Here is a 166,389-nt window from a genome sequence, read left to right as displayed (position 1 = left end):
GATATGACGGGCCACGCTTCTTACATCGACGTCGTCTAGCACAATTGCCGCATCGTTTCCGCCCAGTTCCAATGTCAAACGTTTAACGGTGTCGGAGGCGGAGCGCATAATCGATCGTCCTGTATTCGTTGACCCTGTAAATGAAACTTTCGCGACGTCCGGATGCGCCGTCAGAATGGGACCGATATCCCCGCCATCCGCCAGGACGTTAACGACTCCCGCCGGCACGATGTCCGCAACGAGTTCGCCGAACCGCAGGGACGAGAGCGGCGTCGTCGGACTTGGCTTGAGAACCAATGTGTTCCCTGCTATCAATGCTGGCGCCAGCTTGTACACACCCATCAGCAAAGGGAAGTTCCATGCCGTGATTGCCAAAACCACTCCAAGAGGCCGTCGATGAATCTCGGCACGCTGCCCGACGTCGTCCTGGACGACCTGCGGCTTGAAATCGGATTCAGCAAAATAGCGCAGCACACCAGATGCCATCTGAACCTCGATCGCGGCATCTTTCAGAGGCTTACCCTGTTCGAGCGTGATGAGCATCGTCAACTCATCGGCGTTCTGATCGATTGCATCGGCGATCTTCAACAGTATTTCGCGGCGCTGTCCGAGCGCCGTATCGCGCCAGGCTGGCCATGCACGACGCGCTGCTGCTACAGCATCTGCGGCATCGCTCGCGGTTGCACGAACGCAACGTGCGATCACCTCTTCATTGGCCGGGTTGACGACCTCGAGGTCGGTGTTCTGTCCGCGAAGAATACCGCCGATAAGCATGCGAAATTTGCTAGACATTCCGTGTCTCCTTCTCGTGGCATGGGGCCGGCAAGACCATCTAACAAGAGGCGCCGCATGGAGCGCGCGACGATCCCTCGCGCCTATACCGGATATTTATCTATTTGTGCAAATTAACCAGTTCAGATTTTTGTGTCAAATATTTTCTGGCTAGGGTCTTCACCTAATACGATAGACTATAGGGTAAACCGGCCTAATTCCGATGCTTTTTGGCCTTCTGAGGCCGCACGCGAAGAAACGAGCCTTGCACCAGAAATGGCGATCCGGGTGGACTACGGTGATGACAACGATGACAAATATAGATAGTTATCTATTACTGAGCGTGAATTCAGACGAGGCAATTCCAGACGGCTCATCCTCCGCCTCCCTCTGCCCATCGCCGACAAAGTCCGTCAGGTCGCCTCGGCCGTCTGTGATTGCTGCGGCGTCGGGATCGTCGTGACAAAGGCGTCACTGAAAAAGGATTGCGGAGGCAAGCGATTCTCGTCGGTGAAAGCTGTCCGAGCTGCATCAACCATCAAGGGATTCCCGCACGCATAAACTTCCAGCCCCGACATATCCGGGAAATCTTCCTGGACGGCAGCATGCACGAATCCCTTTCTGCCTTGCCAGTCATCGCCGGGGTTTGAGATCACGGGAATGAAGCTAAAGCTCGCGGACTGCCCGACCCAATCGAGCGCACCCGCGAGCCCGTAGAGGTCTTCAGGCCGTAGCCCTCCCCAATACAGCGCAGCACCTCTGGACTGCAAGAGGGAGCCATGGCTACGGATAATCGAGAGGATTGGCGCGAAGCCGGTCCCTGACGCAAGCAAAATAACAGGGGTAGTCGAAGTACTCAGCTTGAACGTTCCAAAAGGCCCTTCGATACGTAGCAAATCCCGAGGCTTGAGGTTGTTGTAGACATGCTGTGAGAACCGGCCGCCCGGCAGGGCGCGCACATGCAGTTCGACCTGGCCACCGGCATTAGGCGAATTGGCCATTGAATAGCTGCGACGCGTGCCGTCCTTCAGGATGACATCCAGATACTGACCAGGCTCGAACATAAACGGCTGGGTTATGGGGATCTGAAGCCTGACGAGGCTGACGTCCCGGCTTACTCGACTGACTGACGTCACTCTCGCAGCTGCGGCGATCACCGGCCGACCTGGTGTTGCTGTGACTTCAGGCGCCTCGATGACCAAGTCGCCGCTAGGGCGAGCGACACAGGTGAGGCAGTGGCCTGCGCGTATGGAATCGAGATCCACATTGTCTGGATAGCGCACCTCACCTTGAACGACTCTCACCTCGCATGCGCGACACTCGCCGCGCCGGCAACTATGCCGGGGGAAAAAGCCCGCTGTCATTGCCGCATCAAGGATTGTGGCCTCGCCACCGCATTGCAACTCGACGCCGGCTGGGTTGATCGTAATAGTGTGCATAACCATAAATCCGTTGGGTCCACCTAAAGGCACGGGCATAGGCGCTACGCCCGCTGCTTTCGATCAAGCTACCTTTTCCCGCTGCTTAAGATCCAGTGCAACATCCACGATCATGTCTTCCTGACCACCGACCATCCGCCGGCGGCCCAATTCAACTAGGATGTCGACCGTCTTGAGGCCGTGCTGGCCGGCCGCTTTCTCGGCATGCCGTAGAAAGCTGGAATACACGCCGGCATATCCGAGCGCCAGCGTCTCGCGGTCTACGCGCACGGGTCTGTCCTGCAGCGGCCGAACGATGTCGTCAGCGGCGTCCAGCAACGTATAAAGATCACATCCATGCGTCCAGCCCATGCGCTCTGCCGCCGCCACAAAAACTTCCAGTGGCGCGTTTCCGGCTCCAGCGCCCATCCCGGCAAGACTTGCGTCGACTCGGTCGCATCCTTCCTCCACTGCAACGATTGAGTTTGCAACGCCCAGACTAAGGTTGTGGTGCGCGTGCATCCCTGTCTGCGTGGACGGGTCGAGGACCTCTTTCAAAGCGCGGAACCGGTCACGCACATCGTTCATCGTGAGCGCTCCGCCTGAGTCGACGACGTATATGCACGTTGCGCCGTAGCTCTCCATCAGCTTCGCCTGGTGGGCCAGATCGGCCGGCGTCGTCATGTGACTCATCATCAGGAAGCCGACTGTATCCATGCCCAGCGTCCGCGCAAACTCGATGTGCTGGCGAGAGATGTCCGCTTCCGTGCAATGCGTCGCGACGCGCACAATACGGGCACCTGCGTCGTACGCCTGCTGCAAGTCGTGGATCGTCCCGATGCCAGGAATAAGCAGTGTCGCAACCGTTGCATGTTTAACCGTTTCGGCAACCGCCGAGATCCACTCCAGGTCGGTATGTGCACCGAACCCGTAGTTGAATGACGAGCCCTGCAGTCCGTCGCCATGCGCAACTTCAATCGAGTCGACCCGCGCGGCATCGAGCGCAGCAGCAATTCGCTTCACGTCTGCAACGCTGTACTGGTGACGGATAGCGTGCGAACCATCGCGCAGCGTCACATCCGAGATATAGATTTTGTCTTTCATGAATCAGGCTCCGTCGTCAGAAGGGCGCCGCTCAGGCGGGCAAAAGGGTGGAGGCGTCAAGACGTCGTCTGGCGAGACGCTCGCCCGTGGCCAGCGCAGCTGAAGTCATGATGTCCAGATTCCCGGCATAGGCCGGCAGGTAGTGTGCAGCTCCTTCGACTTCGAGGAATACGGTCGTCTTGAGCCCTTCCATCAGACCGACGCCTGGGACGTTAAGCTTGCTTTGCGCGCCAAATCGTTCAAACTGCACCCGCTGCTTGAGCCGATAGCCCGGCACGTAGGAGTTCACACGCTGGACCATCGCTTCCACCGCCTGCTCGATAACTGCCTCATCGCCCGCATGGGAGAACGTATAGACCGTGTCGCGCATAAGTAAAGGCGGCTCTGCCGGATTAAGGATGATGATGGCTTTACCTTTTTTGGCCCCACCCACGACTTCGAGCGCCTTCGAGGTCGTTTCCGTAAACTCATCAATATTGGCTCGTGTCCCGGGGCCTGCGGAGCGGCTAGAAATCGATGCGACGATTTCGGCGTACGCGACCTCTGTCGTAGATGCGATGGCAGCGACGATCGGAATCGTGGCCTGACCACCGCATGTCACCATGTTGACGTTCAGCGCATCGATGTTCTGCTCGAGATTGACGACCGGGACACAATACGGGCCGATCGCCGCCGGCGTCAGGTCAACCATCAGAATGTCAAGCTTCCTTTCGCGGAGTACCCTATCGTTTGACACGTGAGCGCTCGCCGAGGTCGCATCAAAGACAATATCGATATGCTGAAAGACCGGTATGTCGACCAGCCCCGGTACACCAGACGAGCAGACCGGCACACCCAGCCTCGCGGCGCGAGCGAGGCCGTCTGAATTCGGATCAATCCCGACCATGACGCCCATCTCGATGTGCGTGCCATGACGCATCACCTTGATCATCAGGTCCGTGCCAATGTTGCCGGAACCGACAATCGCTGCTTTAAGTTTTCTTGACATCCTTGCTATCCTTTACAGATTGGTCACTGAACGCGAATCACTGCGTCGGCGTCACTAAATAGCGTCTGCACTTCAAGTTCTCGAAGTGCGAGGACGACACGCTGGTTGACGTAACCTTTATCGGTAACCTCTCCCAGCTCTAGCGACGGGGGCGCTGACAGAAGTAATGCACGCGCGGGTTTCTGCGATGAACCGACGTTCGCAGAAAGACTCTTTAACTGCTTGGTCAGCACATCGCGAACTCCCTCGCGATGCACTAGCTCGGCTCCCGTCATTGCGCCTTCGGCGTCCTGCGCCAAAGCTCTCAAGGCCGGCCCCGGAAAGATCAGGATGCCGATCTCATCCCGGTCATGCCCAGCAATCACAATGTCCTGCGCATACGGCGCAAGACCGGACAAGATTCGCAGTCGGAGGGGGCCCACCGACACCCATGTCCCCGTTGTGAGCTTGAAATCTTCAGCGACACGGCCATCGAAAATGATCCCGGCGTTGGGATCATCCGCACGGGCGAGCTGGCCAGCATCGCCAATTCGATAGAAACCTTCCTCGTCGAACGCCTCGGCAGTTTTTTCGGGATCGCCCCGATATTCGGCGAAGACGGATTCACCCCGAACACGCATTTCGAGTTTCCCGTGCGCCGGCACGAACTTGAGTTCGACGCCAGGAACCGGCACGCCGATGTTCTTCGCATCGCTGGATTCGAAATGGGCGCTGGTAACGACAGGCGCCGTTTCCGTGGATCCCCACTCTGTTGTCAGGAAGATTCGACGAGGACCGACCTGTGCCGCCACGGCGCGGAGACGGTCCGCTGTTTTCTGTGGCAAAGCCGCGGCCGCAAAAAACAGCATCTGCAACCGACCGAACAGCGCGTCTGCAAGCGAAGGATCATTCTCGAGGTACGGAAGCAATGCATCGAACCCCTTGGGCACATTGAAGAAAAGCGTCGGCCTGACTTCCCGAATGTTTTCAAGTGTGCGCTCAATTTTTCCGGGCATCGGCCGGCCGTCATCGATATAGAGCGTGCCCCCGTTTCGCAAAACCAGATTGAAGTTGTGGTTCGCTCCGAACGTATGGCTCCAGGGCAGCCAGTCCAGAACAACCGGACTATGCTGATCGACGAAGTGCCAACATTGCGAGATCATCTGCTGATTCGCACAGAGCATCTGGTGGGTGTTGACTACAAGTTTCGGTTTTCCTGTAGACCCGGACGTCAGTAGCATTCTTGCGGGCGTACTCCCGAGGATCTTCTCGAATGCAGCGTCTACCGCGGAAGTCGCCGGGGCAGCGATCAGCGTCTCAAACGACAACGCATCTGCCGGCGAATTAAGCGTGTATACCGCCGGCGCGGCCGCGCCATAGTTTCCGATAACATCACCGTAGTGGCTGGCATCTTCTGCGTAGATCAGACACGGATTGATTTGATCCAGCATTGAATAAAGCCTGCTGCGGCCGGATGCGACTCGCGAGTATGCCGAAGAGATGATCGAAATCGACCCGCCCACGTGCATGACCGCAAGGCTCAACAGCCCCAAGTTGACACTATTGTCGGATAGCGCAACGATTGGACGGCCGAAGTCGAGCTCAAGATCGAGCAGCGACTGTCCGATACGCCTCACCTGCTCTAGCGCTTGCGCGTAAGTGACAGTCCGCCATGTACGCGAACCCTCAATTGAAGATCGTTCGGCCAGAAACACTGCATCCGGCGTGCGGCTCGCCCACCGGCACAGCCAGTCGCCGATGCATCTGTCGTAGGGAAGCAGTCGTTCGGCAGAGCGCAGCACGAAGCTGCCGTCTCCCCGATGTTCGCGGACAATATTTGGTTTTGCAAGGCCGCTGACTCCGCCAAGGGGCAAATGGGTCTGATAATCAGCCATGTCTCGCTCAGATGTCGCAATGCTCACGGACCGTCTCCTTGACGCGCAACGTTCTGGTTTCAATTCGCCAACGCACTTCTGTCTCCTCTTTGCGATGCCACTAGGCGATACGACAGGACACCTGTCCCAGTCCACCGATCTCGACCTCGAGGCGATCCCCGGCTCTGATTGGAAACATGGGCCCCAGTGCGCCTGAAAGCACGACGTCTCCGGCGTTCAGCGGCTGCCCCAGTCGCGCGAGAGTCTTGGCAAGCCACCAAGCTGAAAAAAGGGGATTACCCATACAGGCGGCGCCATTGCCCTCCGACACGATTTCGTCGCTTTTTTTGAACTGCATCGTGCAGGCAGCGAGGTCAAGGTCCGTTAACAATCGTGGGGTGGCACCGAGCACATAAAGCCCGCAGGACGCGTTATCGGCGATGGTGTCCGATAACGTGATCTTCCAGTCAGCGATCGCACTGTCAACGATCTCGATCGCGGGCAGCACGAATTCAATCGAAGTTAGAAACTGCCCCCAACTGACGGCGACTTCGTTCAGGTCGCGGCCAAAAACAAAGGCGATCTCACCCTCTGCCTTTGGCTGAAGCAACCTGTCGGCAGCCAACTCGGCACCGCTCACAAATTCCATGTCGTCGAACAGAACACCGAAATCCGGCTGATCGACACCGAGTTGCTTCTGAACCGCCGTCGACGTCAAGCCGATCTTCTTGCCAGTGATGCGCCGACCGTGCGCGACAGCGATTTTCGTATTTAATTCCGCAACCGCGTAGGCGTCGTCCAACCCCCGGATATCGAAAGTGTCGGATATCGGAGGAATAGTCTGGCGCTGATTTCGCGCCGTCAGTAAGGCCTCAGCTGCCTTTGCCACGTTCACACTGCCCATCTGTGACTCCCTGGTTTCATTTCTTGCGTCCGACGTCAGCGTTGCGCTAATTGCTGGTCATCTTCGTGTCGTCCGAATACTGCCGTTCGAGCAGGCGCAATGTTTCCCCCTCCCGCCCGATGCATCGGCAATATTCTTCAAGCAGCTGGTCGACGACGTCAGACACCGGCTTGATCGTGTCGATAGCGCCTACGCCATGCCCGGCAGACCACACATCTTTCCACGCCTTGGGTGCCGTGCTGATGTCGCCGGAGAAGTCGATCTTCTTCTCCTCCTTCAATTGATCACTGGTGATGCCAGCTGACTCGAGCGTGCTTCGCAGCCAGTTCGCACTGACGCCCGAGACTGCCTTCGACAGGACAAGATCCTCCATCGCGCTCTGGACAAGCGATTCGCGGTACTCGGGAACAGCCGCGCTCTCCGGGGTCGCGATGAACCGCGTTCCCAGCACCGCGAAGTCCGCCCCAATCAGTTGAGCGGCACGAATGTGCGTGCCGGTCGAAACGGCACCCGCTAGGCCTATGGGTCCGTCCCAGAACCTTCTCACCTCGTCGATGAAAGCAAATGGATGGTACGTCCCGGTGTGTCCGCCAGCGCCGGACGTTACAAGGATCAGACCATCAACCCCAGCTTCGACGGCTTTTCGCGCGAGGCGAACATCGATCACATCGGCCATAACAAAGCCGCCGTATCCATGCACTGTCTCGAGCACCCGGCGCGGACTTCCCAAAGCAGTGGTCACCATAGCTGGCTTATATTTCTTAACCAGATCGAGCTCTGCATCAAAGCGGTCATAACTGCTATGAACGATCATGTTGAGTGCCCAGGGCACGCCACCATCTGCCCGCGCGGCTTGCGCAATTCCCGCCAGCGCTACGTCCAGCGCCGCGATATTCCGCGCATTGGGTGCAGCATAGGTTCCCAGGATGCCGGCACGCGAAGCGGCACTTACCAGAGCCGGCGTGGAGACGAGGAACATTGGGGCGGCCATTACTGGCAACGCTAGCCCCTTGAAAAGTGTCCGCAGTTCGTCGGATGAATTGCGCGATGTCATTGGCTTGCTTTGCTCCCTTTGATCTATGCACGACGGGCTGGACGGCCGCGCACTTCCCAGCCTCCATCGCTCTGAATGATCTCTGCCGTAGTGGCTCGCGAGTTTTCGCGCGACGCGAGTAAGACATAGTGGCCCGTATGGTCTTCCGGCTGCGCGATGAAGCCTAGCGGGACAGCTTCTGCAACAGCATCCGAAAAACCGGGAATGTCGGATAGAAGCCGATCTGCCTTTCCGAGGGACTCCGGTCCTTTAAGTGGGGTGACCGTCCCTCCGGGCGCAACGCCGTTTACCCGTACGTCCGGGGCAAGTTCATACGCAAGTTGACGAATGAGGCCGACGCATGCGTGTTTCGACGCCACATAAACAGGCCCTCCTCCGCCGGCGTAAAAGCTGGCGTTGGACAGCGTGAAAATCATGCTGCCATTCGTCTCGCGTAAAGCGGGCGCTGAAGCGTGGGCGGCCAGAAGATAGCCCAGCACGTTCACCGCAAATACCTCTTCAAAAGTGGCCTTGGCGGTCGCCCCATCGAATTTCCGCAGCGATGCGAAGTGGTCCCAAACGCCTGCGTTTCCGACCATGGTGTCGAGCTTCCCGAAGGCTTTTGTCGTGGCTCTCACGGCTTCTTCATTAGCGTCGGGCGACCGGACATCGCCAACGGTGATCGCAATCCGGTCTCCAAACTCTTCTCGCATCGCGTCAGCCTGGGCGCCGTTGCGGATCAGGACGCCGACACCGCTCGCGCCTTCCGCTATGAATCTACGTAGCACGGCGCGCCCGATTCCTGAGTTGGCGCCAGTGATCAGCGCTACGTCGTTTTTTAGCCAGTCCATAGTCAGAGAAAGGTATTCAGATTTTTGGACATAAAAAGCGACTGCGTAATGACGATCTTCCGGCGTGCAATTGAAAATGCACCGTCACCATAGCGCAGTACATCTTCCCGGCGCCCCAGAAGGAGGTCGTTATCTGCTTCGCCTCGGCTGCGGTAGTTGACGAATACCGAGTGAACCAAATATTCGTCCGGTTCTCTACCCTCATAGGCTTCAACGTTGCTGATAACGTGGACATGCCGAGTAGGAGGGTCTTCAGCCCACGCTGACGGCTGCATGAAGCGGGCAACCCGGCGCGTCAGGTCGAGACGGTTATCGTCGAAGTACGCACCCCTGCCGGGGGCGTATGCAGCCAGCTTGTCAGCACGGCGCCTGTTCTCAATAGCGGGCATCCAGTAGTGGATGTCCTCCGACGTCAGCGCCAGCCAGTCACTCCATCGCTCGCTGTCGAGCAACCGCGCCTCATAGAACAGAAACTGCTCGATCTTGTGGGCGATCTCGCGGTTGACCGGCTCGATACCCGGCTTTTGCCCGATATCCGATTCGACGTTCATGCCGTCTCCCGCGAGTCGGTGTGCATGAATGCCGGCTCGGGCAACCGCGGCGCATCCCGCTGCGGGACCTCAGACCAGTCGCGCGCTTCGAGCAGGTCGCGCCACCGCTGATAGAAAGCACGATGATTGGCTTCGTTTACCTGATTACGGTAGACATTTCCCGGCAGAGAACTGCCCTCGAGCTTTGTCTCCCTGCCCAAGCCCATGTAAAGGCTCTGCTGGCGAGTCACGAATCCCGCGTTGGTGCGAGTCGAGAACTCGAAGTTTTCTCCGTCGTCCATTTCGAACACGCCCGACGGCGAAAAGGTCATCATCGTTCCTTTAAGCCAACGGTCCTTGATCTCCTGCGGTGCGCTCTTGTTAACGATCGTCCACGTATGCAGTTCGATCTTCCCGGGGCCACGTGGATGCCACACGCGGAACGTGTTCTGCCCAGGGAGGAAAGACAGGTTCGGAAAGACGCTGACCGACGAGATCGAGCCAATCATCTTTGACCGGATTTCTCCAAGCCGCCGCGCAACGGTCGGCTGGATCCCGTACAGGTACTTCCTGATTTCCTTGTCCCCGAGCGTCGCGGCATTGCCGACGGTATCCAGGTTGAACTCCCAGCCGTGCCCATTGAAATTCACGTGATAGGAGTCCGGGTCACTATGAACATCTGCGACCGGTCCGCCCAACATGGCTCGCGCGGCTGAGTCATGCGTCCAAAGAGCGTGGTAAATATCGCCAATAAAGTTTTCGACCGGGATCTTCCAGTTGCAATTGATCACGGACTTTACGCATCCACCGACAAACTCGGTCCCCTGGCCGTCCATATCAAGCATGACGTCGAGATAGAACCGGAAATCACCAAGCCATTCGTCCAGTGGAGGCGCGTTGGGGTCCAGATTGCCAAACACCAATCCCTTGTAGCTAGCCATCTGCGCAACCGGATGGAGACTGTGTTCAGCCTTGTCCATGCCACTTGCCGTGAAGAGCGCTTCACCCGCCATTCCTCTGAGCGCGCCGTCGATTCCAAAGCTCCAGCCGTGGTAGTTGCAGACAAAACTCCGAGCGTTTCCGGCATCGGTGAAATTCAACTTGTTTCCGCGGTGCGGGCACGTGTTGAGGAATGCCTTGATACTCGCATCTTTCTGACGGACCACGATGACGTTATCTTCCGCCATGTAGGTCGTGACGTAGTCACCGCTCTTCGGAATCTGCGACTCGTGAGCCAGAAAGAGCCAACTGCGAGCGAAGATCTTCTCGAGTTCCTGCTCGTAAATCCGGTGGTCCCAATACACCCGTCGAGACAGGCGTCCCTCCTTGAGATCGATGAGATCGTCGAGGAACGGGAGGGGATCAGACACCGCGTCGCGGATCGTCCGCGAACAGGCGTTTGAACATTCATGGTCACTCATATCAACTCCTCATATCGCAGACGCGGCTTCTGCCGCCTCGGCGTCGAGGTCTGCATACACCTCTTCGCCTTCTTCGATGACGTGGTAGGTCCGCAGATCCACCGTGCAAGGGAACGCCACTGCCTGACCTGATGGGATGTGGAACTGCCCGTCATGAATCGGACAGGCGATCAGGTCGCCGTCTACGATTTCCCCTTCGGATAGCGACGCCGTCGCATGCGTGCAAACGTCGCTTGTCGCGTAGAAGCGGCCCTCGATGTTGTAGACGGCCAGCGGGCAACCTTGCACGTCGACTTTCTTCACCGCGCCCGGCGCCACGTTTTCACGCGTTAGAAGAAAAACCTTGTTTGTCATTTGAGCACCTACTACTGAACATGCAGCTGTACAAATCCGAGCCCTGTCACCCACTCAGGCACCGGCTCGTAATCAATAACCTCTCCGCGCGCCCCATCCATCGCACCCATGGCGCAGGCCCAGTTGCGGATTTCCATCCCGCCGTTTCCGCCATGCTCCAGGATATAGTCATCGCTCAGGTCACACATCGAATCGACTTCGCCGCGCTCGGCATATCCCAGGACCTTCCGGTCGAATGTCTCGTTGACACGACCCATATCCGCAGTGCCGACCCAATGGCTCAAGCCGCCGCTACCAATGACTACCACTCGCTCGTTGTCATCATAGGATTCAACCGCCGCTCGGATTTGCTGCCCGAGTCCAGCCGCTCTGGACATGCGGATATACGGATCGACGCCTGCAGCGAGATAGACCGGAATTGTCCCAACACTCACACCTTCGTTGCGTAACGGCTGCACGATCAGCTGGTTTGGAATGCCAACCGAATGATCTACGGTCAGCGCTCGGGCAACCGCCCAGTCAAACCCGCTGTCACGCCCGTGTACTGCAATGTGCGTCGCGAGGTCTGCGCTGCCAGGAATAACGGAACGTCGGAGACCCGGTAGCGCATCCAAGGGGCCGTCAACATCGCCTGTACCGATCAGATAACTCGGCAGGCAACTAGTCCCGAACAGCATGTAATGATCCGCGCCGACGATGACCACACTGGTTGGTCGCAGTTCTGCCAGACGTCGCGCGCACTCGCTGAAGGCTCCCCACATCCGCTGCCGTACGGACGGAGCAGGCGCTTCCGGGGCGACGAACATCACCGGATCGTGAGGAACAAGAAAACCACCGACCACTTTTCCCATTTGACCTTGCTCCGATCACTTATTGCTTGATTGCCGCGACGTACACTGTCTCACCGTCTGTCACAGGCCGCAGTCTTTGCATATAGACGCGCATGTCACCGTGGGGCGACAATTCCTGCCAGAACCCCATGGTCAGCATCGGGTTGACCCCTGCTTTCTGCAGTGACGCCACGTCAAACGAAACGATCATCGTTCGCTCTGCCTCTGAAAGCGCGAACCGCGCGACAAAGGATGGGGCGTTCTCGCGAAATCGCTGCTTGGCTGCCCGGTCGACCGTGAGCTGATGCAGCACGCGCTCTAGAACGTGTCGGCTCATCGCGTTATGCCAGGAAGTTCTGGACGAGATGAAGAAAATCAGCGCGCCGCTCTGTCTGTACCCAGTGACCGCAGTGTCCGAACAGATGCAGGTCGGCCTGCGGGATAGCGCGTGCCAGAAGCTGACCACAAGCCGGGGGAACAACGCGATCCTCGCGGCCATGCAGCACCAGAGTGGGCGCAGTAATTTTTGCGACAACCGCCTCAGGGAATCCGCGAACAATTGTCGGGCCTTCCTCGCTCGGCTTCGGGATCAGCTTGCGCAAGGCATCTTGCGCACCTGGACGCGCGCTTGCCGTGTAGCGATCGCGAATCATCTGTTCTGTAATGATCGACTGGTCGTAGGGGAAAAGACGCATGGTCTCTTCCATGTTTGCCAGCGACGGCTCGTACTCCCAAGCCGAGCGAAGGCCCGCGGTTTGCTCAAACTCGCCAGCTGGCGTTCCCAGCAGCACCAGACGCTCAACCCGACTCGGATCGAAGACTGCGAGGCCCAGGGAAATCGCTCCACCAAAGGAGTTCCCAACGAACGACGCTTTCTCAATCTGCAAGGCATCCATGATTCCCGTCAGATGACGCACCCACAACTTGATGTCGTACTTGCTGTCTTCCTTAAATTCTGTAAAGCCGAAGCCAGCGATATCCGGTACGACAACGCGAAACGACTGGGAAAGCTCGTTCATCACGCCCTTCCAGTTCGACCAACCCGACACCCCCGGACCCGATCCGTGAAGCAGGAAGACCGGCTTTCCTTCGCCAAGATCGAAGTAGTTCGTCCGATGCTCTGCCGCAAAAATCTCTTTACCCACTCCAGCTTGCTCAGTCATTTCCTCTCCCTGTCCATACGTATCAGTATGGTATGGATTCTAAGCGCAATCCGTCAACCGCTGAGTCGTAGGGGTTTACGCGCTATTCTTCGATACACCACTCTTCTGTCCGGCCCCATATCCCACGAACATTGGCGTACTTATAAGTATGGTATGGCAGGGTTAAAATGTGTCCTTTCCATCAAATGGACTGAGAGCAATGTCGCGCGCACGATCGGATCAGGGAGCACGAAATCAGTACGGGCCGAAAGACTGGATAGCTGCCGCAAGCAGGGTGCTCGTTAATCGAAGCGTGGATGCAATCGGTATCGAGTCACTCGCCAAGGAGTTGGGTGTCACGAAGGGAAGTTTTTATTGGCACTTCAAGGATCGTGAGGATCTGTTGCGACGCATGCTGACGTCGTGGCGGGACGCCGCGACAGAGCAAATTATTTTTCGGTTCGAGAGCAGGAACCTGCCCGCACGGGAGCTGATTCGCGATCTGTTGAGCTTGCCGTTTCGTGGCGCGGCAGCGAAAGATGCCGCCTCGATCGAACTCGCGATCCGGGCGTGGGGACGCCGCGACGATATGGCGCGGAGCATGGTCAACGAGGTAGATGGCAAACGTCTGTCATACATCGCCCAATGCTTCAGTGCATTAGGCTTTGGCATAGCTGAGGCGCGCGCGCGTGGCTTTCTGCTATACAGCTATGAGCTTTCGGAATCAATTCTTGAAGAACAGGGCACCGAAAGCCAAATAGCCGAGCGCCGTGCGTTCGTCGAGAGCTTGTTCCTTGGCGCAAGAGAAACGGAAGACAGACCGGCACCTGTGACGCCAGCACGTCAGCGCCAAAAATAGCGGCAGCGGCGCGAAGTGCGGCGGCACTCGCCTCGAGCCCTCACGACACGCAGATCGGAACGCGCTTCGCAAGCCCGCACATGAGTTCACACCCGATCGTTCCAGCTGCTGTAGCGACATCGTCCGCATGCACCTGTTTCCCCATAGCTCGACCGCGGAGCCGATCTGGACGCTCGGACAGGGAGTGAGGTCGACAGTGATCATATCCATCAATCCGCGCCCGACGAATCCGCGTGAGGGTGCGGTCTGCAACTATCGGTGTCCCGCGCTTGCACAACTAAAGTTGGTACTAAAGAAGCGCGGCCTCTTTTCTCCGGACAGCCCGGATTTATATGGCACGAGCTCTGATTTGCATTTCAACTAAAGTTGATCCTATCGGCGCCACGCCGTCAACTAAAGTTGTTGCTCTCTGTACGATTTCAACTAATCTTGTTCCGTAATGGTCGACGCGCTCGCCGGAGGCTCGCGATGACACGACGTTCGCGCCTTCGGGCAAGTAATCCCTTCAACAACGAGGGCGATCTGTCGGGCGTTGTCGATTTGCAGGTTTGGCCAGCCGTGGACGAAGTTGCGCTTTCGGTTGAACGGCGCACGCTTTTTAAACGACGCAAACACGCTATCCATTTATACCTTGAGGGTGCGACTGACGTCGAGCTGAGAGCGGCTTGCGGTCTGTGCCGTGCGCATACATACCGGCTGTTGACCAGACGATGTCTCAAGCAACACCCCGACGGATGCGTGTACGGGTGGCGCGGCCTGTTACCGCACATGCGGGTAAAGACATACGAGCGAACAGCGCCGTTGAAACTTAATGCATGGAGCGGCGGGCGGTGGGCGCCCTTCAGTGGGTGTTCGAATCGCCGGCCGGACGTGGCGTCGAAGACCGCTTGCGCGAGCGCATCCTCGGTAGGCGCGGCGAACTCGAGGCCGCGCGGCGGCCGCGGCTTGCCATATTTCGCTGGTTTCTGTCCGAACTGCGCGAACGAGGCTTTGAGCGCCGCGGTGAGTGGCCTTTCAACGTCGAGAAGCGAGGCTACGTGACGCTTGCCCGCTACATCGACCGCCTACTCGCCGAGCATCCCGTACGGGCGCGTCAACTAACTGGCGGCGAGGATGCGGTACGCAAGGCCCGCAGCGGCGACGGTACGAGGCGTCCGCCCTTGGCGCCGTTCGAGCGCGTCGAATGTGACGCGCACAAGCTTGACGCTCGAATGATGGTGTCGGTGCCCTCGCCGCATGGTGGAACGGAGCCTCGCATGATTCATCGACTCTGGGTCGTGGTCCTCATTGATGTCGCATCGCGTGCAGTACTCGGCTACCACCTAAGCTTGCGCCGTGAGTGCTCGGCCGAGGACGTTCTGCGCGCCGTCCGCTGCGCGCTAATACCGTGGGAACCGCGAGATCTTCAGTTCAGCAGCCAGGCTTACGTTCCAGGCGCGGGCTTGCCCTCGTACCTTCTTCCGCAACTCACAGGCGCATGCTGGAACGAATTCAGCGTTGATGGAGCACTCGCAAACGTCTGCGCACGCGTCGAAACCGTGTTGCGCGATCTCATCGGCGCGAAACTCATTAAACCCCAGGATCCAAAGAGCTATAGCTGTCGGCGCGGTAAAGATGACCGCCCGTTCATCGAGTCGTTCTTCGGACACCTGGCTGCCGGCGGATTTCACCGGCTATCGACAACCACCGGCAGTTCACCAACGGGCAAACGCGGTGCTGATCCTGATGCGGCTGCGATCGCTACGCAATTCCAGCTCGAATACCCGCAGGAACTCCTCGACACGTTGATCGCCAACTACAACGCAACGCCGCACCCAGGACTAGGCTACCGCAGTCCGCTGGAACAGCTTCAACGCTGGATGGTTAATGGCTCATCGGCGGTCCGTACGGCTGATCCGGAGGCGATACGCCGCATGGTTGGCGTGCGCAAGCTCTGCACACTGCTCGGCGGCCTCGCGAATGGACGTCGGCCGCATTTCAATTTCGCCAACGCCCGCTATTCAGCCGAGTGGCTGTGTCTGCGCACTGATCTCCTGGGGAGCAATTTCTGGTTGCACCTGGACGATGAAGACGACGCGCGTTATGCCGCCGTCTCCACGCAGCATGGAGTTTTTATCGGAGTGGTGCGCGCCACGCCACCATGGCATCGCACACCACATTCGCTTTACGTGCGACAAGCGATCCGCGCACTCGAGAAGTGTCGGCTGCTGCATTTGGCAAATCACGGCGACGCGGTCGAAGCGTTGCTACGTTATGCAGAGGACTCACCGGAACGGAAATTGCCTGTCCATCCAGCATATCTCGAAGCTCGCCGGATTCTGGAGAAGCATGCGCAACGATTAGCGGGGCAATCGATGGTAAGTATTGTCAAACACGCTGAGCCGGCAGCTGCGAACGTCAAGCCGCCGACTGCTGCGACCACACGCAGTAATCCCACCACGCTGCCGCCAATGCGCCGGGCCCAGCAATGGTAACGTCGCCCAGACGCGCTACGGAGCCACTTGTAGGTGCTCACGTTCCCCGTGACCACCCAGTGGATACGCGCGACTATTCGCTATTTACGATTGCCATTCATGACATGGTTGATCGCATCGCTGGTTGGCTTGACGACCAGATCGATGGCGCAACCATCTTCGGGCCGTCGAGGTTCGGTAAATCGAGTGCCGTTGACCACTGGCTTCAGCGTTTGCTATCCGAACGCCACGCTGGCTACGTGCCACTGGTTATCTGGAGCCATACAGATTCAGCTAGCAGTCAGGCGGTTGGCCGTTTCTACGCGTACCTGCTTGAGGCGAGCGGTCACCGGCTCGCCCAGGCACGACGCAATCCGCTCGAACGGCAGATTATGCTCGTGGAGCGCTGGATCGAACTTGCAGCGCAAGGCGCGGGCCGATTTCTTGTCCTGGTCATCGATGAAGCTCAGGGTATGAGTCAGCGCGAGTGGCTATGGCTCGTCGAGCTGCATAGTCTTCTCGAGAAGCAGCGAGTCCGTTTGTGTGTATTTTCGATTGCTTCGTTGCAGTTTTTCGATGAACCACTCGGCATGGCACTCGCGGGCGGCGTCCATGTGGCTGCCCGCTTCATGCTCGCATCGGAGCCCTTTCACGGTGTGCGAAGTGTTGACGAGCTCGCCTACGTCATGCGTGGCTATGACGACGGTAGCGAATGGCCCCCGGGCTCGGGCTGCTCATTCACGGCAGGCCTGGCGCCGCGCCCGTGGGCCGGAGGATTTCGGATGGAGCATCAAGCCGACAGCCTTATGCAAGCGATGAATGAGACATTGCCGTCGCATTATTCTGGGCCGACGGATTTTCCGATGAAGACCGTGGCGCAAGCGTGTCGCCACGTTCTACTTCACATCGCCAGTGGCGGAAACGCCGAGATAGCGACCTCGCCCGAAGTGTGGCGTCTGGCTGTCGAGAATTGCGGGCACCGGACACTGATGGCGCTGGTGTCAGCGACTGCGGCTCTTCGTGGTGCGAGTCGCCGCGAAGCAAGTCATGCCTGAACGCCGTCTTACCTGGCATCGTGGCAGTGTGTTGCCGTATGCATCGCTGTGGCACACAGTTCTGCGCGCGTGTGCGCTGAATGCTCTCCACCCTGCTGACCTGCCGACCTCCAGGACGCGCCAGAACCTACCGGTGGATCTGCTCGATATCCGGACTAGCAAGATCGATGTTGCAGCGCTCGCGCTCGCTCGGCGAGCCGCCAGCGATCTTCGACTGGTCGACTCTCGACGCACTGCCTGCTCCGCTTCGTGTTGCGCTCGTCGTGCCGCGGCCACGCGTCTGCCTTGCATGTCTGGCATCGGGCTACCATTCGGCGCTCTTTTCCGTCGCATTGCTCGATGCGTGCCCGATTCATCACACCCCGCTTGTCGGTCGCTGCCACTGCGGCGCACCGTTTAGCGCTGCGCTACGGTCTCTTGCCGACTTCGGAACGGTAGGGAGCTGTCCGTGTGGGCGGCTGCACTTTTTTACGCACGAAACCTGTCGTCGACCGACGATGACGCCACACATGACGTACACGCTTATCCCCGTTGCGGCATGGCTACGCTCGCTATCGCAGCTCATCCGACCAGCGCGCCTCGACCAGGCGCTTTCCCAACACTCGCCTGGCAGTGCAGAGTGGCTGATTACCACCGCGCAATCGCTCGGGATTATATATCCCACGTGCCTTAGGCCGATTACGTCCGCGCCGGCTCGCACCCAGATCATTGGGCACGGCTCCCCGTCAAGGCTTGTGGAGAGCCAGGATCGTCCGCCGCCAACTGATGTTCAAGAGAATAGAAGAGCGGCACTTCGGCAGACGACGTCTGCGATCGATGTGTACCGTGCGCTAGCGCGCCATGTCCGCCGGCATGTCGCACCCGACGGAGATCGATGGGTATCCCGGTTTATGGACTCGTGTGACCCACTCGAGATCGCCAAGCGCATTTGCTTTAGCAGTAGAGCACAGAAGGCATTTGCTGCCATGCTTTGGGCGCGCCTGGTCGAACCCGGCGTCGAACAACGATGCTGGCCGTGCCGACTCCCCTCACTTGGATTTAATGGCACGCTTGCAGCGATGGTGACGGCTGATTGTCAGCTCCGCGGCGCGGATGACGCCGACACCAGCACGCGGCACTGGCTGACATGCCATGCAGCCCGCGTGAGTCTCGGCGCGCTATGGCGCGACGCCCAGGCACGCGCTTCGGGCGCTGCCCGACTCAGGCTTGCTACCTGGTACAGCGCGTCACCCGGGACGTCATGGCGTGACAGCGCATGGCTCGCACTCGCCACCCCTCACGGCGTGCGATTCGTGGCCGAAACCTCTACACACTTGCCGACGGCTCCGCACACCAGCAAAACACAGCGGCAGGCGGCAAACGCCGCGCGCGAGCAAGCCCGTCATGACGCTATGTGGGCGGCCAGTAGTGGCGCGTGCGTGTCCTGGTCCGACGCAAGCAGCTGGCACGTGATCGATGCAATCTCGCCCGTTGATTTCGATGTGCGCCACCGCCGATTGCTGGGGTGGCAAGGCGGGCGTCCGTGGTGCTGGCTCTATCGAACGGCGGATGGCCAATTCGTTGCCAGATGGGATCACGCGCCGTTACAGGTGCTGGCAGCGACGCCCCGCGAGGCGGTCGCCGCTCTACGGCGCTGTGCGTTGGAGTATCAGAGGATTTGTAAGGTCGTTTTACCGTTCGCGCCTTCGTTTCCGACCGCAGCTCCCGCGCCGATGGAGACCCGTTCGGCGCTGTACTACCGATTTTCCGTGGGTGCCGCTCGGTGCAACGAAGGATTCTGGCGAGACGCGCGAATACTTGCTGAAGCAGCCCGCAAATATCGAAGCACCTACGTTCTTGCCAACGCACCGGAGCAAGCAGACCCATCGACGCTATGGTGACGAGTATTAACAACTTTAGTTGAAATCTATTAACAACTTTAGTTGTGTGAACGATCATCGACAAAAAAATGACAGCTCGAATCAAGCTATTAGGATAAGTTTTCTTCTATTAATAGCGGCATTTCGTAACGTAACCTGGCCGTTGCAATTCAGGCCAGTCACCCTGGCCCGCCGCCGCGTCGGAATTAGTCCGAAGTTTGACTCGGCACCCGAGCTAAGCTGTTGAAGCGCTGAGAGATTTTCGAAGCGAAAGGGTCGGCTACTGGGAACAGGCGGGGTCGATGCCGAGCAGCGCGAAGGCTTTGCTTTGCAACGGTGTGGGACGGGTTGTGATGACGATCTTCGCCTGTGGATTGACCGGTGTGGAAGTGATGTTATAGGTCAAGGTGGCGAGGTCTTGCAGTAGCGTATGCAGGCTATGCACCGGGAGGTCATCGTCGGTACGGTGGCGCGCGGCTTTGGCGTTGGCCCCCTCGGAGCGCGGCGTGGGCATCACCGGATTGGCGCGCTGATCACGCCGCGTTGCCAGTTCCTCATCGTCATGAAGCAGGGGCTTGAGCGCTTCGCGCAGGTGCCACTCGACGTAGTAAGCCAGCATGCATAAAAACACGTGCGCACGCACACGTGACTCGCTGAAGTGATAGATCGGCCGCACGTGCAGATCGACCGTCTTCATCGAGCGGAAGGCCCGCTCAACCTGCGCCAGACTCTTGTAGGCCAGGACCGTCTGGGCATCGGAGAGCTGTTCGTCCGGCACGTTGGTGCGCAGCGCATAGAGTCCATCCAGCGCAGCCTCAGCATCGATCTGTTCCTGCTTGCGGGTGAACCTGAAACTCGTCTCAGTGATGTCCAGCTCGAAGTGCTTGGCCATCCGGTAGCGCTCGATCACGCGACCCACGCGCAACCCGATCTTGTCCTGGCCGTGCAAGCGATTGCGGGGGCGCGCGGTGGCCTGCGCGATCGCGGCCAGTTCCGCTTCGGTCGCCGCCAGCAATTCAGCGCGCTTTCTGGCGCGCTCCTCGGCCAACGCCGGGTTGCGGCAGACCACCAGCCGCTCGCCTGGATAGCGCGCGCTGTCGAGTGCTATCAGGCCGCGCTCGTCGAACAGTGAGGGCTGCCAGGGGCCTCGTTCTTCGAGTAACTCGGCAATCTGTGGCGAGCGCAGCGCGGTGATCCAGCTCATACCCGCCGGACGCAGCACCTGCTCGATCCGCGCGCTGGTGATCATGCCACGATCGCCTACCCACACCACCTGTGACAGGCCAAAACGCTCCTTGAGCTTGTCGATCTGCGCGGCCAGCGTGGCGGGATCGGCGGTGTTGCCGGGAAACACTTCGACCGCCACCGGGCATCCATCCGCGCTGCACAGCAAGCCGAACACGATCTGCGGGTCATCGCGTTTGCCATCGCGCGAGTAGCCGTAGTGGGCGAGCGCGCAATGCCGGCCGGTGACCCACGTCGAGGTGAGGTCATAGAGCACCAGCACGCCATCACTCAGATGCTGGCGCGCCAGGCTGCGCTCGATGCGCGGCTGTGCCTCACCGAGCCAGTCCAGCGCAGCGTAGAGCCGCTCGGCCTCGAACGGGCCGAGTCCCAGCACCTGTGACAGTGAATGGGTTGCAGATTCCGGCTGCAGGCTGCGCCACGTCGCGAGCTTGGAGCCCGGCTCCAGCACGCGCGCGACCACCATGGCCAGCACCAGCGAGCGCACCGGGGCGGGCGCCGGATCCAGCAGCTTCGCGAGACCGCAGCGTCGCGCGATACCGAGCACCGCGGCCACATGGCCATGCGGTAGCGACCGCTCGATGCTCATCAGCGCCTGGGCTGACTCAACCGCGACGCCGCCCTTGAGCAGGATGCGCAAGTGCTCGATGAGTTGCGGATCCCAGTGCGACAGATTGGCGATGGTGCGTTTGATGACCTTGCCACCTTCGCGGTACCCCTCACGCAGGAGGATCGCGGGTGGAGAGTTCCGGTTCGGGACGGTCTCGATATACATGGGCCAAAGAATAGACAATGAACCCGTTAAATCAAGATAAAAAATCGTCGAATATGCACCATTTACATGGGAACATTTAAGACACAAAAAATGGCGCAAAGGCGCGCCACTTCTTGCTCAGCAGTGTTTCAGGTGTTCAAACGTAGGATTAGTCAGTGATCTGTGGCCGGGCCGCAGCATGGAAGTGATCGATAAGTACTGCATACCTGTCAAGGTTTATCGCTCCGGGGGTATTTCCGCTTGATCGATGGCGCTCCATTCCGCCTTCCCTCTTCGTCACATATGATTTGGATACTCCTCGTCAATTCATCATTTCAGGCGCTCCACCACAACCACCACATGCTCGCGCAACAGGCTGGCGGTTCATCGTTCTGTACGCAGGTCGCTGTCGGGTATCTCTGGATCAGTGGGCGGTTCTGCGTCCGGATTTCGAGTGGGTTCGCCGTTGCGGACGGTTAGTTGCGTATTATCGATGGCGTCGCGAAGTTCATCTCGCTCCCACGCGTCACGCTCACGTTGCGCGGTGCGCCGCTGCTGCGCCTCGGCGTCGAGCTCGGCAAGCCGGACCTGCCGGATGTGCTCCAGCTCCGGCTGCTCAAACACGATGTGCATGCGGATATCAGCCGCCACGCGCGCGGCGGCGGCCTGGAATGCTTCGGGACCGGACAGCGACAACGTCGTGCCAAACTTCTGCTGCGCGAAACGCAGCGCGATCTCGATTGCTTCGCGCTCGCTGTCCCACAACCGCAGCGTGCGGCCTTCATCGACGAGGAATGCCACACCGTCCTTGCAGTAGTCGACCTCGCCGCTGGCGCGCACCTCGTACGTAATCGATGACCCGCGGTAGATGATCTCGTTGTAACCAAGCCCAACCGGTCGCTTCGCGCCCTGAGATGGCCCACTGATGTTGACAGCGCGCTCGTCGTCGGCGCGCTTCGTCCTCAGATGGAGTTGCTGCATGCGTCGTAATTCGCGCAGTGCCCGCTCGTCACCGCTCTGTGCACGCTCCTGAAGAAAGCGCCGGTACTGATCCGTGATGGGCTGGCGTCCCGCATCTTTGATGGCGTCACGCTCCGTGATGGTGCGATCGCGCAGCGCGGCCTCTGCCTCGAGACGCGCCACACGCGCCCCCGACAGTTGCTCGCGCCGCTCGGTGACGGTCAGATCCTTTCGATCCGCGATGGCGCTCCGTGCACGATAGAACGCCTCCTTGATCGCGCCGCGCCGGTCCTTCTCGTGCCGCGTCTGTTCATCCCAGGCGCGGCGCAGCCCGTCGCGATACGCTGCGCGCCATTGCTGGAATTCGGCCCACAGATCCCGTTCGGGCATGTGGCGCGGCGCATGGCCAGGGCTCAGTCCGACCTGCGAACGGTACGTCTCGCAGAGCACTTGCGCGGCTTCCGCCCATGGCAGATTCATTTCTTTGGTCAGAAAATCGGATACGTTCAGGTTGCGCGAGCCCGCCCTGATCCGGTCACCGCCATCCGCACCTTTGCCGATGCTGTACTTCCCGACAATCAGCCCGTGTGAGTACGCCAGTGCGGCGAGCAGGCGGCTGGCATCGAGTGTCGCGCGGATCTCAGCGAACTCCGTCCGCTCCCGTGAGCGACCGACACGGCGTGACTCCGCAAAATCACGCGCGAACTGGTCTCGAACCGTATCCGCTTCCCGGCCGGTTGCCGCCCGCGCGCGCGAATTGAACGGATCTGTCCGAGTCTCTTCGCCGGCGTCGGACGATGCGAAAGGAAGCGATCGGACCACATCAAACGACTGGACGTCTGCCAGGCTGCGGATTTCATCTCGCGGACCGAAATCCGCTGGCAGCCGGCCACCGCCCAATGCCGGATTCAGACCAAATGGTTCGCTCCTGTGTGCCGGGCCGCCAAACGGTCCGCCGGCGCGCGTGAACTTGTCCGCGGCTGTCGCGGCAAGCCGCGCCCGCTCCGCACTGTCCGCAGCGTCCCATGAACGATACATGCGTGCCGCGATTGCATCGAGCAGAGGGTTACTGCCAGGTTCTAGCTGTTCTCTTCCCGCTCGCTCGCGATCGCCAGTCCATCGCAGCTGGTCAATTCGGTCGGCTTGGTGGTTTCCCAGCTCCAGTAGTGCATCAGCCGGCAGAAGCATTTGACGTCGCGCGGCGTCGCCATCCACACCGCGGCCGGGCACACCTCGCACACGGTGTGGGGATCGGGACGACGGGCTGGATCGATCGAAGCGAGTGTCAAGGTCGTGATCCGCTCCCTTTCTCCACTTTCGCCACCGGCCCCGGCGTTCGTGTTGCGCGAGCGGCGGCTCGAGCCACCGCTGTCGTTGCCACTCTCGCCAATCTCGCCAGTCTCCTGGTCCACCACTGCTTCGTCGTGTTCGCTCATCAAGTCCTCCTGCTGCGTCATAGAACCGCTGTTCGCGGTGGTCGAGAATGCGTCGCTGCTCAGTCGGCGACGCGGCCTGATATGTCTTGTAGAAGCTGCTACCGCTATTGAGATACTTGATCTCTCGCGCGCGCATATCGTTCCACTCGAAAAGCGCATCGAGATAATGCCGGGGTGTCGCGCGCGGGATACCCGTCTCGATGTACTCTGCATGGACGTTGCGATCGAGTGCTTCACGCTTGCCGTCGGCATCGAGTTCGATGAATTCTCGCGAGAACACGAATTCCTTCAGGTTCACACCCTTCGCCGCGCCTGCTGGCTTGACGTTTTCATATTCGCCGTCACGGCCAGCGTTGCGTGTGCGGGTCTCGCCGAATTCGGCAAGCAGCACCCTGAAGTCCTCGTAACGGGTGACGTCGCGTGAAATCAGTGCCTCGAGGATGGTGGCCTTCAGCTCCCGGTTCATCGGCTCAAACACGTCACCCTTGTACCGGCTGATCATTTCCGACGCATCGGTGAACTGCACGCGCCGGTTGTCTTTCGGACTCGCCAGCCCGTATTTGGCGTTGATGTGCTCCTGGAACGCTTCGAGGAACCGGTGATGCCGGTCGACCTTGCCAAACGGCTCCAGCCGCCGTCCCGTGCGCAGGTTCACCTCGGGGATCACCACGTGAAGATGGACCTTCCGCTCGACAAGCTCGCCACTGCGCCGGTCAGCGTAGCTCTTGAGCCGGGGGACATGCGCTTCCGCATAGAAGTTGTATTCGTCGGGCCGGTAGGCAGCAAACGCGAACGCCTCAAACTCACGCACGATCTCCGCGAGCACCTCGCGCGAGACCTCGTCCTCCTTGAACGACAGCGTGACGTTGATGTAGCGCTCCGCCTGCGTGTCCATCGACTGGATGATGTCGTTGGTCAACGCCAGATCCCCGGCCAGAATCACCCGTTCATCCATCTCGTCGCGCTCGAACTCACGGTCCTGCTTCTGGCCCTGCTCCAGATAGGGCTTGATGCCGTCGTGATAGCCGCGTACCCGGATTAGCATCGATCATCGTCCCCGGTGAACGATCCGCCTGCGGGCCGAACAGGGCGATGGAGCAACATCGAATGCGTGATGGGTGACATATACGCCATCGTCATCCTGCCCGACATTCCGATTCGTCGCCTGCATGACGAGCGTTGCCTGATATGGATGATCGATTCCCATGTGCGTTGTATCCGGTCAGTCCACTTTCCCGAGCGTGCTTTTCAGATAGCGCGAAATCATCTGCAGTTGCGTGAGCAGTTGCTCGTAGGTCACTTCCGACAGCTCACCGCTCAGGTGTTCCGAATTCGCTCGATGGGCAATCTGGTTCAGGTTGTTGCTGGTCTTGTTGAAGATGTACAGGAGCCGCTTGCGGTCCGGGCTGGCGACCGGCCGGGCGATCACCTGCGTCCGGTTCGTCAGCACGGCCTGCCTGAAAAATTCAGACTGCGTCAGCCCGCTTCGGTTCACCTTTTCAAGATAGACCGCGCGGTCCGCATCCGACAACCGGAACGCGATCGGTTTTCCAAGCCCTGCCCCATCGTTGCTTTTCTTGCGCGGCATGGTCAAAGCTCCGCGGGATGCGTCCAGTCTGCCGACTGACCTGGCAGATCGAACCGTGTCGCGTCGCCGTCGATCGGATGTGCGCGGAACTCATACGCCGGCCAATGCCTCTCGCATTCGCTCAAGGCACACATCGCCTGGTCGCCCGTCAAGGGATACGTATAACCCGCCCATGGGAGATACCGCCACCGCCTGTTGTGCTCAGGCGCGCGTGGCTTCATCACAAGCTGGATCACCCATTCGCTGGTCGGAATCATCACACGCGCCTCCTATTCGTATTGCATACCAGGCAGTGCTTAGTGTCGACGACGGACTCGTCGGCGCGATGGACGCGGTGCAGTGGCCCGCGTCGGGGTTTCAAAGGGGCTCGCCCCTTTGGCACGAGATATTTTACGGAGCGCGTAGCGATGCGTAAACATATCCGACGTGCCTCACCTCCCCATCAGTATACGCCCCTTCGTCTTCGAAATGACGCGAAGTTGTGCGAAACAGTTCCGCTGGACAGAAAATGCATTCCGCCCATACACGAAAATGGTTGAAGAAAACGCGAAAGCCCACTAAGGTTATGCGAACCCCGACATGCCGACAAGTGGCCATTCCGTGAACGCCGATGAATACCTGAACAGCATAAAACCGGGCCTGCGTACGTCCGCCCTGCGCGCGTTCCATCCCGACATTCTCAAGCTGCGCGCGGCTGGCTGCACCCTGGCCCAGATCGCTGAATTCCTTCGCATCAACGGTCTCACCACCACCCTGTCCAGCGTCGGCAAGTATCTCCAGAAGCACGCCCCGGTATCCAGTCCCCCTGCTGCCCCGCAACCCCGCTCCGCCGTGGCGAAGCGTCCAGAGCCTCCCGTCGCTCCCGACCGCTCCGAGCCGCCTGGTTTCAAAAGCGCTGAACAGTTGCGCGCCGAAAATCCCACCCTCCCGCGCATCCAGATCAACAAACTCTACGCGCAGCAGTACGACCGCCCGGTCCTAAGCCCGCAAGAGATCGAAGAGTTCAAGAGAAAATATCCGCCGCCACCCACAAAGCACTCCAGCCCCTGAGCCGCTGAGCCGCATCGCCCCGTCGCGCTGCGCCGGGTCGGCCCGCACCCCACGCCGCAGGCGTGGGTCCCCAGGGGCCTCGATCCGGGCGCGCGGCGCGCGCGAATGCGTAAGCGCTCCCTCCAGGTCCGGATTGAGCGTGCAGCAGGAAGCCTTCGGGCTTTCACGCGGCGTGCCGATAACACGGTTAGCTGGCTGATCTCTGGATCTGTCCGGCGTGTGTTGTTCACGGAGCCCGGCTGTTCCGGCCAGGCTTCTTTTTTTCGCCGTCACAAAAAAGCCGCCAGGGCTTTCGCCCCGACGGCTTCGCGTCACGTCATCTGACCGGCTGCTCAGATGGGCTCGGCTTCATCCTCCGTCGCCTCACCCGTCACGTCGGCATCGGCCTCGTCGCCGGTGTCGCCGCCCCCTTCGTCCGCTTCCTCGTCGTTGTAACCATGGATGCGGTGCTCCGGCACCTCCCGGTTGCGCAGCACTTCCGGCAACCAGCCCGACTCCGACAGGCGAAGCCCGGCGGCTGCCGCTGCCGCGTCCTTCTTCATGCCCCGCAGGTCCGCTGCGGCCTCGGGCGACACCGCTTCGCGCACCACGTCCTCGATGCGCGCCTTCGACACGTGCTCGAAGTAGCTCGCCTGCGTGGGCTGCCAGTAAGTCGCCAGATCGACATTCAGCACGTTCGCCAGTTCATTGATCGGGTGCGCGCGGTCGGCCCCGCTGATGCCGTCGAGCGTCGCCGCCACGCAGAACGCAAACAGGTTGGACGTCACGTCCGCGTCCTGTTCCAGCAGCCAGGCGAGCAACTGGTCGGTACGCTTCGGCAGCATCCGCGCCCATTTCGCGCGCTCGCCTTCGAGCGCTTTCCACGCGACGCTCGCGGCCATGTCGTCGGCATTCGACACCAGCGCGTCACGCGACGTGTGCACGTCGATCCGGACTGCGTGATCGGAATACTGCCGCTCGTAGACCTCATCGAACACGACCGGGATCAGGCGGACCATCAGCACGGCGAGCGCCGCGTTCGGCTGCCTGATGAGTTCCGCCTGAACGGCGGCGGTGCGGTGCGCGGTGAGCCGTCTGCACAGCTTCTCGCCGTGCAGCGGCTTGTCCTTCGGAGGCTGGCTCTGGCCTGCCGTCGCGTTGACAGCACGCGCGCCATCGCCTGGCGCAGGCGGCGCATCGTCGCGCCGGATCAGCCCGCGCTCGATGTTCACCTGGCCGTCCTCGTCAAGGTAGACGAACGCGCCCGCCCTTTTCATGTCGTCCGCGCCGAAGGATTCGAAGCGCTCGCCGTACCGGTCGACCGCGTGGGCCGCTGCGGTCACCGCTGCGTCCAGACGCTCATACCGGGCCTCGTCTTCCTCGCCGTCCTCGTCGTAGTACGCGTCGAGTTCAGCCTGTGCCGCGTCCCGCGCCGCGACGAGCGCCGCAAGCTCGGTCTTTTCCTGTTTCGTCGGCGTGCGCGTGGTCGATGCCAGACGGCCATAGCGCATCATCTCCATCACGTCGCCACGCGTGCGGGTCTCCACAAATTGCCATCCTTCCTCGGAGATTGCCCGGGATAGCTCGATCAGCCGGTCGGTGGCGAGCCGGTGCAGCAGGTCCGGGTCCGCGATGTATCCGGCGTTCTGGTCGTCGCTGAACAGATCCCGCCTCACATAGCCGCCAGCGGCCTCATAGGCGTCCAGCCCGACGAATTTTGCGAGCGCATTGTCGCGCGCGTCGAGTTCGGTCTGCGTGATCGCCGCGCGCAGTTCGGACGGACGGCGTTGCCATGCGTTAAGGGCGTCGTTCCAGACGCGCTCCTGCGTCGCGTGATCGTCGGCAAGGGCCAGCACTTTCGCCTGCTCGTAGTCGAGGGCGTCGTCGCGCATCAGGTCCAGCAGTGCCGGCGCGAGATTCGCGATTTTCAGGGCACGACGCACCACCATTTCTGACACCTTGAATAACGAGGCAATGTGCCCCGTACTTTTTCCCTCCTCCGCAAGCAGCCGGAACGCCAACGCCTCGTCGGCGAGGCACATGTCCTCGCGCTCGCGGTTTTCGATCAGCGAAGCCGCCACCGCTTCGCCTTCGCTGACGATCAGCACTGGCACCTGGTAGTCCTTCGTAATGCGGCCCTGCGAAAACAGCAGATCGAGCGCGGCAAGCCGTCGCTGACCGGCGCACACACCGAGCTTTGGCTGTTTTCTGCGACCCTTCATCTCGTGTCCCACCAGGTTTTGCAGGATGCCTTTCTCTGCGAGCGTCCCGGCCAGCGCCTCGATGCCGGTCGGCGCTTTCTTGCGCACATTCAGGGGCGAGCGGATCAGCCGCGAATAGGCCACATATTCAATCGTTGTGCGTTCAACCTTCTGTTCAGTGACAGTCTGCATCAGAGTTTCCTCCGGTTATGTGTCCCAGCCGGATTGCCTGGACAACACAACCATTGTAGGACGTTATGTCCCATCACGCAAGGCGATTATTAGGCATTTATTCGCGTTTTGATCTTGCTGTTTAGGTCGTTATGTCCTATTATTGAATCGTTGTCCAGGCAATCCGGCTGGGACACAGAACCGGGAGATTTTCCGATGACCACTGATACACAAGCCCGCATCTCGTCTGCTGTCGTTCCCGAAGAACTGCGCCTGAACGTTCTGCCTCGCTACCTGGGCCGCCACTATATGGAAGGTGAGTCGCTGGTGTACGACTGGGCCGCGCGTCTGGACCGCAGCTATGAGGGCGGCTACTGGAACTTCTTTACGCTGTCCAATGACGGCTTCTTTATGGCGCCGTCGAACCTGGGCCGTGTGCATGTTCGCTGGCACATGAACGGGTACAGCGACATGATGGGCGCGGAAGCCTTCGGCATTACCGTCACGCTGTACGCCCTCTGCCATCTCGCGGAAAAGACGCGCGACGACACCATCATCGAGCGCTATCACCAGTTGCGCGAGTTCGCCGCGCAGCACGTGGAAGCCGCCAACATCCTCCGCGCTATCGACTGACGCATCGACCACTCACGGCCCCGGCCTGCGGGTCGGGGTTGCTCCCCTGATTGAGGAACAGCAAATGAACATGCTTGCCAGCCGTTTCAGCCGCAACGCCGTTGCCCTGCGCTCCGATCATCCGCTGTCAAATGATGAAATCGCGAGGGTTGCCCCTTCCATCCTGGCCAACGCTCCGCATGAAAGCCGCTCGGCGCGCTACAGCTACATTCCGACCGTCGATGTACTCGACGCGTTGCGCAAGGAAGGGTTTCAACCCTTCATGGTCTGCCAGACGCGCGTGCGCGATGATGGGATGCGGGACTACACGAAACATCTGCTGCGCCTGCGCCACGCTGACCAGATCCAGGGTCGCGAGGCGAACGAAGTCATTCTTTGTAATTCACACAACGGCCAGTCGAGCTACCAGATGATCTCCGGCATGATCCGCTTCGCCTGCCAGAACGGGATCGTATGCGGCAATGCATTGAACGATATCCGCGTGCCGCACAAGGGGGACGTAGTCGGCCAGGTGATTGAAGGCGCATTCAAGGTGCTTGACGGCTTCGAGGAACAGACAGAGCAGCGCGAACGCATGGCTGGGGCGGTCCTTGATGAGGGCGAACAGCACGCCTTTGCACGCGCGGCGCTTGCCTTGCGCTATGACGATGACAAGCCCGCGCCGGTCACCGAAGCGCAGCTTCTCGCGCCGCGTCGAATCGAGGACCGTGGGTCCGATCTCTGGAAAACCTTCAACCGCGTGCAGGAGCACATGACGCGTGGCGGGTTGCAGGGTCGCAATGCGGCTGGCCGCGCGACCACTACGCGCCCCGTGACGGGCATTGACCAGAATATCCGCCTGAACCGTGCCCTGTGGGTCCTTGCTGACGAACTGCGCCGCCTGCGCGGCTAACCGGCTCGCCCTGGCCTGCGGGTCAGGGCGTCTTCTGATATTGAGGATACCATATGGACACGCTCAACACCCGCCCGACATGGCTGGCCACGTTGCTGCCGCTGCTGGCCATCTGGCAGTACGGCGACAGAAGCCAGGTTCGCGGCGAACTGTACCGCATGGCCCTGTCGGCTGACGCAGCGGCACACTCCGCTGATGCGCTCAGGCGCATCGCCGACATGCTGGACCGTGACGGCCACGCAATCGACATGCATCGCGAGGAGTTGCGCGCGATCGCCCGCTCTGCCCTGGCGGACTTCGATCGCGTGCCGCCTTCCGCGCCGGTCGCGATGGCCATCGAACACCGGGGCCATCTGCAATAGCGCCGACTGACAATCAACGCCCGCGCGAGGGTTGCGCGGGCCTGCGAGAATTACATGAACAAATCCGAATTTTCAATCGCCGAGATCGAGCAGGCAATCAACTACTGGTGCGCCCGGCAGGTTCCCGGCGAGGATGGCGCACTCTGCGCGAAGGCCCGTCCGCTGGCTGACCTGTACGGCCTGATGATCTTCGAGCATCGCGACACCGTCGAAGCGGCGAAGCTCAACGATGATCAGTGGGACGCGCTCCGGGTGGCGTTGTATCAACAGGAGTTACCGCTATGACGTCGGGCGGCGTTCGGCGGCCGCCGTCGGCATCTCCGGGTGCTGGCCAATGCGCCGCGCTCCGGCCGACCCTCCCTCCTGCAAGCCAGACATTGGATAATCACGGGTGCATCGCGCGCACCGGGCGCCCGGATCGAGGCGCCCGGGGACCCGCGCGGAACGCGTGGGGAGCGCGCCGGCGCGCCGCGGATCGCGGTGTGACGATCCGGCTCGGGCGCGGGCAGACCACCGGCTCGGGGTCGTCAAGCGCCCGGGGGCGCGTGTATCCCCCGCGGCGAAGCCGTGGGGGCTCGATATAACGGCGTCATGCGCTTTACGCGCATCTGCAGCAAGAGAGAACTTAATGTGACCGACAAAACACAGATACCTATTCGGCCCGAGTGCCTGCGCCCCGCTGATGACCTGTGGGCTCAACCGACGGGTGAGGAAGTGCGTGAAGTGCTCAGACGCGCAGGACTGACGGGCACCGCTGCCGCGCGGCTCCTCGGCATGAAAGGGGCCACGGGTCGCGGCATCCGACGTTACACGGGTGGCGAAGCACCAATTCCGTACCCCAGCTGGGCATTACTTTGCGATGTGGCAGGCCTTGAGCGGATCTGGCGAGGGGAAAACGCGGCCGTCGATCAGAAGGCGGTCGATGCTGACCGGGCAGCGCCGGGACAGAACGGGCTACTTCTGGAAAGTATCGAGCTGGCCGAACGACAGATCGACAGCGTCTGGAGCGGGAAAGTCCCGGCTTCGGTTGCCAGTATCGGCGAATGCCGCGATGCCCTGATTCGCATCCGGCAGGCCGAGCATGCCGTAACCATGCTGGGCAAGACCCACAACATTCCGGCGCAATTGAAGCAGCGGATTGCTGAGGCTCAGGAAAAGCTCAAGGTGATAACCAGCTGGACGGACCTGGCATGAGATCCAGCTGCGCTCGCCCGGCCAGTCAGCGTCGCCCACGGCAGCCATGCGACGATCGGGCGCGCACGCAGCCACACCGATGCGTGGCACCGATCGCCACCAGTTGCCGCCGCGGTGGTTGCAGGTCGCGACGAGCTCGCCAGGCGAGGCGATGCCCTCGCCTGTGAGGCGCTGCGCAATGAGCGGCCTGAACCACAGGCTCGGCATGTGCCGCTGCCGGAGTTGCCGCAGCGGGTTTCGACGCCAGTTCGACCATGCGCAGTCTGACCGCGGTGAGCTTCGCGCTGCCGTGCCGACGGATCGACTGCTCGAGGTGGTCGGCGAGCACGGATGAGCCGTGCAGCAGCGCGAGCTGCACCAGGTCGTCGCGCATCTGCTTCAGGTAGCCCACGCTCGATCGCCTCGGATGACGCCGCGGGCGGCGCCTCCGGTTCGAGCTACAGCCGCGGGATCGTGAGGGGCGGCACGCGCTGGGCGCAGCGCGGCGAAGTCGGTCCGCGTGTCGCTGCGCGGCGGCGGGCGGGACCAGCTGTTCAGTTGGTCGGCGCATCGCGATACCGGCCCTGCCGGCCCTGGTCGTAGGGCTGTCTGGCGAGACCGGGCCAGTCCACCGTTTCTGCGAGCGCTGTCAGCCGTTCGAGCGCCGCACGGCCGGCGTCGCTCAGTTGTGCAATTTCATCCGGCACGAGGTGGGCTTTTGCGCGCGCGGACAGCAGATGGTGCGAAGGCCGCAACGGCTGCCGGATCCAGTCAATCAGCCCGAGCCCGTGCAGCGCGTCGAGCAGTGGCGTACGCCTCGCACGGGTCACCTGCCGCAGCCGGACCTGCCGTAGCGCGGACAGCACGACAGCGTGGGTGGTGACAGCGGGCTCCGGTCCGTGGTCCACATCATCTCCTACTCGTCGAACAGATCGGCGTGCGTGCCCGTTCGCTCGAGGCGAAGCGTCGTGCCATCAGTCTTGTAGATCAGCAGCCAGTCCGGTTCGATATGGGCGTCGCGGAAACTGCCCCACTCGCCCCTGAGCGGATGATCGCGATACGCAGCGGGCAGCGGTGAGCCATCGAGCAGCAGGGCGATCAGCGTCTTGAGCTTCTCCATGTCCTTGCGACGTTTCTGGGCCAGCTTCACGTCACGACGAAACTGGTTTGAATAAACCGGTGTGCGCATCAGATGCCCAGTTGCCGGAACAGGTCATCCGCATCGCCGGCTTCGTTCAGTTCCTCGCCCCGCTCGCTCGCGCGCAGCGTCTGGGTGGTCAGCGCATTGGGCACCTCGACGGCGAACGGCACCGCCTTGTCGCGCGCGACGCGCACGAGCGCCATACGGATGTAATCGGACACGGACAGCCCCATGGCCTCGAGCGCATCGGTGGCCTCGCGCTTCAGTTCGGGCGAGACGCGCGCACGCACGACGGTATCGGTCTGGATGGTCGGATGCCGGATAGCCATGACGGACTCCTGGAAGGTTCAGTTGTAGTGTAGCTACAAACGGCTACAAAATCAAACTGAAACCGCAGCGTGACAGGCGCCCCTTCCCGGGCGGCCTCTTGGCGCGGCCCGACCGCTTACGCACTGACGGTCCTCCCGGCGCTATTTCGCTGGGCTCAACGAGCAGCGCTACGTGCTGGCCACCCCGTTTGCGGGCGTCAAGGTACGCGGTGGCGGCGCAGCGCCCGAACTCGACACGACACGCGGGGCTTCACAGAAGACGGAGTGGCTCTGCTGCGGACCATCGCGGACGGTCTCGGGTTGGCCGTACGGCTGGTCGGCGCCGGCCGCACAGCGATTGGGCTTCCTGCTCGACTTTGGCTACGCTGCGGGGCCCGCGCGCCACGCGAACCCGTCGGCGCCAGCCACCCTGCAGCTTTTTGCGAAACCCGCGCGACCTAGGTTTGTGTTTTTCCGGAAAATAACATATCATAACATAACGTTACACTAAATTGATATGTTATGGCTCGCGAACCCAACATCACCCAGGAACAGGTCAGCAAGGCCGCCGAGAGCATCCGTGGAGCCGGCGGTCGGCCCACGGCACGCGCCATACGCGAACGCCTCGGCACCGGATCAATGGCGACGGTGCTCAGGTTTTTTCAGGCCTGGCAGGACGCGCAGGTCAAGCCTGCCGAGCCGCCCGCCGCCCTGCCGCAGGCGCTGCAGCGGGGCCTGCTTGATTTCGTCGCTGCCGAGGTCGACCGGAGCAGGATCGAGTTGCGCACGGAACTGGACATCGCGAACCAGGCCAACGCTGACCTCATTATCGAATCCGAGCGACAAGGTCTGATGGTCGAGAACCTGACTGCGTCACTTGAGAAGGTGCACGCGGAAAGGGCCGAGCTGTCGGGGCGTCTCGGCCAGGTGGAGGCAGAACGTGACGCTTCGCGCCAGGAGGCGGCTGCCGAGCGCAGGGCCGCGGAATCGGCGCGCACCGACCTGGCGAAAGCGTTGCTTCGGCTGGAGGCAATGCCACGACTTGAAAAGGATCTCCATGACGCACGACGTGAGCTCGACAGCGAGCGCGTGGCTCGGGTGAACGCAGAACAGTCCGCCGCCGTAGCCGTCGCAAAGCTCGAAGCGTCGCTTGAGGCGCGGCAGTCGATCGAGCGCACGCTCGGCGAAGCGAGGCGTCATGAACAGGAGAAGGATGCCGAACTGGCGAGCGTGCGGGCCGATCTGAAGGATGCGCGCTCTGCGGCCGATGCCTTGCGCGCAGAGTTGCTGGGGACCGTCAAGCCGCGATCCGCCGGGCCACCGACTGCGACGCGAACCCGCAAGAAGCCTGAGTGAGGGTGCATCCCCGCGCCCGTTAGAGAATGCTACGCGTTGTTGACCGGGCGCCGCCATCGCCCCGGTGGGTGCCCGGCGGTGCACCAGTTGACCTCCGATGCGTTTCCCGCTGCCGTTCAGGCCCGGCTGGCAGCGGCTCGTGCGGTCGACACCCTGTGGAACAGCATCGGCGGCGCATCAGCGAAGATAATGAAGTCCGTGATGCGGGTAAAAACCCTGCCCGTCCCGTCCTTTGTGTCGACGGGCAGCGCGCGACCATCCCGGCACGCAGGACGCGCTGGAGCGCATCAGCGGGGCGGGTCCCGCCTGGGCCACGGCATCAGATAGCGCACGCCACGAAACGTGGTGCGGAGTCGCAAATGCCGTCAGCAGGGGCCCCCGGGCCTCTCGTCGACGCTACGATCCTCCCCGAACACGTCGGTCTGCCATGTCGATGGATCCCCCGGGTTGCCCCCGAAGTGCCGTCCCCACCTGTTCGCACCTACTTGACGGCAGCTAACGGCAAAAACAACGCCAGCGGATCGTTCGCCAGCTGAACGAATCCGAAATGCCGGTAGAATTCAGCAGCCGTTTCGTCCTTCGCGTCAACCGTCAAGGCAACCGCTGGAATCTCCGATCTCGCCGCTCGCTGCAACGCATTGACGAGTAGCGCCGCACCCAACCCCCTGCCCCGATATTTTAGATCGACCGCCAATCGACCCATGCGAACCGCGGGGATCGACGGATACCGCGGCAGCTTGCGAGCCACATCGTGTGGCAGTTCCGCGAGCGCCACACTGGCCGCGGAAAGCGTGTAGTAGCCGGCGACAACGTCACCGTCGAGCATGACGAAGCATGCCGCGACCCGTCGCCGGACATCCTGCGTGACCAGTTCGCGGACATAGCGGTCAAGCGCGGTGAACCCACACTCGAACCGGGACCGATCGTGAGTGGAATCAAGCGCGGCGACAACCAGCTGCCCAGCGCTCACTTGTTACGCAGCAACTGGTCGTGGCTGGCGATCGCACGTTGGAGCGCGTTGACCGGCTGAGGCGGCGACAGAATCGCGTCGGCAAAGCGCTGCGAATCCGCGAGCGACAAGCGAATCACCTCGGCGTCCGCGATCGCCCGTTGCGCGGCTTCGCGGGCGGCCGAAACAACGAAATCGGTCATCGTGCGTCCCTGGATCTCCGCGGCTCGTCTGATCGCCGCATGCAGGTCCGACTCAATCCGGGCTTCAAATCTGGTGGTTGTCATAGCCATTTACCTCCGAGTCGCCAGTGTACGGAAAATTGCCGGGTCTGTAAAGGTGTACGGAAAATTGCCGGGCAGCGTCGCTGCCGCTGACGCGTACTCGCACCCTCCACCCCGACGACCGGTGGACGGCCGCCGGCGGCCACCCGTACGAGACCGCAACCCCGCGCACGATCACGGCCTGCAGGACGAAGCGCTCAACCTCGCGCGCGTACGCCCGGAGTGTCGCCGCCCGGTCGCGGTGCAGCCACGCGTGCCCGATGCAGCGGGAAAACGTGCCGTACGGGACTCAACCGGTCCGGAAGGACCGGACACGGGCGTGTCCCCTGCCCCGTCATGACCGCTGGTCCGACGCCGCGATACCCCGACAGTCGGACGGTGCCGCTATGCCGGATGGGATGTCGCGGCCTTTTCGCCGCGCCGCTCGGTGACGCCGTGAACGCGGCGGTTCAGGTGCCTCGTGCCCCCTCTGCCCGCGCGCCGACCCGGATCGACGGCGGCCCGTCACGCGAACGCCGCCCCACCGGTTCGGGCTACCGCGCGCGTTAGCCGCCTGAGTTCCTGCAGCCGTTCGCCGATCGCTGCGGTCAGGACTCGCGGCTGCGACGCCGTGGGCGCCGGCGTGCGTGGTGGCTGCTGCATACGACGTCGGGCGGCGAACCGCTCGTCGAGCCCGGCTGTCGCCGGCACGATTCGCCCGCGACGAAGCGCATCGATGAATCCGCCTGCCCATGCCCCGGCGGCGACCCGCGGCTGCGCCTCATGGGCCTCGTGCAGCGTCATCATCGACGCGTCGGTCGAGAGGACGATCTTGCGGGTGCCGGCAGGGTCGAAGAACGTGCGGCCGGCGCAACGCGCAAGCTCCTCCTGGACCTGCTGGGCGAGACGCTGCGCGTCGCGGCTCGCAGCCACCGCGGTCTGGCGGGCCAGCCGCTGGTGACGGAAGTCAGTGGGCGTCTGCAGCAGCTTGCGGAGGTAGTTGATCGGGGCATGGGCGAGCTTCAGGTGGTCCCAGACAACCTCGACGACGTCGGAGAGCCGCTTGCCGTGCTGCCGTGCTTCGGTCATCAGCCTGAACACCAGAAATTCATGAAAACCCAGCGAAGTGAGGCGTTGGAGGTCCGCGGGGAGAGTGCCTGGTTGTCTCTTTTGAGAAGCAGGGTAAAGATCTTTATATATAGCTCCGTCTGCCACACTGGCAGACGGCTGGGCCAACGAGTCGCCCCGGGCTTCCGGACCGGTTCCTTCATGGACTTCCGCGGGCGCGGCTTGACTCGCGGGATGCGTCTCAGCCACCAGACCGAGCACCACAGCGGCGCTCTCGGTGAGATGCAGGTACGCGCGTCCAAAGAGGCCGGCTTGCCCGTAGCGGTTCTGCGGGGGACGCGTGATAAGGCCGGCGGATTCGAGATCGTCGAGGCTGCGATAGAAGGTTCGCATGGACTGCATCGCGCGCCCGGTCAGCAACTCCCGGCGGGCGAAGATAGCCGCGTACGGGCGTTTGGCGTCGACGGTGCGGGCGAGGGCGGCGAGGAGAGCGCGTGAGCGGGTAGGGAGCCCATGCAGATGAGTAGCCCGGTGGACGGCACGAAAGATCACCCATGGAAGGTTCGTGGTGTCGCAGGTGAACTCGATGCGTGCCTGTGCGTCGAGTTCTGGGGACTGGTTTTCAGCTACGCGAGGATGAACGTCACCCTCGCCAGCAACGGAGCGTTGCGCGATAGACATGTCCAGCGTCCATTTCTAAAAAATGGATGGAAGATGCTTGACTGCCGATCGCATTCCGCTACACTCCGACTTGTAGGTGCTTCGCCCGATTAGCCGTCGGGGGAGTGCAGCAAGAGGGCAGGCGGCAGCAAGCCCATTTACTCAAAAGCCTTCGGAATTAGCCGTTCCGAAGGCTTTTGTTTTTCATGTTTCGTTAGTCAGGCATCACGCTTCGCCCTCGTAGTTGGTATTGAAAATTTCAAGTTCAATAAAATCAATGACTTACGATTTTCAATCATCCTGCTGCGGTTTCGCCCGTCCAGCCGCTCGGCTCTCAAGCACCGCTTTGATCGCGGCAGACACCTCGATCGCTTCCTCATCCGATTGGAACTGCAGACGCACAACGTTCTTTGCTGTCCGCATCTCGCAATAGACCGACCGGCCAACCTTAATCTTGTTGATTGCCGGCGTTGCAGTCGATGCGGGCGCGGACTTCGCAGCAGCCACCTTTACTGCCTGCCTCTCATCGATTTCCTTTAGTGCCAGCTTCCTGACGGCTTCCACAACTTGTGGGCCGCGACCGTCACGGGTGATCGTGGCCAGTGCGGCACCGGCAGTGGCGCCCAGCAGGTCCGGTTGCGAGGAAAGCAGATCGATAACCTCGGAAGGCAACTCGTTGAATGCCATAAAACGAGAGACCAAGCTCGGGTCAACGCCGGCATGCTCGGCCATCTCGGCTTGCGTAATATCCGGGTGACGCTCCTGCATGCGTTTGAAGCCAAGGTGCTTTTCGTAGTCTGTCAAGTCTGACTGCAAGAGGTTGGCGTAGAACGCGCCGGACGTCGCTTCTTCCTCGGTAACCTCCTCCAGAACGCAGCGGATATGCTCTCTGCCAATCTCGCGATAGGCGTCGGTACGGTGATGGCCCGAAACAATCTCAAACCCACCCTCGGCGCGTGGGCGTACGACGACCGGATGAATCAGCTTGTTTTTCCGTAGATTCTCGCGCAACTCGAAGTACTTGGCCTTCGGCATATACCGTCGGCGTCCCGGGACTTCGAAGAGTTGATCAAGCGGAATGTCGACGCCGCCACGGGCTCCCGTTGCCAGTTTCTCGCGCAGCTCGGCGTTCTCTGCCGACATTGCTTCAAGCTCCCTGTCCTTCTCCGCGAGAATGGGCATGGCGGCCAGAAACTTTCCAGGGCCGGTCTTTGGCTCAGCGTTTGCGTCCGCTGGTCGAGGTACTCGACTCAGGGGTGCGATCGCAGCCGTCTTGGCCGCCATCTTTTCCTTGATGCTCATTTACCCTCCTGCTCGGCGCCCCACAGCGCAAAAATTTCTTGGTCGATCATTTCCGCAAGTCGGTCATAGGCTTCCCTTGCGCGCTGGTAAGTCTTCGTACTCCCGTCATACTTGGAAATGTCATAGACGGTGCCGAACTCCGTCGACGCGCTGGATGTGACGGTCGTCGTGGGGATCTCGATGGGCAATACAAGCCGCTCGTAGGTTCGGTTGATCCACTCGCGGACGGCATAGGTCGCGGCCTGGCTAGAATCGACCTTTGCGAGCAGCACGTGGATGAAGTCAAAGTGCTTATTTAGATCGGGGACAATCGCTTTCATGCTTCGCGCGAGGTCAGTAAAAAGCGACCAGAACTGGGTAGACGACGCGTAATCAAGCGCACTTGGTGGCGTAGGCACGATAAGCCCATCGGCGGCCATAAAGGCGTTGATCGTGACGTATGAAAGGGCGGGGGGCGTGTCTATGATCACCGCATCGTAAGTATCGAGAAGCGGCTCGAGCCCCCGATTCAGTACGTCCCAAAATTTGAAAGTCCTGTCCTTGGACTGCTTGAATGGCAGGTAGAACTCTGCGCCAAACAGTGCCGCGCTCGCGGGGATGAGATCAATTCCGTCCCAATAACTTGGCTGCACGGCATACTCCAAGCTGGACTGCTCGCCGTAAATCAGAGGGAGAATTGTCTGCTCCTCGCCGACCTCGCTGTCAGCAAGTATCCCGTTTAGCGCGCTCAGCGACGCCTGCGGGTCCAGGTCGACTAGGAGGACCCGCCGCCCAAACAGCGACAATCCCTGCGCCAACGTCATCGCAGTCGTCGTCTTGCTGACGCCGCCCTTAAAATTCCCGATTGCGATTTTCTTCCCTTTCACCCCAGTCGGCCGCTTGGGAAAAGGCCCGACTTTCTTGACCCACTCGCGGGCCTCGACTAGCGTGAATTCCCGTGTCCTTGGCAGGACGGTGCCTTGAGGGAGGCCTAGGTCCGTCTTTTCCCAGTAGTAGTTGACCTTCTTGCGATCAATACGGCACAGTGACGCGATCTGCGAAGTGGTGAACACCGGAGCGTGTTTGCGTGGGTGCGGAGCGAGCATGCTGTCCCGGACATTCAGAAGCATTTCGCTGGCGTTTTGCGCGATGCCCCCGATGTCATCAAGCTCGACTCGGAGCGGCACGTGCCTCACCGATTGCGCAATGGTCACGATTGGTTTGGCGACAGCCATAGCAGGAGTTCCTTGCTCTTTGTGCGAGTGTTGGTTGTTTAACGTCGGTGTCGCCATTTTGTGAGTCCAAAGCCATAGAATGGCGAATTGTGTCGAAATGTACTTGGTAAACCTGCTCGGTGCAAGTTAACTTTGCGTGAACGCACCTGCCCGTAAGCCCCGTCCTGCTTGGCTCACACGAAAAAATCTCGAAATTGGGTGCAGTTTTGCAGCCGCTAGCGGGGGCCGATCGGGCTGGAAAACCTTGGCCTAAGCTGTGTCTGTCGATGGATGCGGGGAGCATTCTTGGATTTGATGTGTCTTTCCGCATCCGAAAAAGCCGCCCATCGGGCGGCCTGAACCTTCGCAAGCGCGTCGGCGTCAATCCGTCGCTGCAGCGGCGGACTCATCCAGGGCCCTGTCGAAAAACACCTCCATTGCCCGGTAGCGCCGCGCGCTGTCCATCTTGGTGTAGATCGTGGTGGTGGCCAGGCTGGCGTGACCGAGCGTGACCTGTACGTCGCGTACATCGGCACCGCTGTCGAGCGCGTGATTGGTATGGGTGTGGCGCAGCCAGTGGGTGCTGGCGCGGCGAAGATCCTCCGCGGCGCCGGGATAGACGGCTTCGAGCCGGTCTGCCGCACGACTGAAAATCCGCTTATAGAGCCGCGCGAGCGCGTCCGGCGAGAGCCGCTGCCCGGTCTTCAGGTGGCCGATCAGCGGCGTGTCCTTCGGGCAGCGGCCGACCACGACCGGCGTGCTTCTAGCCGCGAGCGCGCCCTCCAGCTCGTCCATCAGCCTGCGCGGCATCGGCACGTCCCGTTTGCGCCTGCCCTTGCCGTCGACCTTCAGTTCCCACGCGTCCCCGAGCGCGCCGTCCAACCCTTTGCGCGACAGCGCGCCGGTGGTCGCCGCAGCCAGTTCGGCGCGCCGCAGGCCGGTCGCATAGGCAAACAGCAGCGCGAAATGGTCGCGCTGCTGTTCCGGCGTGTAGTTAGCGCGGGTGGTTGTCTGCAGCACGTACTGCCACTGCGCACGGGTGAGGGTGCGCCCGGTGGCGTCGACCTCGTCAAGACCACCGAATCGCGGCAGGCCGTCAAACGGATTGCTGGCCAGATAACGCTGTTTCACCAGCCAGCTGCACATCGCGGCCAGGATCTTGCGGGCGATCTGGCGGCTGCGGTCCGATAACGGTCCTGCGAAGGGCCGCCAGGCCGGATCGAATCGTTCGACCCGACTTTTGCCCACCCAGCGCCCGGCGGGCTGGGGATTGAGCAGGAACCCCTCGATATATTCCGAGCAGTCCAGCGTATTGAGGGACGAAAACGGCTTGCCTCTCGCGACGATGGCCCACAGCAGCAGCCGCTCTGCCTCCCGCCGGTAGGCCCGCGCCGTGTGTTCATTGGTGCCGCGCACGCGGATCCATGCCTGAATCGCCCGCAGGTCGGTGTCCAGCTCGGCCTGGTGCGCCGGCAGCGGTGCGCGGTTCAGCCCTGTCGACCCGTCCAGCCCGGCCGGCACCCGTAGCGCGTCCATCGGCACTACGTCCGGCGCCGCCCCGCCAGTCGCCGGGCGCGCCAGTGCCGGGTGGCCGGGCTGCAACTGGCGTCGCGGCGTGGTGGCGAGGGCCGACAGCACGTGTCCGAGCGAGGCCGCGTGCAGCGACAGCCAGTCAGTGACGCGCTGTGCACCTTTTGGCCCTAATTTTGGTACTCCGGTGTGCCAGCGGTGGCGCCGGCGGTGAATCAGCGCCAGCAGGTCGGCCAGCGTCGTAAGGCCGGCCGCCTGCAGCCGCGCCGCGACCGCCGGCTCAAACCAGCCGTCGAGCGGGTGGTCTGGCGCAGGCTCCTGCACGAGCGCCTGTTCCATGCGCGCGAGCGCGTCGGCCTGTCGGCGGCGCAGCCGGGCGTTCCGGACAATCCGGCGATCGACGCGCGCGGTATGGGGGCCCGCGTCGGGCGGGAAATCGCCTCGGTATAGCTCCAGCAGTTCCGCCTCGCCATAGACGCCGTCCGGGTCCACCTGTTCACGGTACGCCTCGAGCGTGGGCACATCGTCGCGGCCGTGCAGCTCGGCGAGCGACAGCTTGTCATGGAGGCTGCCCGGCTTCAGGCGCAGCAGGTGGGCAGCCTCGCTATCGCGCGCGCGGCGCGCGGCGACCGCCAGCGCATCGCGCAAGGTCGCGATGAGCCGGCGCGTCACGCGCACGTCGGTGCCGGGCTCGCCATAGGCGGCATGCAGGCCGTCGATCGATGCGCCCTCGAGGTAACCGCGGTAGAGCGCGAAATGCTGACGGGTCAGGCGTCGGAGGGACATGGCGGGCGGGCGGGCAATTTCTGGCGAGGGGTCGACCGGGCGGAGCGCCTTGCCGGGCGCGGGTTCCAGCGCAGTGTAGCGGAGCCCGTCAAATCTGCCAACCAAAAACGCCATTCGTGATAACTCCGGTTATCAGATGTGGCGATTTTCCTTCCGCCGGAAAAAGCGGGCTTTTCGATCACACGCTTTGCGCCCGGCAGCGCACCTGTCGTATCGCGGCGTCGACCCGCGCACCGATGACGAACCGTGTCGCGGCCGACCAGACCGGCTGCGGGGGTGATTGCGTAGAGGCCAGTCAATGGGGTAGGGTGGCGCCAACCCAACCACAACGAGGAAAGCATCATGAACAAGCAGGAACTGGTGGACGCCGTCGCCGTAGCAATGGGACAAAGCAAGGCGGTCGCAGCGGAGACGATCGACGCCTTCATCGGGACCGTGACGGCGGCGGTCACGAAGGGCGATGCCGTCCAGTTGATCGGCTTCGGCTCGTTTTCGACCGGTGCCCGCGCGGCGCGCACTGGCCGCAATCCGGCGACCGGTGCGGAAATCCAGATCGCCGCGGCGAAGACCGTCAAGTTCACCGCCGGCAAGGCTTTCAAGGACGCCGTGAACGCGGGCTGATGGCCGACCCGCGGCGCCCGCTTACACAGGTCGGTTGAAAAAACGGATGTCCGCCTTCATAATGGAGACATAGCGGCGCTGCGGTTTAAATATGCCCGGATCACCTGCGACAAATCGGCGTCGGCGATCGTAAGCGTACTTTGAGTACGTCAGGTCCGGGTACCGCACCTTTTCCAGTAGCCTCCTTCGGGAGGCTATTTTCATTATGGGCACAATGATTTGGGCGTAACGATCTATCTCGACGAAAGCGGGTGCCTTGGCTGGAAACTGGACGCGCCTTACCAGCGGGGTGGCTCGAGCCGCTTCTTCACGCTGGCCGCTGCGATTATCCCGGATGGTGCGGAGCCCGTTCTTGAACGCGTCGTGCGCGGGGTTTACAAGCATCGGGGCCGATCGGCGCGCAATGAACTCAAGTCCGTACAGCTCTCATCGGGTGAGCGGATGGCTTTCGCCGGCGAACTCGCGAAGATCCGTGCGAAGCGTCCCGACATCCTTTTCGTCACGATTACTGTTCGCAAGGAAAAGGCGAACAACGCGTTCCGGCGCTCGCCCAATGGCCTCTACAACTTCATGGCAAAGCTCCTGCTGCTTGAGGTCATGAGCAAATACGATTCGGTATGTTTTATTCCGGACGCCCGTTCCCTGAAGATCGAACTCAAGCATTCACTGCACGAGTATCTCTGCACCGAACTCGCGGGCTGCGGCGCCGAGACCATGCTGCAGACCACGCCCTGGGAAAGTAAGGACAGTTTTTCCCTGCAGTTCGTCGACTGGATGGCGGGTATTGTCTGGGCGCATCATGAGCACCGCAACGGCGACGCCTACAAGTCGGCATCGCCGAGTATCGCGCAGCGCTGGCTGTTCTTCTAACCGCCACGCGCGGCTCCCCACGGACCGCTCTGGATGGGCTATCTTCTATGCCAGTTACGATTACGGCTGTTCGGCTGTAGCCACAGTCTGACGTAGCGCAACGCGTTGCTTGACGGCCATCGGCTGGTGGTCGGTCGTGAACTCGCGCTGCACGTCCGTCTACGGCTGTCTCAAGCGAGGGCACGTGTTGTATCACCTGGTGTTTGTGCAGTCCCGTCAGGAAGACCTTTTATCCTGCCTCGAACAGAGCGTGATCGAGGAGTAAGCAATGGCGTACGTCGGGTGCAGGCGCATATCGCTCAGCGCCGAGCGACTCTTCCGGAGGAGGTGGGTTTGAAAGTTTTCCAAACGCTTTCTCACAGTACGAAGCATTGCTTGCACCAAGCGCGTTGGCTAAATTCAAGAGTCGCTGACTATTGCCGATAACTTGTCTACGTGCGGCAAACATGAACGTCCGTAATTGCAGCCCGATCGAAGACACATTGTGCAAATATGCCAATCACGATTGATACACTGAGTGGCCGCACTCCGTTCAAGGGTCAAGTGCTCGCTGGCGACCGGCTTTCACTTGTGGATCGGAGTAAGCGATACGCATGACTTGGTCGGCGGAGAACTGCTTCAGCGCCTGATTGCGCATTTCCATGGTTAGACCGAGCATGTTGTGGACCGCTAGGGCCCGTCATAATCCGTCGGCTGCTTTGATCGGTGCGCGGTGGATAGCAATCGGCGAGGCCGGAGTCGCGTTCTATGTCGCTGCCGTTCTCGTGGAGCACGGCAACGCTGCGATGGCGGGCGACCGGCCGGTCTCCGCTGCGCCTGCTCGAGCGCGAAAGCGAGCGGTTCGGCACGACATGGGGCAACCCCCGGTTCTCCGCACCGCGTTCCGGCCCGCGCCGGCGGACGGTACCGTGCGCCGCACGGCAGGAAAACGATGACGAATCATGGATAGGATCGTAAAAGACTTCGCAGAATCGAAGCACGACAATGCTTCTTCCAACGTACAGTTCGGCGCCTGGTTGCCGCTCAAATGCTATGAGCTGAAAATTCAGCACAAGCTGCTGGCGCAGCTTGGCCGCATTTCCCACTTTGTCGTCTTGTGCCTGAGTCGCGACAACGCGAGCTTGGATGACCTGTCCGCCATCACGTCGCTGGGCCGCGAGCAGATCGATCCCGTGCTCGAACGCCTGCATGGACTGCGATTCTTGCGCAACGGCGAGTTGACCGGGCCCGGTCGCCGCTACGCGCACATGCTCGCCACGCTGCACGAGCAGAAGGCCCGGCTTTGGTTGGACGCGCAGTACGACCAGCCGCCCGCACTGTTGCGGGGCGATCATCCGTCTATCGTGACCATTCCCCCGGGTGAACTCGTCGTCGAGGGGCGAACATCGCGCGATGTTCGCGTTGCCAGGGACCGCCGCTACGACCTGAGCCGCCAACTCGGAAGGATGAGGCACTTCGACTTTCAGTGCGCCTGGTTGCCGTTTCTGTTCCCAGCGTTTCTGGAGCTTGCCGAGCAGTCCGAAGAGGGGTGGTGGCGTGAGTGGGAGATGGAGTTGACGCTTTGCGAAGACGTCCTGCCCGACGATGCCAACGGCAACGGCAACGGCAACGGCAACGGCAACGGCAACGGCAACGGCAACGGCAACGGCAACGGCAACGGCAACGGCAACGGCAACGGCAACGGCTCGCCGGAGTCCGGTGAACGTGCCGCGCAGCGCGGCGTGCAGCTCGCATTGTCCACGGCGGACGAGAGCGCGTGCGCGCAACCCGCATTGGAACTGGACAACGCGCTACTGGAGTTGCGCACCCGTTACGCGCTACCGGCCGGCTTGCCCGCGAGCCTCGCAACCATCCTGCCGGCCGTGCCCGGAGAGACCGCGCTCTACTACGACTTCCTCGACGAGACCGTGCTCGAAACGAAGCCGCCCGCCGGCGACGGCACGGGTTACACCCTGGTCTTCCCGGACGAAACGTGGCACGAGGACCAGGCCGCGCAGGCGCTCTTCGCGGCGCAACAGTTGCCGGCGTCAAAAGAGCGCGACATGCTCGACCGCACGCATGTCTTCATGCCGCATTGGCGCCGGCGCGCGTTTCCGTGGTCGGCCGTGTATTCGGCGCTGGCCGAGATGGGCAACAGCTGGATTGCACAGAACCATGAGAACAGTTGATATCTTCAAGTGGATAAGCGACGAGATGCTCGACGACCCGCGCGTGCTTCGCTACGGCATGGTCCTGGCGAAAGGCGGCATCAAGGGCCTCAAGGGACTCGATCCCGTGTTGGTATGGATCGACGCCGCCGTGGCGGTGTTCGACGCATGCGGCAGCTACACGCGATACCTGACGCAAAAAGAGCTGAACATGCAACTGGAGATCGCCAACCAGGAATTGCGTGAGACCACGAAAGCGTATTTGCGGATGCTCGAACTGGATTACGAAACGATTCGCCAGGAGCAGGAACATCGCGAAGCGGCGCTTGCGAGAAGCATCGAAAGGCATGCGGCGCAGCGCGCGCGGATTCTCGCCGAGATCAAAGGCCAGGGCGATCTCGTGTTCCGCGTGCATCGCCTGGTATGCGAGGCGCGTTTGCACGGCTACACGCAGGATCTGGACGATTTGCAGTCGGCCCTGGATACGCTGGTCGGCGCGAGTCTCGCATGTTTGACTGAAAACATTAACTAACGCACACGTACCTGAGAGAGGATGACATGGTCAAATCCGTCAAGCCGCCGGTCAATGCCCGGCGCGTGCCCGCGCTCAAGAAGTCGGGCAATCTGATGTCCAAGGTGGATCCGACGCATATCGTTCAGGTCGTCGACTCGGCCAGCGGCATGTTCAAAGGCATCGCGGAGTATGGCGCGGAGCGCCAGCGCACCGAGCAGGCCCGAATCGAGGCCGGCACGAGGAGCCTGGAAATCAAGGCCGAGGTGATGAAACACGCGATGGATTTCGAGGTGTCGAGGCTCGAACGGGACAACGAGCGGAGTCGCGACGAGCACGAACATGCCCGCGAACTGTGCAAGATCGACAACAAGCACGATCTCGCCACGAAACAGGACGACATGGATTCGAGACATCTCGATATGTTCGAGCGCGGCGAAATCAGTGCGGAGGTATACCTGGCGCTGGTGCGTTCGCGCAACGCCGCGAGCCAAACCGACACGGACGATTGACGACCCATGTGGCAGATCATCGGACTCGCCGTCTTCGTCGCGGCGAAGGTTGTCAAGTGGATCTTCAACTGCAAGACGGAAGAAGAGATTAAGCGTGGTGAGAGGCTGCGGGAAGAGCACGAAACGATCCGCCAGGAGTTTGAAGATGCCTGCACGAAGCCGCGCGAAGATTTCGTGCGCTGGGCGAAGCCGAAGGCCGATTCCTGGCGCAAGAAACTGCTGGAGGCCCTCAATGTGCACCGTGCCAAGATCGCGCCGATACGAGAGGGCCTCGATCAGCTATACAAGACGGTCAGCACCGAAATCGCCGCGGATACCACGAGCCCGTTCCGCCGGTTGTCGCTACAGTACGCGTTCTGCCGCATCGAAGATGCCACGCTTCGCCTCCACGCCTACGAGGACTACCTCGATCATACGGAAGGCGAAATCCGCCGCGTGACCGACCGGCGCGAGTATGAGGCCATGATCAAGCTCGATCCGACCGAGCCGCTGCTGCCAGACGAATGGCTGTACCGCGGCAAGCTGGTGATCGTGAGCCTCGATGAAATCAAAAAGCCGCTGCCGCGCTTCGGACACAAGCTTTCGTTCGGTCGCGACACGGACCGGCAGCTTGCGCTTGCCATGCCGTTCGCCGACGAAATTCCCGTGATGGTGACGGGCGGTTCCAAACATCGAAACACCAGTTTCTACGGGTGTGTTGCGCGCGGCGCTCTTTACTACGAGCACATCATCCCGACCGAGCCGGTGGAGATGACCGTCACCTACGCGAACCGCACCGAGATTGCCGGTACCGCATTCGACGACTTCGTCAGACTCACGCTGCCGGTCACCAAGCTCACGCACAAGCATATTCTGCCGATCCCCGGGCAGACGCTGCTGGTCTATCCGGACGCATTCAATATCACGCTGGATCGCAACCCCCTGGTGCAGGATCAGAAGGGGCGCGCGATCGGCGTATCGCAATTGCCGCCGCCGCAACTCGGCGCGTCCTATCAGCATCCGCTCTTTGTGCGCGTGCCGGAAAAGCTGCTCGACGACGTGTCGGACAGCGAATTCTTCAACCCGGTCACGCAATGGAATCTGCTGACAAGCGATCCCGAGAAAAACCAGTACCTGCTCGGCAAGTCGCGAGTCCGTCTGGTGGCCACGATCGGGGAGGGCGTCGCGGGATTGTGCGTCGAACAGGTGGTGCAGACCGACCATATTCAGGTTGGACACCAGCTTCCGTTTACGCTCACGCTCGTCACGGATACGATCGATATTCGCACGCTGCACTGGCAGCCGGCCATCGACACGTTCCGTCAATACGCCACGCAGATCGCGCTGAACGACGGGCGTGAAGGTTTGCGCTGCGCGCAGACCACTTTCATGCGGCGCTGGCAGCGGGTGCTGGATTATCAGCGCGACGCCGAGTGCATGCGTGCCGTCACGTTCGACACCATCCCCGCCGCTCTCGACGAACGCCTCTCGACGCTCCATATCAGCGCCGAGCAGATGCGCGAGGAGACGCTCGGCGCTTCGGCGCTCGATTATCTTCGTCAGGTGGATCGCGACACCATGCTTCGCCGCGAGCATTGCCTGCGCATCGAACAGTGGGACAGCGAGCGTTTCGCCTTCATCCCGGCGGTGCCGGACCGGCATCGGGCATCGCTCGACTATGAACCGGCCGACGACGGAGCGCTGGCGATACGCGGCCAGTTTCCGAAATCGTGGCAGGACGCCCAGGGCCGCTACCGGTTCCGCGTGCAGTTGCCGAGCACCGCGCTGAAGCGGCAGCAGCGCGCGCTGGAGGATTTCTTCCACGACCGCATGGTGCAGCCGGCCCTGAAAGATATTCTGCTGTCGCCGCAATCGTACTTGCCCGTGGAGGATCCGTTCTGGGCGGGACGTGAGATCCACTGGCATGGCAAGCTCTCGCCGTCGCAGCGCGAAGCGGTGAGCATGGCGCTGAAGGCGAAACATCTCGCGCTGATTCAGGGGCCGCCGGGAACCGGCAAGACCACGGCCATCGTGGAGCTGTTGTACCAGCTCTTCACGGCTAATTCCAACTGCCGCGTGCTGCTGGTTTCCCAGCAGAACACCGCCGTGGACAACGCGCTCGAGCGCTTCATGCAGCGTTTTCCCCAGCTTGCGCAGACCGCAGTGCAGGTCATTCGCATTGGCAATCGGGAGAAGGTGAGTCCTGCGCTGTCGAATTACCAGTTCGATCAGCGATACGCGCAGTTCTTGAAACGTCTGTCGCAAGACGCGCGCAAACAGGTGCTCGAAGCCGATGAGGAACGGTACGATATTGCGTGCCAATGGTCGACACTGACCGACTACGTATCGACGACTCCAGAGAATCTGCTCGACCGTCCCACGCTCGAAGAGCTCAGCACGGTGCTGCTCGCCGACAAGAACCTGGCGGGCGCGACGTGCGTGGGTCTGTCCACGCCGAAGGGCGGCGTGGATCAGCTCGCATTCGACGTGGCGATCATCGATGAGGCCGGCCGCGCCACCGTGCCCGAACTCCTGATTCCGTTGCTTCGCTGCCGCAAAGCGATCCTGATCGGCGATCACTACCAATTGCCACCGTGTGTTTCACCGCTATTGCGCGAGGAATCGGCGCGCGACGTGATGCCGTTCCTGCGCGAGGCGTTCCTCGAAACGAGCTTTTTCGAATTGTTCTTCGAGCAATTGCCGGACGCCTCGAAAGCGATCCTGAAGGAGCAGTATCGGATGGCGCCGGAAATCGGCGATCTGGTCGGAGAGCTTTTCTACACGCGCCATAGGGTGCGCACTCTGTTCAATGGCACGGCGGCCGGGGAATGGGCGCGCTCGGAACTGATACCGCACAGCCTCAACTGGGTGTCAGTGAAGGGGCGTCAGACAAGGCCCTCGGGTAGCAGGAGCCTGTGCAACCATGCGGAAGCCGAGGCTATCGTGCGCTTTCTGTCGAGCGTTGCCGGGTGCGCGGAAACGCAAACTGACGTTGCGGTCATTACTCCGTACGCGGCGCAGAAGAAGCTTATTTTGGACAAACTGAATACGTATCGCGCTGGTCACGCGGAGCAGGGCGGCACGCTTGACTGTCTCACGATCAAGGTCGATACCGTGGACGGATTCCAAGGAAGCGAAGCCGATCTGGTCTGCTATTCCACGGTCCGCACGCATGGCGGATTGCAGTTTCTACTGGACAAAAAACGCCTGAATGTCGCCTGTTCTCGTGCAAAGCATCATTTGGTCTTTTTTGGGGATGCCGATTTTCTCGAACGCGCCGGGACGGGCGACGCAGAGGAAAACTATTTCGCGGCAATATTGAATCGCGCGCATCGGCTGAGTCTTCAAACATCGGCGCAGCAGAACTTGCGGACGCAGAGACGCGATCGTTATCGTGTTATCGCCTGATATCCGTGAGACTACGGTCTAGGACTCGCCAGCACCTCCGCGCACGTGTTCCCGCACACCTTCGGCACGCGCGCGACTTGCCGGTCGACATGGTGCAGGCGATTCTCGGCCACGCGTTGCTGCAGACGACCTCGATCTATGTGCGCGCCGAGCAGCAGCGCATGCTCGAAGCGAGCCGCGCAGTACTACGCGGCCGACGACGAGTGACGGCGACGGGAACGAAAGAAAGTGCGGGTTGCCAGTCTTTAGCGCCCGTTCGTGATCGGGCAGGGCATGTTTGAACAGACCGGCTCCCTGTACCCGCCCCCTGACCACAGGATCCGGTCGGCCCGTCATCGAGCAGGTCATTCCTGATTTCGGCCGGTTCAACCCGCATCGCGACGACGCGCCCGAGTCATATTTCGCGGCGACGAATGTGAACCGGACGGGCGCTGCGCATCTTCGACCCCGAGGAAATCTCGTCAAGGGCACTGATGGCCTCCACCTGTTACCCGACCCTTTTCCAGGCGGTAAGCACCAGACGCGGCCGCGCCGGACCAACGACTCCCGCTGATCCGCAATCAGGTGACGGGGACGTACTCGACGCCGACGTACCCGGCGAGAAGAAGGACTTTCGCTTCTTCCATAGGGTTTGCTCTGTGCTAGAAATCGAGTTGCACCCCATGAACAGCATGCTCAACCGCGTGACCAATTTAGAGGACCGTCTCGACGCCGAGTACCAAGCTTACGGCAATCGACTCACCGCGCACGTCACCTTCCTGCTGGGCCATTGTAGGCCCTGTTCACCTCGAGCAAGCCATGGTCAACACGTTCTCCTCAAGGACCCCGTCGGCTTTCTGGTTGCCTTCGTGGCGGCGAATAACTCCGCCTTCGAGATTGACGGTGCTGGCGCGGTGCCCCCTATCTGCAGGATCATGCTGTGACCGCGCCGAAATGGCTAGATTCGATGCACAATCACGGTCAGGATATCGAACGCTAACTTACCGCGTTTGTGCTGTGAGTTGCGTCGGTTGCTCTTGCGGGAGAGGAACGCTTGCTTCAGATCATGGATCGTGAACACTGCGCGGACAGAAACGAGGAGAAAACAAGCAACCATATTTTGGGAAGAGTGTTTGGAAAGCGGTATGCGCAAACTGACGAAAAAGCCTTGTATGCCTACACCGCCAAAAAGGGCCAGAAATAGGGGCTCGATCTCAAGCTTATCGTCCAAGTGGCGTTAACTACGGTGATGGCCACGTTTTGGATTTTGCCGCGGGGAACGGTGACCCGAGGAAGGAGATATCCAAAAATGCGAACCTTACTGATAGAGTAAACCCTTGGTAATCGAAAGCGACATTGGAAATCATCGGCATCGTCAATCGCCCAGACGCCTAATGACGGTTCGTCGTTGTTGGCAGCGCCCAGACTTATAGCATCGCTTGGCCGTCGAGAATCAATCCTTGTGAGCACGCTAGTGCAGAACTTTCACGGGAGTTATGTCCGATGCCTAGTGTTGCCAAGGAAAGTCTCAGTGTTAAAAAGTGGCTCGGTCAACCCCGAGTGTGCTCAAGTAGGCAGAGCAATCGAGCAAACACGCTCAAGTGGAACCGCGCAATCTTCGAAACAGTCGCCTGAGCGGTGCAAATAAAAGAGTCATCTGAGAGAAAGCTAAGATATGACGTCGTTTTGTGTTGTCAAAGGGTTTGAGTCTGATGGCCTTGCCAAGGTCATCAGCCGATCCGGCAATGTTTGCACGGTGCAATATTTCGATTCACCGCGAGGCGCTGGCCAAATTAAGCGCGAGGCAACAATAGGTGCTATAAGTCCCAAAAAATTGGGCAGAAATAGTCGGGTATACGTATATAGTCCAAGCGAAGATCTCTGGCGAGTGGGGCGCGTTCTAGAAGATGACGGTGAGGGGATTCTTGTCCGCTTGGCACACAAGCAGGACGTTTACTTGGAATACGAACACGTATTCGTTCGATGGAAGCGCGGAATCGATGACCCGAGCGATTTTCTTGGATGCCAAATCACGGAAACCCCGCAATATGCAGAAGCACGCTCCCGATTTCTCGAAAGTTATATTTCACAGCGCGGCGCGGCCAAAGGGATCTCGTCGCTGCTATCTTCTGCAGTTGAATTGGAACCTCACCAGATCGACGTGGTGGGTCGTGTACTCAATGATCCGTCGCAGCGGTATTTGCTCGCAGATGAGGTCGGCTTAGGGAAGACAATCGAGGCAGGCATTATTATCCGGCAGGCCGTGCTAGATGACCCGGCAAATCATCGGGTAGCGATTGTCGTTCCCGTCGCGCTTGTCGCGCAGTGGCGAAGGGAACTCCTAGCTCGGTTCGGCCTGCAGGCCTTCCTCGATATCTCAGTGTTCGTTGTTGCACAAGAGGAGGACGATCACTTGGTCGAGGCACTCGACGGCGCGACTCTCATAGTTGTCGACGAGGCACACCACATGGCTGCAGCAAATGCTGATGAAAGTGTGTTGCGGCTTTACGAGTTGATTCGACAGGCCGCACTCCGAGCATCTAGGTTGCTTCTCCTGTCAGCCACCCCGATTCTTCGCAACGAAGACGGCTTTCTGCGCATGCTGCACCTTTTGGAGCCTGCGGTTTATCGACTTGATGAACGCGAGTCATTCCGGACTAAGATTGAGCATCGGCAATCGCTTGCAGAAACCGTTGCAATGCTCGAACCATCGCATGCATTGTTTCTGGACGGCTTGCTCGACGACCTACTTGCAAAACTACCGAATGATATTCGCCTGAGTGACTTGGCGACCGATCTCAGAGCCCAATTGGTAGGCGATCCCGACGAAAGCGATCCCGGATTGGTCGATGCACTGAGAAATCTCCGCGCTCACGTATCCGAAACTTATCGATTGAATCGTCGGATCTTGCGAAACCGCCGGCGGCAGGTGTCCGGACTAACGCCCGAGCGGAAAGGACTCGAATCTTGGGTGGTTGGCGGATCATCGATTCGAGCGCTGGAGTCAGCAATTGAAGCTTGGCGCATCGCCGCGAACGCGTCGCTATCCAAGTCCTCGGATGCCAAGCAACTATCTAGCATGCATAGATTCTATGAAGGTTTGGTAGATGGCGTTCTTGAGGATTTGAATTTTGCCCGTCAGTCATGCATTCGTCGGCGGGACAAACTTTGCAAAACCGGCAATGCCGCCGAAGCAATCTTCGAAGATGAACTTCAATATCTGGACGATATCCTCGCAGTTTGCGACGACCGCGAGTGGATGGATTTACGGCTAGTCGCGCTAGCTGAAAATCTCAGGCGTCTTCCAGCAAGCGTGAAAGCGATCGTTTTTTGCTCGAGTAAGCAAGTCGCTGATGAGGTTTCCGAGCACCTTCGGCGAGAGAATCTTCGCGCGCTGCGTCATCAATCAGGCTACGAGGGAGATGACCATCTCAATCTGGACCAAGATCCGGATTGGCGCCGATTCATGGCCAGCGACGCGATTGGCGTTTTGGTTTGCGATCGTGATGCCGAAGAGGGCATCAATTTGCAGGGCGGTAACAAAGTGATTGTTCACTTCGATCTGCCTTTACAACCAAACCGCGTCGAGCAACGCATCGGCCGCGTTGACCGGTACGGGTCAGGGATGCCTGTCCGCTCTTACGCTTTGGTCGACGTCGCTTCCAAGTTGCAGAGCAAGTGGGTCGAAACCCTCAGAGAGGGTTGGCGTGTGTTCGATCGGTCGCTATCAAGCCTTCAATACGTCGTTGAGGCTGAGAGCTCAAATCTAAGGGAATCCCTTTTACTCGAGGGAGTTGAGGCAATCTCCGAACTTCTTGGGCGCCTTCGAGGCCCAAACGGTATCGTAAATAGCGAACTGAAACTGATCGATCAGCAGGACGCGCTAGATGAACTCACCGCGATGCGCGAGGACGAGGTGGAAGCCTTGTTGGACTGCGATAGCGAATGGAACTCGATTCGTGACGCCATGCATTATTGGATCAAGGAGACGCTGCTTTTTTCTGTCATTCCTGAGGAAACAAAGAAACAGTTGGTTGAGGTGCCGAGTCGCTTTCAATACTGTCCTCCTGAAAGGGGCGGCCAAGCAACGTTGATTCCATTGTCAGGCTTTCTTGACCAATTTCTTGGAGCAATCGACTACGAGGCCCCTGGTGGAACCTCGTCGCGTCCACGCTCGTACCCGCACGCAGCACATCGGGGGACGGCTGTTAAAGGTGGTATCCGGCCGCTTCGCTACGGCGATGAGTTTGTCGAAGCAATCAAATCCTTTTCAGATTCTGACGATCGCGGCCGAAGCTTCGCAATGTGGCGGCAGATACATACTGGCCTCCCAGGACGACGTCTGCAAATGTTCTTCCGGTTTGGCTTCCTGATCGAAGCTCGAATTGACGAAGCCGAACACATTCTGACACAGGAAAAAACTGTTCCGACTTCAGTGGCCGATCGAGCAGTGTTGCGCCGAAGAGGAGATGCGTTGTTTCAGCCCTTCACCTTCAAAGTCTGGGTCGATGAGGAGGGCGACATGCCCTCGCCAGAGTTCACGGATATGTATCTCGACGTGCCATACGCGAAGAACGGAGCCGATAATTACATCGACAAGAACATCGAGTCGAGTCATTTCGATGCTCTAAGGGCGTCGAGGCCCGACTTGTTCGACAACTGGTCACAACGGTGCTCGCGAGTACGCGATCACGCTTTTGAAATTGCTAAAAATAGTCCTCTGCTGTTCGATCGTAAGCGATTGGCGCTGGAGACCGCAAAGGATGAAGACCGTGGCCGCTACGCACAACTTGCGACCCGAATAAACGCTTTGACCGGTAGCGAGTCTCGCGCAGAACAGGCTCGTCTAACATTGGAACAACATTTGAATGACGCGCTTTATGCAGGAATCGCAACGCCGACTATAAAGGTGGACGTTGCCGGCGTGATCTTCCTGAGTAGCGAACCCGTCTCGGTTATTGAACATGCTTGAGACACGAGTATTGAACCTTAATGTCGGGGACCTCCAGGAGTTGTTGAGTTCTTGGCCGGCGGTCGACCTGCCGAAAGGCACAGTTCGCGATTCCCTGATTGATCGCATATATCAAGTTTTAAGCGGCGCTATGACGGCGGGACCGGCGAGTAGTTGGCACGCAGCCTTTCAACCGCTGATCAGGCATTTTCTCTTGCGCGAATCTGCGCGCCGCGGTAAAGCTTTCCAACTTCGTGTGCCATGCAACGACCGATGGCCATCCAATGTCGATTGGGAACTTCACACCGTTCATGCCTTCTCGGTCGGCGATGGCGCTCATTACCTCTTGAGTGCTGGCGCGTGGTCTCCAGACTGGCTTGATAGCAAGGAGGAGGGGGCGTTTCATGATGCCTTCACTGACAAAGTCGTTCGCACCCTGAGCGAGTGCACAGCGGATCCGTTCATCCAAGACGCAACAGGATTTAAGTACTATTCGTCTCCTGGTCAGCGCGAGGCAATCCGTGCGTCATTCTTGATGCCCAGAGGTGACACGTTGATTGTCAATCTTCCTACTGGATCAGGAAAAAGTCTTGTTGGTCAAGCGGGTGCGCTGGTCAATAGAGAGGACGGCTATCTAACCGTATTCGTCGTGCCAACGGTTGCTCTCGCGATCGACCAAGCACGTTCGATGGAGGTCTCCTTTCAAAAAGCTGATCCGCTTCACCAGTCGTGGCCTCTTGCGTGGTGGAGTGGACTATCGAAGGAAGGGCGGGCGGACGTTAGACAAAGACTTCGAAATGGGACACAACGCATTCTTTTCACCTCGCCGGAGGCATTGAGCACGTCGCTGATCGATGTCATCACCGACGTCGCTAAAGAAGGCATGCTGAGTTACTTGGTTATCGATGAGGCGCATCTCGTGACCCAATGGGGCGACGAATTTCGACCAAGCTTTCAGGCACTAGCAGGTTTGCGAAACAACCTTCTATCGAAGTCACCAAACGGGTTTCGTACATTGCTGTTAAGTGCGACCTTGACCGAAGATACTGTAGCGACCTTGACTCAACTCTTTGGACCTAAGGAACGTGTTCAAATGATCTCGGCCGTACATCTACGACCAGAGCCACAGTATTGGGTATATAAAGCGGCATCGAAAAAAGAAAAGGAAGAGCGTATTCTCGAAGCGTTGCGTCATGCCCCGCGACCCTTCATTATCTATGTAACGAAACGCGAAGATGTCGTAATGTGGAACTCCACTTTGCGGAGTAAAGCAGGGCTCGACCGGATCGCATGCTTCGACGGCGGCACACCAGATCAAGAGCGACTGGAAATCATATCAAGGTGGGCATCGAACAAACTTGACGGGATGATTGCTACCTCGGCTTTTGGCGTAGGTATCGACAAATCCGACGTCAGGACAATCATCCACGCTGCGATCCCGGAAACGCTGGATAGGTTTTACCAAGAGGTAGGTCGAGGCGGTAGAGACGGGCACCCATCCGTGAGTCTCTTAGTTTGGAGCGACGGTGACTGGGATTTGCCGGCCCTGATGGCTCAACCAAAGATTGTCACCGAGGAAATGGGCTTTAGTCGGTGGAAGGCGATGTATCAATCTAAGCTGCCAACGTCTGAACTAGACCTATACGACATCGATATAGATGCAGTAAGAGATGGCCTACCGGGCGGCAATGAGCACAACGTCAGTTGGAATATGCGTACGCTTATATTAATGGCGCGTGCGAACATGATCAGTCTGCATTTAGAACCATCTCGCACAACAGAGTCAGATATGTCGATGGAGGGAAACTCGTCGATTCTCGCAACGTTTGCCAAGGTGCGGGTACGCATTCTGGACGACGGTCATCACTTGCCTATGGTCTGGGAAAGCCGGGTCGCCACATCCAGAGACAAGACGAAAGCTGCGGCTAGAAAGAATCTGAAATTGATGAGACGGGTGGTAGAACAAGAGCATGAGATCGGTCAAACGTTATCTGAACTCTATCGGATTCGGTCTCCTGAATGGGACGCGGGAGTGACGCACGCCTGTGGAGGGTGTAAAAAAGATCGGCTTCTAGACGATAGGGAAAGAAGCTACTTGGTACCTGTGCCCGCTCCGATATCGCGAGTCGATTCGCATCATATGAATGCATGGAAACAGCGGTTTCCGTGGATTGATCCCGCCTTCGTGTACGTATTTTACGAGGACGCGAGTTCATTATTATCTAAGTCCGTTCTGAAACTAGTCAATTGGTTAGTGCAAGAATGTTTCATCCAGGAAATCTGCTTGGACGAGACGCTCAAATTTGCGCCGCAACTCGACTGGCATCAATTATTTCGACGTTCAGAAACCGGCGTGCTGTTGCACCGGCGTATCGACGAAATGGATGAGGAACCATACACCCCCATCGCTCGCGTAACGATCTTCGGTAGTCAGGTTGAACCGACGCTATTTGATCAAGTTCAATGTCTGCAACGACCTTACCATTTCGTGTTGTTGCCCGATACCTTTCCCGATCCATCGAACGCGCAGCGCCGTCTTATTGACGTTACGCGTTGTGGCACACATCTCAACAAGTTACTTCCCACGATTAGTCAATGACTGTTATTAATCAAGCAGGCGATGGCCTATATTCGCAATTAATTTCGCTCGCTCGAGCGGTAGCTAAGTACGGACCAATAGCTAAGGAAGATTTGCTCGCGATGTGTGCACTACCAACCACGGATGAAGGAGCAGACCCCGTCATAACAAGGCTGCGTATGACCCTGACCCGGTGGACTCAATTGGGATTGTTTGTTGATGACGATTCCGGGATAGGACTCACATTTGATACTGATCGCGCTGAACCCAGCGATGAATTTTCGGACCGCCTGCCGGCGATGTGTCGATCCCATGTCTTAAAAGCAGAAAACTGCACGCCGATCTGGGCGCCGAGCAATGAAAAAACAGAAGATGGCGCAGGAAGGTCAGCAGACTTCGTACGGGGGATTGCTTGGTCGCTGATGCAAGATATTTATACGCTGCCTGGTGCCACCGAAGAAATTGAAGCTTTGGAGACGGCGCAAATTGAAAGTCCGAGATTTGTGTTTATGAATAAGACAAGGTGGCCAGGATTCCGAGGTTGGGGAAGGTTCCTTGGCTTTGCGACGGGCAACGACAGCACATTTTTGCTAGATCCTACCGAGGCGGTTCGCGCGGAACTGAGTGCGATCCTTGAACCAAAACAAGCTGTAGCCGCTGACGAGTTTGTCAATGCGTTAGCGAAGCGGTTGCCGGTGATCGATCGTGGGCAATATCGACGACAAGTTGAAGACGTGTTGCGCGCCAACGTTTTGCGACGTCTCCCTGACGACCACTTATCGATGTCCTTATCACTCGCGCTACGTCGGCTTTCGTTGGACGGGACAATTGCCCTCGAAAACAAAGCAGATGCGGGGGTATCGCTGGCGCTTACCGGACGCGGCTATCGAACTTGGGATCGATTCACGCATGTTCGACTGGTTGGAGACGCTCAATGAGTTTGCTGAAATATTGGCCGATAGCCGATGAGGTTGACCGTTGCATTAAACCAGAGGCTGAATCTGCTCATGAGTCGGTGTTACTGGCCGTGCACCAGCCCTCGCCTTTGTCCTACAGGCTATTGCCTAACGGCGGCACGGTTCAAACAACTGAGGAGGAACTTTTCGATTACCTTGTGAACACCGACGCGCCCACGGGCGCACACGTGGTTCCGATAACTGGCGCTTCGGGAGTCGGTAAGTCTCACCTGGTTCGTATAGTGGCAGCTCGATTAAGTAGTCCGGGAAGCACCGACCGTTACGTCGTGATTCGCATTCCGAAAAGCGCAAGCTTGCGGGAAGTGGTGCAGTTGATTCTGAAGCCGCTGCCCGATGGACCTTATGCCTCTGTAAAGGCCGATTTTAAGAAGGCTCTTTCGGAAGTCAACCTAGACACTGCGGTAATAAATTTTCAGGCACACCTCGAGATTGCCCTAGCCGACCTTTCCACGCATCTACAAGGTCAATTGCAGGATAACCCGCAAAGTCAAACAGTCAAGGAACAACTAGCACATGCGCGGTTGCTTCCTAAATTTTTGATGGACGCGGCAGTGGTCGATCATATGCGAACGATGGTTTTCCGCAAGATCGTACAACGCGCGATGGCAGGAAACGAAATCGGCACAGCGGATGGCCGAACGGATGTACGAACGGACGATTTCACAGCCGAAGACTTCATCCTTCCAGACTCAATCGATCTGGAGAGGGCATCGGTAGCAGCAAAACAGTATTACCGTTTTCAACTACTAACGCGGGACCGCCATGGAATGAAAGTGGCCGCGAGCGTGCTGAACGGCCGTGTTGTTGATCAAGCGATACGTGAGTTGTTTCAACTTCATGAGGCAATCGGGGGGATGACTTTGCAGGATGTCATCCTCGAGATTAGGCGTTTGCTTCTTGCTGAAAATCGTGAACTTATCATTCTTGTAGAGGACTTCAAGGCGCTAACCGGGATTCAGGAAACCCTGCTCAATGTTTTGATCCAAGAGGGCGTTCGCGATGGTGTCAGGCAACTGGCGACAATGCGTTCAGTAATCGCGGTCACCGAGGGATACCTCGCCGGGAAAGATACGATCGCGACTAGAGCAAAGCGCGAGTGGATCGTTGAGAGTCATCTTAGTAGCCCTGACGAAGTCATTTGGCGCAGCAAACAACTTGTCGCGGCTTATCTAAATGCCGCGCGCTTAGGTGAGGCCAGGCTAATCGCTGAATATGAGTCCCGGGATCGTGACTCAGAGAATAAATGGGCGTGGCTGCCCATTTATAGTGATCCGGATGATGCAACGTCTGACAAGTTGGCCGCCTTTGGAACCATTCGGGATATCCCGCTTTTTCCTTTTACCGAGGTCGCGATCGCATGTCTTTCAAAGATGGCGCAGACCCAGGGTGACTCGCTTGTTTTCACCCCGCGATTTGTTATTGATCGCATTCTCCGTGAAATTTTACTATCGGGACGCGATGCTTTCAGAGACAAAAGGTTTCCTCCGGCGAGTATCGTGGCTCCGACGTCGACTGCCGATGTCGCGCAATGGTTGGCGGCGCTTTCGCTCTCATTCGACGAGCGAGGTCAGTATGAACGCCTGGTGAATATTTGGGGAGACAATCCGAAAACAAGAAGCGATATCGGGCAAATCGAGCCAATCATATTTGATGTCTTTGGTTTGCAGGCGCCCGATGTCACGCGCACGGCGGCGCCAAAACCGATCGGGCCGACAAAAACCGTTGAACCGAAGGTTCCGGCCCCGCCATCCCTTTATGTACCTACTCCCGAAGAATTGCGGTTGGAGCAAGTACTAGAGAACTGGGTCCAGAAAAACGAGCGCATGCCGCAGGACGTCGCGGCAGGTATTCGGAAGCATTTTGCCAAGGCAGTCAATGACCGCATAGATTACGTTGCTGAGCGGTGCCTTAAAATTCTCTTCACTGAACCGCAGGTGTCTATTCCGAATGCACAGGGCGAGGGCAATCTCGCGTCATTGAGCGTCCGTATCGCAAACGATAATAGCGATCCAGATGGCAAATTGCGGGGAGAGCTCTTTGCTCTTTTACGCTTATATGGGCTTAATGATGGTCGTTTCGACTATGCATTAGTCGACGACGACCTCGCTCGTGTTGGGAATCTGGTTACCCGTTTGTTCCCACAGGTCCTGACGGTCATCCGCGCTGAGATATCTCGGCGGATTCGAACGTCAACAAAAAGCCTTATGACGAACAGCCGACTCCTTGGAATCAGCGAAAAGGCTAGGACGGCGAGTGGTTTGCCTAAGTTTCTGTTTAGTAAAGCTCAATTAAAAGCTAAGCCAACAGAGAATGCTCCCCTCGCTTTTAAGGAATGGCGAGATCAACAAGATGAAGCGCTTACCATAAGGGACCAGTTGGTTGATCTCGTGTTAGCAAATTGTAGTTGTTATCAGGGCGGTGGGAAGACGTCATTGGGAATCGATATCATCCGCTTGGTCGAACATACCGCGAAGCCGGATGATGTTGCGGAAAACGAGTTGATTCCTCCAGATATTCGGACAAAATTGTCTACCATGACCGAGGCACGATTGGCCATACGAGCGAAACGGGTCGCTGAAGAGGCACGTCGAATGACGACCGCTCTCGAAACCGAACTCGGGGAGGATTTCGCAAAACAGGAGATCTCGGATGCGATGAAAGATCTTGCGGACAGGATGCGGAAGATTGGCGTCTGGAGCCAAGACGATTTGGGCACGATAGCCGCCTTCAATCGAACGTGCGAAGAATTTCGAGCGGCCGCTCTCAAAGAGGCACTTGCGACCTTGAGTTCGACGCCTACCGACGGTACTCAACAAGATGCGAAGCTGATCAATCGTTCTGCTCAATTAGATATAAACCCAATCATCTCAGCGCAAAACTTCGTTTCGGCGTCACGGAAGGTCTTAGCCAGTGCAAAAAAAGAAGCGGCGTTTCTTGAAGCGCAGACAAAGGGGCTAGATTCGGCGACCGAAACAAGCAAGATTGCGGGCGCTTTTGATGTGCTCGTCGCTTCGATTGAAACTCTCGAGTCGGAAAAGGGGGCGTGATGCTGTTGCACGACGCAAAGGAAGTTGCCGAAAAGCTAATGAGATTGCATGAGACGAAAAGCAACGTTGACGAGGTAATAGTTCTTGCTGGGCTCTATCGGGAGTTGGAAGGGAAGGTCGGTAGCATTCGACGGGCGGTCGAGCGTGTAATTTTGCTGCGAGCTCAAGGAATTCCGATGTCATTGCCCGACAACGTAGGCACGACAAAGGAAACTGTTCGGCGACTCGCAGCCCGATTTAACGAGGCACCGATAAGCGTTACGTTGAAACAGTCGACTCGATGGACCACTCTTACGGGCGCACTGGACGCCCTCGCCACCACTCTCGATGCGCTTCAACTGCAAGATTGGAAGCGTTATTTCAACGACTCGTTGTTCGCGGGTCTTTCACCAGACCGCCGTCGCGCGACGCTGAATCAGAATCATCCCGGGAATAAAGCGTCGATGGAGCGTTACAGCGACTTGTATTCGCGCTTCAACAAGTATCGCAATACTATTCCGCTTACGGTCGAGGCGTTGAACGAAGTGCGTGAGTGCTCCGACAATCTGTCGCAAATTACGTTTGTCGAGGTGGAAGATATGCCAGACTCCGTTCGGCGGTTCTTCGACGCTTCCGCGACAAGTGCTGGGGCAGGGTTGGCGTTGTTCACGGACGAAGTGAAAGGGTGGTTGCAGGACCATGATCTCATTGGAAGCTATGTAGTACGAGCGAAGGCGTGAGAAGTTTATGGAAAATGCTCGAAACACCTTTCTGCAGGGCGTCCTTGATGCTGTCGAAGCAAGGGAAGCGAAGCTTCTAGGTTGGGGGATCGTTGATGGACATTTCCGTCAAGACGAATTCGTCGACCTGATCGATAGGCATATCGAAGAGTCTTTGAAGGCTGGCTTTGATGAGTTTTTGAGCGCTGACGATGTCATCGAGGCCATGCTGCATCTTCAGTGGATAATCGCGGTTGAACGTGACGACGGCACTGTTAACTATCGTTCTCGCATGGCCGAAACAGTACGATTGCTATCGAGGCTCCGGCAGCTATTTCCCAAGCATGCCGGTGATTTTGGCTGGCAGCAAGCATCTACATTGGTCGCAGACTTCCGCTTTCTGCGTCGTCAGAGGCAGTATCCTCGTCGGAATATTTCCGTTGACGAAGCGCTTAACGTACTGCGGTCAAGCACTGCAAGCGCCACTCTGTTGAAGGCGGCGAGAGCGCTCATAGCCCCGGATCATTCTAATTTCCTGCTGTCTGGTTTTCAGGTGCGTGCAGCCGAGCGAGTTATTCGAGGAATTGAGACCGGAAAGCCACTCGCGACAATCGTTTGTGCGGGTACCGGGAGCGGTAAGACACTTGCGTTTTATCTTCCTGCACTCGCTTCGATTGCCCGGCACTTGATAGCTGAACAAGTTCCGAAGCCGTGGGTTAAGACAATAGCTCTTTATCCGAGAGTCGAGTTGCTCAAGGACCAACTACGCGAAGTTCTAAAGCGATCGCTGACGCTCTGTCAGGAGTTGGCCTTCGGAAAGGGTGTGTCTATCCGTGTTGGCGCCTATTTCGGAGATACCCCGAATTCTGCGCGCGAATGTTATTGGCCAAAAGTAGGCGACGATTACATCTGTACTTCGCTTAGCTGCTTGAGTTGCGGCAGTAGTCTCCGTTGGAAGGAGCAAGATCGCAAGGTTGGGCGCGAACACTTAAGCTGCTCGACCTGTGATTTCGAAATTGATGGCGACACATTCCCGCTAACTCGTGACGCGATTGAGAAGCGGCCACCAGATGTCCTGTTTACGACAACGGAGATGTTGAACCAGCGGCTTTCCGATAACGCAGCATGTCATCTGTTTGGGGTAGGCCCTAACGCCATCCGTCCGCCCGAGTTAGTGCTTGTTGACGAAGTCCATACCTATGAAGGTCGGCACGGCGCACAAGTTTCATATCTGATGCGTAGGTGGCAGCGCCTTCTGGATCAACGCTTGCGATTTGTCGGTTTGTCGGCAACGCTGCGTGAAGCGTCATCCTTTTTCGTCTCTTTGACCGGATGTCAACCGAATTTGATCGAAGAGGTCTCGCCTCTGCTGAAAGAAATTGAATTCGAGGGCGCCGAGTATCTCATTGCGCTTCGTGGCGATCCCGTCTCCCGGGCGGCACTTCTGTCGACGACAATCCAGACGACAATGCTATTGCAACGATGTCTGGATCCGAAGGCTGCGAGCGCTGCGTTATCTACCAGCGCAGGGGTATTTGGACAGAAGACGTTCGTGTTCACGGACAATTTGGATGTGATCAATCGGTTGTACTTCGATTTGCTAAGCGCGGAAGGGCGCAATAGCGCAGGAAATCCTGATATGAGTCGCTCACCAAACGGGGGGCTGGCTCACTTGCGAAAGCGAGGGACGTCGAACTATCGCTTTGTGAACGGGCAAGATTGGCGGGTATGCGAATCGCTCCATGGAGATTTGAAACGCAGATTAGATGTGAAAAGGGTAAGTTCGCAGGATCGTGGCGTCAGTTCCAGCGCGGACGTCATTGTGGCGACGGCTGTCTTAGAAGTTGGATTCGATGACCCAAGCGTGGGGGCGATGGTGCAGCACAAAGCGCCACGCAGCATTGCCAGTTTTTTGCAGAGAAAAGGGCGAGCCGGAAGAAGTCGCGGTATGCGGCCGTGGACCGCAATTGTTCTATCGGACTATGGGCGCGACCGCTCGGCATATCAATCGTACGATTTGCTCTTTGACCCCGAACTTCCCGTGCGTACCCTCCCTGTCGCCAATAGATATCTGATGCGTATGCAAGCTGTTTTTGCAACAATCGACTACTTGGGAACTCGGTTGCAAGACGCACCATCCGGTAGTGTTTGGCTAGAGTTGAGCGGGAAGGCTGGCAATCCGAGTCGGCGTAAGCGCTTGCAGCGGGAGATCCAGAGTATTCTGGAATCGGATTCAGGGACTAGACGACTTGCTACGTATTTGGAGCAGGCGCTCAAAGTATCGCGCGACGATGTGTCGGCATTGTTGTGGGAGTTCCCTCGCCCTCTCATGACAACTGTATTGCCTACTGCGTTGCGGAGGCTGAACACCCAATGGACAGCGAACGGCAAGATAGGGGCAGACTACGTCGTTTCCAACAACCCACTTCCTGACTTTATTCCTGCGTCGCTTTTCGCGGATCTCAACCTTGCCGAAGTTGTTATTGATCTCCCAGATGCGAATCTAAAGAACACTTTTGATCGGCCAACGATGTCGATCTTCGCAGCGCTTAGGGAATTTGCGCCAGGCCGTGTTACCCGTCGTTACGGCATCCGACATAAATCCGAAAGGCATTGGATCGCGCCTTCCTTGGATTTCGAAGGGGACGCCCATATGGGGGGTGCAATCGGCTCAGACTTAGACATAACGACGTTTGGGACACATGTCCTTCTAGGGCGATATCAGGTCCGGAGGGACGACAAAGATGACACCATTGCTGTGTATCGCCCAACGTCGCTCCAACCCAAAGTACCTCCTAAAAATGTAAAGGATTCATCCAACGCGTCTATGCATTGGCATACGCAACTTGTGCCAAATGCAAATCCCGTGTGGATAAGTCCTCCGACTGGCGGCGTATGGCGCGACTTGATTGGAAAGGTGGGTTTTTTTACGCACTCACAGCATGCGCCCGTGGAAGTCAGACGATTCGCAACCGGTGTCTCCGCAGAGATCGGAGTCGATAAGGACAAGGTTCGCGCTGACGCAAGGTTCACGTTAGACGATGACGCGGTGGGAGTTGGTGCAAGCTATGGCGCAGACGGAATAGTTTTTCAACTTCGGATTCCAGAAAACTTGGCCGGTCGAAATGATAACCCGAGCGACGTGAAATGGAGAGCGCTACGGTCAGCACGTCTTGCGGATAACGCGTGGCGCGGACATACGTTGCGAATGGTCGACAATCCATTTGCGAGAGAGTGGCTCGTTCAGATCTACCTGTCCGCTGTCACGTATGTAGCCATCAATGAAGGCAAAAGCCTTGAGGAGGCTGACCGTGCCCTGTCGCTCGGCGCATCGTCTATCACGCTTGCACAGGTACTAGACATGCTCTTTCAGTCACAGGTTGTTGAGGTCCAAGACGATTCGCACGGGCAAGCTCCGCAGGACAAGCTACGCCAGGAACTCGATGCATATCTCCATCAAGCAGCAATCCTCAAGGAATTGCACGATGGTGCTCGTGTTCTGTGGGAGCCTATCGATGAAGGTTGGGAGTCGTGGCTGCGAGGCGTCTATCAAAGCACCGTCGCGGCGGCCATTTTGCGCAGCGTCACCGATTTGTGTCCGACTATTGACCCGAACGACATGAATATCGATCTGAGTCGAGGTCCCGTAGATGGTGCGAGTGACTACGCTCCAGACAATGAATCAAGCGAAATTTGGTTGACGGAAAAGACGCCAGGTGGAAGTGGGCTCGTCGAGCAGATAATGCGGCAATATTCTGAAGACCCTCGTCGGTTTTTCTCGGTGGTTCGCGCCAACCTGCAGATGAGCGAATTTGAGACTATCGATTACCAAATGGTGAATTTGTTAACCTTGCTTACCCAAGGTAATGATTCACCGGTAGTCGAATTGATCCGAGAATTTAGGTCGACGACGAGTCATCGCGAAATGACCCGGATCGCCGGAAAACTCCGCCATGCGCTGGTAAGCGAAGGGTTCTCTCCTTTCCACGGATTTATGGTGTCGATGGGCAATCGAATCTTGCGACAGGGTGCGGGGCCCGCGACTGACCGGTATCTCGCTGGTGTACTTGCCCGTTGGAGAGATGAGGAGGGACGTCTCGGCATCGAGATAGACCTGCGTGTTATCAGCCACTTCCTGAGCCAATCCGACGAAATCGACCAGATCGTGCCGGAGGTTGGTGGGATTATAGGCACTGACCGTGGGGCGTGGCGTACGAGTGCTATCTACGGGCTTCTTTGGGCGAGGGGCAAAGCCGTGCGGCAGACGGCGCTCGAATTGCGCAACCCGTTTGCTGAATTACCGCCGATTGAGCGACTCCTTGTAGTTGAAACTATCGCGGACGATCGCATCCACGTATCTGTCGGGGCGGAGGACTGGCTTACTAACGCCGCAGAACACCTGTCCGCCGGTCGACTTGTGACGTTGACGTGCGAGGAATCGCAAAAGTCATTGTTGGGAGATGCGCTTAATACCTTGGTGACCAACCCCATCGACTCTGGATACTTACGTGCCTACGCACGCTTGCAGGGCATAAGGCAGTCTGCCGGCAGGCTAGAGGTGGATGTGGAACTCATTGAGGCCCTGCAATGACCTATCTTCACCGACGAATCTTCAAATCGCAGACGACGGGCGCAATCACTATTCAAGAGTTGCTGCAAACAATGTTTGTGGGTGAAATGTTGCGGGGAGACGGTGACATATGGATCGTGTCTCCGTGGATCAGTAACGTTGTCTTGATCGACAATAGATCGGGAAATTTTGATTCGGTAAACCCGGAATGGGGACGACGCGAAGTGCGCCTCGCGGACGTGCTAATTGCTCTGATGGCGCGCGGGACGTCAGTCACGATCGTCACCCGAAGCGACGAGATTAATCGCAACTTTCTGGCGAAATTGAATGAGTTGGTTGAACAGCAAGCGCTGGAGGATTGTGTTGAATTGCATGTGCGTAAGCAACTGCATACGAAGGGAATATTGTTGACGAGCAGTTTGTTAATGGGATCGATGAATCTCACATATAACGGCATGGTAATCAACGATGAATGGGTAGAGTTCTCCCTAGACAGCCAAGACCTCGCAAGAACAAAGCTCGAATTCATGCAATACATGGAGACTCACTGATGCAGGCCATTCCTCCAGTTGAGCATGCTTGGCTCGAAGCGTTCTTTTCGGCGCCGAACACCATAGCTTGGAATGACGTCAGCCGTGACGAACTCGCTTCGCCCTGGCTCGAGCAAATTCAGCCGTGGATAGGCAATTTTGTAGAAAAGGGCGGGGACGCGCCGATCGTTCTTCCAGTTCTCCGCAGTGATGGTGAAACATTCTGGTATGCGGCAGCTATGGGCGATAGCGACGCGGTGGCGCTTTCTGCCGAACTCCAGGCGGCTGTCGGCGCCAGTTACAGCAATTTCGTCGCGCAACCGTTTGAGGTTGATCGTGCAGACCCAATTGAGTCCGCTCTGTACGACCGCTTCGGACGACGCATCTTTCGATTTGCAGCAACCTCGCCAGACCGTCAGCCTCAGATATTGATCGTACTGTCTCAATATTTGAGCGTGCTGCGCCGTCGTCCGCCTATTCCAGATCGGAATCGTCAACCGTTTGGCCAATTACGCGGGGACTTTGACCGCGCATTACTTGCCGGTAACGAGGCAACGGCGACGGTCTTGTTGGAGGCGATGTGTGCGACGGGCCGCGTGAATGCCGAGCAACGCCAGTTCTTGGAGATACGCCTGCTCTCAGGTCTAGGGCGACACGAAGAAATTGCACGCAATTATGCGCTGCTGCGAGCTATCGCGGAGTTGGCGCTTCCGCCGCAGACGATAGTCGATATCGTAGACGCTCTTTACCGAACTCACATTACCGACATTGAAGACGACGAGCCCACTTTGGTGGTTTCCGCGTTCAAAAAGAGCATCGCTGATGCGTTTGGGGCGCTTTTCAGGGAGAGGAAGGGGATAAGGCATCCCGACGTTCTTAAGGCATTTTTGCTTTTTGAGTTGTGTTCGACAAAGCCTAACACCGCACGATGTGAAGGCATTTTGGCGGCGTATCCCGCCGCAGCACTGGGGGGGCAACTGTTGCAGCGCTGGTGGCAGCATTTCGCTACGCTTTCGACGCCCCCAACATCGTCTGGCGATACGTTGGAAGCTGCCAGACAGGCTATGTTAGATGAAGATTACGAGGCAGGAATCAAACTGTGCATGCACGCGCTTCCAAATTCGTGGGCGTATAGCGCGCTGCTGCGTTGTGCGGTTGAGTTGGGTGATTCCACAGTTGGTTCCGAGATATTGACACTGATCGATGATGCGGGTGAGCAGGTTCGTTCGTTGTTCACCGACCGAGATCGGTCACGGATTGAAAGGCTCAAAAATATAAGCCCATCGGAAGCAGCATCTGCAGGTCAATCTTGGCTTGTCTGGGCGAAAAGCGTCTCTTCGGGAGAATATGAATCATCCCCGATAGCACTTTTAAAAGACTGTGTTGTTAAGTGGAACGTCGAAGACTACTTGTCCGACGTTGCGACGTGTAAGGGGCTCGCTGAAGTCATTAGCAATGCGCCGGTTGCGGCCGAACACATTTTTCGAGATGCATACCCTTACCTCGTGGAATTTTTTGTCTCTCGGGTTGAGCGCCCAGCGCGAGGACTTGTTCCGCTCTATAGTATTTTGATTAAGATGATCGCCTGGAATGGTGCAGCTTCTGCGGATGAACTTGCACTGACTGCGGACTTGCTCGAAGCGTTTGTATCCCTTGGCCCCGCTCGTGAAGATTATGTCGAAACGGTCTCCGATCTAGGAGAAATATTACAGGCGAATCGGGCTGCAATTCATATTGACTGGGCTTTGAATTCTGCCGAAATTCTTGCGCTGCAGTCGTCACCTGAAGAAGAGGTGCGATTGCGGTTTTTTATGAATGTTATCGACCTCGTTCGGGCTAATGTTCACCGGGTCACGGAAGCGCAGCGGCTAGTCCTTCGCATGTTGGCGCAGGATTACGCCTGCCTGGCGGTTTTAGACACCCTTCCGGAACCGGAAGAAGACGTTGACAGCAAAAACGACTTCAGCGTGTTCGCCGGTCTGGTTGGGATATATACCCTGACTGAGTCTGCTGGGCAACGCGCCAAGCAGGTGCTCGAGAAGGTGTTGCCTCTGGCTCGGATTGAATTAAATGCTGACCATGCCGCGACGGAACGATTGCGCCATCTTGCAGCGAATTCGGACATATTCGTGTTTACTTGGCGTAGCAGTAAGCATCAGGCCTATTATTGCGCCAAGGAAGCGAGAGGGCAACGCGATATGCAATTGCCACCCGGCAAGGGTTGCGCAAGCATTTTAGACAGCGTTTTTAAAGAATTAGCGCATCGGTGAAAAACTCGGTTCACCCGGAGTACAACGTTGACTGACGTGGCGTTCCGGGTGTGGCGCCAATAGCCACGATAGGTTGCAGAGATATATTGTCGAGGTTTCAATCGGCAGTCACTTCACACCGGTCACCACTTGCTTGACGTTCCACGCGAACCCGCGAAACATTGGGAAAGACTTGAAAAACCGCTCGATAAATGTAAGCGCATAGCCCTTCGAGGGTGGCGGCACCCAGACCAGGTACTTCATCGAGGAACCGGTGGTCTAACTGATCTTTAATCCGCTGAATTTCTTGGTTAAAAAATCCTAGATCAACGATCATTCCTGTTGTCGCATCGGGCTTGCCACGAAGAAAAATCTGCGCATGATAAGTGTGTCCATGAATTCGTCGACTACCTTCTTGGCCAATTTCCCGGCGAAGAGTATGTGCTGCTTCGAAATAAAAGCGTTGGCTCAGTTCGAATTTCATCGGATACCCAAGGCTTTGTGGGTTTGAAAACTTAGTGACCACCGAGGGTGTGCCTTGCAAAAGTCGATCGCTTTCGCGATGTTCTGCGCTTGATCCGGCCCATCCATTGGCTGCAAATAGAATCGCTCGAACGCAAGATGCTCAAAACCCTTCGGGTCGAACGCGATTTGCGGGAACACTAACTTCAGTTCGTTGCCGGCCTTAATTCGAATATGTGTCCCCGCTTTAGGGCTGACACAAATCCAGTCGAGACCAGCAGGCGCGGATACCGTTCCGTTGGTTTCGACCGCGATGAAAAACCCTTCCTCGGCAAGCGCGGTAGTTAACGCGCTGTCGACTTGCAGCAATGGTTCGCCACCGGTCAACACAACGAAACGGTGAGCACGGTCTGTTGTCGGCCATTGGCTCGCGATCGCATTTGCCAGATCTCGGGCGTCTTTAAATTTTCCGCCGCCCGTGCCGTCCGTTCCGACAAAATCGGTGTCGCAAAATGAACATTGTGCCGTTGAACGATCCTGTTCACGTCCGGTCCACAAGTTGCATCCGGAGAACCGACAGAAGACCGCCGGTCGTCCAGCATTGGCGCCTTCACCTTGAAGCGTATAGAAAATCTCTTTGACGCTATATGTCATGATCGTGCCGTACCAACATAAGATGCGTGTCCGTTCGCCCGAAGTTCGCAAGCGGGGCATTTGCCGCATCCATATCCCCAATCATGCAAGGCGGATCGGTCGCCTAGATAACAGGTATGAGTCTCACTGCGGATGAGGTCGACTAACTCCTCTCCTCCAAACTCATGCGCCAACTGCCAGGTTTGGTGTTTGTTGATCCACATCAACGGCGTTTCGATGATCAGGGGTGTGTCCATCCCAAGGCTGATCGCGACTTGGAGTGCCTTAAGCGTGTTGTCCCGGCAGTCAGGATAGCCGGAGAAATCTGTTTCACACATTCCGCCAACGAGCGCGTGCAACCCTCTGCGGTAAGCTACTGCAGCAGCTAGCGTAAAGAAGAGCAAATTGCGGCCCGGGACAAAGGTGTTTGGAAGGCCATTCGACTCCATCTCGACCGCCTTGTCCTGCGTGAGCGCGGTGTCGCTGATCTTTCCAAGTACTGAAAGGTCTAGCATGTGGTCGTCGCCCAGTTTCGCTGCCCACGTTGGAAACTGCTCCCTCAGTCGTGCTAACACGGAGACACGACATTTCAACTCAACAGCATGGCGCTGACCGTAATCGAAGCCAATTGTTTCGACGTACTCATAGCGACTCAGCGCCCATGCCAAGCAGGTAGCGGAGTCCTGGCCACCAGAAAATAAGACTAGCGCGCGTGTTTTCATAGCGACGATCTCCGCAGTTAGGCGTTAGCTACTTTTCGCGGCCGACGAAGGGCCTTTTTTAACGACCGCACAAGATAGTTGGCGAGCAGATCGATGTCACTGGGCGTGTTCTGAATGCCGTTCCATGGGCGTTCGTCCTGTTCTGAAAAACGCCATTGACCGCTTGTCCACGCCGTATAGGGCTTGAGTAACTCCAGGCCCGGCTCAAATTCGGCGCGAGTCGTTGCCCCTTCGCTCGAGTACAGCAATTCCATTACGAACCCCATTGCTACCAATCCTGCGCCGTGTCTGAGTCGTGACGTTTTGGGGTTCATTCCGACCCATTCGCTTCCGAATACGCTGGTTACGGCCTGAAAGAATTCATTGACGAATTCATATGCGAGATCCTCAAAGTTTTCTTCTTTGATGAATTCTCGGATGGCACCGTCCGACGCCGAATTCATAATCAGCTTTTGCATGGCGGTGTCGCTGATCACGCCTTGCGGATTGGTATGTTGCCGGATCTCGCCGCGTAGCGATGATTTGCGCGTGAAGTTGAGGCGATCGACGATGCGTGCCGAAAATTTTCGAGCGGTGAACCGCGCGGGCAGACCCTCAACGTTAGGCAGCAACTCGTAGATCAGCGTCTTCGGCAGCGGCCGAGTGTTGTTGATCAAAACGAATTGCTGCCTCAATTCGTTGTAATTCTTGCAGATCAACGCTGAGACGAAGACTTGGAAGCCTGGTTTCCTGATTCCGGAGAGGGCTGAAAGTCGTTGCTGCCCATCTACAACGAACCCAGGCTTGCCCTTGGTCGTCGAGATGCTTACCTCGACAATGCCATCACCCAATTCTTTGAGCTTTACGCTGCCGATGAACGCCACGATGACCGCATTCGGAAGCAGCGCGTCGTCACGACTCATGTAGTCACGGATTTCTTTGATATGCGACGCGATCTGGTGTCGCTGGAACCCTCTTAATTGACCATCTTCTTCGCGGCCAACACGCTCAATTTCAGCGAAACCTAAGATTTGCTCCGGTGTGGCCGCAAAGGAAAATACGTCGTGTTCAGCGGCCTGAGAGGCGCGAATAGCTTTAAATCGGTAGTTGCTCACCGCTGTTTCTCCAGGGTTCTTTGTAAGTGTTGGTGATAGACACCGAGATTGTGAAAGCCGCGCCGCTTGTTGCGATTACTCGATCGGAAAATGATGACTTCGACGCCGACGGATTTGCATATCTCACATTGGCAACGCTTCCACGGAGCGTCTTCGAGTGTCCGCTCCACGAGTCCGCGCATTTTCAACAGGTCTTTCTCGTGCTTCTCGATAGGGCTACCGTCACCGAGCGTCAGGAACCGTTGATAATCCATCACGGCATCAAGTGCGGCCTTAACCTTTCCGCCGTTTGTGTCGAGCGCGCGAAGAGCTGCCAGCGCCTTAGTTTCTCTTCTTTGCAGATCTTCAGAACTGAATATCCCGCGCTTGATTCCCTGCATCAATCGGGGGTTCTCGATCGCTTGAGGGATCCGGACGGCCGCGTAATAATCGAGACCGCCCTTCGACGACGGCATGTAGTAATTCGATTTGGCGTCCTTGAACGCGCGGATTAAAGGCGAGGTAGAGTCAAAACTCGTGATGCCGTAACCGGTGAACTCGTGAATATCGTCTGCCTTTGCGAAGCCCAAAAGATGGATCTTCGTTTCCGGCTTAATTGCCGCACGAAGCACGCGAAGGACGAGATGGATAATCTCGACCTTCAATGGAACAAGTCCACCAATCGCGAGATATCGATAACCCATAGCTTCAAGCTGCACGGCAGCCTGGGCGATACTTTGAGGCGACCATCCTTGCACTGCGCCCACTGGTTCGAACGGTTCGCCTTCTTCGCGCGTTAGCTTTAAAAACTCCTCGGCGTTGGCTTGTGTGATCTCGAAACGTGCTGTGACGGTCTCAGGCATCCTGCTTGCAGGCGGGTTGGTAATGTCGCAATCAAAGATAATGTGATCGGGAGAAATGCCATGCGTAAAGCCTGCATCCGAATAAAATTCGACCACCTCTTGTGGAGCATAAGCGGGCTTCTCATGCTCTACGTAGGCAAACGCTCCGCAGTCGCCCAGTAGCATGGCATTCTTATGTTTCGGACCCGTATAGCGTAAGAATTTACGAACGCCGTCACGAAGCATGCGATGCTCTTCAGCGGTCGAATAGCGGACTTTGGATTTCGCGACGCCGGCGGCTTGGCGCACCGCGCTCATTGAGACCAGCAGTCCGTCATACGGCGCAGGCTTCATCATCTCGTGCGCATAGGTGTCGTCCCAGTAACGACGACGTCCCGGAGCATTGCGGTCGGCCATAAAGTCGTAGAGCGGGTCTACATAGTCTTGTGTGTCGGAATATAGAAATTTCATGGTCGTACGCTGCTTGTATAAGCGCGCACTAGCGCGTCTTGTAGTCTCTTAATGTCGCGTGGTGTACTTTGAATTTCATTCCAAGCAACTCCAAGAGTGTCCCAGGTACCCTCAGTCCATCGACATGCGGGTGCTACCTTCTCGAGTTCCTTGCGAACTGTCTTGTAGTCTTCACCGTGTCCTGACAGTCGAGCATAGATTCGATCCATCAGCACTCCCATCGCTTCAATCCCGGCTGAATGCATTAAGCGACTGTTGCGACTGTCGACCCCCCAAGCCGTGGGAAACACGTCTTTTACAGCGGTCCAAAACGTTGTCAAAATGCGATACATACTTTCGACATCGGCGCCTTCTCGACCGGTCGATTTATATGGAGACAGGGCGCCTAACGGATTGTTCATGCTGTTACGAATCATTGTGATCACTGCGGTATCAGTTATCACAGCTACGGTGTTCGCTTTCTCTGAAATGCGTTTTATAAGCTTATAGAAAGGTGAGTCGGCATCTCGGTTCAACAAGCCGCAGATCTCGGACGGAACTTTTTTGGCGCTTAATTCGCGCGGCAGTGATATGCCGCGAGTTTCTGGCAGCAGTTCGTTTATAAGTCGGGTGGGTAAAGGTTTCGCCTTGTTCACCAAGATAAACTGCTCGCGCTGGACTTCAAGGCTGTCAGAGACAAATCCGACAACTGGCACGGAGAGCGCCTTGTTCGATACTTGGGCGAGCGCTAGCGAGCGCTGCTGACCGTCAACAATCCATGCGACGCGCTGCCCTTCTTCGTAGATAGGAATGGTCAGCGTCCCGGCTAAAGCCATCCCGTCATCTCCTGTAGGCTTGGTCCCACGGGACGCTGAAAAATGAATGTCAGGCGACATTGCAAGGATGATCGCATTGGGAAATAGCACGTTACCCTGATTAAGATATTCGGCGATTCCTTTCACGTGCGAGCGTATTTCAGGGCGTTGAAATCCCTTTAGCGCGTCCGAATCGTCCCTCTCGATCCTTGAGATATCAGCGATCTTAACTATGTCGGCGCCCTTGATGAAGAACGCGAAAACATCTAGCCCGTCGCCCTGCGTGGTGCGTAGTGCTCTAACGACTATCTCTTTCTTTGGGGCGGTCAAATGTGGGCTCCCCTGATTAGATTGTTCCGGACGCTTAGCCACAGGTTACGAAATCGCTTCTGTTCGCATGCCACGAAGGAATCGTCACGGAGGAAGCGCAAAAGACGTGTTGACGAACCCTCGAACCGCACCCAGTTATCTCTTAGCAGGATTGAAATCTCCAGATCAGTTTTTCGTTCACGAATGACTTTTTTTCGCAATTGCAGTTTGCTCATGGCACTGGCAACAGCGGCGTGGGCATCGAGCAGCGTCAGGTTCTGCCCTTGCAGGTTCTCGATGAAATGTCTGAGCGCGCGCTGTGCAAAATCGTTGCGTGTGCCAGGTAGATCCGACCCCTCGAGGCGATCATCGTAGGGCAACGTAATCCGTTGAATTTGTTCGCAGACGTTAAGCCTGCCTCTGGCGGACGAAAATACCCTAACGCGGTCAATATCATCAGTCGATAGGCAGGACAAATCGTCCGCGATCATTGATAGATAACTAGACGGTAATGCGATCAGTACCGTTGCATCAGGGTTGCGTTCGATGAGCGCGTGGACGGATCGTTCTTGTCCAAACTCCAAGAGCATTGCGTCCCACCAGTCGTGCGACTTCTTTCCAAGTCTCGCTAGAAGGGGACGAATGGAGTTAGCGCCGTCGACGACTGTCAGTCCGTACTGCGGCACCGCCTCTGTCGAATCCACAACAGTTAGACCAGCCGACACAATGTGCAAACGTGCGTCCAAATGGCTTGCCACCCGCCGAGCTTCCGCGAACGATCTGCCGCCGTACGTCTCAACCGCGAGGTGAGTGCGTGGGGCAGCATTTACCTTACGCATCCAATGTTTGGCAGCGAACTGCAACGTGCCTGCCAAGTGCTCTGCGTCGAGTGCAATAGCTTGGTCGGCAGAGCGTTTTCTACCGGTACAATTCGTCAGGACAAGAAATTCTCTGCTCATAACTACATTGTATAGATAAAAATATTGGATGGAAACTACATGGTCTGGGATTTTAGGTGCTGTAGTTATTTGTGAACTCTCGAATTCGTCTCGACAATAAGTGTAGTGCGGTGCAGCACTGCGCTGCCGGGGATTTTGGGCGAGTCTAGTCATTTCCTTGGCCGCACAGGCTCCCACACCAAGCCTGATCAAGGGTGTCTGCGATCAAGTTGGGTCGGAGCTTCCGACGTGATGTCCCGACCTTCTCAGATCAGTCGCGAGCAAAGAGGTGGCTCCGCGAATCTGAACAGTCGGTTAGGTGGAATCGCTGGGTTCTGGGATTGGCATAATGCCTACAAAGGGAACCAGACGATGACGAAGAGAACCCGGCGCACGCACTCAGCGGCGTTCAAGGCGAAGGTGGCACTGGCAAGGGCAAGGTTCGCTGGCGCTCCGTGCTTACGACGTGCAACTACGCCGAGATTGCTACACGATTTCGGTAAGCGGGCTCTTTGATTCGTTTTACGACGGGTGTGACGGTTTCGAACGGCGTTGTTGCATAAATCGAATTTGAGGGCAAAGGGGCTGCAGTGATGACGAATTCAGGCGATCCGAACGGACTGCGGGCGAGCGAGGGCCGTCATGCGGTTGAGCACGCCCACGCGGATCGCAACTTCGGTCGCCTGCGAACCGATGCGGCGCGCCCACAAGCGATTGCCCGTGAGCGTCTTGAGCCGGTATATCAGGTTCTCGACAAGCGAGCGCCGATGATAGCCGCTGCCCTTCTTCCATTCCGGTCGGCCGCTTTGCGCAATGGCGTCGATGGCCTCGTTGCGCCAGCCAGCACCGGACGTGCTTTCTGGCCATGGCATCGCGCCTTCGCGCGGCGGAATCGACGGCAAAGCCCCGCGCGCGGCGATCGTCGCATGGCAGCGTTTCGTGTCGAACGCGCCGTCGCCACCGATGATTTGAATCGGCATGTCGGAGGGTATCTGGTCCAGCAAATCGGGCAACGCGCTGGCATCGTCGACATCCTGATGCATCATCAGCGCAGCGCATACCTGACCGGTCTTCGCGTCCATTGCCAGGTGCACCTTGCGCTAGGTGCGGCGCTTCGAATAGCCGTGTTTGCGCACTTTCCATTCGCCTTCGCCGTACAGCTTGAGGCCGGTGCTGTCGACGACCAGATGCAATGGCTCGCCACTGCGGAAGGTGGGCAGGAGTACCGTCAGTGTTTGTGCACGGCGGCTCAGCGTGGAATAGTTGGGCACCGGCAAATCAGCGGATGCGAGTTCGCGCAGGCTGTGCACGAAGCCCTGAAGCGCCCGCAACGGCAGATGGAAGACCTGCTTGAGTCCGAGCAGCATCTGGATCACTGCATCTGCGTAGATGCACGGCCGGCCACGCTTGCGCGCGCCGGATTCAACCGCGTTAGTCAGGACGCTTTCGTCGATCCACATCGTTACGTTGCCTCTGGCAATCAGCCCCGCGTTGTATTCCGACCAGTTCCTGACGCGGTAGACGCCCTTGGGCTCGCTTGGCTTGCGTTCGTCCTTGCGCATCTTCCCGCCCAAAGGTCGAGAATCTACGCAGTTCCACCCGAAGTTAACAGACCCACCGCAAGCGCTGTTGCGCGTATACGTCAGTTCCCTCGACAGACTGATTTATGCAACAACTCCGTTTCGAACTAGCGCTATGACAACATAGGCCTAAAAAATTACATGAAAATAACGACGGCGGGCGAAGCCCTTTTTTATTTAATTCGAGACGAAATTCTCGATGTAACCGGAACAGCTCACGCCAAATGGATCAATTTGACGAAGTTTTTTGAGCACGTCGGGGGCGACGTGAAATACGCCCACTATGTTAAAGGCGCTGTTGCCATTCATTCCGTGCGACGTTTGCTACGATTCTGGGAAGAAGAGAAGCCGCTGACGGGTAGTGAGGCTCTTTATGTCGCGAAGGTGACGGGCTTCATAAAGCTGGAAGTCTTCCCAGGGCTCGATTCGAGTCTAGTGGGACGTCTAGCGCGTGCCGTCATTCGTGCCGAAGCGGCATCCTTTAAACCGATCAAGCCAAAAGTAAAGACGCGAGTGTTAGGTGAGCGGGGCCAAATTTCTTGCTATCTCTGTGCTCGGGAACTAGACCCCAGCGCTGCTAAAGACAATGCAGCTCATTTGACGTTCGAGCATCTATGGCCAACCTCGATCGGCGGAGACAGCGTTGAAGAGAATCTTCTGCCGGCCTGTACCCGATGTCAATTAGTAACCAAGGATACAGCGTCTTGGGAATGGATCAACTTGCAAAACTTCGTTTTACCAAAGGAGCCGTCGATTGAGGCGCTTAAAGCGGTACCTCATTCTGTTCGATTTGCGAGGCACTATCTGTACGTTGCTGATCAGGCAAACCGCAGCGAAATGTCGCTCAAGGAAGCATTCTTGCGAGTGGGACCGATGAGCAAGAAGTTGGGCAACCTTAAAACGGGCCTTCCCGTTACGTTTTTTGACTTAACGACTACGCCGGAGTGAGCAGTGATAACCACGAAGAAAGTATCAAAAATCAAGAAACTCAAGTCGTATCAGGCTTTCTCTTTCCAGCAACGGAGCGAGAGCGGGCCGTCTCTCGTCATGTTTCATGCGCCCGTCAAAGAAATCCAGGAGTGGGCTGCAGTAGCGGAGCTTAGCCCAACGACAAGGGGTCCGCAGCGTGAGCAGAAAGAGGCGCGAGTTCAAGCTATTGCGAAATTCCTCAAGGCGGATGACCAGAATACGATTCCTACGGCGTTAATACTGGCCTTCGTTGAAAGGAGGGCTACATTTACGAAACCGAATTCGTCGGCCGCGGGGAAAAGTAATGGTTTACTCTCCATTGAACTTGGATCTACTCCCGCAGCCACCATCGTTGATGGTCAGCATCGTCTGTTCGGTATCGATAGTTTTGATCCGGATATGGAGGTTGCTGTGGTGGCCTTGCTTGAGACGGACAGGGTGGAGCGCGCATTCCAGTTCTTGGTAATAAATAACAAATCTAGTAGAGTGCCAGCAACGCATACTAAAGCACTTTTGGCAACGATGAAAAATACGTCGCTTGCGCTTCGACTAAAAGGTGCGCGCCTCGCTTTCGACGTCGAAGGAATAAAGGACGTCGACCTGATAAATTCAGACATCGAAAGTCCGTTCTTTAAGACTATCGATTGGTCTACGACGCCGCAGAAAAATCGGATAGTTCAAGCCACCTCGATTGAGATTTCGCTCGATTACATCGCCGGGCTGGGCGTTCCCGAGTATTCTGATCGCGACATCTGCCGGAGCGTCTTTCTTGTGATATGGAAAGCCGTCAAGACGCAGTGGCCCAGCCTATGGGTAAAGGATTCGAGATTGCTGTCAAAGATTGGCATCATTTGCTTATCAAGATTCATTGCTGACAGAATTACGAATTGGGCGGACAACGACGACCTCAATATTGAGGTTACAGATCTAGAAGAAATAGAGTCCCAGACTGATAAAATTATTAAGTACATGGATCCTAAGTTTTGGACCACTCCTTGGGCGGAGAAGGCACAAGGCGGGTTTGACACGAATCAAGGGCGGGAAAGGGTGATGTCCGCAATTATACAACTGTACCGAAACGGGCGGCGGGGAATCGCTTGGTACACAGACATCGACATTATTGAGCGATCTGCTGCACGGGAGTAAACGAAAATGCGAATGGCCTAACCGTTGTCGTATCGCTATTCCGCTTACCGGGTTCGAAGATAAGATAAACAAAGCAAGTTTCTCAGGCGATTGCAGGTCGCATATTTGCGGATCATTTGAAGACATAGCCAACCAGTGGACGGCGGACGCACCCCCGGGCGCCTACGCGCCCGTGCTACTGCGCGGATACACGACAGGCGAGTACCTTGGCAAGTACATGTCCTCTCTCGAAGTCGAGGAACGCCATCGCCTGGCAGCGCGCTGGACGGCCACGCTCTTTGCCGGCGTGGCGTGCCTGTATGGCGCGTGCCGTAACGGCTGCACAGATTCGGCCAACCGCTTTCCGAGCGTGGGCGCTGGTGTCCAGTACATCCTCAAGCCTGCTCAGGGCATTGTCGCCAATATGGAGTTCGCGCTCGGCAAAGAGGGTAACAACGCCTTGCTCTTCAGGATGGGATACGGATGGTGAGCCGATTGACGTCGGTCGACCCCGCTAGTTCCAGCCTCGGCATTTTACCGTGAACTGCTTTGTTGCCCCGGGGCAGATACCGGTCGCATATTTCGGGTAAGCGGCCAGAAGGGCGCAAAGTGGACTCGAACCAGTCATTCGCGGAATCGCCGCGAGTGTCTCGGTGGCCGATGACAGTCTTTCCTTAATATGCAACCCTGAATGTCGGAGAGTCTTCCGGGCGACTTTTGCGACGGTCGTAAATGCGGGTCGTGGCGATGTTGGCGTGACCGAGCCATTCCTGAACCCTGGCGATATCGGCTTCATGTTCCAGCGCATTGGTCGCCGCCGTCGCCCGGAGGCTGTGCACACCGAAGCCCTGCACCTTGATTTTCGCGGCGGCTGCATACGCGAGCACGATCTTGTAGACGCCATCGGCCGTCAATGCCGCATGGGTCTTTCTGCGTGCCGGCTGGAAGAGGGGGGCAAGGGGTGTTTCGCCGTGTCCTGCCACTTCGAGGTAGGCGTGGATACGTTCTGCGCTGCCCGGATGCAGCGGCAGATAGCGCAGCTTGTTGCCCTTGCCGTGGATCCGCAAGTGCGGCACGCCGCGCCGGGGGTGAATGTCGCGGACCTTGAGCTGGCAGAGCTCTTCGCGGCGCAGGCCGTGATACAGCAGCACCGACAGCAGCGCGCGGTCGCGCTTCCCTTTAAGCGTGGCCGGGTCGGGCGCATCGAGCAGCGCGCGTGCCTGATGGTCGCCGAGCGCGGGCGTTTTGCCGTCGTTGCTGTCCACCTTCGGCCGCTTTGCTCCCTTGACGGGGTTGAAGTCGACCGCATTCTTTTCGCACAGGTATTCGAACAGCGACGACAGTGCTGCCAGCTTGCGGCGGATGGTGGCACCCGAGAGTGCCCGGACTTCAAGCACGGTGCGCCAGGCCAGCACATGCGCGCGCGTGACGATGCGAAAGTCTTCGGGCCGCGTGATGGCGGTGAAATTCATGAAGTCGCGCAGATCGACCTGATAGGCGCGTCGCGTGCGCGGATTGTCCAGATTCGCAAACCATTCGGCTTCGGGGGGCACGTCGGCAAGCTGGTGAAACTGCGCAGCCGTGAGCCGCTGGCCGCGATCAGGAAGCGTTGGCAGTACGGACATGGTTTTCTCCAGGCAGTTCAGCGCGCAGTTCGATACCCTCGGCGCGAATCAGCGCGACCAGTTCGCCGGTGGTGATTTCAAAGCGGTACTCGCGCTGGATGCCGGCCTTGCGTTCATCGACCTCAACGAGGACCACGCTTTTACCATCGTCGCTCGCCTCCAGGCGCAGCGACCGGCACAACCGGCCCGTGTCCGTTTCATGTTGCGTGAGCAGGCCCATTGTGCCGTTCGCGCCCCTGACTGCCAGTTGCCGCATTTCATCCCCGTAAAAGCTCACCTTCCAGACGGCAAGGTTATTATTGATAACATATTTTATCAAGAGTAAGGCACGGGCGGCGCCACCTGCTATTGCGCAGCGCTGGGGGCCGATGTTAATTTATCGTTATGGGTAACGCAAAATAGTCTTTCCACACAGGCGGAGGCGGGCATGGTGAGGGGCAAAGCTATTTCGTTACCGGACGGTCCCGTCCCGGAAAAACGTGGCCGGGGCCGGCCACCCAAGCCCGACGCCATGACGAACGCGCAGCGCCAGGCGGCGTTCCGGGTACGGCACCAGGCGGCAGGAAAATCCGTTACTGTAACAAAAAATAAGCGCGATGAGCTGGCGCTCGAATGCGAGCGACTGCGCGAGGAACTGGCGCAGGCCCGTCGCGCGGTCGCCCGGCACCGCCGCCGCGAGGCGGGTGAGGGCGCAATGCACGTCGCGTCAGTGGTGCTGGGCCAGCCGGTGCCGGACCCAACGGAACCGGACGGGAAGCGGCTGGTGGTGACGCTGGGCGTGCGCGAGTACTTTTCACTTGGGCGGCTGGCGGTACATTACGGCCTCCCGAAACGCGCGGTGGTTGAGCGGCTGCTCTGGTGGGCCGATCACAGCGCCGTGCAGTCCTTTGGAGATGATGACGCAGCGTTTAACCGATACGTAGATCGCGTAACAGGAAAACTATGAAACGTAAAGCTGGAATGGGAGATCCAACGAACACTGCTACGCTCGACATCGAGACCGGCGCATTCCTGTTCGGATACGGCCGCGCTCGCGATGATCATCTGCGCATAGTTGCGACTTGAGCATAGGGGTCGCGCACAGCCGGCCGCCACCGCCACGAGCAAAGCTCGAATATGCGATTTGCATCAGTCAGCACGCGGCCACCAGCGGCCGTTCGTCGAGCACGGCCTCCGGCCGTTGGAACGACCGAACCATCTCGTAAACGGACGCCACGGGGGCAACTCCACGAGCACACTCACTCATATTCGTCACATCACGACGCCACACCGGTCGTCATGGAACAGCTCGTAGACCAGTGTCCGGAGCCACCGATGCCCGTCATCCTTTTGAAACTGCGCGTGCCAGAGCTGAACAATATCCATCGGCGGAATGTCGAACGGCAACGGGCATGAGCGAACGTCCGTTCGACCTGAAAGCGTCTGAGCAAGGCGGCTTGGGATACACGCCACCATATTGCTCGACGCAATAATCCGATCAAGGCTGACTGAGTGCGCGACTTGCATTGCGACACTCCTTGTCTTCCCGTGTTCCTTGAAAATGGCGTCTAATGCTGCTTCAAATTTAGCGTGACTGCCTGCTGTCGGGGTGTAGATCAGATGGTCGGCGTCGAGGAATTGTGCCGACGTCAGCGTTTCTTTTATGCTGGAAGGGCCAGCCCTGAGCAGGGCAACATAGTTTTCTTCAAAGAGGCGTTGCTGATGAAATTCGCCCTCTAATCCACTGAACATTCCGATCGCCAAGTCAATCTGTCCACGCGTCATCATTTGTTGTGCATCGTTCAGTTGCGGATCGACGGTCACTATCCTGACGCCGGGCGCCGCGCTGCGGATTTTAGCAGCAAGCGGTGGTAGAAAGATCGCCTGAGCAAGGTCGCTCACATAGAGGTGGAAGGTGCGGGTGGCCGACGCCGCATCGAACGGTCGATGCGCCTGGATGGCCAGCCGGAATGAACCGAGTCCGTCCGCTACCAGTGATGCGATTTCTTTCGCTCTCGTGGTCGGCAACATACCTTCCCGGGTACTCACGAACAATTCATCTTCAAACAGTGTCCGCAAACGCTTTAAAGCGTTACTGACCGCCGGCTGTGTGAGATGCAATTCTTCGCTCGCGCGCGTGGTACTCCTGCTGCGGTATAACGCATCAAAAACCAGCAGCAGGTTCAGATCGGTGTTGCGCAACGAGGTACTGATGCCTCTGTTTGTCATGATCTTTCCGTCAGGTGTTGCCAGCCATTGACGGCGTGAATGCGCCCATTCAGGAGAGAAATTTAACGCGCAGCCATCACGCCCGTATCCTTCATTCGTCGTGTCGCGGCGTGCTTTTGAGGCGTTCAGCCTACAACAGACGCTGCGCGCAGCCAAGGCTCGCTTCCGACGCCAGCCGTTTTCCCGACCCGACATTATCCAGGAGACATCATGCAAGGCAAAGTTGCTCTCGAAGAACATTTCGCTTTCCCCGACACCATCGGCGACTCTCAACGGTATTTTGTTCCCGACATCTGGCCTGAAAAGCGCCGTCAGCTGATGGACCTTGAGGAGGAGCGTCTGCAGCGCATGGACGCCTGCGGTATCGAGTACACGATCCTGTCGCTCAATGCTCCCGCCGTACAAGCCATCCCGGACACGACACGAGCAATCGAAGTCGCGCGGCGCGCGAACGATTTCGTAGCCGAACAGGTTGCACGGCGACCGAACCGGTTTGGCGCGTTCGCAGCGCTGCCGATGCAGGACCCGGACGCAGCCGCCCGCGAACTGGAGCGCGCGGTGAAGGATTTGGGCTTCGTTGGTGCGCTTGTGAACGGGTTCTCGCATATCGGCAGCGAAGACAATGCAACCTATTACGACCTCCCTCAGTACGTGCCGTTCTGGGATACGGTATCTCGACTCGACGTTCCCTTCTACCTGCATCCGCGCAATCCGCTCGTCAGCCAGCAAAAGATCTACGAAGGCCATCCGTGGCTGCTGGGTCCGGCATGGGCCTTCTCGCCGGAAACGGGTGTCCATGCACTGCGTCTGATTGGCAGCGGCCTCTTTGACAAGTTCCCGAACCTGACGATCGTCCTCGGTCATCTGGGCGAGCTGGTGCAAAACAACATCTGGCGGACCTCGCACTGGGCATCTGCAAACGGCAAGAACCCGCTGGGTGTCAAGGCGGAACGGCCGTTTATCGATTACTTCCGCGAGCATTTTTATGTGACTACCAGCGGCAACTTCCGCACGATTGCAATGCGCAACGCGATGGAAGAAATCGGCAGCGACCGCGTACTGTTTTCCACCGACTACCCATTCGAAGCAATGGAAGAAGCCAGTACCTGGTTCGATGCCGCCGAGATTGGCGAAAACGACCGGCAGAAGATCGGACGCGACAACGCCAGGCGTCTGTTCAAGCTCGCGTAAGGGTCCACGCAGGCGGCCTGGATTTTCGCCGGTCACGACGACAGCCAGGTCACCTTCACCGGCATCATGAGTCGACCAGAAGGGGATGCCGACACAGACTTTCGCACCCCGACGTAAGTGGTACGTTCAATCACCGGCATTCCCCGCCGGTGTTGTCGCTTCCGGATTGTTGTCCGGAGCCGCATCCCACGGCGGGGAATTCGCCAAGTGCCGCCGCAGCCAGTCAGTGAACGCCACAATGTGCGGCAGACGTTCCCGCCTGTTCGGGACGAGTGCCTTCAGCCAGGTGGCCCGCAATGGGAATTCGGACAGGACCACCTGCAACGAGCCGTCACGAAGGCTGTCCCGCACGAGATATTCGGGTAGCACCGCGACTCCGTTACCCGCGCGCGCGGATGAAAAAAGGATGTAATTGTCGTTGGTGACCAGTTTCTGCGGCACGTCGACACTAATAGGGCCAGCAGGACTCTCGAATTGCCACGAAGGACCTTTGGGTCTGAATACGAGACAGTCGTGGTCTGCGAGATCCCGCGGATGCTCAGGCATACGTTGCTTGCGAAGATAAGCCGGAGACGCGCACACGATCCGCTTCAACGGACATAGCGGAATGTCCGTCACGCCCTCATAGCTCTCCGGCAGTCCAGTCACTACGACATCGTAGCCTTCTTCAATGGGGTTGATGGTCCTGTCCACCAGTACGACTTCCATTGTGATTCGCTCGTTTTCGCTCTGGAATGCGCTGACGATGTTCGCGAGATAGAGGACGGTCAGCGTCGTGGGCATTTTGACCCTTATATGCCCTTCCAGAACTCCATCCTGTCGTTTCATGCTTCCCATGACCGCGTCGAATTCGGCGACCAGCGCGCTGGCGCTGGACAGAAACTTCTGGCCGGCGTCAGTCAGAACAAGCTGGCGCGTCGAGCGCATGAAAAGTTGCGAGTGCGTTGTGCGCTCAAGCTCGGTTACCCGCTTGGCGACGACCGAAGGAACGACGTGCATCTGCCGGGAAGCCTCCGAGAAGCTGCCGTGACGGGCCGCCGCGAGGAAAGCCCTCAGATTGAGGAGAGTATCCATGTCTTTTCCAAATCGCGAAAACTGAACCTAAAATATAGCTCAACTACACCTGAAAAAGATCAGATACCATGGTTTTCAATACACAATCAGTGGTCACCCGGTCATCAGGCCGATTGACTCGGAGACAACCGACCGGCGCATCGTCGCGGCGGGGCAGGCGTCTCCATACCTCTGGAGTACACCTTGAACCCACTCTTTTTCTCGAACGAGATCGCTGAACCGGCTAGAAAATTGCCGGTTTATGGCGAGTTCGATGTCGTCGTACTCGGCGGTGGCCCGGCAGGCATCGCGGCGGCAACCAGCGCAGCAAAAAACGGATTGCGCGTTCTTCTCGTTGAACGGTATGGCTTTCTTGGCGGCATGGGCACGGCCGGGGGCGTAACGAACTTTTGCGGCCTATACGCAAACGTGTATGGCGAAATCCGGCAAGTGGTTCATGGCGTCGCGGATGACATCCTGGGCCGTATGGCCGATCTCGGCGGCCTCAACACGCCTCACCTGATTTTCGGAAAGGTGTATGCGCAGTCGTACGATATGTCCGCATTCAAATGTGCAGCAGACGCGGTGCTCGAAGCAGCTGGCGTGCAGATCCTGTTTCACGCCCTCGGCGCAGGTATCAGTCTCTCGGACGATGGAGTCATTCAGGCACTGATTCTCGAAACGAAGTCGGGGCGCGTCGCGGTTCGCGGGAGGGTCTTTATCGACTGCTCGGGCGACGCAGACCTTGCTCAGTGGGCGGGCGTGGCGTTCGAGAAAGGAACCCAGGCGGGAGAGATGCTTTACCCAAGCCTGATGTTCCGGATCGGCGGCGTCAACCCCGACACCACAGGCGAGGCCTGGCTGACGATTCCCACAGTGATGAAAGAGGTTCAGGAAACTGGAAAGTATCGATTCCCTCGCAGCGGCGCGATCGTACGTCCCCAGAAGAATCCGGCCGAATGGCGAGCGAACGTCACACAACTTTCCGATTCAGAAGGACGCGCCACAGACGGCACAGATGCACGAGCGTTGAGCGCCGGTGAACTGGAAGGCCGACGTCAGATTACTGAATACATCAAATTCCTGAAGCACGAGATCCCCGGCTTCGAAAATGCCTACGTTCTCGACATCGCCCCGCAAGTCGGGATTCGCGAGACGCGTCGCATCGTGGGCGAGTACATGCTCACAGGCGATGACGTCCTTTCCTGCGCCCGCTTCGATGACAGCATCGGCGTGAATGGATGGCCGCTCGAAAAGCATGTCGCGGGCGATGTCGTTTGGGAATGGCCGGCGATACCTGAATCTCGCGGATATAACCAGTTGCCCTACCGCATGCTCGTGCCGCGCGACGCGGACCGGACAGCTCGCAATCTTCTGGTCGCCGGACGATGCGCATCAATGACGCACGACGGCCAGTCCGCTGCCCGGGTGACCGGAGGGTGCTTTGTGATGGGAGAGGCAGCGGGCGCAGCCGCCGCGCTGGCGCTGCGCGATAACACCACGGTTTCAAAGATCAAAACGGGAGACTTGCAGCGGGTGCTTCGTAGCCAGGGGGCGTTCCTCGGCGACGATTAACTGTGGCGCGTACCGAAGTGGCATGCGAAGCCTCGGTCCGAACATCTCACTCAAGCGCCCGTTATCCCGATTTAACGCGAAGAACCCTGGCGACATGAACCGCGGTCGTGAAGGGTCACCGGCAACAGATAGGAGACGCAAGACAATGACACGCTCGAAAAGTATGAAAACCTTCTCGGGGCCTACTTTGACGGAAATTCCGGCCTACCGGTGGGTCGTGCTCACACTCGCATGGCTCGCGTTACTGTTCGCGTTCGTTGATCGCCTGGCCTGGGCGAATCTGGCCGTTAAAGTCGGCGGCTCGCTCGGCCTGCCTGTCGCGGGCCTTGGGGCCTTCGTCACCGCGTTTTACATCGGATACGTTGTTTCGAATGCGCTTGGTGGACTCGCGACAGATCGGTTTGGGCCAAGCCGCATGTTGTCTTTCGCACTGGTCCCACTTGGGATCACAACGTTTGCCTTCAGTTACACGACCTCGACACTGATGGGACTCACCATTCAGGTTCTTATGGGATTGGCTGCAGGCGCCGACTATTCCGCTTGCGTCAAACTAACTGCAACATGGTTTGACTTCAAACTGCGCGGCCGGGCAATGGGTATTTTGACAACAGCGTCGTCCGTTGGCGTGGTCGTGACGAACGCCGCCGTCCCGTATCTCTCTTCCTTCGCAGGGTGGGATGGCGTCTATCGCATTCTGGGCGCGGTCACCGTGGGCGTCGGGCTGCTCTGTCTTGCCATCCTGCGTGACGCCGACACCCCGGCAGTCGCTGTCTCGGCCGGGACCACGACACTCGGATCCCTGGCAAAGAACAAGGACCTCATTCTTCTCGCAATTATCGGATTCGGCGCGCTCTGGGGAACCTGGGGCTTCGCCTTCTGGGTGAATGCGTTGATTGTGAAGGGGCATGGTTTATCTGCAGCGCAGGCCGGCGCCATTGCTGCGATGTTTGGGGCTGGCGCCATAGTTTCGAAGCCACTTGTCGGTCTCGTTTCCGATCTCCTTGGGGGCAAACGAAAGTTGATTCTGATTATCTGTTTCGCGTGTTTCGCAGCAGCGCTGCTCATTTTCGGATCGTTACATACCGAGCGGCAGTTCATGCTCGCTGCCCCCCTTCTTGGCGTTACCGCATTCATCTACACACCGCTGATTGTTGCGATGGTCGCCGAAATGGCAGGCCCGAAACTGGTGGGCTCCGCGTATGGATTCACGAACGCTTTCTGGCAGCTCGGGAGCGTCATCGTGCCGCTGGTGGTGGGTGTCGTGTTCCAGGTGACCAACTCTTTCCCGACGGCGTTCGCCGCTCTAGCCGCCGGTCCGGTCGTTGCAACAATAGCAATGTTCTGGGTACGGGAAAGCCACTCGTTCTGATGATGTAGATCTCAACGGAATTTCTATCATGATCCTCTGCACGCCTGTGGATCAATGTCCTCTTGAGGTTCGGGCCCGGTTGCTACGTCGAGTTTTCTGGACGTTCTGAAAATCAGCAGCACTGTTGTTAGCGAGTTCCCGGTTCGAGCTGATAGGAGAGTCTCGCCCGCGAGATGTATCAATGCCGTTCTAGCGTCGTAAATAAGCATAACTAAATTTGGAGATAGTATGAAAAGAGTGCTTGCACTGTCGGTGATGTCTGCATCTTGCGCATGCGCCCACGCTCAAAGCAGCGTAACCCTGTACGGGATCGTGGACCTTGGTGTGACGTACGCAAACAGCACGCAGACTGGCACCGTTCGAGGTCAACACAACGGGGCGAGTCAGGTTGCGCTACAGGACGGTCACGCGAGCGGGCTGTCTGGTAGTCGATGGGGGCTTCGAGGCGTCGAGGATCTCGGGGGAGGCCTGAAATCAATCTTCGTTCTTGAAAACGGCTTCTTCGCGAACAGCGGTGCGCTTGCTCAAGGAGGCGCATTATTTGGACGTCAGGCTTACGTGGGATTGGGCTCCGACAACGTCGGCACGCTCACTCTCGGGCGTCAGTACGACCCCTATATCGAAGCCGTCCAGCCCTTCGCAGCGTCGTCCAACTTTGCAGGTTACATGGGTTCGCATCCGAATGACCTTGACAACCTCGGCAATACGAACCGGATCAATAACTCGATCAAGTTCACCTCGCGCTCGTTTTCCGGTCTAACTGTCGGGGGCCTCTACAGTCTCGGCGGTGTAGCTGGTGATTTTTCGCGTAACCAGATCTGGGCGCTTGGTGCAAACTATTCGTCTGGTCCGTTCTCTGTGGGACTGGGGTATCTCAACGCGCGCGATCCGAATATCTCGTACTACGGCAACACGCCCAATAAAGGCGTCGCCACAGTAAATAATCTCGGATCATTCGGCTCGCCGACGACAGCACAGGTAAATCCTGTCTATGCCGGTTACGCGTCGGCACACACTTTCGAAGTGGCAGGTGCTGGAGCCAAATATACCTTCGACAGCACGACTGTGGGGTTGGTCATGACAGGCACGCGCTACTCAGACCTCGGATCGACAGAGGCTCCGAATCCGCTTCGATATAGCGGAAACGCCACCTTCTGGAATGCGGAGATTAATGTTAAGCAATACCTGAGTCCGGCGCTTCTCGTCGGGGCCGCTTTCGACTATACCAACCGCAACTCGGTTAATGGGGACGGGGGAGCCAAGTATCTGCAACTGGACTTTGGCGCAGATTACAGCCTCTCCAAGCGGACTGAGGTTTACGGACTCGTGGTAATGCAACGCGCGAGCGGACGAGATTCGTTGGGCCAGGAAGCCGTGGCAAACATCAGCGGCTTTACAGCGTCAGCCACCGACAAGCAAGTCGGGATTCGAGTTGGCATCCGACAGAAGTTTTAAGAGACTGCTCGCGCGCTTGGGACGGAGGGAGGGGGACCGGCGTGCGCGTCGTTCGACCGGCGGATTTGCCCGGATATCCGACACTCGGTAGCGATGTCTTCGAGTGACGGTAGAGGGTCGCTAGCGGGCATCCTCAACCATATTCACGCGGCGCGCTCTGCGCGCTGCGACAGCAGCCGGAGCAGCGTCGATCGGTGGATGCCGAACAGTGCGGCGATTTCCTGCATGCTCGTGTTACCCTCGTCGGCGAGCCGACAGATTTGGACGAGCTGCGCCGGCGTGAGCGTCGGCATGCGGCCGAACCTCGTGCCGCGCGCCTTGGCCGCCGCCCGGCCGTTGCTCGTGCGTTCAACGATAGGCTGCGTTCGAACTCGGCCATGCCGCGGAACACGGTCAACACCATGCGGCCGGCCGGCGTCGTCGTGTCGGTCCACGGCTCGGCGAGACTGCGCAGGCCGGCCGCCGCGGCAAGGCGGGAGAGCCGACGTTTTACGCGTGCGAAAATGGTCGCACTGTTGGCACCCCTACGCCAACGCAAGCCAACGTCTGGCGTGTTGACGAGGCGGTGCGGAACCGTCACTACTGTGCTGACTGCGACGGCTCAGGTGTCGGCGCCGCGAAATCGTGTTGGGCGTGAGCGGCATGGAGTCAAACGGAGAGGATATGTTTCGATGCTTGTGGGCGGCCGCAATTCTGCTTGCTGTTGCTTCGACCGCAGTCGCAGGGGAACACTACGTTGAAATCTGGAACCCGCCTGAAGCGCGGCTGCAGCCGTCCGGGAAGGGCAAGCCGAGACCAGGCAAGATTGCGGTGCTCTCACATCACGTATCGAAAGCTACACCGCACCGGGTCGCAGACCCGGTAACGAAATCCTTGCCGAACAAACGCGTAGGGAACGGGCCGGGTAAGGTTGCGACGCCGCGCGCGACAGACCTTCCTCGAATAATGACGCCCGAAGGGAACGTGCTCCGCGTGCGCGATGGGGGAGCGCCGGTCGAGGTAGTCCAATAAAAAAAGTCTGTCTGGAAAGGAGCCGGGCTCTCTGAGGTGCCGGGCCGTATTGTTCCTGCCGCAGAGCAAACGCCTTCTGAACGGCCGGGGCTCCGGTCTCGAGAAGATGGATAAGGTCGCAGGCAATATCGATACCGCTGATCTCCCTGATGCAACTAGGACCCCGAATGGGAGCGGGGTCGCTGCCAGCACATGTCAAAGTTACATAGGATAACGTAGGATGGCAACGTTCGTTCCGAAACTCATCTCCCATAGCGATGAAGCACGCATCATCTTGTGCTTCTATGCGAGCCGCATAAAAAATGATTGCGCAGCATGTAACGTTTTGTAAAAGCGTCCTACTCCATCCGTCAGACGATTTATGGTTTTCCGAATGGATACGTACGAACGCGAAGCGATAGACCTGTTCCGGGCGACGTTTGAAACGCTGAGTCCGCGCTGGCAGTTGTCCCACGATAGCAACGCCCTTGAACTGAGCCCGATTACCGGACCAGTCGCCGCAGCTATAAAGCTTTCGTCCGAGCAAGCCACACAGATCCGCACAATTGCCGGTGTCACTTCGAGCGTCACTGTTGACGCGCTGCTGTTTGAGAAGAAGTTTCGTCTTCACCTGGTCGGTCGGAAAATCGATCGAACCAAGTGGGCAGGCACGGCCTCTCCAAGCGTTGATGCTGAAGCTGTCGCGGGCGATCTGGCGCGCGGGCTGTCATTTGCAGAAACGGTCCTGTCGGAAGTCAATTCACTGGTTGTGATCCTGAATCGCGACGGCAATATTCAACGGTTCAACCGCTTCGCCGAAGAGCTTTCCGGCCTCAGGGAAGCTGACGTCATCGGGAAAAACGCATGGGACCTGTTCATGTCCGAGGAGGATGGAACTGAGTCCCGTCAGAACATAGAAGGGTTTTTCCTGCGCGGCGAGGCGTACGAGGTAGAACGGACGGTAAAAACGATCAGGGGTCCGCGACTGTTCCAGTTCCGCAACAAGTTCGCGAGAACCGGAGATCGTCCTGACGACACGTTTCTGATCTGTTCGGGCATCGACATCACAGAAGAACGACGGGCTCGCGATCGCCTGACCGAGTTGGCGAATAACGATACGTTGACCGGCCTAAGGAATCGGAACTACCTGATGGATCGCCTCGAGCATCTGATGGCGACTCCGAAAAGCATTGATCGTCTCGCGCTTCTCTTTATCGATCTCGACAACTTCAAGCGAATCAATGATTCTCTCGGACATAGGGAAGGGGATCAACTGCTCAAGCAGGTGGCGAAACGCCTGCAGCGCGTCGCCCGTGATGAGCAGGAGGTCATTCGGGTTAGCGGCGATGAATTCGTGATCGTCGTTAGCGGTGACTTTGCCCGCTTCACAGCGCAGGAGTTGGCAAACCGCGTCGTAGAAGACTTTGACCTCGCTTATGTTTTGCGCGCGAATAGCTATCGGATGCGGGCAAGCATTGGAGTGGTCGAGCACGTGCAGCAGGGAGACAACGCATTCGATCTTCTTACACGTGCTGACCTCGCGATGTATGCGGCCAAAGCAGTTGGTAAAGGAAAGGATATCAGCGCGTGCCATGCATATACGCCCGAACTGTCCGAACGCGCTGAGCGCGGATTGGAGTTTTATCAGGCGCTCCAGTATGGGTTTCTCAGGAAAGAGTTCGCGCTGGACTACCGAGACTGCTATACGGTCGACGGAACGGCACGCGGCCTTCTTGCTTTAGTGCGGTGGAATCGCGCCGGCACGACTCCCGTGGAGGGACGCGAGCTGTTTTCAATGGTCGAGTCGTGCGGCTTCGGCGTCCAACTCGGCGAGTACCAGTTGACCGAGGCGTGCCGGCAGTTGCAAGAGTGGCGTGCCGCTGGGCAGTTTGTTGAGCACGTTACCCTGGATGTGCCGTATGCGCAGCTCGTTGACGGCGACCTTGCTGGCTGCGTATCCGAATGTTTGCGTGAGCACGCGATGGACCCGTCGGCCCTGCGCCTGATCGTCCAGAACCGCCCGGATCAGACCGCAACTCATGTTCTCGACAAGCTGGAGACGATACGTTCCACAGGCGTGCAGATTTTCGTTGCGCTTACGGCCGACTCGGCATTTCCGAATCTGGCGAAGCTGCATGTTGACGGCCTTTGCCTCCACGAAGAGTTTGTGGGGCGCGTAGCTTCTGAGCCGGTTTCCCGAGCACTCGTTAAAGGCATAGTCGGCGTCTGTAACGAGATGGAACTGAGCGTCCTCGTTCATGGGGTGGACAGCGAGGAGCAGTTCAGGTGGCTCACGCAATTCCCCGAAGCTGAGGTGCAAGGTCGTTTCGTTACCGACGCCTTCTCCGCGACGGGTTCATCGATGTAGAGGCGGACATCGATGGACGAGAAAGTGATCGAGGCGGCTACACCCGCGCCGCTGCATGAAGAGGAACACCACATTTTCAACGAGTGCGTGGAGTTGAGTCTGTCGCAGGACTCCATTCTGACGCGCAGGTTAATCCGGAGCGATGGCGCGTCATTCAGTCAGATTGTCGCGATAGATAGGATGGACGATCTATCGGACTTTGCGACAGCTGATCCATATCAAACCCGCCTCGAGGGGAGTTACGATCGTATCAGGCAGAAATGCGTCGCTGCCATGGGGAGTGAGCGCATGAAGGAGGTCAAAACTGGCGATCCCGTAAGGTTAATTGGCGAGATTTCAATGTGCGCGACGGAAGGCGCGCTGCTGTCCAAGGTGCGCACCATCATTGCGAGTCTAGGCGGAATGCAGTTCACTTACCAATGGATCCGTTTTAACGGAGCGAATCCTTCTACCGGCGATTCCGTGGAATCACGTTACCTCGTCGGTTGCAGGCCTGCCTGGACACAACAGTACATCGCAAGGCTGTGGTACATGAACGATCCGTACGTGACCTATGCCAGAAAGAATGTTGCACCTGCGCTTGCGTCGCACGTAAATGTGCATCGCACCGATCACTGGCTGGTGACAGAGGCGCGTATGCACGGCTTTGCGAGCGGGATCGTTGCCCCGGCGCATATCCATGGCCATGGTCTGGTCGGACTACTACATGTGAGCAATTCAATCCGGGCGCCCGATGGCGAGGGTGTGTTGTGGGACAACCGGGTGCTATTTCGCGCCATCTCGTCGGAACTCCTGGACTGGCGCGTGTCGCAGGTACGCCAGAATGCGCTGGTGAAGTACGAGCTCAGCGAACAGGAGACAGAGATTCTGCGGATGCTGCGCGATGGTGCAAGCGCATCCCACGTCGCGGATCAACTGGGCATGTCAAAGCATACGGTCTATAAAACAATCTACCAAAGGATCACCAGAAAAACGGGCGCAACGAGAATTACAGATGCCGTCGAAAAAGCGGCCGCCCACGGCCTGCTTGACTGAATCTGTTGCCGTAATCTGCCGCATCCATGCCGCGCAAAATAATCAGGATAACTTGACATCGCGCTTGTGCATACTAATTCGGTGGCTTGAATTCGCCATTGCCGCTGCGCCATAGTGTCACTACCGTACAAGTGCGATAGCGCGGATTGCCGCGTAATCAAATAGTCAGGAAAGAAGGTCGATTGCTTTCTGCGCGACGAGCGGATCCACCTGACCAGTTTCGGAAGCGGTCTGATAAACGAGGGCGAACAGCTTGGCTTTCTTTTCAACGTCCATGGAATGCCCGGCGGCGGAAATACTGGTTTCGACAATGGTGAACACGCTTCGTAGCAGTTGCTCATCAACGGCGCCGTAGCGCGGAGCTCGTTTCCCCGTCAGCAAGTACGACACATCAAAGTCGTGCTCGAGCAGGGTCATGAGATAGCCAGCGTCCGGATAGCGCTGCTCTTTTTCGTAGGCAGACTGTGTCTTGCGGTTGATGCCGGTCCATTCGGAGATGTTTCCCTGAGTAAGTCCGAGCCGGTCACGCTCTTCGGCTAGGCGCACACCAAACGTAGATGGCATATAAATTGGTCTTGTATGTTGCGAATGGTACAAAAATGTCCCATACTGGTAGCAATTTGTCGTAGGCGATCAGTATACGGGCCACCGCATGGCACTGAAAACATTGGAAGAAGTTCGCGCAGAGTTCGACCGGTGTGGCGTCTCCGTTTCGGGCTGGGCCGTAAAACATGGAATCCCCCGCAACATCGTCAACGGCGTGTTGCAGGGAAGACTGAAGGGCAAGCGCGGGCACGCGCACAACGCCGCGGTTTTGCTGGGGTTGAAGGACGGCGTTGTAAATCGTGAGGAGGCGCTCGAGCCAGATCGTTGCGAGGTACTGCCGGGCAAACAGTAGGTGAGGGCGTAGGAGCGGCCAGCGTCAATGTTGCGAGCATTGGCGCCGACCTGACCAGTTGTTGGAACCTGAGAGGTCGACAATGGCTAAAGCCAATATATCGTTCGGGCACAGCCGCCGACATAACGTAGGCGAAGGGGGGAGTCATGCTTGATTTCAACTCCCTGGCCCAGCAATGCGCGCCGAACGTCCACCCTACGACGCTTCAGGCGGTGGTGAGGACTGAGTCCGGCTTCAATCCGTACGCGATCGGCGTCGTTGGTGGCCATCTTGTTCGCCAGCCGCATGATCGTCCTGAAGCCGTGGCAACGGCGAAGGCGCTGCAAGCGCAAGGCATCAACTTCAGCATGGGTCTTGGACAGGTCAACAAGGCAAATCTCGCCCGCTACGGACTGACATACGAAACAGCCTTCGATCCGTGCGAAAACCTGCGGGCAGGTAGTGCCATCCTGAGCGACTGCTATCAGCGCGCGGCCGCTGCAAAGGGACAGGGCATAACCGCATTGCGTGCTGCTATCAGCTGTTACTACAGCGGTAATTTCACCCGTGGTGAGACAGCCGACGCGGGGGGCACCAGTTATGTCCAGCGCGTTGTTGCGAACGCCCAGGTGGCGGCAGGCCCAACCAATGTCGTTCCTGCGATTCCTGTTGTGATGGACAGTCAGTCCGGCAAACCCGCGCACGCCGCAGCGCCGGACACCAAAACCTCTGCCGCGCACCGCGGCGGCCCCAAACAACGGCTGGACGCAGCGCACCCGTCGTGGGACGCGTTCGGCGATTCCACCTGCGACGACAGTTGCAACTGATCTGATCCGCGACGACGCAGCCTGATCTCAACCACGTGAAAAGGAGAAGCCATGTATCGCAATGCGAAGCTCGTGACTATGCAATTAGTACAACTGAAGGGTAATTCATATCGCATATTCGCGCAGCGATTTGCGAATCGCATACGCCAAACGGTAGCCGTAGGTGTCGTGCTCGGCCCGCAACTCGCATTTGCCGGCGGTGGTCTCGATTCAGCAACCCAGGGCGCGACCACCTTCAAGATCTGGCTCTATTCGTTCCTCGGCGTCTGTGCGGCCTGCGTGCTGATGTGGAAGGGCGCGGAATGCTGGGCCGATCGCGCGCACTGGAGCGAGTTTGTGACGATGTGCGGCAAGGTGGCGGTGGTGGGCTCGGTGGTCGGCGTGCTCGCGCCGTATCTGTGGAACATGTTCAGCTGAGAGCGTCATGTCGGAAAAGAACACCTATCCCGGCTTTAATGGTCTCGGCCGCACGGCGGCCATCTGGGGTGTCCCGTACATGGCGATGCTGGTCGTCGTAGTCGCCTCGATGTTTGTGGGCGTACTGATCTCGTTTTTCGTCGGCCCGGGCGGCCTGCTGTTCGTTTTTCTCGGATTTCCTGTGCTGCTCTATTTCAAGCACGTGTGCGAAACCGATGATCAGGGTCTGCGGATCATGTGGCTGGAGCTGCGCTGCCGGTTCTACTTCTGGCGACTGCGCGTGCGGGCGCGCGTCAATGCGGGGCGCGCCGCGCCGCAGTTCGGCAACACGGCCACGCTTGCGCCGCTGCGCTACGGCCGGCAACGGCGGGTCTACCGCGACTTCCTCAAACCCCTGTCGAGCGGTGAACGCCGGCTGCGTGAACTCGAAACGGATCAGTGATGAAAGGCAAACCGATGGAAGGCAGACCCGCCGTCTCCAGCGAGATCCTTGGCGCCATTGGCGCGGTTGAGGACTGGCTCCCGAAGTTCGGTCATCCGGTCACGAAACACGTTCAGCACCTCGAGGGCAACCGTTTCATGGTGACGCTGGCCAAGCGCGGCGTGCCGTTCGAAGTGCATGAAAACGAAGCGATCGAGCGCATGTTCGATCGCGACACCGAAACATACAGCAAGCTCGGCCGCGATCTGGGTGGCCGGCTTGGCTATCACGCGGTCTTCACGCGCCGGCGCGTGAACTTCGAGCATGCGTACCGTTTCGGTCCGCGTTTCATGCAGTGGTTCGCGTCGGTGCATGTGGGGAAGTTCCATGAGGAGAAATTCTTCGAGAACCGCTATTACCTGTCGCTGATCCTGAAATACGAAGATTTCGACGATGGGTTGAAGGAGATCGAATCACTCGCCCAGCAGGCGCTGCTGCAGTTCGCCGACTACGAGGCAGAGTTGCTCGAAGTGTACGGGCGCAAACACATGAACGGCACGCCAATGCTGTTCTCCAGGCAGTACGGTTTTATAAGCGATCTGGTCAATGCGGTGCAGGGTGATCTGCCGGTGGCGGCGGAGCCAGGCACGGACATCATCCCGTCGAGCTATCTGCATTTCGGCTACAACGCACTGTCTATTCAGGGCCCGGGCGTGCCGGCGTCGCGTCAGTTCGCCACCTGCTACGACCTGCGCGGCTGTCCGGACAAGCCAGGCTGGGGGCAACTCGACCCGATCATCTCACTGCCGGTGGAGTTGACAGTTGCGCACTCGTTCAACTGCATGACCGGCTTCGAGTCGAACCGCACGATCGATTCTGCGATCAACAAGCTGGAGTCCGCCGGCGACAAGGCGAAGCATCAGGTCAGGGAACTGCGCGATGCGCAGGGCTATGTGAACACGGGTGAACTGTCGTTCGGCGAGTATCACGGCGCCGCCATCGTCTATGGCGAGACAGCGAAGGAGGCACTGGAAAACGGCAACCTGCTGGCGTCGCGCTCGCTGAACGAATGCGGCGTCGAATGGGCGCTGGCAACGGGCTCCGCACCATTCACCTACTTCTCGCAGGTACCAGCGGCCAGGGTGAAGCCCCGGCCGAAGGTGCAGTCGTCGCGCAATTTTGCATCGATGCACGCGTGTCACGACTATTCGACCGGCAAGGCCGAAGGCAACCCGATTGGTGACGGATCGGCCATCATCCCGTTCCGCTCGGCCTCTGGCATGTATCACTACAACCACCACGCGACGCGGCGGGGCGATATCAACGTGGCGGAAAAGCTTGCTGCCCATAACGAACTCAAGGGTACGACCGGTACCGGCAAGAGCATGTTGGCTGCGGCGATCACCGGCATGCTCTCGCGCTTTGACCCGCTCCTGTACGTCCTCGACAAAGGGCGTGGCTGGGAGGTATTGATCCGTGCAATGGGGGGCGCCTATGTCAATCTGGAGAAAGGCAAGCCAACTGGGTGGGCGCCGTTCGAGCTGGCCGACACCCCGGATAACCGCGAGTTCCTGTACGGGTTGACGGAACTGTGCGGCCGGAAAAACGGCGTCGACCACCAGGGCCGTCAGATCAGGATCGATCTGACGGCCTCTGAGAAAATCCAGTGCCGCAACGCCGTCGATGCGGTCATGGGCATCGAGGATGTGCGCCTGCGCCGCTTCAGTCTGCTGCTGGACAGCATTCCGGACGAAGGCGATGACAGCCTGCGTGCGCGACTGTCGATCTGGTGCAAGTCAGAGGGTGGCCGGTTCTGGTGGGTCTTTGACAACCCACCCAACCTGTCGCTGAACATGAGCGAGCAACGCTGGATCGGGTTCGACGTCGAGGCGTTTCTCGTCGAGAACTATGAGCCGTCGGAACCGGCGTTCGCTTACCTGTTCCACCTCAAGAAACTGATGCGCAGCGAAGGCCGGCTGATGCAGACGGTGATCGAGGAGTACTGGCTGCCGATCCGCTTCCGCACGATCCGTGAGCAGATCGAGGAAACGCTTGCCAGCGGTCGCAAGGAGGGTGAGTTTCTCACCCTGATCACACAGCAGCCGGAGCAGGGTCAGAAAGCAGCGGATCTCTTCCCGGCCCTGCGCAGCCTCGTTGCGACCAAGCTCTGGATGGCCGATCCGGCGGCGGAAGAAGAGGCCTATCTGCGCGACGGCATGACGAAGAAGGAATTTCGCGAGTTCAGGAAGCTCACGCCGCAGGCTCGGCGCTTCCTTATCAAGCAGGGCAACCAGTCGGCCTTCGCGAGTTTTGATCTGACCGGGCTCGATGACGCGATCGGGGTGTTCTCCGGTGACCGCGAAAACGTGCTGATCTGCGACGCGGTGCGCGCGGAGCTCGGCGACGATCCGGACGTCTGGTTGCCCGTCTATCTGGAGCGCGTGTTCGAACGCAAGCTGCGCACCCGGCTCGCGGCAAAGCACGGCACCGATGAGCGTTTGTGGTCCGCCGAGTTGCAGCGCGGCCTCGAGCGCAAGCGTGCCGAGCTCGCTGATATCTACCCGTCGGCGCAACACGTCAATACCGAAGCACTCGCCGTATGACTTTACTGGAGTGGAGGAGTACATGAATGTCAACGATGTCACGCCGGTCGCGCGCCGGCTTCGTGGCGCCCGCGCGACGATGGCTCTGCTTGCCCTGTGCACCGCGGGTACGGCCCACGCGCAGGGCGTGCCGACGATCTCGCCGGCCGAACTCGCGCAGCAGATGTTGCAGGTCCAGCAGTTGTTCCAGCAGATCCAGAACCAGGAGGCCCAGTATCAGGCGCTGACCGGCAACAGCAGCTTCGGCACCATCATGAACAATGTGTCACTGCGCAACTATCTGCCCGAGCAGTGGCAGAACATCTATGACCAGGCGAGGAGTGGTGGGCTGTCCGGCATCAGCTCGTCGATGCGCACGATCGAGCAGCAGGAGAGTATGACCGGTGCCAGCACGCCTGGCCAGCAACGCTATTACGACACGCTCGCGGCCAACAAGGCGATGAACGAGCAGGCATATAGCGCGACGACCGCGCGGCTGAACAACATCCAGTCGTTGATGCAGCAGTCCAATCTGACGCAGGACCCGGCGCAGAAGGCGGATCTGCAGAACCGGATGGCGGCCGAGGAGGCAATGGTCACCAACGAGCAGACGCGCCTGCAGCTCACTGCGCAGTTGCAGCAGGCCGAACTCAAGCTTGCTGAAGAGCAGCGCGATCGTGAATTCGACAACGCATTTCTGGGGAAAACCAATGATCAATAAGACACTTCTCGGCGCAATTATCAGCCTGCTGGTCGCTATCGCGGGTTATCTGGGCTATCTCGCCTGGGATCGTCACCAGCACAACGTGCAGGAGGAGCAACAGCAGCAGCAGGATCTGAAATTCGATGCGGCATTCCTCGGCACGACACCAGAGAAGCTGGCCGCTGAGCGCAAGGCAAAGGGTATCAACGCCGCAAGCGACGATGCCGAAGCGAGCGCAGCCGGCCTCAAGTAGTCCGGCGTGACCAACAATACCTGACTGAAGGAAGGAGGCATCCGTGGCAGACGTCCAGCTTTTTACCTCAATGACCAATGCGTTCGACCAGAACGTGCTGAACACGATCACGACGGGCTCGACCCGCATCATTTCGCTCATCTCGCCATTGATGGCCACCTGCTTCAGCATCTACGTCCTGTTGATCCTCTGGACGTACTGGCAGGGCCGCAACGACGAGCCGATCAACGATTTCCTGATGCGCATGGCGACGTGGGCCGTGATTCTCACGTGCGGGATGAACATACAGTTTTACAGCGAGTACGTCGTACCGTTCTTCAATGGGCTGGGCGAGCAGCTGGCCGGTGCGGTGACCAGCGGCAACAACCCCGTGTCGGGGCTGGACAACCTGCTCAATGCGTACATCCATGCCGCGCAGTCGATCTACGCACAGGCTTCGGGTTTCAAGGTCATCGCCGCGGTCTGGACGATCGCGCTCATGATCATTTTTGGCGGTCCGTTCATGGCAATCGCGATCGCCTACATCATCCTCGCGAAATTCGCCCTTGGCATCCTTCTCGCGCTCGGGCCGTTGTTCATTTCGGCAGCGCTGTTTCCACCGTCACGCCAGTTCTTCTGGAACTGGGTCGGACAATGCATGAACTACGTATTTCTCGTCACGCTCTTTGCAGCCGCGTGCGCGCTGGAAGTGAACTTCGCTATGGGTATCGTTCCGCAGACCGGGTCGCCATCAGTCGCACAGGTCATTGAGCTGGACATCATGGGGCTGGCCTTCTGGGTGATTTCGCTCAATCTGCCCGGGCTTGCGTCGGCGCTCGCGGGTGGCGTCGGCATATCGACGATGGTGGGCAAGCTGGGTGGCGTCGCGAGATTTGCTGCCTCGGTCGGAAAAACGGGCGGTGGTGGCTCGCCGAAGACTGGCGGCAGCTTGAGTGAGGCGTCGTAAAAATGATCAGGTTATTCAGAAAGATCGCGCGTTGGTGGTTCATCGCGGCAGTGGTGGCGACGATCGGCGCGATGTTATCGATCAAGCTCTTCTACTGAGCCTGCATCGACCGAAGCATCGAAGCGTCAGGCCATCGACATAGCAAGGGAGAAAAAATGCGTCCATTGAACTGCCATGCAGCAGCCCGGCGTACGCCGGTGCGGGCGATTGCGCCTCGCGCAATTATGGAGCTCGTTGTCTACGCCGCCTCGATTGCGTTTTTGAGCGTTTTCGCGTGGCGGATCCTCGCGCCGTTCAAACCGGAGGTACTCCGCATTCTGTCGGTGTTGCCAACCGACTACTGGACACTGGTGTGCATGTGCGCCGTCCTGTTCTTTCTGGCGCTGCAGATTCCGGGCATTGGTGCCGCGATCGCGGCCGGCGTGTGGGAGGCTCGTGAATCCCGCCATACGGTGCGATGCGCGAAAGGCTGTCAGTCATGAAAACCGCACTCGTGGTGGGCCTGCTCATTCTCTCGTTGCAGGCGTGCAGTTCAGCTCCTAAACCTCGCGAGCCGACGGGCCAATGGGTGCCCGTCAACCAGCCGGCGGCGCAGCAACAGGCTGCCCGTACCGAACCGAAGTGAGAAACCGAATGATCTTTACCATCAGACAGTGGTTTGCGGGAGCCACGACGGCACGCAAACGCGGGCGCGCCGGCGGGGAGCCTGCAGCCGCGCAGCCGGCATCGCCTGCGAGCGGCATTGACGCAGGCGAGCGTGACGCTGTCGCGTGGTACCTGAAGCAGGCGCAGGCCTTCGAGAGATCCAAAGTCGAGGCCGCCGAAGAGAAGGCGCGGATCGCCGACCGGCGCTCGATGCTGTCGGGCGGTGTGGCGCTCGCGGCTGTTTTTGGCATGGGGGCTTTAGGACTCCTGAAGCGGCCGAATCCCCCCGCTGTACTGCGCGTGAACGATACGAACGGCAACGTGGATGTGTTGCCCACGACGGCCACCGGTCACGTGAGCTTCACCGAGAAGACAGACCGCGCGGATCTGCGCCGCTATGTCGAACTGCGCGAAGGCTACGACTGGGAGACGATCTCCGACACGCACGCGGCCGTCATGTTCATGAGTGACGAGCACGAGCAGGAAGCCTACGACGCGCTCGTGCGCGGCCCCGCCGGACCACTCAAGCTGCTGAAGGATCAGGTGCGCGTGCTTGCGCGCGTGGGCTCGATCACGTTCGTCGGCTCGACTGCCCAGGTATTTTTCTCGCGGCAGCTGATTCCGCTAAACCCCGCGGTGAAGCGGCCTGATCCGACCTACTGGATTGCGACAGTGGCGTTCGGGCGCGTGGACGTGCCGGAGAAAAAGGACCAGCAGGACATCGACCCGGACGGCTTTCGCTGCACGAGCTACGAGGTCACGCGCGACTGGACGCGGGTGCCGGCGGATACACCGTCATCGCCGACGCCCGCAGCGGGTAACGCATCGTGAAGGCTGGATTCTTTCGCATGCCGCCCGGCGTGGTGGCCCTCGCCGCGGGTCTCGCCTTCGCTTCGTCGCATGCCAGGGCACTCGAGACACCGCGCAGCTGCGGTTCGGATCCGCATATCCAGTGCGCGACCTACGACCCCAATCAGGCGTATCGCGTCGCCACCATGCCGGGGCGCGTGGTGATGATCCAGTTCGAACCGGGCGAACACATCATCGACAGCGGTGAGGGCATCGGAGATGGCAAGGCATGGCACGTGGCCATCAACGATAGCGGGGCGCTGCTCAAGCCGGGTGCGTTGCAGCCGGAAACCAATCTTGTGCTCGTCACCAACCGGCGCACCTATTCCCTCTCGCTTGCCGACGTGTCGGCCGGCCAGCCGGCGACGTGGATGCTGCGATTCGACTATCCGGACACGAAAGCGAAGCTGACTGCGGCGCAGCAGCGCCGGCAGGAGGCGGTCAGCGCGGCGCTCAGTGGACAGCAGGGCAACGGGCCGGCCGTGCCGGCGTCGAACGCGGGAGGGGCGAACGCGGTTCGGCGAGCCGCTGCCCAGGCGGTGACATCGGCATCGGCCGCGAACATGCAGTACATGATGCGCGGTGATCGCGCACTCGCGCCGACCGCGCTCTGGGACGACGGCCGCTTTACGTACTTCAAGTATGCGACCGCGCGGGACCTGCCGACGATCTTCACCAAGCTGCCGGACGGCAGTGAGGCGACCGCGAATTTCCACATGGAGGGCGACACGGTCGTCGTGCACGAGGTGTCGAGTTCGTTTGTCATCCGCTACGGCCAGTCGGTGCTGGGCATTCGCAACGATGGCTATTCGCCCGATGGCCATTACAACCGGGCGGGCTCGTCGGTGCCGGACAGCGCGCGCATCCAGCGCGACCATGCCGGCACATCGGCGAACTGATCAGGGAGCGAACACGGCATGACTGAACGAAACGAAATCGAACATGCGGCGTCGACCAACGTCGGCCCGCAGCCTTCGCTTGACCTGCCGGGTCGTCGGAAGACGCGGGTGGGCAAACTGCGCCTGGTGCTGGTCGCGCTGGCCGTGATTGCGCTGGGTGCGTCGGGCGTCACGATCTATCTACAGCGGCTCTTCCAGCAACATCAGGATGCGAAGCAGGCGGCGCTCAGCAAGCCGAAAGACAGCGGCGCGAGTGACGCGGGCGGGGATCTCGAGACGCAAAAGGATCGGATCAGGAAAGCGGAGGCTGATCAGGCCCGCGCAGCGTCGGAGGCGGCGGCGGCTGCGGCTGCGGCGACTTCCCGCCTGGCGACACCGGCTGGGGCGGCATCGCAGACGAACGTACCAGCTGCGGCGAGCAACCAGCCGCGGCCGCTCACGCCGGCCGAGCGCCGGCTGCAGGGCAGCGTGCTCGTTTCGGGCGGGAACACCGGGTCTGGCCGGAGCGACGATGGCCCGGTGGCCTCGAATGAAACCGCAGATGACAACGAGGGCAACCGTGCCGGCAATGACGGAGCGCCCAGTCATGACGCCGGTGGACTGGCCGGCCTGGCGAAGTCGATGGGCATGGCGGCGCTGCGTGGTGGCAGTGCAGGGGGGCCGTCCAGTTCGCCGAACAGGACGGACGCGGGCGACAGCAAGGGTTCGTCGATCGACCAGTCATTGCAGCCTTCGAAGCTGCAGCCGATGCAGGCCTCGTTCCGACCGAACCGCCACTACCTGCTCAGTCGCAACACGATGATCCGCTGCGGGCAGGCGACGGCCATCCGCACCGACCGGCCGGGCCTGATCGGCTGCCCGATCGCGCAGGACGTCTGGTCCGACGATGGCACGACCCTGCTGGTCCGCAAGGGCGCCATCGCCAAGGGCGAGCAGCGCGACGCGGTCATCCAGGGACAGGGTGTGATCGGTGCGATCTGGGACGAGATCGATGACGGTGACGTGCGCATTCCGCTGAATTCGCCGGCGACCGATCCGCTCGGCGCAGCCGGCATCCCGGCCTGGGTCGACGAGCACTTCTGGCAGCGCTTCAAGGGAGCGCTGATGGTGAGCCTGATCGGCGACTTTGGTCAGGCGCTCGCGAACAAGGCGATCGGAGCGGGCCAGACGATCACCTTGTCGAACAGTTCGAACGCCACGCAGGACGTGGCCGCCGAGACGCTGCGCAGCACGATCAACATCCCGCCGACGGCGTATTCGAACCAGGGCTCGGTGATCAATATCTTCGTCGCACGCGACATCGACCTGAGCAGCGTCTACGAGAACGTCGACGCGCAGGGTAACGCGGTCGGCCAGAACGGTCAGCTAACCGGACAGCAGTGAGGAGCGCACGCATGAACCTGAAAGTCACCTTTCCCGAGGACTTTCCGCTGCACGGGCTCGATCGTGACATGTTCGAGGCGAAGCTGCGCGATGCCCTGTGTTTCTGCCTCTACGGCAACACGGTCCGGCAACTGGCCGAACGGGTCGATGCGCGGCGTGCGCGTCGGCTTCCCGATACGTTGCCCCTTCTTCAGATCGCCGACGAGCATGCGTTCGACAATTGCATGGCGCTCGACGGTTGCCGCATCGACGACATGTCAGTGGCGCTGCGCCGCAACCTGCTGCACAGCGTCGGCGCGCGTATCGGCATCACGCTGTCCGAATGGGGTGATAGCGCGTTGCCCGCCCTCGATGATCCTGCGCATCAGGCCATCATGCCAACGGAGGTTGCTGCAACTAACCGTCAGGTCGACAGTTCGCCGTCCATCACGACGCCGCGACGTCCGTTTCCCGTCTGGCTTGCATGGGCGCTGGGTGTGGCGCTCGTGAGTGGTGTTGCAGTCTGGAACATGAGGCGCCCGGCTGCATCCTCAGCCTCCCTCGTTGCGACCGTGATTTCGACGTCGCCCGCGCAAACGCTGCGTGAGCTGGCCAGTAGCGTGCCGGACGACCGGCAGCCGTACCGCGTGTCCGTGCGGATCGAGCCGCAGGACGGTGTCGTCACGCATCGCTGACCCGTACCGTCCGACTAACTGCCCCCCGACTGGCGCCCGGTCCGCGACCGGGTATGTCTACCTGCTGACAAGGAGTACGAATGAGCGCCGTTGTTATCGATGTGATCGAGAAAGGCACGATCGCCCGCAGTTTCCTCAAACAGATGGGCATCGCGAACTTCTTCGACGGCAGCCTCACTGAGGTGGCCATTAACCGGCCCGGCGAAATCTGGACGCAGGGCAGTGGCAGCTGGAAGCGGCACGATGCGCCCGCCTGCACGCTCGATGCGTGCTTCAAGCTCGCCAACGCGCTGACGGTCATGAAGGGCGGCAGGTTCTCCACCAAGGAGCCGATTCACCCCGTGGTGCTGCCCGACGGCCAGCGCGGGCACGTGCTGATGCAGCCGGCGTGCGAGCAGGACACCATTTCGATCACGATCCGCATCCCGTCGAACGTGCGCTTTTCCGTCGCCGAGTATGAGCGCAACGGCTGGTTCGAGGGCTATCGCGACGTCTCGCCGCGTCGCGCCATGCCAGCGACACTTGACCTGCAGCCGTTCGAACTTGAGATGCTGGAAGCGAAGAGCCAGCGCAACGTGACGCGCATGCTCGAGCTCGCCGTCGCAAACCGGCTGAACATCGTGCTTGCCGGCGGCACCGGCTCCGGCAAGACGACACTGAACAAGGCGCTCTCGGACCTGGTGCCGTCCGGCGAGCGCATCGGCACGATCGAGGATACGCCGGAGCTGTCACTGCCGAATCATCCAAACCGCGTGCACCTGTTCTTCAGCGACGCACTGCCCGCGAAGGAACTGGTGCGCTCGACGCTGCGCATGAAGTTCGACCGCGTGTTTCTCGCCGAGCTGCGCGGCGACGAAACGTGGGACTACATGACGCTGCTCAACACCGGCACGCCCGGTGGCATCACGACCGTCCACTGCAACGACGCACGCTCCACCCCGTCGCGGATCGCCACGCTCATCAAACAGAGCGTGGTGGGCCAGACGCTCGACTGGCAATTCATCATGGAACAGGTCCGCGTGACCGTGGACCTGGTTCTCTTCATGCGCGACAAGCGCCTGTCCGAGATCTGGTACGACCCGATCGGCAAGGCGCAGTTGCTGGGGGGCACCTCATGAGCGCCATGGACGTCACCGAGGTGGCCGCTGTGGTGGCCGCTGACGATCCCGGTCTGTGCAGATGGCGGCCGTCCGGCGAATTCGCGATGGTCCACCCGTCGGGCTGGTCGATCGCGCGATACCTGGTCTACGACGAGTGGCGCTACCTGCTGTGGGAGCCGGTCGATCTGTGCCGCCACGCCCGGGGCAATGCGTCTCACGGCCCTTTCCGCAATGTACGCGACGCGATGCGGTTGCACAGGCAACTCGCGTTACCGGACTCCAGGACGCGTGATGGGAAAGACTGCGAATGACGCGCCCACCCATTGAGGACCCGTCATGCCCAAACCTCTTCGAATCCTGATCCCCGTCGTGGTCTTCCTGCTGATCCTGGGCGGCTTCGCGTTCCTCGGCCAGTTCGCCGCCGGCGAGCTTTTCGCGAAGATGCAGAAGCTGCCTGAGGGGAGTGTGGGCGTATTCACGCTGTACGACTACTGGCACGCCTACGGTGACGTGCCCGCGGTGGTACGCGCGCTCAAGGTATGCACGCTGCTGTCGGTGACTATCACGTGCCTGCCGGTGGCTGTGATCACGATGGCACTCGTGTCGGGCCGCAAGCGCCTCGCGCAGTTTGGCGAAGCCCGGTTCGCCACCCGCGGTGACATCGTGAAAGCGGGCCTGCTGGAGAAGAAATAGCCATGACGACTTCGCCACACCTGTATCCGCCGTTCATCGTGGGCAAGTACAAGGGTGAATACCTGAAGTACTACGGCCAGGATTTCCTGATGGCGGCCGCCGGCACCCGCTCCGGCAAGGGCACATCGCTCGTGATCCCGAATCTTCTCACCTATCCCGATTCGGTCGTGGTCGAGGACATCAAGGAAGAGAACTATCTGTACACGTCCGGCTACCGGCGGGCGTGCGGTCACGAAACCTGGCTGTGGGCGCCGTTCTCGGAAGACGGCCGCTCGCACGCGTACAACCCGCTTGAATACATCCGGCGCCGCGCGCCGTACACGCGAGTGGGCGACGTGATGACGATCGGCGAGCATCTGTATCCGTCCAACGTCGATGCGCGTCTGAAGTACTGGAACGATAATGCGCGCAACCTGTTCATCGGGATCGTCCTGTACCTGCTGGAAACGCCCTCGCTGCCTTGCACGTTCGGCGAAGTGTTACGACAGGCCTCCGGGAAGGGCCGTGCGATCCGCGAACATATCTTGTCGATCGTCAGCACGCGCGCCGATGCCGCTCACGCGACTCCAGCGACCGGGGGGCTGCCGCCGCTGACCTTCGAATGTCTCGATGCGCTGAACCGCTTCCTGTCGCAATCGAAAGAGGCGTTTGCCAATATCGTATCGACGATGACCGCGCCGCTGAACGTCTTCAGCAATCCAGTGGTCGACGCGGCGACCAGCCGCTCGGACTTCGATCTGGCTGATGTGCGCAGAAAACGCATGTCGATCTATGTCGGCATCAAGCCGGGGGACCTGAAAGCCGGCGCGCTGCTGGTCAATCTCTTCTTCTCGCAGCTGATCGATCTGAACACGCGTGAGCTGCCTGCGGAAAATCCCGCGCTCAAATACCAGTGTGCGCTGATCCTGGACGAGTTTGCAGCGCCCGGCAAGATCGACATCATCGAGACGGCCAACGCGTTCATTGCGGGCTACAACCTGAGGCTGATGCTGATTTTCCAGGGCATGTCCCAGCTCGAGGATCCGAAGCTGTATGGAAAGCACGGTGCCGAAACGCTGGCGATCAACTGCAAGATGAGGAGCCTTTACGTGCCGCGCACGGTGAAGGAGTCGGAAGAGTACTCGAAGATGCTCGGGACCTTCACGCTTATGGCGCGCTCGAAGAGCCGCAGTCGTGGCCGCAGTTCGTCGACCAGCACCAACGAATCGGAGCACGGCAGGGCACTGATGATGCCGCAAGAGCTGCGCGCCCTGAAGCACAACAAACAGATCATCACGATCGAAGGGTGCGAGCCGATCCTGTGCGAGAAGGCGTTTTTTTATGAAGACGCCGAGCTCGTCGACCGGCTCGTGCGGCAGAGCCCCTACCTGCAGGGGGTGATGGCGAAGCTGGAGAAGACCAACCGCCGCCGCGCGTGGTTCGGTTTCGGTCCGAAGCTTCCGGACGAAACACAGATGAAACACGCCGCGTTCGTCGCGCGTGAGCTGTGCGCACCCGTGCCCAGGATCGACGTCGAGCAGTGGTGGCAGACGCAGAATGCGGCCCGCCGCGCGCAGCAGGCCGCGGCGGCCGCAGCCGCGGCCCCACAGTCCGCCGGGCAGGCGCTAGACGTCCGAAATGTTCGCGAACACGAGATCGGTGTCCTCGCGCCTGCGCACCTCGCCAACCGCAACAGCATCCGTGCATCGCTCTTCCAGCTGATGCCCTATCTGCGTGAAGTCCTGCCGGACGCGGGGGACGCCGTGTCGGGGCAGACCGCAGCACCTCAGTCGCAGCCTGAACCTCAAGGAGTGACGATATGAACGAAATCGAATTTCCTGCCGACCAGATTGATTACCGCGAACGCGATGCGGCCAACACGGGCGACGCGTCGTCAATCCGCGCCCGTACTACGCCACCGGCGAACGAGCCGGACGCGCGCGCCGTGCCCGGCGGTCCCGACACGCCTGTTGATAACGCGACCAGAGAGCACCTGAAGAAGATCCGCTCGGCCGATCGGGAGAAGGCCGAAAGGCTTCTCAAGGGCGATGCATTGCCCCACGTCGCATCCAACGCCGCACCCAACGTCGCGACCGACACAACCGCCGACACGGCGACCGACGAGGCGGTGAAGCCGGCCGTCGGCACTGGCAGACTGCTCGGGAAGAAGGGCGACGGTCCGGAGAACAGCGTCCGGCCGAAGCCGGTTTTCGAGAAGACCGGCTATGACGTGCCGAAGTCGGTCAGTAACTGCTATGTCGCGCATGAGGGCAAGTTTCTCGATCGCAAAAGCGAGACGGTGCACTTCGAGGACAAGGGCCGTTCACTCGCCACGGCCAGCGAGGACCGCGAGGTGATCGCGCACATGGTCGAAGTCGCGAAGGCGAAGCACTGGGGCGAGCTGCAACTGAAGGGCAGCGAGGAATTCCGCCGGCAGGCGTGGATTGCGGCCGAGCTTGCGGGCGTGCCAACACGCGGCTTCAAACCTGCTGCGCAGGATCGGGCCGCGCTGACCGCCGCGCGCGAGGCGATGCGCATCGGCGCCGCAGACAGATCGAATCACGGCGAGGCAGCCCGCACGAACTCGCTGGATACAGCTGACGGCCAGAAACCCGATACCGTGGGCCCGGGCAAGCCCGTGCAGGATCCCGCCAGCGGGGCAGTCGCCGGTCCGATGCCGGCGTCCCGGCAGGCGAGCCGCGGGCCGGCGCAGACGAGATCGAAGGTTGACGCGAAGGCTGACTCGAAGACTGACCTGAAGGCTGACAGGCAGCCGCCGCAGCCAGATCAGCCCACAGCGGGTTCCCAACCGGCCTCGCCGCCGCTGGATCAGTCTGCGGCTGGCGTGACCGCGGGCGTACTGGTCGCGCACGGCGCGGCACCGTTCAATCACGATCCGAAACAGAACCGGAGCTATTACGCGACCGTGCGCACGGCCAGCGGTGAACACACCGTGTGGGGACTGGATCTCGAACGCGCGATCGGCGAAAGCGGTGTGCAACCCGGTCAGCGGATCGAGCTGGAAAAGGGTGGCAGTAAAACGGTAACCACGCAGCAGCGTCAGTTCGACGACAAGGGTAAAGAACTCGCCCCAAAGTCGGTCGGGAGCCGACGCAACGAATGGCTGGTGTCCTCGCCGGATGTACCCGGTCTGCCCACGCGTGTGCAGCGCGAGGCGCTGGCCAGCGTGCGCCGCGACGTGGATGAGCGCCGTCGGATCGATGAGGCGCGCGAACGCTTCCTGAACGGAGACTGGGAATACTCGAAGGAACAGCGGAAGACGCTCGATGAGGCGCGCGAACGCATCAAGGCGCAGGCCGCGCGCGAGGTGCTGCGTGACGAAATCAAGGGTCTGCCGGCGCAGCAGCAGGAGAAGCTGATGGGGGAGTTCGAAAGCGCCGTGGCCGAGGCGCGCGCAGCTAACCGGCCGCTGGAGGTGCCGATGCCGCAGGTCAGCGAGGCGACCATCGAGGCGGTGCGCGAGCAGATCGCGCGCGAACAGCGGGGGCAGGCCCAGGCCGCGCCGCAGTCGACGCACCATGCGTCGCGGGAGCATGGAGGAGACCCGCAGTCACACACCGTCGAACACGACGGGCCGACCCTCGAAATGGAACCGTAAAGCAGCAGATCACAGCGGGCGGCCGCGCTCGTCTCGCGACCGTCATCGTCAGATTGAACAACAGGAGCAGGACACTATGAAGATTGCAGTCATCAACTTTTCCGGGAACGTCGGCAAGAGCACCGTCGCCCGTCATCTTCTCGCACCGCGCCTCGAAGGTGCGCAGGTCATCGCGATCGAATCGATCAACTCGGACGATCACGAAAAAGAGGACGCCCTTCGGGGAAGCCAGTTCGACGAACTGCAGGAGCAGATGATGATGCTCAAGAATGTCGTCGTCGACGTAGGCGCATCGAACGTCGAAGACTTCATCGGTCTCATGCAACGTTACGATGGATCACACGAGGATTTCGATATCTTCGTGGTTCCCACCGTACCGGTGGTCAAACAGCAGGTCGACACCATCGCGACGCTGGACGAGCTGCGCGATCTTGGCGTGCGGCCCGACAGGATCCGGCTGCTGTTTAACACGGTCGACACGAAATCCGACCTTCGCAAGGCGTTCCTGCGGATATTCGATCATCACCAGAGCAAAGGCGGCTTCGTCCTGAACAACGAGGCGGTCATCTACGAAAACCCGATCTTCGAAAAGATCAAGCCGTTCGACAGGTCAATCATCGAAATCCGCGACGACCCCACGGATTATGTCGCGTGGAATGCAAAGGCGATGGAGGAGGGAGCGCCCGAAGCCCAGCGCGCCTACATCCGCCAGATGGTTGCACTCAAGCGCCTCGCGAACCGGGCGGCTTCGGAACTTGATGCGGTCTTTGATGTACTGGTGCACTGATGGGCGCACCAGACGATGCGATCCGCGAGGAACTGATCGGGGCGGTGCTTGGCGAGCTGTCGCTCCTGCGCCGCGACGTGAAAGACCTGTCGCAACTGCTCGAGGCAAGCGGCAAACAGTTCAAGGATGACGGGGAGCTGACGCTGCTGCGGTATGCGTCGCGCCACGAACAGTTCCTGAAGCAGTTTTCCGAATCGAGCGCCGACGTGCTTGCGCAGGCGGTGAGTTTCGCGCAGGCCCGCGACCAGTTGCTCGGTGAGATCTCGCTGCGGCAGTACGACGAGGCCAATGGGCGCAGCCGCCAGTTGCTGAGGGACGTGCTGCGCGAGGCAGGCTGGAGCAACAGGTCGGCCCTTACACGGTTCGAACTCGCGGCATGGATGGGCGGGGCCGCACTGGTGTCGGCCGCCGTGACTCTGGGCGCGTTCGCGCTGCTGCACGGACTGCTGTGATGCAGGGGGGACACACCATGAAAACCATTCTGGGAATGCTTCTGGCCAGCTCGCTGCTGGCCGGCCAGTTCATTAGCGCACCGGCGCACGCCGACGACAATGAGGACGCGTGCGGTGCGGTGCTCTGTCTTGCCGGGCTGATGAACGGTGGGAGTGGCGGCAGCGACTGCAGCCAGTACGAGGCGAACTACTTTTCCATCGTGAAGTATCACCACGGCCACTTTGATCTGAGCGGGACATCGAGCGCCCGCGGTGACTTCCTGAGCCAGTGCAAATCAGTCGGCGGCGACCAGAAAAGCTCGGTCAACTCGAAGTACGGCGGCGTTGAGAAAGGGCCGTGAACAGGTCTCTCGCCTGACGAGCCCGAGACCAGCAATCGTCCGTCGTATGCAGTCGAGTTGGCATATCAGACGGGTGCCGGCCGCACTGAACGGCCCGATGGTCTGCAAGCGCCGGCCGCAGTACACTGCACGACGGTGTGGCGGAGAATACGATGAAACTCACTTCCGGAAAACTGCTCCAGCTCATGAAGCCAGGACGCGCGTATCAGGCACACGAACTGGCAAAGCGTTCCGACACGTCGACCGCCCAAGTCAAGGACATGCTGTGCACGCTCGTCGAAGACGGCCTCGTCCGGATGAACAGTCATTCATCGCGCATTATCCGCTTCGAGCGGCTTTCTGTCCTGCCGGAACCACCGTCGCGGCCCATTGTCGGAACCGGGATATCGACGAGCGTGGCGACACAACCCGTGACCCGTCAGCTACACGGCTCGCTGCGCGGCTACGAGGCGTCGCTCGCGAGCGTGCGCAGTCTCGCGATGCTCACGCGTCATGCACACTGAGGACGGACAGCCATGCGCCTGATTGATCGGGATCACCCCGACAGGGTCAAGCGGCAGCTCATCCCTGAAGAGAGCACGGCGGTGCGCAGGTTCTGCAGCGCCGGGCAGGACGTCCGGGCGGAGATGTTGAACGGGTGGCGGCCATCCTTGAGGAGATGCACAACGGGCGGCACGTACGGCAATGGCTCGAATGCGACTGCTGGCCGGGAGCCGCCACGCAACCGCGGCTGACGGCCCGGGTCCGGGAAGAGGGACCACGTCATTTCGTGCGCATGCATGGCTATGGCGAGCATCGCTGCGCGCTGGCTTCCTTCCGTCAGCAGCCGGAGACGGAGGGCGAGCCGGACGATGACACCACGCCACCCGGTCGGCACAATCCGCTCAAGCCGGTCGGCGACGCGCTCGACTACCTTGATGACGAACATGAACGCGCCGCGCGCCCGGGAGAATCGGGCGGTTTAACCGCGTCCAGTTGCTCGGCGATCCAGTCCTCATGGCGCGAGGCATCCACGCTTGGATAGGGCCGCTGCGGGCTGTTTGTTATCATTGACTCTAGGAGCACCCTATGGTGCTGCGACAACTGGCGTGTATTCGGGTATGATACAAATCCTTGGTGTATAGCTCATATATTCCGCGTTTTTGTATCAATGTCCCCAGCCCTTTCTCAACGCCATATCGCCCATGCCTTGCTCAAGGCCCGCGGAATCGTACGCCTTGCCGAATTTCGGGCCGCTGGCGTGACTGCAGCTACTGTGAGCCGCATGGAACGGGCAGGAGAGGTGATTCGGCTTGACCGCGGGCTCTATCAGCTTTCCGACGCCCCGCTTGACGCCAATCACACGCTGGCGGAGGTAGCCAAGCGCCTGCCAAAGGGGGTCGTGTGTCTCGTCTCGGCACTCGCATTTCATGGGCTCACCGATCGCCTTCCTGGCAAGGTCTGGATGGCTATTGGCCAGAAGGACTGGGCTCCCATAAATGCCGGTATGCCACTGCGGGTTGTCCGATTCACCGGGGCCCTACTCACCGAAGGCGTTGAGATTCATGTTGTCGAAGGCGTGCCTGTAAAGGTATTTGGTGTAGCCAAAACCATCGCGGACTGCTTCCGGCACCGAACCAAGATCGGACTTTCGGTTGCGATCGAAGGGCTTCAGGAGGCGCTTCAACAACGTAAGGCGACTCCCGGAATGATCGCCCGCGAGGCTGAATGTGGTGGCGTTGCTACCGTCATTCGCCCCTATCTGGAGGCACTGACCGCGAATGGCTAAGGAAATTAAAAACGTCGGTGCCTCAGTCCGCGCAAAATTACTTCAGCTTTCGAAGTCGAACGGCCAGAGTTTCGACCTGGTATTGACGCGCTTTGCTTTGGAGAGGTTTTTGTTCCGGCTGAGCCAATCGCGTCATGCTGACCGCTTCGTGCTGAAGGGCGGCATGCTCCTGATAAGCTGGTTTGACGACCCGCATCGTGGTACGCGCGATCTTGACCTGCTTGGCTTCGGTGATTCAAATCCGGAGCAGGTGCTGACTACGTTTCGCGAAATTCTGCGTCAAGAATTCAACGACGGCGTGACGTTCGACGCTGACTCGCTCGGGGTCGATCGTATTCGCGAGGAGACAGAATATGGCGGTCTCAGGCTGCGGACTACGGCGTCCATCAGCGGTGCCCGAATCAGGTTGACGATCGACGTTGGATTTGGCGATGCGGTGGAGCCAGGTGTCGAGATGTTGGACTACCCAGCCCTGCTGGATTTTCCTGCGCCGCGATTGCGCGCCTACGCTCGGGAAACCGTCATAGCGGAGAAGTTCCAGGCGATGGTGGCGTTGGGGCATGCGAACACCCGGCTGAAAGACTTCTATGATATCTGGATCATTAGCCGCTCCTTTGCATTCGAAGGCGATCGGTTGGCACGGGCGATCGCAGCGACGTTTGCCCGTCGAGGGACCGCGGTTCCCACCGAACTGCCGGATGCGCTGACGCAGGTCTTCGCTGCGGATGAGCAAAAACAGCAACAATGGCGTGCGTTTATTGGTGATGTCGCTTTTGACCCAGGCGATTTGGCCGGTGTGCTTTCAGATATTGCAGCATTCTTGATGCCAAATGCGGTTCTCGCGGCAAAGTTGAGTGTATGAAATATTTCAGGGCGTGTACGATCCTGCAGCCGCATGACTATGATGTGTTTTCGCGGCGCGTAAATGCGGCGCGTAAATGGCGTGCGGTTACGAAGAAAGCATTAATAGCCTGGTTGAAGAGCTGCTTCAGAAGCGGCTATTGCGTTCACGCTAGCGGGAACTGGCATCTCTGCATGACCGGTACTCTGCCGTCGGAGCGCTGTCGCCCGTTCCGCTCATCCACACTGCTCCTGCAAAAGCTGTGCTGCTCGATATCGAGTAATCCGCAACTAACGGTCTATTGTCCACCGCCTGACCGCAACCGAAAACCCTCAGCTGGCAACGGCGAGACGGCCATCCGGTGACCGAAGCCTGTTTCGGGACCCATTATCGAGGGGTCCCGGACATCCGCTGGATCACATTCTGTCAGACAGTGCTCGCGCCGCTTCCAGCTTCTGGCAGATTGATCCCAGCAAGGCGTGGTGCAAAACACATCAAGGATCGCGAATGCTTTGGACGGGGTTCACTACGGAAGCGCTTGATCGCGCGCCCGCCATCTCCCCGGATCGACGCGCTGTGGTTTTTACACTGTCGCTATGCGGCCTCGAGGTCGAAGGCGTCATTGCACGTGACGCACCTGAAGAATGTTTCTGGCTACCGCGTGGCACCCACGGGACGCTCAGGCTGACGACGTTCGAAAACGGCCGCAACCGGATCTCCGCCGTTGCGCAACGAAAACGCCTGGCGCGACCCGACGGGCGGTCTCGCTGACCGTCCACGACTTTATGCCCGCTGCACGGTTGCCGGGGTAACGAGGTTCGGGCTTCGCGGATGGACCTGGACGGAAAAAGCACGACCGTTCATGTCGAGGCCATTTCAAGATGTCGTAGCGGCAGCTAAATACAGATGTCGTGTTTTTGAGGGTTAAAAGATTTGTCTTTCATGGGTTACCGTTCATGCAGTGTTGAAGAACAGTGCCTGCAAAAGCAGGGCGCTTAAGTCCGTTCAGCTCACACCTGTAGACCGACGACCAGGTTTTCCAGATGGTTCCGGCTGTCTGCGCTGTGCCAGATCCGCGACCACCTCGTTGATGTCGGCCTGCGTGAATTCGCGTTGCTTCTTCGTGCCGGGCGGCCGCTTCGGTTTGCGCACAGCCTGGCCTTGATTCGTGCGGGAAGGGGAGCCGGAGATACGCCGGTTGTCGCGCTGCGCCTGGATGACCTGCGCGACCTGCAGTGCGTAACCGAGCCGCTTGTGCTCGATCACGGCACCCTGATCGACCTCGGCCAGTTTGTCGTACGGCCTGCATGGCAGAACCTCATCATCTGCGCGGATCTCGATGCGTCCGTCCGGGTACTCCCACACGTCGATGTAGCGGTGGATCAGTTTCCGGTTCACCGGCGTGTCCTCCAGCAGGTACATCACGCGGTCGTACTGCACGGTCAGCGACTTCGAGACGCGGCGGGTCTCGCGCCAGGTCATCAGCCGGTCCAGACTCTCGTCAGCGCGCAGTGGCCGGTGCGCGTCGAAGTCGCTCTTCGGCGGTTTCGCGAAGCGCGCGTTGTACGCGGCCATGAAGGCGGGCGCATATGCGTTGGCGCCGGCGATCGTGCTGATCCCGCGCAGCCGCAGTTCCTTCACGAGCCGGTCCTGCAGTGTCAGGTGCGCGCGCTCGACGCGGCCCTTGGCAAAAGCAGTCAACTGCACGCGATCTGACCGATGCGAAACAGTTGTTTCGGGTCACTCATCCCTTCCATCCGTTGCACGGACGAGAATTCACGCTTATAGAACGGCGCAGCACGTGGGGAGAAGACCGCGTCTACTTCCACGACGACGCGGGTGACCTGAAGCGCATGCCGGCAGCCTGGACGAGCGCCGCGGATCCCAATGCATTCGAGACAGTGTCCGCGGGACGAGCGCATTTCCGCACTGAAGATCTGTTGCAATTGACCATGCTCATTGCCCGGTACGGAGAAGCGAGCAGACATTCAAAAGGTCGCGCAGGCAGGAGAAAAATGTCAAGTAAATAATGCCTTTTATGTAAATTAAATTACGCCATTCAGTGATGCTTCTGTGTTCATGGCCAGATAGTCCTAGGCTTAAATCGGCCATATTATCTGGGCATTCGCGTGCAAAAAATGCAAAAAGACCTTGACATCACATACATTTGGTCATAATTTGCATTACATATGTCCCGCTTCCGAAAACCCGACCCGAAACTCGCTGCTCTCGAAGAGAGTGGCACTGTGAATCCGCGCCCGCAGGACGTCGCTGATCCTGCCTTCATCGAAAGCGACTTCTTCGATCCCCGGGATCTGGTTCAAGTCCGCTACGAAATGTTGCGACGCGTACGCGTGGACGGGCAAACCATTGCGGATGCGGCCGCACACTTCGGAGTCAGCCGGCCGACCTTCTACAAGGCGCAGGCCGACTTCGAGCGCGATGGTTTGGCTGGGTTGCTGCCGGTCAAGCGCGGTCCTCATGGACCTCACAAGATCACCGATGAGGTGATGCGCTTCATCGAAGAAGCGTGTGCGATTCACGCCGGGCTGGAAGTGCAGGAACTGATTGATCGGATTGCGGCGCGGTTTGGTCTGGTGGTGCATCGACGCACCGTGGAGCGCGCCCTGGCGCGCTCGAAAAAAAAACGACGGTAAATCCTCCCGTAACGGCGCGCGATGCCCCGTCCCTAAGCCGGTACTACGAAGACTTGCGCCGGGAAGTTCTCGAACCGGGCGGAGGTGGTCCCACGCAGATGCGAGGCCGCGCCCTGTTTATGTTCAAGGGTATGGCGGTCTGGATGAAGTCTGTCACCGAATTGCTTCCATTTAGTCCAGTACCGGTTGCGCACCCGAGGGGACCGAATCTGCCTGTCGGTCTCGAACAGAATCTGGTCGCTATTGTGGCGACGATGGCAATTGCGACGGTGGAGGTGGTGGCATGAGCGATCAGACGAACGCGAAAGTCCAGGCCCGGCATCTGAAAAGAAGTGCCTACCTGTATGTCAGGCATAATTCCGTGTAAAAAGTTATGGCCGAGCATTTATGAATGATGTAATTGAAGTTCTTATTTGCAAGGTACTGTCGCAGCATGCGGCGGCACAATGCTCGGCATTATTCTGGCCCGTTACAATCCATTGAGGAAGGCCAGCAGTTGATCATCAGGTCGGTAAATTCCCCGCTTACCGTCATGGGGTGTGGCTTTCTCCAGCATTTTCTTCTTTAATTCGAGGTCCGCATCTAAATAAATTTGTGTGGTTTCGGGGGACTCGTGACCAAGCCACAGGGCAATCATGGTGCCGTCGAAACCCGCTCGCAGCATTTCCATCGCCGAGGTGTGTCGAAGCTGGTGGAAAGTCACGCGCTTTTTTCGCAGGGAGGGACAGGTCTTGCGGGCCGTCTCAATATGTTTCGTCAGAATGTAACTCACGCCATCGGCGCTTAGACGACCACCACGCGCATTGGGAAACACGATGTCGCTGTCTGCTTTGGCAGTCTCCTGCAGCCAGTTCTTGACGATCGCACGGGTCTGCTCGGTGAGGGGTATGCAACGGGACTTTCGACCTTTACCCGCTACCCGAACATGGGCGCCCGTGCCCAAGGTCACGTCCTGTCGCTTGAGTCCTGTCATTTCAGACAAGCGCATGCCGGTTTGCACCGACGTCAGGAGCAGCGCGTGATCCCGACGACCACTCCACGTCCTCGTATCGGGCGCGGCCAGTAACGCATCGACCTCTGGTCGTGTCAGAAATCCGACCTGAGTGCGGGTATAGCGTTTGGCGGGAATAGCGAGTGCCCGTTGAATCTGCTCGGATCGAGAAGGTACTTCAAAGGCCGCATAGTGAAAGAAGGAGCGGATGGCGGCGAGGCGAACATTGCGGCTGCGCGCGCTGATACCACGTTGCTTTTCCAAGTCGTCGAGAAACGCGCAGATAAGTGGTGCATCGATATCTTCGAACAACAAACTGGCCGGCTGCTTGTGTCGTCTCTTTTGTATGAATTTCAGTAGCAACCGGAACGTGTCACGATAAGATTCGATCGTGTGTGAACTGACTTGCTTTTGCTGCATGAGTCGCTGGGTGAAGAAGGCCTGCAGAAGGGTGGAAAAGCGGGCGGTCGATTTCACGATGGGTTCTCCCAGTGATGTTCGAGCAGTTTTGCCGCCAGCCCCATCAGCTCCGGACACAAGCTGAGGTACCAGTAGGTATCGCTCGGATGAACGTGCCCCAGATAAGCGGATAAAAGCGGTAAGCGGCGCTCAACATCTTCGCCATTGCGGTACCATTGCACTAGGGTCTCTGTGGCAAATCGGTGGCGAAAATCATGTAAACGCGGACCGTGGGTAGCGGTGGGGCTGCGCAAACCGATTTGGCGCGACAACGCATGGAACGTTCTGTACACGTCCGCGCGATGCAATGGATTAAGCGTGCTTGACACAAACAGGTGGAGCGCGGAGCGTCCAGCAAGAAAACGCTCACGACGTTTTACGTAATCAGCAAGCACTTGCCGGGTTGACTTATGCAGTGGCACCATCCGCATTTTTCCGAATTTCCCCCGAACCGTCACAATGCCTTCCTCCAGGTCAACATCTTCCCGTGTCAAATCGAGCGCTTCACCGAGGCGTAATCCCGACACACTCAGCAGACCGAAGAAACAATAGTATGTCCACGGACGCAGGCCCACTCCACCGGAGAGAGTCAATGCGGCTTGAAGTAAAGCCTCAATTTCTTTGCTGCTGTAAAGGTAGGGCTTCGCTCGGCGCGGGCGGTACGGCATCAAGGCGCACGGCGGAATCTCCGTGTGTGGATCGAAGGCACTGTAGTACTGGGCAAATCCACGGACATAACCTAATCGTGCTGCCCAAGTTGCCAGCTGAGCGTGCTTTGGTTGCTGTGCCCACTGGAGCACGCGGCGTAGGGTGATGTGAACAGCCCGCCGCCTTTCCATAAACGTGACAAAGTCCTGCAAAGCGTTGCCGGCAAGAAGCAGCTTGAATCCCAGGCCGCGGCGCAACGCTAAGTAGCTCTGAACCGCTTCGCGCAATGTGTTCATTGCATACCTCCCGGCCAGGGCAAGCCCAGCGTGCGTAAGGCAGCAAGGTCGATCTTCGCATAGATCGCCGTTGTTTCTGGATGACGATGGCGCAACAGCTCGCCAACCTCTGCCAGGGAAGCACCCTGGCGCAATAGATCGCAGGCCAGTCGATGTCGAAACTGATGCGCACCCTTGCGAGGCGTATCAATCCCCGCTCGTTCCAGCGCGCGAACAACGATAGATCCGATGGCTTCCTGCCCCTTGAACTCCCCCACCGGCGCCACGCTACGCAGAAATACAGCGCGGCTGGTACTGTGTGGTCGCCCCTTCTGCAGGTAGTCGGCGATCGCCTCACCCACATCGGTCGGTAGCGGCATGGGGCATCCTCTTGCGCCTTTACCGTGCACATAGAGACTTCCACTATCCCAATCGATGTCATCCAGTTTGAGCGCGACGATTTCGCCCGCGCGCAAACCCAGTCGCGCCAGCAGCAATAAAACTGCATAATCACGGGAGCCCACGGCGCTTTGACGGTTGCAAGATGCGAGCGCTGCTTGCGCATGCTCCACCGCGATCGCACGAGGGACTGTTGACATCGACCAGTTGGCAACAGTAGGTACAGCGGCAGAGAGATCACACTTGACGGCGCCGCAGTAAAGCAAATAGCGGAGGAAAGATCGCAGCGCAGTGACCATCATTTTTGCCCGCGCCAGATGCAGCAACTTTACCTGCTCCTGCACAAATGCGATGACATTAGCGGCGCGAAGCGAAGTGAGTTGCATCTTTTTACGGTCAGGGAAACAGGCCGTCAAAAAGACTCGGGCAAAACGCGCATAGATATCGACCGTCTCGGCCGAAAGTACACGTTCCTGCTGCAAGTACACTGTGTACTCGTCCAATACTTTCCGATAGGGTGTCACCTTGATGGCAACGGTCGGCAACTCTGCGATGGCACCCTGTTGGCGCAGAAAATCCAGCATCCGCTTTAATACGTAGGTGTCGCTTGATCTGGGACGTCGATGACGAGCCCGATAACGAAGATAGCGCGGTATATGCTCGTCCGTAATCGCTGGTAAAGCAGCGTGTGTTTGCTTGAGCCAACGGCTAAAATCAGCAACCAATCGGGTTTGCACGTGGCTCGACTCAGGAGTAAATCCTTGGTCGTCGAGTGTTTTAGTAAAGGAACTGATGTAGGGCGCGAGCGGCCCCTCTAGCACACACTTCAACGACCACGACCGACTATAAGACGGCTCCATGATGATCTCCACCTTTCAATCAAGATTGCCTTAAGATGAGTCAGGATAATGCCGACTTCGTTGGGACGAAATCGCTACGAGTGCGATAAAAATCAAACTACTCGGTCATATTTTTTTGCACGGAATTATGTCGATAATTCCGAGATCGGAATTACAGGCAGTCCACATTGCGACAGCTGTTTGAGAATACCGAGAGCACTGAGCGCCAGTACAACCTCCGACAGCGTGCGATCGCCCTCGGATGGCGCGATGATCAGGTGGTCGTAATCGACTCGGACCTCGGCCTGTCCGGCGCGTCCGCGGTAGATCGCCAAGGGTTCCAGCGCCTTGTCGCCGAGGTAAGCCTGGGACACGCCGGGATTGTGATGGGGCTCGAGGTGTCACGCCTGGCACGCAATTCCACCGACTGGCATCGACTACTGGAGATTTGCGCACTGGCCGACTGCCTGATTCTTGACGAGGATGGCGTCTACGACCCCGCGCATTTCAATGATCGATTGCTGCTCGGCCTGAAGGGCACGATGAGCGAGGCTGAGTTGCACGTCATGCGGGCACGGCTGCGCGGCGGGATCCTCAATAAGGCGCGTCGCGGGGAACTGGAGATGCGGCTGCCCATCGGCTTTGTCTATGACACCGGGTCACGCGTGCGCCTGGATCCGGACGCTCGTATCCAGGAAAGCATCCGGCAGCTCTTCCGTACATTTCGACGCACCGGTTCGGCGTGGGCGACGGTCAAGGCCTTTCGTGAGCAAGGTCTTCTGTTCCCGCATCGGGTCCAGCACGGAGCCCGGAAAGATGATGTGCTGTGGAGCGAACTCGAGCACTCACGCGTACTGTGGGTCCTGCATCACCCGCGCTATGCAGGTGCGTACTGCTTCGGGCGCACGCGCCATCGAAAGCATCCCGGTGGGCAGAAGGTCTCAGCCCGGATACCCACTGCGGAATGGGTGTCGCTGATCCACGACGCCCACGAAGCTTATGTGAGCTGGGAAGAGTTCGAACAGAATGTTCAGGTGTTGCGTGAGAATGCCCACGCACTGGGCATGGATCGGGAAAGGGGCGCGCCACGTGAAGGTCCGGCGCTGTTGCAGGGCCTTGCGATTTGCGCCAGATGCGGTGAGCGAATGACAGTGCGCTATCACGTCCAGGGCACGCGCAGGGTGCCGGACTACATGTGCCAGCGTCACGGCATCAAACATGGGGCGCCCATGTGCCAGCATGTTCACGGTGGTGAGCTTGACAATGCCGTTGGCAGGTTGCTCGTGGAGACAGTCACGCCGGTCACGCTTGAGGTCGCGCTGGCGATACAGAAGGAACTTGAGGGTCGCTCTGAGGAGTGTGACCGGCTGCACCGCCACAAGTTAGAGCGAGCACGCTACGAAGCGGATCTGGCACGTCGCCGCTATATGCAGGTCGATCCAGCGAACCGATTGGTCGCGGACTCGCTCGAAGCTGAATGGAACCACGCGCTACGCACCCTCGCCGACGCTCAGGATCACTACGAAAAGCGGCGCGAAGCAGATCACACCGGACTTGACGATAAACAGCGTGCGAGCATCATGGCACTCGCCAGAGACTTCCCTCGTCTGTGGAATGATCCCCGCACACCTGATCGCGAACGAAAGCGCATGGCGCGACTGCTCATCGCAGACGTGACTTTGCTTAAAGGTGCAGACGTATGCGTTCAGATACGCTTTAATGGTGGCGCCACACACACGCTACATGTGCCGCTATCCAGGCCGGCGTGGATATTACGGCAGACCCCACGCGAAGTCGTTGCCGAAATGGATCGGCTTCTCAACGAGTACACCGAGGGTGAAACGGCGGCGCAGCTGAATCGTCAGGGACACGTCTCTGGCTGGGGCAAGCCGTTTAGTTCAAAAATGGTCACGCGGATTCGACTGTCACACAAGCTGACGAGTCATCGTGACAGGTTACGTGAACGTGGAATGCTCACCCAGGACGAGATCGCAGAGCGGCTGGATGTTATGCCGACGACCGTGAAGACCTGGCGTCGTGCGGGGCTGCTTGTAGCCCACCGCTACGACGACAAGGGCGGATATCTCTTCGAGCCACCCGGCGCCGACGCACCGGTGAAATTCCTACACCAGGGAAAGACCCGTGGCCGACGCTCCGCCACATAAACACCCACTCAACCGACCTATGAGGTGCACTATGCAGCGTAGCCCTTGGCGGGGCTCGAGTTCGCGCAGAAGGTGTCGATATTGAGCTCGTACATCGCCCGGCCAAACTGCGTGACGCCCCGCGCGCCGGTGCGGCTGTACGTGGGCCGGAATACGCTGGCCCGATCGCTGTAGAACGCCACCGGCTTGCCGTAGCGCTCCAGATACGCCCGCGTCGCCTCGAAGTAGCTGAACGTCGATTCCGTGGCCGTGAAATGCAGCGCCATCAGCCGGCTGGTGGCGTCGTCGACATACACCAGCAGTGTGCAGGCTGGCGCCCGGTCCTCGAACCACCGGTGGTCGCTGCCGTCGATCTGCACCAGTTCGCCGAGGCACGCGCGCCGGGCCCGCGGCTGGTGGATCTTCGGTGGCCGTTGCCGGCGCGGCACCCACAGCCCGGCATCGCGCATCCAGCGCCGCACGGTTTCCTTCGCCAGCACCAGGCCATGAGATTCGGCCAGCTTCTCGCACGCGAGTGTCGGTCCGAAATCGGCGTAGCGCTCACGCACGAGTGCCATGGCCCGTGCACGCAGATCGATGGGCAACTCACGGTTGCTCGGCTTGCCACGCTTGCCCGACACCAGCCCGGCTGGACCATCGGCCTCATAACGCCGGCACAGCCGGCTGATCTGGCGCTCACAGAGGTCCAGCCGCTCGGCTGCCTGAAAGCAGCGCAGGCGGCCTTCAATGACCGCCTCGATGACCTTGACTCGTTCCAGTTCGCGCATGGTTGCCGTGATCAGGCCACGCCTATTCATGATTGCCCCCTGGGTCAACGCATCGCGACAGCGTGCGCCTCAGGGCGGAAATCGGACATTTCTAATTAGCCTGAATCGGACATTACTAAAAAGCTCCCACAGTTCAAATGTTGATCATTTCTTTTATGTCAAATGACGGAGTCAGAGAGCCGGTGACTTTTGCTGTCGTTGGTTCAAGTAATTTTGTTCCCGTTTTGCAAGTAATCTCCACGCTGCAGGATAACGCAGATAGATCATGAGCACGGCCACGCCGAGCCGGTCATGATCGCCGCGGTGTTGCCGCACGCTCATCGTCAGGAAGGGCCAGCAGTTCGAAGCGCTGGGCCGCAGTGAGCAGCTCACGTCGCGGCATTTTCGTTGGTCTCCACGCCGTTATTCTGTTTTCTGGTCCAGCCGGTTCGTGGCGAAACGCCTGCAGAAGGCCGCCGGCCCTCCGAGTTTTTGACCCACCGAATGAGCAACATACCATCGTTGGTTTCGCGCAGGCGGGTGCAATATTTTGGGTCATCTCGTTGCCTTGGCTGAAGCCCATGATCAATGTTATCCAACCACCGCGAAACAGCGCTGTGTGCCGCCTCGACTTCCCAGTCGGCCGCCTTTTCGAGTAAGTCCGAGAGCACTGAATCGTGAACCACTCGCAACACGACGCAATCTGCTGATCGGTATAAAGGTATCCTTTGGTTGATAACTTCGAACCCTTTGAATATCGGACAAGCCCCGCAGCATGCATTTCCTGAGCCAGTCCAACGAAACGCAACAGGTTTTGCGTTGGATTGCGCCTGATTTGCCCCGGATCCTGACGTGCCCAACAGAGATCAAGTTCAGCAATCGCAACGTCAAATCGACATCGGAACGACCAGTGATTGCGTTCCTCCGCATGCACCTTGACCCAGTTGGGGTGCCACCCTTCAACCGTCAGTTCCCATTCACACCGACAGATGCCGTGGCGCTCCCGGAGAGAGTCCTGGGCATGCCTGGCGCGGGTGACAAAAGAAGGCCAGGCCGCTGAAAACGCGCCGATGCACTTATAGAAGTCAAAGATGCGGGCGAATCCGAGACCTCGTGACTGGAACTGCTCGAGCTTGATTCTGGTCTGCTGCGGAAACTGACAGGTCTCCATGCCCCAAGTGTCTCCGGCTTCCGCAAAGAGAGACTCAATTGCTTCAGGCATCGGCACCAGAGCACGCAACTGCCCAAACGCCTGGGCCAACGAAAGGTCTCCCGGAAATCCGTCGTCTTCTGAACGCCATATCTCTCTTCCCGACCGGGATTCTGCGGCCAGGCTAGCGCGGGTGACCCAGTCTCCAAGAAGCGACAGATATCCATCTTCGGCGGAAGGAAACGAGTTGTCGCAATGCGGCCACGACCTGCAGCGCTCCTGCATCACGACGTTGAGTGCAGCCATGTGTCCGGCGGCGACGGAATCTGCATGCACTCCGACCCATGCGTCTTTCAGTTCACACATATGGAACGGACATCTGGAAACCCAACTCAGCTCATGCAGATAGCTGTGGTAGCCGCGCTGTGCACATGCGTCGCAATAGCGCACGCGATGACGATCGCGCCTGTTTCGCGGGGGAGCGTAGTGCCCACAATTTTCGAACACGATGGATGGCGAAAAGATAGCCAGGACATCGGGCGACGCTTCATGCAGGATCTCCGACAGACGAAGTACCTCCTCGTGCGGCAGCGGCGAATCTGGGTTCAAGGCAATGTTCAGGAAATTCAGACACACTCACCTCCCTTTCATTCGACAAAGCCCGCTTTTCCGATCGCCATTCACCGGCAAGGCAAGGACGCGACGCGGTCGCAGCGCGATGCACCGCTCACGTTTGTTTGAAACGCGACGATTGCTTCAGGCTCCCGCAAGCCCGCAACGGCTTACCGGCCGATGATCAAGCGGCTGGAGAAAGATAGTTTTGTGTCTGCGAAAAAAGCATATTAAGCGCTCTTCTTGCCGCAGATGCGTCGCCGCACCTCGGTCGGTGACTCGCCCAGATGACGGCGAAAAACGTATGACATATGCGCTTGTGACGAAAATCCCGTAAGCGCGGCAATGTAGGCGATATCAAGGTCCGCGCGGAGAAGACGTTGAGCTGCCGTGATGCGCTGCTCAACAACATATCTGTGTGGCGCGAAGCCAGTGGCGGCTTTGAACAATCTAGCGAAGTGAAATGGGCTGGTGTGTACAAGGTTAGCCAGCTCCGCCAGACTTAGCTCGTTTGACAGATTCTCCCGTATGTACGTTTCTACGTCCTCCAAGTGCTTACCGGTCAGCCTGCCTTTGATTTCCAATGGTTTGGCTGGAGTGTAAGCGTGGATCAGATATGTCACGAGGGCAATCGACAGGCTTTCAGCATAAAGTCTCCCCGATGGAGAGGAACTTTGAAATTCCATCTCCATCAAGGAAAAGAAATTATCCAACGTCAAATCGTTGGCGATCTTGAAGCCGGAAAAGTCGACCGTCTTCCGCTCCCCCGGAAATAGCAGTTCCAACCGGTCCGGTCGAATCTCGAGAGCAGTACCTGTGTAGTTCGTCGACTCACAGTGCGTCCTGTCGATTTCAAAACCGCGTTGAATGACTATGTACTGCCCGGGATTGGTGACAGCTCGATATCGCTTGCAACCCGTCGAAATACTAGCCGTTGTATAACCTGATTTTTGCCGCCAGATTAGAGCATTCGGGTAACAAAGAGCATTCTGTGTGTGTGTTTCCGCTCTTCGCGAATGAAGCTCCAATGGAAAACCGTACCAAGACGCGTCAGACCGCGTCGCCGTACCGGCGGATCTATCAGTCACCTCATCAATGCGCACCCGCTTGCCCCCGACCGTCAGTTGGATGGGCTCCCTCGTCCTCGTACCCGCTGGCCGCTCTAACATCGTCTTCTCCAGGCGCAAAAAGCAAGATTTTTAAAGAACCCAGCAAGCCTTTGAAAGACCGCAACATAGTGCATTCGATAGCATTGCACCAACCGGTCTAATGCACTATAGCGCAGACACGGTGTCGATGGGGGATACTCCGGGTATCCCCGATCGTCCGCATGAGCGATACGACGCGCTCCTGCCCACAGAGGCAGCGAATGGAATATCGCGCCATTTACGGCGTATTGGAGACAACGTGAAATACGGACGTGGTAGCACCTTGTCGGTCGGCTCGCTGATACTGACACTTCTGGGTCTTCCGGCCCTTAATGGCTGCGACGGTAGTAACTCCAACCAGCTAACGCCCACTGCCTCTACAAAGCTGTCGTGCGACGATTCCATCAAAACGGGATTCAAGCCGGATGCCAATACCACGGTTCTGAGCGTGAAAGCTTACAAGAAAGGCGATCCGCTCGTGTTGTCGGAGCCGGTTACCGCTCAGACGCCATTGGCCGCCAACGACCTTTGCATGGTCAAACTCAATGTGGGCCCGGGTAACCCGGGGCCAGCTAGCGCACCGTCGACATCCCCGGGCATCGGCCTCGAGGTCTGGCTACCCTCTCCGGCCAACTGGAACAAGCGCGTCCATGTGCTCGGCAGCGGCGGGTGGGGCGGCGGAACTGCGGGATCAACAGCGGCAGTGATGAACCAGTTGAACGCCGGGGGCAGCCCAGCGGCAATCGCAGCCACGGAGGGGGCCATCAGTGCAATCACCGACACGGGCCACTCGGACGAGTTACACGGGGGCTCCTTCGCAATGAACCCGGACGGGACAGTCAGCACCGCACAGTGGACCGACTTCTCAACACGCAGCGTGCACGCGCTGGCTGTGCAGACCAAGGCTCTGGCAACGGCGTATTACGGCTCCGCTCCGCTGTATTCATACTTCGATGGCGGCTCCATGGGCGGTCGCGAAGCCTTCACGCCACCGCAGGTATTCCCCGGGGACTTTGATGGCATCCTTGCCGCCTTTCCCGTGATCAACTGGACGATGTTGATCACGGCGGAACTCTATCCGTGGACCGTCATTGAGCAGGATCTCGGCGGCGTTCCGCTCACTACCGCGCAGCTGGACCTTGTGTCCAATGCGTCGATCAGTGCCTGCGATGTGGCTGGAGGTCAGCATCTTGGATACATTATCGATCCGTCCCAATGCAGGTATGACCCCACGAAAGACACCAACGTTTTGTGCGCCGGCGGGACGGGAAATGGGGGCGCTGTTGGCACGAACAGAACTGCGGCCTGCGTCAATCTCAAGCAGGCGACTGCGATCAACAAGATCTGGTACGGGATGACGTCGGACGGCAGTGTTCCGGATCCGGCCGTAGACAATGGCTGGAGCCCTGTCTTGCAAGGCGAGCATCGCTGGTACGGCGCGGCGCGCGGCGCCTCCCTCTATGGTCCGAACTTTGCGCCTGGCGGCGCAGTTGGCGCATCGCCGAACGGACCGTTCGTCATCGCGGCCGATATGGTCGCCTTGGAGTTGCAGAATCCGACGATCGCGCAGCCCAGCTTCGTGAACGCCACCGGTAACGGTGCGGCAGGTTGGAAAAATCTTTCGTATGCCCAACTGTCGAATGCCTTCGATCGCGGTATCGCGCTTCAAGGCGAGTTCGACAACGTCAACGCAAATAATCCGGATATGAGCGCTTTCAAGGCTCGCGGGGGCAAGATCCTCCTGATTCACGGACTTGCAGACGAAGCGGTCTACCCGCAGGGCTCTGTCAACTATTACGAACAGGTTGAAGCAAAGATGGGGGGGCTGACGTCCGTTCAAAGCTTCTTTCGTCTATATCTGCTTCCCGGTGTCGGTCATGGCTTCATGTGTGCCGGAGGCGGTTTTTCTTGCAATGATGGTTCTTTCGCCGATAGCTTCGCAAATGGGACGTCCAACCTTAATGCGAATCCGCCTGTGCCGAGCCGCACCCAAATGTACCTAGCATTACAGAACTGGGTAGAGAAAGGTATTGCACCCGACACATTCCCGGCAAACACGCCGTCAACGTCGCCAGTGGCGAAGAGCCTCCCGCTCTGTGCTTATCCGAAGAAGATTACCTTTGTGAGCGGAGACCCTATCAAAGCGAGCAGCTACACATGCCAATAGACGAAAAACTAATCTAGGTCCGACGCATTTGCGTGGACGGTGTACCGGCAATGCAATCAGCCGAAAACTACTGATCGCATTGCCGCGCAGCCACGAGATAAGACGTTAGACGCTGAGGGATTGTCGCAGTCCGCGTTCGCTATCGACGTCGGTGACCTTCAGCGCTACCACTTCGCTTACTGCAACAGGACCCGTCAGACCCCGCTACCTTACGGCAGACGGCGATAAGCCTCATACCGGGAGGCAGAACGAATCCCGGCCAGGCCTCTGCCTCGTGCCCCTGACGGCGCAAACCCGCGGTTTGGTCCATGCCCGCCGGCTCGCGGCAATGAAACCCGGTGCAGCACTGATCAACTTTGCTCGCGATCCTGTTGTCGTGACCGCCGATCTGCTGGAGTCGCTCGACAGCGGACATCTGTCACATGCGGCTCTCGACGTCTTCGACGAAGAACCGCTGGCGCCTGACTCGCGCCTGTGGCGCCATCCGCGAGTGACCGTACTCCCCGCAAATCTCGGCGCCGACCGACTTTGAAACGGCGGCAGCGGTTATAGCGAGCAATATCGCGGCCTATCGGAAGACGGGAAATGTGCCGGGCGGCGTGAACCTCGCACGCGGCTATTGAGGCGATCGCGCTGGTGTCGGACTATACGGCTCTCCTCGACATCAGACGCGGTAGTTCATTTTGTAGTACTAGTTTTCACACGGCTAAGATGACTGCTCCGCGACCTCAGCAGGAAGCATAGCGGGGAAAATCGCACGCCGAACCCAGAACCATGTCAGTCGGCTTCAGCCTTCTTCGTGTCGAACTGCACCCTTGCCGCCTCGATCTCCGTGCGGTTTGTCAGCGCCCAGTCTGCAAGCATCCGTAATGGTTCAATCAGGGAACAGCCGAGCTCAGTCAGCTTGTACTCGACCGTCGGCGGGATCGTCGCGTAGGCGGTCCTCTTGACCAGTCCGTCGCGTTCAAGGCCGCGCAGCGTGATGGTCAGCATCCGGTGCGAAACGCCCTTGATCGCCCGCATGATGGCATTGAACCGCATCGGCCCCTCCGCCAGAGCGCCGACCGCCATCACCGTCCACTTGTCCCCCACCCGGTCGAGCACCTCCAGGACCACGCGACACTTCGCGTATTGATCGGCCGGCTCTTCTTCTGCTCCGCGCGGCTTCCTTTTCTCTATCGCTACACCCATTGCCCGACTCCCGTATTTCTCGTGATCAGATCTGATCGTCACGCACCAATTTGTGCGTTCTTGTGTGCTTATCCGATATCAAATATAACGTAACGTACATTTTGTACGTTACGTTAGAGAGGATAGCGGAATGAAGATCGGCATCAGCGGTGCAAGCGGCCAGCTCGGCAAGACGGTTCTGGCTGAATTGAAGGTGCGGGGTGGCCATCACAGCGCTGTTGGCATCTCACGCACCCCGGAGACTGTTCAGTCTCCGGCAGAAGGGCGGCACGGCGACTACGACCGGCCGGACACGCTGACCAAAGCCTACGAGGGCGTCAAACGCCTTCTGATCATTCCCGCCGCCGACGTGCGGCCCGGCGCGCGCGGCCGTCAGTTCGCGGCGGCCATTGACGCAGCCGTGAACAGCGGCGTCGAGCACATCGTGCTGATATCGTCGGCGGCCACTCGCGAGGCTGAGGAACCCGAGATGTTCGCGCCCTACTGGACGGCCGAGCAGCATCTGATCAGGACTGCGCCGCGCTGGACCATCCTGCGGATGAACTATTACGCCGAGTCTCTTGCGCAGACGGCTTCAATGTCGCTTCGCTCCGGTATCTTGCCCGGGCTCGGCGAGAGCCGCGTGGCCTTCGTTTCCCGGGACGACCTGGCAGCCGCAGCGGCCGGCATCCTTCTTGGGGAAGGTCACGCCGGTGCATTCTATAACGCGACCGGCCCGGACGCCGTGACAGGCGCACAACGTGCCGCGCTCATGTCGGAAATGTCGGGGAAGCCGCTGCACTTCACCGTGCTTGATGAGGCGCAGCTTCGCGGCGGTCTCGTCCAGGCCGGAATCCCAAAGGAATACATCGACGCCATGATCGACATTGAAAAGCACTTCGTCGCGGGCGACTTCAACATTGTCACTGGTGATGTTGAGCGTCTTGCAGGCCGTCGACCGCGGTCACTTCGCGAGGTTCTGAAGGCGACTCCGAAATAAGCAACAGCGGTTCAAGTTGGGGCACTGTCCATAGGCCGGTGCCGGCGCGCCGCATCGCGGTTTGCTCGAACGTGCGGGACGTCCGATTTACCGTGTACAGGAAGATCTGTACTCCATTCGAGCCGCCGTTGGACGCTACTTTACTCTGCCGCATCGCCGCCACCCTGTCCGCCCTGTTTGCTTTGGAAGTTTTGACAACCACAACCCGCTCCTCGAAGCCTCACCGGAACTCGGTAATCATGGTCGTGCCACCCCGGTTGGATCCGGATCGAGCACCGGGGAACCATGCCATCACGCAGTCGTGCGAAGTCCCGCGGCGGTCACATGTGTTCCTGGCTCGAGCCTGAATGCGGACACGGCGCGTAGCAGCAATTCCCCCTGTTCCGCCAGGGAGGACGCGGCGGCCGCCGCCTGCTCGACGAGTGCGGCATTCTGCTGGGTAACCTCGTCGATATTTTCGAGCGTCCGGGCGATCTCCTCTATGCCAGCGCTCTGCTCACCCGACGCTAGCGAGATTCCGGTGAGCATTTCGCTTACGCGTGTGATCGAGCCGGTCACCTCGCTGATCGTGCCACGCGTGCCTTCCACGAGTTCGGCGCCGCTCTGCACCTGCGCGACCGAGGTCCCGATCAGTTCCTTGATCTCCTTTGCTGCCACGGCACTGCGCTGCGCAAGCGTGCGCACCTCTCCTGCGACCACAGCAAAACCGCGTCCGCCCTCTCCCGCCCGGGCAGCTTCGACGGCGGCATTCAGAGCCAGGATGTTAGTCTGAAACGCGATGCCCTCAATCACGCCGACGATATCGCCGACCTTCGTTGAACTTGCCCGGATGCCGAGCATCGTGTCGACCATCCGTTGAACCTCGTCGCCACCCGCCTGGGCCGTGGTCGTCGCAGACTGTGCCACCGAGGCTGACTGGTTGGCTGTTTCGGCGGTCTGGTGCACGGCTGAGTTGAGTTTGTCTATCGCTACGACGGTCTGTCGCAGCGAAACAGCCTGACTTTCCGTGCGTCGGGAGAGATCCAGATTGCCTTGTGCAATCTCGGCCGTGGCAACCGAGATCGACTCGCTAGCAAGCTTGACTTCGGAGATCATGAAGGCCAGCTGATCGCGCATGAAGGCGAGTTTCGCCATCAGGCTGGAGTCGTCTCCTCGCCGGATCTTGATGGCAACAGACAGGTCACCGGCCGCAATCCGGCCGGTCAGCCACGCAGCGGTCCTTGGCTCGCCACCGAGCTGACGCAGGACGCCTCTGGCAATGATCAGAGAGATCGCAATCGCTGCCATCGAGGCGAAAAGAATAAACCCGGCCACGCTGGCGATCGTCTGGTGGTAGGCGGACTGTGCTGCAGAGCCTTCCTTTGCGGCCGCCGCGTCATTGCGGGCAACGATCGAGGAGAGCTCGTGATCCAGTGCAGCACGCGTTTTGGCCGCCGGGCCCATGATCTCCTGCATGGCATCGGCCTGATCGCCTTCCGCCAGCGCGGCGCGGATCTTACCGTCAACAGCAATGTACTGCGCAAAAATGTCTGTCACGCGCTTCGCCTTCGGCACGCCATCGTTGGTAGCGAGTGATCGATACTCGGCAAGCGCATTTCGGAAGGCCCTCTCGCCAGCGTCGGTGAGGTCAATGCCATGCTTAACGTCCATGGGCGTATTGGCGCCCGCTGCCAGAAATTCACCGAGCGCCATCTCCCGTACAGCCGAGCCCATCTGCAAGCTGCTGCGTACAGCTGGAAGCTGCGTGCCTTGAAGACTCGTCACCCTACTGTTGCCCGACAGCATTTCCAGAATGGCGACCCCACCCAGCATGATCAGCAGCACAACCATGGCTGCGGAGCCGAGAAGCAGTTGGGTGAAGATATCGAGCCGGTTGAATGCGCGCCTCATGGTTCCTCTGGTTTCCTTACGAAGGTATATTCAATAAAGGTGCGCTCCCCCGTTCCCTTGAGGCTAGAAGCACGAGCGCAACTCGCGCTCCGATCCAGCGCAAGCGCTATCGGGATCGACTGTTCGGCAGATAAGACAGCAACTCCTTCAGCCGGGCCACGGCCCCAGCAGAACGACGAATACGGCCACGGTTGCAGGACGCAGAAGAGACTGGATCAGGCGGTTGAGTCGAGCGATTGCACGCGCCGTAGGCACGTCAAAGGAATCGACCTTATGGATCCAATAACGGCACGGCATCTCATCCTTGTGGCGCGAAACCCTGAAGGGACATCGTCGACACGAAAGAAACTCCAGCAAAAATGGCGAGTTGAAGTGAGGGAAATTGCCAGGTTCTGTCAGTCATTTAGCCGACCTTCCTCCCCTCGACGCAAACGGCTGGCCAAGCCTCGGAGGTGCGAACACCGGCGCACTCGCCCAACGGCTCAGTTCATCTACCTGCCCGAGTACGCGTATGACATCTCCGGCATGGGCACTTCTGAGCTGGAGGTCATGTTCAGTAATCACTGCGCAGAGTGGGTTGTAACCGTCGGACGAAAGTCGCCATACCTTGAACCGAAGTCCTTCCTGTGTCGCGTTCGCGATTGCTTTCTCCGCCTCGCGTGTTTGTCGATGATCCAGCCGACCATGTCCGCAATCGGCTAGCAGGCCTGAGGCAAGTACCATTTCCAGCAAAGCCTGAGCTGCAGCAGCATTGCCTTTCCCGACTTTCATCGACTCGAGCGCGATGTGGTAGCGCAACGAAAACTGATCGCCGATGTAAGCGGGAATTGGCAGTGCAAGCGGGTCATCGATGTGATGATCGTCCCTGTTTGTCGGGAACGTTGAAATCATGACTTGACCAGCAAATGTCGTGGTCGTAAGCAGACGGAGCCGGCTCAGGCTGCCAGGGCCTGACTGCCAACCCTCTTGAACGCTGTGCCGCCAGCGTCGAAGAGGTGGCAGTGTTCGGGCGACACGGTCAGATACAGGTCGTCACCATGCGCGTGATGTTCAAGTGGAGGTATGCGGGCGATCACGCCGTCCGGGGCCACTCTACTTTCAGCGTAGAGATATGCAGCGTCTCCGAGCGATTCCACGGCCATGACCCTGGCTCCGACTCCGTCGCCGGATGCGCTCACATGCAGGTGTTCCGGCCGCACGCCGATGGTGACCTTGTCACCGGGTCGCGCGTTGCCCGCTTCGACGGCCGCATGCTGCGTTTCCCCCGAAGGATATCGGACCACAACGCCCGCTGCACCGACTGAATCCACCGCTCCTTCGAGGAGGTTCATTTTGGGCGACCCAATGAATCCGGCGACGAACCTGTTGGCTGGCGCGTGATAGAGCTCATTGGGCGTGCCCACCTGCTCGATCTTCCCCGCCGACAGCACGACGATCTTGTCCGCCAGCGTCATCGCTTCGACCTGATCGTGCGTGACGTAGATCATCGTGGTCTCGAGTTCGTCATGCAGACGCGCGAATTCCAGGCGCATCTTTACCCGCAGTGCGGCGTCAAGATTGGACAACGGTTCGTCGAACAGGAACACCTTTGGCTTACGCGTGATCGCGCGCCCAATGGCCACTCGCTGACGTTGACCACCCGACAGCTGCTTCGGCTTGCGCTCGAGCAGATGATCAATATGGAGGATCTTCGCCGCATTGCGCACGGCCGCATCGATCTCCGGCTTTTTTGTACCCGCCAGCTTCAGACCGAACGCCATGTTGTCGTATAACGACATGTGCGGATAGAGCGCGTACGACTGGAACACCATCGCAATGCCACGTTTGGCCGGCGGCACGTCGTTCACGCGAGCGCCATCGATCTTCAGATCGCCACCGCTGATCTCTTCGAGCCCCGCGATCATTCGCATCAGCGTCGACTTGCCGCAACCACTCGGACCGACAAACACAACGAACTCTCCATCCTGAATGTCGAGGTTGATGTCGCTCATCACTTCATGTTCGTCGTAGCGCTTGCTCACGTTACGCAAAGTCAGGCCTGCCATGTTACGTCTCCTTATCCTTCATTCGGCCGTCGACGCCGACCGTGTGAATGCCATCTCCCTGATCCACTCTTCAGTGAAACCGGGGAGTTGTTCCATGTGACTGAAAGTCTGTTTCGCTCCAGCGCCCCGGAGCCTGCCAGCCTGTTGCTCCGGCTCGTGCGCGCCTCCGGTGTAGCCGAGTACCGCCATGCCTGCCGCGACCGCGGCCGTCGTACCGGCGACACTGTCTTCGACAACGAGGCAACGCCCAGGCTCCATTCCCATCCGCTGTGCAGCCAGCAGATACACGTCGGGTGCGGGCTTGGGACTGGCGACCATGTCGGCAGTGAAGCGTCTTTCACCAAAAAATCTGTTCAAACCCGTGCGTGCCAGCGCCGCCTCCACGTAACCACAATCGCTATTGCTCGCGCAGGCTTTAATTAACGGGATGCGCGCGAGCGCCGCCTCGATGCCGTCGACCATCCGCGCTTGCACCGCTGAGGCGGCGACCGTCGCGCGAATTGAATGGACGTCCACTGTGGTGAGCTTCATGCCCAGTTGCGATGCTGTGGCTTCAAGTACGTGCTCGGTGCGCAGGCCGAGCAGCGACATCACGACGGGCGCGACATCTGAACCCGGCCAACGCTGCTCCAACTCGCGCACGATAGTCACGCCGGCAATTGACTCGCTGTCGATGAGCACGCCGTCGCAATCGCAAATCAGCGCGAGATTCGCGTCTGTCCTCATGTCCATTACTTGACCGCCCCGAACGTAAGGCCGCGCACCAGTTGCTTCTGCGACAGCCAGCCGACGATCAGGATCGGTGCGACCGCGAGCAGCGACGCAGCGGAGAGCTTCGCCCAGAAAAGCCCCTCAGGACTCGAATACGAGGCGATGAACACGGTCAGTGGCGCGGCGTTCGAGCTCGACAGGTTGATACTCCAGAATGCTTCGTTCCACGACAGGATCACCAGCAACAGCGCGGTGGAAGCGAGGCCCGGCAGCGACATCGGCATCAGCAGATAGACGATTTCCTGCCACGTCGCGGCGCCGTCGATACGCCCTGCCTCGAGAATGTCGCGCGGAATTTCAGCGAAGTACGTGAACGACATCCACACTGCAATCGGCAGGTTAATCAACGTGTAGACGATCACCAGACCCGACACGGTATCGAGCAGCCCGCTGTTCTTCCACAGCAGATAGATCGGCACCAGCACGCCGACCGACGGCATCATCTTGGTCGACAGCATCCACAGCAGCACTTTCTGCGTGCGGCGCGTCGGAAAGAAGGCCATCGCGTACGCGGCCGGCACGGCGAGAATCAGGCACAGCACCGTGACGCCCACCGAGATCAGGATCGAATTCCACGCGAACGCAAAGTAGTTACTGCGCGCGAACACCTCGCGGAAGCTGTCGAGCGTCGGGACGAAAAACAGCGACGACGAATACGCCTGCTGCTCCGTCTTGAACGCGGTGATCGTCATCCAGAAGATCGGGAAGAACAGCAGCAACGCGACCAGCCATGCAATCACGCCGGGAATGCCGCGGCGAATCGCGTCGAACGGCGACTTCGCCGGTACAGTCACGGCCTTCGTGGTCGACGCCGGTGTAGAGGCAACGTGGCTCATTTTTCGTACTCCCCTTTCAGGTTCTTCGCGAGCATCCGCACGAGGAAGAACGACACGATGTTAGCCAGCACGACAGCCAGAATGCCGCCCGCCGAAGCGAGACCGACGTCGAACTGTTGCAGGCCCAGCGAATAGATCAGGTACGACAGATTGGTGGTCGCGGTGCCCGGACCGCCGCCCGTGGTCGTATAGATTTCGGCGAAGATCGACAGCAGGAAAATCGTCTCCATCATCACCACGACCGCGATCGCCCGTTTCAGGTGCGGCAGCGTGATGTAAAAGAACATCGAGAACGGACCCGCGCCATCAATGCGCGCCGCTTCCTTCTGCTCCTGATCAAGCGACTGGATCGCCGTGAACAGAATCAGGAAAGCGAACGGCAGCCACTGCCACGCGACGATCATGATGACCGCCGTCAGCGGATATTCAGCGAACCAGTCGATCGGCTGCATACCCATGGCGCGCATGCCCTGCGCGATCAGACCATACACCGGATGGAGGATCATGTTCTTCCAGATCAGCGCACTCACCGTCGGCATCACGAAGAACGGCGCGATCGCCAACAGCCGCGCGACGCCCTGACCGTAGAACTTGCGGTCGAACAGGATCGCCATCAGGACGCCGCCGACCACCGTGATCACCAGCACCGATATGATCAGCTGGAGCGTGTGTCCGATCGAAGGGCCGAACGACGGATCGGTGGCCAGGTACTTGTAGTTGTCGAAACCGGCGAAACCTTTGAGGTCCGGGTTCAACAGGTTGTAGCGCGAGAACGAAAACCAGATCGTCATCGCGAGCGGTATCGCCATCCACAACACCAGCACACCTACTGAAGGCATGACCAGCCAGCGTGTCGACGACGCACTTTTCTGATCCAAACCACCAGCGTGCGCGACTGGCGGTTGAGCGGTAGAAGCAACTTGCGGCATGATCATGTCACCCGTGTAACGAGGCACTGGCGGTTGCCAGCGCCTCTGATTCAATGCATTCCGACGTTACTTCTGATAGCCGGCCTGACGCACGGCACGGTCGGCGGCGGCGTTTCCTGCCTTCAAAGCCGAAGCCACGTCCGTCTGTCCAGCCACAACACCAGCAATGGCTTGACCCACAATGGTTCCGAATGACTGGAACTCGGGGATGCCGACGTACTGGACACCGGTGTACGGAACCTTTTTCAGCGTCGAATCATTCGGGTTCGCTGTCTCAATCGCCTTCAACACAAAATCGCCGAAGGGGGCGGCCTGCTTATATTCCGGGCGAGCGTAGGTCGACCTACGGGTCCCCGGGGGAACCGACGCCCAGCCTTCGTCCTTCGCCACCAGCTCGATGTACTGCTTCGAAGTGGCCCATGCAGCGAATTTCTTCGCAGCGTCCTGGGACTTTGACGTCTTGGGCACCGCGAACGACCACGACCACAGCCAATGTGATCCTTTGGGTGTGACTGCGACAGGCGCCGCGGCGAAGCCGATCTTGTCCGCTACCTGCGACTGAGCCTTGTTGTAGAGCATGCCGGCCGCGACTGTCGCGTCAATCCACATCGCGCACTTGCCCGATGACATCAGCGTCAGGTTTTCGTTGAAACCATTCGAACTGGCCCCCGGGGGACCGTCTTTCTTCAGGAGATCCGAGTAGAACGTAATCGCCTTGTTCCATTCGGGCGTATCAAGCTGTGCCTTCCAGTTCTCGTCGAACCATCGTCCGCCGTAGGTATTGACCACCGTCGAGACGTACGCCATGTTTTCGCCCCAACCAGCCTTGCCTCGCAAACAGATGCCATACATGCCATTTGCCTTGTCGGTCAGCTTGTCAGCGAACTCCTTGACCTGATCGTAAGTAGGCTGGTCTGGCATCTTGAGGCCTTTTGCCGCAAACAGGTCCTTGCGGTAAAAGGTCATCGAACTCTCGACGTAGAAGGGAAGCGCCCACAACTGGCCATTCGAAGACAGACCATCACGCGCGGTCTTGACAACATCGTCAAGGTCGTAATCGGCCGGCAGGTTGGTCATCGGTGCCAGCCATCCACGCTTGCCCCACTGCGGCGCTTCATACGTGCCGATGGCGACCACGTCGAACTGACCGCTGTTTGTGGTGATGTCGGTCGTCGCCCGTTGACGCAACACGTTCTCTTCGAGAATCACCCAATTCAGCTTGATATCCGGATTTGCTTTCTCGAAACTGGCGGAGAGCTTCTTGAGTTCGAGCATGTCCGGGTTATTGAGCGTGGCAATCGTCACGCTCGCTGCGCTTGCGAGTTGCGCCGCGCAGAGGGTGACGCCGACAATTACCGCCTTGCGGATCGCCGTGCGGCTCGTTGGGGCTTTCATCTTCATGTCTGTCTCCATTGATTTGTTACTTCTGGCTTTTGGGGTGGTGCTGTGTATCGCCGCTCCCTTCGGCCTCCCGGTCGTCGTGGAGCGGTTTCCTGCGAACTGCGATTAGCTCATCCAGTTGCCGCCGTCCACGTTGAGCGTCTGTGCGGTGATGTAGTCAGCGTCTATCGACGCCAGGAAAACCGCCGCGCCCGTCAGCTCGTCGGGGCGACCCATGCGACCCAACGGCACCCCTTCGCCCACCAGACGCTTCTTCTCACCGATCGGGCGGTTCTCGTACCGTGCAAACAGCGCATCAACATCCTTCCACATGGGCGTGTCGATGACGCCCGGAGCGATGCCGTTAACATTGATGCGGTGAGGCGCAAGCGCGAGCGCAGCCGACTGCGTGTAACTGATAACGGCGGCCTTGCTGGCGCAATAGTGGGACACCAGTGCCTCGCCGCGGCGTCCAGCCTGAGACGCCATGTTGATGATCTTGCCGCCACCACCTTGATCCACCATCTGCCGCGCGACCCGCTGCATCAGGAAGAACATGCCCTTCACGTTCACCGCGAAAATCCTGTCAAAAATTTCCCATGACTCGTCAAGCATTGGACGCATGTCGAATACGGCCGCGTTATTGAACAGAATGTCGACGCGCCCGAAATGGTCGACTGTCGAACGCACAACGCTTTCTATGCTCTCGCGTTTGGTGATGTCTGCCTGGAGCAGCAGAAGATGGTCTTTGTCCGCATCCCCGTATGTCGCCTCGAGTTCCGACTTCGGCCGGACATCCACCACAACGACCTTCGCTCCTTCATTCAGATACCGGCGAACAACCGCCTCGCCGATGCCCGTTGCGCCACCCGTCACGATGGCAATCTTGTCTTTCAGTTGCATCCTGCATCTCCTCAGATGGAAAACATTCCCGTCAATGGCCCTCAGGTCATCAGATTAGGATTACTACGTGGGTCAAACAGATGCTCTCGCGTTTTCCCGACATGTCGCTAGTTTTCCTCCTCTAGCCAGCAGGTACCATGTTGAGCCAGCAGCGCGCTCGCTGAAGCGGGCCCCCAAGTTCCTGCCGCGTAGGGTTTCGGCATTCCCTCGCCGCGGCGCCAGGCATTCAGGAGCGGGTTGACCCACTTCCATGCCGTCTCCTGCTCGTCGCGCCGCACGAACAGCGATAGGCGACCATGGATTACGTCAAGAAGCAGGCGCTGATAGGCTTCCATCTGCGCTTGCGGGAAAAACTGGTCGAACGCCAGATCCAGATAAACGTTCGCCAGATTCATCCTCTCGCCAGGCTTCTTGGCCTGCGCGTAAAGGCGGATCGATTCGTTGGGCTGCAACCGGATGACGAGTCGATTTGGCGCGGGTGCGCTGCTACCCGTTGCATCGATGGCTGAATGCGGAACCGGTCGGAAATTCACGACAATTTCGGCCATCCTGCCCGCGAGACGCTTGCCTGTTCTAAGGAAGAACGGAACTCCGGCCCAGCGCCAGTTTTCGATCTCAACTTTTAGCGCGACAAAGGTCTCGGTTGTGCTTGCGGCGGCAACACCCTTTTCATCCACATAAGCAGGAACACGGCGGCCGCCGATCACCCCTTCGCGATACTGTCCGCGGACAGCCATTGACGGGACCTCGGCTGGCTTGATGGGCTTCAATGCCCGCAGCACGCGCAGCTTTTCGTCGCGAACGCTGTCGGAATCCATCGAATGCGGTGGCTCCATTGCAACAATCGCGAGCAGCTGAAGCAGGTGGTTCTGCACCATATCGCGCAGCGCGCCAGTCGAATCGTAAAACTCCCCGCGATCTTCGGCTCCCAGTTCCTCGGCAATCGTAATCTGGATATTGGAAACCCACTCGCGACGCCAGAGCGGTTCAAACAGGACATTTCCGAACCGTAATGCCAGCAGGTTCTGAACCGATTCCTTGCCCAGATAGTGGTCGATCCGGTAGATCTGGTCTTCTTCAAACAGCTCACCTACCGCATCATTGATCGCGTTGGACGAATGCAGATCATGGCCGAGCGGTTTTTCGAGTACGACACGTGCGTTGGCGTTGAGCCCCACCTCAGCCAGTGCCTGACAGGTTGGCACAAACAGCGACGGGCCCGTAGCCAGGTAGAACACCCGCACACCATCGATATCGTCCAGCACCGCTTTCAGCGCGAGGAAATCGGTCCGGGCCGAGAGGTCAAGAGGCAGGTATGAAATCCGTGCCAGGAACTCGGTCCAGGCCGGATCGTCTGTCGCGCCCGATGAGAGATGCTCATGCACGTGCGTCGAAATCCAGTCGTGGTAGCCACTGGCATCCAGTTGGCCACGGGCCACCCCGACGATTCTCCCGTGTGCCGGCAGCAGGCCCGCACGATGTGCCTCATAGAGAGCCGGCAGGATCTTGCGCTTGGCGAGATCCCCCGTTGCACCGAACAGGACGAAGGCAAAGGATTCAGGTTTCATTGCGGCTTTCAGTCTGGTTTGGTGAAGTGCGCTTCATGCCTTGCACGCAGCAGCGTACACGCCGATGACTTCGCGAATCTTGCTCTGGATGAGGCTCATTGGCGACGCATCGATCCACCCGCGCCTGAACTGCCAGTATTGCTCTGGCAGGTAGCGGCTAAGCAGGTTTTCGGAGATGGTGACGTCGGTCAGGTTGCTGATCAGCTTTTGCGCTGCCGCATCGATCTCCGGGTCAGCCCAGTAATACCGGACCCGGTCGCTATAGCTGTACGTTCTCAGTAGCCGCTTCTCCCGTTCGTTGCCGTGATAATACTTTTCCCAGTTGCCGGGCCTGGTGAGCATGACCTTCTCGACCACTTCACGCAGGTTGGATCTGGCCTCCGGAGCAATGAGTTCGGCCTCGATGTCGGAAAGCGCATAGAGCGCTTCTCGCAGAGCGAACGTGACCCCCGGGCCAACTTTCAGAATTGCAAACCCATCCCGCACCAGCGCGGCGAGCGATTCCGGCTTCTGATAGTCAGTAGAGTGAGCCTCGAAGACCATGCCGGGTAACTGTTCAAGAACCCCGGAAAGATTTGTGGCAAGCTCGGGCCTATAATCCACGACCTTCGTATGATCGAACTCGACGCCCGGTTGAACGACGAGCGCGATCACACGTTGCCATGCATCATCCAGGCCTCGATCGCGCCACGCATTGCGGTGAACTGCGACGGTATCCAGAGCAGCATCGGGGCTGGTTACCTCCACCGTATCCAGTTCTTCGGCAGCGCCGCCTGGGACCGGAACCTCGGTGCCAATGATATACACCGGCATTTCTGTTTTACCTTCGCGCCCGGCAGCAGCTTCGGCGATCGCACACAGGCGCGAGGCTCTCTCGGCAACAACATCGTCCGAAAGACGCGCCGGGTCGCCAGCACAGCTCATGCTTGTGTCGAGGTGAATTTTTTTGAAGCCAGCCGACACATAGGCATCAATGAGCGCCTCCGCGCGTTGCATGGCTTCCTCTGCGGATAGGCTACGCCAGGCATTGGGGCCGAGATGGTCACCGCCGAGAATTAGCCTCGCGCGAGGCAGGCCGACGCGATCGGCGATGAGGTGGACGAAGCGCACGAAATCAGCAGGCTTCATCCCCGTATAACCACCAAACTGGTCAACCTGATTCGACGTCGATTCGACCAGCAGCGGTGTGTCGTCGTCAAGCGCCTGTTTCATTGCGGCGCCGAGCACCCATGGATGGGCCGAGCAGATTGAATAGATGCCCTTGAGTTTCTGGGCCGCGCGCTCATCGCCGCAGAGGCGCGATACCACGTTAGCCATGATGTTGCTCCGAAGTGTTCGCGATGAATTCGTCGAGTTGTGCCAGCGTCGCCGTGCCCTCCATCGGGCCGCGGAATGTCACCGCCCGTGCACCGGCCGCGCATGCATAGCTCAGCGCCTTTTCGCTGCCGAAGCCTTGAGCGCGACAGGCGATGTAAGTCCCACCGAAACAGTCACCGGCTCCTGTCGGATCGATCTCCTGGACTGGCAGCGAAGGAATGTTTAGCTCGGTCGTCCCGTCGTAGTAACTGCATCCATCCTTTCCGCGCTTGACCACTACTTCACGCACGCCACGCTTCAGAAGCTCTTCGATGGCTCCCTGTTCGGTGCTCGCACTGGCGAGCAGCATCACCTCGTGGCCGCTGGGCAGGAAAACATCGGTGTAGTCCAGAATGAAGTCGAGAGCCTCTCGCATTTCGGGAATGCGGAGCATCTCCTTTCTGATGTTCGGGTCGAAGCTCACCGTGCCACCATGCCCCTTGACGGCTTCGATGACCTTTTTCATCGCTTCGATGATCCGGAAGGAAAAGAGCGACGAACCCATCACGTGAAAGTGGCGGCATTCCTTGAGCAGGTCTTCCCGGATGTTGCCGACCGACAGGTGGCCGGAGGCGCTGTTCGCGATGTTGTAGATAAAGTCGCGGTCGCCATCTTCGCGGTAGGTGACGAATGCACTTCCCGTTGTTGCAGTCTTGATGACGGAGATACCTGAGACGTCGACGCCATCCGCACGCAACCGCTCGACGTTGAGTACGCCGAAATCGTCATCGCCGACGCAACCGATCATTGCACAGCGGCTGCCGACTTTCGCGATCTGGTCAATGAAAATGGCCGGGGCGCCGCTCGCGTACGGACCGACCAGTGTTCCGGGCTTGCGGAACGACTGTCCGCGCTCGGTGGCCATGATTTCGACCAGAATTTCGCCCATCGTCAGGATGTAGCCGGCTTTACCGGCCTTATGCAGTTCAGTGTTAGCCATGGCGCTTCTTCGTTTGAACATCGATGCAAACGGCGACGAGAATGACGACGCCCTTCACGATCAGTTGATAAAAGTACGGAACACTCAGCAGATTCATGCCGTTGTTGATGACGCCAATGATGAGCGCACCGATCAGCGTGCCGGCAATCGTGCCGTAACCGCCGCTCAGACTCGTACCGCCGAGCACGGCCGCCGCAATGGCATCCAGTTCATAGCCGAGACCGGCGTTGGGTTGGGCTGAATACAGGCGTGAAGTCATCAGCACGCCCCCGATGCTCGCCATCAGCCCCGAGATCATGAAAATGACTATCCGCAGGCGTCTTACATTGATGCCCGAATACAGCGCAGCTTCACGGTTCCCGCCGGCCAGATATGCTTTTCGGCCAAACACCGTTTTTGCCAGGACAAAATGGTTGACAACCAGCAGCACGCCGAGAACCCAGATAGGTATCGCGATGCCGAGGAACGTGCCATTGCCGAGCGCCGCGAAACGGTCGTCGTCAATCGAGATCGGCACGCCGGCCGACGTGATATAGGCAAATCCCCGAAAAACCCCCATCGTCGCGACCGTGACGATGAAAGACGGGATGGTCAGCATCGCAGTCAGCGTGCCATTGACCAGTCCTAGTACCAGTCCCGCCGCCATGGCGACGACAACGGCCAGTGCCGGATGCAGTCCGTGCTGCATCGCGAAGGCCGCGATGGTCCCGACGAGCGCCATCACGGCACCGACGGAGAGGTCGATGTCGCCCAGCAGCAGCACGTACGTCATTCCGAAGCCGAGAATGGCGATAATCGACACCTGCATGACGATGTTCAGCAGGTTGCCGAGGGTCAGGAAATTGGACGACAAAATTGCGAATAGCACGCAGAGTAAAGCAAGACCGCACACGATTCCGCCGTAGTGACGAATCCATTTGGAGAGTGCGGTCGCGCTGCTCATGCGCTCGCCCGATTCACCCAGGCTGGCACTTGCGGAGAGGTCGGATGGTTTCATGCTTGTGCTGCTCCTGTTGCATATGACATGACGGTCTCCTGAGTCAGTCCGGTCGTGTCGAATTCCCTGACAAGGCGCTTCTCACGCATCACCGCGAGACGGTCGCTCATAGCCAGCGCCTCGGGCAGTTCCGAGGAGACCAGAATGATGGCGGTGCCGGTGTCCGCGAGTTCTCGCATCACGCGATAGATTTCGAACTTCGCGCCTACGTCAACGCCTCGGGTCGGCTCATCAAGGATAAGCACTTTGGGTTTGAGAGAGAGCCATTTCGAGAAGACAACTTTCTGCTGATTGCCCCCGCTCAGGTCCCCAACTGCCTGGTGCGGACCCGCTGTCTTGATCTTCATACGAGCGATGGCCTCGCGCGTCTCGCGTTGCTCGAACCTGCTGTTGAGAATGCCGAATCGAGAACCCTTTCTCTCGAAACTTGCCATCGTGATGTTCTGTGCAATTGAATGCATGAGTACGAGGCCTTCGTGCTTTCTGTCTTCCGTGACGAACGCAATACCGGCTGAGATCGCGCTTTCAGGCGACCGCAGGCGCAGCGCCCTGTCCTCCATCACGATCTGTCCCGTGGGGCGTCCGATGCCAAACAGCGCGTTCATCACGTCGGAACGCCCCGCCCCAATGAGGCCAAAGAATCCGTAGATCTCACCCGGCCTGACATTGAAACTGATGTCATGAAACTTGCCATCAATGGTGAGCTTCCTGACCTCGAGCAACGGCACCCTGGTGGTATCGAGAGGCGTAGTACGCGGAGGATAGACATCGCTCATTTCGCGCCCGACCATGAGGTTGATCAGCGCACCAATCGTCGTCTCATTCTTGTCGTGCGTGCAGATGTACTGCCCGTCGCGCATCACCGAGATGTCGTCCGAGATCCGCATGATCTCCTCCATGCGGTGCGAGATGTAGACAACGGCTGTTCCCCTCGCCTTGAGTTTCGTCACGATGTTGAACAGCACTTCGGCTTCCCGGTCGCTCAGGGACGACGTAGGCTCGTCCATGATGACGAGTTCAGCATTGCGGCTCAGTCCTTTCGCAATTTCGACAAGTTGCCGCTGGGCCATTGACAGGCGCGAAACCGGAACGCGTGCATCGATATCGATCCCGAGATCGCCGAGCAGATCCTGCGCGCGCCGGAGTAGCGATTTGAAGTCAACGATCCCGAACCGCTGCGGCTCGTGCCCTGCGAAGATGTTCTCGGCCACGCTCAGGTTGGTGGCGAGGCTGAGTTCCTGATAGATGATTGAAATGCCGGCCGCCTGAGATTCGGACGGGTTGGCAAACGCGACACGCTGCCCGCGCAGGAGCAGTTCGCCCCTGGTCGGTTCATGCACTCCCGCCAGTATCTTCATCAGGGTCGACTTCCCGGCACCGTTTTCGCCCAGAATCGTGTGAACCCGTCCACTTCGCAACGTCAGCGAAACGTTCTTGATCGCTTCGACAGGGCCGAACGATTTGGCGATGGACCTCAACTCCACGAAAGGGGAGCCGGCGTGATCGCCAGAGTTCGCGCCCGATGCCGGGGCGCGCAGGCTAGTCGAGCTCGCGTTCATTTTGCGGCTTCGTGCAGATAGACCCCGGGCGTTACGGGGATCAGTTTCGCAACCTGCTGCTTCTCGGCGACCTTCACGGCCGTGTCTACAGCGACAGCGCCCATTTTTTCGGGGTACTGACGGATGACTCCAACGAAATTGGGATTCTTGTCGACCGCTGCGCGTGCCTCCGGCATGCCATCGAAGCCGATCACCTTGACATGGTTACCCGCGGATTTTCCGGCGACTGCTGCCGCCATCGCTGCGTCGTCACCGAACCCGAAGATTCCATCGAGATCCGGATGGGCCTGAAGCATATTCTGCGCGGTCGTCAACGCTTCGGCTCGCGTGATGCCCGGTTGGACGGCGACAACGTGCACGCCAGGGCAGGCACCCAGGGCCTTCTTGAAGCCAGTAACGCGGTCGATCACGGACTGTATCGTCGGATAATCGATCACGCCGACCTTGCCCTTTCCGCCGAGCACCTTGCACATGAGCTGCCCGGCCATCTGGCCGCCCGCATAGTTATCGGTCGCGATATGGGAGGCAACCTCGACTCCCTGCGCGCCAATATCTACGGTAATGACAGGGATTCCCGCGCGTTGCGCGGTCATCACGGCCGCCTTGACGCCTTTCGAGTCCACTGGCGACAGCACGATCACATCGACCTTGCGTGTCACGAAGTCCTGCACGTCGGCGATCTGCTTGCTCAGGTCCTGATTGGCGATCGAAATGTCGAGCTTCGCGTTGTCTTTCTGCGCTTCCTGTTTCATCGCATCAGCGAGAGCAACGTAAAACGGGTGCTGCTGCGTGAGAAGGGATGCGCCGATCTTGACCTGCTCAGCGTGCGCGAAAGAAGCGGCTGCAAAGGTGGCGGTGATAGCCAGGCTTGCTGCAATGCATTTGGGCATCAACTTCATTGTCTCTTCCTCTGATAGGGCTAGGCGGTGGCTTTGCGGAATTCAAGAATTCCACGTTCCTTTCTGTGGAGCTGAAGTCCTCTGCGCGGCATCAGTTCCATTGTGGGTGGGTCGATTCCATCATCGATCAGCAGCGCGTCGACTTCAGCGACGTTCGCGAAAACTTCACCCTCGCGCTCATTCAGTTGCGGCTGATACGCGACGACAATTGTCCGTGTAGCCGTTCGCCGCGCAGCCTCAAACACCCTGCCCGCTGCCGGGTCCGCACAAAGCAGATTGCCGTCCCGATCGAGCCCAGTGGCCTCAAGAAAACAAAGATCGATTGACCGCCGTGTCACCGATGCTTCCGCGTCGGGACCCGTCATGACCGTGTCGCCCTGTTCCAGCTGCCCGCCCGTCAACAGCAGTTCGCAATGAAGAAAGCGGTGTGCCGTTTGGGCCATTCCGATGTCCTGCACCAACAAGGCAAGATTCGAACAGTCAGACAGAAACGGCAGGATTTTATGAACGATCTCGCCAGCGCCCATCATCAGCGACTCGTGATCGTCGACGGCCTCGGCGGCAAACCGGGCGATCGTCGTTTCCGACGCCTTTCGCGTTGCTCCATCCGACACGGGCACCAGCACGTTGTCCCCGGGCTTCTGCGCGAGATAGCGAGCCTTGCCGAACGACCGGACGAGATACCGCTGCTGTTCCAGATAGGTCAGGTCAGTGCGGATCGTGACGCTCGAAACATCGAACGCCTGACTGAGTTCCTCGACCGAAACCTCCCCGCGCTTGCGGACCAGTTCGACGATTTGCAGCCGCCGCCTCAGAGAACTCTTGTTTGTCAGCATGTCTCCGATCTCGAAAGAAAACGCTTCTATTTCGAAAGAGTTTAGTTTCGAATCGAAAGAATGCAAAGCGATTTTTTGCGATGACCGGTATGGGGCTTTCCCTGGTCATCGAGCGGTGGCGACCGAGACGCCCGGAACTGCCCCGGTCACGCCACGACCTCTCCTCTGATCATTTAGCCGCCACGTTGTCGTGCACCGCTGATCTCTACTGGCAAACGAGCAGGTCCTTACTTCATTGAGAAGGATTGCTCGTTTGCATCCTGACCGCCGGGCCGTTCTTCACTATTTGTAGATAATTATCTATCTAAAGGCTAATGACCAAGTCTGCGATATCAACCTTTTCATGACGTCGCCCGCCCCACCGTGACCTGCAAAACGGACCAGACGGTCTATTTTCACGTAAATGGCGCGCCTTTTTTTGGATGATCTGGGCTAGCAGGGGTTTACACTCGTTCTATTGACAAGCTGATATTGGCTTCTTACTGTTCAGAATACTAGATAGATATCTATTTGTGTGACCAGACAGGCATGTCGCGAGCAGATGGGGGTGGCTACCTGATATTGGGATCACGAATACAAGGGCAGTCGGACAAATTTGCAAATGACGAGGTATCGGGCAATGGAAAAAATCGGGAAAGGAAGGGTGAATTTATGAACTTGTCTACTCAGACGCGCGTACCCACCAAGGGCGGCCTAAGTACGTGGCAGATAGCCGTATTGATTTCTGCGGCCGCGGCGCCACTGTCAGGTGTTGTAGCCACTGGACCGATTGCCCTTATTTTTGGAAACGGGGCCGGTTTACCCGGTATCTTCTTGATCGTCGCTGCCCTCATGATTGTCTTTGGCCTCGGGTATACGGCACTCATTCGTGAAATCCCCGGCGAGGGCGCTTTCTATCGATATCTAAGCGTGGTCTTCGGTTCTGGCGTTGGAAACGGTGCTGCTTGCGTCGCGATGCTCGCCTACCTTTCACTGACCACAGCGGTCGGCATCGGTACCGCCTACTTCGCCGACTTCACCCTGTCCCAGTTCGGACTTCATTTTGGCTTCGTCCCATGGGCCGTCATTTTGATCGGTGTAGTCGCCCTGTTGGGCAGAGCAAATGTCGACATCGCGGCTAAGGTTGTCGTGCCTATGATCGTGATCGAATTTTCTCTGCTCCTTGCGCTCATCGTCGCGATCGTCTTTCACAAGGGCGTTGAAACATTCCCCACAGCGGCACTCGCACCGCACTATGTATTTGGTGCAGGCGCGGGCGTGTCGTTGATGATCGTCGTGGCCTGCTTCATTGGTGTCGAATCGGCCGCGCTTTATGCGTCAGAAGCATCAAATCCGGACCGTTCAATTCCACGAGCCACAATCGCGGCGATATTGATCATTAGTCTGATCTACTTTCCGACGTTTTGGGCGATCGTAGGTGATCTTGGAGTTGGAAAAATTGGGGCTATCGCCGCCGCGGGGCAGACAAGTAGCGATATGCAACAAGGACTGATCCTTCGATTGTTCGGTACAAATATCTCACTTACCGTCCAAGGAATTGTTGCTGTTCTGTTGTGCACCAGTAATTTCGCCAGCTTTATTGCGCTCCATAATGCGGCTGCCCGATACGTCCATACACTCAGCCTGCATCGGATCATCCCGTCTGCGCTCTCGGTGCAGAAGAATACGGACTCGCCGGCCCGCGCCAGCCTCGCGACCACCGCAGCCGAGACGTTCGCTGTCGTGTTGGTCGTACTTGCCCATTTCGACTACGTCGTTGCATTCGCGCCGCTGTATGCGTTGGGCGTGACCGGAGTTATCGCCCTGCAGGCAGTGGTCGCCGCAGCGGTAGTCACGTTTTTTGTTAGACGTGGCGACAAGCGAACCTTTGTAACGGTCATCGCTCCGTCCGTCGCCTTCCTCGGATTCGTTGTTACTGGGTTCCTGATCGCTCAGAACTATGGAATTTTGGCTGGCAGCGAATCGATCTATGTTCGGTTATCTCCGCTAGCGTTTGTTGCGGTGTTCACCATCGGTTTTATGAGACGTAGGCGCGTCGGAATCAGTGCGACGCCTATCTGATCCACTGCAAGGTCGTACTACCCGTGACGTAGTCCTCCGCGGTGGACCAAGCTACGACGGGGTTTGCATAAACGCCATTGCGCTCGGACTAACGGAAACCGGAATGTTTGATCGCTTCACCGCCTCGCCCAATCCGAGGCTTCGGTGGCGGCGGCCGTGCCCGCGAGCTGAATTGCGCGGGCACTTCCCTAAGGTATCGCTGGAGCCGCGTCATCGTCGAAATTCGCGATTCGCTTGAGGGAGCCAAGCATTGTGTGCCAGAGCTTTGAACTTACGCAACAGCGGGAAGGCTCCGACCGTCGTTGCAAACTAAATGCAGCATCTTAATTAGAGGTATTCCGATGTTAATCAAAGAGGTTGGAAATAGTGAATCAATAGAAAACATTGTCAAAATACTTCATGAAGACGGTGGAGTTATCATAAAAGGTTTTCTTGATCGTGACACACATCAAGGCCTGAAACGCGATATGGAAAACCTGCTAACGCCAAGCGAGGTCAAGGGTGATGAGTTCCTAGGAAAAAGTACCAAACGACGTGCCGGCCTGTTTAACCACACAGACCACGCTATTACCATCGCCATGCATCCTCAATTTCTTGAGACAGCAAAACAGATTTTGCAAACGCCAATCGCAGTCTGGGCGGGTACAGAGCGCCTCGAAACAGCTCCCGACATTCATATCGGTGTCACCATGGCGATTCAGTTACTGCCAGGCCAAGGAAAACAACCACTGCATCGCGACGATTCTACATGGCTGTGGCGACATCCGAATTATGGTCGTGAGGCTAGATTGCAGATAATGATAGCAGTATCTGAATTTACGGCTGTAAACGGGGCCACCCAAGTTATCCCTGGAAGTCATAAATGGGATGATGATCGAGTGCCGAGAGATGACGAAGCAGTTCAGGCTGTCATGAATGAAGGTGATGCCCTGTTATGGCTTGGATCGACTTATCATGGTGGTGGCCAAAACAATTCCGACGCACCGAGAACCGGTGTGACGATGGCCTATGATATCGCCATTTTAAGACAGGAAGAAAATCAATATTTGACGATATCTAAAGAGCGGATAAAGCAGTTCCCCACTGAACTGCAAGAACTTCTCGGTTGGAAGCGTAGCTCTACCTATGCCGGGTATGTGGACATCGGCGGGGAAATGGCCTCCCCCACAAAACTACTTACTATGTAACCGAGGATCATGCCAAATCCGACAGCGGAAGCGCGGTTGCCCCAATACCAGCGGAAGATAAACTGCCAGTATTGAGAAGGCACTCGCAGGTTGGGCGACCTCCCGGCTCGCCCACCAGGAAAACCGGGTTCATTGCCAGAATTCCATAGACGTCGCAATCGGAAATCGAAGAGCATCGTATTTGTCCTCGAGGTCGCCACGCCTCATTGTCGGACTCCCTTCCCTGCAGCACGTACTGATTTGTCCGGCGATGATTTTGTCTGGAAACGGATGGAGAACCCTTATTGGCAGGTTCGCACGACCCACGAGCCTGACGCGCTGAAATGCTAGTCGCCGAAACGGTAGAATCCGCCAAAGACGCCGGCGTGAGAGGCATCCAGCGTGAAGGGCGTGATCGCTGAAGCGACTGTGATCGATTCGCCCCAGCTCGCTGGGTGTCACTAACATGTGGCGACCCACTACCATGTCATTGCTTGCATGAGACGTTAAGTATCGGATCGCCTCTTCCGACCCGCCGGCGAGTTCGGCCACGTCGTCATCACGCGGGTGACTCAAGATCAGAGTTCACAACTCGCCGATGCCGCGGACGGAGGCTTGACGCAGGCGCATTTGAGCTCTCGCCAGTTCGTCTTTGCAAGCCGTCGAGCGGCATGTTCTGCGCGAGACGCGTGACCTCAGCTGCCATTGGGCGTCAGTGTGGTGAGTTGAAGATTCGATGTTTAACCACGGCTGTTGCTCGCGTTTGCAATTAGGTGCCGCCATTACGCTGCGCGCCGCAAAACGCCTATTGCCGGACGATCCACCGCAGGCGGAAATACATACCACGTACCGTCACCGTGGAGGAAGAAACAAATTTCCAGCGCGCCTGCCGACCGCAATGCCTCGACGCATACATAGCGTCGCTGACCAGATGATGTGCGACCGAACCGGATTACCCGAACCGGCGTCAGTCCAACCCACTTGTCGACCAGCAAACGCAGAGACCTTTCTACCGAACTCATCGCCGCCTCCTTCAACCTCTGTCTTCATTGATGCTTCCACATAATTAGGATTGCGACCTTTTCCCCATGAAACCTCGCTCTTTTGCACGATTTATTTTGAGTCGTTGCGACGTTGTGTAGACGCGACCATAGTGGCAGGTTTGTAAGCGAATTTATAACTCGCGATGCTGGCTTAGCCGACTATTGCAAGCCGTTGCCGCGCGATCCGTCCAATTGCAGTGCCCCCAGGAGAGTCGCCGTTTCAAACAGCTCCTTCGTTAGAAACAACTCCCAAGCTAATTCGCTTCAGGCATGTCCATTGCGTATCAACCGGTTATCAACAGGCGTGAGCGTCGTGGGTGTCTTTCCTGAAATGCCCGGTAACACGGATACCGACGCCTTCATACGTGTGCGTCGGCACCCGGTCGCGCGGCAAGGGATCAGGCAGTCACTTTGATCGCCTTGAATGCCGCTTCTGTCGCCTCGAGCGTCAGTTCAATATCCGTCTCGGTCATAGCCGCATTCAGGAACATATTGTGGAATGGGTGCATGTAAGATCCGCGACGCAGGATCTCCAGCATCCATGCGCGGCCAATTGCCTGATCCTTGTCATCCGCAAACAACATTTGTGGCATCTGGACCGGCCCGGTTTGTCGCAGGTCAAACCCGTGTCGTGCTGCCTGCTCGGCGAGCCCAGCGCGCAGCGCTTTACCGAGTCGCACGGTCTTTTCGAGGTAGCCCGTCGTAGCAATCAGATCGAGAGTCTGCAGCGCCGCAGCCATGGGAACGGCAGAGAACCAATAGGAGCCGGTTACGAAAATCTTCTTTGCCGCTTCGCGAACATTCTCGCTGCCAGCAAGTGCCGAGATCGGATAACCGTTAGCGAGCGCCTTGCCCCAGGTGCTAAGGTCAGGCCGTACACCGAACGCCTCCCAGCTGCAGCCCCGCGCAAGCCGGAATCCGGTGCGGACTTCATCGATGATCAGCAAGGTATCGAACTCGTTGCACAGCCCGCGGGTCTTTTGTGCGTAATCCGCGGTGGGCTCGATCTGATCCTCAAACACTTCGTGGCGGAACGGGGTGGCAAATACACCGGCAACATTCCCCGCATTCGCTTCCAACGCCTGACGCAGACTCTCTACGTTGTTGTATTCGAACTGCACAAGGTTAGCGCGATCCTCCGGCGTGATGCCTTCGGGGCTCGGCACGCACCAAGGTGCGGCGCCATGGTAGGCGCCCTTTGCCACGAGGATTTTCTTTCGACCACGATGCGCCCGTGCGGTCACCATCGCCATGGTCGTCGCGTCCGTGCCATTCTTACAGAACATCGTCCACGTCGCGTGCTCGACAGCCGAGACGAATTTCTCAGCTAGTTCCACCATTACCGGTCCAGGACCGGTCATCGTATCGCCGTTTTTCAGCTGTGCCAGCGCGGCGCTTGTCACAGATGTCTCGTTGTAACCAAAGAGACTAGGACCAAACGCGCAGAGATAGTCGATGTACTCGTTACCGTCGGTATCCCAAAGTCTCGCGCCGTCCGCTCGAGCGAAGAACTGCGGGTAGCCCTCCGGCAACCATCCAACGTTCTCATGGCCATACATGCCGTTCGGAATCACCTCGAGCGCTCGCTTGCGCAGTACCTGATCGTTTGTCATCTCATCCTCGTGGTTCGTGTACCAGATTTAACGAATCTTTCGCCGTATGCCGTCACATCGACATGCACGCGACCTTTCATTCAACTTACCAAACGACTAGATCGAAATCCGCCTTCGCTGGAAGTCGTCGACCGCCTCTCTCACGGCTCCCATGACTATCGCCGTTACCGTTCCGGTCACCAACTGTTTATAGATATTTATCTATATCATAACGCTAACCAGTCAGAATCGACATGTCAACAAATTCTCCATTCAAGTCTCAAATTTTGCACCCGCCTTCGACCGCAACGCGCCCAAAAAGCGAAGCTGAGCGCGATTTCTCCGATGAATGTGGGTGTCTGCGTCGAGCGAGACGGGGTTTACACGGAAAGCTATTGACATCGCTATTTTGGCTCCGTACCTTGCCGACACCAGATATTTATTTAATATTTGGAAACGAGATCGTCTACGTTGTATCTGCAGGGCTGAGTGCGAGACCACGGATTGTCACGGTCAATACGACTGTGCTCGGACGTGCTCGGCGCACCCACGGCCACTGATAACAAGCACTTCGCTCCGTAGTACTACCTATTTCGGAACGGATCTCCGGGCTGCTGTCCTGTAGTTGATAGCAGCAAATACTCACCCAAAGATGGGCTCTTCAACGATGGCCAATAATTTTCAGGAACGAAGTGCGTTTATGAGTTCCCCAGACGACATCCGCCCCGTCGGGGGCAAACTCACTACTTGGCAGATCGCCGTGTTGATTTCAGCAGCCGCGGCTCCGCTTGGTGGGGTCGTCGGTACCGGGCCGATCGGCGTGATTTTTGGCAACGGAGCCGGTCTGCCTGGCATTTTCCTGATTGCAGGCGTGATCATGGCTCTGTTCGGCATCGGATACACGGCACTGATTCGGGCGATTCCAGGCGAAGGCGCCTTCTACCGTTACCTTTCCGCTGTTTTCGGCCCGTCTGTAGGAAATGGGGCGGCCGGAGTGGCCATGCTTACGTACCTTCTGCTCACGACCGCCGTTGCGATAGGAACGGCCTATTTTACGGACTTCACCCTCGCGCAATTCGGCCTGCACCTTGGGTTCCCGGTTTGGGTCGCGATCTTTATCGCCGTCGTTGGGATCCTCGGGCGCTCTGCGATCGATATTGCGGCTAAAGTCGTGGTGCCGATGATCATTGTCGAATTTCTGCTGCTGCTCGCGCTCGTCGTCGCGATTGCGTTCCACAGGGGCGTCGCGGCATTTCCCCCGCAAGCGTTCGCTCCGGTCCATGTGTTTGGCTCTGGGGCGGGCGTGTCGCTGATGGTCGCCCTGGGTTGCTTTATCGGGGTCGAGTCTGCCGCACTTTATTCAGCGGAAGCGAAAAGCCCTGACCGTTCCGTTCCTCGCGCCACCCTCATCGCCATCGCGGTCGTTTCTGTCATTTACCTGGCGACCTTTTGGGCGGTCATTGGCGACCTCGGCGTATCCAAAATTCCCGGAATCGCGGCAGCCGGGCAAATCAACCAGGATATTCAGCAGGGGCTCATTCTCCAACTCTTCGGAGCCAACATCGGCATAACGCTCCAAGGCATCGTTGGGTTGATGCTCTGCACCAGTAACCTCGCATGCTTCATTGCGCTCCATAACGCTGCTTCGCGATATGTGCACACACTGGGCCTACACGGCATTCTGCCAGTGTGGCTGTCGGTGAAGAGCAAAGCGGGTGCACCCGCGCGGGCTAGCGCCGCAACGACCGCCTTCGAGATGGTCACGGTAGCCATCGTCATCCTTGCCCACTTCGACTACATCGTCGCTTTCGCGCCCATCTACGCACTGGGTGCGACTGGCATCATCATTTTGCAAGCTGCGGTTGCATTTGCGACAGTCTGGTATTTTTCAAAGCGCCGGGACAAGCGTGTGTTTGTAACCGTAATCGCTCCGTTAGCCTCGTTCATCGGATTCGTCGTTGCAGGTGTCATGGTTGCGCTCAACTATGACTTACTGGCGGGAACAGACGCTCTTTACGTTCGACTGTCTCCGATTCTCTTCGTGATCGTGTTCCTGATTGGGACGATCCGACGCCGTGCCGGCACGGGCATAGCAACTGTCGAATACTAGGATAACGCAGCCCGCCGTCGCTCGCGATTCAGAGCACATCCGTCCGCCCGGCGACCGTGCAAAGACGCCAACTAATCGCAGTTCACAATTGCCTGCCTAACCAGCCAATCTCCAAGAGATGACCGTTTGTATCTTAGATAGGATTACTACTCTAAATGAAAAAGACTCACACAGCAATTCCACCCTACCTGATCTCGATGCTCCGGTTGATTGCACTTTCAACTGCCGCAACGCTGTCATTCTCCGGAAAGGCCGCGGCCCAGAGTTCCGTTACGCTATATGGAAGCTTTGATGTACCTGTGATCTACAGCAACAACCAGCAGGTCGAGGGCGGGAAAGGCGGGAGTTCGGTGCAAGTCGGCTATGTGGGCCAGGCGCCATCCCGCTTCGGGTTTCAGGGATCCGAGGATCTCGGCGGTGGAAGATCCGCGGTCTTCCAGCTGGAAGGCTATGTTTTTCCGGGGACTGGTCAAATGATGCAAGCTGGCTCGATTTTCAACAAATACGCATACGTCGGACTGAAGGACGCTTCGATCGGCACATTGGCGCTGGGTCGACAGACCGACTCGTATTCTGATTTTCTGGGGCTCATGGTAAGCAGCAACACCTGGGCCACGCCATATGGCTCTCACTTCGGCGACCTGGACAATCTCAACCAGGCGTTTAACTTCAACAACTCGATCAAATTCACCAGCAACACGTTCGGAGGCGTCACTGTAGGTGGAAGCTATAGCCTCGGTGGAAGCGCAACCAGCTTCGCCCTTAATCGCGGCTACTCGCTCGCTGCAAGCTACGCGTACGGGCCCTTCACGGTCGCAGCCGGATACCTTACGCTGAATAATCCGCTTGATGCTGCGCTGGGTGGCTCCGACGGATATATTGGGGATCTAGCGTGTAGCAACGCCAATGCGATGTACTGCTCCATGCAAGACGCGCAAACCGTTCGCATTGCCGGAGTCGGCGGCTCAATGGCGCTGGACAGGCTATCGGTCGGGCTGACCTACACGCATACCCAGCTACAGCAAACAGCATTCGCCACTGCAGACGGCGGGGGCAAACACCATATTACCGCCGACATTGCAGAACTGAATCTCACTTACAATGTGCAGCCGGACTTCCAGCTGGGCGCCGCGTACATTTTCAACAACATCCGACCCGACGGAGATGCTTCGACGCAAATCCATCAAGTAAATCTCGGTGCTACCTATTTGCTGTCTAAGCGCTCCGCGATCTACGCAGTCGGGATCGGGCAACTGTCGTCAGGCCAGGGCCTCGGCATCAATGCAGCAGGGCAGAGTGCCAATCTTGCCCAGATTCCGATTCTTGGTAACAGCAACAGTAGTCGCCAGTTCGCTGTCATTCTTGGCCTGCGGAACTCTTTCTGAACACGGCTAAAGCCGTTTGTTCCACCGTGACAAATGCTAACCAACGTGTCACGGTTCCCCTCGCGGTCTATCTGTTGACGGACATCGTTGTGCCGTTGACCGCTTTCATTGATATGCATCTAACACCGGCTTTTTCGCCCTCACCGTCGCGGCTTGCGGTACAGGCCAATTAAATTGAATGGAGCTACTCAAATGTTCTCGTTGAAAGACAAGGTTGCCATCATCACCGGAGGAAGTAGCGGTATCGGAGCGGCAGCTGCACGTCGATTCTGCACAGCGGGCGCTAAGGTAATCATAGCCGCCCGTCACGATGCGACGGCTCTGGCGCAGGAAATCGGTGCGACCTTTATACGTACCGATGTTACCGTGGAGAAGGACGTTCAAACACTCATGGATAGCGCCGCGGAACGGTTCGGCCAGATCGATATACTCTTGAACAATGCTGGGTCCTTCGACGGATTTGGATCAATTGAAGCGATAACGGCCGAGGACATGTCCCGTTTGTTCGCGATAAACACCATCGGTCCGTTTTTCGGCATGAAGTACGCGGCGGCCCACATGAGATCAGGAAGCGTCATTATCAACACTTCTTCCTTGGCCGGCCTATCCGGAGTACCGGAATACTCCGCTTACGCGGCATCCAAATTCGCACTCAACGGACTCACCCTGTGCGCTGCTATCGAATTCGGTCCGCGAGGTATCCGCGTCAACGCAATATGTCCGCCCAGTGTTAATACTCCGATGCTTGCTCAGTCTGCGACGGCCGAGGTCGAGGCAGCGCTAACCAGGACAACGTCAACCCTGAACCGGATCATCGAACCGGAGGAGGTAGCCGCTTTAATGCACTTCCTCGCATCTGAGGATTGCCCGACTTTCACTGGTCAATTAATCCGCCTGGATGCCGGCATGAACGCCGGCTACAGCATTGCCATGTGTGGAGCGATCGCGAGCGCAGCGGGTTTTGCTGGCTGACGGTGAGATCCGAAGACGTCGTCCAAGGCTCCTCTGGCTCGTTCAGAGGAGCCTTGATCCTCTCTCTGGCTCGACTTCGGCGCACGTCGCCCAGCCCGTTTTGACGATGACCATGCCTCGTCCGGTCGGGTCTCAAGGTCCCACACCGTACCCTTCCATGAGGTATTATTACTTGCTTCATGAGGCGTTGGCGGGCTAGCGCCATGAACGAACAAGACCCGGACTTCCCTGCATGGCGATCAACACAATCAAGTCGACGACACCGGCCGCGAGCATCAGGCGCCCGACGCAAGATCGTGGGCGAAAGAAATTTGAGGCTGCGCTGGATGCTGCCGAACGGCTCCTCGAAAATATGGAGCCTGCCGATATGAGCATCTACGACATAGCCAAGGCACTCGAAGCTTCGCCGCCGTCGGTCTATCACTTCTTCCCGGAAGTCTCTCTTGTCTTTGTCGCATTGGCAGAACGCTACCTCACGCAGCTTCAGTCAGTGTCGCTTGACGTGGACGAACCTGTGGCCACCTGGGCAGATCTGCTCGATCTCCTGTTTGAGCGGATAAGAGGCATCCTCAACAAACGCACGCCTGTCAGAAAGGTACTTCTCGGCAGCGGCTACTCGCCCGAGGTCCGTCAGCGTGACCTCGCAGGCTATGCCATTTTCGCGAAGGACATCCTCGACGCCCTCAACCGCCACTTCGAACTTCCGAATGTCCCTCAACTCGCCGATCGGATCGAGGAAGTACTCGCTATTAATGACGCAATGTGGATGTTGAGCTTCTACCGGCATAGAGCCATTGATGACGAGGGCGCGAGGCGCGCTCGCAACGCCTATTTGCGGCTGTACATCCCGGAGATTCTTCCGCGGCGGACGCCCTGAAGATCAGGAAATCTCCTAACCAGTTCCCGATTTTTGCGAATTCCGCGCAAATCGAGCAGCCGTTCCGCGGCTAGGCCGATGCGCTCGATCGCATCGGCGAAGAGCGCAGTGAGACGCTGCATTACGGGCCGTCAAGGCTCACGGTCATCGAACACATCCGCTTCAAGTGTGCAGCGAAGAAGGATGGCGAGTCGACCATAGCGACAGCGACCGCTCAGGCCTCGCCGCTGCCCGGGAGTAATGCGAGCGCGAGCCTTCGCAAATATCCTGGTCAACACCTACGTCGATCATCTGCCCTTGATTCGGCGAGAGATGCGCTATGCGCGCCGTGGTATTCACCTACCACGGGCCACGCTGTGCGAATGGAAGCCGGCCGCAGCAGTATTGCTCGGCGTGCTTATGCCACCGCTGCGTGCGCACCAGTTGCAGGCGCCTCGCATGCACGTCGACGACACACGACACTACCTTTGCTTGAGAAGGGCCGCAGACCACCCGCACTGCGCGATTATGGGGCTATCTGGGTGCAGGCGAACGCGTGGAGAATGGCGTCTGGCTAGATCACCCTCCGGCGGTCGTGTTCGAGTTCGCTGAGTCGCTCGCAGGCGGTGTTGCGGCATCTCCGACTCATCGCATGCCCCATTGTCGGCTACCTGGCATCCGATTGCGCCCCTATACCAGATACCTATCTACTAATGAGGAAGTTGGTGAGCCAAGCATAGGTTGTCAATGGAATGAGCGCAAACCCTGTGGCAACGGGATTCGTTCGGGATCCACATGCTTTTTTCAGCTGCCATTCGCTGCATTTCCCCGTCGATCACGCTAGACGGAGCGATGCTCTCCATAGGCTGCGGTCGGTCGAAGCAGCAAAAATTCGACATTGAGGTTATGGAAGGATAGCCTATAGGCATAGATATTTATCTATTTCTCGTATATTGTAAACGGCTTCCATTAAGGCCACCAAAGGGAGTCTTCGGATGTTATCCATGGATCAAATGCTTGCTGGTTATGACGAGAGAGTAGCGGCGCACAACCGACGGGGCGGGCGATTCGCAGAGGGGATCGCGTGGACAGGTGCTGATTTGGTCCCACTGGGCGAAGCCACGATCCCCATGGCCGATCAAGGTTTTCTTCACGGTGATATGTGCTATGACGTTCCGGGGGTATGGGACGGTCGCTTCTTTCGTCTCGACGATCACCTTGAGCGACTTGAAGCCAGTTGCGCAAAACTTCGGCTTCGTCTGCCTATGCCGCGTCAGGAACTCAAAGAACTCCTGATCAAGATGGTTCAGGAAGGCGGCTACCGCGACGCCTACGTCGAAATTATCGTTACCCGCGGCTTGGAGTTTGTACGTTTCAAACGCCCTGAGGAGGTGGTCAACAAAGTCTATTGCTTGGCCACGCCATATATCTGGGTACAAGAGTTGAAAGCTCAAAGCAAAGGCGGTGCTGCTGTCGTGACGCGGACGGTTCATCGGACGCCTCCCCGAGCAGTCGATCCAACCGTCAAGAACTTGCAATGGGGTGATCTGACTAGGGCTTGGTTCGAAGCACAAGATCGCGGCGCTGTATATCCGCTATTGCCGGACGGTGACGGTAACGTGACGGAAGGTTTTGGATATAACGTCTTTGTGGTCAAAGACGGCGTACTCAGTAGCCCATCGTTGGGTGTCCTTCAAGGCATCACGAGACGCACGACCGCAGAAATCGCCGAACGCCGAGGCTGGATCGTTCGTTTTGAGCAGGTGCCCATCAAGTCACTGTATGAATGCGACGAACTGTTCATGACGTCGACAGCTGGAGGAATCATGCCGATCACAACGCTGGATGGCACACCTGTAGGTAACGGTAGCGTCGGTCCTGTTACCCAAGCAATTTGGGAGGATTACTGGAAACTGCATTACAACGACCAGTATAGTTTTGAGGTCACATACTAATTATTGAGGACCACTACCTTCTGGACAATCTCCTCGTTCGATAATGACGCGATAGCGCCAGGCTGCAATCGATTTACTAAACTTCGATTCAACGGCCTCCATTGCTGTCGCGCTTTCCAAACGAAATTCGCCGTCAATCTTCAAGCCCTCCGGCGCAAAGACGAGACCCCTCGAATCGATGAGGGGTACAGCTCCCATGATCGTTGTAGCGGGCGAGATCGCATTGCTCGATCGCGACAAAGCGGTTCGGTTTGTCAACTCGGATGGACAAGACTGCTCTTCTGCTTGGGGGCGTCTTCGGGACAGAATGCCTGAAGACTGCAACGGAATTTATGGCCGGCTTCGATCTCACGTTCCGTCCTCCCCCGCGTCAGAATAGATGTCGCCCGGATAGAATCGGAACCTGGGGGCAGTAAGGATTTCCAGCGACTGTGGCAACCTCACGGAATCTCTGGCATTGCTCCAGACCTTATCAAATTCACTCTCGATGGCATCAAATTCCTACATCCCGTCGCAACGAAGAGCCGGATACCTGTCTACTTCTGAGTTGACCGATCAGTCACTTCGTAATTATCTATGTTTCACCGCATTGCGAACACAGCATGGTGCATGCATTCCATCTTGGAACAATCATTCGAACAATGTTCGCGTCGTTTTTCACCTTCGACGCGGGGTTTGGCGAAGGTGCGCTTTCTGTATTCAGTGATGCCGATCTCGCGCTTGGTGAGATCGCACAGTCCGCTTACCCCGAAGGGCCTTGGAGTCTCGAATCACATGCCGTGCAGCCCACAGCGCGCCTGCTACAACTCTACGACGACCAGCTAAAAACCGCGCCGCGCAGCGAACTCATGGCTGCACACCAGCGTGCTCAACGGAATTTTAAGGCGTCTGTTCGTGACCGTCTGTCGATTGGTGAGCTCATGCAACGATCGAGGAGACGGGCGCGTGATTCATCGCAAATGGATACGCTTAGCCATCGCTGATCTCACCACGCTTGGCAACAAAGCCGCATACGTCTCGTACGATCCCGTGCCATTATTTCAATCCCTAAATGCTAGTGGCGTCCTCGAAGACGCTACTATGTGATTTATTTTTTGATGCCCAGCCGAGTTCTGGCTAACGTGTCCTCCATTGTGAGATTCTCCGTCTGGGCATTGGAACGTACCTCGTTCGACGATAGAAACACAACCCCAGTTTTGCTCCCCTGCACTGGCCGCGCCGAATGAACTTTGAGCCTGCGCTGGTGCCGACACATAGCCCACGGTAGAACACGTGTTTCGGGCCATGGCCCGAACACTCGAACCCAGCTGCTTCATGCTTGCGATGGTCATGCGCTCTTCAGGCTGAAGCTGTTGATACGTTCTTCTATTTTGCATGTGCGCACCTTACTCGAGGAAGGTGTTGCACTTCAGATTTAATCGCGCCCTTTTCTTGGACATTTGCTCGCTCGACGAAATCGCCAGGTGTGCCACGGTTATCCGGCGTGGTCATCTCTCCGGGTTCCCGCTCGGATTGTCGTGGAATCGGTGTTCGGTTTGACGTGGAATACGCATCCAACTCGCCCTAAGCGTCTAACGCGAAACCGTGATAGCCGTTCCTAGCGACGTCGGCACAACGTTGGCTGTAGGATGGGAATCCGCCAAGATAAACCATAATTTGGCGAGCTTTGCCCGGAATGTTTGCTCCCATGAACCATGAGTTGGCAGTCAGGAAAAGCGTTTGCCCCGCGACCTCGTTGACATGATCCATCCAGCGTTGCTGCGCCGCGTCGACAGCTTCGATTGTTTGACGGCCCGATTCGCGCAGAAAGGCGATACAGTCCGCAATCCAGTCGACGTTCTGCTCGATCGCGGGGAAAAAGTTTGAAACGGGTGACGGTGATGTAGGCCCGTTCATAATAAAGAGATTGGGGAAATCGGGCGCTGCAAGTCCAAGGTATGTTCGCGGCCCGTTTTTCCACGCTTCTTGTAGCGACTTTCCACCCCGCCCACGAATGTCGATCCTGATGAGTGCTCCGGTAATAGCGTCAAAACCAGTTGCAAAAATCAGAATATCTAATGGATACTCCATTTCGCCAGCGAGCACCCCGTTCTCCGTTATGCGCTCTATGGGAGACTTTCGCAGATCCACCAATTCAGTGTTCGGCTGATTGAAGACATCATAATATCCCATCTCGAGACAAATGCGCTTTGTCCCGACGTGATAATCGGTCGGCGTTAGTGCCGCCGCGACATTCTTGTCAACCACGACATTGCGGATGCGCTGGCGGATGAACTCCGCCGCAAGATCATTCTCTTCTTTGTTGAACCACAGCTCCGGGAAGCAGCCCATAAATGCGCCGGCACCTTTCTTCCAGCCTTCGTGGTAGTGACGATCCCGCTCCTCTCTGGGCAAATGCCGCAATCCCATCTGCGCCGTCATATAACCCATGCCGAGGTAATGTTCAAACGACCTCTTCCGGATCTCTGCATACGTTGATTTGACTTCGGCAACCCGCTCTGCAGTCATTGCCTGATTCTTGGCGGGAATCGCGTAGGCCGGCGTGCGTTGAAATACTGTGAGATGTCCGACACTCGGCGCGATAGTCTGAATGAGCTGAATACCGGTCGAGCCGGTTCCGATGACGCCCACGCGCTTGCCCCCGAATTGAGTCTGCCCCTCGGGCCAACGCGCACTGTGGTAGACCTCGCCCTTAAAATTCCTGAGTCCAGGAATGTCGGGGAAATGGGGGCTGGATAGGTTACCAGTTGCCATAATGCAATACTTGGCGACCACAGTATCGCCACCGCTGGTCTCGACCGTCCAGGATTTCGCATTCTCACTGTAAATTGCCGACAAGACGCGCGTCTCGAAACTGATATCTGATCGAAGATTTAGCTTGTCGGCGACAAAGTTGAGATAGCGCAGAATTTCCGGTTGCCCGGCGAACTCCTCGCTCCAGGTCCATTCCTGCTGGATTTCATCTGAGAACGAGTAAGAGTACTCGGTGCTAGCGACATCGCAGCGAGCCCCGGGATAGCGATTCCAATACCATGTACCACCAACACCCGGTGCATCATCGAACACGCGCACCTTCAGACCCTGCTCGCGTAGCCGATGCAGCATGTACATGCCACCCACGCCTGCGCCGACAACGATTGCGTCGAGAACGATGACGTTTTTTTGTTTGTAATCCTGAGAGTAATTCATTTCAATCACCTGCTGTGTTGGATAAAGGAGCGCGTCCCCGGAGCTGATAGTTCAGACTTTGCTGCTCAATTCCGGACTACGTCTCAATTCGTATCGTAAAAGGAGAAGTCGCTTTCGGGTCCTCAGACGCAATTCAGACATGCAAGTCGGTTCCGGAGCGGCAAATGCACTGGCAGCCAGCCACAACTCCGGTGATCTCCAACTCAAGCGGCGAAGGCGTTCTTCGCGAGCACGACCGATTGCGCGTATGTATATTCATTGAGTCCCTCACGTGAAAACTCGACCCCAACCCCGGATTGCTTGACGCCTCCGAAAGGAATGTGTGGCGCCATGGCGAAGTGTTGGTTCACCCACGCACTGCCTGCTTCGAGCCTCGAAGCAATTGCAACCGCGCGCTCTATGTTTTGAGACCATACCGAAGCGCCGAGCCCGTAAGGACTCGCATTCGCTCTTTGCACCGCTTCGTCAACTGACTCGAACTTGAGAATCGAACGGATCGGCCCGAATATCTCTTCGTCCACGAGGCGATTTCCCTCGGTGATGTCACACAACAGCGTGGGCTGGACGAAGTAGCCGGGACCCCACGCCCGGCCGCCAGCGATGACCCTTCCATGGCGCGGCGCCTCTTCCAGTAGCTCTTTCACCGCCTCGAATTGGCGGCGATTTTGTACCGGGCCGAATTGCGTCTCCGGATCTTGTCCGTCCCCGACCTTTGCACTATCGGCGAGACGCGCAAGTTCACCGCACATTTCCTCATAGATATTCGACTGGACGTAGATCCGCTTGATGGACATGCAGACCTGGCCAGAATTGACAAACGCCGATGCAAA

Annotated in this window: 140 protein-coding genes and 7 pseudogenes; 76 read left to right on the top strand and 71 right to left on the bottom strand. The window is 58.5% G+C overall.

Annotated elements, in window-relative coordinates; translation table 11 throughout:
• The 14 genes from B0G71_RS40855 to B0G71_RS40790 form a co-directional block, all read right to left on the bottom strand.
• Positions 1-792: aldehyde dehydrogenase family protein (locus B0G71_RS40855; RefSeq protein ID WP_116150236.1), on the bottom strand; the 792-nt coding region annotated here is incomplete at its 3' end.
• Positions 793-1,184: 392 nt separating this feature from the next.
• Entirely contained in the window at positions 1,185-2,210 is a 1,026-nt protein-coding gene (locus B0G71_RS40850) for an FAD-binding oxidoreductase (protein WP_181917009.1), read from the bottom strand.
• Between the two features lie 63 nt (positions 2,211-2,273).
• Positions 2,274-3,293, bottom strand: a complete 1,020-nt coding sequence (dmpG, locus tag B0G71_RS40845; RefSeq protein ID WP_116150232.1) for a 4-hydroxy-2-oxovalerate aldolase — start codon at positions 3,291-3,293, stop codon at positions 2,274-2,276.
• A 31-nt stretch (positions 3,294-3,324) separates the two neighbouring features.
• Positions 3,325-4,281 (bottom strand): acetaldehyde dehydrogenase (acetylating), encoded by a 957-nt coding sequence (locus B0G71_RS40840; protein ID WP_116150230.1) that lies wholly within the window; start codon positions 4,279-4,281, stop codon positions 3,325-3,327.
• Between the two features lie 23 nt (positions 4,282-4,304).
• Positions 4,305-6,182 carry a feruloyl-CoA synthase gene (locus B0G71_RS40835; RefSeq protein ID WP_258875878.1) on the bottom strand — a complete coding sequence of 626 codons (1,878 nt, stop codon included), beginning with the start codon at positions 6,180-6,182 and terminating at the stop codon, positions 4,305-4,307.
• 73 nt (positions 6,183-6,255) lie between these two features.
• Positions 6,256-7,038 (bottom strand): 2-keto-4-pentenoate hydratase, encoded by a 783-nt coding sequence (locus tag B0G71_RS40830; RefSeq protein ID WP_116150226.1) that lies wholly within the window; start codon positions 7,036-7,038, stop codon positions 6,256-6,258.
• A 46-nt stretch (positions 7,039-7,084) separates the two neighbouring features.
• Complete coding sequence (locus B0G71_RS40825) at positions 7,085-8,092, bottom strand: nitronate monooxygenase family protein (protein ID WP_116150225.1); 1,008 nt, start codon at positions 8,090-8,092, stop codon at positions 7,085-7,087.
• A gap of 23 nt (positions 8,093-8,115) precedes the next feature.
• Complete coding sequence (gene hcaB, locus B0G71_RS40820) at positions 8,116-8,922, bottom strand: 3-(cis-5,6-dihydroxycyclohexa-1,3-dien-1-yl)propanoate dehydrogenase (RefSeq protein WP_116150223.1); 807 nt, start codon at positions 8,920-8,922, stop codon at positions 8,116-8,118.
• 2 nt (positions 8,923-8,924) lie between these two features.
• Positions 8,925-9,473: a 3-phenylpropionate/cinnamic acid dioxygenase subunit beta gene (locus B0G71_RS40815; protein ID WP_116150222.1), complete on the bottom strand. Its 549-nt coding sequence runs from the start codon at positions 9,471-9,473 to the stop codon at positions 8,925-8,927.
• The gene (locus B0G71_RS40810) at positions 9,470-10,873 is read right to left on the bottom strand and encodes an aromatic ring-hydroxylating dioxygenase subunit alpha (RefSeq protein WP_116150220.1); all 1,404 of its coding nucleotides are present in this window, start codon (positions 10,871-10,873) and stop codon (positions 9,470-9,472) included. The genes B0G71_RS40815 and B0G71_RS40810 overlap by 4 nt, the downstream gene beginning before the upstream one ends.
• Before the next feature lie 9 nt (positions 10,874-10,882).
• Entirely contained in the window at positions 10,883-11,227 is a 345-nt protein-coding gene (locus tag B0G71_RS40805) for a non-heme iron oxygenase ferredoxin subunit (protein ID WP_116150218.1), read from the bottom strand.
• Between the two features lie 11 nt (positions 11,228-11,238).
• On the bottom strand, positions 11,239-12,078 hold the full coding sequence (locus B0G71_RS40800; RefSeq protein ID WP_116150216.1) for a protocatechuate 3,4-dioxygenase: 840 nt from the start codon (positions 12,076-12,078) through the stop codon (positions 11,239-11,241).
• Positions 12,079-12,097: 19 nt separating this feature from the next.
• Entirely contained in the window at positions 12,098-12,394 is a 297-nt protein-coding gene (locus B0G71_RS40795) for an extradiol ring-cleavage dioxygenase (protein WP_116150214.1), read from the bottom strand.
• A gap of 4 nt (positions 12,395-12,398) precedes the next feature.
• Complete coding sequence (locus B0G71_RS40790) at positions 12,399-13,220, bottom strand: alpha/beta fold hydrolase (protein ID WP_116150213.1); 822 nt, start codon at positions 13,218-13,220, stop codon at positions 12,399-12,401.
• 199 nt (positions 13,221-13,419) lie between these two features.
• Between B0G71_RS40790 and B0G71_RS40785 the strand changes: the two genes are divergently transcribed.
• Positions 13,420-14,058 (top strand): TetR/AcrR family transcriptional regulator, encoded by a 639-nt coding sequence (locus B0G71_RS40785; RefSeq protein ID WP_116150211.1) that lies wholly within the window; start codon positions 13,420-13,422, stop codon positions 14,056-14,058.
• Between the two features lie 40 nt (positions 14,059-14,098).
• Here the strand turns inward: B0G71_RS40785 and B0G71_RS40780 are convergent.
• Positions 14,099-14,335 (bottom strand): annotated as a pseudogene (locus B0G71_RS40780) (alanine racemase C-terminal domain-containing protein); the annotation flags it as partial.
• Positions 14,336-14,888: 553 nt separating this feature from the next.
• Between B0G71_RS40780 and B0G71_RS40770 the strand changes: the two are divergent.
• Both B0G71_RS40770 and B0G71_RS40765 read left to right on the top strand, forming a co-directional pair.
• The gene (locus B0G71_RS40770) at positions 14,889-16,532 is read left to right on the top strand and encodes a hypothetical protein (protein ID WP_181917008.1); all 1,644 of its coding nucleotides are present in this window, start codon (positions 14,889-14,891) and stop codon (positions 16,530-16,532) included.
• Positions 16,533-16,591: 59 nt separating this feature from the next.
• Positions 16,592-17,566: an ATP-binding protein gene (locus B0G71_RS40765; protein WP_181917007.1), complete on the top strand. Its 975-nt coding sequence runs from the start codon at positions 16,592-16,594 to the stop codon at positions 17,564-17,566.
• A gap of 2,139 nt (positions 17,567-19,705) precedes the next feature.
• Here B0G71_RS40765 and B0G71_RS40755 read toward each other — a convergent pair.
• The 3 genes from B0G71_RS40755 to B0G71_RS40745 form a co-directional block, all read right to left on the bottom strand.
• Positions 19,706-21,445: an IS1634 family transposase gene (locus B0G71_RS40755; RefSeq protein ID WP_116150207.1), complete on the bottom strand. Its 1,740-nt coding sequence runs from the start codon at positions 21,443-21,445 to the stop codon at positions 19,706-19,708.
• Between the two features lie 363 nt (positions 21,446-21,808).
• On the bottom strand, positions 21,809-24,865 hold the full coding sequence (locus tag B0G71_RS40750; protein ID WP_116150205.1) for an LPD7 domain-containing protein: 3,057 nt from the start codon (positions 24,863-24,865) through the stop codon (positions 21,809-21,811).
• 177 nt (positions 24,866-25,042) lie between these two features.
• Positions 25,043-25,408, bottom strand: a complete 366-nt coding sequence (locus B0G71_RS40745) for a plasmid mobilization protein (protein ID WP_116150204.1) — start codon at positions 25,406-25,408, stop codon at positions 25,043-25,045.
• 600 nt (positions 25,409-26,008) lie between these two features.
• Between B0G71_RS40745 and B0G71_RS40735 the strand changes: the two genes are divergently transcribed.
• Positions 26,009-26,458: a hypothetical protein gene (locus B0G71_RS40735; RefSeq protein ID WP_147308773.1), complete on the top strand. Its 450-nt coding sequence runs from the start codon at positions 26,009-26,011 to the stop codon at positions 26,456-26,458.
• A gap of 332 nt (positions 26,459-26,790) precedes the next feature.
• Here B0G71_RS40735 and B0G71_RS40730 read toward each other — a convergent pair whose 3' ends face one another.
• The gene (locus B0G71_RS40730; RefSeq protein WP_116150199.1) at positions 26,791-28,830 is read right to left on the bottom strand and encodes a ParB/RepB/Spo0J family partition protein; all 2,040 of its coding nucleotides are present in this window, start codon (positions 28,828-28,830) and stop codon (positions 26,791-26,793) included.
• Between the two features lie 195 nt (positions 28,831-29,025).
• Here B0G71_RS40730 and B0G71_RS40725 point away from each other — a divergent pair, with 195 nt between their 5' ends.
• The 5 genes from B0G71_RS40725 (at position 29,026) to B0G71_RS42855 (ending at position 31,890) form a co-directional block, all read left to right on the top strand.
• Positions 29,026-29,442, top strand: a complete 417-nt coding sequence (locus B0G71_RS40725; RefSeq protein WP_116150198.1) for an antirestriction protein — start codon at positions 29,026-29,028, stop codon at positions 29,440-29,442.
• 64 nt (positions 29,443-29,506) lie between these two features.
• Entirely contained in the window at positions 29,507-30,334 is an 828-nt protein-coding gene (locus B0G71_RS40720; protein ID WP_116150196.1) for a DUF932 domain-containing protein, read from the top strand.
• A gap of 53 nt (positions 30,335-30,387) precedes the next feature.
• The gene (locus tag B0G71_RS40715) at positions 30,388-30,696 is read left to right on the top strand and encodes a hypothetical protein (RefSeq protein ID WP_116150195.1); all 309 of its coding nucleotides are present in this window, start codon (positions 30,388-30,390) and stop codon (positions 30,694-30,696) included.
• Positions 30,697-30,750: 54 nt separating this feature from the next.
• The gene (locus tag B0G71_RS40710; protein WP_116150193.1) at positions 30,751-30,981 is read left to right on the top strand and encodes a DUF3717 domain-containing protein; all 231 of its coding nucleotides are present in this window, start codon (positions 30,751-30,753) and stop codon (positions 30,979-30,981) included.
• Between the two features lie 306 nt (positions 30,982-31,287).
• Positions 31,288-31,890, top strand: a complete 603-nt coding sequence (locus tag B0G71_RS42855) for a hypothetical protein (protein WP_404935509.1) — start codon at positions 31,288-31,290, stop codon at positions 31,888-31,890.
• Positions 31,891-32,019: 129 nt separating this feature from the next.
• Here the strand turns inward: B0G71_RS42855 and B0G71_RS42850 are convergent.
• From B0G71_RS42850 to B0G71_RS40685, 4 genes and pseudogenes are all read right to left on the bottom strand, one after another.
• Positions 32,020-32,097, bottom strand: a pseudogene (locus B0G71_RS42850) (hypothetical protein); the annotation flags it as partial.
• Positions 32,098-32,423: 326 nt separating this feature from the next.
• Positions 32,424-32,777, bottom strand: coding sequence for a hypothetical protein (locus B0G71_RS40695; protein ID WP_116150191.1), 354 nt, complete (start codon positions 32,775-32,777; stop codon positions 32,424-32,426).
• A gap of 8 nt (positions 32,778-32,785) precedes the next feature.
• Entirely contained in the window at positions 32,786-33,058 is a 273-nt protein-coding gene (locus B0G71_RS40690) for a type II toxin-antitoxin system YafQ family toxin (RefSeq protein WP_116150189.1), read from the bottom strand.
• The gene (locus B0G71_RS40685; protein ID WP_116150187.1) at positions 33,058-33,339 is read right to left on the bottom strand and encodes a type II toxin-antitoxin system RelB/DinJ family antitoxin; all 282 of its coding nucleotides are present in this window, start codon (positions 33,337-33,339) and stop codon (positions 33,058-33,060) included. Before B0G71_RS40685 ends, B0G71_RS40690 begins: the two co-directional genes overlap by 1 nt.
• A 77-nt stretch (positions 33,340-33,416) precedes the next feature.
• Here B0G71_RS40685 and B0G71_RS42490 point away from each other — a divergent pair.
• Together B0G71_RS42490 and B0G71_RS40675 are read left to right on the top strand one after the other, a co-directional pair.
• Positions 33,417-33,712: pseudogene (locus tag B0G71_RS42490) on the top strand (integrase); the annotation flags it as partial.
• Between the two features lie 128 nt (positions 33,713-33,840).
• Positions 33,841-34,674, top strand: coding sequence for a DNA-binding protein (locus B0G71_RS40675; RefSeq protein WP_116150185.1), 834 nt, complete (start codon positions 33,841-33,843; stop codon positions 34,672-34,674).
• Positions 34,675-35,155: 481 nt separating this feature from the next.
• Here the strand turns inward: B0G71_RS40675 and B0G71_RS40670 are convergent, their stop codons facing one another.
• The 6 genes from B0G71_RS40670 to B0G71_RS40645 all read right to left on the bottom strand — a co-directional run bounded on the left by B0G71_RS40670 (position 35,156) and on the right by B0G71_RS40645 (position 42,425).
• Positions 35,156-35,644, bottom strand: a complete 489-nt coding sequence (locus B0G71_RS40670) for a GNAT family N-acetyltransferase (RefSeq protein WP_116150184.1) — start codon at positions 35,642-35,644, stop codon at positions 35,156-35,158.
• A complete protein-coding gene (locus B0G71_RS40665) occupies positions 35,641-35,910 on the bottom strand; it encodes a DUF1778 domain-containing protein (protein WP_116150182.1) in 270 nt (89 codons plus the stop codon). Before B0G71_RS40665 ends, B0G71_RS40670 begins: the two co-directional genes overlap by 4 nt.
• A gap of 501 nt (positions 35,911-36,411) precedes the next feature.
• Positions 36,412-37,635: a Replication protein O gene (locus B0G71_RS40660; protein ID WP_116150181.1), complete on the bottom strand. Its 1,224-nt coding sequence runs from the start codon at positions 37,633-37,635 to the stop codon at positions 36,412-36,414.
• A gap of 270 nt (positions 37,636-37,905) precedes the next feature.
• Positions 37,906-38,916 carry a ParB/RepB/Spo0J family partition protein gene (locus tag B0G71_RS40655; protein ID WP_116150179.1) on the bottom strand — a complete coding sequence of 337 codons (1,011 nt, stop codon included), beginning with the start codon at positions 38,914-38,916 and terminating at the stop codon, positions 37,906-37,908.
• Positions 38,913-40,130, bottom strand: coding sequence for a ParA family protein (locus tag B0G71_RS40650; RefSeq protein ID WP_116150177.1), 1,218 nt, complete (start codon positions 40,128-40,130; stop codon positions 38,913-38,915). Before B0G71_RS40650 ends, B0G71_RS40655 begins: the two co-directional genes overlap by 4 nt.
• A gap of 360 nt (positions 40,131-40,490) precedes the next feature.
• A complete protein-coding gene (locus B0G71_RS40645; RefSeq protein ID WP_116150253.1) occupies positions 40,491-42,425 on the bottom strand; it encodes a phage integrase family protein in 1,935 nt (644 codons plus the stop codon).
• 342 nt (positions 42,426-42,767) lie between these two features.
• Between B0G71_RS40645 and B0G71_RS40640 the strand changes: the two genes are divergently transcribed.
• The 15 genes from B0G71_RS40640 (at position 42,768) to dpdD (ending at position 70,073) form a co-directional block, all read left to right on the top strand.
• On the top strand, positions 42,768-43,046 hold the full coding sequence (locus B0G71_RS40640; protein WP_116150175.1) for an HU family DNA-binding protein: 279 nt from the start codon (positions 42,768-42,770) through the stop codon (positions 43,044-43,046).
• A gap of 219 nt (positions 43,047-43,265) precedes the next feature.
• Entirely contained in the window at positions 43,266-43,916 is a 651-nt protein-coding gene (locus B0G71_RS40635) for a DUF3800 domain-containing protein (protein ID WP_116150174.1), read from the top strand.
• Between the two features lie 941 nt (positions 43,917-44,857).
• Positions 44,858-46,084: a hypothetical protein gene (locus B0G71_RS41680; protein ID WP_181917006.1), complete on the top strand. Its 1,227-nt coding sequence runs from the start codon at positions 44,858-44,860 to the stop codon at positions 46,082-46,084.
• Complete coding sequence (locus tag B0G71_RS40620) at positions 46,071-46,595, top strand: hypothetical protein (RefSeq protein ID WP_147308772.1); 525 nt, start codon at positions 46,071-46,073, stop codon at positions 46,593-46,595. The genes B0G71_RS41680 and B0G71_RS40620 overlap by 14 nt, the downstream gene beginning before the upstream one ends.
• Before the next feature lie 26 nt (positions 46,596-46,621).
• Positions 46,622-47,086 carry a hypothetical protein gene (locus tag B0G71_RS40615; RefSeq protein ID WP_116150167.1) on the top strand — a complete coding sequence of 155 codons (465 nt, stop codon included), beginning with the start codon at positions 46,622-46,624 and terminating at the stop codon, positions 47,084-47,086.
• Between the two features lie 6 nt (positions 47,087-47,092).
• Entirely contained in the window at positions 47,093-50,473 is a 3,381-nt protein-coding gene (locus tag B0G71_RS40610) for a DEAD/DEAH box helicase (protein ID WP_116150165.1), read from the top strand.
• A 662-nt stretch (positions 50,474-51,135) separates the two neighbouring features.
• Entirely contained in the window at positions 51,136-51,396 is a 261-nt protein-coding gene (locus tag B0G71_RS41185) for a hypothetical protein (RefSeq protein WP_147308771.1), read from the top strand.
• A gap of 731 nt (positions 51,397-52,127) precedes the next feature.
• Positions 52,128-55,424, top strand: a complete 3,297-nt coding sequence (dpdE, locus tag B0G71_RS40590; RefSeq protein ID WP_116150160.1) for a protein DpdE — start codon at positions 52,128-52,130, stop codon at positions 55,422-55,424.
• Complete coding sequence (dpdF, locus tag B0G71_RS40585) at positions 55,417-58,002, top strand: protein DpdF (RefSeq protein WP_116150159.1); 2,586 nt, start codon at positions 55,417-55,419, stop codon at positions 58,000-58,002. Before dpdE ends, dpdF begins: the two co-directional genes overlap by 8 nt.
• On the top strand, positions 57,999-58,919 hold the full coding sequence (gene dpdG, locus B0G71_RS41180) for a protein DpdG (protein ID WP_147308770.1): 921 nt from the start codon (positions 57,999-58,001) through the stop codon (positions 58,917-58,919). Before dpdF ends, dpdG begins: the two co-directional genes overlap by 4 nt.
• The gene (gene dpdH / locus B0G71_RS40580) at positions 58,916-62,005 is read left to right on the top strand and encodes a protein DpdH (RefSeq protein ID WP_116150157.1); all 3,090 of its coding nucleotides are present in this window, start codon (positions 58,916-58,918) and stop codon (positions 62,003-62,005) included. The genes dpdG and dpdH overlap by 4 nt, the downstream gene beginning before the upstream one ends.
• A complete protein-coding gene (locus tag B0G71_RS40575) occupies positions 62,005-62,724 on the top strand; it encodes a hypothetical protein (protein ID WP_116150156.1) in 720 nt (239 codons plus the stop codon). The genes dpdH and B0G71_RS40575 overlap by 1 nt, the downstream gene beginning before the upstream one ends.
• 7 nt (positions 62,725-62,731) lie before the next feature.
• Entirely contained in the window at positions 62,732-67,294 is a 4,563-nt protein-coding gene (dpdJ, locus tag B0G71_RS40570; RefSeq protein ID WP_116150154.1) for a protein DpdJ, read from the top strand.
• Positions 67,291-67,824: a phospholipase D-like domain-containing protein DpdK gene (gene dpdK, locus B0G71_RS40565; protein WP_116150153.1), complete on the top strand. Its 534-nt coding sequence runs from the start codon at positions 67,291-67,293 to the stop codon at positions 67,822-67,824. Before dpdJ ends, dpdK begins: the two co-directional genes overlap by 4 nt.
• A complete protein-coding gene (gene dpdD / locus B0G71_RS40560) occupies positions 67,824-70,073 on the top strand; it encodes a protein DpdD (protein ID WP_116150151.1) in 2,250 nt (749 codons plus the stop codon). The genes dpdK and dpdD overlap by 1 nt, the downstream gene beginning before the upstream one ends.
• Positions 70,074-70,170: 97 nt before the next feature.
• On the opposite strand, the gene B0G71_RS40555 is transcribed toward dpdD, so the two are convergent.
• The 8 genes and pseudogenes from B0G71_RS40555 to B0G71_RS40520 form a co-directional block, all read right to left on the bottom strand.
• Positions 70,171-70,536, bottom strand: coding sequence for a 6-carboxytetrahydropterin synthase (locus tag B0G71_RS40555; RefSeq protein ID WP_116150150.1), 366 nt, complete (start codon positions 70,534-70,536; stop codon positions 70,171-70,173).
• Positions 70,533-71,168: a 7-carboxy-7-deazaguanine synthase gene (gene queE, locus B0G71_RS40550; RefSeq protein WP_116150148.1), complete on the bottom strand. Its 636-nt coding sequence runs from the start codon at positions 71,166-71,168 to the stop codon at positions 70,533-70,535. Before queE ends, B0G71_RS40555 begins: the two co-directional genes overlap by 4 nt.
• Positions 71,165-71,869, bottom strand: a complete 705-nt coding sequence (gene queC / locus B0G71_RS40545; protein ID WP_116150147.1) for a 7-cyano-7-deazaguanine synthase QueC — start codon at positions 71,867-71,869, stop codon at positions 71,165-71,167. Before queC ends, queE begins: the two co-directional genes overlap by 4 nt.
• 17 nt (positions 71,870-71,886) lie before the next feature.
• Complete coding sequence (gene dbpB / locus B0G71_RS40540) at positions 71,887-72,963, bottom strand: DGQHR domain-containing protein DpdB (RefSeq protein ID WP_116150145.1); 1,077 nt, start codon at positions 72,961-72,963, stop codon at positions 71,887-71,889.
• Positions 72,960-74,255, bottom strand: a complete 1,296-nt coding sequence (gene dpdA / locus B0G71_RS40535; protein ID WP_116150143.1) for a tRNA-guanine transglycosylase DpdA — start codon at positions 74,253-74,255, stop codon at positions 72,960-72,962. Before dpdA ends, dbpB (B0G71_RS40540) begins: the two co-directional genes overlap by 4 nt.
• Positions 74,252-75,379, bottom strand: a complete 1,128-nt coding sequence (dbpB, locus tag B0G71_RS40530; RefSeq protein WP_116150142.1) for a DGQHR domain-containing protein DpdB — start codon at positions 75,377-75,379, stop codon at positions 74,252-74,254. The genes dpdA and dbpB (B0G71_RS40530) overlap by 4 nt, the downstream gene beginning before the upstream one ends.
• Positions 75,376-76,233 carry a hypothetical protein gene (locus B0G71_RS40525; protein ID WP_181917003.1) on the bottom strand — a complete coding sequence of 286 codons (858 nt, stop codon included), beginning with the start codon at positions 76,231-76,233 and terminating at the stop codon, positions 75,376-75,378. The genes dbpB (B0G71_RS40530) and B0G71_RS40525 overlap by 4 nt, the downstream gene beginning before the upstream one ends.
• Positions 76,234-76,898: 665 nt before the next feature.
• Positions 76,899-77,858, bottom strand: a pseudogene (locus tag B0G71_RS40520) (IS5 family transposase).
• Between the two features lie 159 nt (positions 77,859-78,017).
• Here B0G71_RS40520 and B0G71_RS40515 point away from each other — a divergent pair.
• The 3 genes from B0G71_RS40515 to B0G71_RS40505 all read left to right on the top strand — a co-directional run bounded on the left by B0G71_RS40515 (position 78,018) and on the right by B0G71_RS40505 (position 80,460).
• The gene (locus B0G71_RS40515; RefSeq protein ID WP_116150138.1) at positions 78,018-78,824 is read left to right on the top strand and encodes an HNH endonuclease; all 807 of its coding nucleotides are present in this window, start codon (positions 78,018-78,020) and stop codon (positions 78,822-78,824) included.
• A gap of 3 nt (positions 78,825-78,827) precedes the next feature.
• Complete coding sequence (locus B0G71_RS40510) at positions 78,828-79,991, top strand: DGQHR domain-containing protein (RefSeq protein WP_116150137.1); 1,164 nt, start codon at positions 78,828-78,830, stop codon at positions 79,989-79,991.
• Positions 79,992-80,208: 217 nt separating this feature from the next.
• On the top strand, positions 80,209-80,460 hold the full coding sequence (locus B0G71_RS40505; RefSeq protein ID WP_147308767.1) for a hypothetical protein: 252 nt from the start codon (positions 80,209-80,211) through the stop codon (positions 80,458-80,460).
• Between the two features lie 184 nt (positions 80,461-80,644).
• Here B0G71_RS40505 and B0G71_RS40500 read toward each other — a convergent pair whose 3' ends face one another.
• Together B0G71_RS40500 and B0G71_RS40495 are read right to left on the bottom strand one after the other, a co-directional pair.
• Positions 80,645-81,595: a tyrosine-type recombinase/integrase gene (locus B0G71_RS40500; protein WP_116150134.1), complete on the bottom strand. Its 951-nt coding sequence runs from the start codon at positions 81,593-81,595 to the stop codon at positions 80,645-80,647.
• Positions 81,570-81,815: a hypothetical protein gene (locus B0G71_RS40495; protein ID WP_404935508.1), complete on the bottom strand. Its 246-nt coding sequence runs from the start codon at positions 81,813-81,815 to the stop codon at positions 81,570-81,572. The genes B0G71_RS40500 and B0G71_RS40495 overlap by 26 nt, the downstream gene beginning before the upstream one ends.
• Before the next feature lie 291 nt (positions 81,816-82,106).
• Here B0G71_RS40495 and B0G71_RS40490 point away from each other — a divergent pair, with 291 nt between their 5' ends.
• Positions 82,107-82,541 (top strand): hypothetical protein, encoded by a 435-nt coding sequence (locus B0G71_RS40490; protein WP_116150132.1) that lies wholly within the window; start codon positions 82,107-82,109, stop codon positions 82,539-82,541.
• A 305-nt stretch (positions 82,542-82,846) separates the two neighbouring features.
• Here the strand turns inward: B0G71_RS40490 and B0G71_RS40485 are convergent, their stop codons facing one another.
• Positions 82,847-84,043: a LysR family transcriptional regulator gene (locus B0G71_RS40485; protein ID WP_258875876.1), complete on the bottom strand. Its 1,197-nt coding sequence runs from the start codon at positions 84,041-84,043 to the stop codon at positions 82,847-82,849.
• Here B0G71_RS40485 and B0G71_RS40480 point away from each other — a divergent pair.
• Positions 84,014-84,994 (top strand): amidohydrolase family protein, encoded by a 981-nt coding sequence (locus B0G71_RS40480; protein ID WP_116150129.1) that lies wholly within the window; start codon positions 84,014-84,016, stop codon positions 84,992-84,994. The two genes, B0G71_RS40485 and B0G71_RS40480, sit on opposite strands and share 30 nt — an antisense overlap.
• A 126-nt stretch (positions 84,995-85,120) precedes the next feature.
• On the opposite strand, the gene B0G71_RS40475 is transcribed toward B0G71_RS40480, so the two are convergent.
• Positions 85,121-86,068, bottom strand: a complete 948-nt coding sequence (locus B0G71_RS40475; RefSeq protein WP_116150127.1) for a LysR family transcriptional regulator — start codon at positions 86,066-86,068, stop codon at positions 85,121-85,123.
• A gap of 231 nt (positions 86,069-86,299) precedes the next feature.
• On the opposite strand from B0G71_RS40475, the gene B0G71_RS40470 reads away from it, so the two are divergent.
• From B0G71_RS40470 to B0G71_RS40460, 3 genes are all read left to right on the top strand, one after another.
• Entirely contained in the window at positions 86,300-87,622 is a 1,323-nt protein-coding gene (locus tag B0G71_RS40470; protein WP_258875875.1) for an FAD-dependent oxidoreductase, read from the top strand.
• A gap of 145 nt (positions 87,623-87,767) precedes the next feature.
• A complete protein-coding gene (locus tag B0G71_RS40465; RefSeq protein WP_181917002.1) occupies positions 87,768-88,991 on the top strand; it encodes a nitrate/nitrite transporter in 1,224 nt (407 codons plus the stop codon).
• Positions 88,992-89,219: 228 nt separating this feature from the next.
• Positions 89,220-90,446 (top strand): porin, encoded by a 1,227-nt coding sequence (locus B0G71_RS40460; protein ID WP_116150122.1) that lies wholly within the window; start codon positions 89,220-89,222, stop codon positions 90,444-90,446.
• A 143-nt stretch (positions 90,447-90,589) separates the two neighbouring features.
• Here the strand turns inward: B0G71_RS40460 and B0G71_RS42485 are convergent, their stop codons facing one another.
• Complete coding sequence (locus B0G71_RS42485; RefSeq protein WP_258875874.1) at positions 90,590-90,739, bottom strand: helix-turn-helix domain-containing protein; 150 nt, start codon at positions 90,737-90,739, stop codon at positions 90,590-90,592.
• A gap of 77 nt (positions 90,740-90,816) precedes the next feature.
• Positions 90,817-91,026: pseudogene (locus B0G71_RS42845) on the bottom strand (recombinase family protein); the annotation flags it as partial.
• 804 nt (positions 91,027-91,830) lie between these two features.
• Between B0G71_RS42845 and B0G71_RS40445 the strand changes: the two are divergent.
• Entirely contained in the window at positions 91,831-93,804 is a 1,974-nt protein-coding gene (locus B0G71_RS40445) for a diguanylate cyclase domain-containing protein (protein WP_116150249.1), read from the top strand.
• 12 nt (positions 93,805-93,816) lie between these two features.
• Positions 93,817-94,839 carry a LuxR family transcriptional regulator gene (locus B0G71_RS40440; RefSeq protein WP_116150121.1) on the top strand — a complete coding sequence of 341 codons (1,023 nt, stop codon included), beginning with the start codon at positions 93,817-93,819 and terminating at the stop codon, positions 94,837-94,839.
• A 165-nt stretch (positions 94,840-95,004) separates the two neighbouring features.
• On the opposite strand, the gene B0G71_RS40435 is transcribed toward B0G71_RS40440, so the two are convergent.
• Positions 95,005-95,403 (bottom strand): helix-turn-helix domain-containing protein, encoded by a 399-nt coding sequence (locus B0G71_RS40435; RefSeq protein WP_116150119.1) that lies wholly within the window; start codon positions 95,401-95,403, stop codon positions 95,005-95,007.
• A gap of 88 nt (positions 95,404-95,491) precedes the next feature.
• Here B0G71_RS40435 and B0G71_RS40430 point away from each other — a divergent pair, with 88 nt between their 5' ends.
• The 23 genes from B0G71_RS40430 (at position 95,492) to B0G71_RS40325 (ending at position 113,789) form a co-directional block, all read left to right on the top strand.
• Positions 95,492-95,737, top strand: a complete 246-nt coding sequence (locus B0G71_RS40430; RefSeq protein ID WP_116150118.1) for a DNA-binding protein — start codon at positions 95,492-95,494, stop codon at positions 95,735-95,737.
• A gap of 146 nt (positions 95,738-95,883) precedes the next feature.
• Positions 95,884-96,543 (top strand): lytic transglycosylase domain-containing protein, encoded by a 660-nt coding sequence (locus B0G71_RS40425; RefSeq protein ID WP_116150116.1) that lies wholly within the window; start codon positions 95,884-95,886, stop codon positions 96,541-96,543.
• 51 nt (positions 96,544-96,594) lie between these two features.
• A complete protein-coding gene (locus B0G71_RS40420) occupies positions 96,595-96,960 on the top strand; it encodes a hypothetical protein (protein ID WP_116150115.1) in 366 nt (121 codons plus the stop codon).
• A gap of 7 nt (positions 96,961-96,967) precedes the next feature.
• Positions 96,968-97,402, top strand: coding sequence for a VirB3 family type IV secretion system protein (locus tag B0G71_RS40415; RefSeq protein ID WP_116150113.1), 435 nt, complete (start codon positions 96,968-96,970; stop codon positions 97,400-97,402).
• Positions 97,402-99,984 carry a VirB4 family type IV secretion system protein gene (locus B0G71_RS40410; protein ID WP_258875873.1) on the top strand — a complete coding sequence of 861 codons (2,583 nt, stop codon included), beginning with the start codon at positions 97,402-97,404 and terminating at the stop codon, positions 99,982-99,984. The genes B0G71_RS40415 and B0G71_RS40410 overlap by 1 nt, the downstream gene beginning before the upstream one ends.
• 22 nt (positions 99,985-100,006) lie before the next feature.
• Positions 100,007-100,684 carry a type IV secretion system protein gene (locus B0G71_RS40405; protein ID WP_116150112.1) on the top strand — a complete coding sequence of 226 codons (678 nt, stop codon included), beginning with the start codon at positions 100,007-100,009 and terminating at the stop codon, positions 100,682-100,684.
• A complete protein-coding gene (locus B0G71_RS40400) occupies positions 100,674-100,919 on the top strand; it encodes a hypothetical protein (protein WP_116150110.1) in 246 nt (81 codons plus the stop codon). The genes B0G71_RS40405 and B0G71_RS40400 overlap by 11 nt, the downstream gene beginning before the upstream one ends.
• Before the next feature lie 70 nt (positions 100,920-100,989).
• Entirely contained in the window at positions 100,990-101,865 is an 876-nt protein-coding gene (locus B0G71_RS40395) for a type IV secretion system protein (RefSeq protein WP_116150108.1), read from the top strand.
• Between the two features lie 155 nt (positions 101,866-102,020).
• Entirely contained in the window at positions 102,021-102,347 is a 327-nt protein-coding gene (locus tag B0G71_RS40390; RefSeq protein ID WP_147308766.1) for a hypothetical protein, read from the top strand.
• Positions 102,344-102,490, top strand: coding sequence for a hypothetical protein (locus B0G71_RS41675; RefSeq protein WP_181917001.1), 147 nt, complete (start codon positions 102,344-102,346; stop codon positions 102,488-102,490). The genes B0G71_RS40390 and B0G71_RS41675 overlap by 4 nt, the downstream gene beginning before the upstream one ends.
• An 8-nt stretch (positions 102,491-102,498) precedes the next feature.
• Positions 102,499-103,341 (top strand): type IV secretion system protein, encoded by an 843-nt coding sequence (locus B0G71_RS40385; protein ID WP_116150105.1) that lies wholly within the window; start codon positions 102,499-102,501, stop codon positions 103,339-103,341.
• 17 nt (positions 103,342-103,358) lie between these two features.
• Positions 103,359-104,258 carry a TrbG/VirB9 family P-type conjugative transfer protein gene (locus tag B0G71_RS40380; protein WP_116150104.1) on the top strand — a complete coding sequence of 300 codons (900 nt, stop codon included), beginning with the start codon at positions 103,359-103,361 and terminating at the stop codon, positions 104,256-104,258.
• A gap of 18 nt (positions 104,259-104,276) precedes the next feature.
• Positions 104,277-105,641 carry a TrbI/VirB10 family protein gene (locus B0G71_RS40375; protein WP_116150102.1) on the top strand — a complete coding sequence of 455 codons (1,365 nt, stop codon included), beginning with the start codon at positions 104,277-104,279 and terminating at the stop codon, positions 105,639-105,641.
• 11 nt (positions 105,642-105,652) lie between these two features.
• Entirely contained in the window at positions 105,653-106,315 is a 663-nt protein-coding gene (locus B0G71_RS40370; RefSeq protein WP_116150101.1) for a hypothetical protein, read from the top strand.
• An 80-nt stretch (positions 106,316-106,395) separates the two neighbouring features.
• A complete protein-coding gene (virB11, locus tag B0G71_RS40365; protein ID WP_116150099.1) occupies positions 106,396-107,433 on the top strand; it encodes a P-type DNA transfer ATPase VirB11 in 1,038 nt (345 codons plus the stop codon).
• Complete coding sequence (locus B0G71_RS40360) at positions 107,430-107,726, top strand: hypothetical protein (RefSeq protein WP_116150097.1); 297 nt, start codon at positions 107,430-107,432, stop codon at positions 107,724-107,726. Before virB11 ends, B0G71_RS40360 begins: the two co-directional genes overlap by 4 nt.
• 25 nt (positions 107,727-107,751) lie before the next feature.
• On the top strand, positions 107,752-108,108 hold the full coding sequence (locus tag B0G71_RS40355; protein ID WP_116150096.1) for a hypothetical protein: 357 nt from the start codon (positions 107,752-107,754) through the stop codon (positions 108,106-108,108).
• A 2-nt stretch (positions 108,109-108,110) separates the two neighbouring features.
• Positions 108,111-109,910, top strand: a complete 1,800-nt coding sequence (locus B0G71_RS40350) for a type IV secretory system conjugative DNA transfer family protein (protein ID WP_116150094.1) — start codon at positions 108,111-108,113, stop codon at positions 109,908-109,910.
• Complete coding sequence (locus tag B0G71_RS40345) at positions 109,907-111,706, top strand: LPD7 domain-containing protein (RefSeq protein ID WP_116150093.1); 1,800 nt, start codon at positions 109,907-109,909, stop codon at positions 111,704-111,706. The genes B0G71_RS40350 and B0G71_RS40345 overlap by 4 nt, the downstream gene beginning before the upstream one ends.
• A gap of 76 nt (positions 111,707-111,782) precedes the next feature.
• On the top strand, positions 111,783-112,493 hold the full coding sequence (stbB, locus tag B0G71_RS40340) for a StbB family protein (RefSeq protein ID WP_116150091.1): 711 nt from the start codon (positions 111,783-111,785) through the stop codon (positions 112,491-112,493).
• Positions 112,493-112,945, top strand: a complete 453-nt coding sequence (locus B0G71_RS40335) for a hypothetical protein (RefSeq protein WP_116150090.1) — start codon at positions 112,493-112,495, stop codon at positions 112,943-112,945. The genes stbB and B0G71_RS40335 overlap by 1 nt, the downstream gene beginning before the upstream one ends.
• Before the next feature lie 17 nt (positions 112,946-112,962).
• On the top strand, positions 112,963-113,286 hold the full coding sequence (locus B0G71_RS40330) for a TrbM/KikA/MpfK family conjugal transfer protein (protein ID WP_116150245.1): 324 nt from the start codon (positions 112,963-112,965) through the stop codon (positions 113,284-113,286).
• A gap of 152 nt (positions 113,287-113,438) precedes the next feature.
• Positions 113,439-113,789 carry a hypothetical protein gene (locus B0G71_RS40325; protein ID WP_116150088.1) on the top strand — a complete coding sequence of 117 codons (351 nt, stop codon included), beginning with the start codon at positions 113,439-113,441 and terminating at the stop codon, positions 113,787-113,789.
• 32 nt (positions 113,790-113,821) lie between these two features.
• Here the strand turns inward: B0G71_RS40325 and B0G71_RS40320 are convergent, their stop codons facing one another.
• Entirely contained in the window at positions 113,822-114,214 is a 393-nt protein-coding gene (locus B0G71_RS40320) for a hypothetical protein (protein WP_116150086.1), read from the bottom strand.
• Positions 114,215-114,436: 222 nt separating this feature from the next.
• On the opposite strand from B0G71_RS40320, the gene B0G71_RS40315 reads away from it, so the two are divergent.
• Together B0G71_RS40315 and B0G71_RS40310 are read left to right on the top strand one after the other, a co-directional pair.
• Positions 114,437-115,054, top strand: coding sequence for a type IV toxin-antitoxin system AbiEi family antitoxin domain-containing protein (locus B0G71_RS40315; RefSeq protein WP_116150085.1), 618 nt, complete (start codon positions 114,437-114,439; stop codon positions 115,052-115,054).
• The gene (locus B0G71_RS40310; protein WP_116150083.1) at positions 115,047-115,916 is read left to right on the top strand and encodes a nucleotidyl transferase AbiEii/AbiGii toxin family protein; all 870 of its coding nucleotides are present in this window, start codon (positions 115,047-115,049) and stop codon (positions 115,914-115,916) included. The genes B0G71_RS40315 and B0G71_RS40310 overlap by 8 nt, the downstream gene beginning before the upstream one ends.
• A 984-nt stretch (positions 115,917-116,900) precedes the next feature.
• On the opposite strand, the pseudogene B0G71_RS40300 reads toward B0G71_RS40310, so the two are convergent.
• A pseudogene (locus B0G71_RS40300) lies at positions 116,901-117,584 on the bottom strand (ISNCY family transposase); the annotation flags it as partial.
• On the opposite strand from B0G71_RS40300, the gene B0G71_RS42840 reads away from it, so the two are divergent.
• Both B0G71_RS42840 and B0G71_RS40290 read left to right on the top strand, forming a co-directional pair.
• The gene (locus B0G71_RS42840) at positions 117,551-117,925 is read left to right on the top strand and encodes a DUF5372 family protein (RefSeq protein ID WP_404935507.1); all 375 of its coding nucleotides are present in this window, start codon (positions 117,551-117,553) and stop codon (positions 117,923-117,925) included. The pseudogene B0G71_RS40300 and the gene B0G71_RS42840 overlap by 34 nt on opposite strands.
• Positions 117,926-118,084: 159 nt before the next feature.
• Positions 118,085-118,552 carry a helix-turn-helix domain-containing protein gene (locus tag B0G71_RS40290; RefSeq protein WP_116150082.1) on the top strand — a complete coding sequence of 156 codons (468 nt, stop codon included), beginning with the start codon at positions 118,085-118,087 and terminating at the stop codon, positions 118,550-118,552.
• A gap of 469 nt (positions 118,553-119,021) precedes the next feature.
• On the opposite strand, the gene B0G71_RS40280 is transcribed toward B0G71_RS40290, so the two are convergent.
• The 3 genes from B0G71_RS40280 to B0G71_RS40270 are packed head-to-tail and all read right to left on the bottom strand — an operon-like array spanning position 119,022 to position 122,184.
• The gene (locus B0G71_RS40280; protein WP_181916999.1) at positions 119,022-120,020 is read right to left on the bottom strand and encodes a site-specific integrase; all 999 of its coding nucleotides are present in this window, start codon (positions 120,018-120,020) and stop codon (positions 119,022-119,024) included.
• Positions 120,017-120,946 (bottom strand): tyrosine-type recombinase/integrase, encoded by a 930-nt coding sequence (locus B0G71_RS40275; RefSeq protein ID WP_116150079.1) that lies wholly within the window; start codon positions 120,944-120,946, stop codon positions 120,017-120,019. Before B0G71_RS40275 ends, B0G71_RS40280 begins: the two co-directional genes overlap by 4 nt.
• A complete protein-coding gene (locus B0G71_RS40270; protein WP_116117523.1) occupies positions 120,943-122,184 on the bottom strand; it encodes a site-specific integrase in 1,242 nt (413 codons plus the stop codon). Before B0G71_RS40270 ends, B0G71_RS40275 begins: the two co-directional genes overlap by 4 nt.
• A gap of 167 nt (positions 122,185-122,351) precedes the next feature.
• Between B0G71_RS40270 and B0G71_RS40265 the strand changes: the two genes are divergently transcribed.
• Positions 122,352-124,328 carry a recombinase family protein gene (locus tag B0G71_RS40265; protein WP_116150077.1) on the top strand — a complete coding sequence of 659 codons (1,977 nt, stop codon included), beginning with the start codon at positions 122,352-122,354 and terminating at the stop codon, positions 124,326-124,328.
• A gap of 41 nt (positions 124,329-124,369) precedes the next feature.
• Here B0G71_RS40265 and B0G71_RS40260 read toward each other — a convergent pair.
• The 3 genes and pseudogenes from B0G71_RS40260 to B0G71_RS41670 all read right to left on the bottom strand — a co-directional run.
• A pseudogene (locus B0G71_RS40260) lies at positions 124,370-125,125 on the bottom strand (ISNCY family transposase); the annotation flags it as partial.
• 259 nt (positions 125,126-125,384) lie between these two features.
• Positions 125,385-126,860, bottom strand: a complete 1,476-nt coding sequence (locus B0G71_RS40255; RefSeq protein ID WP_181916998.1) for a hypothetical protein — start codon at positions 126,858-126,860, stop codon at positions 125,385-125,387.
• A 206-nt stretch (positions 126,861-127,066) separates the two neighbouring features.
• Positions 127,067-127,621 (bottom strand): helix-turn-helix domain-containing protein, encoded by a 555-nt coding sequence (locus B0G71_RS41670; protein WP_181916997.1) that lies wholly within the window; start codon positions 127,619-127,621, stop codon positions 127,067-127,069.
• A 622-nt stretch (positions 127,622-128,243) separates the two neighbouring features.
• Between B0G71_RS41670 and B0G71_RS40240 the strand changes: the two genes are divergently transcribed.
• Both B0G71_RS40240 and B0G71_RS42465 read left to right on the top strand, forming a co-directional pair.
• The gene (locus tag B0G71_RS40240; RefSeq protein ID WP_181916996.1) at positions 128,244-130,151 is read left to right on the top strand and encodes a tannase/feruloyl esterase family alpha/beta hydrolase; all 1,908 of its coding nucleotides are present in this window, start codon (positions 128,244-128,246) and stop codon (positions 130,149-130,151) included.
• 328 nt (positions 130,152-130,479) lie between these two features.
• Complete coding sequence (locus B0G71_RS42465) at positions 130,480-130,683, top strand: NAD(P)-dependent oxidoreductase (protein WP_258875869.1); 204 nt, start codon at positions 130,480-130,482, stop codon at positions 130,681-130,683.
• Positions 130,684-130,928: 245 nt separating this feature from the next.
• On the opposite strand, the gene B0G71_RS40230 is transcribed toward B0G71_RS42465, so the two are convergent.
• Entirely contained in the window at positions 130,929-131,342 is a 414-nt protein-coding gene (locus tag B0G71_RS40230) for a helix-turn-helix domain-containing protein (RefSeq protein ID WP_116150070.1), read from the bottom strand.
• A 130-nt stretch (positions 131,343-131,472) separates the two neighbouring features.
• Here B0G71_RS40230 and B0G71_RS40225 point away from each other — a divergent pair, with 130 nt between their 5' ends.
• Positions 131,473-132,321, top strand: a complete 849-nt coding sequence (locus tag B0G71_RS40225; protein ID WP_116150068.1) for an SDR family oxidoreductase — start codon at positions 131,473-131,475, stop codon at positions 132,319-132,321.
• 291 nt (positions 132,322-132,612) lie between these two features.
• Here the strand turns inward: B0G71_RS40225 and B0G71_RS40220 are convergent, their stop codons facing one another.
• The 15 genes from B0G71_RS40220 to B0G71_RS40155 all read right to left on the bottom strand — a co-directional run bounded on the left by B0G71_RS40220 (position 132,613) and on the right by B0G71_RS40155 (position 149,230).
• Positions 132,613-134,211 (bottom strand): methyl-accepting chemotaxis protein, encoded by a 1,599-nt coding sequence (locus B0G71_RS40220; protein ID WP_116150067.1) that lies wholly within the window; start codon positions 134,209-134,211, stop codon positions 132,613-132,615.
• A gap of 399 nt (positions 134,212-134,610) precedes the next feature.
• Positions 134,611-135,102, bottom strand: a complete 492-nt coding sequence (locus B0G71_RS41175) for a hypothetical protein (protein ID WP_147308764.1) — start codon at positions 135,100-135,102, stop codon at positions 134,611-134,613.
• 44 nt (positions 135,103-135,146) lie between these two features.
• A complete protein-coding gene (locus B0G71_RS40215; RefSeq protein ID WP_116150065.1) occupies positions 135,147-136,256 on the bottom strand; it encodes an ABC transporter ATP-binding protein in 1,110 nt (369 codons plus the stop codon).
• Between the two features lie 18 nt (positions 136,257-136,274).
• Positions 136,275-136,982: an HAD family phosphatase gene (locus tag B0G71_RS40210; RefSeq protein WP_116150242.1), complete on the bottom strand. Its 708-nt coding sequence runs from the start codon at positions 136,980-136,982 to the stop codon at positions 136,275-136,277.
• Positions 136,983-136,987: 5 nt separating this feature from the next.
• On the bottom strand, positions 136,988-137,863 hold the full coding sequence (locus tag B0G71_RS40205; RefSeq protein WP_116150064.1) for a carbohydrate ABC transporter permease: 876 nt from the start codon (positions 137,861-137,863) through the stop codon (positions 136,988-136,990).
• Positions 137,860-138,792, bottom strand: coding sequence for a carbohydrate ABC transporter permease (locus B0G71_RS40200; RefSeq protein ID WP_404935506.1), 933 nt, complete (start codon positions 138,790-138,792; stop codon positions 137,860-137,862). The genes B0G71_RS40205 and B0G71_RS40200 overlap by 4 nt, the downstream gene beginning before the upstream one ends.
• A gap of 66 nt (positions 138,793-138,858) precedes the next feature.
• Positions 138,859-140,193 (bottom strand): sugar ABC transporter substrate-binding protein, encoded by a 1,335-nt coding sequence (locus B0G71_RS40195; protein WP_404935505.1) that lies wholly within the window; start codon positions 140,191-140,193, stop codon positions 138,859-138,861.
• A gap of 105 nt (positions 140,194-140,298) precedes the next feature.
• Positions 140,299-141,075 carry an L-iditol 2-dehydrogenase gene (locus B0G71_RS40190; protein ID WP_116150060.1) on the bottom strand — a complete coding sequence of 259 codons (777 nt, stop codon included), beginning with the start codon at positions 141,073-141,075 and terminating at the stop codon, positions 140,299-140,301.
• A gap of 107 nt (positions 141,076-141,182) precedes the next feature.
• Entirely contained in the window at positions 141,183-142,643 is a 1,461-nt protein-coding gene (zwf, locus tag B0G71_RS40185) for a glucose-6-phosphate dehydrogenase (RefSeq protein WP_116150059.1), read from the bottom strand.
• Positions 142,644-142,676: 33 nt separating this feature from the next.
• Entirely contained in the window at positions 142,677-143,960 is a 1,284-nt protein-coding gene (locus tag B0G71_RS40180) for a D-tagatose-bisphosphate aldolase, class II, non-catalytic subunit (protein WP_116150057.1), read from the bottom strand.
• Positions 143,953-144,939, bottom strand: coding sequence for a sugar kinase (locus B0G71_RS40175; protein WP_116150056.1), 987 nt, complete (start codon positions 144,937-144,939; stop codon positions 143,953-143,955). Before B0G71_RS40175 ends, B0G71_RS40180 begins: the two co-directional genes overlap by 8 nt.
• Positions 144,932-145,882: an ABC transporter permease gene (locus tag B0G71_RS40170; RefSeq protein ID WP_258875880.1), complete on the bottom strand. Its 951-nt coding sequence runs from the start codon at positions 145,880-145,882 to the stop codon at positions 144,932-144,934. Before B0G71_RS40170 ends, B0G71_RS40175 begins: the two co-directional genes overlap by 8 nt.
• Before the next feature lie 50 nt (positions 145,883-145,932).
• Positions 145,933-147,495, bottom strand: a complete 1,563-nt coding sequence (locus tag B0G71_RS40165) for a sugar ABC transporter ATP-binding protein (protein ID WP_116150052.1) — start codon at positions 147,493-147,495, stop codon at positions 145,933-145,935.
• On the bottom strand, positions 147,492-148,385 hold the full coding sequence (locus B0G71_RS40160) for a substrate-binding domain-containing protein (RefSeq protein WP_258875879.1): 894 nt from the start codon (positions 148,383-148,385) through the stop codon (positions 147,492-147,494). The genes B0G71_RS40165 and B0G71_RS40160 overlap by 4 nt, the downstream gene beginning before the upstream one ends.
• A 29-nt stretch (positions 148,386-148,414) precedes the next feature.
• A complete protein-coding gene (locus B0G71_RS40155) occupies positions 148,415-149,230 on the bottom strand; it encodes a DeoR/GlpR family DNA-binding transcription regulator (RefSeq protein WP_116150048.1) in 816 nt (271 codons plus the stop codon).
• Between the two features lie 651 nt (positions 149,231-149,881).
• On the opposite strand from B0G71_RS40155, the gene B0G71_RS40150 reads away from it, so the two are divergent.
• Both B0G71_RS40150 and B0G71_RS40145 read left to right on the top strand, forming a co-directional pair.
• A complete protein-coding gene (locus tag B0G71_RS40150) occupies positions 149,882-151,291 on the top strand; it encodes an APC family permease (protein ID WP_181916995.1) in 1,410 nt (469 codons plus the stop codon).
• Positions 151,292-151,632: 341 nt separating this feature from the next.
• Complete coding sequence (locus tag B0G71_RS40145) at positions 151,633-152,478, top strand: phytanoyl-CoA dioxygenase family protein (RefSeq protein WP_116150044.1); 846 nt, start codon at positions 151,633-151,635, stop codon at positions 152,476-152,478.
• Positions 152,479-153,898: 1,420 nt separating this feature from the next.
• Here B0G71_RS40145 and B0G71_RS40135 read toward each other — a convergent pair.
• Positions 153,899-155,113: an aminotransferase class III-fold pyridoxal phosphate-dependent enzyme gene (locus tag B0G71_RS40135; RefSeq protein ID WP_116150041.1), complete on the bottom strand. Its 1,215-nt coding sequence runs from the start codon at positions 155,111-155,113 to the stop codon at positions 153,899-153,901.
• A 679-nt stretch (positions 155,114-155,792) separates the two neighbouring features.
• On the opposite strand from B0G71_RS40135, the gene B0G71_RS40130 reads away from it, so the two are divergent.
• The 7 genes from B0G71_RS40130 to B0G71_RS40100 all read left to right on the top strand — a co-directional run bounded on the left by B0G71_RS40130 (position 155,793) and on the right by B0G71_RS40100 (position 163,353).
• On the top strand, positions 155,793-157,202 hold the full coding sequence (locus tag B0G71_RS40130) for an APC family permease (protein WP_181916994.1): 1,410 nt from the start codon (positions 155,793-155,795) through the stop codon (positions 157,200-157,202).
• Positions 157,203-157,357: 155 nt separating this feature from the next.
• The gene (locus B0G71_RS40125) at positions 157,358-158,587 is read left to right on the top strand and encodes a porin (RefSeq protein WP_258875868.1); all 1,230 of its coding nucleotides are present in this window, start codon (positions 157,358-157,360) and stop codon (positions 158,585-158,587) included.
• A 192-nt stretch (positions 158,588-158,779) separates the two neighbouring features.
• Positions 158,780-159,559 carry an SDR family NAD(P)-dependent oxidoreductase gene (locus tag B0G71_RS40120; protein ID WP_116150037.1) on the top strand — a complete coding sequence of 260 codons (780 nt, stop codon included), beginning with the start codon at positions 158,780-158,782 and terminating at the stop codon, positions 159,557-159,559.
• Between the two features lie 232 nt (positions 159,560-159,791).
• On the top strand, positions 159,792-160,436 hold the full coding sequence (locus B0G71_RS40115; RefSeq protein ID WP_116150036.1) for a TetR/AcrR family transcriptional regulator: 645 nt from the start codon (positions 159,792-159,794) through the stop codon (positions 160,434-160,436).
• A gap of 240 nt (positions 160,437-160,676) precedes the next feature.
• Positions 160,677-161,027: a transposase gene (locus B0G71_RS42835; RefSeq protein WP_116150034.1), complete on the top strand. Its 351-nt coding sequence runs from the start codon at positions 160,677-160,679 to the stop codon at positions 161,025-161,027.
• A 392-nt stretch (positions 161,028-161,419) separates the two neighbouring features.
• Positions 161,420-162,370: an aminotransferase class IV gene (locus B0G71_RS40105; RefSeq protein WP_220377373.1), complete on the top strand. Its 951-nt coding sequence runs from the start codon at positions 161,420-161,422 to the stop codon at positions 162,368-162,370.
• A gap of 602 nt (positions 162,371-162,972) precedes the next feature.
• On the top strand, positions 162,973-163,353 hold the full coding sequence (locus tag B0G71_RS40100; protein ID WP_116150031.1) for a hypothetical protein: 381 nt from the start codon (positions 162,973-162,975) through the stop codon (positions 163,351-163,353).
• Between the two features lie 580 nt (positions 163,354-163,933).
• Here B0G71_RS40100 and B0G71_RS40090 read toward each other — a convergent pair.
• Both B0G71_RS40090 and B0G71_RS40085 read right to left on the bottom strand, forming a co-directional pair.
• Entirely contained in the window at positions 163,934-165,559 is a 1,626-nt protein-coding gene (locus B0G71_RS40090) for an NAD(P)/FAD-dependent oxidoreductase (protein WP_116150028.1), read from the bottom strand.
• Between the two features lie 203 nt (positions 165,560-165,762).
• Positions 165,763-166,389 (bottom strand): aldehyde dehydrogenase family protein (locus B0G71_RS40085; RefSeq protein ID WP_116150026.1); only part of this gene is annotated, 627 nt, incomplete at its 5' end.

The sequence above is a fragment of the Paraburkholderia sp. BL27I4N3 genome, from assembly GCF_003386115.1.
In the GTDB taxonomy this organism is placed as follows: domain Bacteria; phylum Pseudomonadota; class Gammaproteobacteria; order Burkholderiales; family Burkholderiaceae; genus Paraburkholderia.
This window is presented reverse-complemented; position numbering and strand designations above follow the sequence as displayed.

What these genes read in the sequence shown, in the direction of transcription:
- B0G71_RS40850 (WP_181917009.1), bottom strand. Translation starts at nt 2,210, where the DNA reads ATGCACACTATTACGATCAACCCAGCCGGCGTCGAGTTGCAATGCGGT.
- dmpG (WP_116150232.1), bottom strand. Translation starts at nt 3,293, where the DNA reads ATGAAAGACAAAATCTATATCTCGGATGTGACGCTGCGCGATGGTTCG.
- B0G71_RS40840 (WP_116150230.1), bottom strand. Translation starts at nt 4,281, where the DNA reads ATGTCAAGAAAACTTAAAGCAGCGATTGTCGGTTCCGGCAACATTGGC.
- B0G71_RS40830 (WP_116150226.1), bottom strand. Translation starts at nt 7,038, where the DNA reads ATGGGCAGTGTGAACGTGGCAAAGGCAGCTGAGGCCTTACTGACGGCG.
- B0G71_RS40825 (WP_116150225.1), bottom strand. Translation starts at nt 8,092, where the DNA reads ATGACATCGCGCAATTCATCCGACGAACTGCGGACACTTTTCAAGGGG.
- hcaB (WP_116150223.1), bottom strand. Translation starts at nt 8,922, where the DNA reads ATGGACTGGCTAAAAAACGACGTAGCGCTGATCACTGGCGCCAACTCA.
- B0G71_RS40815 (WP_116150222.1), bottom strand. Translation starts at nt 9,473, where the DNA reads ATGAACGTCGAATCGGATATCGGGCAAAAGCCGGGTATCGAGCCGGTC.
- B0G71_RS40810 (WP_116150220.1), bottom strand. Translation starts at nt 10,873, where the DNA reads ATGAGTGACCATGAATGTTCAAACGCCTGTTCGCGGACGATCCGCGAC.
- B0G71_RS40805 (WP_116150218.1), bottom strand. Translation starts at nt 11,227, where the DNA reads ATGACAAACAAGGTTTTTCTTCTAACGCGTGAAAACGTGGCGCCGGGC.
- B0G71_RS40800 (WP_116150216.1), bottom strand. Translation starts at nt 12,078, where the DNA reads ATGGGAAAAGTGGTCGGTGGTTTTCTTGTTCCTCACGATCCGGTGATG.
- B0G71_RS40795 (WP_116150214.1), bottom strand. Translation starts at nt 12,394, where the DNA reads ATGAGCCGACACGTTCTAGAGCGCGTGCTGCATCAGCTCACGGTCGAC.
- B0G71_RS40790 (WP_116150213.1), bottom strand. Translation starts at nt 13,220, where the DNA reads ATGACTGAGCAAGCTGGAGTGGGTAAAGAGATTTTTGCGGCAGAGCAT.
- B0G71_RS40785 (WP_116150211.1), top strand. Translation starts at nt 13,420, where the DNA reads ATGTCGCGCGCACGATCGGATCAGGGAGCACGAAATCAGTACGGGCCG.
- B0G71_RS40755 (WP_116150207.1), bottom strand. Translation starts at nt 21,445, where the DNA reads ATGTATATCGAGACCGTCCCGAACCGGAACTCTCCACCCGCGATCCTC.
- B0G71_RS40750 (WP_116150205.1), bottom strand. Translation starts at nt 24,865, where the DNA reads ATGCTAATCCGGGTACGCGGCTATCACGACGGCATCAAGCCCTATCTG.
- B0G71_RS40745 (WP_116150204.1), bottom strand. Translation starts at nt 25,408, where the DNA reads ATGCCGCGCAAGAAAAGCAACGATGGGGCAGGGCTTGGAAAACCGATC.
- B0G71_RS40730 (WP_116150199.1), bottom strand. Translation starts at nt 28,830, where the DNA reads ATGCAGACTGTCACTGAACAGAAGGTTGAACGCACAACGATTGAATAT.
- B0G71_RS40725 (WP_116150198.1), top strand. Translation starts at nt 29,026, where the DNA reads ATGACCACTGATACACAAGCCCGCATCTCGTCTGCTGTCGTTCCCGAA.
- B0G71_RS40720 (WP_116150196.1), top strand. Translation starts at nt 29,507, where the DNA reads ATGAACATGCTTGCCAGCCGTTTCAGCCGCAACGCCGTTGCCCTGCGC.
- B0G71_RS40715 (WP_116150195.1), top strand. Translation starts at nt 30,388, where the DNA reads ATGGACACGCTCAACACCCGCCCGACATGGCTGGCCACGTTGCTGCCG.
- B0G71_RS40710 (WP_116150193.1), top strand. Translation starts at nt 30,751, where the DNA reads ATGAACAAATCCGAATTTTCAATCGCCGAGATCGAGCAGGCAATCAAC.
- B0G71_RS42855 (WP_404935509.1), top strand. Translation starts at nt 31,288, where the DNA reads ATGCGCTTTACGCGCATCTGCAGCAAGAGAGAACTTAATGTGACCGAC.
- B0G71_RS40690 (WP_116150189.1), bottom strand. Translation starts at nt 33,058, where the DNA reads ATGCGCACACCGGTTTATTCAAACCAGTTTCGTCGTGACGTGAAGCTG.
- B0G71_RS40685 (WP_116150187.1), bottom strand. Translation starts at nt 33,339, where the DNA reads ATGGCTATCCGGCATCCGACCATCCAGACCGATACCGTCGTGCGTGCG.
- B0G71_RS40675 (WP_116150185.1), top strand. Translation starts at nt 33,841, where the DNA reads ATGGCTCGCGAACCCAACATCACCCAGGAACAGGTCAGCAAGGCCGCC.
- B0G71_RS40665 (WP_116150182.1), bottom strand. Translation starts at nt 35,910, where the DNA reads ATGACAACCACCAGATTTGAAGCCCGGATTGAGTCGGACCTGCATGCG.
- B0G71_RS40660 (WP_116150181.1), bottom strand. Translation starts at nt 37,635, where the DNA reads ATGTCTATCGCGCAACGCTCCGTTGCTGGCGAGGGTGACGTTCATCCT.
- B0G71_RS40655 (WP_116150179.1), bottom strand. Translation starts at nt 38,916, where the DNA reads ATGAGCATCAAGGAAAAGATGGCGGCCAAGACGGCTGCGATCGCACCC.
- B0G71_RS40650 (WP_116150177.1), bottom strand. Translation starts at nt 40,130, where the DNA reads ATGGCTGTCGCCAAACCAATCGTGACCATTGCGCAATCGGTGAGGCAC.
- B0G71_RS40645 (WP_116150253.1), bottom strand. Translation starts at nt 42,425, where the DNA reads ATGTCCCTCCGACGCCTGACCCGTCAGCATTTCGCGCTCTACCGCGGT.
- B0G71_RS40640 (WP_116150175.1), top strand. Translation starts at nt 42,768, where the DNA reads ATGAACAAGCAGGAACTGGTGGACGCCGTCGCCGTAGCAATGGGACAA.
- B0G71_RS41680 (WP_181917006.1), top strand. Translation starts at nt 44,858, where the DNA reads ATGGATAGGATCGTAAAAGACTTCGCAGAATCGAAGCACGACAATGCT.
- B0G71_RS40620 (WP_147308772.1), top strand. Translation starts at nt 46,071, where the DNA reads ATGAGAACAGTTGATATCTTCAAGTGGATAAGCGACGAGATGCTCGAC.
- B0G71_RS40615 (WP_116150167.1), top strand. Translation starts at nt 46,622, where the DNA reads ATGGTCAAATCCGTCAAGCCGCCGGTCAATGCCCGGCGCGTGCCCGCG.
- B0G71_RS40610 (WP_116150165.1), top strand. Translation starts at nt 47,093, where the DNA reads ATGTGGCAGATCATCGGACTCGCCGTCTTCGTCGCGGCGAAGGTTGTC.
- B0G71_RS41185 (WP_147308771.1), top strand. Translation starts at nt 51,136, where the DNA reads ATGAACAGCATGCTCAACCGCGTGACCAATTTAGAGGACCGTCTCGAC.
- dpdE (WP_116150160.1), top strand. Translation starts at nt 52,128, where the DNA reads ATGACGTCGTTTTGTGTTGTCAAAGGGTTTGAGTCTGATGGCCTTGCC.
- dpdF (WP_116150159.1), top strand. Translation starts at nt 55,417, where the DNA reads ATGCTTGAGACACGAGTATTGAACCTTAATGTCGGGGACCTCCAGGAG.
- dpdG (WP_147308770.1), top strand. Translation starts at nt 57,999, where the DNA reads ATGACTGTTATTAATCAAGCAGGCGATGGCCTATATTCGCAATTAATT.
- dpdH (WP_116150157.1), top strand. Translation starts at nt 58,916, where the DNA reads ATGAGTTTGCTGAAATATTGGCCGATAGCCGATGAGGTTGACCGTTGC.
- B0G71_RS40575 (WP_116150156.1), top strand. Translation starts at nt 62,005, where the DNA reads ATGCTGTTGCACGACGCAAAGGAAGTTGCCGAAAAGCTAATGAGATTG.
- dpdJ (WP_116150154.1), top strand. Translation starts at nt 62,732, where the DNA reads ATGGAAAATGCTCGAAACACCTTTCTGCAGGGCGTCCTTGATGCTGTC.
- dpdK (WP_116150153.1), top strand. Translation starts at nt 67,291, where the DNA reads ATGACCTATCTTCACCGACGAATCTTCAAATCGCAGACGACGGGCGCA.
- dpdD (WP_116150151.1), top strand. Translation starts at nt 67,824, where the DNA reads ATGCAGGCCATTCCTCCAGTTGAGCATGCTTGGCTCGAAGCGTTCTTT.
- B0G71_RS40555 (WP_116150150.1), bottom strand. Translation starts at nt 70,536, where the DNA reads ATGAAATTCGAACTGAGCCAACGCTTTTATTTCGAAGCAGCACATACT.
- queE (WP_116150148.1), bottom strand. Translation starts at nt 71,168, where the DNA reads ATGACATATAGCGTCAAAGAGATTTTCTATACGCTTCAAGGTGAAGGC.
- queC (WP_116150147.1), bottom strand. Translation starts at nt 71,869, where the DNA reads ATGAAAACACGCGCGCTAGTCTTATTTTCTGGTGGCCAGGACTCCGCT.
- dpdA (WP_116150143.1), bottom strand. Translation starts at nt 74,255, where the DNA reads ATGAAATTTCTATATTCCGACACACAAGACTATGTAGACCCGCTCTAC.
- B0G71_RS40515 (WP_116150138.1), top strand. Translation starts at nt 78,018, where the DNA reads ATGAAAATAACGACGGCGGGCGAAGCCCTTTTTTATTTAATTCGAGAC.
- B0G71_RS40505 (WP_147308767.1), top strand. Translation starts at nt 80,209, where the DNA reads ATGTCCTCTCTCGAAGTCGAGGAACGCCATCGCCTGGCAGCGCGCTGG.
- B0G71_RS40500 (WP_116150134.1), bottom strand. Translation starts at nt 81,595, where the DNA reads ATGTCCGTACTGCCAACGCTTCCTGATCGCGGCCAGCGGCTCACGGCT.
- B0G71_RS40495 (WP_404935508.1), bottom strand. Translation starts at nt 81,815, where the DNA reads ATGGGCCTGCTCACGCAACATGAAACGGACACGGGCCGGTTGTGCCGG.
- B0G71_RS40490 (WP_116150132.1), top strand. Translation starts at nt 82,107, where the DNA reads ATGACGAACGCGCAGCGCCAGGCGGCGTTCCGGGTACGGCACCAGGCG.
- B0G71_RS40480 (WP_116150129.1), top strand. Translation starts at nt 84,014, where the DNA reads ATGCAAGGCAAAGTTGCTCTCGAAGAACATTTCGCTTTCCCCGACACC.
- B0G71_RS40485 (WP_258875876.1), bottom strand. Translation starts at nt 84,043, where the DNA reads ATGTTCTTCGAGAGCAACTTTGCCTTGCATGATGTCTCCTGGATAATG.
- B0G71_RS40475 (WP_116150127.1), bottom strand. Translation starts at nt 86,068, where the DNA reads ATGGATACTCTCCTCAATCTGAGGGCTTTCCTCGCGGCGGCCCGTCAC.
- B0G71_RS40465 (WP_181917002.1), top strand. Translation starts at nt 87,768, where the DNA reads ATGACACGCTCGAAAAGTATGAAAACCTTCTCGGGGCCTACTTTGACG.
- B0G71_RS40460 (WP_116150122.1), top strand. Translation starts at nt 89,220, where the DNA reads ATGAAAAGAGTGCTTGCACTGTCGGTGATGTCTGCATCTTGCGCATGC.
- B0G71_RS42485 (WP_258875874.1), bottom strand. Translation starts at nt 90,739, where the DNA reads ATGCCGACGCTCACGCCGGCGCAGCTCGTCCAAATCTGTCGGCTCGCC.
- B0G71_RS40445 (WP_116150249.1), top strand. Translation starts at nt 91,831, where the DNA reads ATGGATACGTACGAACGCGAAGCGATAGACCTGTTCCGGGCGACGTTT.
- B0G71_RS40440 (WP_116150121.1), top strand. Translation starts at nt 93,817, where the DNA reads ATGGACGAGAAAGTGATCGAGGCGGCTACACCCGCGCCGCTGCATGAA.
- B0G71_RS40435 (WP_116150119.1), bottom strand. Translation starts at nt 95,403, where the DNA reads ATGCCATCTACGTTTGGTGTGCGCCTAGCCGAAGAGCGTGACCGGCTC.
- B0G71_RS40430 (WP_116150118.1), top strand. Translation starts at nt 95,492, where the DNA reads ATGGCACTGAAAACATTGGAAGAAGTTCGCGCAGAGTTCGACCGGTGT.
- B0G71_RS40425 (WP_116150116.1), top strand. Translation starts at nt 95,884, where the DNA reads ATGCTTGATTTCAACTCCCTGGCCCAGCAATGCGCGCCGAACGTCCAC.
- B0G71_RS40420 (WP_116150115.1), top strand. Translation starts at nt 96,595, where the DNA reads ATGTATCGCAATGCGAAGCTCGTGACTATGCAATTAGTACAACTGAAG.
- B0G71_RS40415 (WP_116150113.1), top strand. Translation starts at nt 96,968, where the DNA reads ATGTCGGAAAAGAACACCTATCCCGGCTTTAATGGTCTCGGCCGCACG.
- B0G71_RS40410 (WP_258875873.1), top strand. Translation starts at nt 97,402, where the DNA reads ATGAAAGGCAAACCGATGGAAGGCAGACCCGCCGTCTCCAGCGAGATC.
- B0G71_RS40405 (WP_116150112.1), top strand. Translation starts at nt 100,007, where the DNA reads ATGAATGTCAACGATGTCACGCCGGTCGCGCGCCGGCTTCGTGGCGCC.
- B0G71_RS40400 (WP_116150110.1), top strand. Translation starts at nt 100,674, where the DNA reads ATGATCAATAAGACACTTCTCGGCGCAATTATCAGCCTGCTGGTCGCT.
- B0G71_RS40395 (WP_116150108.1), top strand. Translation starts at nt 100,990, where the DNA reads ATGACCAATGCGTTCGACCAGAACGTGCTGAACACGATCACGACGGGC.
- B0G71_RS40390 (WP_147308766.1), top strand. Translation starts at nt 102,021, where the DNA reads ATGCGTCCATTGAACTGCCATGCAGCAGCCCGGCGTACGCCGGTGCGG.
- B0G71_RS41675 (WP_181917001.1), top strand. Translation starts at nt 102,344, where the DNA reads ATGAAAACCGCACTCGTGGTGGGCCTGCTCATTCTCTCGTTGCAGGCG.
- B0G71_RS40385 (WP_116150105.1), top strand. Translation starts at nt 102,499, where the DNA reads ATGATCTTTACCATCAGACAGTGGTTTGCGGGAGCCACGACGGCACGC.
- B0G71_RS40380 (WP_116150104.1), top strand. Translation starts at nt 103,359, where the DNA reads ATGCCGCCCGGCGTGGTGGCCCTCGCCGCGGGTCTCGCCTTCGCTTCG.
- B0G71_RS40375 (WP_116150102.1), top strand. Translation starts at nt 104,277, where the DNA reads ATGACTGAACGAAACGAAATCGAACATGCGGCGTCGACCAACGTCGGC.
- B0G71_RS40370 (WP_116150101.1), top strand. Translation starts at nt 105,653, where the DNA reads ATGAACCTGAAAGTCACCTTTCCCGAGGACTTTCCGCTGCACGGGCTC.
- virB11 (WP_116150099.1), top strand. Translation starts at nt 106,396, where the DNA reads ATGAGCGCCGTTGTTATCGATGTGATCGAGAAAGGCACGATCGCCCGC.
- B0G71_RS40360 (WP_116150097.1), top strand. Translation starts at nt 107,430, where the DNA reads ATGAGCGCCATGGACGTCACCGAGGTGGCCGCTGTGGTGGCCGCTGAC.
- B0G71_RS40355 (WP_116150096.1), top strand. Translation starts at nt 107,752, where the DNA reads ATGCCCAAACCTCTTCGAATCCTGATCCCCGTCGTGGTCTTCCTGCTG.
- B0G71_RS40350 (WP_116150094.1), top strand. Translation starts at nt 108,111, where the DNA reads ATGACGACTTCGCCACACCTGTATCCGCCGTTCATCGTGGGCAAGTAC.
- B0G71_RS40345 (WP_116150093.1), top strand. Translation starts at nt 109,907, where the DNA reads ATGAACGAAATCGAATTTCCTGCCGACCAGATTGATTACCGCGAACGC.
- stbB (WP_116150091.1), top strand. Translation starts at nt 111,783, where the DNA reads ATGAAGATTGCAGTCATCAACTTTTCCGGGAACGTCGGCAAGAGCACC.
- B0G71_RS40335 (WP_116150090.1), top strand. Translation starts at nt 112,493, where the DNA reads ATGGGCGCACCAGACGATGCGATCCGCGAGGAACTGATCGGGGCGGTG.
- B0G71_RS40330 (WP_116150245.1), top strand. Translation starts at nt 112,963, where the DNA reads ATGAAAACCATTCTGGGAATGCTTCTGGCCAGCTCGCTGCTGGCCGGC.
- B0G71_RS40325 (WP_116150088.1), top strand. Translation starts at nt 113,439, where the DNA reads ATGAAACTCACTTCCGGAAAACTGCTCCAGCTCATGAAGCCAGGACGC.
- B0G71_RS40320 (WP_116150086.1), bottom strand. Translation starts at nt 114,214, where the DNA reads ATGTTCGTCATCAAGGTAGTCGAGCGCGTCGCCGACCGGCTTGAGCGG.
- B0G71_RS40315 (WP_116150085.1), top strand. Translation starts at nt 114,437, where the DNA reads ATGTCCCCAGCCCTTTCTCAACGCCATATCGCCCATGCCTTGCTCAAG.
- B0G71_RS40310 (WP_116150083.1), top strand. Translation starts at nt 115,047, where the DNA reads ATGGCTAAGGAAATTAAAAACGTCGGTGCCTCAGTCCGCGCAAAATTA.
- B0G71_RS40290 (WP_116150082.1), top strand. Translation starts at nt 118,085, where the DNA reads ATGTCCCGCTTCCGAAAACCCGACCCGAAACTCGCTGCTCTCGAAGAG.
- B0G71_RS40275 (WP_116150079.1), bottom strand. Translation starts at nt 120,946, where the DNA reads ATGAACACATTGCGCGAAGCGGTTCAGAGCTACTTAGCGTTGCGCCGC.
- B0G71_RS40270 (WP_116117523.1), bottom strand. Translation starts at nt 122,184, where the DNA reads ATGGAGCCGTCTTATAGTCGGTCGTGGTCGTTGAAGTGTGTGCTAGAG.
- B0G71_RS42465 (WP_258875869.1), top strand. Translation starts at nt 130,480, where the DNA reads ATGAAACCCGGTGCAGCACTGATCAACTTTGCTCGCGATCCTGTTGTC.
- B0G71_RS40230 (WP_116150070.1), bottom strand. Translation starts at nt 131,342, where the DNA reads ATGGGTGTAGCGATAGAGAAAAGGAAGCCGCGCGGAGCAGAAGAAGAG.
- B0G71_RS40225 (WP_116150068.1), top strand. Translation starts at nt 131,473, where the DNA reads ATGAAGATCGGCATCAGCGGTGCAAGCGGCCAGCTCGGCAAGACGGTT.
- B0G71_RS40220 (WP_116150067.1), bottom strand. Translation starts at nt 134,211, where the DNA reads ATGAGGCGCGCATTCAACCGGCTCGATATCTTCACCCAACTGCTTCTC.
- B0G71_RS41175 (WP_147308764.1), bottom strand. Translation starts at nt 135,102, where the DNA reads ATGATTTCAACGTTCCCGACAAACAGGGACGATCATCACATCGATGAC.
- B0G71_RS40215 (WP_116150065.1), bottom strand. Translation starts at nt 136,256, where the DNA reads ATGGCAGGCCTGACTTTGCGTAACGTGAGCAAGCGCTACGACGAACAT.
- B0G71_RS40210 (WP_116150242.1), bottom strand. Translation starts at nt 136,982, where the DNA reads ATGAGGACAGACGCGAATCTCGCGCTGATTTGCGATTGCGACGGCGTG.
- B0G71_RS40205 (WP_116150064.1), bottom strand. Translation starts at nt 137,863, where the DNA reads ATGAGCCACGTTGCCTCTACACCGGCGTCGACCACGAAGGCCGTGACT.
- B0G71_RS40200 (WP_404935506.1), bottom strand. Translation starts at nt 138,792, where the DNA reads ATGCCGCAAGTTGCTTCTACCGCTCAACCGCCAGTCGCGCACGCTGGT.
- B0G71_RS40195 (WP_404935505.1), bottom strand. Translation starts at nt 140,193, where the DNA reads ATGAAGATGAAAGCCCCAACGAGCCGCACGGCGATCCGCAAGGCGGTA.
- B0G71_RS40190 (WP_116150060.1), bottom strand. Translation starts at nt 141,075, where the DNA reads ATGCAACTGAAAGACAAGATTGCCATCGTGACGGGTGGCGCAACGGGC.
- zwf (WP_116150059.1), bottom strand. Translation starts at nt 142,643, where the DNA reads ATGAAACCTGAATCCTTTGCCTTCGTCCTGTTCGGTGCAACGGGGGAT.
- B0G71_RS40180 (WP_116150057.1), bottom strand. Translation starts at nt 143,960, where the DNA reads ATGGCTAACGTGGTATCGCGCCTCTGCGGCGATGAGCGCGCGGCCCAG.
- B0G71_RS40175 (WP_116150056.1), bottom strand. Translation starts at nt 144,939, where the DNA reads ATGGCTAACACTGAACTGCATAAGGCCGGTAAAGCCGGCTACATCCTG.
- B0G71_RS40170 (WP_258875880.1), bottom strand. Translation starts at nt 145,882, where the DNA reads ATGAGCAGCGCGACCGCACTCTCCAAATGGATTCGTCACTACGGCGGA.
- B0G71_RS40165 (WP_116150052.1), bottom strand. Translation starts at nt 147,495, where the DNA reads ATGAACGCGAGCTCGACTAGCCTGCGCGCCCCGGCATCGGGCGCGAAC.
- B0G71_RS40160 (WP_258875879.1), bottom strand. Translation starts at nt 148,385, where the DNA reads ATGCCCAAATGCATTGCAGCAAGCCTGGCTATCACCGCCACCTTTGCA.
- B0G71_RS40155 (WP_116150048.1), bottom strand. Translation starts at nt 149,230, where the DNA reads ATGCTGACAAACAAGAGTTCTCTGAGGCGGCGGCTGCAAATCGTCGAA.
- B0G71_RS40150 (WP_181916995.1), top strand. Translation starts at nt 149,882, where the DNA reads ATGAACTTGTCTACTCAGACGCGCGTACCCACCAAGGGCGGCCTAAGT.
- B0G71_RS40145 (WP_116150044.1), top strand. Translation starts at nt 151,633, where the DNA reads ATGTTAATCAAAGAGGTTGGAAATAGTGAATCAATAGAAAACATTGTC.
- B0G71_RS40135 (WP_116150041.1), bottom strand. Translation starts at nt 155,113, where the DNA reads ATGACAAACGATCAGGTACTGCGCAAGCGAGCGCTCGAGGTGATTCCG.
- B0G71_RS40130 (WP_181916994.1), top strand. Translation starts at nt 155,793, where the DNA reads ATGAGTTCCCCAGACGACATCCGCCCCGTCGGGGGCAAACTCACTACT.
- B0G71_RS40125 (WP_258875868.1), top strand. Translation starts at nt 157,358, where the DNA reads ATGAAAAAGACTCACACAGCAATTCCACCCTACCTGATCTCGATGCTC.
- B0G71_RS40120 (WP_116150037.1), top strand. Translation starts at nt 158,780, where the DNA reads ATGTTCTCGTTGAAAGACAAGGTTGCCATCATCACCGGAGGAAGTAGC.
- B0G71_RS40115 (WP_116150036.1), top strand. Translation starts at nt 159,792, where the DNA reads ATGGCGATCAACACAATCAAGTCGACGACACCGGCCGCGAGCATCAGG.
- B0G71_RS42835 (WP_116150034.1), top strand. Translation starts at nt 160,677, where the DNA reads ATGCGAGCGCGAGCCTTCGCAAATATCCTGGTCAACACCTACGTCGAT.
- B0G71_RS40105 (WP_220377373.1), top strand. Translation starts at nt 161,420, where the DNA reads ATGGATCAAATGCTTGCTGGTTATGACGAGAGAGTAGCGGCGCACAAC.
- B0G71_RS40100 (WP_116150031.1), top strand. Translation starts at nt 162,973, where the DNA reads ATGGTGCATGCATTCCATCTTGGAACAATCATTCGAACAATGTTCGCG.
- B0G71_RS40090 (WP_116150028.1), bottom strand. Translation starts at nt 165,559, where the DNA reads ATGAATTACTCTCAGGATTACAAACAAAAAAACGTCATCGTTCTCGAC.